This is a genomic window from Allorhizobium sp. GW101-3B10 (assembly GCF_059424725.1).
The window spans coordinates 1,695,159-1,915,258 of sequence record NZ_JBWKZR010000001.1 but is presented as its reverse complement, the minus strand read 5'-3'; the positions used below and the strand labels follow the sequence as shown (position 1 = coordinate 1,915,258).

General features: G+C 63.6%; 244 protein-coding genes, 1 tRNA gene, 5 pseudogenes and 3 riboswitches (2 of these 253 cut by a window edge). Of the genes and pseudogenes, 167 read left to right on the top strand and 83 right to left on the bottom strand.

The genetic code is table 11. The annotated features are described in order from the left end of the window. The 14 genes from AC07Y0_RS09375 to AC07Y0_RS09310 form a co-directional block, all read right to left on the bottom strand. Positions 1-91, bottom strand: partial view of a site-specific integrase gene (locus tag AC07Y0_RS09375; RefSeq protein ID WP_498676647.1) — the start only. 944 nt of this gene lie to the left of the window's left edge; 91 of the gene's 1,035 nt are visible here — the first part of the coding sequence; the start codon lies at positions 89-91; the stop codon falls past the left edge of the window. Further along, a complete protein-coding gene (locus AC07Y0_RS09370) occupies positions 91-267 on the bottom strand; it encodes a hypothetical protein (protein ID WP_498676646.1) in 177 nt (58 codons plus the stop codon). Before AC07Y0_RS09370 ends, AC07Y0_RS09375 begins: the two co-directional genes overlap by 1 nt. Beyond that, positions 264-821: a hypothetical protein gene (locus tag AC07Y0_RS09365; protein WP_498676644.1), complete on the bottom strand. Its 558-nt coding sequence runs from the start codon at positions 819-821 to the stop codon at positions 264-266. The genes AC07Y0_RS09370 and AC07Y0_RS09365 overlap by 4 nt, the downstream gene beginning before the upstream one ends. Beyond that, positions 818-1,087: a hypothetical protein gene (locus AC07Y0_RS09360; RefSeq protein WP_498676642.1), complete on the bottom strand. Its 270-nt coding sequence runs from the start codon at positions 1,085-1,087 to the stop codon at positions 818-820. The genes AC07Y0_RS09365 and AC07Y0_RS09360 overlap by 4 nt, the downstream gene beginning before the upstream one ends. Further along, on the bottom strand, positions 1,080-1,445 hold the full coding sequence (locus tag AC07Y0_RS09355; protein WP_498676641.1) for a hypothetical protein: 366 nt from the start codon (positions 1,443-1,445) through the stop codon (positions 1,080-1,082). Before AC07Y0_RS09355 ends, AC07Y0_RS09360 begins: the two co-directional genes overlap by 8 nt. Next, entirely contained in the window at positions 1,435-2,151 is a 717-nt protein-coding gene (locus AC07Y0_RS09350; RefSeq protein WP_498676638.1) for a hypothetical protein, read from the bottom strand. The genes AC07Y0_RS09355 and AC07Y0_RS09350 overlap by 11 nt, the downstream gene beginning before the upstream one ends. Further along, complete coding sequence (locus AC07Y0_RS09345) at positions 2,148-2,351, bottom strand: hypothetical protein (RefSeq protein WP_498676636.1); 204 nt, start codon at positions 2,349-2,351, stop codon at positions 2,148-2,150. Before AC07Y0_RS09345 ends, AC07Y0_RS09350 begins: the two co-directional genes overlap by 4 nt. After that, positions 2,348-2,647 carry a hypothetical protein gene (locus AC07Y0_RS09340; RefSeq protein WP_498676634.1) on the bottom strand — a complete coding sequence of 100 codons (300 nt, stop codon included), beginning with the start codon at positions 2,645-2,647 and terminating at the stop codon, positions 2,348-2,350. Before AC07Y0_RS09340 ends, AC07Y0_RS09345 begins: the two co-directional genes overlap by 4 nt. Beyond that, positions 2,647-3,195: a hypothetical protein gene (locus tag AC07Y0_RS09335; RefSeq protein ID WP_498676631.1), complete on the bottom strand. Its 549-nt coding sequence runs from the start codon at positions 3,193-3,195 to the stop codon at positions 2,647-2,649. The genes AC07Y0_RS09340 and AC07Y0_RS09335 overlap by 1 nt, the downstream gene beginning before the upstream one ends. Further along, positions 3,192-3,368 (bottom strand): hypothetical protein, encoded by a 177-nt coding sequence (locus AC07Y0_RS09330; RefSeq protein ID WP_498676627.1) that lies wholly within the window; start codon positions 3,366-3,368, stop codon positions 3,192-3,194. Before AC07Y0_RS09330 ends, AC07Y0_RS09335 begins: the two co-directional genes overlap by 4 nt. After that, positions 3,361-3,678, bottom strand: a complete 318-nt coding sequence (locus AC07Y0_RS09325) for a hypothetical protein (RefSeq protein ID WP_498676625.1) — start codon at positions 3,676-3,678, stop codon at positions 3,361-3,363. Before AC07Y0_RS09325 ends, AC07Y0_RS09330 begins: the two co-directional genes overlap by 8 nt. A 12-nt stretch (positions 3,679-3,690) precedes the next feature. Further along, a complete protein-coding gene (locus AC07Y0_RS09320) occupies positions 3,691-3,825 on the bottom strand; it encodes a hypothetical protein (protein WP_498676624.1) in 135 nt (44 codons plus the stop codon). 1 nt (position 3,826) lies between these two features. Next, positions 3,827-4,060, bottom strand: a complete 234-nt coding sequence (locus AC07Y0_RS09315) for a hypothetical protein (RefSeq protein ID WP_498676623.1) — start codon at positions 4,058-4,060, stop codon at positions 3,827-3,829. 68 nt (positions 4,061-4,128) lie between these two features. Beyond that, positions 4,129-4,512 (bottom strand): hypothetical protein, encoded by a 384-nt coding sequence (locus AC07Y0_RS09310; protein ID WP_498676621.1) that lies wholly within the window; start codon positions 4,510-4,512, stop codon positions 4,129-4,131. Positions 4,513-4,776: 264 nt separating this feature from the next. Here AC07Y0_RS09310 and AC07Y0_RS09305 point away from each other — a divergent pair, with 264 nt between their 5' ends. Next, on the top strand, positions 4,777-5,139 hold the full coding sequence (locus AC07Y0_RS09305) for a hypothetical protein (protein WP_498676620.1): 363 nt from the start codon (positions 4,777-4,779) through the stop codon (positions 5,137-5,139). Here the strand turns inward: AC07Y0_RS09305 and AC07Y0_RS09300 are convergent, their stop codons facing one another. Continuing rightward, a complete protein-coding gene (locus AC07Y0_RS09300; RefSeq protein WP_498676618.1) occupies positions 5,140-5,832 on the bottom strand; it encodes an XRE family transcriptional regulator in 693 nt (230 codons plus the stop codon). Between the two features lie 86 nt (positions 5,833-5,918). On the opposite strand from AC07Y0_RS09300, the gene AC07Y0_RS09295 reads away from it, so the two are divergent. The 11 genes from AC07Y0_RS09295 (at position 5,919) to AC07Y0_RS09245 (ending at position 13,263) form a co-directional block, all read left to right on the top strand. After that, on the top strand, positions 5,919-6,170 hold the full coding sequence (locus AC07Y0_RS09295; RefSeq protein WP_498676616.1) for a hypothetical protein: 252 nt from the start codon (positions 5,919-5,921) through the stop codon (positions 6,168-6,170). A gap of 470 nt (positions 6,171-6,640) precedes the next feature. Further along, on the top strand, positions 6,641-7,105 hold the full coding sequence (locus AC07Y0_RS09290; protein WP_498676614.1) for a phage regulatory CII family protein: 465 nt from the start codon (positions 6,641-6,643) through the stop codon (positions 7,103-7,105). A gap of 4 nt (positions 7,106-7,109) precedes the next feature. Next, positions 7,110-7,442 carry a hypothetical protein gene (locus tag AC07Y0_RS09285; protein ID WP_498676613.1) on the top strand — a complete coding sequence of 111 codons (333 nt, stop codon included), beginning with the start codon at positions 7,110-7,112 and terminating at the stop codon, positions 7,440-7,442. Further along, positions 7,439-7,618, top strand: a complete 180-nt coding sequence (locus AC07Y0_RS09280) for a hypothetical protein (protein WP_498676611.1) — start codon at positions 7,439-7,441, stop codon at positions 7,616-7,618. Before AC07Y0_RS09285 ends, AC07Y0_RS09280 begins: the two co-directional genes overlap by 4 nt. A gap of 11 nt (positions 7,619-7,629) precedes the next feature. Further along, positions 7,630-7,980: a hypothetical protein gene (locus AC07Y0_RS09275; RefSeq protein ID WP_498676608.1), complete on the top strand. Its 351-nt coding sequence runs from the start codon at positions 7,630-7,632 to the stop codon at positions 7,978-7,980. Next, positions 7,977-9,476: a hypothetical protein gene (locus tag AC07Y0_RS09270; protein WP_498676606.1), complete on the top strand. Its 1,500-nt coding sequence runs from the start codon at positions 7,977-7,979 to the stop codon at positions 9,474-9,476. The genes AC07Y0_RS09275 and AC07Y0_RS09270 overlap by 4 nt, the downstream gene beginning before the upstream one ends. Then, complete coding sequence (locus tag AC07Y0_RS09265) at positions 9,473-9,685, top strand: hypothetical protein (protein WP_498676604.1); 213 nt, start codon at positions 9,473-9,475, stop codon at positions 9,683-9,685. Before AC07Y0_RS09270 ends, AC07Y0_RS09265 begins: the two co-directional genes overlap by 4 nt. Further along, complete coding sequence (locus AC07Y0_RS09260; RefSeq protein ID WP_498676602.1) at positions 9,682-10,569, top strand: DNA adenine methylase; 888 nt, start codon at positions 9,682-9,684, stop codon at positions 10,567-10,569. The genes AC07Y0_RS09265 and AC07Y0_RS09260 overlap by 4 nt, the downstream gene beginning before the upstream one ends. Continuing rightward, the gene (locus tag AC07Y0_RS09255) at positions 10,566-10,856 is read left to right on the top strand and encodes a hypothetical protein (protein WP_498676600.1); all 291 of its coding nucleotides are present in this window, start codon (positions 10,566-10,568) and stop codon (positions 10,854-10,856) included. Before AC07Y0_RS09260 ends, AC07Y0_RS09255 begins: the two co-directional genes overlap by 4 nt. Next, positions 10,853-11,161 carry a hypothetical protein gene (locus AC07Y0_RS09250; protein ID WP_498676599.1) on the top strand — a complete coding sequence of 103 codons (309 nt, stop codon included), beginning with the start codon at positions 10,853-10,855 and terminating at the stop codon, positions 11,159-11,161. Before AC07Y0_RS09255 ends, AC07Y0_RS09250 begins: the two co-directional genes overlap by 4 nt. Beyond that, entirely contained in the window at positions 11,158-13,263 is a 2,106-nt protein-coding gene (locus AC07Y0_RS09245) for a DNA cytosine methyltransferase (RefSeq protein ID WP_498676597.1), read from the top strand. Before AC07Y0_RS09250 ends, AC07Y0_RS09245 begins: the two co-directional genes overlap by 4 nt. A 68-nt stretch (positions 13,264-13,331) precedes the next feature. Here AC07Y0_RS09245 and AC07Y0_RS09240 read toward each other — a convergent pair whose 3' ends face one another. Together AC07Y0_RS09240 and AC07Y0_RS09235 are read right to left on the bottom strand one after the other, a co-directional pair. Continuing rightward, on the bottom strand, positions 13,332-13,757 hold the full coding sequence (locus AC07Y0_RS09240; RefSeq protein ID WP_498676595.1) for a type II toxin-antitoxin system HicB family antitoxin: 426 nt from the start codon (positions 13,755-13,757) through the stop codon (positions 13,332-13,334). A 72-nt stretch (positions 13,758-13,829) separates the two neighbouring features. Beyond that, on the bottom strand, positions 13,830-14,024 hold the full coding sequence (locus AC07Y0_RS09235; RefSeq protein ID WP_498676593.1) for a hypothetical protein: 195 nt from the start codon (positions 14,022-14,024) through the stop codon (positions 13,830-13,832). A 125-nt stretch (positions 14,025-14,149) separates the two neighbouring features. Between AC07Y0_RS09235 and AC07Y0_RS09230 the strand changes: the two genes are divergently transcribed. The 26 genes from AC07Y0_RS09230 (at position 14,150) to AC07Y0_RS09105 (ending at position 38,234) form a co-directional block, all read left to right on the top strand. Then, positions 14,150-15,553: a helix-turn-helix domain-containing protein gene (locus tag AC07Y0_RS09230; protein ID WP_498676591.1), complete on the top strand. Its 1,404-nt coding sequence runs from the start codon at positions 14,150-14,152 to the stop codon at positions 15,551-15,553. 52 nt (positions 15,554-15,605) lie between these two features. Next, a complete protein-coding gene (gene nusG, locus AC07Y0_RS09225; RefSeq protein ID WP_498676590.1) occupies positions 15,606-16,178 on the top strand; it encodes a transcription termination/antitermination protein NusG in 573 nt (190 codons plus the stop codon). A 214-nt stretch (positions 16,179-16,392) separates the two neighbouring features. Then, the gene (locus AC07Y0_RS09220; RefSeq protein WP_498676589.1) at positions 16,393-16,929 is read left to right on the top strand and encodes a hypothetical protein; all 537 of its coding nucleotides are present in this window, start codon (positions 16,393-16,395) and stop codon (positions 16,927-16,929) included. 165 nt (positions 16,930-17,094) lie between these two features. Next, positions 17,095-17,760, top strand: a complete 666-nt coding sequence (locus AC07Y0_RS09215; protein WP_498676587.1) for a winged helix-turn-helix domain-containing protein — start codon at positions 17,095-17,097, stop codon at positions 17,758-17,760. Then, positions 17,757-19,757 (top strand): phage terminase large subunit family protein, encoded by a 2,001-nt coding sequence (locus AC07Y0_RS09210; RefSeq protein WP_498676585.1) that lies wholly within the window; start codon positions 17,757-17,759, stop codon positions 19,755-19,757. Before AC07Y0_RS09215 ends, AC07Y0_RS09210 begins: the two co-directional genes overlap by 4 nt. Before the next feature lie 2 nt (positions 19,758-19,759). Then, a complete protein-coding gene (locus AC07Y0_RS09205; protein WP_498676583.1) occupies positions 19,760-19,960 on the top strand; it encodes a phage head-tail joining protein in 201 nt (66 codons plus the stop codon). Beyond that, the gene (locus AC07Y0_RS09200; protein ID WP_498676581.1) at positions 19,960-21,459 is read left to right on the top strand and encodes a phage portal protein; all 1,500 of its coding nucleotides are present in this window, start codon (positions 19,960-19,962) and stop codon (positions 21,457-21,459) included. The genes AC07Y0_RS09205 and AC07Y0_RS09200 overlap by 1 nt, the downstream gene beginning before the upstream one ends. Then, positions 21,452-22,078, top strand: coding sequence for a hypothetical protein (locus AC07Y0_RS09195; protein WP_498676580.1), 627 nt, complete (start codon positions 21,452-21,454; stop codon positions 22,076-22,078). The genes AC07Y0_RS09200 and AC07Y0_RS09195 overlap by 8 nt, the downstream gene beginning before the upstream one ends. 81 nt (positions 22,079-22,159) lie before the next feature. Next, positions 22,160-23,803, top strand: coding sequence for a phage major capsid protein (locus AC07Y0_RS09190; protein ID WP_498676578.1), 1,644 nt, complete (start codon positions 22,160-22,162; stop codon positions 23,801-23,803). An 84-nt stretch (positions 23,804-23,887) separates the two neighbouring features. After that, positions 23,888-24,223, top strand: a complete 336-nt coding sequence (locus AC07Y0_RS09185; RefSeq protein ID WP_498676576.1) for a DUF2190 family protein — start codon at positions 23,888-23,890, stop codon at positions 24,221-24,223. Positions 24,224-24,225: 2 nt separating this feature from the next. Continuing rightward, positions 24,226-24,630, top strand: a complete 405-nt coding sequence (locus AC07Y0_RS09180) for a hypothetical protein (protein ID WP_498676574.1) — start codon at positions 24,226-24,228, stop codon at positions 24,628-24,630. Between the two features lie 12 nt (positions 24,631-24,642). After that, complete coding sequence (locus AC07Y0_RS09175) at positions 24,643-25,368, top strand: hypothetical protein (RefSeq protein ID WP_498676572.1); 726 nt, start codon at positions 24,643-24,645, stop codon at positions 25,366-25,368. Positions 25,369-25,385: 17 nt separating this feature from the next. Beyond that, positions 25,386-25,565 (top strand): hypothetical protein, encoded by a 180-nt coding sequence (locus AC07Y0_RS09170; protein ID WP_498676571.1) that lies wholly within the window; start codon positions 25,386-25,388, stop codon positions 25,563-25,565. Continuing rightward, positions 25,555-27,039, top strand: a complete 1,485-nt coding sequence (locus AC07Y0_RS09165) for a hypothetical protein (RefSeq protein WP_498676568.1) — start codon at positions 25,555-25,557, stop codon at positions 27,037-27,039. Before AC07Y0_RS09170 ends, AC07Y0_RS09165 begins: the two co-directional genes overlap by 11 nt. A 57-nt stretch (positions 27,040-27,096) precedes the next feature. Further along, entirely contained in the window at positions 27,097-27,471 is a 375-nt protein-coding gene (locus AC07Y0_RS09160) for a phage tail tube protein (protein ID WP_498676564.1), read from the top strand. 2 nt (positions 27,472-27,473) lie between these two features. Continuing rightward, entirely contained in the window at positions 27,474-27,785 is a 312-nt protein-coding gene (locus AC07Y0_RS09155; RefSeq protein ID WP_498676560.1) for a hypothetical protein, read from the top strand. 124 nt (positions 27,786-27,909) lie between these two features. After that, positions 27,910-29,742: a phage tail tape measure protein gene (locus AC07Y0_RS09150; RefSeq protein WP_498676557.1), complete on the top strand. Its 1,833-nt coding sequence runs from the start codon at positions 27,910-27,912 to the stop codon at positions 29,740-29,742. A gap of 9 nt (positions 29,743-29,751) precedes the next feature. Beyond that, positions 29,752-30,216: a DNA circularization N-terminal domain-containing protein gene (locus AC07Y0_RS09145; RefSeq protein ID WP_498676555.1), complete on the top strand. Its 465-nt coding sequence runs from the start codon at positions 29,752-29,754 to the stop codon at positions 30,214-30,216. After that, the gene (locus AC07Y0_RS09140; protein WP_498676553.1) at positions 30,213-30,836 is read left to right on the top strand and encodes a hypothetical protein; all 624 of its coding nucleotides are present in this window, start codon (positions 30,213-30,215) and stop codon (positions 30,834-30,836) included. The genes AC07Y0_RS09145 and AC07Y0_RS09140 overlap by 4 nt, the downstream gene beginning before the upstream one ends. A 22-nt stretch (positions 30,837-30,858) precedes the next feature. Further along, entirely contained in the window at positions 30,859-31,899 is a 1,041-nt protein-coding gene (locus AC07Y0_RS09135; RefSeq protein ID WP_498676551.1) for a phage baseplate assembly protein, read from the top strand. Next, positions 31,899-32,381, top strand: a complete 483-nt coding sequence (locus AC07Y0_RS09130; RefSeq protein WP_498676548.1) for a phage baseplate assembly protein domain-containing protein — start codon at positions 31,899-31,901, stop codon at positions 32,379-32,381. Before AC07Y0_RS09135 ends, AC07Y0_RS09130 begins: the two co-directional genes overlap by 1 nt. 8 nt (positions 32,382-32,389) lie before the next feature. Next, a complete protein-coding gene (locus AC07Y0_RS09125; RefSeq protein ID WP_498676546.1) occupies positions 32,390-32,926 on the top strand; it encodes a phage GP46 family protein in 537 nt (178 codons plus the stop codon). Beyond that, on the top strand, positions 32,898-33,983 hold the full coding sequence (locus AC07Y0_RS09120) for a baseplate J/gp47 family protein (RefSeq protein WP_498676544.1): 1,086 nt from the start codon (positions 32,898-32,900) through the stop codon (positions 33,981-33,983). The genes AC07Y0_RS09125 and AC07Y0_RS09120 overlap by 29 nt, the downstream gene beginning before the upstream one ends. Further along, the gene (locus tag AC07Y0_RS09115; protein ID WP_498676541.1) at positions 33,973-34,797 is read left to right on the top strand and encodes a hypothetical protein; all 825 of its coding nucleotides are present in this window, start codon (positions 33,973-33,975) and stop codon (positions 34,795-34,797) included. The genes AC07Y0_RS09120 and AC07Y0_RS09115 overlap by 11 nt, the downstream gene beginning before the upstream one ends. A gap of 24 nt (positions 34,798-34,821) precedes the next feature. Beyond that, entirely contained in the window at positions 34,822-36,183 is a 1,362-nt protein-coding gene (locus AC07Y0_RS09110; protein ID WP_498676539.1) for a glycine-rich domain-containing protein, read from the top strand. 50 nt (positions 36,184-36,233) lie between these two features. Next, entirely contained in the window at positions 36,234-38,234 is a 2,001-nt protein-coding gene (locus AC07Y0_RS09105) for a hypothetical protein (RefSeq protein WP_498676536.1), read from the top strand. Here AC07Y0_RS09105 and AC07Y0_RS09100 read toward each other — a convergent pair. Continuing rightward, positions 38,220-39,167, bottom strand: coding sequence for an alginate O-acetyltransferase AlgX-related protein (locus tag AC07Y0_RS09100; protein ID WP_498676534.1), 948 nt, complete (start codon positions 39,165-39,167; stop codon positions 38,220-38,222). The two genes, AC07Y0_RS09105 and AC07Y0_RS09100, sit on opposite strands and share 15 nt — an antisense overlap. A gap of 109 nt (positions 39,168-39,276) precedes the next feature. Here AC07Y0_RS09100 and AC07Y0_RS09095 point away from each other — a divergent pair, with 109 nt between their 5' ends. From AC07Y0_RS09095 to AC07Y0_RS09080, 4 genes are all read left to right on the top strand, one after another. Next, on the top strand, positions 39,277-39,429 hold the full coding sequence (locus AC07Y0_RS09095; protein WP_498676532.1) for a hypothetical protein: 153 nt from the start codon (positions 39,277-39,279) through the stop codon (positions 39,427-39,429). A 301-nt stretch (positions 39,430-39,730) separates the two neighbouring features. Continuing rightward, positions 39,731-40,510: a glycoside hydrolase family 19 protein gene (locus AC07Y0_RS09090; protein WP_498676529.1), complete on the top strand. Its 780-nt coding sequence runs from the start codon at positions 39,731-39,733 to the stop codon at positions 40,508-40,510. Then, positions 40,507-40,746 (top strand): hypothetical protein, encoded by a 240-nt coding sequence (locus AC07Y0_RS09085; RefSeq protein ID WP_498676526.1) that lies wholly within the window; start codon positions 40,507-40,509, stop codon positions 40,744-40,746. Before AC07Y0_RS09090 ends, AC07Y0_RS09085 begins: the two co-directional genes overlap by 4 nt. A gap of 2 nt (positions 40,747-40,748) precedes the next feature. Further along, complete coding sequence (locus tag AC07Y0_RS09080) at positions 40,749-41,129, top strand: hypothetical protein (protein ID WP_498676524.1); 381 nt, start codon at positions 40,749-40,751, stop codon at positions 41,127-41,129. Positions 41,130-41,158: 29 nt separating this feature from the next. Here the strand turns inward: AC07Y0_RS09080 and AC07Y0_RS09075 are convergent, their stop codons facing one another. Further along, complete coding sequence (locus tag AC07Y0_RS09075) at positions 41,159-41,314, bottom strand: hypothetical protein (RefSeq protein ID WP_498676520.1); 156 nt, start codon at positions 41,312-41,314, stop codon at positions 41,159-41,161. Between the two features lie 101 nt (positions 41,315-41,415). Between AC07Y0_RS09075 and AC07Y0_RS09070 the strand changes: the two genes are divergently transcribed. Continuing rightward, positions 41,416-41,709, top strand: coding sequence for a hypothetical protein (locus AC07Y0_RS09070; RefSeq protein ID WP_498676519.1), 294 nt, complete (start codon positions 41,416-41,418; stop codon positions 41,707-41,709). Positions 41,710-41,965: 256 nt separating this feature from the next. On the opposite strand, the gene AC07Y0_RS09065 is transcribed toward AC07Y0_RS09070, so the two are convergent. The 4 genes from AC07Y0_RS09065 to AC07Y0_RS09050 form a co-directional block, all read right to left on the bottom strand. Then, positions 41,966-42,688, bottom strand: coding sequence for an SOS response-associated peptidase (locus AC07Y0_RS09065; protein ID WP_498676518.1), 723 nt, complete (start codon positions 42,686-42,688; stop codon positions 41,966-41,968). A gap of 15 nt (positions 42,689-42,703) precedes the next feature. Further along, positions 42,704-43,045 (bottom strand): hypothetical protein, encoded by a 342-nt coding sequence (locus AC07Y0_RS09060; protein ID WP_498676516.1) that lies wholly within the window; start codon positions 43,043-43,045, stop codon positions 42,704-42,706. A 2-nt stretch (positions 43,046-43,047) separates the two neighbouring features. Continuing rightward, positions 43,048-43,254 (bottom strand): hypothetical protein, encoded by a 207-nt coding sequence (locus AC07Y0_RS09055; protein ID WP_498676512.1) that lies wholly within the window; start codon positions 43,252-43,254, stop codon positions 43,048-43,050. 120 nt (positions 43,255-43,374) lie between these two features. Beyond that, entirely contained in the window at positions 43,375-44,085 is a 711-nt protein-coding gene (locus tag AC07Y0_RS09050) for a DUF4145 domain-containing protein (protein ID WP_498676510.1), read from the bottom strand. 504 nt (positions 44,086-44,589) lie between these two features. On the opposite strand from AC07Y0_RS09050, the gene AC07Y0_RS09045 reads away from it, so the two are divergent. Then, positions 44,590-45,351, top strand: coding sequence for a nuclease (locus AC07Y0_RS09045; protein ID WP_498676508.1), 762 nt, complete (start codon positions 44,590-44,592; stop codon positions 45,349-45,351). A 141-nt stretch (positions 45,352-45,492) separates the two neighbouring features. Here AC07Y0_RS09045 and AC07Y0_RS09040 read toward each other — a convergent pair whose 3' ends face one another. From AC07Y0_RS09040 to AC07Y0_RS09025, 4 genes are all read right to left on the bottom strand, one after another. Beyond that, positions 45,493-46,266 (bottom strand): amino acid ABC transporter ATP-binding protein, encoded by a 774-nt coding sequence (locus AC07Y0_RS09040; protein WP_498676507.1) that lies wholly within the window; start codon positions 46,264-46,266, stop codon positions 45,493-45,495. 15 nt (positions 46,267-46,281) lie between these two features. Continuing rightward, on the bottom strand, positions 46,282-47,436 hold the full coding sequence (locus tag AC07Y0_RS09035) for an amino acid ABC transporter permease (RefSeq protein ID WP_498676506.1): 1,155 nt from the start codon (positions 47,434-47,436) through the stop codon (positions 46,282-46,284). 1 nt (position 47,437) lies between these two features. Then, a complete protein-coding gene (locus AC07Y0_RS09030; protein ID WP_498676504.1) occupies positions 47,438-48,649 on the bottom strand; it encodes an amino acid ABC transporter permease in 1,212 nt (403 codons plus the stop codon). Between the two features lie 98 nt (positions 48,650-48,747). Then, complete coding sequence (locus AC07Y0_RS09025) at positions 48,748-49,776, bottom strand: amino acid ABC transporter substrate-binding protein (protein ID WP_498676502.1); 1,029 nt, start codon at positions 49,774-49,776, stop codon at positions 48,748-48,750. A gap of 357 nt (positions 49,777-50,133) precedes the next feature. Between AC07Y0_RS09025 and AC07Y0_RS09020 the strand changes: the two genes are divergently transcribed. Continuing rightward, a complete protein-coding gene (locus AC07Y0_RS09020; RefSeq protein ID WP_498676500.1) occupies positions 50,134-51,324 on the top strand; it encodes a cystathionine beta-lyase in 1,191 nt (396 codons plus the stop codon). Positions 51,325-51,339: 15 nt separating this feature from the next. Here AC07Y0_RS09020 and AC07Y0_RS09015 read toward each other — a convergent pair whose 3' ends face one another. Both AC07Y0_RS09015 and AC07Y0_RS09010 read right to left on the bottom strand, forming a co-directional pair. Next, complete coding sequence (locus tag AC07Y0_RS09015; protein ID WP_498676498.1) at positions 51,340-52,506, bottom strand: FAD-dependent monooxygenase; 1,167 nt, start codon at positions 52,504-52,506, stop codon at positions 51,340-51,342. Between the two features lie 27 nt (positions 52,507-52,533). Then, positions 52,534-52,779, bottom strand: coding sequence for a zinc-finger domain-containing protein (locus AC07Y0_RS09010; RefSeq protein WP_498676495.1), 246 nt, complete (start codon positions 52,777-52,779; stop codon positions 52,534-52,536). 165 nt (positions 52,780-52,944) lie between these two features. Between AC07Y0_RS09010 and AC07Y0_RS09005 the strand changes: the two genes are divergently transcribed. Further along, positions 52,945-53,730 (top strand): alpha/beta fold hydrolase, encoded by a 786-nt coding sequence (locus AC07Y0_RS09005; protein ID WP_498676493.1) that lies wholly within the window; start codon positions 52,945-52,947, stop codon positions 53,728-53,730. A 31-nt stretch (positions 53,731-53,761) separates the two neighbouring features. Here the strand turns inward: AC07Y0_RS09005 and AC07Y0_RS09000 are convergent, their stop codons facing one another. Further along, positions 53,762-54,565: an enoyl-CoA hydratase-related protein gene (locus AC07Y0_RS09000; RefSeq protein WP_498676491.1), complete on the bottom strand. Its 804-nt coding sequence runs from the start codon at positions 54,563-54,565 to the stop codon at positions 53,762-53,764. A gap of 74 nt (positions 54,566-54,639) precedes the next feature. Between AC07Y0_RS09000 and cysE the strand changes: the two genes are divergently transcribed. The 9 genes from cysE to AC07Y0_RS08955 all read left to right on the top strand — a co-directional run bounded on the left by cysE (position 54,640) and on the right by AC07Y0_RS08955 (position 62,233). Next, a complete protein-coding gene (cysE, locus tag AC07Y0_RS08995; RefSeq protein WP_498676489.1) occupies positions 54,640-55,461 on the top strand; it encodes a serine O-acetyltransferase in 822 nt (273 codons plus the stop codon). Positions 55,462-55,602: 141 nt separating this feature from the next. After that, the gene (locus tag AC07Y0_RS08990) at positions 55,603-55,806 is read left to right on the top strand and encodes a DUF3126 family protein (protein WP_154720875.1); all 204 of its coding nucleotides are present in this window, start codon (positions 55,603-55,605) and stop codon (positions 55,804-55,806) included. Between the two features lie 193 nt (positions 55,807-55,999). Continuing rightward, positions 56,000-56,350 (top strand): phasin family protein, encoded by a 351-nt coding sequence (locus AC07Y0_RS08985; RefSeq protein WP_498676487.1) that lies wholly within the window; start codon positions 56,000-56,002, stop codon positions 56,348-56,350. Between the two features lie 252 nt (positions 56,351-56,602). Further along, complete coding sequence (clpS, locus tag AC07Y0_RS08980; RefSeq protein WP_028735022.1) at positions 56,603-56,950, top strand: ATP-dependent Clp protease adapter ClpS; 348 nt, start codon at positions 56,603-56,605, stop codon at positions 56,948-56,950. Between the two features lie 9 nt (positions 56,951-56,959). Continuing rightward, positions 56,960-59,437, top strand: a complete 2,478-nt coding sequence (gene clpA / locus AC07Y0_RS08975; RefSeq protein ID WP_498676485.1) for an ATP-dependent Clp protease ATP-binding subunit ClpA — start codon at positions 56,960-56,962, stop codon at positions 59,435-59,437. A 207-nt stretch (positions 59,438-59,644) separates the two neighbouring features. Then, positions 59,645-60,061, top strand: a complete 417-nt coding sequence (locus tag AC07Y0_RS08970) for a nuclear transport factor 2 family protein (RefSeq protein WP_498676483.1) — start codon at positions 59,645-59,647, stop codon at positions 60,059-60,061. Positions 60,062-60,181: 120 nt separating this feature from the next. After that, positions 60,182-60,940 (top strand): AzlC family ABC transporter permease, encoded by a 759-nt coding sequence (locus AC07Y0_RS08965; RefSeq protein ID WP_498676481.1) that lies wholly within the window; start codon positions 60,182-60,184, stop codon positions 60,938-60,940. After that, positions 60,937-61,272 (top strand): AzlD domain-containing protein, encoded by a 336-nt coding sequence (locus AC07Y0_RS08960; protein ID WP_498676480.1) that lies wholly within the window; start codon positions 60,937-60,939, stop codon positions 61,270-61,272. The genes AC07Y0_RS08965 and AC07Y0_RS08960 overlap by 4 nt, the downstream gene beginning before the upstream one ends. A 106-nt stretch (positions 61,273-61,378) precedes the next feature. Continuing rightward, complete coding sequence (locus tag AC07Y0_RS08955) at positions 61,379-62,233, top strand: urea carboxylase-associated family protein (RefSeq protein WP_498676478.1); 855 nt, start codon at positions 61,379-61,381, stop codon at positions 62,231-62,233. A gap of 175 nt (positions 62,234-62,408) precedes the next feature. On the opposite strand, the gene AC07Y0_RS08950 is transcribed toward AC07Y0_RS08955, so the two are convergent. From AC07Y0_RS08950 to AC07Y0_RS08935, 4 genes are read right to left on the bottom strand one after another with little or no spacing between them, the layout of a single operon-like run. Further along, a complete protein-coding gene (locus AC07Y0_RS08950; protein WP_498676476.1) occupies positions 62,409-62,834 on the bottom strand; it encodes an HIT family protein in 426 nt (141 codons plus the stop codon). Between the two features lie 59 nt (positions 62,835-62,893). After that, positions 62,894-64,093: a GNAT family N-acetyltransferase gene (locus tag AC07Y0_RS08945; protein ID WP_498676474.1), complete on the bottom strand. Its 1,200-nt coding sequence runs from the start codon at positions 64,091-64,093 to the stop codon at positions 62,894-62,896. A gap of 10 nt (positions 64,094-64,103) precedes the next feature. Further along, positions 64,104-64,838, bottom strand: coding sequence for a glycerophosphodiester phosphodiesterase (locus AC07Y0_RS08940; protein WP_498676472.1), 735 nt, complete (start codon positions 64,836-64,838; stop codon positions 64,104-64,106). Then, complete coding sequence (locus AC07Y0_RS08935) at positions 64,835-65,305, bottom strand: RidA family protein (protein WP_498676470.1); 471 nt, start codon at positions 65,303-65,305, stop codon at positions 64,835-64,837. The genes AC07Y0_RS08940 and AC07Y0_RS08935 overlap by 4 nt, the downstream gene beginning before the upstream one ends. A 119-nt stretch (positions 65,306-65,424) precedes the next feature. On the opposite strand from AC07Y0_RS08935, the gene AC07Y0_RS08930 reads away from it, so the two are divergent. From AC07Y0_RS08930 to lpxB, 14 genes are all read left to right on the top strand, one after another. Beyond that, positions 65,425-66,249 carry a cell envelope integrity EipB family protein gene (locus AC07Y0_RS08930; RefSeq protein WP_454745729.1) on the top strand — a complete coding sequence of 275 codons (825 nt, stop codon included), beginning with the start codon at positions 65,425-65,427 and terminating at the stop codon, positions 66,247-66,249. Positions 66,250-66,446: 197 nt separating this feature from the next. After that, positions 66,447-67,214, top strand: coding sequence for a 30S ribosomal protein S2 (gene rpsB / locus AC07Y0_RS08925; protein ID WP_028735033.1), 768 nt, complete (start codon positions 66,447-66,449; stop codon positions 67,212-67,214). A 270-nt stretch (positions 67,215-67,484) separates the two neighbouring features. After that, the gene (gene tsf, locus AC07Y0_RS08920) at positions 67,485-68,411 is read left to right on the top strand and encodes a translation elongation factor Ts (RefSeq protein WP_498676468.1); all 927 of its coding nucleotides are present in this window, start codon (positions 67,485-67,487) and stop codon (positions 68,409-68,411) included. Between the two features lie 102 nt (positions 68,412-68,513). After that, positions 68,514-69,236 carry a UMP kinase gene (gene pyrH, locus AC07Y0_RS08915; protein WP_498676466.1) on the top strand — a complete coding sequence of 241 codons (723 nt, stop codon included), beginning with the start codon at positions 68,514-68,516 and terminating at the stop codon, positions 69,234-69,236. A 51-nt stretch (positions 69,237-69,287) separates the two neighbouring features. Beyond that, entirely contained in the window at positions 69,288-69,848 is a 561-nt protein-coding gene (gene frr / locus AC07Y0_RS08910) for a ribosome recycling factor (protein ID WP_028735036.1), read from the top strand. 49 nt (positions 69,849-69,897) lie between these two features. After that, positions 69,898-70,641, top strand: a complete 744-nt coding sequence (locus tag AC07Y0_RS08905) for an isoprenyl transferase (RefSeq protein WP_498676462.1) — start codon at positions 69,898-69,900, stop codon at positions 70,639-70,641. A gap of 9 nt (positions 70,642-70,650) precedes the next feature. Continuing rightward, the gene (locus AC07Y0_RS08900; protein WP_498676460.1) at positions 70,651-71,484 is read left to right on the top strand and encodes a phosphatidate cytidylyltransferase; all 834 of its coding nucleotides are present in this window, start codon (positions 70,651-70,653) and stop codon (positions 71,482-71,484) included. A gap of 32 nt (positions 71,485-71,516) precedes the next feature. Then, positions 71,517-72,650 carry an RIP metalloprotease RseP gene (rseP, locus tag AC07Y0_RS08895; protein ID WP_498676458.1) on the top strand — a complete coding sequence of 378 codons (1,134 nt, stop codon included), beginning with the start codon at positions 71,517-71,519 and terminating at the stop codon, positions 72,648-72,650. A gap of 193 nt (positions 72,651-72,843) precedes the next feature. Further along, a complete protein-coding gene (bamA, locus tag AC07Y0_RS08890; RefSeq protein WP_498676456.1) occupies positions 72,844-75,201 on the top strand; it encodes an outer membrane protein assembly factor BamA in 2,358 nt (785 codons plus the stop codon). Positions 75,202-75,252: 51 nt separating this feature from the next. Continuing rightward, a complete protein-coding gene (gene lpxD, locus AC07Y0_RS08885) occupies positions 75,253-76,314 on the top strand; it encodes a UDP-3-O-(3-hydroxymyristoyl)glucosamine N-acyltransferase (protein WP_498676454.1) in 1,062 nt (353 codons plus the stop codon). Then, complete coding sequence (gene fabZ / locus AC07Y0_RS08880) at positions 76,307-76,774, top strand: 3-hydroxyacyl-ACP dehydratase FabZ (protein WP_498676452.1); 468 nt, start codon at positions 76,307-76,309, stop codon at positions 76,772-76,774. Before lpxD ends, fabZ begins: the two co-directional genes overlap by 8 nt. Further along, positions 76,771-77,586, top strand: a complete 816-nt coding sequence (gene lpxA / locus AC07Y0_RS08875) for an acyl-ACP--UDP-N-acetylglucosamine O-acyltransferase (protein ID WP_498676450.1) — start codon at positions 76,771-76,773, stop codon at positions 77,584-77,586. The genes fabZ and lpxA overlap by 4 nt, the downstream gene beginning before the upstream one ends. 5 nt (positions 77,587-77,591) lie before the next feature. After that, positions 77,592-78,467, top strand: coding sequence for an LpxI family protein (locus tag AC07Y0_RS08870; RefSeq protein WP_498676448.1), 876 nt, complete (start codon positions 77,592-77,594; stop codon positions 78,465-78,467). Continuing rightward, positions 78,464-79,639 (top strand): lipid-A-disaccharide synthase, encoded by a 1,176-nt coding sequence (gene lpxB / locus AC07Y0_RS08865; RefSeq protein ID WP_498676446.1) that lies wholly within the window; start codon positions 78,464-78,466, stop codon positions 79,637-79,639. The genes AC07Y0_RS08870 and lpxB overlap by 4 nt, the downstream gene beginning before the upstream one ends. Here lpxB and AC07Y0_RS08860 read toward each other — a convergent pair. From AC07Y0_RS08860 to znuA, 3 genes are all read right to left on the bottom strand, one after another. Beyond that, complete coding sequence (locus tag AC07Y0_RS08860) at positions 79,636-81,567, bottom strand: O-linked N-acetylglucosamine transferase, SPINDLY family protein (RefSeq protein WP_498676443.1); 1,932 nt, start codon at positions 81,565-81,567, stop codon at positions 79,636-79,638. The genes lpxB and AC07Y0_RS08860 overlap by 4 nt on opposite strands. A gap of 105 nt (positions 81,568-81,672) precedes the next feature. After that, positions 81,673-82,863, bottom strand: coding sequence for a GTP-binding protein (locus tag AC07Y0_RS08855; protein ID WP_498676441.1), 1,191 nt, complete (start codon positions 82,861-82,863; stop codon positions 81,673-81,675). Between the two features lie 94 nt (positions 82,864-82,957). Beyond that, positions 82,958-83,962, bottom strand: coding sequence for a zinc ABC transporter substrate-binding protein ZnuA (gene znuA / locus AC07Y0_RS08850; protein WP_498676438.1), 1,005 nt, complete (start codon positions 83,960-83,962; stop codon positions 82,958-82,960). Positions 83,963-84,068: 106 nt separating this feature from the next. On the opposite strand from znuA, the gene AC07Y0_RS08845 reads away from it, so the two are divergent. The 3 genes from AC07Y0_RS08845 to AC07Y0_RS08835 are packed head-to-tail and all read left to right on the top strand — an operon-like array spanning position 84,069 to position 86,338. Beyond that, positions 84,069-85,133, top strand: a complete 1,065-nt coding sequence (locus AC07Y0_RS08845) for an ATP-binding cassette domain-containing protein (RefSeq protein WP_498676436.1) — start codon at positions 84,069-84,071, stop codon at positions 85,131-85,133. After that, positions 85,126-85,941: a zinc ABC transporter permease subunit ZnuB gene (znuB, locus tag AC07Y0_RS08840; RefSeq protein ID WP_498676434.1), complete on the top strand. Its 816-nt coding sequence runs from the start codon at positions 85,126-85,128 to the stop codon at positions 85,939-85,941. Before AC07Y0_RS08845 ends, znuB begins: the two co-directional genes overlap by 8 nt. 1 nt (position 85,942) lies before the next feature. Further along, positions 85,943-86,338, top strand: coding sequence for a Fur family transcriptional regulator (locus tag AC07Y0_RS08835; RefSeq protein WP_498676433.1), 396 nt, complete (start codon positions 85,943-85,945; stop codon positions 86,336-86,338). 45 nt (positions 86,339-86,383) lie between these two features. Here the strand turns inward: AC07Y0_RS08835 and AC07Y0_RS08830 are convergent, their stop codons facing one another. The 6 genes from AC07Y0_RS08830 to tyrS form a co-directional block, all read right to left on the bottom strand. Continuing rightward, positions 86,384-86,911, bottom strand: a complete 528-nt coding sequence (locus AC07Y0_RS08830; RefSeq protein ID WP_498676430.1) for a gamma carbonic anhydrase family protein — start codon at positions 86,909-86,911, stop codon at positions 86,384-86,386. A gap of 29 nt (positions 86,912-86,940) precedes the next feature. Beyond that, positions 86,941-87,213, bottom strand: coding sequence for a hypothetical protein (locus AC07Y0_RS08825; protein ID WP_498676429.1), 273 nt, complete (start codon positions 87,211-87,213; stop codon positions 86,941-86,943). Positions 87,214-87,264: 51 nt separating this feature from the next. Next, positions 87,265-88,713 (bottom strand): SPOR domain-containing protein, encoded by a 1,449-nt coding sequence (locus AC07Y0_RS08820; RefSeq protein ID WP_498680204.1) that lies wholly within the window; start codon positions 88,711-88,713, stop codon positions 87,265-87,267. Positions 88,714-88,844: 131 nt separating this feature from the next. Continuing rightward, positions 88,845-89,636, bottom strand: a complete 792-nt coding sequence (locus AC07Y0_RS08815; protein WP_498676427.1) for a hypothetical protein — start codon at positions 89,634-89,636, stop codon at positions 88,845-88,847. Positions 89,637-89,875: 239 nt separating this feature from the next. Continuing rightward, positions 89,876-90,487, bottom strand: a complete 612-nt coding sequence (locus tag AC07Y0_RS08810) for a transglutaminase-like cysteine peptidase (protein ID WP_498676425.1) — start codon at positions 90,485-90,487, stop codon at positions 89,876-89,878. Between the two features lie 509 nt (positions 90,488-90,996). Further along, the gene (tyrS, locus tag AC07Y0_RS08805) at positions 90,997-92,253 is read right to left on the bottom strand and encodes a tyrosine--tRNA ligase (protein ID WP_498676423.1); all 1,257 of its coding nucleotides are present in this window, start codon (positions 92,251-92,253) and stop codon (positions 90,997-90,999) included. A 128-nt stretch (positions 92,254-92,381) separates the two neighbouring features. Here tyrS and AC07Y0_RS08800 point away from each other — a divergent pair, with 128 nt between their 5' ends. Beyond that, complete coding sequence (locus tag AC07Y0_RS08800) at positions 92,382-93,527, top strand: anhydro-N-acetylmuramic acid kinase (protein WP_498676421.1); 1,146 nt, start codon at positions 92,382-92,384, stop codon at positions 93,525-93,527. On the opposite strand, the gene AC07Y0_RS08795 is transcribed toward AC07Y0_RS08800, so the two are convergent. After that, positions 93,513-94,376, bottom strand: coding sequence for a patatin-like phospholipase family protein (locus AC07Y0_RS08795; protein WP_498676420.1), 864 nt, complete (start codon positions 94,374-94,376; stop codon positions 93,513-93,515). The two genes, AC07Y0_RS08800 and AC07Y0_RS08795, sit on opposite strands and share 15 nt — an antisense overlap. A gap of 174 nt (positions 94,377-94,550) precedes the next feature. Then, the gene (locus tag AC07Y0_RS08790; protein WP_028735059.1) at positions 94,551-95,228 is read right to left on the bottom strand and encodes an alpha/beta hydrolase; all 678 of its coding nucleotides are present in this window, start codon (positions 95,226-95,228) and stop codon (positions 94,551-94,553) included. A 217-nt stretch (positions 95,229-95,445) separates the two neighbouring features. Here AC07Y0_RS08790 and AC07Y0_RS08785 point away from each other — a divergent pair, with 217 nt between their 5' ends. The 12 genes from AC07Y0_RS08785 to AC07Y0_RS08730 all read left to right on the top strand — a co-directional run bounded on the left by AC07Y0_RS08785 (position 95,446) and on the right by AC07Y0_RS08730 (position 106,577). Continuing rightward, positions 95,446-96,612, top strand: a complete 1,167-nt coding sequence (locus tag AC07Y0_RS08785; RefSeq protein ID WP_498676418.1) for a cysteine desulfurase family protein — start codon at positions 95,446-95,448, stop codon at positions 96,610-96,612. A gap of 144 nt (positions 96,613-96,756) precedes the next feature. Further along, entirely contained in the window at positions 96,757-98,226 is a 1,470-nt protein-coding gene (sufB, locus tag AC07Y0_RS08780; RefSeq protein ID WP_454745756.1) for a Fe-S cluster assembly protein SufB, read from the top strand. Then, positions 98,226-98,447, top strand: a complete 222-nt coding sequence (locus AC07Y0_RS08775; protein WP_498676416.1) for a hypothetical protein — start codon at positions 98,226-98,228, stop codon at positions 98,445-98,447. The genes sufB and AC07Y0_RS08775 overlap by 1 nt, the downstream gene beginning before the upstream one ends. 65 nt (positions 98,448-98,512) lie before the next feature. Beyond that, positions 98,513-99,268, top strand: coding sequence for a Fe-S cluster assembly ATPase SufC (gene sufC / locus AC07Y0_RS08770; RefSeq protein ID WP_454745758.1), 756 nt, complete (start codon positions 98,513-98,515; stop codon positions 99,266-99,268). Between the two features lie 23 nt (positions 99,269-99,291). Then, positions 99,292-100,566 (top strand): Fe-S cluster assembly protein SufD, encoded by a 1,275-nt coding sequence (sufD, locus tag AC07Y0_RS08765; RefSeq protein WP_498676414.1) that lies wholly within the window; start codon positions 99,292-99,294, stop codon positions 100,564-100,566. After that, positions 100,559-101,803, top strand: a complete 1,245-nt coding sequence (locus AC07Y0_RS08760) for a cysteine desulfurase (protein ID WP_498676412.1) — start codon at positions 100,559-100,561, stop codon at positions 101,801-101,803. Before sufD ends, AC07Y0_RS08760 begins: the two co-directional genes overlap by 8 nt. A 10-nt stretch (positions 101,804-101,813) precedes the next feature. After that, the gene (locus tag AC07Y0_RS08755; RefSeq protein ID WP_028735065.1) at positions 101,814-102,194 is read left to right on the top strand and encodes an SUF system Fe-S cluster assembly protein; all 381 of its coding nucleotides are present in this window, start codon (positions 101,814-101,816) and stop codon (positions 102,192-102,194) included. 76 nt (positions 102,195-102,270) lie between these two features. Further along, positions 102,271-102,663, top strand: a complete 393-nt coding sequence (gene sufA, locus AC07Y0_RS08750) for a Fe-S cluster assembly scaffold SufA (RefSeq protein ID WP_498676409.1) — start codon at positions 102,271-102,273, stop codon at positions 102,661-102,663. A 154-nt stretch (positions 102,664-102,817) separates the two neighbouring features. Further along, positions 102,818-103,633 (top strand): class I SAM-dependent methyltransferase, encoded by an 816-nt coding sequence (locus AC07Y0_RS08745; RefSeq protein ID WP_498676407.1) that lies wholly within the window; start codon positions 102,818-102,820, stop codon positions 103,631-103,633. 147 nt (positions 103,634-103,780) lie between these two features. Next, complete coding sequence (locus AC07Y0_RS08740; protein ID WP_498676406.1) at positions 103,781-104,230, top strand: Lrp/AsnC family transcriptional regulator; 450 nt, start codon at positions 103,781-103,783, stop codon at positions 104,228-104,230. Between the two features lie 3 nt (positions 104,231-104,233). Then, positions 104,234-104,860, top strand: a complete 627-nt coding sequence (locus tag AC07Y0_RS08735; protein WP_498676404.1) for a LysE family translocator — start codon at positions 104,234-104,236, stop codon at positions 104,858-104,860. Between the two features lie 124 nt (positions 104,861-104,984). Beyond that, the gene (locus tag AC07Y0_RS08730) at positions 104,985-106,577 is read left to right on the top strand and encodes a hypothetical protein (RefSeq protein ID WP_498676401.1); all 1,593 of its coding nucleotides are present in this window, start codon (positions 104,985-104,987) and stop codon (positions 106,575-106,577) included. 64 nt (positions 106,578-106,641) lie between these two features. Here AC07Y0_RS08730 and AC07Y0_RS08725 read toward each other — a convergent pair whose 3' ends face one another. The 5 genes from AC07Y0_RS08725 to gcvT all read right to left on the bottom strand — a co-directional run bounded on the left by AC07Y0_RS08725 (position 106,642) and on the right by gcvT (position 111,988). Beyond that, entirely contained in the window at positions 106,642-106,968 is a 327-nt protein-coding gene (locus AC07Y0_RS08725; protein WP_498676399.1) for a flagellar basal body protein, read from the bottom strand. 244 nt (positions 106,969-107,212) lie between these two features. Then, entirely contained in the window at positions 107,213-107,347 is a 135-nt protein-coding gene (locus AC07Y0_RS08720) for a hypothetical protein (protein WP_498676397.1), read from the bottom strand. 109 nt (positions 107,348-107,456) lie between these two features. Next, positions 107,457-110,321 (bottom strand): aminomethyl-transferring glycine dehydrogenase, encoded by a 2,865-nt coding sequence (gene gcvP, locus AC07Y0_RS08715; RefSeq protein ID WP_498676393.1) that lies wholly within the window; start codon positions 110,319-110,321, stop codon positions 107,457-107,459. After that, entirely contained in the window at positions 110,318-110,680 is a 363-nt protein-coding gene (gene gcvH / locus AC07Y0_RS08710) for a glycine cleavage system protein GcvH (RefSeq protein WP_498676391.1), read from the bottom strand. Before gcvH ends, gcvP begins: the two co-directional genes overlap by 4 nt. Before the next feature lie 168 nt (positions 110,681-110,848). Beyond that, positions 110,849-111,988 (bottom strand): glycine cleavage system aminomethyltransferase GcvT, encoded by a 1,140-nt coding sequence (gcvT, locus tag AC07Y0_RS08705; protein ID WP_498676390.1) that lies wholly within the window; start codon positions 111,986-111,988, stop codon positions 110,849-110,851. 68 nt (positions 111,989-112,056) lie between these two features. Beyond that, a riboswitch (glycine riboswitch) is annotated at positions 112,057-112,140 on the bottom strand. Positions 112,141-112,142: 2 nt separating this feature from the next. Then, positions 112,143-112,231, bottom strand: a riboswitch (glycine riboswitch). A 239-nt stretch (positions 112,232-112,470) separates the two neighbouring features. Here gcvT and AC07Y0_RS08700 point away from each other — a divergent pair. Together AC07Y0_RS08700 and AC07Y0_RS08695 are read left to right on the top strand one after the other, a co-directional pair. Then, the gene (locus AC07Y0_RS08700; protein ID WP_498676389.1) at positions 112,471-112,842 is read left to right on the top strand and encodes a hypothetical protein; all 372 of its coding nucleotides are present in this window, start codon (positions 112,471-112,473) and stop codon (positions 112,840-112,842) included. A gap of 86 nt (positions 112,843-112,928) precedes the next feature. Next, positions 112,929-113,987 (top strand): DUF1775 domain-containing protein, encoded by a 1,059-nt coding sequence (locus tag AC07Y0_RS08695; RefSeq protein WP_498676387.1) that lies wholly within the window; start codon positions 112,929-112,931, stop codon positions 113,985-113,987. 89 nt (positions 113,988-114,076) lie between these two features. Here AC07Y0_RS08695 and AC07Y0_RS08690 read toward each other — a convergent pair whose 3' ends face one another. Then, positions 114,077-114,352, bottom strand: a complete 276-nt coding sequence (locus AC07Y0_RS08690; protein ID WP_498676385.1) for a hypothetical protein — start codon at positions 114,350-114,352, stop codon at positions 114,077-114,079. Between the two features lie 285 nt (positions 114,353-114,637). On the opposite strand from AC07Y0_RS08690, the gene AC07Y0_RS08685 reads away from it, so the two are divergent. The 13 genes from AC07Y0_RS08685 (at position 114,638) to cobO (ending at position 126,791) form a co-directional block, all read left to right on the top strand. Beyond that, on the top strand, positions 114,638-115,174 hold the full coding sequence (locus tag AC07Y0_RS08685; RefSeq protein ID WP_498676383.1) for a flavodoxin domain-containing protein: 537 nt from the start codon (positions 114,638-114,640) through the stop codon (positions 115,172-115,174). Between the two features lie 76 nt (positions 115,175-115,250). Then, a complete protein-coding gene (gene crcB / locus AC07Y0_RS08680) occupies positions 115,251-115,628 on the top strand; it encodes a fluoride efflux transporter CrcB (RefSeq protein ID WP_498676381.1) in 378 nt (125 codons plus the stop codon). Between the two features lie 97 nt (positions 115,629-115,725). Next, positions 115,726-116,718 carry an RluA family pseudouridine synthase gene (locus tag AC07Y0_RS08675; RefSeq protein WP_454745775.1) on the top strand — a complete coding sequence of 331 codons (993 nt, stop codon included), beginning with the start codon at positions 115,726-115,728 and terminating at the stop codon, positions 116,716-116,718. Beyond that, complete coding sequence (locus AC07Y0_RS08670) at positions 116,715-117,368, top strand: HAD-IA family hydrolase (protein WP_498676378.1); 654 nt, start codon at positions 116,715-116,717, stop codon at positions 117,366-117,368. The genes AC07Y0_RS08675 and AC07Y0_RS08670 overlap by 4 nt, the downstream gene beginning before the upstream one ends. Before the next feature lie 9 nt (positions 117,369-117,377). Next, a complete protein-coding gene (locus AC07Y0_RS08665; protein ID WP_498676376.1) occupies positions 117,378-118,169 on the top strand; it encodes an ATP12 family chaperone protein in 792 nt (263 codons plus the stop codon). A gap of 63 nt (positions 118,170-118,232) precedes the next feature. Beyond that, positions 118,233-118,946 carry a hypothetical protein gene (locus tag AC07Y0_RS08660; protein ID WP_498676375.1) on the top strand — a complete coding sequence of 238 codons (714 nt, stop codon included), beginning with the start codon at positions 118,233-118,235 and terminating at the stop codon, positions 118,944-118,946. A gap of 42 nt (positions 118,947-118,988) precedes the next feature. Continuing rightward, a riboswitch (cobalamin riboswitch) is annotated at positions 118,989-119,364 on the top strand. Between the two features lie 53 nt (positions 119,365-119,417). Further along, positions 119,418-119,597, top strand: a complete 180-nt coding sequence (locus AC07Y0_RS08655; RefSeq protein WP_498676373.1) for a hypothetical protein — start codon at positions 119,418-119,420, stop codon at positions 119,595-119,597. A gap of 2 nt (positions 119,598-119,599) precedes the next feature. Next, positions 119,600-120,121, top strand: a complete 522-nt coding sequence (cobU, locus tag AC07Y0_RS08650; RefSeq protein WP_498676371.1) for a bifunctional adenosylcobinamide kinase/adenosylcobinamide-phosphate guanylyltransferase — start codon at positions 119,600-119,602, stop codon at positions 120,119-120,121. Positions 120,122-120,123: 2 nt separating this feature from the next. Then, on the top strand, positions 120,124-121,197 hold the full coding sequence (gene cobW / locus AC07Y0_RS08645) for a cobalamin biosynthesis protein CobW (RefSeq protein WP_498676369.1): 1,074 nt from the start codon (positions 120,124-120,126) through the stop codon (positions 121,195-121,197). Between the two features lie 257 nt (positions 121,198-121,454). Further along, positions 121,455-125,570, top strand: a complete 4,116-nt coding sequence (gene cobN / locus AC07Y0_RS08640) for a cobaltochelatase subunit CobN (protein ID WP_498676367.1) — start codon at positions 121,455-121,457, stop codon at positions 125,568-125,570. Between the two features lie 48 nt (positions 125,571-125,618). Beyond that, a complete protein-coding gene (locus AC07Y0_RS08635) occupies positions 125,619-125,879 on the top strand; it encodes a type II toxin-antitoxin system Phd/YefM family antitoxin (RefSeq protein ID WP_498676365.1) in 261 nt (86 codons plus the stop codon). Continuing rightward, positions 125,876-126,145, top strand: a complete 270-nt coding sequence (locus AC07Y0_RS08630; protein WP_498676363.1) for a Txe/YoeB family addiction module toxin — start codon at positions 125,876-125,878, stop codon at positions 126,143-126,145. The genes AC07Y0_RS08635 and AC07Y0_RS08630 overlap by 4 nt, the downstream gene beginning before the upstream one ends. Before the next feature lie 16 nt (positions 126,146-126,161). Further along, positions 126,162-126,791: a cob(I)yrinic acid a,c-diamide adenosyltransferase gene (gene cobO / locus AC07Y0_RS08625; protein WP_498676362.1), complete on the top strand. Its 630-nt coding sequence runs from the start codon at positions 126,162-126,164 to the stop codon at positions 126,789-126,791. An 11-nt stretch (positions 126,792-126,802) separates the two neighbouring features. Here cobO and AC07Y0_RS08620 read toward each other — a convergent pair whose 3' ends face one another. The 4 genes from AC07Y0_RS08620 to AC07Y0_RS08605 all read right to left on the bottom strand — a co-directional run bounded on the left by AC07Y0_RS08620 (position 126,803) and on the right by AC07Y0_RS08605 (position 129,519). Further along, on the bottom strand, positions 126,803-127,618 hold the full coding sequence (locus AC07Y0_RS08620) for a helix-turn-helix domain-containing protein (RefSeq protein ID WP_498676360.1): 816 nt from the start codon (positions 127,616-127,618) through the stop codon (positions 126,803-126,805). After that, positions 127,615-127,977 (bottom strand): nuclear transport factor 2 family protein, encoded by a 363-nt coding sequence (locus tag AC07Y0_RS08615; protein WP_498676357.1) that lies wholly within the window; start codon positions 127,975-127,977, stop codon positions 127,615-127,617. The genes AC07Y0_RS08620 and AC07Y0_RS08615 overlap by 4 nt, the downstream gene beginning before the upstream one ends. 112 nt (positions 127,978-128,089) lie before the next feature. Beyond that, on the bottom strand, positions 128,090-128,875 hold the full coding sequence (locus AC07Y0_RS08610) for a TSUP family transporter (RefSeq protein WP_498676355.1): 786 nt from the start codon (positions 128,873-128,875) through the stop codon (positions 128,090-128,092). 185 nt (positions 128,876-129,060) lie between these two features. Then, on the bottom strand, positions 129,061-129,519 hold the full coding sequence (locus AC07Y0_RS08605) for a hypothetical protein (RefSeq protein ID WP_498676353.1): 459 nt from the start codon (positions 129,517-129,519) through the stop codon (positions 129,061-129,063). A 68-nt stretch (positions 129,520-129,587) separates the two neighbouring features. Here AC07Y0_RS08605 and AC07Y0_RS08600 point away from each other — a divergent pair, with 68 nt between their 5' ends. From AC07Y0_RS08600 to AC07Y0_RS08555, 10 genes are all read left to right on the top strand, one after another. Further along, positions 129,588-131,000 (top strand): sirohydrochlorin chelatase, encoded by a 1,413-nt coding sequence (locus tag AC07Y0_RS08600; protein WP_498676351.1) that lies wholly within the window; start codon positions 129,588-129,590, stop codon positions 130,998-131,000. 171 nt (positions 131,001-131,171) lie between these two features. Then, positions 131,172-131,807 (top strand): precorrin-8X methylmutase, encoded by a 636-nt coding sequence (locus tag AC07Y0_RS08595; protein ID WP_498680203.1) that lies wholly within the window; start codon positions 131,172-131,174, stop codon positions 131,805-131,807. Beyond that, positions 131,800-133,044: a precorrin-6y C5,15-methyltransferase (decarboxylating) subunit CbiE gene (gene cbiE, locus AC07Y0_RS08590; protein WP_498676349.1), complete on the top strand. Its 1,245-nt coding sequence runs from the start codon at positions 131,800-131,802 to the stop codon at positions 133,042-133,044. Before AC07Y0_RS08595 ends, cbiE begins: the two co-directional genes overlap by 8 nt. Before the next feature lie 303 nt (positions 133,045-133,347). Further along, positions 133,348-134,097 carry a precorrin-2 C(20)-methyltransferase gene (gene cobI / locus AC07Y0_RS08585; protein WP_498676347.1) on the top strand — a complete coding sequence of 250 codons (750 nt, stop codon included), beginning with the start codon at positions 133,348-133,350 and terminating at the stop codon, positions 134,095-134,097. Beyond that, positions 134,094-136,049, top strand: a complete 1,956-nt coding sequence (cobJ, locus tag AC07Y0_RS08580) for a precorrin-3B C(17)-methyltransferase (RefSeq protein ID WP_498676345.1) — start codon at positions 134,094-134,096, stop codon at positions 136,047-136,049. Before cobI ends, cobJ begins: the two co-directional genes overlap by 4 nt. Before the next feature lies 1 nt (position 136,050). Beyond that, positions 136,051-136,512, top strand: coding sequence for a hypothetical protein (locus tag AC07Y0_RS08575; protein ID WP_498676343.1), 462 nt, complete (start codon positions 136,051-136,053; stop codon positions 136,510-136,512). Further along, positions 136,509-137,291 carry a precorrin-4 C(11)-methyltransferase gene (gene cobM / locus AC07Y0_RS08570; RefSeq protein WP_498676341.1) on the top strand — a complete coding sequence of 261 codons (783 nt, stop codon included), beginning with the start codon at positions 136,509-136,511 and terminating at the stop codon, positions 137,289-137,291. Before AC07Y0_RS08575 ends, cobM begins: the two co-directional genes overlap by 4 nt. A 15-nt stretch (positions 137,292-137,306) precedes the next feature. Further along, a complete protein-coding gene (locus AC07Y0_RS08565; protein WP_498676339.1) occupies positions 137,307-137,603 on the top strand; it encodes a DUF1905 domain-containing protein in 297 nt (98 codons plus the stop codon). Between the two features lie 84 nt (positions 137,604-137,687). Beyond that, positions 137,688-138,143, top strand: coding sequence for a GFA family protein (locus AC07Y0_RS08560; RefSeq protein WP_498676337.1), 456 nt, complete (start codon positions 137,688-137,690; stop codon positions 138,141-138,143). 76 nt (positions 138,144-138,219) lie between these two features. After that, positions 138,220-139,182, top strand: a complete 963-nt coding sequence (locus tag AC07Y0_RS08555) for a nucleoside hydrolase (protein ID WP_498676335.1) — start codon at positions 138,220-138,222, stop codon at positions 139,180-139,182. A 19-nt stretch (positions 139,183-139,201) separates the two neighbouring features. Here the strand turns inward: AC07Y0_RS08555 and AC07Y0_RS08550 are convergent, their stop codons facing one another. Next, positions 139,202-139,585, bottom strand: coding sequence for a nuclear transport factor 2 family protein (locus tag AC07Y0_RS08550; protein ID WP_498676333.1), 384 nt, complete (start codon positions 139,583-139,585; stop codon positions 139,202-139,204). 231 nt (positions 139,586-139,816) lie between these two features. Between AC07Y0_RS08550 and AC07Y0_RS08545 the strand changes: the two genes are divergently transcribed. After that, a complete protein-coding gene (locus AC07Y0_RS08545) occupies positions 139,817-140,158 on the top strand; it encodes an ArsR/SmtB family transcription factor (protein ID WP_498676330.1) in 342 nt (113 codons plus the stop codon). Continuing rightward, positions 140,145-140,573 carry an SRPBCC family protein gene (locus AC07Y0_RS08540; protein ID WP_498676327.1) on the top strand — a complete coding sequence of 143 codons (429 nt, stop codon included), beginning with the start codon at positions 140,145-140,147 and terminating at the stop codon, positions 140,571-140,573. The genes AC07Y0_RS08545 and AC07Y0_RS08540 overlap by 14 nt, the downstream gene beginning before the upstream one ends. Positions 140,574-140,631: 58 nt before the next feature. Here AC07Y0_RS08540 and AC07Y0_RS08535 read toward each other — a convergent pair whose 3' ends face one another. Further along, positions 140,632-141,321 carry a cobalt-precorrin-6A reductase gene (locus tag AC07Y0_RS08535; protein WP_498676326.1) on the bottom strand — a complete coding sequence of 230 codons (690 nt, stop codon included), beginning with the start codon at positions 141,319-141,321 and terminating at the stop codon, positions 140,632-140,634. After that, positions 141,311-142,441: a cobalt-precorrin-5B (C(1))-methyltransferase gene (locus tag AC07Y0_RS08530; RefSeq protein WP_498676324.1), complete on the bottom strand. Its 1,131-nt coding sequence runs from the start codon at positions 142,439-142,441 to the stop codon at positions 141,311-141,313. Before AC07Y0_RS08530 ends, AC07Y0_RS08535 begins: the two co-directional genes overlap by 11 nt. Before the next feature lie 92 nt (positions 142,442-142,533). Here AC07Y0_RS08530 and cobA point away from each other — a divergent pair, with 92 nt between their 5' ends. From cobA to AC07Y0_RS08505, 5 genes are all read left to right on the top strand, one after another. Continuing rightward, positions 142,534-143,376 carry a uroporphyrinogen-III C-methyltransferase gene (cobA, locus tag AC07Y0_RS08525; protein ID WP_498680202.1) on the top strand — a complete coding sequence of 281 codons (843 nt, stop codon included), beginning with the start codon at positions 142,534-142,536 and terminating at the stop codon, positions 143,374-143,376. Further along, the gene (locus AC07Y0_RS08520) at positions 143,373-144,680 is read left to right on the top strand and encodes a cobyrinic acid a,c-diamide synthase CobB (protein ID WP_498676323.1); all 1,308 of its coding nucleotides are present in this window, start codon (positions 143,373-143,375) and stop codon (positions 144,678-144,680) included. Before cobA ends, AC07Y0_RS08520 begins: the two co-directional genes overlap by 4 nt. Then, the gene (cobD, locus tag AC07Y0_RS08515) at positions 144,677-145,681 is read left to right on the top strand and encodes a threonine-phosphate decarboxylase CobD (RefSeq protein ID WP_498676321.1); all 1,005 of its coding nucleotides are present in this window, start codon (positions 144,677-144,679) and stop codon (positions 145,679-145,681) included. The genes AC07Y0_RS08520 and cobD overlap by 4 nt, the downstream gene beginning before the upstream one ends. Continuing rightward, positions 145,678-146,661, top strand: a complete 984-nt coding sequence (cbiB, locus tag AC07Y0_RS08510; protein ID WP_498676319.1) for an adenosylcobinamide-phosphate synthase CbiB — start codon at positions 145,678-145,680, stop codon at positions 146,659-146,661. Before cobD ends, cbiB begins: the two co-directional genes overlap by 4 nt. Positions 146,662-146,802: 141 nt before the next feature. After that, positions 146,803-147,231: a L,D-transpeptidase gene (locus AC07Y0_RS08505; protein WP_498676315.1), complete on the top strand. Its 429-nt coding sequence runs from the start codon at positions 146,803-146,805 to the stop codon at positions 147,229-147,231. Positions 147,232-147,295: 64 nt separating this feature from the next. Here AC07Y0_RS08505 and AC07Y0_RS08500 read toward each other — a convergent pair whose 3' ends face one another. After that, positions 147,296-148,021, bottom strand: a complete 726-nt coding sequence (locus AC07Y0_RS08500; RefSeq protein WP_498676313.1) for a Crp/Fnr family transcriptional regulator — start codon at positions 148,019-148,021, stop codon at positions 147,296-147,298. 201 nt (positions 148,022-148,222) lie between these two features. On the opposite strand from AC07Y0_RS08500, the gene hemN reads away from it, so the two are divergent. The 8 genes from hemN (at position 148,223) to AC07Y0_RS08460 (ending at position 156,192) form a co-directional block, all read left to right on the top strand. Beyond that, positions 148,223-149,572 carry an oxygen-independent coproporphyrinogen III oxidase gene (gene hemN / locus AC07Y0_RS08495; RefSeq protein ID WP_498676311.1) on the top strand — a complete coding sequence of 450 codons (1,350 nt, stop codon included), beginning with the start codon at positions 148,223-148,225 and terminating at the stop codon, positions 149,570-149,572. Positions 149,573-149,677: 105 nt separating this feature from the next. Then, positions 149,678-149,956 carry an acyl carrier protein gene (locus AC07Y0_RS08490; RefSeq protein WP_003502893.1) on the top strand — a complete coding sequence of 93 codons (279 nt, stop codon included), beginning with the start codon at positions 149,678-149,680 and terminating at the stop codon, positions 149,954-149,956. Between the two features lie 26 nt (positions 149,957-149,982). Then, positions 149,983-150,456: a 3-hydroxyacyl-ACP dehydratase FabZ family protein gene (locus AC07Y0_RS08485; protein WP_498676307.1), complete on the top strand. Its 474-nt coding sequence runs from the start codon at positions 149,983-149,985 to the stop codon at positions 150,454-150,456. A gap of 103 nt (positions 150,457-150,559) precedes the next feature. Beyond that, entirely contained in the window at positions 150,560-151,765 is a 1,206-nt protein-coding gene (locus tag AC07Y0_RS08480; protein WP_498676305.1) for a beta-ketoacyl-ACP synthase, read from the top strand. A gap of 12 nt (positions 151,766-151,777) precedes the next feature. Next, positions 151,778-153,064, top strand: a complete 1,287-nt coding sequence (locus AC07Y0_RS08475; RefSeq protein ID WP_498676304.1) for a beta-ketoacyl-ACP synthase — start codon at positions 151,778-151,780, stop codon at positions 153,062-153,064. 163 nt (positions 153,065-153,227) lie between these two features. Beyond that, positions 153,228-154,256, top strand: coding sequence for a zinc-binding dehydrogenase (locus AC07Y0_RS08470; protein WP_498676303.1), 1,029 nt, complete (start codon positions 153,228-153,230; stop codon positions 154,254-154,256). 2 nt (positions 154,257-154,258) lie between these two features. Continuing rightward, positions 154,259-155,188, top strand: a complete 930-nt coding sequence (locus AC07Y0_RS08465) for a lipid A biosynthesis lauroyl acyltransferase (RefSeq protein ID WP_498676301.1) — start codon at positions 154,259-154,261, stop codon at positions 155,186-155,188. A 272-nt stretch (positions 155,189-155,460) separates the two neighbouring features. After that, positions 155,461-156,192, top strand: coding sequence for a PAS domain-containing protein (locus tag AC07Y0_RS08460; RefSeq protein ID WP_498676300.1), 732 nt, complete (start codon positions 155,461-155,463; stop codon positions 156,190-156,192). 64 nt (positions 156,193-156,256) lie between these two features. Here AC07Y0_RS08460 and AC07Y0_RS08455 read toward each other — a convergent pair whose 3' ends face one another. Beyond that, a complete protein-coding gene (locus AC07Y0_RS08455) occupies positions 156,257-156,781 on the bottom strand; it encodes a hemerythrin domain-containing protein (protein WP_498676298.1) in 525 nt (174 codons plus the stop codon). A 289-nt stretch (positions 156,782-157,070) separates the two neighbouring features. Between AC07Y0_RS08455 and ccoN the strand changes: the two genes are divergently transcribed. The 9 genes from ccoN to gnd all read left to right on the top strand — a co-directional run bounded on the left by ccoN (position 157,071) and on the right by gnd (position 166,827). Continuing rightward, positions 157,071-158,699, top strand: a complete 1,629-nt coding sequence (ccoN, locus tag AC07Y0_RS08450; RefSeq protein ID WP_498676297.1) for a cytochrome-c oxidase, cbb3-type subunit I — start codon at positions 157,071-157,073, stop codon at positions 158,697-158,699. A 15-nt stretch (positions 158,700-158,714) separates the two neighbouring features. Next, complete coding sequence (gene ccoO / locus AC07Y0_RS08445; protein ID WP_498676295.1) at positions 158,715-159,446, top strand: cytochrome-c oxidase, cbb3-type subunit II; 732 nt, start codon at positions 158,715-158,717, stop codon at positions 159,444-159,446. Between the two features lie 10 nt (positions 159,447-159,456). After that, complete coding sequence (locus AC07Y0_RS08440) at positions 159,457-159,609, top strand: CcoQ/FixQ family Cbb3-type cytochrome c oxidase assembly chaperone (protein WP_028735117.1); 153 nt, start codon at positions 159,457-159,459, stop codon at positions 159,607-159,609. 3 nt (positions 159,610-159,612) lie between these two features. Beyond that, on the top strand, positions 159,613-160,476 hold the full coding sequence (ccoP, locus tag AC07Y0_RS08435; protein ID WP_498676293.1) for a cytochrome-c oxidase, cbb3-type subunit III: 864 nt from the start codon (positions 159,613-159,615) through the stop codon (positions 160,474-160,476). Between the two features lie 286 nt (positions 160,477-160,762). Beyond that, positions 160,763-162,349, top strand: a complete 1,587-nt coding sequence (ccoG, locus tag AC07Y0_RS08430) for a cytochrome c oxidase accessory protein CcoG (protein WP_498676291.1) — start codon at positions 160,763-160,765, stop codon at positions 162,347-162,349. Continuing rightward, a complete protein-coding gene (locus AC07Y0_RS08425; RefSeq protein ID WP_498676290.1) occupies positions 162,346-162,843 on the top strand; it encodes a FixH family protein in 498 nt (165 codons plus the stop codon). The genes ccoG and AC07Y0_RS08425 overlap by 4 nt, the downstream gene beginning before the upstream one ends. Next, positions 162,840-165,146 (top strand): cation-translocating P-type ATPase, encoded by a 2,307-nt coding sequence (locus AC07Y0_RS08420; RefSeq protein ID WP_498676288.1) that lies wholly within the window; start codon positions 162,840-162,842, stop codon positions 165,144-165,146. The genes AC07Y0_RS08425 and AC07Y0_RS08420 overlap by 4 nt, the downstream gene beginning before the upstream one ends. Further along, positions 165,143-165,298 carry a cbb3-type cytochrome oxidase assembly protein CcoS gene (gene ccoS / locus AC07Y0_RS08415; protein ID WP_084638408.1) on the top strand — a complete coding sequence of 52 codons (156 nt, stop codon included), beginning with the start codon at positions 165,143-165,145 and terminating at the stop codon, positions 165,296-165,298. Before AC07Y0_RS08420 ends, ccoS begins: the two co-directional genes overlap by 4 nt. 104 nt (positions 165,299-165,402) lie before the next feature. Then, on the top strand, positions 165,403-166,827 hold the full coding sequence (gene gnd / locus AC07Y0_RS08410) for an NADP-dependent phosphogluconate dehydrogenase (RefSeq protein WP_498676286.1): 1,425 nt from the start codon (positions 165,403-165,405) through the stop codon (positions 166,825-166,827). A gap of 328 nt (positions 166,828-167,155) precedes the next feature. On the opposite strand, the gene AC07Y0_RS08405 is transcribed toward gnd, so the two are convergent. Continuing rightward, complete coding sequence (locus tag AC07Y0_RS08405; protein WP_498676284.1) at positions 167,156-168,190, bottom strand: LacI family transcriptional regulator; 1,035 nt, start codon at positions 168,188-168,190, stop codon at positions 167,156-167,158. A gap of 450 nt (positions 168,191-168,640) precedes the next feature. Here AC07Y0_RS08405 and AC07Y0_RS08400 point away from each other — a divergent pair, with 450 nt between their 5' ends. From AC07Y0_RS08400 to AC07Y0_RS08360, 9 genes are all read left to right on the top strand, one after another. Continuing rightward, positions 168,641-169,876, top strand: coding sequence for an ABC transporter substrate-binding protein (locus AC07Y0_RS08400; protein ID WP_028735124.1), 1,236 nt, complete (start codon positions 168,641-168,643; stop codon positions 169,874-169,876). Between the two features lie 132 nt (positions 169,877-170,008). Next, positions 170,009-170,911: a carbohydrate ABC transporter permease gene (locus AC07Y0_RS08395; protein ID WP_028735125.1), complete on the top strand. Its 903-nt coding sequence runs from the start codon at positions 170,009-170,011 to the stop codon at positions 170,909-170,911. Further along, complete coding sequence (locus AC07Y0_RS08390) at positions 170,904-171,848, top strand: carbohydrate ABC transporter permease (RefSeq protein ID WP_498676282.1); 945 nt, start codon at positions 170,904-170,906, stop codon at positions 171,846-171,848. Before AC07Y0_RS08395 ends, AC07Y0_RS08390 begins: the two co-directional genes overlap by 8 nt. Positions 171,849-171,854: 6 nt before the next feature. Further along, entirely contained in the window at positions 171,855-172,946 is a 1,092-nt protein-coding gene (locus AC07Y0_RS08385) for an ABC transporter ATP-binding protein (RefSeq protein WP_498676280.1), read from the top strand. Between the two features lie 300 nt (positions 172,947-173,246). Further along, positions 173,247-175,721, top strand: coding sequence for a beta-mannosidase (locus AC07Y0_RS08380; RefSeq protein WP_498676278.1), 2,475 nt, complete (start codon positions 173,247-173,249; stop codon positions 175,719-175,721). Positions 175,722-175,795: 74 nt separating this feature from the next. Then, positions 175,796-176,557, top strand: coding sequence for a sugar phosphate isomerase/epimerase family protein (locus tag AC07Y0_RS08375; protein ID WP_498676276.1), 762 nt, complete (start codon positions 175,796-175,798; stop codon positions 176,555-176,557). A 37-nt stretch (positions 176,558-176,594) separates the two neighbouring features. Further along, a complete protein-coding gene (locus AC07Y0_RS08370) occupies positions 176,595-177,728 on the top strand; it encodes a Gfo/Idh/MocA family protein (RefSeq protein ID WP_498676274.1) in 1,134 nt (377 codons plus the stop codon). 197 nt (positions 177,729-177,925) lie between these two features. Then, positions 177,926-178,978 (top strand): L-glyceraldehyde 3-phosphate reductase, encoded by a 1,053-nt coding sequence (gene mgrA / locus AC07Y0_RS08365; RefSeq protein ID WP_498676272.1) that lies wholly within the window; start codon positions 177,926-177,928, stop codon positions 178,976-178,978. 206 nt (positions 178,979-179,184) lie between these two features. After that, entirely contained in the window at positions 179,185-180,819 is a 1,635-nt protein-coding gene (locus AC07Y0_RS08360) for a glycoside hydrolase family 43 protein (RefSeq protein ID WP_498676270.1), read from the top strand. Positions 180,820-180,977: 158 nt separating this feature from the next. Here the strand turns inward: AC07Y0_RS08360 and fghA are convergent, their stop codons facing one another. From fghA to lipB, 10 genes are all read right to left on the bottom strand, one after another. Beyond that, the gene (gene fghA / locus AC07Y0_RS08355; RefSeq protein ID WP_498676268.1) at positions 180,978-181,811 is read right to left on the bottom strand and encodes an S-formylglutathione hydrolase; all 834 of its coding nucleotides are present in this window, start codon (positions 181,809-181,811) and stop codon (positions 180,978-180,980) included. Positions 181,812-181,830: 19 nt separating this feature from the next. Then, positions 181,831-182,490, bottom strand: coding sequence for a DUF1345 domain-containing protein (locus tag AC07Y0_RS08350; RefSeq protein WP_498676266.1), 660 nt, complete (start codon positions 182,488-182,490; stop codon positions 181,831-181,833). 42 nt (positions 182,491-182,532) lie between these two features. Continuing rightward, a complete protein-coding gene (locus AC07Y0_RS08345) occupies positions 182,533-182,976 on the bottom strand; it encodes a YaiI/YqxD family protein (RefSeq protein WP_498676264.1) in 444 nt (147 codons plus the stop codon). A 45-nt stretch (positions 182,977-183,021) separates the two neighbouring features. Continuing rightward, on the bottom strand, positions 183,022-183,423 hold the full coding sequence (locus tag AC07Y0_RS08340; RefSeq protein WP_498676263.1) for a hypothetical protein: 402 nt from the start codon (positions 183,421-183,423) through the stop codon (positions 183,022-183,024). Between the two features lie 130 nt (positions 183,424-183,553). After that, the gene (locus tag AC07Y0_RS08335; RefSeq protein WP_498676261.1) at positions 183,554-184,681 is read right to left on the bottom strand and encodes an S-(hydroxymethyl)glutathione dehydrogenase/class III alcohol dehydrogenase; all 1,128 of its coding nucleotides are present in this window, start codon (positions 184,679-184,681) and stop codon (positions 183,554-183,556) included. Between the two features lie 120 nt (positions 184,682-184,801). Next, the gene (locus tag AC07Y0_RS08330; RefSeq protein WP_498676260.1) at positions 184,802-185,422 is read right to left on the bottom strand and encodes a GNAT family N-acetyltransferase; all 621 of its coding nucleotides are present in this window, start codon (positions 185,420-185,422) and stop codon (positions 184,802-184,804) included. A gap of 47 nt (positions 185,423-185,469) precedes the next feature. Next, on the bottom strand, positions 185,470-186,753 hold the full coding sequence (locus tag AC07Y0_RS08325) for a zinc metalloprotease (RefSeq protein ID WP_498676258.1): 1,284 nt from the start codon (positions 186,751-186,753) through the stop codon (positions 185,470-185,472). Between the two features lie 42 nt (positions 186,754-186,795). Then, on the bottom strand, positions 186,796-187,509 hold the full coding sequence (locus tag AC07Y0_RS08320) for a hypothetical protein (protein WP_498676256.1): 714 nt from the start codon (positions 187,507-187,509) through the stop codon (positions 186,796-186,798). Between the two features lie 105 nt (positions 187,510-187,614). After that, a complete protein-coding gene (locus AC07Y0_RS08315) occupies positions 187,615-188,541 on the bottom strand; it encodes a DMT family transporter (RefSeq protein WP_498676253.1) in 927 nt (308 codons plus the stop codon). A gap of 88 nt (positions 188,542-188,629) precedes the next feature. After that, entirely contained in the window at positions 188,630-189,382 is a 753-nt protein-coding gene (gene lipB, locus AC07Y0_RS08310) for a lipoyl(octanoyl) transferase LipB (RefSeq protein ID WP_498676251.1), read from the bottom strand. Between the two features lie 190 nt (positions 189,383-189,572). Between lipB and AC07Y0_RS08305 the strand changes: the two genes are divergently transcribed. Continuing rightward, a tRNA-Leu gene (locus AC07Y0_RS08305) sits at positions 189,573-189,657 on the top strand. 83 nt (positions 189,658-189,740) lie between these two features. Here AC07Y0_RS08305 and AC07Y0_RS08300 read toward each other — a convergent pair. Both AC07Y0_RS08300 and AC07Y0_RS08295 read right to left on the bottom strand, forming a co-directional pair. Next, positions 189,741-190,250: a BON domain-containing protein gene (locus AC07Y0_RS08300; RefSeq protein ID WP_498676250.1), complete on the bottom strand. Its 510-nt coding sequence runs from the start codon at positions 190,248-190,250 to the stop codon at positions 189,741-189,743. 79 nt (positions 190,251-190,329) lie between these two features. Next, a complete protein-coding gene (locus AC07Y0_RS08295) occupies positions 190,330-190,824 on the bottom strand; it encodes a peptide deformylase (protein WP_498676248.1) in 495 nt (164 codons plus the stop codon). 208 nt (positions 190,825-191,032) lie between these two features. On the opposite strand from AC07Y0_RS08295, the gene mgtE reads away from it, so the two are divergent. Beyond that, positions 191,033-192,451, top strand: a complete 1,419-nt coding sequence (mgtE, locus tag AC07Y0_RS08290; protein ID WP_498676247.1) for a magnesium transporter — start codon at positions 191,033-191,035, stop codon at positions 192,449-192,451. Between the two features lie 67 nt (positions 192,452-192,518). Beyond that, positions 192,519-192,905 carry a MerR family transcriptional regulator gene (locus AC07Y0_RS08285; RefSeq protein ID WP_028735145.1) on the top strand — a complete coding sequence of 129 codons (387 nt, stop codon included), beginning with the start codon at positions 192,519-192,521 and terminating at the stop codon, positions 192,903-192,905. Positions 192,906-192,918: 13 nt separating this feature from the next. Here AC07Y0_RS08285 and AC07Y0_RS08280 read toward each other — a convergent pair whose 3' ends face one another. The 3 genes from AC07Y0_RS08280 to AC07Y0_RS08270 all read right to left on the bottom strand — a co-directional run bounded on the left by AC07Y0_RS08280 (position 192,919) and on the right by AC07Y0_RS08270 (position 195,142). Further along, a complete protein-coding gene (locus AC07Y0_RS08280) occupies positions 192,919-193,395 on the bottom strand; it encodes a methyltransferase family protein (RefSeq protein WP_498676245.1) in 477 nt (158 codons plus the stop codon). Positions 193,396-193,407: 12 nt separating this feature from the next. After that, the gene (locus AC07Y0_RS08275; protein ID WP_498676244.1) at positions 193,408-194,379 is read right to left on the bottom strand and encodes an acetyltransferase domain-containing protein; all 972 of its coding nucleotides are present in this window, start codon (positions 194,377-194,379) and stop codon (positions 193,408-193,410) included. 64 nt (positions 194,380-194,443) lie between these two features. Beyond that, complete coding sequence (locus tag AC07Y0_RS08270) at positions 194,444-195,142, bottom strand: DUF599 domain-containing protein (RefSeq protein ID WP_498676243.1); 699 nt, start codon at positions 195,140-195,142, stop codon at positions 194,444-194,446. A 158-nt stretch (positions 195,143-195,300) separates the two neighbouring features. On the opposite strand from AC07Y0_RS08270, the gene AC07Y0_RS08265 reads away from it, so the two are divergent. The 3 genes from AC07Y0_RS08265 (at position 195,301) to AC07Y0_RS08255 (ending at position 197,621) form a co-directional block, all read left to right on the top strand. Continuing rightward, the gene (locus AC07Y0_RS08265; protein WP_498676241.1) at positions 195,301-195,636 is read left to right on the top strand and encodes a hypothetical protein; all 336 of its coding nucleotides are present in this window, start codon (positions 195,301-195,303) and stop codon (positions 195,634-195,636) included. 83 nt (positions 195,637-195,719) lie between these two features. Beyond that, entirely contained in the window at positions 195,720-197,120 is a 1,401-nt protein-coding gene (locus AC07Y0_RS08260) for an L-serine ammonia-lyase (protein WP_498676240.1), read from the top strand. Between the two features lie 63 nt (positions 197,121-197,183). Beyond that, positions 197,184-197,621 carry a DUF1489 family protein gene (locus AC07Y0_RS08255; protein ID WP_498680201.1) on the top strand — a complete coding sequence of 146 codons (438 nt, stop codon included), beginning with the start codon at positions 197,184-197,186 and terminating at the stop codon, positions 197,619-197,621. Between the two features lie 88 nt (positions 197,622-197,709). Here AC07Y0_RS08255 and AC07Y0_RS08250 read toward each other — a convergent pair whose 3' ends face one another. Further along, complete coding sequence (locus AC07Y0_RS08250; protein ID WP_498676239.1) at positions 197,710-198,102, bottom strand: GFA family protein; 393 nt, start codon at positions 198,100-198,102, stop codon at positions 197,710-197,712. 199 nt (positions 198,103-198,301) lie between these two features. On the opposite strand from AC07Y0_RS08250, the gene AC07Y0_RS08245 reads away from it, so the two are divergent. Together AC07Y0_RS08245 and AC07Y0_RS08240 are read left to right on the top strand one after the other, a co-directional pair. Next, a complete protein-coding gene (locus AC07Y0_RS08245; protein ID WP_498676237.1) occupies positions 198,302-199,483 on the top strand; it encodes a thioesterase domain-containing protein in 1,182 nt (393 codons plus the stop codon). Beyond that, positions 199,365-199,823 (top strand): annotated as a pseudogene (locus AC07Y0_RS08240) (hypothetical protein); the annotation flags it as partial. The gene AC07Y0_RS08245 and the pseudogene AC07Y0_RS08240, both read left to right, overlap by 119 nt. Before the next feature lie 3 nt (positions 199,824-199,826). Here the strand turns inward: AC07Y0_RS08240 and AC07Y0_RS08235 are convergent. Next, a pseudogene (locus tag AC07Y0_RS08235) lies at positions 199,827-199,940 on the bottom strand (GFA family protein); the annotation flags it as partial. Between the two features lie 174 nt (positions 199,941-200,114). Between AC07Y0_RS08235 and AC07Y0_RS08230 the strand changes: the two are divergent. The 4 genes and pseudogenes from AC07Y0_RS08230 to AC07Y0_RS08215 all read left to right on the top strand — a co-directional run. After that, positions 200,115-200,255: pseudogene (locus AC07Y0_RS08230) on the top strand (two-component sensor histidine kinase); the annotation flags it as partial. Then, positions 200,247-200,615, top strand: a complete 369-nt coding sequence (locus AC07Y0_RS08225) for a DUF3313 family protein (RefSeq protein WP_498680200.1) — start codon at positions 200,247-200,249, stop codon at positions 200,613-200,615. The pseudogene AC07Y0_RS08230 and the gene AC07Y0_RS08225, both read left to right, overlap by 9 nt. A gap of 461 nt (positions 200,616-201,076) precedes the next feature. Then, positions 201,077-201,445: a hypothetical protein gene (locus AC07Y0_RS08220; RefSeq protein ID WP_498676234.1), complete on the top strand. Its 369-nt coding sequence runs from the start codon at positions 201,077-201,079 to the stop codon at positions 201,443-201,445. Continuing rightward, positions 201,442-202,698, top strand: coding sequence for a hypothetical protein (locus AC07Y0_RS08215; RefSeq protein WP_498676232.1), 1,257 nt, complete (start codon positions 201,442-201,444; stop codon positions 202,696-202,698). Before AC07Y0_RS08220 ends, AC07Y0_RS08215 begins: the two co-directional genes overlap by 4 nt. Here AC07Y0_RS08215 and AC07Y0_RS08210 read toward each other — a convergent pair. Further along, positions 202,633-202,847, bottom strand: a pseudogene (locus AC07Y0_RS08210) (type I secretion system permease/ATPase); the annotation flags it as partial. The gene AC07Y0_RS08215 and the pseudogene AC07Y0_RS08210 overlap by 66 nt on opposite strands. Between AC07Y0_RS08210 and AC07Y0_RS08205 the strand changes: the two are divergent. Then, positions 202,839-203,408 (top strand): annotated as a pseudogene (locus tag AC07Y0_RS08205) (IS3 family transposase); the annotation flags it as partial. The pseudogenes AC07Y0_RS08210 and AC07Y0_RS08205 sit on opposite strands and share 9 nt — an antisense overlap. Positions 203,409-203,483: 75 nt before the next feature. Here the strand turns inward: AC07Y0_RS08205 and lipA are convergent. The 3 genes from lipA to AC07Y0_RS08190 all read right to left on the bottom strand — a co-directional run bounded on the left by lipA (position 203,484) and on the right by AC07Y0_RS08190 (position 207,027). Next, complete coding sequence (gene lipA / locus AC07Y0_RS08200; RefSeq protein ID WP_498676230.1) at positions 203,484-204,458, bottom strand: lipoyl synthase; 975 nt, start codon at positions 204,456-204,458, stop codon at positions 203,484-203,486. 36 nt (positions 204,459-204,494) lie between these two features. Continuing rightward, positions 204,495-205,256, bottom strand: a complete 762-nt coding sequence (gene tpiA / locus AC07Y0_RS08195) for a triose-phosphate isomerase (protein ID WP_498676228.1) — start codon at positions 205,254-205,256, stop codon at positions 204,495-204,497. Between the two features lie 61 nt (positions 205,257-205,317). Next, positions 205,318-207,027, bottom strand: coding sequence for a glycerol-3-phosphate dehydrogenase/oxidase (locus AC07Y0_RS08190; protein ID WP_498676225.1), 1,710 nt, complete (start codon positions 207,025-207,027; stop codon positions 205,318-205,320). A gap of 270 nt (positions 207,028-207,297) precedes the next feature. Between AC07Y0_RS08190 and AC07Y0_RS08185 the strand changes: the two genes are divergently transcribed. From AC07Y0_RS08185 to AC07Y0_RS08145, 9 genes are all read left to right on the top strand, one after another. Further along, positions 207,298-208,866: an FGGY-family carbohydrate kinase gene (locus AC07Y0_RS08185; RefSeq protein WP_498676222.1), complete on the top strand. Its 1,569-nt coding sequence runs from the start codon at positions 207,298-207,300 to the stop codon at positions 208,864-208,866. Between the two features lie 48 nt (positions 208,867-208,914). Then, a complete protein-coding gene (locus AC07Y0_RS08180) occupies positions 208,915-209,997 on the top strand; it encodes an ABC transporter ATP-binding protein (RefSeq protein WP_498676219.1) in 1,083 nt (360 codons plus the stop codon). A gap of 7 nt (positions 209,998-210,004) precedes the next feature. Further along, a complete protein-coding gene (locus AC07Y0_RS08175; RefSeq protein ID WP_498676217.1) occupies positions 210,005-211,093 on the top strand; it encodes an ABC transporter ATP-binding protein in 1,089 nt (362 codons plus the stop codon). A 2-nt stretch (positions 211,094-211,095) separates the two neighbouring features. Next, positions 211,096-211,962, top strand: a complete 867-nt coding sequence (locus AC07Y0_RS08170; RefSeq protein WP_498676215.1) for a carbohydrate ABC transporter permease — start codon at positions 211,096-211,098, stop codon at positions 211,960-211,962. Between the two features lie 10 nt (positions 211,963-211,972). After that, a complete protein-coding gene (locus tag AC07Y0_RS08165; protein WP_498676213.1) occupies positions 211,973-212,872 on the top strand; it encodes a carbohydrate ABC transporter permease in 900 nt (299 codons plus the stop codon). Positions 212,873-212,882: 10 nt separating this feature from the next. Continuing rightward, complete coding sequence (locus AC07Y0_RS08160) at positions 212,883-213,164, top strand: DUF2160 domain-containing protein (protein WP_498676211.1); 282 nt, start codon at positions 212,883-212,885, stop codon at positions 213,162-213,164. Positions 213,165-213,247: 83 nt separating this feature from the next. Next, complete coding sequence (locus AC07Y0_RS08155; protein WP_498676209.1) at positions 213,248-214,969, top strand: ABC transporter substrate-binding protein; 1,722 nt, start codon at positions 213,248-213,250, stop codon at positions 214,967-214,969. Between the two features lie 338 nt (positions 214,970-215,307). After that, positions 215,308-216,189: a class II fructose-bisphosphate aldolase gene (locus AC07Y0_RS08150; protein WP_498676207.1), complete on the top strand. Its 882-nt coding sequence runs from the start codon at positions 215,308-215,310 to the stop codon at positions 216,187-216,189. Positions 216,190-216,192: 3 nt separating this feature from the next. Then, positions 216,193-216,909 carry an HAD-IA family hydrolase gene (locus AC07Y0_RS08145; RefSeq protein ID WP_498676205.1) on the top strand — a complete coding sequence of 239 codons (717 nt, stop codon included), beginning with the start codon at positions 216,193-216,195 and terminating at the stop codon, positions 216,907-216,909. Between the two features lie 40 nt (positions 216,910-216,949). On the opposite strand, the gene AC07Y0_RS08140 is transcribed toward AC07Y0_RS08145, so the two are convergent. Beyond that, the gene (locus AC07Y0_RS08140) at positions 216,950-217,861 is read right to left on the bottom strand and encodes a MurR/RpiR family transcriptional regulator (protein WP_498676203.1); all 912 of its coding nucleotides are present in this window, start codon (positions 217,859-217,861) and stop codon (positions 216,950-216,952) included. Positions 217,862-218,249: 388 nt separating this feature from the next. Here AC07Y0_RS08140 and AC07Y0_RS08135 point away from each other — a divergent pair, with 388 nt between their 5' ends. Beyond that, positions 218,250-219,326 carry a thiamine pyrophosphate-dependent dehydrogenase E1 component subunit alpha gene (locus AC07Y0_RS08135; protein ID WP_498676202.1) on the top strand — a complete coding sequence of 359 codons (1,077 nt, stop codon included), beginning with the start codon at positions 218,250-218,252 and terminating at the stop codon, positions 219,324-219,326. 24 nt (positions 219,327-219,350) lie between these two features. Beyond that, positions 219,351-220,100, top strand: partial view of an alpha-ketoacid dehydrogenase subunit beta gene (locus AC07Y0_RS08130; RefSeq protein WP_498676199.1) — the 5' portion only. 255 nt of this gene lie beyond the right edge of the window; the window shows 750 of its 1,005 coding nt (coding positions 1-750); it begins with the start codon at positions 219,351-219,353; its stop codon lies off the right edge, out of view.

The window sequence follows — 220,100 nt, the reverse complement described above, 5'->3', positions numbered from 1 at the left end:
TGCGGCGACCGTTGCGTTTGAAGTACCAAACGAACTTGCCGTGGCGGGTCTTTTCGCGGGACAGATAGGGTTTGCGGGCCATGTCCTGCATCAGAGATCAAAGTCCTCATACTTGGCAAGGGGCTTTGTGGCCTGGACTGCCGGCATTTCCGGCGAGATGCCGATGCGCTTGCCATCGATCTCGATCCACACCGTCACATTGTTCGCCTTTGCGATATTGGCCATGCGCTTCAGGTCGGCCGCCTTGACGATCGCTTTCGAGGTCATGCCTTCCTCCAGGATTCGAAATCGGCGCGCAGCTGCTGCCAGCGGGCGGCGGCGGCGGGGTCCTTGTTGAGATCGGCGCGCGAGCCAATCGACAGGATGGAGCGCACGCGGGAGGCGACGCGCTCCTTGTCGGTCGCTTCGAGGGCGTGGCGTTCGGAGAGGTAGCGCGCGAAATCGCCGCGCTGGCAGAACATGCCGCACTGGGCGGCAAAGTCCTTTGCCTCCCTTTCGCGGGTCTCGGCCTGGTGGCGGCCGGAAAGTTCGTTCTTCAACCTCTCGATCTCGGCGAAGGCGGCCTCGGCGATCACGATCGACGCGCGCAGATAGAGCGGCGCGTTGAACAGCAGCTCTTCATCGTCATAGGGGCATTTGCGCGACAGGGTGGCAATCGGCGCGGTGGCGCCGGTCAACGGGTCACGGGCGCCGATCTGGGCGACGCGCGCGGCGGTGTCATAGATCCGCGACCATTCCGGCGTGCAGAGCCCGGCCGTGATCCGGGCGCGGCGGAAGATCACCCTTGCCTCGTCCAAGGTCATGGCGGTGGCGAGGGTCATCCTTCGTCCCTCAATGTGGTAGCCGTTGGATCGACCTTGCGGCAATCGATCGGCTTGAAGCCGTCGGTGACGTAGCCGTCATGCAGCAGCGTGATGCTCGGCACAAGGAAGCTTGATGCGTGCAGGCGCTGCAGCTCTATACCGATGATGATGCCTTCGAAGCGGTCATTATCTGCACTGGCGTCCACAATGACCTCGTCGCCGATCTTGAAGCGGTTGAGGTCCGGCACGTCGATGATTCTATTTTCCTGAGAGAGCTCAAGCACGCCCGGCCTCCTTCGCACGAACGTGCGATTTCATTTTCATGTACTCAATGAATGACAGGCCACTGTCGTAGTTGAGCCAGTCCTGATAGTTCTGCTGGCTGCGGGTGAGCTTGGGTGGCGCAGGGCTATGTTGAACAACTGCGGCCTTGCCTGCATCGGTGACGTGAAAAACATCATCGCCGCCGCTCAGAGCGTTTCCCGGCCGAACAGTCATGAGCCCGGCGCTGACGAGCGCCATGCAGTCGCAATGGTCTTTGCTGCCTTTGCCGGTTACGAAGTGGTTCCGGTACATCGTGCCGCGCCCATATTGGTCTAGGCCGAGAGTGTGCTGCAGGATGTGGAGTTGCTTAGTGTCCATCTGCTGACCCCCTCTCGTCGATGTTGCCGCGATGGACGGTGAAGGTGTAGGCGACCACCCACGGATTGGCTTCCCATGCGCCTGCACCGTTAATCGAATTCCAGAGATCTCCGTATGCATCTCTGGCCGTTGGGCATAGTTGTCCCGAAGTCTGTGATTTCCACCATCCATCGTTCTTCGGCGCCCGCTCTACGCCCTCGGCGATCGCATCCGCTTCGCTGATGTCCTGCAGCCGCTCGACGCGGACGTCGGTGACGATCAGGGTGAGGCGCGAATGCTTCTTCGCCATGAACCGGCCGAGCCGTTTGTGCCATGCCACCGTTGACGCATCCTTGTGGTGGCGACCGAGGCGAACCGTCTCGCCGGCCGGCGCATCGAATAGGATCTGGTCTGTGTCAGGGGTAAATGCCCACTTCTGCCGCCCGCCTTTCGAGAGTTGCCCCTCGACAGGTTCCCAGTGGCTGAGCTGGTAGTATCTTTCCCCGACATAGAGACGGTCGCCTGGCTCTGGTTTCCGGTACAAGTCAAGAAGGGCGCGATCACTTGTGACGATGCGACCGCCGACTGCGCCGCTTGCATTCCAATATCCAGACCGGCTTTCGAGCTGGTAAGGCTGCGGATTGAGCGCGCGGCGCGTCTGCGTCTTGCGGCCGTCGATCAGCGCGCGAACCATCGGGGCGGAGAAGGGAATGGGCAGATCCGTCAAAGCAGCCTCCTGTCGGAAAAGCGGGCGCAGTCGGGGCAGAGGTGGGTCCAGTCGCCGGCCTTACGGATGGGTTTCCAGCCTTCGTCGACGATCTCGGCCAGCAGTGCGCGGAAGGCTCCTTCCTCGGCCGTGTGGCGATAGCGGGTCGGGCAGGCGTCGCAGCTGATGCCGAGGCGGCCATTTGTGCGGATGAGCGTCACGGGTGGCGCTCCTCAAGGGCGGCGACGTGCATGGTCACGCGGGGCAGCGAAAATGGTTTGCGCACCGTGCCACCATATTCCGAGGCGCTGATCATGCGGCCGACGATGCCCCGGTCGGCGCGGGTGGCGTCGAGCAGGATGGTGGGGTCGTTTTTGTTGTGCTTGGCAAAGAGGCCGATGCGGACCAGGTGAGCGCGCAGCGTGGTGTAGGGCATGCCGTAGCGGTCTGCCAGATGTTTGGTATTCGGATCGCGGGCATAGTCAGCGCGAATGGTGGCTTCGTCGGGCATGGTCATCAGTCGACCCTCGCCATGCTATCCGTCGGCTTACCGCCGGCGGCGATATAGGCGTCGAACCAAGCTTTGGCGGCTTCCGTCGACAGCGGCTTTCCGTCGGCGTCGACAAAGCCTTCCGGATCGTCGATCAGCGCCTGATAGGTCGGGGCGCATTCGGCGCAGAGCGGGGTGGCCGGGCTCGGCAGATAGGCCTCGCCCTCCTGGATGGCATGGCCGCAGGCCTCGCAGATGGCGACGGCGGTCTCTTCGGCTGCGCGGTCCAGTCGCTCGATATCGGCGAGGATCAGGGCGGCGGCGCGGACCAGGTCCTGGCGGCGCGTCTTCGGCTTCCACCAATCGGCCGCCCAGGGCCAGCCAGTGACGACGCGGCCGGCGCTGCGTTTGCGGGTGTCGTCGGAATAGCCGGCGAACTCGGCATAGGATGCCGCCGCGGCCGCCAGCTCGCCATCGGTATATTTGTCGTCATGCTCGGCGGTAAAGCCTTCCTCGCTCTGCTGGCGCAGGCGCTCGGCGATCACGTCGCGGATGGCGCGGGTCTGGTCTGTCATTGGCTTTTCTCCCGGATGAGTTTGACCTTGTCGATTTCGCCCGGCCGCGCGCCCTCGCGCGCTTCGCTGGCCGATGCGGCGGTAACGTCCTCGGCCGTTCCGTCCTTGAAGTGGATGCGGAAAAGCAGTGTGCCGCCGGGCGCATGGATCCGGCGGGAAGGGCGGTCAGCCATGGGCGTGGGCCTCCAGCATCGCTTTCCAGCGGCGGAAGCCATCGAGCTTGCGGCCGGCGCGGCTGTTGTGGGTGTCGACGTCAAGCGGCAGGAGTTCGAACAGCCATTCGATTGTCGCTTCCATGTCGGCGAGTTCGTCGGCGAGCGCCGACAGATTGGGGACGCCTGTCTTCTGGTCCGATGCGTCCAGCCCCTGGATGAGGCAGCGGGCAAGGATCTTGGTCAGTTCGGCGGCTTCTTCCGCGCCCTTGCCGAGCGCCTGGTGAATGACGGTGCGGGATTCCGGAAGCCATAGGGTGATGTCGCTCATGACCGCACCTCGTCAGACCGTCGCGGCGAGCGCATAGGCGAGGCCGAAGACGATCGGCGCCAGCACGGCGAATTCGACCGAGCGGCTCCGCAGCGCCGGCGGCCAGGCGAGGGAAAGGAAGTGACGCTCGAGCAGGAGGGCGCGCATGTCAGCCTCTCCGGACGAACTGGCGGCGGGCGGCAGCCAGCGCATCGGGCAGCAGGGCCTCGATCACCGGGCGCGACCAGTTGCGGGCGATCAGCGCCTCTTCGGTTCCGACCTCGCCGGAGCCCTGCATTTCGCAGATATCGGCGGCCATGCGCTCGATCAGGACCGCGCGGCAAGAGCGCTGAACCTTTTGCGGCGGCGGAGCTTTGGGGGTGACTTCGGCATAGCGGATCATGACGGTCTCCTTTTCCGTTCGGGAAACCGCAGCGGCCAAGGCTGCGGAAACCGGAGCGGAAAAAGCGATCAGGCGACAGCGTCCTCGCTCCACCAGGCCTCGGTCTGGCGGCCATCGGCGGCCTTGTAGCGGACGAGGTAGGAGTCGGCGCCGTTCACATACTCGGCACGGCCGATGACGTGACCCGTCTCGCCGCTCTGGGCGAGTGACACGGGGGCGCCAAGGCTGAACTTGAATTCCTTGCGGCCTGCGGGAAAGGCAAAAGGTTTATCTGCCTCGGCCGGCTGCACCTCGTGGATGCGCAGATCCATGTGGGAATGGCAGTGAAAGTCCTGGGTTTCGCCGGCGGCAACGCGGCCCCCGTAGTTGGCGAAGGGCACGCCGTCGGGCCCATAGCCGTGCACGTCGACGGGCCATCCGTGATTGGCTTTGACGGTAATGGTGGTGGTCATGTTGCTCTCCATGGTTCCCGACCGGATCCCCGCCGCCGGCCACTTGGGGGAGTGGGGTTCGGCCGGCGGCGGGTCTTGCGGTCGTCCCGCCCTGGGAGGAAGGGGAGGCGGGATGGCGGAAACATAACGCGTAATAAAATACGCCGTCAAGCCGTAGAGAGGAATAAAATACGCACTTCCCGCCGAGGCCTCTCGCCGGGCCTTGCGGGCGCGGCGGTGCTTCGCCTAGCTTGTGGGACGGATGAAGCCGTCGGGGAGGGTAAAATGCGGGGACTTGACCGGAGGATCGCGGCGCGGGTCGCTGGCGCTTTGGGCTGCTGGCTCGGGCTGGCGGCATCGGCCTTTGCGGCTGAGGTGCCGCGCTTCGATGTCGAAGCGCATTGCGAAAAGATCGCCAGCTTCGGCGGCAGTTATTCGGCCGTGCTCGACGAGGCCTGCTTTGCCCAGGAGCAGCAGGCCTATGACAGGCTCAAGCCGATGTGGCCGCAACTGCCGGCGGAGATGGCCGCGCATTGCGAGAAGATCGCCAGTTTCGGCGGGCCGGGCAGCTACACGCTGATGGAAGCCTGCGTGCAGCAGGAGATGCAGGTCTCCGGCGGCAAGGCGGGCAGAACCTTCAAATTCTGATCAGACGCCGAACAGTTCGTTGGTCGTCAGCACGCGGTGAATGTCCTTGACGTGGTCGCGGGCAAGTTCGATCTCGGCGACGGGATTGCGCTTGCCGATGGTAATCGCCTTTTCCGTGCGCTTGCGGTAGATGCCGAGCGAGGCTTCCTCGGGCGTGTGCTCGCCATTTCGGCACTGGACGACGACGATGTCGCCGATGCGTGGCGGCTTGTGCGGGTTCACGTAGATCAGGTCGCCGGGAAAATATTGCGGCTCCATCGACGTACCTTCGACATAGAGCGCGTAGATGCCGCGGGCGCCGATCAGCGCCGGCGGACGGCGCACATAGTCGACGACGCCGCCCTCGAGCTGGAAGGCGCCGCGCGCCAGCGAGCCGGCGGCGGTTCCCATGACGGGCACGTCCAACGGCATGGCATTGCGATCGGGAAGGGGCGGCGCGGCCGGGCCGGCGCCATCCATTTTGGCTGCGACCGGCGCGCCGGTTTCATCGGTTTCGCCCATCAGGAACTGCGGCGTGGTCTCGAGCACTTTGGCGATCTTGTAGAGCGTGTCGATGCGCGGGTTCTTCGTCGTGCCGTCGAGGATCTTGCGGACGGTATCCTTGGCGCCCGTCGCCTCGATCGAGACGCGCTGCGCGGTTTTCCCGCTTCGCAACAGCAAGAGATTCATTCGATCAATCAAAGTCTTGTCCATGGTGCGTATCATAGTACGCGTCTCCCGTGTGAAAAAGCGGATTAAAAGCGATTGACTGGCGTAATTAAATACGCATATGTTCGCGCATGGACCTGAGACAGCAACTCATATGCGTCGCCGACGCCTTCTGCCTTGCCAGCGGCATGAGCAAGGCTCGCCTTTCGACGATCGTGCTTTCGGGCGGAAAACGCCTCCAGCGGATCGAGGAAGGCGGCGATCTCGGCACGGCACGGTTCGAATCTGTCATGCGCTGGCTTTCCGCCAACTGGCCGGCGGAAGCCGAATGGCCGGCGGGTGTGCCGCGTCCTGGTGTTACCGTCCCGGAGGCTGCCGAATGAGGTCGCTTCGTTACTCCCACCTCCCTCCCCACTCTGCGAGCCGCTCTCTCGCGGCGGGGAAGACCGTGCGGGCCTTGTGCCCTTCCTCGTTGGCCGCAGGGGCCGCACGGATTGCTTTTCAGTTGTTCCCCTCCGCGCCGGCCCTCCAGTCGCCGACGCGGCAATTCGGCCGGAGCGCGCAAAAGGTTCTGCGTGGCGGACTGCTCCGGCTGTTTTCTCTTGCTCTGTCCTCACGCTGTCGGCCTTTGGCCTGCGCTCCGGACGGGGCCTCGCATGGGCTCGGATGGGCTTGCGTCCTGTATGGGCGGGGGACGGCTGGCGCGGCATGGGTGCCGGGCGGCGCTGGCTGGCTTCGGGGTTATGCATGCGGGCCTCCGTGATTTGATGGCCTGAGACTAAGGCGCGCGGGCGCCGGCTTCACCGAATCCTTTTGTCCCATTGTTTCCTTGACCGAACTCAGGGGTGTTTTCGTGCGCACTGTTTCCGAAGAAGAAGTGAGGACCCTCAAGGGGGCAACCGAGGCGGCCTGCAAGCTGGGCGGCGGGGTCACCAATTTTGCGCTGCTGACGCGGGTCAACGTGGCCACGTTGTCGAAATATGCCTCGATCAACGAAGAGTACAGCGAAAGCCTGATGCCCGTCGACGTGGCGATCGAGGCGGACCGCTGGGCCAAGAGCCCGGTGATCGTTTCGGCCATGGCCAAGGCGCTCGGCTATCGCCTGGTGCCGGACGAAGACGCCGGCCTCGCCGCGCCCGCACGACTGACCGAGCGCGACGCGCACACCGTTCTTTCCGAGGCCATGGACGTGACGCGCGAAACGCTCGCCGCCGTTGAGGACGGCCATGCCGACGCATGTGAGCGCAAGAAGATCCGCAAGGAACTGATGGAACTGGTGCGCGCGGCGGAGACCATGCTGCTCAAGGTGAGGGGCTGAGACGATGAAGCACCCGGGAACCCGCATGATCGGGGTGACGATCAGCATCACCGACAAGGCGAAAATCACACTGGACCGGCAGGCCGCCGAACGCGGCCTGTCTTCCTCATTCTGGGCCGGGCAGATCTTCGACATGGGTTTTGCCGCCGTCTGCGCGCGGGAAAAGAGCATGCCGATTTCGGACGGTGACCTCGACGCGCTGGTCGGCGCGACGCTGCTTCTGACGGCGCGCGACCAATGGGACGCCGGCGCGATCGCCGACATGCTCGGCGTGCCCGAAGCGACTGTCCTCAAGGTGCTGGAAGGCTGGAAAACCTATCGCAGGGGGCAGGCATGAACGCCGAAGCTGAAACCGTTCGATCGGAACTGCTCGTCAAGCAGGCCCGCATGGCCCGCGTGATCGAGCTTTTCCGCGTGCAGCACCTGTCGACCGACGCGATCGCCGAGGCGCTCGGGATTTCCGAAGAGCAGGTCTGTGCGCTGCTCGACGAGGCGGAGAGGGGTGGGTGGTGATGAGCTGGTGGATGACCGCGAAACCGGGCGACCGGGTCGAATGCGTGGTGGACTATGATTTTGCCGTCAAGCTCTCCGCGATCACGGCCGGCGTTGCGCTGCCGCGTGTGGGTCAGGTCTATACGATCCGGAACCTCTGTGTGCGGTTCGACGTGCCCTGCTGCCGCCTGGTCGAAATTGTGAACGACGAGCGGTTTCATGAGGATCTGGGTTACGTCGACGAACAGGCATTTTCTGTTCATCAGTTCCGTCCGCTCGTCGCGCGGCCGACCGACATTTCCGTCTTCAAGGCCATGCTTGGGCCGCAGGATGCTTCGAGGCCGGCTGCGCCGGCACCTCAGCATGAGGGGGCGGACAGTTGAACGCCCTTGCCGCCATCGTCGAACCTTCGGAACTGGTCGCCAGCATAGAGCGGGCGCGGGCGCTGCTGGATGCCGGCGACGTCGAGGCGGCACTGCTGCTGTCCACCGGCGTCTATGAGCAGGCCAAGGCGGCGGGCGGTTATGCGCAGAAGGTCAAGGTCAGCCGCGAGCTGGTCGACAAGGCGCGGGTCCTGCAAGCCGAGGCCTTGAAGATCGAAAGCATCTGCTATGTCGCCATGGCGGACGCGGTCGACGCGGCGCAGGCCAAGGGCGAGCTTTCGCGCGGCGGGCGGCCGGAAAAGGTCCACGACGCGGACCGTTTCACGCTGGAAGAGGTCGGGATCGACAAGCGTCGGCTGCATGAAGCCCGTGGGCTGCGCAATGCCGAGCGCAAGGAACCGGGCTTCATCGACCGGGTGATCGAGGTTCGCCTTTCGGAAGGGCTGGAGCCGAGCCGCGCCAGCCTGAAACAGGCGGCGGGACACGCGATCGGAACCAAGACCGCAACGAAGGGCGAGCGCGGCGAGGATCTCTACGAGACGCCGATCGAGGCCATGCGCACCCTGCTGGCGCTGGAGAGCTTCTCCGGGACCGTGCTGGAGCCGAGCGTCGGCCGTGGCGCAATCCTCAGGCCGCTCGAGGCGGCGGGCTATGATGTGCGGATCTCCGATCTCGTCGATCGCGGCGTGACGACGCAACACGGCGAATGCCAGGGGGTCGGGGACTTTCTTGCGTCCGATCTGGCGCCGCTGTGGGCGGTCGGACCTGACATCGTCACCAATCCGCCCTATGGCGTGGCGAACGCTTATATCGCCCATGCGCTGAAAGCGCACCGCCCGGCGAAGATGGCGATGCTGCTTAACCTCAATTTCATGTGCGGTTTCGACGACCCTGACCGCACCTTCGTCATGGATCTGAACCCGCCGAGCCGGGTCTATGTCTTCACCCGGCGCCTGCCGATGATGCATCGCGACGGATGGTGCGGCAACCGGGCCTCCAGCCAGATGAACACGGCGTGGTTTGTCTGGGAGCGCAATGCCGACGGCAGCTATGGCGGGGCGCGCGGAAGCTTTCAAACGATCCGGGTGGACTGGGAGGCCTATCAAGATGTGGCGGCTCTTGCGCCCGGCGACGGCGGCTTTTCCGCGCCGATTGCGTTCGGCGGAGTAGATTCTCGGATCAAGCCAGAGGATGACGAGGGCGAACGGCAGACGCCGCGCAAGAGCCTCGACGAGCGCGTCGAGGAAGAGATCAGCCGAGCCATTTTCTGGCTCAAGGAAATGGTTCCCTTCGACAGCGGTATCCTTCGCCGTGGGATCGGCGTTCGCGACAGCGTGGCAATCGCGCTGATCGATGCCATGGCCGCAAACGGGCTGATCGAAAAGGATGACGACGGCCTATGGATGCCGACCGGCGAAGGCGTCAGGCTGACGGCGACCGCCAATGCCGCCGAGGCTGTCGCCGCGTGGCGGGCCGGCAAGGCGGTGGCGTCATGAAAGCCACTATTCCGCTCTTCGATGCAGGAGAAATCCGCGTCCTGACCCTGGAGATCGAAGGAAGAACGTTCGTCTATGCCGCCCGCGTTGGCGACCGTGACCCAATGGAAATGACTTTGGGCGAATGGCGGGCTGCACCGTTGCTGTCCGCTGTCGTCATGCTGGAGCGCGTCGTTGGTGGCGCCGGCGGCAAGGCGGTGGCGTCATGATGTCGTCCCGTCCCGTCCTCCGTTGGCATGGCGGCAAGTGGTTGCTTGCGCCATGGATCATCAGTCACTTTCCGCGCCATCGTGTCTATGTCGAGCCGTTCGGCGGTGCGGCCTCTGTTCTGCTGCGCAAGCCGCGGGCCTATGCCGAGGTCTACAACGATCTCGACGACCTGGTCGTGAACCTGTTTCGGGTTCTGCGGGACCCGGAAAGCGCCGAGCTGCTGCGCGCCAGATTGGCGCTGACACCTTTTGCCCGAACGGAATTCGAGGCCGCCTGGGACGATTCAGGGGATGATGTCGAGCGGGCTCGCCGGTTGATCGCCCGCTCGTTCATGGGCTTCGGCAGTAATGCGCATAGCGACCTCGGCAAGGGCGCGAAGACGACGGGCTTTCGAGCCAACAGCAATCGCAGCGGAACGACGCCTGCCCACGACTGGGCGAACTTCCCGGACGTGCTGCCGGCGGTCGTCGAGCGTTTGCGGGGCGTGACCATCGAACGGCGTCCGGCCATTCAGGTCATGGCGACGCACGACGGGCCGGACACGCTCCACTATGTCGATCCGCCCTATCTGCCGGAAACGCGCAACAGGAAGAACCGCTTCGATCCCAAGCACCAGTACCGCCACGAACTGACGATCGACGACCATGTGCAGCTGCTCGAGGCGCTGCGCGGGCTGGCCGGCATGGTCGTCCTGTCTGGCTACCCCGCATCGCTCTATGACGAGAACCTGCCGGGCTGGGAGCGCGTCGAGCGGTCGGCCCTTGCCGATGGCGCACGCGAGCGAACGGAAGTGCTGTGGATCAATCCTGCGGCGCAAAAGGCCATGGCGGGACGCGGTAAGCAGGAAAGCCTTCAGTTTCATGCACTGGAGGTGGCGTCATGACCCTGCCAAAGCCCATTTTCGACGCCGCGGGGCTGGCGCTGTTTCTCCATGCCCATGTGATGCGCGCCGGCGCGCTGGCGGCCGATCTGACGCCGGATCTTCGGGCCAATGATCCGGCGCGGCGCAATGCCGAGCGGGGCGAACGGACGCGGCTCAGGAATGCGGCGGACGTGTCGCGCGAGATTTTTGACCTGGCGCTCGCCGGCAAGCCGGTGATGCCGGGGCATCGCCGCCGGCTCTGGCTCGCCATGGGGATCGACCCCGATATCGGAGGGCAGGGCCAATGATCGGTCATTCACCGGACAGGGCAGACTATGACTGGCGTGGCTTTTCGCGGGCGCTGAAAGTCCGGCATCGCGGCGAGACGCGCGGCATTCGCGCGATCGCCGACGAGATCGGGGTGACAGCATCCGACATGAGCCGCGCCATGGGCGGGCAGATCGTCAGCGTCGGCAAGGTCATCGCCCTTTGCCAATGGATCGGTGTTCCGGTCGAGCGGTTCTATATCGCCCCGGATAAATCAATCGAAACAGACTGTTGCAGCAGGCCAAACGTGAAACGCGATGGCTTGAAAGAGGGACTTGGCGCATGAACATGCACACGCTGTTCGGGTCGGCTTCGACCCTCGACCTGATGCACCGGCAGGGCGGCGGGCGTCCCATGATCGTCGACAGCTTTGCCGGAGGCGGCGGGGCCTCGACGGGGATCGAGATGGCGCTCGGCCGCTCGCCCGATATCGCCATCAACCACAATCCGGCGGCGCTGGCGCTGCATGCGGCGAACCATCCAGAGACACTGCACCTGTCGGAAAACGTCTATCACGTCGATCCGCTCGACCACATGCGCGGGCGGCATATCGGGCTGATGCACTTCTCGCCCGACTGCAAGCATTTCTCCAAGGCCAAGGGCGGCAAGCCGGTGGAGCGCAACATCCGCGATCTCGCCTGGATCATCCCGGGCTGGATCGAGCGGATCCAGAAGAGCGGCGGCAAGGTCGACGTCGTCACCATGGAAAACGTCGAGGAATGGAAGGACTGGGGGCCGCTGATCGAGACGGAACGCGGCCTCATGCCATGCCCCGACCGGCGCGGCCATACCTTCAAGGCCTGGTGCAAGGCGATCAAGCGGCTGGGCGGCAGGATCGAATGGCGGGAACTTCGCGCCTGCGACTACGGCGCGCCGACGATCCGCAAGCGGCTGTTCCTGATCATGCGCTTCGACGGCAAGCCGATCGTCTGGCCGGAGCCGACGCATGGCGACCCGAAGAGCGAGGATGTGATCGCGGGGCGAAAGCTGCCCTGGCGCACGGCGGCGGAGATCATCGACTGGTCTCTACCTTGCCCGTCTATCTTCGACACCAAGGAGCAGATCTGGGAAAAACACCGGCTCAGGGCTGTGCGCCCGCTGGCAGACAATTCCATGGCTCGCGTGGCGCGCGGGATGTATCGCTATGTGCTGGATTCGGAAAAACCATTTCTGGTCTCCATCGCTCACGGTGACAGCGGCGGGCGGCGGGAATATCCGCTGGATGAACCTTTCGGCGTCGTGACCGCCGGCGGGATCAGTCATTCGCTCGTCGCCCCGTCGATCACCCGCTTCAACAGCGGCGCGACGGGCAGCGCCATGGACGAGCCACTGTCGACGATCACCGCCAACAGCTTCATCAAGCGTCCGGGCGGGGCCGCACCCGTTGGCATGATCGCCCCCGTTCTCACCTATGCCCAGCAGGGCGGCGGCTCGCGATCCGTCGAAGATCCGCACCACACCATCTGCGCCAGCAACAAGGACCAGAACGCGGTGATCGTGCCGCATCTGACTGCCTTCTACGGCCCCGGCGCCGGCGGCGAGGATCGCTCGGCTTCACCGGAAGAGCCGCTGCGCACCGTGACGACGGAAAACCGCCATGCCGTCGTCGTGCCGACGCTGGTCGGTTGTGGCGGACGCGCGGGGCAGAGCCGGCCAAGGGGTGGCGACGAGCCCATGGCGACTATCACCGCAAAGGCGGACGGATGCGTGGCGACCGCTTTTCTTGCCCAGAACAATTACCTTGAGCCGGGCCATGATGCGCGCGAGCCGCTCTCGACCATCGTCAGCAGGGGATCGACGCAAGCCCCGGTCGCAGCCTTCATCTCGCGCCAGTTCGGAACGTCGACGGGGCACGGGGTCGACGCGCCGCTCGGAACGGTCACCGCGGACGGCGGCGGCAAGTCGGCACTCGTCGCGCCATATCTCTCGGCCTACTACGGCGTCGACCAGGACACGCCGATTGATGAACCTGTCCACACGCTGACGACGAAGCCGCGTTTTGGCCATGTCGAGGCTTTGATCGATGTGCCGCCATTTACGGTAGACCAGGAGGATCGCGCCCGCGAAGTCGCCGCTTTCCTGCGCAGCTTCGGCTTCTGGGACGAGCGCGAATTTGTCACCCTCGAAATCGCCGGCATGAACTTCGTCATCGTCGACATCGGCATGCGCATGCTCACCCCACGCGAGCTGTTCAACGCTCAGGGGTTCCCGCCGGATTACATCATCGACGGCGTATGGGAAGGCGAGGGCGAGGACCGCCGCTTCGTCGAGTTCACGAAGAACGTGCAGGTGTCCTGCTGCGGCAACAGCGTCTCGCCGCCGCCCTATGCGGCGATCGTGGCGGCCAATTGCCCGGAACTGATGGTGATGAGGGAGGCGGCCGAATGATCACCACGGTTTTGCGCCAAAGCTGCAACGAAAACGGGGCGCGATCGCTCGCGCCCCGTCTTGGGTCGTCAGGCCGCCTCTCGAACCGAGATCACGATCTCCTGACCAAGGGCGCGCAGCGCCTCCTGCAGAAGACCGATCTTCGTCCCGTGGTCGGGATCGAGAATGCGGCGGGCCTCCGTCTCGGTCTTGCCGAGCCGGCGGGCAAGCTCGGCCTTCGAAATCCCGGCCTTGCGAAAGGCCTGGACCACGGCGAGCTTGGCCGCCTCGTCCGCGGCCACCGCGACCGGAACGCCATCGCGGGCTTCCGGTCGGGGCAGGTCGCGGTCGTCCTGAAGGATGCCTCGAAGGGCAAGGCCAAGCGCTTCACGCGCATTGTCCATGGATTCCTCGAGGGTATCACCGGCGGTGATCGCCTCCGGGACGTCGGCAAAGGTGACGAGAAACCCGCCGTCGGGGTCTTCTTCAACCGTCGCCATATACTGGTAAAGCATGAAACACTGGTGCTCCTTTTCTGGTGGTCGTTTGCATTTCGATCGAAGGTCTGCGGCTGGGAAGGCTTGGCATCAGATGATGCCAAGCTGCTTTTTCACCAGTCGCACATATCCCGGTGTGTATTCTCCGGACTTGAGGGTTGTGATCTTGCCGTCGAACCTGACCCGGTAGTGCGAACCCTTTCCCTTGTCTTCGTAGATCTCCAGTTCCTTGCCTTGGTCCTTGGCGATTTTTCGAAGCTCTCGGATGAATTGGTCGCGCTTCATTTGACCTCCTTTCTTGAGATCAAATGTCGCACATTTTTGTGCGGGTGTCAATCGTTGCCGCACAAAAATGTGTCGATTTCTCTCCCGCTTCCGTGGTTGTCTGGGAGGGTCGAATAATTTCACACGTGGCCCGTTTTTCGATCATACCCGGCTGGATCGTCACCGATCCCAGGCTCAAGGGCAATGATCTGAGGGTGCTCTGCCTGCTCGGGCGGCACACGGACAAGCATGGATGGTGCCGGCGCAGCCAGGTGAAGATGGCGGCGCAGCTCGGCTGCGCGCGATCGACAGTTCAGGCCTCGCTCGACCGGCTGGGCGAACTCGGCGTGGTGGAAAAGCATGTCGAGGAAAGCCGCGACGGGCGCGACAGCGCGCATTCCTACCGGGTGATCTACGATGCGCCGCCGCCGGAAGGCTATGCTTTCAGCGCATGGGACGAGGCCGATGGCGAGGAAGAAAATCCCATTCTCGCGCTGTCCGGAGAGACCCCCCCTGCCGGTATACCGGCACCCCCTGCCGACCCAGAGTCGGCACCCCCTGCCGGTCCTGGATCGGCACCTATTAACGATCCCTCTCTAACAACCCCATCCGAACGGAGAGAGAGAGAGCGCGCCGGCGCGAAGGATCATGGGACGGAAGGGGGGAATGCTGGCGGGCCGGTGAATGCGGAGCTGATCAAGCGGGTGCAGAAGTTCTGCACCGGTGAGGGCTATTCGGAGGGCGAGTGGCCGAAATGGGGATCGTCGACCATCGGCTATATCGCCCGGGAGTTCGCCAAGCTTTCCGGCGAGGAACGCGACGAGGCCTGCCGCTGGCGCGACTGTTTCCTCGCCAAGTGCAAGCGCGAGCGGATCACCAAGCCCATGCCGGTCGGCAATTATTTCCGCGACCGGGTTTGGGACATGCTGACCGACAAGGACCGGCATCTGGGGCAGACGGCGGCCGTGGCGGGGCGTCCGGTCGGCGCTGACGGGCGCATTGCGGTTCCGGTGTTCGGGCCTGCCTGGGCTTCGGCGCGCATGCTGGCGGTGCTGAAAAGGCCGCGTGCGGTCGAGATCCCCGACGATATCCGGGAGCGCAAGCAGGAGACGTTCGACACGCTGCGGCGGGCGAGCATCAGCCGGGCGGAAAGCTGGGCGATGCGGGTCGGGCTCGAATTCGACGCGGCCGGGCAGCTCCAGTTTCCCGAAGGTTTCGAGCGGGCAGAGGCCAGCCGGCGCATCGCAGAGGAAGGCTATCCGGAGGCAAACCGCCTGATCGAGGCGGCGCGAGACCGCAACCATGTGAGCGTGGAAGCCGTGTTCGAACGGCTGAAGGATCTCTGCGAGGCGGTGCCTGTCGGCTCGGATATGTGGAAGGCGTGGCAGGCCTGGCATGTCCAGAACAACAAGCCGTTCGTGCCGGAACCGAAGGCAATGAAGGTGGTCTATTTCCCCAAGGGCGGACCGCAACGGATCGACGAATTCCAATTGGCGGCGGAAAGAGCGCTGTCGGACGCACAAGCGAGGATGAGCGATGATGCAGCATAGGGCGGTTCAGGGCGTGGCGATAGGCGTACGCGCTCATGTGAGATTCGAGGACATGGAACGGGAAACGCGGCTGGAAATGCTCGCACTGGCCGCGCGAATCATCCATGGCGATTCGCCGTGGTTTGCCATCCGCGTCATGACCGGACGGGAATCTGCGGTGCAGGAAGCGCTCGAAGTGTTGGGGATAACTGCGCTCGTTCCAATGCGCAAAGGCCCGGATCTTCGACGCCGACATAGGGTGATACCGGGCAGCCTGCAGCCCGTCATCTACGGTTACGTGCTCGTCCAGAGCGATCCGTCGCCCGAAATTCTGGTGGCGTTCAAGGGTGTTCAGGACGTAATCGACGTGCTTGGCGGAGCCGAAAAGCCAATGCGCGTGACGGCCAAAGAGATAAGCCGATTCAAGGCGATGGCAGAGGCTGGAGCTTATGACTGGGAACGGCCTTCGGACCTCGTCTTGAGGGTAGGCGAGGCGGTCAGGGTGAAGGATGGCCCGTTTGCCTCGTTCAAGGCCGTTGTGGTCACGCCGAACGCGAAGGGCAAGGGCGACGTGGTGGTCATGGTCGACATTCTGGGTGGTAGCGTACCAGTGACCGTGCCACTTGCCATTCTTGAGAAACTGTGAGAGTCATCTGCTCACTGGATGCGCTGATGATCCTGAAGTGAGCCTCTGAAAACGCCTAGAAAGCGGGGAGCAATCCCGAGGTCGGTACGCCGGTCAGCCCCAGCCCTGACAGCCTCGATTGGGAGGCACCGATTCAGGGCCAGTGCGAAAGCTATGCCCACGAGGAACAAGACGACTGGCGGCCCGCAAGGCCGCCTTTTGTCGTCTTAAGGATATGACCGCCGAACTGAAACTTGATGTCTCCGAGATAGAGGCGCTCGGCCGCGCAATCGGTCGGCTGCCGGATGCGATCAAGACAAAGGCGATGGCGAGCGCGATGCGCCGTATGCGCGAGATGGCGCGCACGCGGATCGTCAAGCGGAGTTCCGAGCATACAAAGCTGCCGCCTGGCATCGTGCGAAGACTAACGACGGCAAACTTCAATGCCGGAGGAAGATCGCAGGAGATCGTTGTCCGATCGGGATGGATACATCTCTACCAGCTCGGGGCAACGCAGACGTCGCGGGGCGTTCGGGTGAGAGGTCGCGGTTCCTATCTCCATGCCTTTCTGTCCGGCTTCAAGAGCGGACATCGTGGCGTGATGATGCGGGTGGGAGATCAGCGCTTGCCGATACGCGAGCTGTTCGGCCCGAACCCTGCGCATGCCATCACCAATAATCCGGAGGTCTACCTGCAGGTGATGGCGGAGCTGATCGAAGAGCATCTTTTGCCGCGTGTCCTGCACGAGATCGACCGCCTCCTCCCTCGGTGACCACCCCCCACCCCCTTCGGGTCCTTCCTTGGACCCACCCCCAAGCGGGCCGGGGCGACCCCGGGATTTCGCTAGTGAAACTGGTTTTAAAGCTGGGTTGACCGGGTTGACTTGGTTGACTGCGAGACGTCGCGGTTGACTTGAAGGCTCGAAGACAAAGGCAAGTTGACAGCAATGGTATCGGTAGAGACGGGCACGGCAGATGCCGGCGTTTGGCTGACGATCGCCGAGCTGGCGCGGCGCAAGGGTGTGAGCAAACAGGCTGCGACCAAGCGGGTGAACCGGCTGGCGGAAGAGGGAAAGCTGACTGTCAGGGTCGAAGGGCGGAACCGCTTCGTGGAGCTTGCCACCTATGACCGTATCGTCGGCCAGGTGGGTGACGGGTTCAAGGAACAGGCGGCAGCCACCAGCCGGCACATGCGCGGCGGCAGTCGGGACGAGAAAGCCGGCAAGGAAGAGGATCCGCAACAGTCCGGACTTCGCGATGCGCAGACGATGCGCGCCGGGTATGAGGCCAAGCTCAAGGCGCTGGACTTCGCCGAGCGCACCGGACAGGTCGTGCCGCTCAAGGGCGAACACGGGATCGAGGGTGCGCTGATCAAGATCTCCGACCAGTTGGTGCGGGATCTCGGCCAGCCGATGCAATGGGTCGACGAGATCATGGAGGCAAGCCGCAAGGGCGAGCCTCATGTGCGCCGGCTCTTGCGGACGAAGATTGCCGATCTGCGCAGGACAGTGGCGGAGCATCTGCTGGCGCTTTCCGGCGAGGCCGCCCAGGTGGAAGCCGAGGGTGTCCAGATCGAGATCCATTTTGAAGGCGACGGCGCATGAAGGTGGCGCTCAAGCGCTCGGCGGTCGCCGTCATTGCCGCGTTTCTGGCGGCAGCGATCATGCCGCCGGAGAAGATCGACGCCGTCGAATATGCGCGCAACAAAGTTGTTGTGCCGGACGGCCCGCGCAGTGGGGATACCTGGGACGACAGTCTGACGCCTTACATTCGCGAACCGCTGCTGATGACCATGGTCGAAAGCGGCGTCAATGAAATGGCGGTCCGCAAGTCGGCCCAGACTGGCTTCACAACATTGCTGCTTTGCTCGGTGGCGCATTCGATCGCGCAAGACCCTTGCAACATGATGATTGTGCAGCCGACGACAAAGGCTCTTGAAGATTTCGCGAGAGACAAGCTTTCGATAATGATCGAGAACTCGCCGGATCTGAAGCGTCTGGTGCGAGATCAGAAAAGCAGGTCTGGCGATGGATCGACTTCGTTGTCGAAGCGTTTTTCAGGTGGCTCGCTTAAGCTGACCAATGCGAATTCGGCACCGGATCTTCGCTCCTCGACTATTCGCAAAGCTCACCTCGACGAAGTCGACCAATATCCCGACGATCTCGATGGTCAGGGTGACGTCTTCGGTATGGTGGAAGCTCGCCAAGAGAGCTTTCTGATGAGCGGCGACTGGTTTCGGACTTACATCTCGACGCCGACGGTCAAGGGGGCGTCGAAGATCGACGAGAAGTTCGAGGCCGGCGACCAGCGCTATTGGCGCATGCCGTGTCCTGGTTGCGGCGAGAAATTCAAATTCGTCTTTGACCGGAAGTACTTCCGGTTCAACGATGAATTCCCGCATGATCCATACTACGCGACGCCGTGTTGTGGCTCGATCGTGCAGAGCCATGAGAAGGTCTCGCTGATGAAGCGGGGCGAATGGGTCGCTGAAAAGCCGCGACCGGGCGCGTATCCGTCGTATCACTTCGATGCGCTGACCTCGCCCTTCGTGCCGTGGGAAAAGATCGCCGAACGCTTTATCGCCTGCAATGGCGATCCGCAAAAGCTGAAGGCCTTCTATAACCTGACGCTGGGGCTTGCCTTCGACATGAAGGGCGATGCGCCCGACCATGTCAGGCTAATGGAGCGGGCCAAGGGTGAACACTACAAGCGAGGCGTGATCCCGCAGGAAGGCATTGTGCTGGTCGGCACGGCCGACGTGCAGTTGAAGGGCATCTGGTATCTGTTCAAGGCCTATGCGCCCGACCGCCGCAGCTTCCGTGTCGATGCCGGTTACATCGAGGGCGCGACCGACGATCCGAATGGCGGGGCGTTCCTGAAGCTGGAAGAGCTTCGGCAGAAACAGTGGCCCGACAGCTTCGGACGCACCCGCGCCGTCGACGCATTCGGGATCGACTCCGGTTACCGGAGCCATGTGGTCTATACCTGGTGCCGTGGCAAGGCTGGTGTATTTGCTCTCGATGGTCTCGACGGCTGGTCCCGCCCGCCGATCGGCCAGCCGAAGGCGATGGATATCAAGTTCAACAACAAGCGCATCCGCAACGGCATCATGCTTTGGGGTGTGGGCACGTGGTCGTTGAAAGGTACGTTCTACGCCAACCTGCGCAAGGAGGGGCGGGCCGCCGGGAAAGACGAAGATCCGCCGGGTTATTGCCACTTCGCCGACTGGCTTGACGAGGAATATTTCAAGCAGATCACGGCCGAATATCTCGGCACGGAAAAGTTCAAGGGTCGCAGCCGGCAGAAGTGGATTCCGCGTGTCGGCTTTGAGAACCACCTGCTTGACTGCGAAGTGTATGGCGATGCGTTGGCCGATTATCTCGGCGTGTCGCGGATGACACCGGACGAATGGCAAAGGCTGGTCGCGATGCGCGGCGTGCCGGATACCGTGTTCAACCCTGATCTCTTCGCACCGGCGCCGCTCGTGGCGCAGGCGCAGGCCGCAATGCAGCCGACCTCGGCACCCGAGGCGCGCGACGATCCAGAAGCAAACGACGAGGGCGAGGGCTGGCATCAGCCTGTTTCGTTCTGGGGTAACTGATCATGGCATTCACGCAATCAGACCTTGATGCGATCAATTCGGCGATTGCCAGTGGTGCCAAGCGTGTCCGCTTCCAGACGCACGAAGTGGAATATCAGTCGATCGCTGAGATGCTTCGCGCTCGTGATGTGATCAAGGCTGAAATCGAAACGCCTCCGACGAATGGCGGTGCAATGTTTGCACGGTTTGAAAGCGATTACTGATGAACTTCATCGATTCGGCAATCGCCTGGTTTAACCCGGAAACCGGTCTGCGCCGTGCGCATGCTCGCCAGATGCTGGATGCCGCCCGCGATTATGCGGCCGCAGGCAACGGCCGGCGTAACAGCAATTGGCGCGCACGCGGTACGTCGTCGACGACGGAAATCGGCGGGGCGCTGCAGGCGCTACGTGATCGCAGCCGCGCTTTCGTTCGCGACAACTGGGCAGGGCAGCGCATCCTCGATGTGCTGGTATCCCATGCGGTCGGGACAGGCATCATGACGGTGCCGGATACGGGGTCCGACCGGGACGACAATCGCTACCGCTCGGCCCGCGAAGCCTGGGAAGAGCGTGCTGATATCGAGGAAGTTCTCGACTATGGCGGGCAACAGGCGCTTGCCGTCCGGTCCATGGCCGAAGGCGGAGACTGTGTCGTTCGCCATCTGGTGACCGGCATCAACGAAGTTCGGGGCGTCGTGCCGTTTCGACTTCAGTTGCTGGAGGGCGACCATATCGACACGACGCGGGACAGCCGCATCGTTCGCGGTGGGACTGGTGAGCGCACGCGGCTTGGTGTTGCGCTCGGCGACTGGGGGCAACGGCGCGGGCTTTACCTGCATCCGCAACATCCGGGCGACCAGGACGCGGTCAAGATCGAAACCTCGACGTTGATCGACTGGCAGGATCTCTGCCACCTTTACCGGCCGTTGCGGGCCGGCCAGCTGCGTGGCATTCCGATCTTTACCCCGATCCTGCTGCCGGCCAAGGAAGTCGCCGACCTGATGGAAGCTGTGATCGTGCAGCAGCGTACGCAGGCCAGCTTTGCCGGTTTCATCAAACGTCAGCCCGGTGGTCTGAACCCGCTGGCAGCCAAAGACGACAGCAAGACCGGACAGAGAATTACCGAAATCCGACCTGGTCAGATTCAGGATATTGGCGACGCCGATATCGTCTTTGCCAACCCATCCAGCACCTCGCAGTTCGAGGCAGCTTCCATGATGGGACTGTTTGCGATGGCGGCGGGTGCCGGCATCACTTACGACCAGTTGACCGGCGACCTTCGTCAGGCAAACTATTCCTCGCTGCGGGCCGGCAAGATCGAGTTTCGACGGATCATCGAGCAGATGCAGTGGCACTACATCGTGCCGATGTTTTGCCGGCGCGTCGATCGCAAGTTCGAAGATCTTGCCACCATGTCCGGCATCCTTCGGCAGCGCCGCGAAGGCTACCGCGTCAAGCATGTCATGCCGGCCATCGAGCCGATCGATCCGAAGAAGGATCTTGAGGCCGACATTCTGGCTGTCCGCTCGGGTCGCATGTCGCCGCAGGAATTCATTTCGGGCTGGGGCAGGGACTGGCGCACGGTCGTCACCGACTTCGACGCTTTCTACAAGTTCTGCGAGGCGAACGGTCTGAAAGACCTGATGTTCGATCTCGACCCGCGCCGGCCGCAGAGCGGTGCTGCGCCGCAGGCACAAACAGGAGACACGACCAATGTCTAGCGTCATTCACCTTCCGAAGATGCACCGCGACGCCGAGCTGCGTGCGGCGTCCTTTGACGAGACCGACAATACGATCGAGGTCGTCTGGACGACCGGTGCCACCGGTCGGCGTGTGACATGGATGGAAGGCGAGTTTGACGAAGAGCTTGTCGTCGACCAGCGTAGCGTTCGCCTTGATCGGCTGAATGCCGGCGCACCATTCCTCGATACTCATCAGCGATGGGGCCTTGATGCCGTCATTGGTTCGGTCGTTCCCGGCTCTGCCCGGGTTGAAGCCGGGCGCGGCATTTGTCGCGTAATGCTGTCTAAGGCCGAAGGCGCTGTCGATCGCGTCGCCCGTATCATCGAAGGCACAGTGAAAAACGTGTCCGTCGGCTACCGGATCTGGGCCGTCGAGAAGAAGGAACGCGATGGTTCGGTGCCCTTGCATCGCGTCATCGACTGGGAGCCGTGGGAAATCTCCGCAGTTCCGGTTCCTTTCGATGCCGGGGCGCAGATCCGCTCCGGTGATCAGGACGGCCTATTCTCCTGTCGTGTCGACCAGGCGCTGGCCGACATCAACACCACCCGCCGCATCCGCATGGAAATGCAGCAGCGGCAACTGCAATTGGTCCGATAGCGGCTATCGCCATCGCCAAACCCGCCGACGGCGGCGCCCGTATCAGCCATTGGGCCCGGCAATCAACATAGGATTACAATCATGAAACATTATCGCTTTGTGGCGGTAGCCCTTGCGCTTGCCGTCCTTCCGCTCATTGCCATCGCGTTTTCGGGCTTTGCCGCCTCCGACGCCATGGCCGCCTCGCTTCACGCGCCCGATGCGCTTCACAATGCTGTTCGCGGCTTCATGTCGGATCATATCATGGCGGCCTGGCCGGCACTGCTGGCGCTTCGCTCCGACCTCGATGCGCTTCTGAAGAAGGCCGCTGACAAGATTGCCGAGATCAAGGACGATACGGCTCCTGATGCCGCGCGTTCGATCCAGGGCGACCATGACAAGCTGCTGGCCGAGATCGAGGCCAAGCGCACCGCCATTGCCGAGGAAGAAAAGCTTGGTGACCCGGCCACCCGTGGCCAGCCGGACCCGAACGGCGGCAATGCCAATGTCCGGGCCGCCGATATTCTCGATATCGGCACCCGTGCCGGCATGGAGCAGGTGACCATTCAGGAGGCTATCCGCACCGGAACCTCACTGGAAGCCTTCCGTGCCCGCGCATTCGACTTCATGCTGGAGCGGCAGAACGGCAGCCGCACCGATGGCCAGCGCAGCCGCATCCTGCAGGACGAGCGAGATACCGCGCGCCGTGCATCGATCGAGGCGCTCTCCTATCGCATCGGCGCTCCCCTGCCGAGCGAAGGTCCGAGTGCCGCCGCCCGTGGCCGGATGGAAGACGGCCTGATCTTCCTCGCGATGGAAAGCGTGGGCGAACGCAACTATCCGCGCAATGCCCGCCAGGTGGAAGAGCTTTATGAGCGCGCTGCGGCCCATACCACGTCGGACTTTCCGATCATCCTGGAGGGGGCGATCAATCGCACCGTCGAGGCGCGCTATCAGCTGGCCCAGCCGACCTACCGCCGGATCTCGCGCCAGCGCAACTTCCGTGATTTCCGTCCTCACACCTCGATCAAGCTCGGCGACTTCCCGATGCTCGAGCAGATCGCCGAAAACGGCGAGATCAAGTATGGCACGCTGACTGAGGGGAAGGAGACGATCTCGGTTCTCTCTTATGCCAAGGCACTTTCCGTCTCGCGCCAGCTGATGATCAACGACGATCTCGGCGCGATCAACGAAATGCTGTCGAGCTACGGCGCAACCGTCGCCCTGTTCGAGGAGATCACCTTCTACGCCAAGGCGTTCAACGGGAATCTTGCTGACGGCAAGGCGGTATTCCATGCCGATCACGGAAACCTGGCCGGTGCTGCTGCCGTGATCGACGTCGACTCGGTTGCACTCGGGCGGGCCGCCATGGCCAAGCAGAAGTCCATCGACGGAAATCCTCTGCTTTCGAATCCGCCTGCCATGATCGTTACCGGACCCGATCGCATCACAACCGCCGAAAAGCTGGTCGCCAGCATCACGCCCGCCACGCTCGCAAACGTGAATATCTTCTCCGGACGCCTGACGCCCTTCGATACCGCCCAGATCAGCGGCAACGCCTGGCATCTCTTCGCGGACCCGCAGATCGGATCGAACTATCGCTGGGGTTATCTCGAGGGATACGAGGCGCCGCGGGTGCGCATCGACAATCCTTTCGGACGTCAGGGCATGGCGATGTCTGTCGAGCACGACTTCGGCTGCGGCCCTGTCGACTATCGCTACGGCTACAAGAACGCAGGTCTCTGATCCGTCACCATTCGATATACGGCCCGGACGCGATCCGGGCCTTCCATCCATGATGCCCACAGGGCACAAACAGAGGATACGACCATGAAGAATTTTCGGCAGAAGGGCAATGCGATTACCGTTCCTGCGCCTGCCGGCGGCACGGTTTCCGGCAAGCTCTGCATCATCGGCTCGCTGATCGGAATTGCCTCTACGACTGTCGCGGAAGGCGAGAACGTGGTGCTGGAGACGGAAGACGTCTTCAACTACGCCAAGACCTCGGCGCTGGCGATCGCCGTCGGTGACAAGCTCTACTATGACGCGGCAAACGACGTGCTGAACAAGACGGCCACCGGCAATACGCTGGTGGGTATTGCCGTAGCTGCTGCTGCAAACCCATCGAGCACGGTCGACTTCAAGCTCGGACCGACGACGGTCTGACCATGAACACGATGTTCCAGCGGCTGGCTTCGGTCAGCCGCCAAACAATCGAACGCGTCCACGGGGACGCGGTCACGATCTTTCCGGTCAGCGACACGGCGCCAAATGCGAAGCCGTCCCTCTCGGCCGAATTCCTGCCGTACCTGTCAACCGCGCTGTTCTACGAGAACACCATGCTCGAGAGCGAAGCCAGGGCCCAGCCGAGCATGGATGGTCGACGCTTGATGAACCGGTCGCTGCAGAAGCAGGCGTCCATCAGGCTGATCGACGGCCAGCCGCTAAAGTCCAATTACTACCTGCGCCGCGAGAGCGACCAGGCAATATTCATCATCAATGGTTTCGATCCGGATGGCATGGGCAACGTCCTGGCGACCATCGCTGCCGCCAAGGGACTTCCGCCCGTTTGAGGGAAGATACTCATGTTATCACCCGAGGCCCTGAGGCTCGTCACGATCGAGATCCTCTGCCCGACAGCTGCGTTGTCAGGTACAGAACAATTCCCCACGCTGGCCGGACGGCGGGTCTTCGACAGCCGCGAGGCCGCCATGAGCGACCTCGATATCGATCGTGAATACACACCGGTGATCTCGGTCTATACCGTGGAGAGCAGCAACGCACCGCGCGGCGAAGCCGCAGGGCTCGGCGATATCTCCTGCATTGTTACGATGGATCTCGTCGCAGAGCTGGTGCAGGCGTCAGCCGATGGCGATGGTGAGTTCGCCTTTGCCATGGCGGAGGGCGATCCGCAGGCGAGACTGGTTCTCGCAGCGCTCTGTGCGAAGATTCGCTTTCTGCTGGAGTTCTCGGAAAAGGGCCGGGCATGGCGCCGTCTGGCCGGCCGGGTTCTCGGCATGGATGCCACGACATTTGCCGTGCCGGATATCGGATTGCGACTGATGCGCGTCACTATGCGCTATCGCGCTGAAGTCTCTCCCGACGACTTCGATTCCGTCAATGGCGGACTTCCGGAGCCGATCGCGTCCGTTTTGGCAGAACTGCCAGCTGGAAGCTACGCCAAGGCAAAATTGCTCGACCTGGCGCAGATGTTCATAGGCGAGTTGCCGGACACATTAGCGACGATCGCCGGCACGGCGAACCTGCCCGGCGCGACCGACATCACCATCGGCGCCGGCAATCTTGGTTGACCCTCACGGAGGCATTGATGACGACGAAATATGTGGCGGCTGCCGGCCGCACCATCCCCGGCGGCTGGCCCGAAGACGGACGGCCGATCGACGAACTCTCCATGCTGCATCGCCGCTACGTCAAGGACGGCGACCTCATCCCCCTGAAGCGTCCGCCGAGCCCGGCGAAGAAGAAGGAAGACCACGATGGCCAGTAACATTCCGAGCGGCATCGTCGCGCCGCTGCTCGCGTTCGACGTCGAAAGCGGCGGGCAGTTCCAGTCCGAAAACCGCATGATCCTGCTCGGCCACGGCCTGGCGGCCGCAGCACTGGCGGCCGACACGATCGCGCTTTGCGGCAGTGTCGAGGATGCGCGCTATCTCGCCGGCGCCGGGTCGATGCTGGAAAGCATGTTCATCCGCACGCGGCGGAACGCGCCGGCGCAGGAAATCTGGCTCGGCCGCGTCACCGATACCGGAACGGCGGAGGTGCGCACGATCACGGTCGGAACCGTGCCAGCGACGGGCGGGCAGGGTGTGCTGCAGATCGCCGGCGAGGCCGTCAGCGTTTCGATTGCGGCCGGCGACAGCGCCAACGCCGTCGCCTCGGCGCTCGCCGCGGCGATCAATGCCTATATCAACCCGGTCACCAAGATCTCGCTGCCGTTCACCGCAACGGTCGCGACCAATGTCGTCACTGTGACAGCACGCCATGCCGGCGCCTATGCCACGGGGATCGGCGTCTATATCCCGGTTCTCGAAGGGGCGAACGCCTTCACCGGCGTGCTGACGTTTGCGACGACCACCGCCGGCGCCGGAACGCCGGACGTCGCGGCCGTGCTGGCGGCGATGGGAGACGACTCGTTCGAGGTCGTCGTCTCCGCCTTCGGCGACGACACGAACCGCACCAAGCTCGACGATTTCCATTCTGCGGTCAGCGGCCGCTGGTCTTATGCCCAGCAGCTCTACGGCCACGTCTTCTATCCGAAGACCGGCACGACCTCGCAGCTCGCCACGTCGGCGCTCGCAAGGGACAGCTGGCATGTGACGATGATCCCGCTCTTTTCCGCCGGCGGGATGGCGCGTCCCGATTACGAGTTCGTCGCAGCCGTCGTCGGGCGCATTGCCTCCTTCCTCGACGGCGGGTCGGACGGGCGTGTTTCCGTCAACCAGACCGGCCTCGTCGTCGCCGATATGATCGCCCCGCGCGACCGCGACTACTGGCCGGATTACGCGACGCGCGACAGCCTGCTGAAGAACGGCGTCTCGACGTGGAAGATCGATCGCTCCGGCAATGTGCTGATCGACAAGATCATCACGCAGCAGCAGACGACCAACGGCATCCCCGACACGGCGCTGCGCGACATCCAGGCGGTCTACCAGGTGACATACGCGCTCAAATACTATCGCGCGTCGCTTTTCTACGAGCATTCGAACAAGGCGATCGTCGACGACAACCCGGCCAATCTCGACGCGCTGGTGACGCCGACGGACATCCGCGGGACGCTGGTCAACTCGACGATCGAGCTTTCGCAAAGCGGCGTGCTGGAGGCATCCACCACTGTGCTCGACCAGATCGCGGTGACGCGCAATGCCGACAACCCGAACCGCGTGGACATCGTGCTGCCGATGGACCGGGCGAATCCTCTCGACATCTTCGCAGGCCTCGCCAGGGTCTACGCGCAAATCTGATCGCTTGCCTGACGGGCGATCATCATCCCTTCCCACACCCTATCGGGAGACTTCATCATGGCAGGCAAAGATTTCGGCGGACGCATGAGGGTCCGCCTTTCCTCCGGTTCGCTGCTATCGCTGCGCGGCACATTCAGCCTCATGCAGGCACGGCAGAGCGTCGAAACGGTGACCAACCAGGACGGCTCGCTCGACCGCACGGCGACGCCGACCTCGCCGCGGGCGAGCGTTACCTTCAAGGATGGCGACGTCGACCTTGCGGCGCTGATGGAGGCGCCGCGCCAGAACGTCGTGATCAACGAGGAATTCTCTGGCGTTACCCACCATTTCATCTCGGCCGTCTTTGCCGGTGATCCGGAGAGCAACCGGATGAACGGCGAGGTCGGCGGTCTCACCATCGTCGGCGAGGTCTATCGCCGGACGGGCGGCTGATCATGGCTGACAAGATCGTCCCACTTTCCCGGCGCTACGAGGTGCCGGGCGAAGAACCGTTCGACAGCATCACGCTGCGCGAGCCGACGTATCAGGACATCGTGATGGACGGCCTCGGCTATCCGCAGGAACTGCAGCCGAACGGGCATGGCGGATCGATGATCGTCACCTACTATTCGGTCGTGGACGCCTACGCGCAGCGGCTGATCAAGGCGCCACAATATGGAGCGGTTTCCAGGCTCTCCGTCGAGGATACTCGAACGGTCGAGGAGGCCATCTGCGGTTTTTTCCTAACCAGGGCGCCGAAGAGCTGATCGGCGCCGCCGACTTCCTCGTCTTCCGGCTCGGCTTTTCGGCGCCGGCCGTCGAACAGATGACGGTCCGGCAGATCGGCTGGTGGACCGGAAGGGCGCTCACCCATCGAAACAAGGGCAAATCATGATGCGCGAAGTCGAGGCGAGGCTCAAGATATCGGCGGTCGACAAGACCGGCCGTGTCTTCAAAGGCGTTGCCGACAAGATGGGTGAGATCAACCGCCGCGCGGCCGCCTACAATCGGCAGCAAGGCATGCTGATGCGATCCACGGCGGAGATGTATGCGACGATCGCGCGCTACGCCGCGCCTGCAGCGCTCGCCTACGGGGTGAAGGCGAGCATCACCGAATTCGCAGCGCTGGAGCGGCAGATGACCCGCATCGGGATCACGGCAGACGCCAGCGCGAAACAGACATCCGAGGCATTCGCCGAGGCGCAGCGCGTCGCAAAGGATTTGAACTACGACAGCGTGCAGCCAGCGATCGAGGCACTGGACACTCTGGTCGCGTCCGGCAAATCCCTCGAGGAGGCGATGGCCTTCCTGCCTTCGGTGCTGGCGACGGCGCAGGCCTCGGGTGCTGCGACCGCGGACATCGCCAATACCGGCCTCAAGGCCGCCGATGCGCTGAAGATCGAAACGGCGCAGCTGCAGCGAGCTTTCGACATCATGGTGACCGGCGGCAAGGCCGGACAGTTCGAACTGAAAGACATGGCGCAGTATATCCCGTCGCTCGCCAACAGCTTCTCATCTCTCGGCTACCGTGGCGAGGACGGGTTGAGGCGACTGGTCGCCATCCTGCAGACGATCCGTGAGGATACCGGAGATGCGAGCGCCGCGGCGACGCAGGCGCAGAACATCTTCGGCAAGATGTTCTCCGGCGAGACCATGAAGAAGTTCGGCGAGTTCGGTATCGACCTCCGCAAGGAAATGAAGGCCGCCGCCGCGGCCGGCGAGGATGCCGTCTCCGCCTTCGTGCGGCTGTCGAAGGAAGCAATCGACGGCGACTATACGAAGCTGCCGCTGCTCTTCACCGACCAGGAATTCCGGCTCGGCATGCAGTCTCTGATGACCAGTTCCGACAGCCTGGAGCGGTTCCTGAAGGTGATGAACTCGGCCGAGGTGAATGGGACGGTCTGGCGTGACGTAAACAAGGTGATGTCCGACACGCAGGCCTCGGTAGACCGGATGTCGAACAGCTGGGAGCGACTCAAGACGGCCTTCGGCGGGGCGATCGCTCCAGTCGCGACAGAGGGTATGGACGCGCTGTCATCGAACCTCGACTATCACGCTTCGGTCAATGCCGGCCTAGAAAAATCAGGCGTGCACGGGTTCTGGGACAGGACGAAGTTCGGGCTCACCAGCAGCGCCGACGAGAAGATGCGGATGGCGATCGCCGGCGGCTATTCGGACCGATCTGCCATCGGGGAGTATTATCGCCGGCAATACGAGAGCGGCGCCTTCAAGGCGTCAATCGGGCGGCAGAACCAGAAGATCCTGTTGCCGGAGTTCCCCGGCGGCGGTACCGGGGCCATTCCGCTTCCTACTCCGAGGCCGTCAACGGTCGATGCGCCAGTCCGGTCGCAGCCGGCAGTCAAGGCGGCGGCTTCGACGATCACTGTTCCGGCTAACATGGGCGAACCGCCCTTCCGCATTCCGAGCAAGCAGGAGCTGAAGGATGCGCTGAAAATCGACATCGGCTTCAAGCACGAGAGCGAACAGGCGGGACAGGCGGTGGCGCAGGGTGGCAAGGACGCCGGCAAGGCGATCGAGGATGGCGCTGCCTTCTTCAAGGTTGCCGGCTACGACGTCGGCGCGGCCATCGAGCGTGCGGCGGAGAAGCTGGCGACGGCCGCCGGTGCAATCAACCGGCTGGGGAGCGTCACGCAGCCGCAGACAAAGGCGGTCAACGCCGATACGGGCCGCAGCATGCCGCCTTCGACGTTCGGGCCGCGGTGAGGTGAGATCATGGCAAGGGACTGGATCAAGACGCTGCGGCGCGCCAGTTTTCGCGGCGTTGCCTTTTTCGTGGAAAGCGACATCCATGACGGCGGGAAAAGGCTCGGCCTGCATGAATATGCGGGCGGCTATTCGACGCTGGTCGAGGAGATGGGGGCGAAGACCGAGCGCTTCTCGGTCACGGCCTACCTGACCTCCGATCTCGCCGACGTGAAGGCCGCGGCACTGCGCGCGGCCTGCATGGCGCCGGGGCCCGGCCTGCTGACGCTTCCGACCGAAAGCGGGCGGCTCGCCTATGTCGAGGATTTCTCGCGGATGCGCGAACGCGACCGCATGGGCTATATCGCCTTCGGCTTCACAGCGATCCCCGCAGGGGCAAGCGGCGTCGCGGCCATCGGACTCGGCGACCTGTCCGTGGCCTTCTCCGCCGGGGTTTCAGCTGCAGCTCTGTCGTTTTCGGGGTTGTTCCGATGACCGCTTCGCGCAGTACCGTTCTCGGATGGATCGGCGAACTGGCGGCGGCGCTGGTGACCGACACTATAGACCGCGAGGCGATCGACGACAGGATCGCCGCCGCGCCCGCACTGGACGGGCCAAGCTTTTGCGAGGAGGCGCTGCAGCTCGTGCGCATCGTCGCGGAGAACGCTTCGGCGCCCGCCGATTTTTCGCTGTTCACTGCACCGGCTGATCTCGACGAGGAGACAGCGCAGTCCTTCGCAATCCTCGTCGTGACGGGGCTCTCCGTTTCCGGCCCGCGGATTGACTGGCCATCGCGCCCGGCGGCAAGGGATGCCCGCTCGGCCATCGCCGCGGCGACGGAGACGGCGCTTTCGGTCGCCTCCGACCTCGGCGCCGACGGCGCCGGGCTCTATGCCTTCGTTTCGGATGTGAGCGCGGTAGCGATCCGGATCGTCTCTGACATCGCCGCGAACGCCGTGCCGATGGTGCGGGTCGAGACGGGAATTTCGTTGCCGTCGGCGGTCGTTGCCCATGCGCTCTACGGTGATGCAAGCCGGGCCGGGGCGGTGGCGGAGATCGCCGGGAGCATGACGCCGATGCTGATGCCGAGCGCCTTCGAGGCGCTGGAAAGCTGATCTTCTCTCGCCGCAGGGTGCCATGATCCTCGAAACCGTCACATGCTTTGGCCTGCCGCCGATCAAAAGCTGTTCGATCAGCATCTCGGCCGAGGAGGCGGTGCGGACGGCGACGCTCGACCTCGTCGTTACCGGCTCCGGCGTGCCCGTCTCCATCGGCCAGGCGGTGACGCTGAAGGCAGGCGGCACCACACTGCTGACCGGCTATGTGCGCGACATCAATCCTGCACACAGCGAGGCCGACCGGTCGCTTTCCGTCAGCCTCGTGTCGCGGACGATCGACTATGTCGAGTGTTCGGCCGATCACCCGTCCGGGGAAATCCTCGACAAGGATCTTGCGGCGATCGCAAAGGAACTCGACACTCAAGGAATCGGGATCGAAAGCGATGCAAGCTTTCCGAAGGAGATGCGGCACAAGCTCATCCCCGGCGAAAGCGCCTTCGCCTCGATCGAGCGGCGGGCGCGCGGGCGCGGCGTGCTGATCCACGATACGGAAAAGGGCCGGCTGAAACTCGCGACGAAACCGGAAGGCACGCATTCCGGCGGGCTGATCAAAGGGATCAACATTCTCTCCGGCTCGGCGACCTTCACCGAGCAGGGCCGCTATTCCGACGTGAAGGTGCGCGGGCAGGCGGGCGAGGGGGTGGAAAAGCCGCAGCTTCGCCCGGAGACATCCGTCACCGACAGCGGTGTCTCGCGCAAGCGGGTGCTGATCCTGCCGCACGAAGGCGAGGTGACGATCGACCGCATGACGAAGCGAGCCGAATGGCAGGCGAAACGGGCGGCGGGGAACGGCTCGACGGCGTCGATCACTGTCAGCGGCTGGCGGGATGCCGGCGGCACGATCTGGACGCCGAACTGGCTGATCGAGGTCAATGACGAGTGGCTTGGGCTTTCGGGAAAAATGATCATCAAGTCGGTGACGCTGTCGCAGGGTGAGCGGACCGAGGCTCAACTGACGCTCGCCGATCCGCGGGCGCTCGGCGGCGAGAACCCGAATGGCGGGAGCGCCGTAGGCTATGCCGCACCCGGCGACATCCGGGCGAGCTACGAGGACGAGTGATGCAGATCCGGCGCTTCGAGTTCGACGGCCGCGTCGAGGAAAAGGGCGGGCAGCAGTTCGTCTCCGGGCGCGGGTTCTACGGCGACGGGTTCACCCGCATACACCGCGTCGAGCCGCACGGCTTCGCCAGTTCACCGCCGAAGGGATCGAAGGGGCTCATCGTCTCAACCGATCCGGACAGCGCCTATGTGCTCGGCCTCGAGCATCCGGGACACCGGCCGGCCGACCTGCCGGCCGGTTGCTCGGCGATCTACGACGCCGCCGGCAATATCATCAAGTTGCTCGGCGCCGACGGGATCGTCATCAACGTGGCGGGCTCCGCCTATTCGATCACCAAGGGCGGCGTGACACTGACGGTTTCCGACGCCGGCGTCGATATCACCGGCGGGTACCTGAAGGTGAACGGCGTTCCGGTGGACGATACGCACACCCATGGCGGCGTCTTGCCGGGTAGCGGCAACACGGACGTTCCAAACGGCTGAGGATCATCGTGCTGAAGATCATTCCCGTCGAGACGGCGGAGGAGCCCTATCGCGCGCCAGATCTTGTCTGGGACGGCGAGCGCGGCGATCTCGCGATCAACGCGTTGACCCACCCGCTGGCGCCCGGCGACCTGAAGGCGGAGCAGGGCCTTGCGACGCAGGTGCTCGTCTCGCTGATGGCGGATGCCCGGGTCGACGCGAGCGAGCTGCCGGACGGGGTGGCGAACCGCGGCTGGTTCGGCGACTGTTTCGACCTCGCGGCCGGCGAGACACCTATCGGATCGAAGCTCTGGCTCCTGCGGCGGCGCGCGATCACCGACGGGATCGAGACTGAGATCGAGGATCATGTGCGGGCGGCGCTGCAGACGTTGATCGACCAGGGTGCGGTTGCATCGATCGACGTCACGGTGACGGCCGACCGTTCGCAAAATCGGATCGACTTCGAGGTCATGCTCTACGGAAAGAGCGGCAGCCTCGCCTACAACCGGAAATTCCAGATGCTTTGGGGGCAGATCGATGGCGTGGCAAATCCGCTCGCTGGATGAGATTTCGGCGCGGCTGCGCGGCTCGTTCCGGCAGTACCTCCCCGGAACCGACACTTCGCTGAAGAATAACCTGGTGACAGTGATCGCCAAGGTCGTTTCCGGACTGACGCACGAATTCGAGCTGCGCATGGGGGCGCTGGCGCGCCAGATCCTGCTCTCGACCGCGACCGACGAGCGCTGGGTGCGGCTGCATGCTTCCGAAGTCGGCATCTACCCGAAGCCGGCCTCGTCCGCGACGGGTGCGATCGGCGGGACGGGGGCGGCTGTGACCACCTATCCCTCCGGCATCCGCTTCGTCTCCGGAAACGTGACCTTTGTCTCGACGGCCGGCGCGACCTCGGCCGCAGACGGCACGATGACGCTCTCCGTCACTTCGGAGAGCAAGGGCGCGGCCGCGAACCGCGATGCGGGCGGCCTGCTGACGCTCGCCGATCCCGGCCTCTATCCGTCGCTCGGCGCGACATGGACGGTCGGCGGGGCGGGGATCGGCGGCGGGGCGGATGCCGAGAGCATCGAGAGCCTGCGCTCGCGCGGGGTCGCCCGCAAGCGCAACCCGCCGGGCGGCGGCACGCTGACCGACTACGAGCGCATTGCGATGGAAGTGCCCGGCGTCCTCAAGGCATGGGCCTTCCGACCGCAGAATGCACCGGGGATGCTGGTCGTCTACTTCCTTTTCTCCGGGCGGACGAACTCCATACCACAGGCCTCCGATGTGGCCGTCGTGCAGGCGGCGATCGATGCAAAACGGCTGATCCGGGTGGACGACAGCGTGGCGGTGGCGCCGGTGGCGCGAGTGGTCGACGTGACTGTCTCCGGCCTTTCCGAAGACACCGACGAGGTGCGCGCGGCGATCGAAGCGGGGATCGCCGCGATGTATATCGCGCGCTGCCGGCCGGGGCTCACCGGTGACCCGTTCGTGCTGCCGAAGAGCTGGATTTCCGAGGTGATCTCCGGCGTCTCCGGCGAAGACCGGCATACGCTGGTGGCACCCGCCGGTGACATCACCCTGACGGCCGGGCAATTCCCGGTCAACGGGACCTTCTCCTATGTCGCGTGATCCGGGATCAAACACCTATACGGAGGCGGCGAGCACGCTCGCGGAAATTGTCCCGGCCGCACAGCCGTGGGACAGCCTCGCGAACCCGGCAAACGACGACCTGATTGGCGCGGCTCTGACCTTCTGGCCGCCGGGCGCGGCGTTCGGCACCCCGGACGGCGAGGCGATCCCGCTTTCGAGTGTAATCGCGCGCCTGACACGGGTTTTACTGTCGCCGTTCGAAACGCTCTATGCACGCGCTTACCGGCTGGCGCTGGAAAGCTCCGTCTTCGGCGTCGACGCGCTGCTCGCCGAATGGGAAGCGGAATATGGTCTTCCAGACAGTTGCGTCAGCGGCGCGGCATCCGTCTCCGAGCGGCTGCGTGCCCTGGAGGCGCGCGTCGCCTCGGTCGCAGCCATCACACCTGGTGATTTTATCCGTGTAGCGTCCAGCTACGGCTTCGAAATCGCGAGCGAGGAACCGGCCATATTCGAGTGCGGATTTTCCGAATGTGGCGGTCAACACGAAATCGGCAGCCCGCGCGAAGAAATCTACTGGATCATCTACGTCGCCGACCTGGCGGTCGACTATTTCCGAGCGGGTGAGTCCGAATGTGGTTACGACCCGCTTTTTTCAATCGGAGACGCAGAGCGGCTGCTCTGCATTCTGCGCCGGATCTCTCCGGCGTGGACCATTCCCGTGCTCGCCCTTGATGCACTACGCCCGCCCGTCGATCCCCCGGCCGGGGCAGAGTGGGTGTACCTCGAGAACTCCTATCCTCGTCAGTACATCACCGTCGACGGCGAGTACGTCTTCATCTTCACAACTCCCTGACATCTCAACCGAGGCGGACGCTCCATGCGCTACATCGCTCCTTTCGGATCGGCTGATCCGGACGCACCCTATGTCGACAGGAACACGGCGACTGCCACCCGAGGGTCAGCTGTCCCTGCCGATTTCTTCAACGATATACAGGCGGAGCTGCTTGATATCATCACGTCGTCCGGCCTGACGCCGCAGCAATCCGTGTTGCAACTGGCAAAGGCGGTCCAGAGCCAAAAGATGAACTTCGCCCCGGCGGCAGGGACTGCGAACGCCATGACGGTGATGCTTGACCCCGCCCCGACTGCATATGCCGATATTCTGTATATGCCGATCCTGGTGCTCGCCGGAGCATCGCCGACAGGCCCGGTGACGCTGAACGTCAACGGGCTGGGCGCGACCAGCGTCGTCGGACGTGGCGGCGCGGCGATCTCCGGCGGCGAGTGGGCGGCGGATGACCTTGTCTCCTTCTGCTACGACGGAACCGCCTTTCAGGTCCTCGGTATCGTTCTGCCGGACAAGAGCCTCGTACATGTCGGGACGGATACGAGTGGCGCGGCAAATGCGATCGTCGCGACAGTCGACCCTCCGGTCACGTCCTACAAGAGCGGCAGCGTCTACAGCATCAAGATCGCGAACACGGTCACGGGCGCCACGACGGCTGATTTCGGGGGAGGCGTTAAACCAGTCGTCCGCGCCAATGGCTCTGCGACGAAGGCGAACGATCTCGTTGCCGGCCAGACGGCGCTGCTTGTCTATGACGGAACGAACCTACAGATCGCCAATTTCTCGCCGGCCAACATTCCTGCCCGCAACACGCAGCAGTTCATAGCATCCGCCAACTTTACCGTGCCCGCCGATGTCTACCGCGTCAGGGCTCGCGTCTGGGGTGGCGGTGGCGGTGGCGGCGGGTCTGCCGGAAGCGGCGGTGCGGGAAGCGGCGGCGGTGGTGGCGGGTATGCGGAGGGCATCGTATCCGTGACACCAGGACAGATCATCCCGGTTACCGTCGGTGCCGCCGGGGCTGGCGGAATATCCGCGCCGAGCAACGGGAACAACGGTGGCAATTCCTCATTCGGCGGCTACGTCAGCGCATCCGGCGGGGGCATGGGATATGCGGGAAACGGCGGATTGCAGACAAGCCTTGCCGGGGTTGGCGGTAGCGGGACCGGCTCCTTTGCGGTTTCCGGGTCGAGCGCCGGCATCGCCTTCCTCGTCGGGACATCACCGGCTGGCGGCATCGGCGGAAGTGCCGGAATGGGGTCTGGATCTCCGACGATCTCCATCGGTGGTGTCGGGGCTGCCGGCCTGTTTCCGGGCGGCGGAGGGAACGGCGGCTCCATCGGGTCGTTCGCCGGCGGCGCCGGTGCGGCCGGACTGGTCGTCATCGAATACTAGACCGCACGTCCAAGGCGGAATGACACCACCTATAAGTAAGGGAGCCAATCATGTCGGTCGAACTCGTCGCCGGTCTCGCCATCAAGAAAGACCCCGCCGGAACCGCGCTCGGTCTCGCGCCGGTCGCCACGTCAGGGAGTGTGGCCGATCTCTCGGAGACGGCCGACAATAAGGTTATGACGAGTGCAGAGCGGGAGAAATTAGCCAGCATTGAAGCCGGGGCGAATGTAACAAATGCCGGCAATGTCGGCAACGTGATCAACGGAGTGGCAACCAAGGCTACTCCTGTTGGCATGGACAAGATTGCCATTATTGATAGCGAGGCGGATGGCGCCCTCAAAAGCGTATTTTGGTCCGATGTGCCGGCCGCGCTCAACGTCAAGCCGCTGAATGCAGATGGAGGTTTGTCGCTTACGACAACCACCACCAGCGAGGAATGGGCGAACGGAGTCTTCGGCGGATCCTGGCGAGTGGCGAGCCGCCGCCATAGCTCGTCGCCTTCCACGTATGCCGGTGCCAGGGCGACGGAAGCTGTTGTGCGAGAAGTTATGGGGAACGCGAACGGCCCATCCACCGCGGACTATGCATCCCTTCGTTCGGTGCTGAAGACAAACTACCTGACGTCTTTAGCTGGCGGGGAAATAAATGTTGATTTCCTCACAGTTGGCCAAGGTGTCAACGGCGATTGCTCTGGAACGTTGAGCGATATCAACAAGGTGGCTGGCGGAACTGGGGGTGCCCTAGCACACGAGAGCTCGGTCAATATGAGAGACTCGTCTGGCGCTATAGTCCGTGCTGTACAAGCGATTAAGAATTTTCAGGAAGGCGCGGGCGGAGTATCGGGGGGCAAAGGTTACGGATTCTGGACGGAGGCCCGTGCGGGAGATCCTTATTCCGCCTACCACGCGGACCAAGATCAAACTGCGTCTGGAGCGGCGTGGGCAAATTTTCTGACCTACACCAAGGATAGGACGGCCGCCAGCATGATCTACAGGGTGGACGGTGCCGGCCGCACCTACACCTCTAATGGATCACAGGGTATTCCCGCCTACACCTTTGTCAGTGACACAAACACCGGCATGTATAGGGTAGGCGAGGACGCAGTCGGCTTTTCGACTGGTGGCGTAATTCGCGCCTATGTCGCATCGAACGGCAGCATTCTTCCTGGATCTGACAATGCGTATTCTCTGGGTGCCGTAGGAACAGCGCGCTTTGCAAACGCGTACTTCGTGAATGCACCGACGGTCGGTTCCGATGCGCGATCGAAGACAGCTATCATTGATAGCCCGCTAGGTCTTGAATTTATCCTCGCGCAGCGTGCGGTGGCTTATCGCCTCAGGGAAGGCGGTGTAAGAATCGAAATGGTTGATGTCGAGGAGGAAGTTGAGGAGCCAGTCACCGAAGATGGTGATGTCTGGATCGACGACTCCTACTTTGACGGCGCGGCGAAGGTCAAGCGCTACCGCAAAGAGCGCGGGCAAGTTCAGGTCTACGATCGCGAGGCCGTCCTGGATGCTGATGGTAATCCGGTTTTCGAGGAAGTTGTTGAGGCTGTTGTCGGAGAGGATGGGCTTCCCGTTATGGAATTGGTGCCGCGGGAGGCCCTCCAGTATCGTGACTCTGAAGGGAACCTGCACAAGCAAGAACAGCCTGCCGTTCTAACCCAGGTGACGCGGACTGTGCGCCGTCCTGTGCTGCGTGCAATTCCACGGATGCAAAAGGTCAAGAGGATTTTCCAGGTTCCTGTCGATGTGCCTATTGAGGGCAAGCGTCAGCATTTTGGGCTCCTGGCGCAAGAGGTTCGGGCGTCGCTGCCCGACGGGGTGGACTTCGCCGGCTGGCTGATGGACGATGTCAACGATCCAAAAAGCGCGCAGGCGCTGCGCTATGAGGAATTCATAGCACCACTCATTAAAGCCAATCAGGAGTTGGCAGCTCTGGCCTTCGAAATAATGGCTGTATTGTTGTCTGGCGAGCCGATTTCGGCGAAGGTACGAGCTCGCTGGATCAACCACCCATGTTTTGCGAAATTCATCTCAAAACTGAATTGATGCTGACCCAGCCATAGTGGCGAAGCTTCGCCGTGTCAGCGCGGCAAGGTACTTGGTAGTGGAGCCGTTGCTTCCTTTTTTCTCTTCTATGGCGGCGAGCCATTCGGCGGCCGATTTTCGCTCAATGGGGATATGAGGAAAAAAACGTTCGGCTTGGATCTTGATGATGATATCAGGCCTATATGCTTCTTCCAGATCAAGCAGGAAATCTGGGCAGTGTACGAACAGCGTTTCCGCAAAAATCTCTGACAAGAAATCGAGTGGCCGGTGAGCGAAACTGTCATGCAGCACCAACGCTCGACCAGTGCCCCCGTCGCAAAATGAATGTTGTACATATCCCTCGTTGATGATGTCGCTGTAGAAGCAAGCGCGCTGCCTTCTGAAAGCCAATCTGATCCTGACAACATCTTCCGGTGGGCACACTGCCATCTTCGATAGATCACCAGTGGATGAAGTCATCTCTGTTACAGTAGATAGGGACCTCAAGCGTTCAAATTCCGCATGGAGGCGGAAGTGCTGGAATGCCAGCTTCAGATAGTGGAGTGATCCGCTCTCCGTCCAATGGCTGTCCCCGCGTTCGTACGGGCACGGGGATACAGATGAGGGTAATAGTGCGTCCTCGCTGAAGAATGAACAGACGTGAGCATCCTGGAAGCTGGAAAAGTACTGCTTCACTGGCGTTTTGCCATATCGCTCATAGACATCCGGATCTGACAGAAAATGCCGGAATGCGGTCTCCTTGTTCGGGGCAATGATGTGGAGGTAATGGGATCCACGCTCTCGAGCGCGGCGCTTCGCCATATCGTGCGATTGCTTTATGCAAGTCATCCCGAACATATCGATGGATACTTGACCGGATGTCTGCGCCTGGACGGAATTGCTGTCGTTGTCGAGAAAGAGATGGCCATCCCTGCCAAATAGATACTTCGTCACGTTCAAACCCGACGTTCTCGGCCTTGCGACACATTCGACGCCACCGATCATTAATCGCTGCTGTACTTAATGCCAGGTGGTTCTTTAGGTCAAGCTGCAACGAAGACGTGTGGAGCGCCGCGAGCGCCTTTGCAGTGCCATCGACGAGGAACAGGCCACGGTCTGGCGCGTCGATGATGTCGGCGAGGCGCTGATCACACTGGGCAACGTCCTCGTCAGGACCGACGGCCTCAAGAAGCTGAGCGACCTCGGCCGAGACTGACGCCTGCATTTTCGAACACCGACCAGCCTACTCGCGGCGCAATCGTGTGCGGCCATGATGGCGCGCGCCCGGCGATTTGGTTTCGCAACAAAGGATAGACCACCATGGAATGGAACGGCTTCAAAGGCCGGGCCAGGCGGATCGATGACATCGATCTGCATTAGCGCCCGATAGGGCAAACCAAGAGGAATTTTCGGGAGGTGCAATGCACCCGGATCTCACGGCCTGGACAAGAAGCCTCCCGGCAATCGGCACGCTTGAGCGTCGTCGCTGACATAATCACCACCAAAAGGAGATCCCCATGGATCGCGGAAAACTCTTCGCGGCGCTGCGGCGTCGGGGCACAGCCGTGTTTGGATCGTCGCTCAGCCAGTCCCAGGTCGACGGGATCAACGGGCTGCTGGACGCTTTTGTCAGCCATGGGGACGGGCGGGTGAAGACGCTCGCCTATGCGCTGGCGACGGTCTACCACGAGACCGGCCGGCGCATGGTGCCGGTGCGCGAGGGCTTTGCCAAGGATGACGCCAGCGCGCGGCGGATCGTCGCCCAGCGGGACTATGGCAAGCCGGCCGGCAAGTATGGCCATGTCTACTACGGGCGCGGGCAGGTGCAACTCACCTGGATCGACAATTACGATCGCTCGTCAGCCGACGCCGGCTATGACCTCGTCGCCTATCCCGACAAGATGCTCGATCCGGTGATCTCGGCGCGTGTTCTCTTTCGCGGGCTGCTGGACGGGCGGTGGAACGGCAAGGGAAAGGGGATCGCCTTCTACCTGCCGTCAAATGGGCCGGACGACCTCAAAAACGCGCGCCGCACGGTGAACGTCACCGACAAGTGGCAGACGATCGCCGGCTACTACAGCGCCTTTCTCGGCGCGATCCAGGAGGCTGGTGGGGTTCCCGTGGCCGAGCCGAAGGCGCCTGCGCCTGCGCCCACACTAGCGCCCACCGAGCCCGCGAAGCCGCAGCCGCCGGCCGAAGTCAAGCCGGTCGTGATCGACCGCAAGGGTGGCACGGCAGACTGGCTGACGGGGCTGGTCAACGCATTGCTCTCGCTCATGAAAGGAAACAAGGCATGAAGCGCATTTTCGAGGCCGTCGTCCGGTTCCGCACCTGGCTGGCCAATCTCTTCTTTGCGGCGCTGATCGTCGCGCCGGACCTCATCAACTCGCCGGAGATCCTGGCGGCCATTCCCACCGAATACCAGCGCTATGTGGTGGCGGCGGCATTCCTCGTGAACATCTGGATGCGTCCGCGCCCGGCCGTCCTGGCGACCGACCTCGAGGCGAGCATCAGCCGGAGCAAGAAACGATGATCATGGGCATCATCAAATTGCTGACCAGCGGGCCGCTCGATCGCGTGCTGTCCTCGCTCGACAAGTCGATCGACAACGAAACGGAACGCCAACGGATCGTCGGCAATGTCGTCGAGCGCGTGGCGGTCGCCGATGCGGACAACCGCGCGGCGGCGATGCAATCTCGGGTGTTCTGGGCCATCTGGGCGCTGTTCGCCGTGCCGGTCGGTATCTGGCACGGGGCAGTGGCGCTGGACAGCGTGTTCCTGTTCTCCGGGCACATCGCCGATCTTCCGCCATCGACCAAGCCCTATGCCGACCAGATCGTCGTTTCGCTGTTCGGCTCGGGCGGCCTGGTCGCCGGGGCACAGGCGATCGCCTCGGCCATTCGCGGGCGGCGCTAGATTCCCCATACCCTGACATCATGTGATGGTTAGGGCTCGTCCTCAAGCGCCTCGACGAGGGCCGTCATCTCGGCCGTGGTCAGCACCCGGATCTCGCCGAAGCCTAAGCTGTTGACAAAGACCACAATCCAATGCCCGTCGGAAACATGGATGGCCAGGTGAAAGGTCTGTTGGATTTCGCTCATGGCTTTCCTCCTTTGCCAGGGCAGGAAAGCGCGGGTGCCGGGTTCCCGCTAGTCACAGATTTGCAACTCGCTTTCGACACCTGACAGAAGGACCGCCCGGCATGAACTCAAGCTTCGATTATCGGTTTTGGGTCGCCATTGCCGGCGCGGCGCTGTTCAAGCTTCTCACTAGTCCATGGCACTCGCCGACACGGGCACTGCTGACCGTTTCGGCCGCCGTCTTCTCGGCCTGGGTGTTCACCGATCCGGTGCTGCATTTCATGTCCTGGCCGGCGGATGCCTATCGGATTCCGGTCGCCGCCCTTGTCACATTGACGGGGGAGGGAACAATGCGGTGGGCTATGCGCATTACTCCTGACAAGCTGATCGAAACTTGGAAGGACTTACGCAAATGAGAGATCGTCAAAGGCGGTGGCACCTGACACGGGTGGAATGGACGGCGATCATCGTCGCCGGCTGGCTTCTGCTGGTGTTCACCTCAACTTGAGGGGCGCTTCACGCGTCTCGATGCGATGATGACGGGCGACAGGTGCATTGAGGTCAGTGCACCAATTGCCAGACCTGCAGGCCGATTCCGGCGAGCGTGAGCATCATCAGCAGGGCGAGCAGGACGAGCAGGGCAATTCTCACCTTCTGACTTCCTCCGTTTTATCAGGCCGCTCTCGCTGGCAGCAGGATCAGTAGATCCTCGGGCAGGGGCCGCTGCAGCGCCTTGGCTTCCTCCCAGGGCGCTGTCATCCACATCTCGATTTCATCCGGCTCGGTCAACAGCACCGGCATGGCCTTCGGATGGATCGGCGCCACGACCGCATTCGGCTCGGTCGTCAGGAAGGCGTATAGGTCGGCCTTGATCAGGCCTTCCTTGACCTTGCGCACGCTCTCCCACTGCGGCACCCATATCCCGGCAAAGCACATCAGCGGCTGGTCAGTGCTGCGTGCGAACCAGGCATTCGGCGTGCGCCCGCCCTCGACCTTGCTGGCCGGGTCCGGCTCGGCAAAGCGGGTGATGGGGACGAGGCAGCGGTTTTCGGCGCCAAGCCAGCGCGTCCAGTGCTTGCTCGCGGTGTTGCGCACGTTCGTCGTGCCGCCGTCCGGTTCCATCTTCAGCAGCTGCTCGAAGTCGACCTCCTTGCCCTTGGCGCGCAGCTTGTCGGCCCGCTTGGAGGTGGCCTGGAAGAGCGCCTGGCGCGAACTCGGCAGCCCCCAGCGCACGCTCGCCAGTTCGCGGCCGGCCGGCGTGTTGCGCACGATCGGCGCCATCTGGTCCGGGTAGACATCGAAGGACGGCTCGAGGTTGCCGAGATTGTCGACCATGGCGCGGGTGAAAGCCCGTATCGCCTCCTGATTGGTCGTGACGTTGTAGAGATTGCACATGGGGCGCCTCCTTGGTCAGAGCTCTTTATCACGCCAGATGGGTCTTTTCACCCACTGGACCTCGACCAGCTCGCGAACCACCAGGCCCGGGACTTCCCGGGCGAGCAGCATCTTGAACTCGACGGCCATGTATTCCTTGCTCCGGCATGTGGCGCAGCGGAACTTGTCCTGAAGGTGCAGCACATGGATGTTCTCGCCGATCAGCGCCTTGATGTCGGCCGGTCGGTAGAAGCGCACTGTCTTGCAGCGCAGGCAGCCGGCGCGCACGTACTGGCCGAGCGCATCGGCATCTTCCAGCGTCGGGATCTTGTTTTCGAGATAAGGATGCGCCCGGCCGCGATAATTGCTGGCGGGCATGGCTATTCGCCTCGGTCGAAGCTCGGTGTCCAGCCGCGCGTCATGCCGCGGCTCATGGCGCCTTGCGTCAGTGCCAGCTGTTGGCGCAGATGCCGGCAATCCTCGATCAGCGTGGCGATCGTCGCGCGCGGGTCGCCCTGGTGCCAGGCGAGAGCGGCTTCAACGGGGTCTTCCGGGATGGTTTCAGGTTCCTGGCGTTCGGCGTGCATGGCTCAGTCCTCGTAAAACAGCATTGCATTCGAAAGCGGCCGCCTCGCTTTCGTTCTCAATATGTTCTCATGAGGCGGAGAGTCAATGGCCCAAGCCAGTTGGCAGTTGCCTTGCTGGTGTTAGTCCGCAGCATCGCCAGTTGCTCGTCGCTTCTGCCTTCGCGCTGCGGCTTCCTTAAGTTGTTGTGGCATAGTAACCATCCGCTGAATTATCAGCTCCGTGAAATCTCCAACATCTGCGGCGTCGACCTTGGTTAGATTCACGTCATGCACTCCGTCGTTGCCATCCAACTGTATCGCCTTGGCATGATCCTGTAGGTCGTGGGGAAGCAGGCCATTGGCAAAAAGCCAATCTAGCCTTGCTCCAAGGTTCCTTCTGACGAAAGAGTTTGGCTCTCCATCAAGAGGGAGAAGTGGCTTTGTAAGGAGGTCGATAGTCGCCCGGTACATTGCCGCGCTCGCATTCCAGCATCCAGCCGCTTCACACCTCGCAGCCTCCTCGAAGGCCGTCGCCAGCTTGCCATTGGTGTGTTCTGGAAGGGGGCGCCCGGCCCTGTCTGAAACGGAGACTACCCTGGCAATGCGTATAAGTCGGTCTACCGAGCCATCGTATTGCCGCATACCTTGTGCGTCCCAAATTGGACTGGAACCGTCCTTAAGCTCTGCCTGTTCTGCTATGAATATTGACCCTTCCCTGCACCCACGGCAGACGGCAAAAACTTCCATGATGCGCATCCAATCATACCGGATACCGATCTGGTTCTGCCCAAGTATGTCGAACGTGGAATGTACTGCGGGGCATCGTGGGCAGTCTGTCACAAACGTCGCCATTGAACCTCCCAATCGAACAAAAGACGCGAATTAAGTACAAGCATCCATTAGGCTGTAATGAAACTGGTGCTGTTTCTGAAGGGGCTGTCCCTACTTCTATGAGTGACTGCCATATCCGTGCTGTGCCTGTGAGACTGGATCGACGTAGGACGAGCCAAGGGAAGATCATCCTGAGTTCCCAAACTGGAATATAGCGGGCTGTCACTAGATACCGAAAGGTGGGATATGGCGTTTCCGAAACTAAAATGATTTCAACAGGACCACGTTCAGTCGCACCTTCGTTCAAGCGACTGTTATCATACGTTATTAATACAACTGCAGGGGTCGCCATCTTCCACCCATACGCCTTCCCGCCGGACGCACGAGCCGCTGGCATTTCCCTGGTCAAATCGGCTATCGCTGCCTCAGCATGATTCGCGCGGCCGGATTCGGCCGGTCGCGCCGTCATGGGGCTGGCGACCATCGCATGGGAGCGATCGGCAGCCGTCGAGGCGAGGGTTTTTCATGGCAAGTCCCAGCAATACGAGGCGAAAGCCGCGCAAGCGCAGCAGCACGGCGCGCAAGAAGTCGTCGAGCGGCGGCGGCCTCTGGCCGTGGGTCGTGGCGCTGGTCCTGGTCGCCGGCGCGATTGCCGCTTACGACAATCGCGACAAGCTGCCCCGGATGATCGCGGCCTATCTGCCCAGCGCCGCCAAGAACCCGTCTGGCAAGCCGGCCGGGAACGGCGCCGGTAATGCGGCGGCCGCGCGCCCGAAAGCGGACACCTCGCCCGCAAGGCCGGCGAAGCCCGCCGACACGCGTGACAGCGGGCCGATCCCGCCGGCCCCGGTGGGCACCGCCGCAGTCAAGCCGCCCGCCGCCGTGCCCGTGCCAGGCGGCCGTCCGGGGGATGCCTCTGAGGACGGCAAGGGTTTTGCCGGCAAGTTCTATTTCTGCGGAACCTCCGGCCTCGACAATTGCGTCGCCTCCGGCGACAGCTTCTGGTTCCGCAAGGGCCGCCTGGTGCTGGCCGACGTGGTGGCGCCGGCGACCGAGGATGCCCAGTGCCAGCAGGAGCGGGACAAGGGTTTTGCCGCCAAGGTGCGGCTGCGCGACCTGCTCAATGCCGGCCGCTTCGAACTGTCGGAACTCAAGGGGCAGAACGTCTCGGCCGCCAGTCCGACCATGCGCGTCGTCACGCGCGACGGTCGGTCGCTCGGCGCCATGCTGGTGGCGGAAGGGCTGGCCCAGCCGCGCTTCGGCAAGCGGCAGTCCTGGTGCCCGTGAGGCCGCACCGCTGACTTCAGCTTAGGCCGGCATTGGCGAGCCGGCCGAACACGTCGGCCGCGCCAAGCATCGACCGCCCAATCAAAAAAGCCCGCGCCGGCGTTCGGCGCGGGCTTTCTGTCTTGGTCTGCGATGCAGCGATCAGTGCAGGATCTGGCTGAGGAACAGCTTGGTGCGCTCGTGCTGCGGATTGTCGAAGAACTCGGCCGGCGAATTCTGCTCGACGATCTGGCCTTGGTCCATGAAGATCACGCGGTTGGCGACCTGGCGGGCAAAACCCATTTCGTGGGTGACGCACAGCATGGTCATGCCTTCTTCGGCCAGGCCCACCATGGTGTCGAGCACTTCCTTGATCATTTCCGGGTCGAGGGCCGAGGTCGGCTCGTCGAACAGCATGATCTTCGGGTTCATGCAGAGCGAACGGGCGATCGCCACGCGCTGCTGCTGGCCGCCGGACAGCTGGCCCGGATATTTGTTGGCCTGTTCCGGGATCTTGACGCGCTCGAGGAAGTGCATGGCGATCTCTTCCGCCTTCTTCTTCGGCATCTTGCGGACCCAGATCGGCGCCAGCGTGCAGTTTTCCAGGATCGTCAGGTGGGGGAAGAGATTGAAGTGCTGGAACACCATGCCGACTTCGCGGCGCACTTCGTCGATCTTCTTCAGGTCGTTGGTCAGTTCGATGCCGTCGACGAAGATCTGGCCCGTCTGGTGCTCTTCGAGACGGTTGACGCAGCGGATCATCGTCGACTTGCCAGACCCCGACGGCCCGGCGATGACGATGCGTTCGCCGCGCATGACCTTCAGATTGATGTCGCGCAGCACGTGGAAATCCCCGTACCACTTGTTCATGTTGATGATGTCGACCGCGACGTCGGTGTCCGAGACGGTCATCTTGGTGGGTTGGACTTCAGCCATTGTTTTCCCCTGTCGTTATTTTTTGTGGCCGGTATCGAGGTGCCGTTCCATGAAGCCCGAATAGCGCGACATGCCGAAACAGAAAACCCAGAAAACGAAACCGGCGAAGATCAATCCGGTGAGCGGCGTGACCGGCGTCTGCCAGCCGGAGTCGCCGAACGAGGCCTTCACGACCCCGAGCAGGTCGTACATCGAGATGATGGTGACGAGCGAGGTGTCCTTGAAGATGCCGATGAAGGTGTTGACGATGCCCGGGATCACTAGCTTGATCGCCTGCGGCAGGATGATGAAGGCCATCTTCTGGAAGTAGCTCAGCCCGAGTGCATCCGCCGCCTCGTACTGCCCCTTCGGAATGGCCTGCAAGCCGCCGCGGATGACTTCCGCCATATAGGCCGAGGCGAAGATCGACACGCCGATGAGCGCCCGCAGGAACTTGTCGATATTGTTGCCCGGCGTCAGGAACAGCGGCAGAAGCACGCTGGCCATGAAGAGCACCGTGATCAGCGGCACGCCGCGGATGAGCTCGATGAAGGCGACGGACACGGTCCGGACGATCGGCATCGGCGAGCGCCGGCCGAGCGCCAGCAGGATGCCGAGCGGCAGCGACACGCCGATGCCGACGAATGACAGGATCATCGTCACCATCAGGCCGCCCCAGAGCGGGGTCTCCACATGCGACAGGCCGAACCAGCCGCCGAGCAGCAGGCCATAGGCGACGATCGGCAGCCCGATGAGCAGCAGCAGCGCGTTGAGCCCCTTGCGCGGCGCCTTGGGGATCAGGAACGGGATGAGCAGGGCGACGAACAGGCCGACCACCAGCAACGGCCGCCAAAGTTCGCCGCGCGGATAGGAGCCGAACATGAACTGCACGAAGCGGTCGTTGACGTAGGCCCAGCAGGCGCCGCTCCAGCCGTCCGGCTGAATGCCGCCCTGCGCCGCCGTGGTGCAGACGGAACGGTCGGGGCCGGTCCACACCGCCGACAGGAACAGCCAGTCGATCAGGCCGGGAAGGTAGTAGACGATCGCCGCGATGGCGACCAGCGTCAGGATCGTGTCCTGTACCGTTGCGAAGAGGTTCTTGCGCAGCCAGCCGAGTGTCGTCGAATCGGACCGGGGCGCTGCCTCGGGGGGCAGGAAGGTGTGTCGGACGAAGGAGGTTGCGGTGTCCATATCAGCGCTCCACCAGGGCCATTTTTGCATTGAACCAGTTCATGAACAGCGAGGTCAGCAGGCTGATGGTCACATAGACCGCCATCCAGATCGCGATGATCTCCACGGCCTTGCCGGACTGGTTGAGGATTGTGCCGCCGACCGCCACGAGATCCGCATAGCCGACCGCGACCGCCAGGGAGGAGTTCTTGATCAGGTTCAGATACTGCGAGGTGAGCGGCGGGATGATGATGCGCAGCGCCTGCGGCAGGACCACCAGACGGGTCGTCTGTCCGCCTCTGAGGCCAAGCGCATAGGCAGCCTCGGTCTGTCCCTTGGCCACCCCGCGAATGCCGGCCCGCACGATTTCGGCGATGAAGGACGCGGTGTAGAGCGACAGGGCGAGATAGAGCGCCAGGAATTCCGGCCCGATGACCATGCCACCGCTCATGTTGAACGAACCCGGTACGGGATAGTCGAACGATAGCGGCGCGCCGAGGAGGGCGAAGACGACCACCGGCAGCAGAATGACCAGTGCCAGGTTGACCCAGAGCACCGGCGGGCGCTTGCCGGTGGCCAGTTGGCGCCGGTTGGCCCAGATGGTGTAGGCGACGGCGGCGGCAATGCCGGCGACGAACGAGGCAGCGACGATGCCGAAACCTTCGCCGAACACCGGGGCCGGCATGTAGATGCCGCGGTTGGAGATGAAGAAGACCGCGCCCGGATTGTCCTTCACATGCTGGAAGATGGTGCGGATCGCCGGCAGCAGTGCCAGCACCCCGAGATACCAGAAGAAGATGACGAGCAGCGGCGGAATGTTGCGGAAGATTTCCACATAGACCGTGCTGAGGCGCGAGATCAGCCAGTTGTGCGAGAGCCGGCCGATACCGACCAGAAGGCCGACGATCGTCGCCGTGATGATGCCGAAGAAGCCGATCACCAGGGTGTTGAGAAGCCCGACCTGCAGGGCGCGAAGATAGGTCGAATCGCTCGAATAGGCGATCAGCGATTGGGCAACGTCAAAGCCGGCGCGGCTGTTAAGGAAGCCGAAGCCCGAGGTCATGTTGGCACGGGCGAGATTCTGCGCGGCATTGGTCCAGGCGAAATAAATCACCCCACCGATCAGCAGCAGCGTGAGCGCTTGATAGACGATCTGTCTGAAGGCCTGGTTGTAGAGCAGCGATACCTTCGGACGGTTGTCGCCGCCCTGCATACGAGCGTCGGTCACAGCCATCGATAATTCCCCTGTCGTTTGGTCACCCTTTTTGTCCGGGTGTTTCCCTCCGAAAAGGGAAGGCGGATGTCTCCGCCTTCCCGATATTCAGATTGCGATCAGCGGATCGGCGGAGCGTACTGCAGGCCACCCTTGGTCCAAAGGGCGTTGAGACCGCGGGCGATCTTGAGCGGCGAACCTTCGCCGACATTGCGCTCGAAGGTTTCGCCATAGTTGCCCACGGCCTTGATGACCTGCACGGCCCAGTCCTTCGGCAGGCCGAGGTCGGCACCGAGGGTGGAGTCGGCTTCTTCACCGAGGAAGCGCTTGATGTCCGGATTTTCGGACTTCTTCATTTCCTCGACATTGGCCTGGGTGATGCCGAATTCTTCGGCGGCCACCATGGCGTAGTGCGTCCAGGTCACGACGTCGAACCACTTGGAGTCGTTCTGGCGGACGGCCGGGCCGAGCGGCTCCTTGGAGATGATTTCCGGCAGGACCACATGGTCGTCCGGGCTCGCCATCTTCAGGCGGATCGAATAGAGGCCCGAGGCGTCCGTGGTGTAGGCGTCGCAACGGCCGGCATTGTAGGCCGCATCGGCTTCGTCCTGGGCTTCGAACACGACCGGCTTGAATTCCATCTTGTTGGAACGGAAGTAGTCGGCGAGGTTCAGTTCGGTGGTGGTGCCGGACTGCACGCAGATCGAGGCGCCGTTGAGTTCGAGCGCCGACTTCACGTTCAGTTCCTTCTTCACCATGAAGCCCTGGCCGTCATAGTAGTTGACGGCGCGAAAATCGAAACCGAGCTGCGAATCGCGGCTCGTGCTCCAGGTGGTGTTGCGGGCGAGCATGTCCACTTCGCCCGACTGCAGGGCCGGGAAACGGTCCTTGGCAGAGAGGGGCGTGAACTTGACCTTGGTCGCGTCGCCGAAGACGGCAGCCGCGACAGCCTTGCACAGATCGGCATCGAGGCCGGTCCAGTTGCCGGAGGAATCCTGTGCGCCGAAGCCGGCGAGATTCGAACCGTTGACGCCGCACTGGACGAAACCCTTGGCCTTCACGTCATCAAGCGTGCCAGCAGATGCAGCCGACGCGCCCATTCCCAGGACTGCAGCGCCGAGTGCGGCTGACAGGAGAATCTTGTTCATTTTTCCCAACCTTTTTCCGTTGTCTTTTGCTCTTGACCGCCGCGCGCCACAAGGTCGGCGCAGCTGGCCGGCTCGCGGCCCTCCCGGTGCGAGCCGGGCTATCACAGTCTTAAATGGATCGACGGTCAAGTCTCGAGCTCAGAAATTGCGGCGAAAAGCGGCAATTTGCCAATTAAGCTGGAAAAACAGGCATAAATTACCGTTTTCGACCACCGATTGCCCAAAATTGGGTCGCCCGCAAGCGCTTTGGCTCGCGGATTTGTCAATGGCAGGGTGACAAATCACGGCTTGACCGCAAAGCTTGCGGCCTTCAAAAATCCCCGCTTCATACCTCGCAATCAGAAGGCCTCAGGTTTCATGAAGGACAGGAAAGACATGCTGGCTCGCGCCGGCACGGATACGAAGCTCTGCCATATCGGCCACGACCCCTCGAGTTTCCACGGCTTCGTCAATCCGCCGGTCGTGCATGCCTCCACCGTGCTCTTTCCGGACGTTCGAACCATGGAGACGCGCGCCCAGAAATACACCTACGGCACGCGCGGCACGCCGACCACCGATGCGCTCTGCGAGGCCATCGACGAACTCGAAGGCTCGGCCGGCACCATCCTCGTGCCCTCGGGACTGGCTGCCATCACCGTGCCGTTCCTCGCCTTCCTGTCTTCCGGCGATCACGCGCTGATCGTCGATTCGATCTATTCGCCCTGCCGCCATTTCTGCGACACCATGCTGGCGCGTCTCGGCGTCGAGGTCGAGTATTACGATCCGGAGGTGGGCGCCGGCATCGAAGAGTTGATTCGGCCGAACACCAAGCTGGTCCACACCGAGGCGCCGGGCTCGAACACCTTCGAGATGCAGGACATCCGCGCGATCGCCGATGCCGCCCACAGGCATGGCTGCGTGGTGACCATGGACAATACCTGGGCGACGCCGCTCTATTTCCGGCCGCTGGACTTCGGCGTCGACATCTCCATCCATGCCGCGACCAAGTATCCGTCGGGCCATTCCGACATCCTGATGGGCACGGTCTCGGCCAATGCCGCGCATTGGGAGCGGCTGAAGGAAGCGAACATCACGCTCGGCATCTGCGGTTCGCCGGACGATTCCTACATGATCCTGCGCGGCCTGAGGACCATGAACATTCGGCTCGAACACCATGGCCGCAGCGCCCTTGCCGCGGCCGAGTGGCTGGAGGGCCGCGACGACGTGGCGCGCGTGCTGCATCCGGCGCTGCCGAGCTTTCCCGGCCATGATATCTGGAAGCGCGACTTCAAGGGCACGAGCGGCATCTTCTCCTTCGTGCTGGGCGCCGAGTCGCCGCAGAAGTTCAAGCCGAAGGCGCGCGCCTTCCTCGACGAACTCTCGCTGTTCGGCCTCGGCTATTCCTGGGGCGGTTTCGAGAGCCTTGCGGTGATGGTCAATCTCGACGACCGCACGATCCGCAAGGCGCCGAGCGAAGGCCCGGTCATCCGCCTGCAGATCGGCCTGGAAAACATCGAGGACATCGTCGCCGACCTCGAACGCGGCTTCAAGGCTGCTGCCGCCGTCTGAGCGGCGGCCAAGGGCTCAACCCTTGGCGCGATAGCCGTAGAGCCAGTCGAGATCACCGGCGAGGCTCTGCGGCGAACGCAGCGACAAAACGATGTCGCGGCCAAGGCGGATCGGCCCGCGGGCGTGATAGGCGAACTTGTTGAACGCGCCGCGATGGCGCACCCGGCCGGCGCGCGCCTTGCGCGTCGCCTCGAAGTGCGAAAGCGCCTCGGGCAGGGGCAGGGGACCGCTCACCGCTCCGGCCAGCTCGAAGGCATCCTCGATCGCCATAGCGGCTCCCTGGGCGGAAAACGGCATCATCGCATGCGCCGCGTCGCCGATCAGCACCGTATCGCAGCCATTCTGCCAGCGTCCGTCGGAAGCCTCGTAGAGCGGCCAGAAGGTCGCCCGCTCGAGCGAGGCGAGCAGGGTGCAGATCTCGATGTTCCAGCCGGCGAACTGGCGCTGCAGCAGCGCGCGCTGTCCGGCGCTGCCCTCCGTCCCCCAGGTCTCGCCCGGGTCCATGCCGGCTGCGATGGCGACGATGTTGAACCCGTCGATCTCCTTCAGCGGATAGGCGACGAGATGCGAATTCGGCCCGAGATAGGCGGTGACGTTGACTGGATCGAGAAAGGCGGGAGCGACGGCGGCGGGCACGGTAAAGCGCCAGGCGATATTGCCGGAAAAGCTGATCTCGGGAGACCCGTCGATCAGCTTGCGCACCGACGACCAGGCGCCGTCGGCGCCGACGAGGAGGTCGCATGGCGAGCCGGTCAGGCTTGCGATGGCCGCGCGGTCGACCGGCTCGATGCGGCAGCCGAGATGGAGGCGGCAGAGCGGGTTGTGCAGGACTTGCGTCAGCAGCGCCTGCTGCAGGGTCGAGCGATGCAGCACGCCATAGGGCGATCCCCAACGCTTGCGGGCAAAGGCGCCGGTCGGCACCGCGGCAAGCTGCTTCAGTGTCACGCCTGAGGCCAAACGCACTTCGTCAGGTTCGCGCCAGTGGCGCTCGATCTCGTCGAGAGCGCCGAGTTCGGCGAGAATGCGCGATGCATTGGGGGAAATCTGCAGGCCGGCGCCGACTTCGGCGAGCTGCGGGGCCTGCTCGAAGATGTCGCAGCGCACGCCATGACGCGCCAAGGCAAGCGCGGCCGTGAGACCCGCCACCCCGGCTCCGATGATGACGGCGGTCTTGATCGACATGGGGGATCCGATCAGGAACGGCGCCGGTTACGCCGCCTTGACGTGGTAGACGCAGCCGGGCGGATTGGTCTGCTCGGCCTTGAGCGCGGGGTTGAAGCGGTAGAGCGTCGAGCAGTAGGAACAGACCTTTTCATTGTCGTGCCCCATGTCGATGAAGATGTGCGGATGGTCGAAGGGAGAGGAAGCGCCCGTGCACATGAATTCCTTCACGCCGATCTCGATCACCTGATGACCGCCGTCGTTCTGGAAATGGGGAATGCTGTGCCCGGCCATGTTCGTCTCCGCTATGCCATTCAACGCGGCGGACCATATCGCCGTTCGATCGAAATGTGTAGAGCCAAACAGGCACGCGGCCTATAGAAAATCGGGTCGACCGGGTTGGACCGGCGGCCGGTATTTTATAGTGTGGCGCAAATCCGATGCCGACAGGACACGCTGATGAATCTCGATGCCCCGCCTTTCTCGCTCTTCTATCACGAAGATCTGCAATTCGCCTATTTCGACGAGGGCGATCCGGCGGGCGATCCCGTTCTGCTGATCCACGGCTTTGCCTCGACCGCCAGCGTCAACTGGGTCTATCCCGGCTGGCTGAGGACGCTGGGCGAGGCGGGATACCGGGTGATCGCCATCGACAATCGCGGGCATGGCGCCAGCGACCGGCCGCATGATCCGGAAGCCTATCATCCCTCGCTTATGGCCGGCGATGCGGCAGCGCTTCTGACCCATCTCGGCATCGAACAGGCCCACGTCATGGGCTATTCCATGGGGGCGCGCATCTCGGTCTTCCTCGCCATAGAGCACGCCAATCGCGTCCGCTCGCTGGTGCTCGGCGGTCTTGGCATCGGGCTGTGCGACGGCGTTGGGGACTGGGATCCGATCGCCGAGGCACTGCTCGCACCGTCGATCGCCGATGTCACCCATCCGCGCGGGCGGATGTTCCGTGCCTTTGCCGACCAGACCCATTCCGATCGCTTCGCGCTTGCGGCATGCATCAAGACGTCGCGCGTTCCGGTCGAGCGCGGCGACATCGCCAGGGTCGGGGTGCCGACCCTGATCGCGGTCGGCACCAAGGACGACATCGCCGGATCGCCGCAGGAACTGGCGGCCCTGATGCCGCATGCGACGGCGATCGACATTCCCAACCGCGATCACATGCTCGCCGTCGGCGACAAGGTGTTCAAGAGGGCGGTCATCGACTTCTACCGGCATATCGCCGCCGGCTGACCGGGCGCCCGGCGCCTCGCTTCTCACATGTTCAGCGGCCGGTAAAGATCGGCCGTCGCCGTTCGGAGAAGGCGGCCCGGCCCTCGGCATAGTCGGCGCTGTCGAAGGTCGAGGCACCGAATACCTCTGCCTCGCGCAAGAGATCATCGTCCTGCTGGGTTGCGGCGCGGATGGCGAGCTTGGAGGCGCGGACCGACAGCGGTGCATTGCCGGCGATGGTCTCGGCCAGCCGCAACGCTTCGGCCTCGAGCGCCTCGGGCGTCGTCACCTGCAAGAGGAAACCGCAGGCGAGCAGCTGCGCCGGGCTCATCGGCGCGCCGGTATAGAGCGCCATGCGCGCCATCTGCGTTCCCATCGACTGGACGAAATCCTGGACCGCATCCGCCGGATAGGCCAGGCCGAGCCGGGCGGCGGGCACCGCAAAGGCCGAGCCTTCGGCTGCGATGCGCAGGTCGGCGGCCGCCGCGAGCCCGAAGCCGCCGCCGTAGCAGATGCCGCGAATTGCGGCGATCACCGGAACGTTCGAGTCGCGGATCGCCGCGAAGGCCTTGCTGTTGTCGTCTTCGTAGAGGCGCGCGGTCGGCGTATCCTTGCGCACAACGGGGAACTCGGAAATGTCGGCGCCGGCACTGAAATTACTTTCGCCAGCCCCCATCAGCAGGATCACCCGGGCCTCGCCTTCGCCGCACAGCCAGTGCATGGCCTCCGGGATCGCCCGCCACATCGCAGCACTGATCGCATTCTTGCGGTCGGCATTGGCGATCAGCAGAATGCCCGTTCCGGCCTGGCTTGCGGCGCGAATCCTGCCGGCGGCGAAATCGTGGGTGCGTTTCATTTGGGGAGGCCCATTTATGTTGATTCACGGATCGACTATATAATGTGCTCGAACAGGAAACGAGGAGAACGGCAATGGCCGCAAAAAGCGAAATCCTCAAGAGAGAGCACGTGCAGTCGATGGATCCGATCTGGGACAGCCTCCGCAGCGAAGCGCGGTTTGCCGCCGATCACGATCCGCTGCTGGCCGCCTTCCTCTACTCGACCGTGCTCAACCATCATTCCCTCGAGGATTGCGTGATCTACCGGATCTGCGAGCGCCTCGATCATCCCGATCTGCAGGCGATCCTGCTGCGCCAGACCTTCGACGAGATGCTGCGCGACTGGCCGGAATGGGGCTCGATCATGCGCGTTGACATCCAGGCGGTCTATGATCGCGACCCGGCCTGCACCCGCTTCATGGAGCCCGTCCTCTATTTCAAGGGCTTCCATGCCATCCAGACCCATCGTCTGGCCCATTGGCTGTGGAACCGCGGCCGGCGTGACTTCGCGCTCTATCTGCAGAGCCGTGCCTCGAGCGTCTTCCAGACCGACATCAACCCGGCCGCGCGTATCGGCAAGGGCATCTTCCTCGATCACGCCACCGGCCTCGTTGTCGGCGAGACGGCGCGGATCGGCGACAACGTCTCCATCCTGCACGGCGTCACGCTCGGCGGCACGGGCAAGGAGGGGGCGGACCGCCACCCCAAGATCGGCGACGGCGTGCTGATCGGTGCCGGCGCCAAGGTGCTTGGCAATATCGAGGTCGGCTGCTGCTCGCGCATAGCCGCAGGCTCGGTGGTGCTGAAGCCCGTGCCGCGCGGCTCGACGGTCGCCGGCGTTCCGGCCCGCGTCGTGGGTGAGGCCGGTTGTGCCGAGCCGGCGCGCTCGATGGACCAGATGCTGGCGGCGGATTGACCGCCGGCAGCGGGGCAGGGCCGGACCGGGTGTCCGGCCGGGCAGTCCCGGCACGGCAAAGATTGGCCTTTGCGTCTTTACAGCGGCGGATGGCGCATGCGACAAGCGGCCCGGATTTGAATCGCCGATGGAGAATGGATCGTGAAGCCCGAAGAAATCAAGAAACTCGACGCCTATTTCAAGCGGATGTTCAATCCGAGCATGGTGGTGAAGGCTCGCCCCCGCAAGGATGACTCGGCCGAAGTCTACGTGGGCGACGAGTTTCTCGGCGTGGTTTTCCGGGACGACGAGGACGGCGATCTGTCCTACAATTTTTCGATGGCGATCCTCGACGTCGATCTCTAAGCCAGCGGTTGCATAATCGCTGATATATGTTTTCCTTTTCAAGGCAACGCGGCCGACCGGCCTCCGGTCGGCCTTGACTTTGACCAAAAATACAACCTAAACGAGATACCGCATCGCACATAACACTTGACTGATTTTGTGCAACTGCTATGCACGTAGGCACTGACTGAAACGGACCTGAAGGAGTGCTGGCATGATCAATTTCGACGAAGCCAACAAGAAGGGCAAGGAAGCCATGGACGCCATGTTGAAGAACTATTCGGAAGTCGCCAAGGGTTTCCAGGCGATCGCGACCGAAGCTTCCGAATATTCGAAGAAGTCCTTCCAGGACGTCTCGTCCTACGTCGAAGCCCTTTCGGGCGTGAAGAGCATCGAAACCGCCTTCGAACTGCAGACCAATTTCCTGAAGTCGTCCTACGAGAGCTTCGTGGCCGAGGCCACCAAGATGAGCGAAATGTACGCCGATCTCGCCAAGACGGTCTACAAGCCCTACGAAGCACCGATCGCCAAGGCGACCGGTATGTCGATGCCCACCGCGGCCTGACACCAGCCTGCCAGATCGAGAACATTGCAAGACCGGTCGCAAACCTGCGGCCGGTCTTGCCATTTGTGCCGCCTTGTATAACCCTGAGCGTTCTTTTTGAGCCTGCTTCGCGGATGCGTCGCGCAATTCTGTTTGCGCTGCGCGAAGGGGGGCTTAAAATCACCGAATTATGAACTACCTTACTGAGCTAAGTGTTTGTCCGTCGCGTTGCGTCTTCGGCAGATCGGCCGGACAATTGGAGAATGAACTGAAATGATCGCCAAGCCGGTCGTCATGCAAAGCCAGCGGGACGGGGACAACGCCAATCGTGGCACCTCGGTGATCACGCGTACCAAGCCTAAGACGAAGAAACCGAACCTGTATCGCGTCCTGCTTCTCAACGACGACTATACCCCGATGGAATTCGTGATCCATGTGTTGGAGCGCTTCTTCCAGAAGGACAGGGAGGCAGCCACCCGCATCATGTTGCACGTGCACAATCATGGTGTCGGGGAATGCGGCGTCTTCACCTACGAGGTCGCCGAGACGAAGGTGAGCCAGGTAATGGATTTCGCCAGGCAGCATGAGCATCCGCTTCAATGCGTCATGGAAAAGAAGTGAGGAACTGACGTGCCAACATTTTCTCCCAGCCTTGAAAAGGCGCTGCACCAGGCTCTGACCTTTGCCAACGAGCGGCATCACGAATATGCCACGCTCGAGCACCTGCTGCTGGCGCTGATCGACGATGCAGACGCCGCCGCGGTGATGGGGGCCTGCAATGTCAATCTCGACGCCCTGCGCAAGACAGTCACCGACTATGTCGACAACGAGCTCGCCAACCTGGTGACGGGTTACGACGAGGATTCCAAGCCGACATCCGGATTCCAGCGCGTCATCCAGCGCGCGGTGATCCACGTCCAGTCCTCCGGTCGCGAGGAGGTGACCGGCGCCAACGTGCTGGTGGCGATCTTCGCCGAGCGCGAAAGCCATGCCGCCTTCTTCCTGCAGGAACAGGAGATGACCCGCTACGACGCGGTCAACTACATCTCGCACGGCATCGGCAAGCGGCCGGGTACCTCCCAGACCCGCCCGCCGCGCGGTGCCGAGGAGGGCGGCGACGGCGAGGCCAAGCAGGCCCGCGAGCAGGACGAAGCTCCGACCAAGGCCAAGCAGGAAGCCCTCAAGGCCTATTGCGTCAACCTCAACGAGAAGGCCAAGAGCGGCAAGATCGATCCGCTGATCGGCCGCCACAGCGAGGTCAACCGCACCATCCAGGTGCTTTGCCGCCGTTCCAAGAACAACCCGCTCTACGTGGGCGATCCCGGCGTCGGCAAGACGGCGATCGCCGAGGGCCTGGCCAAGCGCATCGTCGAGGGCAAGGTTCCCGATGCGCTCAAGGATGCGACGATCTTCTCGCTCGACATGGGCACGCTGCTCGCCGGCACGCGCTATCGCGGTGACTTCGAGGAGCGGCTGAAGCAGGTCGTCAAGGAACTCGAGGACTATCCGGGCGCCGTGCTGTTCATCGACGAGATCCACACCGTCATCGGTGCCGGCGCCACGTCGGGCGGCGCGATGGACGCGTCCAACCTGCTGAAGCCGGCGCTGTCGTCCGGCGCGATCCGCTGCATCGGCTCGACCACCTACAAGGAGTATCGCCAGTTCTTCGAGAAGGACCGGGCGCTGGTTCGCCGTTTCCAGAAGATCGACGTCAACGAGCCGACGATCGAGGATGCGATCGAGATCATGAAGGGCCTCAAGCCCTATTTCGAGGACTATCACAAGCTCAAGTACACCAACGAGGCGATCAAGTCGGCGGTCGAGCTCTCGGCCCGCTACATCTCCGACCGCAAGCTGCCGGACAAGGCGATCGACGTGATCGACGAAACCGGTGCGGCACAGATGCTGCTGCCGGCGTCCAAGCGCCGCAAGCTGATCACCGAAAAGGAGATCGAGGCGACGATCGCCACCATGGCCCGCATTCCGGCCAAGACCGTATCCAAGGATGACGAGATGGTTCTCGCCAACCTGGAGAAGGAACTGCGTTCGGTGGTCTATGGTCAGGACGCGGCGATCGAGGCGCTGTCGACGGCGATCAAGCTGGCCCGTGCCGGCCTTCGCGAACCGAACAAGCCGATCGGCTCCTACGTCTTCTCCGGCCCGACCGGGGTTGGCAAGACCGAAGTCGCCAAGCAGCTCGCCGCCTCGCTCGGCGTCGAACTCCTGCGCTTCGACATGTCGGAATACATGGAGCGGCACACGGTTTCGCGCCTGCTCGGCGCACCTCCGGGCTATGTCGGCTTTGACCAGGGCGGTCTTCTGACCGACGGCGTCGACCAGCATCCGCATTCGGTCGTGCTGCTCGACGAGATCGAGAAGGCGCATCCGGACATCTACAACATCCTGTTGCAGGTGATGGACCACGGCTCGCTGACCGACCATAACGGCAAGAAGATCGACTTCCGCAACGTCATCCTGATCATGACGACCAATGCGGGCGCGTCCGAAATGGCGAAGTCGGCGATCGGCTTCGGCTCGTCGAAGCGGACCGGCGAAGACGAGGAAGCGCTCAACCGCCTGTTCACGCCGGAATTCCGCAACCGCCTCGATGCGACGATCCAGTTCGCACCGCTGCCGACGGAAGTCATCCATCAGGTGGTGCAGAAGTTCGTCATGCAGCTCGAGGCGCAGCTCTCGGAACGCAACGTCACCTTCGACCTGTCGGAACCGGCCATCGCCTGGCTTGCCACGCGCGGTTACGACGAGAAGATGGGCGCCCGGCCGCTGTCGCGCGTCATCCAGGAGCACATCAAGAAGCCGCTCGCCAACGAGATCCTGTTCGGCAAGCTGAAGAAGGGTGGCGTGGTCAAGGTCGGCGTCAAGAAGGACGAGAACGGCGCTGACGTTCTCGATCTGGAGGCGCTGTCCGAAGCGGCGCCGGTCAAGCCGAAGCCCGAGGCCGAACTCGTCGGCGCGGAAGCAGAGGCTCCGGCCAAGGCGAGTAAGTCCAAGGCGAAATCCAAGGCTGCAGCCGCAAAGGACGAGAAAACCGCCGAGCCTTCGCCGGCCAAGCGCAGTTCGGTGCCCAAGGTGCCGAAGAAGAAGTAACGTCAACGACCGGCACGCAACGTGCGATGACGGTCGGCAATATTGGCAGAATGTCGGATTGACCCCTCGCGGCCTTGCTGCGAGGGGTTTTTCATTGTCGCAAGTGACGTTTCTGTGATCTGTCCTTGTATGGAGGTCGCCGGGCTTGCGGGTTGTATCCGGCGGGCGCTAGGCTTTGACTGGGCAATGGGGTAGCAGGGCATCCGGATGGATACGAAGGACCGGGAAGCGCAGCATTTCTCGCAGGAACAGCGGGAACTCTGGGAACACGTCACGGAACTCTGGGAAATCGCGCGGCGGCGCGAGACCGGACCGGTCCGCAAGCTGCTGCACCGCGACTATAGCGGCTGGGTGACGGGGCTGGATATGCCGCACGACTATGAGGCGGCCGTGGCATCGGTCGGGCCGGATACGCCGCAGGTCCTGCGTTACCGCCTGAAACCCCTCAAGGTCACCGTCTTCGACCATGAGGTCGGTGTCGTGCATTACAGTTACGAGGCCGATGTCGAGGCAGCCGACGGCGCGCCGAAACAGGTCGCCGGGCGCTGGACCGAGATCTACAAGCGTCGCGGCAGCGGCTGGCTGATGATCGCCGTGAGCGGTGGGCCGGACGGAATGCGCTGACGGCCACATTCGAGGCAAAAACCTCTGTCTCGCGGCGGCAATCGGCGGTATACGTCCTATCCTTCGTGGTCACCTCGGTCGGCCCGTCCGTCCCTTTATAGCCGCCCGCCGGATCCGTCGATGTCCCAAACCCACGCCGATGCCCCTTCCTTCCGCTGGTTCCTCCTGGGCGCGCGGGGCATCTTCTCGCTGCCTGCCTTCATCCTGATGACCTCCTTCGTCGGTTTCAGCGCCTTTGCGCTCGAATCGGGCGTCAGCCGCGGCGAGGCGATGTTCATGACGGCGGCGATCTGGGCCTTGCCCGCCAAGATGATCCTGATCGGCATGATGGCGAGCGGCGCCAATGTGCTGGCCGTATTCCTCGCCGTGACGCTCTCGTCGATCCGCATGATGCCGATGGTCGCCTCGCTCGTCCCCGAGTTGCGTGGAGCCCGCACGCCGACCTGGCTGCTGCTGATCCTGTCGCATTTCGTCGCGATCACCGCCTGGGTCTTTGCCATGGGAAGCCTCAAGGACATTCCGCGCGAGGCCCGGGTCTCCTATTTCGCCGGCTTCGGCCTGACGCTCGTCGCGGTCAACACGGTCTTGGTCGGCTTGAGCTACGGGATCGTCTCGACCTTTCCGCCGGCGGTCGCCGGCATCCTGTTCTTCCTGACGCCGGTCTATTTCGTCGGCTCGATCTGGGCTTCCGCCCGCCATTCCGTGGTGAAGATCGCCTTCGTCATCGGCGTGGTCGCTGGCCCGTTGCTGGCGGTGGTCACGCCCGGCTTCGACATCCTGATCGCCGGGATCGGCGGGGGAACGCTTGCCTACCTGATCGACCGTTTCGTAGTGCGCCGGCGCGCCATCGTCGCGGCTGACCATGGAGAAGAGCCATGACCGCCGCCGAACTCTGGCCCTATGCGGTGATCCTGTTCGCCGGCTGGTTCGCCACCGATCTGTGGCGCTGGCTCGGCGTGATCGCCGGCAACCGGCTGGCCGAAGGCTCGGAGGCGCTGAACTGGGTGAGGGCGGTCGCCACCGCCCTGGTCATGGCGGTGACCGCCAAGCTGATCGTCTTCCCGACCGGCAGTCTGGCGGATTCGCCGCTCTGGCTCAGGCTCGCCGCCGCAGGCCTCGGCTTCGTCGCCTTCCTCGCGACCGGGCAGCGCATCATCGTCGGCGTCGTCGTGTCCCTTGCCCTGCTGTCGCTCGGGCTGGCAGTGCTGTGAGCGCCGCCGGTCTGCGGCAGGGGCGAGGGCGCATTTGGGCACGCGCGGCGGCCGTTACAGGTCTATAGCTCTTACACTTTTCGGAACCGCAAACACAGGAACCGCCATGTCTTCCACGTCCTCCGTCACCGCCCCGACCGATGCCGCCGAGCGCCGCGCCGTCAAGCCCGTGGTCTGCTATCCCGTCGAGACGCTGCCGGTGCCGGACATGGCCATGCTGCGGCGCGCCCGCGAGACGCTGACCAAGGTCGACGAGGTGATCGTGCCGCCGCGCGAGGGCGCCACCTTCTCCGTGCCGAAGGGGCACTTCTTCCGCATCCTCAGCATCGACGGCCCGCAGGTCGGCGATCTCAACCTGTGGAACGCGAACGACCTCACCGAACGCTTCTTTTCGGGCAAGACGCGCGCGCTTCACGCCACCCATGTGACGACCGGCAACCGCCTGTGGAGCACGCTCCCCAATCTCCGGCCGATGGCGACGATCACCCATGACACGCTCGGCTGGTACGGCTTCGACGAATTCGGCGGCAGTGTGCACGACGTCATCGGCACGCGCTGCGATCCCTACACCAACAAGCTGCTCTCGGGCGGCGACTATCACCACTGCTGCCATTCCAACCTGACCCGGGCGCTGGCCGGCGCCAAGGGCCTGTCGTTCGCAGAGGCCGAACCCTTCGTGCACGACGTGCTCAACGTCTTCATGTGCACCGGCTTCACCGCCGACACCCACCAGTATTTCATGAAGGCGAGCCCGGTGCGGCCCGGCGACTACATCGAGTTCTTCGCCGAGATCGACCTCCTGGGCGGCCTGTCGGCCTGCCCGGGAGGCGATTGCAGCGCCAAGCATTCGAGCGATGTCGCTGCCTGCTATCCGCTCAAGGTGGAGATCTTCCGGCCGGACATGGAGCTGGTGAAAGACTGGCCCTTCCCGGAGCGGAACGGCTATCGCAATCCGGAATAGACGAGGGCTGAACCTTCATGGTTCGCCGTCGTGGACACCTCCCCCTTGATGGGGGAGGTCGCGCGGAACGCGCGGGTGGGGGTGACCTTTGCGCCGGGTCATCGGGTGCATGGTCGCGGCGTCACCCCACCCCGGAGCTGCGCTCCGACCCTCCCCCTCAAGGGGAGGGTGGTTGTCACAGCGCCGCCTTGATCTTCTCGGCATTGGCCTTCAGCACTTCGATGTCTTCCATCTTGCCCGAATGCGGTTTGAGCGGCACGCCCTCATGGCGCGGGATGACGTGGAAGTGCAGGTGGTAGACGGTCTGGCCGGCGGACGGTTCGTTGAACTGGGCGACGAAGACGCCGTCGGCGTCGAAGGCTTCCTTGGCGGCGACGGCGAGTTTCTGCACGACCGGGATCAGCTTGGAAAGCACCGTCGGATCGGCGTCGAGCAGATTGCGCGAACCGACCTTGGGGATGACCAGCAGGTGGCCGGTCGCCTGGGGCATGACGTCCATGAAGGCGAGGGTGTCCTCATCCTCGTAGAGCTTCACCGAGGGGATCTCGCCCTTCAGGATCTTGGCAAAGATGTTGTTCGGATCGTAGGCGGAACTGGTCATCGGGAATCTCCTGAGGTTTGGCCGTAGTTAAGCCAGCCGGCGGGCGATGATCAAGCGGCCTATTCGTCGCTCTCGCCGTCGCGCTGCTGGCGCTCGCCGCGGCGGAAGGGCGTATGCTCGCCGAGGATTTCGGCCATCTGCTCCACCTCGCGCCGCTCGTGCTCGAGATAGTCGGCGACGGCGCGCCTTAAGCCCGGATGGGCGATATAGTGGGCCGAATGCGTGGTGACGGGCTCATAGCCGCGCGCCAGCTTGTGCTCGCCCTGGGCGCCGGCCTCGACCCGCTTCAGTCCCTTAGACAGGGCGAAATCGATCGCCTGGTGATAGCAGACCTCGAAATGCAGGTAGGGGTGATCCTCGATGCAGCCCCAGTGCCGGCCGTAGAGCGCGTCCGCGCCGATGAAGTTGATGGCGCCCGCCACATAGCGCCCGTCGCGTCTTGCCATGACCAGCAGGATGTCGTCGGCCATGCGCTCGCCGATCAGCGAATAGAAGGCCCGCGTCAGATAGGGTTTCCCCCATTTGCGGCTGCCGGTGTCCATGTAGAAGGTGAAGAACTGGTCCCAGATGTCCTCGGTGAGGTCGCCGCCGGTCAGCCAGTCGATCTCGATGCCGTTCTCCAGCGCCGCCCGGCGTTCCTTCCTCAGCGCCTTGCGCTTGCGCGAGGCGAGCGTCTCCAGGAAGGCCTCGTGGTCGGCATAACCGGCATTGAGGAAATGGAACTGCTGGTCGGTCCGGTGCAGATAGCCGCTGCCGGTGAAGGCCGGCAACTCGTCCTCGGGAATGAAGGTTGCATGCGCGGACGAAACGCCGAGTTCGTCGGCCACCTGGCGGAGCCCGCCAGCGAGCAGCGGCCGGATTTCCGCCGGATCGCGCCCTTCGGCCACCATCAGCCGCGGACCGGTCGCCGGCGTGAAGGGAAAGGCGCTCTGCAGTTTCGGATAGTAGCGGCCGCCGGCCCGCTCATAGGCGTCGGCCCAGCCCTGGTCGAAGACATATTCGCCGCGGCTGTGGCTCTTGAGATAACAGGGCAGGGCGCCGAGCAGGTCGCCGGCTGCGTCCTCCAGGAGGAGATGATGACCGAGCCAGCCGGTCTCGGCCGTGGCCGAGCCGGATTCCTCGAGCGCCGACAGGAAGGCATGCGAGGCGAACGGATTGTATCCGTCCGCGCCGCGTCTGGCGCCGCCGAGCATGGCCCAGCGTTCAGGAGCGATATTGGCAAAGGATCGTTCGATCCGGATCGTCACGTCTCCTGACATGCGTCTCCCATCATGCGCTGGCGATGGCGGCCTCGCGGGGATCGAAACCCTCGAAGGTCATCTGGTCCGCATGAGTATAGGTATGGGTGCGCATGGTTTCATCCCTGACAGTCCAGGTAATCACCGGAATTCCGCGTTCGCGCTGCGCCGTGACGAAGCTGTTGGGCAGGTGCGGGGCGCAATAGGAGATGAAGTCGAGGCCGAGCTGCATGGCCTCTTCATGGGCGGCGAACTGTTCGGGCCGCACGCCCTCGGCCGTCAGGCCGACCGGGTAGGGGCAGTCGAGCTTCTTCAGGTCCCGCAGCAGCCAGAAGTCGAAACTCATCAGCGCGACCTTGCCCTGATAGCCTTCGAGCACCTCCAGCACGGATTCGGCAAGTCCGTCGTCGTGCTCGGCATCGATGCCCTTGAGTTCGATCACCAGCGGCACCCGCCCCTTGGCCAGGGCGAGCATCTTCTTCAGCGAAGGGATCTTGTCGGCCGTGGCACCGATCGACAAGAGGCCGAGTTCGCCGGCCGTGCGCTCGCGCACTTCGCCTGCAATGCCGCACAGCCGCTGCAGGTCATGGTCGTGGAAGACCATCGGCACGCTGTCGGACGACAGCTGGATGTCGCACTCGATGGCAAAGCCCGCGTCGATGGCGCGCTGGAAGGCCGAGAGCGTGTTTTCCCATACCGTCTTGTTCTGGTCGTGGAAGCCGCGATGGGCGACCGGCACGTCCTTGATCCAGCTGACGTCTCTCACAGGGCGATCTCCAGGATCGCGTCGATCTCGACCGCGGCATTGAGCGGAAGCGCCGCCATGCCGACGGCGGCGCGCGCATGCTTGCCGGCCTCGCCCAGCACGCCGGCGATCAGGTTGGATGCGCCGTTGATGACGAGATGCTGTTCGACGAAACCCGGGGCCGAGGCGACGAATCCGTTGAGCTTGATGACGCGCACGATGCGGGAAAGATCGCCGGACAGGGCAGACTTCGCCTGGGCAAGGATATTGATCGCGCAGAGTTCGGCGGCGCGCTGGGCGTCCGCGAGTGCGACGTCACTGCCGACCAGGCCGGTGACGGCGATCTTTCCACCTTCGATCGGCAACTGGCCGGAGAGATAGAGAAGGTTGCCGCTGATCACGTAGGGGACATAGTTGGCGGCTGGCGCTGCCGCTTCCGGCAGGGTGATTCCCATGGCCTTCAGACGGCCGTCGATCGTATCGGTCATGTGCGTTTCCCGGTCTGCGTAAAATAATTGAAGAGAATCTCGTTGTGATCAAAAGCTTGTCTCGCTTTTGCCGGATCTGTTCTTATAACATCGCCGCCAAGTGCAACAGGAGGATGTCGATGTTTCGTTCGAGCTTAGCCATGGCCTTGGTCGCCGGCTCCGCCGTCAGCCTGACGGCAGCCATCGCCAACGCGGCGGTGGCCGGCGGTCTCGTGCCGCACCGGGCGGTCTACGACATTCAGCTGAAGCAGGCTTCGGAACGATCCGGCATCGAGGGCATGCGCGGCCGAATGGTCTACGAATTCAGCGGCTCGGAATGCGCCGGCTACACGACCAACTTCCGCTTCGTCACCCGCATCGATACGGGCGAGCAGATCCGTGTCACCGATCAGCAGAGCAAGACCTTCGAGGATCTGGCCGCCGGAAAGTTCCGTTTCGAGACCAAGTCGTTCACCGACGACCAGATGGACAAGGACGTGAGCGGGGCCGCAGCCGACGAGAACGGCAAGGTCATGATCGAGCTGGAAGAGCCGGCGCCCCGCGCGCTGGAGCTCGCCGACAGCCGATTCCCGGCGGAACACATGCTCGAGGTCATCGAGAACGCCAGAAAGGGCAAGGCCCTGTTCGAGGCCCGCATCTTCGATGGCTCGGAAGACGGCGACAAGAGCTACCTGACCACCACTGTGGTTGGTCCGGCCCGCAAGCCGACAGAGTCCGAGGCGGCCGACAAGTCCACCGGTCTCGTGGCGGGCCAGGCTTACTGGCCGGTGTCGATCGCCTATTTCGACGAGAAGGCCTCGGGCGACCTGCTGCCGATCTACACGCAGTCGTTCAAGCTCTACGAGAACGGCATTTCGCGTGACCTGACGCTCGACTATGGCGATTTCATCCTGACCGGCAAGCTGACCAAGCTCGAAGTGCTGGGCACCGGCGACTGCCATTGAGGCGCTGGCGTCGGACGGGACAAACCGTTTTCTGGCCGAAAAGCCTTGATTTCCCGAAAGAGTCGCTATAAGGCCACCAACATTCCACACGCGAGGCTTGGGATCGACCGGGAGAAATCCGGAAGGTTCCGCCGGTGGCGCCTTAAACGGTGCTGTTTGTCTCGCGGGGGTTAAACCGGAAAAAGGAGAATAAAGGCATGGCATTGCCAGACTTCAGCATGCGCCAGCTCTTGGAAGCAGGCGTTCACTTCGGCCACCAGACTCACCGCTGGAACCCGAAGATGAAGCCGTACATCTTCGGCGATCGTAACAACATCCACATCATCGACCTCGCACAGACCGTGCCGTTGCTGTCGCGCGCCCTTCAGGTCGTGTCCGACACCGTGGCCCGCGGCGGTCGCGTCCTGTTCGTCGGCACCAAGCGCCAGGCGTCGGAACTGATTGCCGACTCGGCCAAGCGTTCGGCCCAGTACTACGTCAACTCGCGTTGGCTCGGCGGCATGATGACCAACTGGAAGACGATCTCGAACTCTATTCAGCGTCTGCGCAAGCTCGACGAAATCCTGAACTCGGAAGCCCAGGGCTTCACGAAGAAGGAACGCCTGAACCTCGAGCGCGAACGCGAAAAACTGGACAAGGCTCTCGGCGGTATCCGCGACATGGGCGGCACCCCGGACCTGATGTTCATCATCGACACCAACAAGGAAAAGATCGCGATCGACGAAGCCAAGCGCCTCGGCATCCCGGTCGTCGCCATCATCGACTCGAACTGCGATCCGGACCTGATCGACTATCCGATCCCGGGCAACGACGACGCTTCGCGCGCCATCTCGCTGTACTGCGACCTGATCGCCCGCGCTGCCATCGACGGCATCGCTCGCCAGCAGGGCGCTTCGGGTCGTGACATCGGCGGTTCCGCCGAAGCTCCGATCGAGCCGGCTCTCGAAGCAGAAGCCGGCGCCTGACGGCGCCGCGCGGCAGGGCCTTGTCGCCCTGCCGGCTTTTCCCGATTGGGATCGGCCGCCTGGAAGCCCCGTGCTCCCGGGCGGCCTTACCCCTTTGAAGATCTGCCGGCGCCTTTGCGCTGCGATCGACAAGGCGGACCGACTATTTCCGTGATGGCCCCGCTTCATCACGCTGTCACATTTCCGGGTACATTTCGTCCCCCAAACAGGGCGCAGGCCGCACTTCGTTGCAAAAGGCTGGCGCACGATTGAACCGACAAGAGGCACACAATGGCTGAAATCACAGCAGCACTGGTAAAGGAACTGCGCGAAAAGTCCGGCGCAGGCATGATGGATTGCAAGAAGGCGCTCACCGAGAACAACGGTGACATCGAAGCCGCGATCGACTGGCTGCGCGCCAAGGGCATCGCCAAGGCCGACAAGAAGTCGGGCCGCACCGCTGCCGAAGGCCTCATCGGCATTGCCAGCGCCGGCCACAAGGCTGTCGTCGTCGAAGTCAACTCCGAGACCGACTTCGTTGCCCGCAACGATGCCTTCCAGGATCTCGTCCGCGGCGTTGCTTCGGTTGCCCTGACCACCGACGGTTCGGTTGACGCGATCGCCGCCGCCACCTACCCGGCTTCGGGCAAGTCGGTTTCCGACACCATCAAGGATGCGATCGCCACCATCGGCGAGAACATGGCGCTGCGTCGTGCCGCTCTGCTGGAAGTCGACCACGGCGTCGTCGCGACCTACGTCCACAACGCTGCCGGCGACGGCCTCGGCAAGCTCGGCGTGCTGGTTGCGCTGAAGTCGGTCGGCGACAAGGAAGTCCTGACCTCGATCGGCAAGCAGGTCGCCATGCACATCGCTGCGACCAACCCGCTCGCCATCCGCTCGGAAGAAGTCGACGCCGCCGTCGCCGAACGCGAACGCAACGTCTTCATCGAACAGTCGCGCGCTTCCGGCAAGCCGGACGCGATCATCGAAAAGATGGTCGAAGGCCGCATGCGCAAGTTCTTCGAAGAAGTCGCCCTGCTGTCGCAGGCCTTCGTCATGAACCCCGACATCACCGTCGGCCAGGCCGTCAAGGACGCTGAAAAGCTCGCCGGCGCGTCGATCGAAGTCGTCGGCATGGCACGCCTGCTGCTCGGCGAAGGCATCGAGAAGGAAGAGAGCGATTTCGCTGCCGAAGTGGCCGCTGTCGCCAAGGGCTGATCGGCTTTCGGTCGATCGACCTTGTTAGGGAAAAGTCGGGGCATCGCGTGACAACGCGGTGCCCTTCGTGTATCCGGCTTCAGAATTGTCCGAGGATACAGCATGACTTCCAAACCACTCTACAAGCGCGTTCTTCTCAAAGCTTCCGGCGAGGCCTTGATGGGCAGCCAGGGCTTCGGCATCGACGTCGCGGTTGCCGACCGGATCGCCAGTGACATCGCCGAGGCGCGTGCCTTGGGTGTCGAAGTGGGGGTCGTGGTCGGGGGCGGAAACATCTTCCGCGGCGTGGCTGTGGCCTCCAAGGGTGGCGATCGGGTAACCGGCGATCACATGGGCATGCTGGCGACCGTGATCAACGCGCTGGCGCTGGCTACCTCGCTGCGCAAGCTCGACATCGACACAGTGGTGCTCTCCGCCATCGCCATGCCGGAGATTTGCGAAAGCTTCTCCCAGCGCCAGACGCTGCATCACATGGCGCAGGGCCGCGTGGTGATCTTCGCCGGGGGCACCGGCAATCCGTTCTTCACGACCGACTCGGCCGCCGCACTGCGTGCCGCCGAAATCGGCGCCGAGGCGATCTTCAAGGGGACCCAGGTCGATGGTATCTATTCGGCCGATCCGAAGAAGGATCCGACCGCGACGCGCTTCGACCATCTGACCCACAGCGAAGTGCTCGAAAAGGGCCTCGCGGTCATGGACGTGGCGGCCGTGGCGCTGGCGCGCGAAAACGCAATTCCGATCATCGTCTTCTCCATCCACGAAAAGGGCGGGTTCGGCGAGATCCTTTCCGGCGGTGGCTGCAAGACCATCGTCAGTGACAATTGAGGGCAGGCGACCGATCCTACGGTCCGCCGTCCGGCTACAAGGGAGTTCATCATGAGCGAAGGTATTGATCTCAACGACATCAAGCGCCGCATGGATGGCGCGATCAACGCGTTCAAGCACGACATCGCGTCGCTGCGCACCGGCCGCGCATCGGCCAATATTCTCGATCCGGTGACGGTCGAGGCCTATGGCTCGCGCATGCCGCTGAACCAGGTCGCCAACGTCACCGTTCCGGAACCCCGCATGCTCGGCATTTCGGTCTGGGACAAGTCGATGGTCAACGCCGTCGACCGGGCCATCCGCGAAGCCAATCTCGGCCTCAATCCGATCGTCGACGGCCAGAACCTGCGCATCCCGCTGCCCGAGTTGAACGAGGAACGCCGCAAGTCGCTCGTCAAGGTCGCGCACGAATATGCCGAAAAGGCCAAGGTGGCGATTCGCCACGTGCGCCGCGACGGCATGGAAGGCCTCAAGAAGGCCGAGAAGGATGGCGTGATCGGCCAGGACATCAGCCGCTCCACCTCCGACAAGGTGCAAAAGATGACGGACGACACGATTTCCGATATCGACCGCTTGCTCGTCGAGAAGGAAAAGGAAATCATGCAGGTCTAGCATGCGCGTTTCGTTTTGCCCGCCCAGGACGCATTGAACCGGACCGAATATGTCGACAGCTGAAAAACGCGCCGTACCCGAGCATGTTGCAATCATCATGGATGGCAATGGCCGATGGGCAAGCGCGCGCGGACTGCCGCGATCCTTCGGGCACCGCAAGGGCGTCGAGGCGGTGCGCGAAACGGTGCGGGCGGCGGGGGAGGCCGGCATCCGCTATCTGACGCTGTTTGCCTTCTCCTCGGAGAACTGGCGCCGTCCGGAAGCGGAGATCAACGATCTCTTCGGCCTGCTGAAGACCTTCATCCGCCGGGACCTGGCGGAACTGCACCGCGAGAATGTCCGTATCCGCATCATCGGCGACCGGGCCAGTCTGCGCGAGGATATTCGCTCGTTGCTGCTGGAGGCCGAAGAGACGACGCGGGGCAATTCCGCGCTCACCGTCGTCATCGCCTTCAACTACGGCTCCCGTGACGAGATCGCGCGGGCAGCCGCAAGCCTCGCCGCCGACGTGGCAGCCGGGCACCTCAAGGCGTCGGACATCAATGCACAGATGATCGACGAACGGCTCGATACGGCCGATATTCCCGATCCGGATCTGATCATCCGCACCAGCGGCGAGGAGCGGCTGTCCAACTTCCTCTTGTGGCAGGCGGCCTATGCCGAACTCATGTTCGTGCCCGACCTCTGGCCGGACTTTACCCGCGAGGTGTTCTTCGCCGCACTCGAGCGTTTCAGCGCCCGCGACCGACGCTTCGGCGGCCTGTCCGCCAAGGCTGTGGCCTCGGGATCTTAAGGCCTGACCATGAGCCGGGAACTGACACTTCGCATCTATTCCGCCATCGTCTTGGTTGCCGTCGTGCTGGTGGCAACCTGGTTCGGTGGCGCGGCATTCCGCATCCTTGCGGGCGCCATCGGCCTGTTCGTCTATTACGAATGGTCGTCCATGACCAAGCTTGGCGAGCGCAGCATGCGCGGCCACGCATTCGGCTGGTTCTCGATGGTCGCCATCGTCGCCAACATGCTGTTCGGCCAAGCCGACCTTACCATTCCGCTGTTCGCCGGCCTTGTCCTCACCGCCGTTCTCCCCGCCATCATCGGCAATTGGAGCTGGTGGCAGCCGGGCGGGATCTTCTATGCGGGCCTGAGTGCGGTTTCGCTCGCGGCGATCCGCGGCGAGGACCAGTTGGGCTTTGCGGCAATGATCTTCGTCTTTGCCGTGGTCTGGTCGACCGACATCCTCGCCTATTTCGTCGGCCGCGCCATTGGCGGGCCAAAGCTTGCGCCGCGCATCTCGCCCGGCAAGACCTGGTCCGGCGCTGTCGGTGGGACAATCGCCGGCGTGCTGGGCGGCGTTGCCGTCGCGCTTTCCTTCTTCCAGTCGATCGGCCTCTGGGTTCCCTTGATCGCGCTGTTCCTGTCGGTCGCCGGCCAGATCGGCGACCTCTTCGAATCCTTCATCAAGCGTCGGTTCGGCGTGAAGGATTCCAGCCATCTCATCCCTGGGCATGGCGGCGTGATGGATCGGGTGGACGCCCTGGTATTTGCCTGTTTCGCCGCATTCTTTATTGCGATAGGTTTCTCCGCGGTCGGCATGGGGGCTGTCGACTCTCTCGGTGCTTTCCTTTTCGGTCTGTGAGACCGCGAAAGCATCATGAATAGGATTGGACGATGGACCACATTACCGCCTTCTTCGGTTTTCTGACCGGCTATATCCTTCCCTACGTCGTGGTCCTGTCGCTTCTCGTCTTCGTGCACGAGCTTGGCCATTATCTTGCCGGCCGCTGGTCGGGAATCCGCGTTCTGGCTTTTTCCATCGGCTTCGGCCCGGAAATCGTCGGCTACACCGATACGCACGGAACCCGCTGGAAGCTTTCGGCCATCCCGCTCGGCGGTTATGTCCGGTTCTACGGCGATGCCGATGCGGCAAGCCTTGCGGATGGCGATGAACTGGCGGAGATGACGCTGGCCGAGCGCGCCCAGACCCTGGCCGGCGCCAAGCTGTGGAAGCGTGCGGTCACCGTGGCTGCAGGTCCGATCGCCAATTTCGTCGCGGCGATCGCCATTTTCGCCGTGCTGTTCGCGACGCAGGGCAAGCCGGTCGCAGATCCCGTCGTCGCCGAGGTCAAGGCCGGGAGCGCCGCTTTCGAGGCGGGCGTCAAGCCGGGCGACGTGCTCGTCGCGCTCGACGGCGCGCGCATCGAAACCTTCGACGACGTGGTGCGCTACATCAGCATGCGCCCCGAGATCCCGGTGGTCGTCACGGTTCGTCGGGACGGCAGCGAGATCGGACTGGACATGGTGCCGCGTCGCGCCGTCACCACGGATCGTTTCGGCAACGAGATGGAAGTGGGTCAGATCGGTATCGTCACCAACCAGCAGAGCGGCAATTTCCGCATTGTCGAACTGACGCCGCTTCAGGCCGTGGGCGAGGGCGCCCTGCAGACTTGGCACATCGTTACCGGCACCTTCGACTATCTGTCCAATCTGGTGGCCGGTCGGATGAATGCGGATCAGCTCGGCGGACCCGTGCGGGTCGTCCAGGCGTCCGGCCAGATGGCGACCCTGGGGATCGTCGCGCTGTTCAATCTCGCAGCCGTTCTTTCCGTTTCCCTGGGGCTTCTCAATTTGATGCCAGTTCCGGTCCTTGACGGCGGCCACCTGGTCCTCTACGCGCTTGAGGCAATTCGCGGGAAGCCCGTCGGGCAGAACGCACAGGAAATCGCTTTCCGTATAGGCCTGGTGATGATCCTGTCGCTGATGGTGTTTGCAACGTGGAATGATATCAGTCGGTTAATCGGCTAGAGTCTCGGCTTGTCACGGCGGAGAGGATTTGTTTACGATGTTTCAAACTCATAGTGGCGATTGGGCCACGGCTGCAAATGAAGTAAATAGAATTTAACGTCCGTACTTGCTTGTAGGGTAAAAGCCGTTAAAACCACACACGGGCCGGAGTCGGCAACGACCCCGGGGCAATGGAAGAAGGTTGAGAATAAACATGAAGGCTGGTTCAAGATTTTTGAACGCGGTGTCGGCGGTCGCGCTGTCTGCTGGTGTTGTTTCTTCGGGCGCAGGCGTGGCTCTTCTCGCGTCGGCTGCGGTCGCCGAAGCGGCCGTGATCCAGCGTATCGATGTCCGTGGCGTGCAGCGTGTCGGTGTGGATGCAGTTCGCTCCAATATCACCATCAAGCCCGGCCAGAGTTTTTCCAATGTCGACATCGATGAATCGGTCAAGCGTCTCTATGCGACCGGCTTCTTCTCGGATGTGCGCATTTCGGTTTCCGGCGGCACGCTTGTCGTCAATGTGACCGAGAACCAGCTCGTCAACCAGGTCGTGTTCAACGGCAACCGCAAGATCAAGGACGACAAGCTGCGTGGCTTCGTGCAGACGCAGCCCATGGGTCCCTATAGCGACAGTCTCATCGCTGCCGACATCGAGCGCATCAAGGAAGCCTATGCCGGCATCGGCCGCAGCGACATCGAAGTGACGACCCAGGTCGTTCCGGTCGCTGAAGGCCGTGTCAATCTGGCCTTCGTCATCAACGAAGGCGAGCGCACCAAGATCACCCAGATCAACTTCGTCGGCAACAATGCCTATGGCGACGGTCGCCTGGCGGCTGTTCTGCAGACCAAGCGCTCCAACATGCTGTCCTTCCTGACCCGCAAGGACGTCTATAACGAGGACAAGCTGCGCGCTGACGAAGAAGCGCTGCGCCAGTTCTACTACAATCACGGCTACGCCGACTTCCGCGTGATTTCGTCGGAAGCGACGCTGAACGAGACCGGCAACGAATATGCCATCACGATCACCGTCGATGAAGGCGAGCGCTACAAGTTCGGCAACATCGCCGTCGAGTCGACCGTTGAAGGCATCGATGCGACCGAACTCGAGCGCCTGCTCGAAACTCGCGCCGGCAATACCTACAGCGCCCGCGACATCCAGAAGTCGATGGAAGCGATCTCCCAGCGCGTTTCGGCCGCCGGCTATCCGTTTGCCCGCGTCGTTCCGCGCGGCGACCGCAATTTCGAGAACAACACGATCGGCGTGACCTATCTGGTCGACCAGGGCGAGCGCGCCTATGTCGAGCGTATCGAGATCCGCGGCAACACCCGTACGCGTGACTATGTCATCCGTCGCGAATTCGACATCTCCGAAGGCGACGCCTTCAACCAGGAGACTATCAGCCGCGCCAAGCGCCGCCTGGAGTCTCTCGGCTACTTCACGACCGTCAACATCTCGACCGCGCCGGGCAGTGCTTCGGACCGCGTCGTCGTGGTCGTCGACGTGGTCGACCAGCCGACCGGTTCGTTCGGCATCGGCGCCGGCTACTCGGTCGGCGGTGACGGCCTCGTTCTGGAAGCCTCGGTCGAAGAAAAGAACTTCCTCGGTCGCGGCCAGTTCATCCGCCTCGCCGTTGGCGGTGGTCTGGAAGACAGCCGTACCTACAACTTCTCGTTCACCGAGCCTTATTTCCTCGGCTATCGTCTTGCCGCCGGCTTTGACCTGTTCAAGAGCCAGACCAGCAGCAATTCGAACTATGACTACGAGGAAATGGGTGCGACCGTTCGCGTGACCGCGCCGATCACCGAGGATCTGGCGACCACCGTTCGCTACACCTACAAGGAACTGAAGTACAAGGAAGACGGCGCCTATGGTACGGACGGACTTCCGTACACCGCCGACGACCGCCTGGCGGATCCTTACATCGATCTGATCGAGGGCAGCCCTTGGAAGCAGTCGATCATCGGTCATTCGGTTGTCTACAACACTGTCGACGACCGCAATATGCCGCGTGACGGTATCTATGCGACCTTTACGCACGAATATGCGGGTCTGGGCGGCGATTCGGACTTCTACAAGGTCTATGGCCGTGCCCGTTACTTCCACACGCTTTCGGAAGACATGGACCTCGTGGGTTCGCTCTCCGCAGGCGCCGGCCACATGGTCGCGACCGGCGATTCGCTCAACGTCTTCGATCAGTTCCAGATCGGCGGCAAGGATCTGCGCGGCTTCGCCAGCAACGGTATCGGTGCGCGTGCGGACGGCGATCCGCTCGGCGGCACGACCTACATGACGGTTTCGGCGGAAGCCAACTTCCCGCTGCCGCTGTTCCCGTCGGATCTCAACATCCGCGGTACGGTCTTCGCCGATGCCGGTACGCTCTACGGCAACAAGGTCGATACGGGTGGTTCGACCGTCGAAGGCACGGACATGAGCTGGCGTGCGTCGGTTGGTGCAGGTATCATGTGGCTGTCGCCGTTCGGTCCGCTGCGCTTCGATTACGCTGTTCCGGTTGCCAAGGAGGACTTCGACGAGGTCCAGAACTTCCGCTTCAGCATGGCGAACCAGTTCTAAGGTCTTGCAGTCCAGAGCTGCTGGTTGAGTAACGTTCTGGGGTTTTGGCTGATGGAGCATAATCATTTTTTTCCGCCCCGTGAGGGGATCTCTCTGGCGTCGCTTGCGGCGCAGATCGGGGCGGAACTACAGGATGCGGGCGCGGGCGAGCGGGTGATCCGGTCGGTCGCGCCGGTCTATAGGGCCAAGCAGGGTGACATCTGTTACATTCTGTCGCGCCGGAGCAAGGAAGAGCTGAAGACCTGCGAGGCCTCGGCGATCCTGTGCGACAAGGCGCTGAAATCTCTCATTCCCGATCATATACCGGTGCTGCTGGCATCGTCGCCGGCCATGGCTTTCGCCCAGGCCGGGGGCCTGCTCCATCCGGAAGCCTTGCGCCCGGTACCGGTCTCTCCGTCCCAGAACGGGATTTCGCCCGCCGCCTTCGTCGACCCGACCGCAAGGCTGGAGCCGGACGTGCTGGTCGAGCCGATGGCCGTGATCGGCGCGGATGTGGAGATCGGCGAGGGTAGCCGCATCGGCGCAGGCACCGTGATCGGCGCCGGCGTCAGGATCGGCCGCGGCTGCACGATCGCCGCCGGCGCGACGATCCAGTCCGCCCTGATCGGCAACAATGTCATCATCCACAACGGCGCGCGCGTCGGTCAGGACGGCTTCGGCTATGCGCCCGGCCCGCGCGGCATGTTGAAGATCGTGCAGATCGGCCGCGTCATCATCCAGGACAATGTCGAGATCGGAGCCAACACGACGATCGACCGCGGCACGATGGACGACACCGTGATCGGCGAAGGCACGAAGATCGATAATCTCGTGCAGATCGGCCACAATGTTCGCATCGGCCGTCATTGCGGCATCGTCGCCCAGGTCGGCATCGCCGGCAGCACCAAGATCGGTGACGGCGTAATGATCGGCGGCGCCTGCGGCGTGAACGGCCACGTCACCATCGGCGACGGCGCGCAGATCGCGGCGATGAGCGGCGTGCTGTCGGACGTGCCTCCGGGCGAACGTTATGGCGGCATTCCGGCCCGACCGATGAAGGATTTTCTAAAAGACGTTGCGGCGGCCTTGAGTCAGTCCGAAAACCGCAAGCAGAAGGGGGGAACGAATGACTGATCAGGTCAAGACCGAGCTCGGCTCCGCCGACATTCTCGAGATCATGAAGCTTTTGCCGCATCGCTATCCGTTCCTGCTGGTGGACCGGATCATCGAGATCGACGGCGACAACTCGGCGATCGGCATCAAGAACGTCACGGCCAACGAGCCGCATTTCACCGGTCATTTCCCCGAATCCCCGATCATGCCGGGTGTGCTGCTGATTGAGGGTATGGCCCAGACCGCCGGCGCGATCTGTACGCGCCAGCAGGGCGGCGGCGGCAACCTCGTCTATTTCATGACCATCGACAATGCCCGCTTCCGCAAGCCGGTGGTGCCGGGCGACCGCGTCGAGTTCCATGTCTTCAAGCAAAAGCAGCGCGGCAACATCTGGAAGTTCCACTGTGACGCCAAGGTCGACGGCGCCCTGGTGGCCGAGGCCGACATCGGCGCCATGATCATGCGCAAGGACGAGAAATGAGCACGATCGGGCCAGGCGCCGTCATTCACCCCATGGCCGTCGTCGAGGACGGCGCCGTGATCGGGGCGAATGTGAAGATCGGCCCCTTCTGCCATGTCGGGCCGAAGGTGACGCTCGGCGACGGTTGCGAGCTGCTTTCCCATGCGGTCGTCATCGGCCGCACGACGATCGGACGCAATGCCAAGATCCATGCCTGCGCCGTCATCGGCGGTGAGCCGCAGAGCGTCCACCATGCCGGCGAGGAAACCACACTTTCCATCGGCGACAACTGCACGATGCGCGAGGGCGTGACGATGAACACCGGAACCGCCGAGGGCGGCGGCAAGACGGTGGTCGGCAGCAACAACCTCTTCCTCGCCAATTCGCATGTCGCCCATGATTGCCAGCTTGGCGACAACATCATCCTGTCGAACAATGTCATGCTCGCCGGCCATGTGAAAGTCGAGGACCGGGTCATTCTCGGGGGCGGTTCGGCCGTGCACCAGTTTACCCGCATCGGTCGCCAGGCCTTCGTCGGCGGGCTGTCCGCCGTCAGCTATGACGTCATCCCTTACGGCATGCTCAACGGCAATCCGGGCGTGCTCGGTGGCCTCAACGTCGTTGGCATGACGCGCGCCGGTATCGAGCGTTCGGTCATCCATCAGGTGCGCCGCGCCTTCAAGCAGATCTTCGAGGGCGAAGCCTCGGCGCGCGTCAATGCCGCTGCCATCCGCGACGAGTATCTCGATTGCCCGCCGGTCATTGAAATCCTTGATTTCATTGCGGCGGAGAGCGACCGCGCCCTGTCATCGCCGTTCCGCGGCAAGAGCTGATCGCCGTGGCGCCGACCGGGGCTCGCAAAGGCCGCCTGGCGATCGTCGCCGGTGGCGGCTTCTTGCCTCTTTACGTCGCCGAGGCGGCGCGCGCCGCCGGCGAGAATCCCTTCATTCTCCGCCTTCGCAACGAAGCCGACCAGCAATGGCAGGGCTTCGATTCGGCCGTCATCGGCGTCGGTGACATGGCCGGCCTGTCGGCGCTGCTGAAGACCAACGCGATCGATCGCGTCGTGCTTTCGGGCGGCGTCAAGCGACGGCCGGCCTTCGGCGAGATCCGCGTCAATCTGAAGTCGCTGCTCAAGCTGCCCATGGCCGTGAAGACCTTGCTTGCCGGTGGCGACGACGTCGTTTTGAAAATGGTGATCGGCCTGATCGAGGCGCAAGGCTGCCACGTGATCGGCGCGCACGAGATTGCCCCCGACCTGCTCGCCGACACCGGTCCGATCGGTAAAGTTTCCCCCTCTGCCGACGACTGGCGCGACATCGCCCGCGGTGCGGAAGCCGCCGAGGCGCTCGGCCGTCTCGATGTAGGGCAGGGGGCGGTAAGCGTCGGCGGACGCATCGTCGCGCTCGAGGGCGTCGAGGGCACCGACGCCATGCTGGAGCGCGTGGCGCATCTCAGAGCCGAAAAACGCATCTCGCAGCATCGCAAGGGCGTGCTGGTCAAGCTTTGCAAGCCGCAGCAGGACGTACGCGCCGACCTGCCGTCGATCGGCCGTTCGACCATCGAGAATGCCAGAAAGGCGGGGCTGGCCGGCATCGCCGTCGAGGCTGGCCGGGCACTGGTGATCGAGCGCGAGGCGCTGATCAGTGCGGCAGACGAGGCCGGACTGTTCGTCATCGGCATCGATCGCGGCCTTGCCGGAGGAACCCCATGAGCACCAGGCCCCTGAAGATCGCCGTCATCGCCGGAGAAGTCTCGGGGGATCTCCTGGGCGCGGACCTGATCGCCGCGCTGAAGGACCGCCACGGCGGGCCGATCGAACTGGTTGGCGTTGGCGGCGATGCGCTCGAGCGGCAGGGACTTCAGCCGCTCTTCGATTTTTCCGAGCTTTCCGTGATGGGGCTCACCCGGGTTCTGGCGCGGCTGCCGCGCTTCATCCGCCTGATCGGCTTGACGGCCAAGGCGATCATCGCGGCCAGGCCCGACCTGCTTTTGATCGTCGACAGCCCCGATTTCACCCACCGGGTGGCGAAAAAGGTGCGCCAGGCACTGCCTGACCTGCCCGTGGTCGATTACGTCTGCCCGAGCGTCTGGGCCTGGAAGGAATACCGCGCCAAGGCGATGCTTGCCTATGTCGACGAGGTTCTGGCCGTGTTGCCCTTCGAGCCGCAGGTGATGCGCGATCTCGGCGGCCCGCCGACCCATTTCGTCGGCCATCGGCTGGTGACCAACGAGAAACTGCTGGAGACGCGCGCGGCGCGGGCCGGTAAGCGACCCAAGCGCCTGGACGAGGAAAAGACGATCCTGCTGTTGCCCGGCTCGCGCGGCGCCGAGATCACGACCCTTTTGCCGATTTTCGGCGAAACCATGCGCGATTTCGTCGCCCGCAATGGCCCGACGCGGTTCCTGCTGCCGACCGTCCCGCGCCAGGAGGCGCGCGTGCGCCAGATGATTGCCGACTGGGACCTGAAGCCGGAGGTGCTGACGGGCGAGGAGGCGAAATGGCGCGCCTTCGCCGAGGCCGATGCGGCGATCGCCGCATCCGGCACCGTCATCCTGGAGCTGGCGCTCGCCACCGTTCCGGTCGTGTCGACCTACAAGACCGATTGGCTGATCACCATGCTCAGCCACCGCATCAAGACCTGGAGCGGTGCGCTGCCCAATCTGATTGCCGACTACCCGTTCGTTCCGGAATTTCTCAACGACTATGTCCGCCCCGGCAATCTTCTGCGCATGGCCGAACGCCTTGCCGCCGATACGCTGCAGCAGCGGGCCATGCTCGAAGGTTTCGACCTGGTCTGGCAAAGGCTGCAGACCGAGCAGCCCTCGGGCGTCGAGGGCAGCCGTATCGTGCTCGACCTGCTGGCCCGGCGCGGGCGACTTTAAGAAGCCCGGAAGGGCGCGGTGCGGGGCGCGAGCGCCGGCACGTCGAAATGCTCCGGCGGCAGTCCGGCCCTGGCCCGCTCGACCATGTGACGATAGCCCCATTCCAGATGGCGACAGAAGCGCTCCGCGTCGAACAGCGGCGCGATGAAGCGGTTGTCGGCGATCGTCTGGCGAAGGCGTGCGACACGCTCGCGGTCCGAGACAAGCGCGCTGCACAGCGCGACGAAGGCGTCCGCATCCTCGGCGACCAGTTCCGGCAGGCCGATGGCGTTCAGCAGGCTCTCCGAGACCCGTGAGGCGAAGTTCGTGCCCTTGCGGGTTACCACGGGCAGTCCGGCCCAGAGCATGTCAGAGGTGGTCGTGTGGCCATTGTAGGGGAAGCTGTCCAGACCGATATCGGCGGCCGGAACGCGGGCCAGGTGGCTCGCATAGGGCATCTTCGGCGCGAAGATGAACTGGTCGGAACGCACGCCAGCGCGCCGCAGGAAATCGGCGGTGGCGTTTCGCGCATGGGTGCCGTCGACCATCAGCCACAGCACGGCCTCGGGATTGGCGACGAGCACCCGCGCCCAAAGGCCGATCCCTTCGGGCGCATTCTTGCGCTGGCTGTTGAAGGCGGAGAAGACGAAACGGTCCGTTGGTAGACCAAAGGCGCGCCGCGCCGCGGGGCCGGGCACTGTGCGCGTCCACGGGTCGTTCGGCTGATAGCTCTCCGGCATGCGGCAGAATTTCTCGTGATAGTGAGGGCTGGCGCCGTCCGGCAGGACGAAACGGTCGCCGATCACATAGTCGCAGTCGACGCCGACGCTCGAGCCGGGAAAGCCGAGCCAGGCCACATGCACAGGGGCCACCGGGGCATTCATCAGCCGCGAGCGGGAGCCGGCGGTGTGGCCCTTGAGGTCGACGAGAACATCGATGCCGTCCCGCTGCATGGTGGCTGTGGCTTCGTCGTCGGCCATGCCCTCGATGCGCGTGATCCGGCCCCATTCGGCGCGGGCCGCAGCATCCCCGCCGATGAAACGTTCGGGGGTGTGGCAATAGAGGGAGATGTCGAAGCGGTCGCGGTCATGCGCCTTGAGCACCCCGCGCATGAGCCGCATCGTCGCATGATCGGCCCAGAAATCGTTGGAGAGATAACCGACGCGGATCCTGTCGCCGAACCTGTGCGGTCGCGCGCGTCGGCGCGCGGGCGCGTCGGCAGCGAAGGGAGCGAGGCCGGTGATATTGGTGGCGAGCCGGTTCAGCGCTTCGTCGCCGCACCACATCAGATTGTAGTGCGGCGTTTCCGCGGCAAGCGCCCGCGTGTCGCCGGAGGCGATTTCGGCGCGCAGGGCCTGTTCCTCGGCCAGCAGGATCGGATAGTCGCAGAATTCGCGGGCAAATCCCATGAGCGTCGTGCGGATGAAGGGATCGTCCGGAAAGAGGCGCCGCAGCTTGGCAAACAGCGTGAGGTTCCTGGCATTGCGCAGATCGTCGCCGATCAGTGGCACGGCGAGCTTCAGGTGCTCCGGATCGTCGCTGTCGACCAGCAGGTTCTTGATGGAATCGACGAGCAGGCCTGGCTGGCCCGCCTTCAGTCCGACCGAAGCGATGATGAAGGCGGGGGCCGGATCGGCCGGCTGGTGCCGGTTGAGCTGGACGGCAAGCGCCAGCGCCTTGTCGAGGCGGCCGGCGCCGAAATAGAGCCGCGCTGCTTTGAGGAGAAGCGGATAGGGCTGCGGCGATCCCTTGAGGCCGGCATGCTCGAAGGCTTCGGCCGCCTCGCCGACCATGCCGAGTTTCAGCAGGGTCTCGCCGAGCAGTTCGGCGGGGCGGTGGTTCGCAGCCTCCGGCATCAGCCCGGCAAGCAGGGTGAGGACCTCGGAATACCGTTCCGCCGAAAACATGGCTTCGGCCTCCGCCAGCCGGTCGTCGAATGACAAGCGCATGCTCCCCGCAGTTCCAACACATGCCCCTGCCTCTAGCGGACAGAACTTGCGCCTGGCTTTTGGCAGGGCCCTGTCGTCCGGGCCGGGCAGGGCTCTGCCGTCAGGTCATTGCCACGGGGCAAAAGTGTCCTTCATGCGGGACCAGGCAGCCGGCGTGAAGCCGGTAGCCTCGACGAGACAGGCGTCGAGTTCGGCGACAATCGAAGCCTCATCCATCGGATCGGCGCCGATGAAGACGATTTCCTGGCGGCGGTCGCCCCAGACCGGATCGAGATAGGGCGCCATGGCCTTGCGGAATTCGGCGTCGTCCGGCCAGCGCTGGCGCGGGACCGCCGCCCACCAGAGACCCATGCGCCCGGTGCGCACGATGGCGCCGGCCTGGCTCAGTTCCCCGACATGGTCGGGCCGCGTCGCCAGCCAGAAGAAGCCCTTGGCGCGGATGACCCCCGGCCAGGTGCGGCCGATGAAGGCCTGCAGTTTCTTCGGATCGAAGGGCTGGCGCGCCCGATAGACGAAGGAGCGGATGCCGTATTCCTCGGTCTCCGGCACATGGTCCTTGAAGCCGTGCAATTCCTTGAACCAGAGGGGGTGCGTCTCGGCTTTGGCGATGTCGAACAGGCCGGTGCCGAGAATGTCGCGTGGCTCGACCTGGCCGAAGTCGGCCTCGATCAGCCGGGCGTCGGGGTTGAGGCCGGCGATGATCTTGCGCGCCGCGTCGCGCTGTTCCGGCGTTGCCGTCCCGATCTTGTTGAGCACGATGACGTCGGCGAACTCGATCTGCTCGACCAGCAGATCGACCAGCGTGCGGTTGTCCCCGTCACCGGCGGTCTCGCCGCGGTCGGAGAGAAAATCGACGGAGGCATAGTCGGTCAGCAGATTGGCGGCGTCCACCACCGTCACCATGGTATCGAGACGGGCGATGTCCGAGAGGCTGAAGCCATGCTCATCGCGGAAATCGAAGGTCGTGGCGATCGGCAGTGGCTCGGCGATCCCGGTCGCTTCGATGAGGAGATAGTCGAAGCGGTTCTGCGCGGCGAGATCGCGAACGCCCTTCAACAGGTCATCGCGCAGCGTGCAGCAGATGCAGCCATTGCTCATCTCGACCAGTTGCTCGTCGGTGCGCGACAGTGCCGCCTCGCCCCCCCGCACCAGCGCCGCGTCGATATTCACTTCGCTCATGTCGTTGACGATGACGGCGACCTTGAGCCCGCTGCGATTGGACAGCACATGGTTGAGGAGTGTTGTCTTGCCGGCGCCGAGGAAACCGGAGAGCACGGTGACGGGAAGCTTGTCCATGGAACAAACCTTTCTGTTTTTGTAATACTATTACATCGATAGGGCCGAAAAAGGCGGACCCGCAGGTCCGCCCGGGAGGCATGGCGACGAGGCCTTAGCGCGACAGGCAGTCGGTGAGCGACTTCGCCAGATTGTGCATGAGTTCGGGATAGAGGGCCGGACCCGCCTCAAGCGCACCGCCTTCGGGGTCGAGCGTGCCGGCCTTCGCGTCGGTTCCCTCGGTCACGACGGAGACGAGCTTCGGTTCGAACTGCGGCTCGGCGAAGACGCAGGCCGCCTGAAGCTCCTTCACCTTGCCATGGATCTCGGAGACGCGTTCGGCGCCCGGCATGGTCTCCGGGCTCACCGTGATCGAGCCGGCGACGCGGATCTTGTAGCGGTTCTCGAAATACTGATAGGCGTCGTGAAAGACGACGAAGGGCTTGTCGGCCACAGGGGCCACCGCGGTGGCGATGTCCTTGTCCAGCGTGTCGATCTCCTGTGCCAGCGTCACGCCGTTGGCCTTGTAGCGGGCGGCATTGGCGGGATCGGCGGCGACCAAAGTCTCTTCGATCTGCTTGGCCATGGCCTTGGCGTTCATCGGGTCGAGCCAGAGATGCATGTCGAAGCCGCCATGTTCATGGTCGTGATCTTCGCCGGCGTGTTCTTCCGCCGCATGATCCGCCGGGGCATCATGGTCGTCATGCGCCGGAGCTTCGCCAACGGCGTGGTCGGCTTCGTCTTCATGGGCTTCGAAGGCGCCGCCTTCACGGAAGGGCAGGCGCACCAGGCCGGGCGCATCCTCGAGTTCGACCACTTTCGCCTTGCCGGCCAGCGCCTCCAGCGGCTTTTCGAGGAAGGCCTCGAGGCCGGGCCCGACCCAGAAGACCACGTCGGCGTTTTCCAGCGCCCGGGCGTTCGAAGGCCTCAGGCTGTAGGTATGGGCGGAGGCCGCGCCCTCGACGATCAGCGACGGCTCGCCGACACCCTGCATGATCGCCGCGACCAGCGAATGGATCGGTTTGATCGAGACCACGACCTGGGGGGCGGCAAGCGCCAGCGACGGCGTGAGAAGAAGGGCGGCGGTCGAGGCGGCGAGGCCGAGGCGGGAAAACGGCATGGGTGTCAGCTCCATCTTGCGTTTGTAATGTAATATTATTACATGAATTGCGTAATGCTATAACGTGTGCCATAGGATCATGCAACAGCAAATTTCCGGGTCGGACATGACCGCAATGATATCGATGACTGAACAGCCGCTCGTCACGCTTTCCAATGCCGGGATCCGGCGCAACGGCCGCTGGCTGGTGCGCGGCGTCGACTTCTCCGTGCGCCGCGGCGAGATCGTCACCCTGATCGGGCCGAACGGTTCCGGCAAGTCGACCAGCGCCAAGATGGCGATCGGCGTGCTCAATCCGGACGAGGGCAGGGTGGAGCGCACGCCCGGTTTTCGCGTCGGCTACGTGCCGCAGAAGCTGGCGGTCGACTGGACCATGCCGCTGACCGTCAAGCGCCTGATGACACTCACCGTGCGGCTGACCGACAAGGAGATCGCCACTACACTCGAAGCGGTCGGCATCGGCCATCTCGCCGGCGCTGAGGTGCAGCATCTGTCCGGCGGCGAATTCCAGCGCGCGCTTTTGGCCCGTGCCATCGCCCGCAAGCCGGACCTGCTGGTGCTCGACGAACCCGTGCAGGGCGTCGATTTCACCGGCGAGATCGCGCTCTACGATCTCATCACCTCGATCCGCAACACCACCGGCTGCGGCATCCTGCTGATCTCCCACGACCTGCATGTGGTCATGGCCGAGACCGACACGGTGATCTGCCTCAACGGCCATGTCTGCTGCCGCGGCACGCCGGCCGCCGTCAGCCGCAGCCCGGAATATATGCGGCTCTTCGGCGCCACGGCCGGCCGCACGCTTGCCGTCTACAGCCACGACCACGACCATACGCACCTGCCGGACGGCCGCGTGCGCCATGTCGACGGCACGATCACCGATCACTGCCATCCCGATGACGGGCACCACCACGACCACGGACACCAGGGGGAGCCCGGTCACGACCATGCCCACGACCATGGCCCTGCCACTGGCGGGCATGCCGGTCACGACCATGCAAATGATCACACCCACGGCCACGAAGGTCATGGGCACACGGACCACGGGCACGCTCATGTCCACGCTGCAGATGACGACCACGGACATCACCATGCGGACCATGGTCCTCATGCGGCTGCAGGGCTTGTGACCCCGGTTGCGGCACCGACCAAGGAGGCGCGTGATGTTTGACGATTTCTTCCTGCGCGCCATCCTCGCCGGTGTCGGGCTCGCGCTGACCACCGGTCCGCTCGGCTGCTTCGTCATCTGGCGCCGCATGGCCTATTTCGGCGACACCATGGCGCATTCGGCGCTGCTCGGCGTTGCGCTGTCCCTGCTGTTCTCGCTCAACCTGATGGTCAGCGTCTTCGTCGTCGCCGCCGTCGTTTCCCTGCTGCTGCTGGTCCTGCAGAAACGTCAGGCGCTGTCCGCCGATGCGCTGCTCGGCATCCTCAGCCATTCGACGCTGGCGATCGGCCTCGTGCTCGTCGCCTTCATGTCCTGGGTGCGCATCGACCTGATCGCTTTCCTGTTCGGCGACATCCTCGCCGTCACCACGACCGACATCGCCGTCATCTGGGGTGGCGGCGCGGTGGTGCTGGCCCTGATCGCCTGGCTGTGGCGGCCGCTGCTGGCCGCGACCGTCAATGCGGAACTGGCGGAAGCCGAAGGCCTGCATCCCGAACGCGCGCGCCTTGCCTTCATGCTGCTGATGGCGCTGGTGATTGCCATTGCCATGAAGATCGTCGGCATCATGCTGATCACCTCGCTGCTGATCATTCCGGCCGCCGCAGCGCGCCGCTTTTCCGCGACGCCGGAAGTCATGGCGATCGTCGCCTCGCTGATCGGCGCGGTCGCCGTGGTGCTCGGCCTGTTCGGCTCGCTGACCTATGACACGCCGTCCGGCCCGTCGATCGTCGTGGCGGCGCTGATCCTGTTCCTGTTCAGCCTCCTGCCGGCGCCGCGCTTCCGGCGGGACGAAACCACGTCGCGAGGATGAGATGATCCAACCGCCATTGACGAAGAACCAGGCCCTGGTCTTCGATGCGCTGTCGGCATCGCAGGCGCCGCTGTCGGCCTATGGCATTCTCGACCATCTGCGCGACAAGGGTTTTCGCGCGCCGCTGCAGGTGTACCGTGCGCTCGACAAGCTCGTCGAGTTCGGCCTGGTGCATCGTCTGGAGAGCATCAACGCCTTTGTCGCCTGCGCCCATCCGCAGAACGATTGCTGCTCGCACGGCACCGTCGCCTTCGCCATCTGCAACAATTGCGGGCAAGTGGCCGAGTTCCACGACCACACGATCGACCATCGTCTGGCCGACTGGGCAAAGGGCAAGCACTTCAAGGCAGAAAAGACGACGATCGAGATCCGTGGGCTTTGCGCCAACTGCGCTTGAGCCTGCCTAGGATGCGACGAGGGGAACGCGGACCTGCCGCCGTCCTCAGATCTTCTTCAGATCGCGGGCGAAGCGCTGCCAGTTGCGCACATAGCTCTCGGCCGAAAGCCCGAGCCCGGCCGCGGCCGTCTCGTCGAGGCTGCGCACGACGCGGGCCGGTGAGCCGACGATCAGCGAATTGTCGGGAAATTCCTTGCCCTCGGTGATCAGCGCATTGGCGCCGACCAGGCAGTTCTTGCCGATCTTCGCGCCGTTGAGGATCGTCGCGCCCATGCCGATCAGCGAATTGTCGCCGATCGTGCAGCCATGGACAATGGCATGATGGCCGATGGTGCAGCCTGCACCGATCGTCACGGGAAAGCGCGGATCGGTGTGGATCATCACGCCTTCCTGGATATTGGTCCGTTCACCGATGACGATCGGCTCGTTGTCGCCGCGCAGCACCGCGCCGAACCAGATGCCGACATCCTCTCCGAGTTCGACCTGGCCGATCACGTGCGCGTCCGGAGCGACCCAATAGCGGTCTTCGGCGGGAAGCTTCGGCGTCAGATTACCAAGGGAATAGAGCGGCATGGGGTTTCCTCGGATCGGATGGACGGCGTTCAGCGCAGGCGAAGGACGATCGGGAACCGGCCGCCATGGGAAGAGACGTGGAGGTGGATATGCGCCTCCGGCTGCGAATAGCGCCAGGCGCGCGCGCCGTGACACAGCAGCAGGCCGATCAGGTCCTTGGTACGCGAGCCGCGTTTGCGGCTCAGTCCCAGGTCGGCGATGCGGAAGGCCGCCTCGTGCAGGGGGTGCAGACCGTAGCGGCCGTCCTTGCCGCTATTGTCCTGGATCGGGGCGAATTCGACGTGATTCTCGTTCGATGCCATCTTCATTACCTCGTACGCGATACAAAAAATCGAGGTGGGTGGAACCGGCGGTTACTGGGCGGCGGCCCAGCAGCCGATGCCTTTCTTCTTCAACGCCTTGCACGCATTGACGGCCGTCTTCTGGTCGTCGAAGCCGCCGAAGCGTGCGCGGTAGAGTTGAGCGGAGCCTGTGTTGTAGGCCACCGCGAAGGGGGTGGCGGAACGCAATACCTTTCCGCCCTTATCCTGCGCATTGCGCAGAAGGGTCATGGCCTGATCACGGCTCGGCGACGTGCCGATCTGGATCACCCATCCCGAGGAGGGCTGGGTCGAGGCCGTCGTGGTTTCGTCGATTTCGACGGGGGCTGCCTTGGCCTGCTGGACTGCGGCAGGTTCTTCAGCCGGGGCAACAGAGGACTGGCTGTCGGGCATGTAGGCAGGCGCCGGCTGCGGCACCGGCATGCCGGCGCCGAGCGGACGGGGTGCCGCACCGCGGGCCGTGGTTTCGAGCGCTGCGGTCGCGGCGTTGTCATTGGCAGGTGCTGCATAGGCCGAAGCGACGGCCGCCGGTTCGTAACGGGTTTCCGGCAGCGGACCAGTCGAGGGCAGGGACGGCGAACCGAGCGCCACTTCCGGGGCTTCTTCCACGCTTTCGACGGCAGCGACCGGTGCATACGAGGTGTTCATCTTGGCGATCAGGTCGCCGCCGCCGCCGGAACGGGAAGCCTTCGGCAGATAGGCCTGCACGAGCTTGGTCATGCGGGCGTTGCGATTGGCGCCCGACGGCGCGCCCATGACGACGCCGACGATCGAGCGGCCGTCGGCCTGGGCGGAGGTGACGAGGTTGAAACCGGCAGCCCGGGTGAAACCGGTCTTGATGCCGTCGACACCGCGCACGGCGCCCAGCAGACGGTTGTGATTGCCGATCACCTGCTTGCCGAACTTGAAGCTGCGGGTGGAGAAATAGCCGTAATACTGCGGGAAATGCTGGCGAAGGGCGATGCCGAGGCGGGCCTGGTCGCGCGCAGTGGTCATCTGCGCGGTGTTCGGCAGGCCATGGGCATTGCGGTAGGTGGTCTTGGTCATGCCGAGGCTGCGGGCCTTGGCCGTCATCATCTGCGCGAACCGCGCTTCCGAGCCGCCGATATATTCGCCGAGCGCGGTGGCGATGTCGTTGGCAGAGCGGGTGACGAGGGCGAGGATGGCCTGTTCGACGGTAACCGAGCGGCCGGCGCCGACGCCGAGCTTCGACGGCGGTTCGGCTGCGGCATTGGCCGACACCGGAACCTTGCTGTTCAGGCTGATGCGACCGGCTTCCAGCGCTTCGAAGGTCAGATACAGCGTCATCATCTTGGTGAGCGATGCCGGATAGCGCAGGCTGTCCGCGTTCTCGCTGTAGAGGACCTTGCCGGTCCGCGCATCGACGACGATGCCACCATAGGTCGGCTTGGCCGCGGCCGTCGAAACGTTCGTCCCCAAAGCGGCCACGAGCACCAAAGCGGCAACGGCAAGCTTGCGCATCTGGGAAGCGAGGTTAAGGCGTCGGAATGTGTTTTTCACCGCAAGACTCTTCACATGCTGTAATTTCGGATCGGGCGCACCCCCACGCGACCACTCGAAGCGACAGTACGGAAACAGCCTTACCAAGAGGTTTATAATGAATCATTCGTTGCCGGATTTGCGCGCTTTTGAACTTTCGTCGGCACCGGTCCGGTGACGAGGCGGTCGCGAACATAGGCTTCGATGGCGCTGTCGATCTGCGGCCAGTCCGAGAGCAACTCGCTCGAAAAGCGATAGAGAACGGTGAGGTCCCGTCCGACGTGAATGTCGCGCTGGCAGTCGCCGCCGCTGGGCGCTGAGCCGGGTGCGGGGAGCAGGCAACGGACCGCATAATCCGGCTTGCCCGGCCGCGCCGCCGTCAGCAGCACTTCGTCGTCATAGCCCGTGCCGGCCCGGAAACGGTGCAGCGAAAGTCCGAAGGGGCCGTCCTGTTCAGTGCCGTCAAACAGGTGGGTGTAGATCGGCTCCACGCGTCCCGACATGTCGCGCGACATGGTGCTTTGGGAGAGTTGCAGGAAGATCAGCGAATTGGCCCGTGCCGGATCATCGAAGCGGCGGCGGTTGTCGCGGCTGTAGCCGGTCATTTCCGGCCACAGCAGGTAGAGGTCGACGCGTTCGGAAGGGCCGCCCTTGCGCTGTTCCTCGAAGCGGATCGTATTGGCGGTGAGCCGCAGATGGTCGAGACCGATGGATATCTCGACGGGTTCAATGCTGTCGCTATGGCCGGCCAGCGCCCACCGCTCGCCGAAGGTGTGTCCGAACAGGCTGATGCCGACGGAGAGCAGCGCCAGGATCGTGACGGCTGCCGTCAGGATGGCGATGAAACGATTGGAGATGAGGGGCGTCTGGCTCGCCTGATCCGTCACCGTTTCTGTGCTGTGCATGGTTCCGACCCCCGGGCAGCGAATCTCGCCGGCTAGTGGCCCCAAAAGTCGGCGATTATGGTTAAGGCCGCGTTAAGCTTTCCCGGTGTTGCGCCGGAGGCGGCTGGAGGGGCGGACAAAAAGAAAGAGCCGATCCCGGTTGAGCGGGACCGGCTCATTGGCTCCGGTCGGGGACGGGGGTATGCGGGGGACGGACCGGGCCAGGGGCTCAGCAGGTGCCGCGCGAACGCGGCGGCCGATCAGTTCGAATTGACGCTACCGACGGCGGTCGCGCGGCCGTCCTGCAGCTTGACCCAGCGTCCCGGATCGTCGGACGACTGGCGCTTGAGGTAGGTATATTCGGTCTCGGACCACAGCATGACCTTGTTGCGCATGTTGTCGAGGATGAAGTCGCCATGATCGGTGCGCACCGTCAGCACGGCATGTCCTTCGCCGTTCGGCTGCAGGACGACGGTGAGCAGGAGATCGGATGGCGCAAAGCCGCGGTCGATCAGCATCTTGCGCTTGAGCAGGGCGAAGTCTTCGCAGTCGCCGACCGTCCGCGGATAAGCCCAGCGCTCTTCGACGCCGTAGATGTCCTGGTCCGTCAGCGGGGTGATCGAGCTGTTGACCGTATAGTTGACGTCGAGCAGGTCCTTCCAGCTCGTCTCGGTGAGCAGTGCCGGACCGCCGTCGGCGGTAGCGGCAACGCATTCGCCGCCATAGGTCTTGCAGAATTCATAGTGGCCGATCGGCGGATTTGCCTTGCCGACCACCCGCATGTTTGCCGGCAATGCCATCGCCGGAAACGCAAGCGCGCCGGTCATTGCGATGGCCAAGAGTCCAATAGCCAGAGTTCTTTTTGTTGTCATTGGTCGTCTCCCCGTGTTGAGGAGACAATGGCATGGATGTTTTGATCTCTCGCAAAATAGCGAAGTAAAAACAGAGGCTAAATCTAATCAAAGCAACGATAAACGAGAATAAAACAAGTATAAAATTCAAACTGTATTTGAATATGTTTTGATGAAAATTTGTCTCGAATTTTACCGGATCGGCGCGTATTTCCTGCCGGGCGCGGCCGCTGTTCTCCTGCTAATGGTTTGAGGAGAAAGACAAATCGTCCAACCGCCGAGGATTTCACGACGTGATCTGTCAGGGACGTTTCCGGGCGGCGATAACGCACACGCCGGCGGTGATCGGCGCGGATAGGGCTTGGTCGGGCGGCGAAACCACGACGGCAGCGGGCGATGGACCGGGAAGGCTGCAAAGATTTTTTTCGGGAGGACGATTATTTGTCGGCGGCGGTAGTGGCCTGCACGGCGCGGCCCCCGGTTGGTCCAGGGGCGAAGGCCGGGCGCGATGGCGCCCGGCGCATGTCGTGTCAGATGGCGCGCACCAGGATGTGCTTCTTCTTGCCGAGCGACAGCTTGATGACGCCGTCTCCGGTCAACTGTGCCGAGCCGATCGAAAGGCGTTCGTCGCTGACGGCGGCATCGTTGATCTTCACGGCGCCCCCCTGCACATGACGGCGGGCTTCGCCGTTCGAGGCGGCAAGGCCGGCGCGCACGATCAACGACAGAAGGCCGATTCCGGCCTCGAGGTCGGCGGCCGGAACCTCGACCGACGGCAGGTTGTCCGAAAGTCCGCCTTCCTCGAAGGTCTTTCGGGCGGTCTCGGCCGCCTGCTCGGCGGCGTCGCGGCCGTGCAGGATGGCGGTGACCTCGGTCGCCAGGATCTTCTTCACCTCGTTGATCTCTGAGCCGCCAAGGGTGGCCAGTCGGCCGATCTCGTCCATCGGCAGCGTCGTGTAGAGCTTGAGGAAGCGCGGTACGTCGGCATCCTCGGTATTGCGCCAGTACTGCCAGAAGTCGTAGGCCGACAGCATTTCCGAGTTCAGCCACACCGCACCGGTCGCCGACTTGCCCATCTTGGCACCCGACGAGGTGGTGAGAAGCGGCGAAGTCAGGGCATAGAGCTGCTGCGTGCCCATGCGGTGGCCGAGATCGATGCCGTTGATGATATTGCCCCACTGGTCGGAGCCGCCCATCTGCAGCCGGCAGTCGTAGCGCTTGGCGAGCTCGACGAAGTCGTAGGCCTGCAGGATCATGTAGTTGAATTCGAGGAAGGACAGCGACTGCTCGCGGTCGAGGCGGGTCTTCACGCTGTCGAAGGACAGCATGCGGTTGACCGAGAAGTGCCGGCCGACGTCGCGCAGGAATTCGAGGTAGTTGAGCGAACGCAGCCATTCGGCATTATTGATCATCAGGGCGCCGTCCTTCGGCCCCTTGCCGTAGTCGAGATAGTTGGCGAAGACGCGCTTGATCGAGGCGATGTTGCTCTCGATCGTGTCAACGGTCATCAGCTGGCGCGCCTCTTCCTTGAAGGAAGGATCACCGACCATGCCGGTGCCGCCGCCCATCAGCGAGATCGGGCGGTGGCCGGTCGCCTGGAACCAGTGCAGCATCATGATCTGGATGAGCGAGCCGGCGTGCAGGCTGGGCGCTGTCGGGTCGAAGCCGATATAGGCCGTCACGCATTCCTTGGCGAGCAGGTCGTCGAGGCCGCTTTCATCGGATATCTGATGAATGAAGCAGCGCTCTTGCATGGTGCGGAGGAAATCGGACTTGAACTTCGTCATGACCTTCAGGCTTTCTGGATATGGAAGACGGGAAATCGCCGGCGCTTTAGCATTGTTTTTTGAATTGTGCACCCGTTTCAGCCATGAATAGCGCTGATGGCATTCATTCGAATCGGCGGAGAACGGCTTTGGGCGACAGGATGCGGGCGATCGGACTGATGAGCGGTACCTCGATGGACGGAATCGACGTCGCCATCCTGACGACGGACGGCGAAGGCGTCGTCGAGCGAGGGCCATTTCTCGCCGTGCCCTATGATCCGGCCTTTCGGGATCGGTTGAAACAGGGACTGGAAGACGCAAGGCCGATGACTGTGCGCTCGGCGCGCCCCGGTTCCCTCGCCGAACTGGAACGGGAGCTGACGCTGCGTCACGCGGCGGCGGTCAAGACCTTCCTGGAAACCAACGGCCTTTCGGCGGGCGAGATCGCCGTGATCGGCTTCCATGGCCAGACAGTCCTGCATCGTCCGGACCAGGCGCTGACCGTGCAGATCGGCGACGGCGCTCTGCTCGCCCGGGAAACCGGCATCGACGTGGTCTATGACATGCGGGCCAACGACATGGCCCATGGCGGGCAGGGCGCCCCGCTCGTGCCCGCCTATCACGCGGCGCTCGCCGCCTCCCTGACGAAGGCCGACCGCCCGGTCTGCTTCGTCAACATCGGCGGCATTTCCAACCTCACCTATGTCGGCCCCGAGGGCGAGATCCTCGCCTTCGACAGCGGGCCGGGCAATACGCTGATCGACCAGTGGGTGGAGGTCAATGCCGGCGTGCCCTTCGACCAGGGCGGCATGATCGCATCGGAAGGCTCGGTGCTCATGCCGCTCGCCGAACGTTATCTCGACCACCCCTTCTTCACCACCGACCAGCGCCGCTCGCTCGATCGCAACGATTTTCGCCCGCCGGAACCGGACGAAGCCGGGCTGCACGACGGCGCACGTACGCTCGCCTATGTGACGGCCGCCGCCATCCTGCGCTCGGCCGGCCATCTGCCCCATCCGCCGCAGACCTACATCATCAGCGGTGGCGGGCGGCTCAACCGCATCATCATGGCCGACCTGAAGGAGATCGCCGCCCGCAGCGGCGCAACCGTCCTGACGGCGGAAGAGGCCGGTTTCGACGGCGACGCGACGGAAGCCGAGGCCTGGGCCTATCTCGCGGTGCGCTCGCTGAAGCGACTGCCGCTGACCTTCCCCGGGACGACGGGGGTGAAGGCGGCGGTGACGGGCGGCTTGCTGGCCCGCGCCATCGTGCCGTCGCCGTCAGCGGCCGAATAGTTTCGGCATGGTCCTGGCGAAGGCGGCGCCATCCCTCAGGCCCACTTCGAAGGCATGCCTGAGGCCTGCGGCATCCGAAACCGTGAACTTGTTGACGCGGATGTCCTCGCTCGGGCCGACGACGACCCGGTTGGGCGAGGCTGGCGGCTGCCGGCCATAGCGCGTGGTCAGAAGCAGCGTCCGGCCGCCGGCCGCCTCGGTCTCGGAAAGCCGGATCGTCGGCGGATTGTCGACCAGCCCGCCGTCGAGATGGTCGCGCTCGGCGATGCGGCCGACCGGCATGAAGGGCGGCACCGATGAGGTGGCCATCATGGCGTCGACCAGATCGGCCGCGGACGAAAGCTCATGCGTCGAAATCCACACAGGTTTCAGCCCGAGATAGCGGCCCGCCTTGGAATGGGCGCCGCCGGTCAGGCGTTTCTCGATCTGGTAGGCAGCGATCGAACCGAGGGCGGCAAGCCCGCCCGGCATCCATTCCGGCGGTCGCGCGAGCTGGATCCACATCGGCGGTGCGGCCTTGAGCGCCGCAAGCTCGGTCTCGCCGAACTGTTCGGCGAGAAACTGCCGGAACAGGCCGCCGACGACCAGCGGCGACCGGCGCTCCTTCAATGCCGCCCAGTCGAGATCCGGGATATTGCGTTCGGCGAAGGTGAAGGCGGCATGGCGCACCCGCTCGCCGACGCCGGCCAGGCTCATGGCGCAGTGATAGGCGCCAGCGGACACCGCTACATAGTAGGATGGTCGCTGCGGATAGCGCAGGTTCAGCGCCAGATGGAAGCCGCTCTGCCAGTAGCAGCGGTTTCCGCCGCCGGCAAAGCCGATCGCATCGAAGGAAAGGGCGTCAGGCATCTCGGGTGGATCTAACGTCGGGTTGAAATGTCTCGTGGCTATTGTTCAAGTCAGAACAATCTTGCCGTGTTTTGTCAACGCCGGTTGTGCCGATCCGCTCCTCCACAGGCAAATCCGCGCAATAAAAAACGCCGGCCTTTCGACCGGCGTTCTCTATAATTGCATGACCGAGGCTCAGCGGATGCGCTTGGCGGCCGGTTCCGGTACCAGTTCGCCTTCGAGGCGACGGTCGAGATAGTCCTCGCATTCGGCCATCAGCGTTTCCGTCTGGCCGGAGAAGAAGTGGTTGGCGCCGGGCAACGTCTTCTGGGTGATCAGGATGCCCTTCTGCGTCTTCAGTTTGTCGACCAGGCCCTGGACGTCCTTTTCCGGCGCGACCTTGTCGGCGTCGCCATGGATGATCAGGCCGGACGACGGGCAGGGGGCGAGGAAGGAGAAGTCATAGGTGTTGGGTTGCGGCGCGATCGAGATGAAGCCCTCGATCTCCGGCCGGCGCATCAGAAGCTGCATGCCGATCCAGGCGCCGAAATTGTAGCCGGCGACCCAGCAGCTCTTCGAATCGGGATGCAGGCTCTGCACCCAGTCGAGCGCGGAAGCCGCATCCGACAGCTCGCCCGCGCCATGGTCGAATTCGCCCTGGCTGCGGCCGATGCCGCGGAAGTTGAAGCGCAGCGTCGTGAAGCCGCGCTTCTGGAACATGTAGAAGAGCTGGTAGACGATCTGGTTGTTCATCGTGCCGCCGAACTGCGGATGCGGATGCAGGATGATCGCGATCGGCGCGCTTTTCTCCTTGGACGGCTGGTACCGTCCTTCGAGGCGGCCCGCCGGGCCGTTGAAAATCACTTCGGGCATTGGGTCTCCGGTCCGTGCAAATTTCTGTGGTTCCTGGACAAGCATTTCCTGTCAGCTGACTTGACGAAGTCACTCAACTTTCATAAAACCCAGTTTAGAATTGTTCGAAACTGGATTGGCTGTCCATCCAAGGTCGAAGGTGTCATAGGACAAGCCCGACGGAAATTTCAAGGAAAATGCGCTTGCTGGTTGCCAGCGGGCGCGGCACGGACGTGATATGGCCAAGGAGCGCATCTATCTCGACTGGAATGCCACCGCCCCCCTCATGGAGGCGGCGCGCTCCGTCACGATCGACGCACTCGCCCTGACGGGCAACCCCAATTCCGTGCATGCCGAGGGCCGCGCCGCCAGGGCCGTGATCGAGACGGCCCGCCGCGAAGTGGCAGCCCTCGTCGGTGCTGCGGCCGCCAATGTCATCTTCACGGCCGGCGCCACCGAAGCGGCAAACCTGGTGCTGACGCCGTCCTACCGGATGGGCAAGGCGCCCTTGCCGATCGGTCGGCTCTATGTTTCGGCCATCGAGCATCCGGCCGTGCGCGAGGGCGGCCGATTCGCGCCCGGGCAGATCAGCGAAATTCCGGTGACCCCCGCCGGGTTGACAGATCTCGAGGTGCTGGAACGGCTTCTTTCCGCCCATGACGCCTCGACGGGGCTGCCGCTGGTGGCGGTGATGGCGGTCAACAACGAGACCGGCATCATCCAACCGATTCGGGAGGCCGCTCAGATCGTACATAGACACGGTGGCCTGCTGCTGGTCGATGCGGTGCAGGCGGCCGGGCGGATACCGCTCGATCTGCCGGACATCGGTGCCGACTTCCTCATTCTGTCCGCCCACAAGCTGGGAGGACCGAAGGGGGCCGGCGCGCTGATCGCCCGTGGCGAAACCCTGATGCCCGCGCCGCTGATCCGCGGCGGCGGCCAGGAGAAGGGCCATCGGGCGGGGACGGAGAATGTCGCAGCGATTGCCGGCTTCGGCGCGGTTGCCGCCTGGGCACGAACCGGGCTCGAGGCCAGAAATGCGGCAATCGGCGCCTTGCGCGACCGATTGGAACAAGGCATGCGGAGCGCGGCGCCCGATCTCGTCATTCATGGCGAGGGGATCGCGCGCGTCGCCAATACGAGTTTCTTCACCCTGCCGGGTCTGAAGGCGGAAACCGGCCAGATCGCCTTCGATCTGGAGGGGGTTGCGCTTTCTGCGGGGGCCGCCTGCTCGTCCGGCAAACTCGGCGCCAGCCACGTGCTGACCGCCATGGGGCAGGACGCCAAGACGGGGGCCTTGCGCATCTCGCTCGGGGCGGCGACGACCGAAGGGGAGATCGACCGCACGGTCGAGATATTTGCGAAGATCGCGGGGCGCCGGAAAATCTCCGGCGAGGCCGCATGAAAGACCGGGAAAAATTGTCAAAAACCAATTTTCTCCTTGCCGCGAGGGTGAAAAACACGCCTGTGGCGACTACATAGGGGCGGGTTTCCGCTCAAAACGTTGACAAGCTGCCGGCCTTTGATCCGGCAAGATTGGAGAACGCGAATGGCTGCTGTGCAGGAAACGATCGATCAGGTTCGCCAGATCGATGTGGACCAGTACAAATACGGTTTCGAGACGATGATCGAAGTCGACAAGGCTCCCAAGGGCCTGTCGGAAGACATCATCCGCTTCATTTCCGCAAAGAAGAACGAACCGGAATGGATGCTTGCCTGGCGGCTTGACGCCTACAAGCGTTGGCTCACCATGGAAGAGCCGACCTGGGCGCGCGTCAATTATCCGAAGATCGACTTCAACGACCTCTATTATTATGCCGCGCCGAAGAGCACGACCGGCCCGACCTCGATCGACGAGGTCGATCCCGAGCTGCTGAAGGTCTACGAAAAGCTCGGCATTCCGCTGCGCGAGCAGGAGATCCTGGCCGGCGTGCAGACCTCCAAGATCGCCGTCGACGCCGTGTTCGACAGCGTCTCGGTCGTCACCACCTTCAAGGAAGAGCTGAAGAAGGCCGGCGTGATCTTCATGTCGATCTCGGAGGCGATCCGCGAGCATCCCGAGCTGGTGCAGAAATATCTCGGCTCGGTCGTGCCGGTCACTGACAACTATTATGCGACGCTGAATACCGCGGTCTTCACCGACGGTTCCTTCGTCTTCGTTCCCAAGGGCGTTCGCTGCCCGATGGAATTGTCGACCTATTTCCGTATCAACGAGAAGAACACCGGCCAGTTCGAGCGCACGCTGATCATCGCCGAGGAAGGGGCCTACGTCTCCTATCTCGAAGGCTGCACCGCGCCGCAGCGGGATGAAAACCAGCTGCACGCTGCCGTGGTCGAACTGGTGGCGCTGGACGATGCCGAGATCAAGTATTCCACCGTCCAGAACTGGTATCCGGGCGACAAGGAAGGCAAGGGCGGCATCTACAACTTCGTCACCAAGCGGGGCGATTGCCGCGGCAAGAACTCCAAGATTTCCTGGACCCAGGTCGAGACCGGTTCGGCGATCACCTGGAAATACCCGTCCTGCATCCTGCGCGGCGACGGCTCGCGCGGCGAGTTCTACTCGATCGCCGTGTCGAACGGCCACCAGCAGATCGACAGTGGCACCAAGATGATCCATCTCGGCAAGAACACGTCGAGCCGCATCATCTCCAAGGGCATTTCCGCCGGCTTCTCCAACAACACCTATCGCGGCCAGGTCTCGGCCCACCGCAAGGCGGAGAATGCCCGCAACTTCACCCAGTGCGACAGCCTGCTGATTGGTGACAAGTGCGGCGCGCATACGGTGCCCTATATCGAGGCGAAGAACTCGACGGCGCAGTTCGAGCACGAGGCGACCACCTCGAAGATCTCCGAGGACCAGCTGTTCTACTGCCTGCAGCGCGGCATTCCGCAGGAAGCGGCGATCGCGCTGATCGTCAACGGCTTTGTCCGTGAGGTCATCCAGGAACTGCCGATGGAGTTTGCCGTCGAAGCGCAGAAGCTGATCGGCATCTCGCTGGAGGGGAGCGTTGGCTGATGAACGAAAAGGTCGAGAGTCTCATTTTGGAGCATTTGCGGGCCATGCGGGCCGAAATTGCGGGAATGGGTGAAGAGATCCGTGGGATTCGCAGTGAAATGCGGTCGATGAAACAGCACATGGCTGCTTTCATGTCCCATGAAACGGCGCAGGACGGCGACATCGCCTCGGTCAAACTTCAGCTCGAACGCATCGGCAAGCGCCTAGACATCGTGGAATGAGCAGGAGTGGCGCTCGAAGGCGCCCCCTCGTTCCGTAGAGCAACTTTTGAATTTGGATGAGAACCATGCTTGAAATCAGAAACCTCCATGCCCGCATCGCCGAAGACGGCACCGAAATCATCCGTGGCCTGAACCTGACGGTCAAGGCCGGCGAAGTGGCTGCCATCATGGGCCCGAACGGCTCGGGCAAGTCGACGCTGTCCTATATCCTGTCCGGCCGCGAAGACTATGAAGTCACCGAAGGCGACATCCTTTACAACGGCGAGAGCATCCTGGAGCTCGACGCCGCCGAGCGCGCCGCCAAGGGCATCTTCCTCGCCTTCCAGTACCCGGTGGAAATCCCGGGCGTCGCCACCATGCAGTTCCTCAAGGTGGCGATGAACGAGCAGCGCAAGGCCCGCGGCGAAGCCGAACTGACGACGCCGGACTTCATCCGCCGCGTCAAGGAAGCGGCCGGCGAACTGCAGATCAACATGGACATGCTGAAGCGTCCTCTCAATGTCGGCTTCTCCGGCGGCGAGAAGAAGCGCGCCGAGATCCTGCAGATGGCGCTGCTGGAGCCAAAGCTCTGCGTGCTTGACGAGACCGATTCGGGCCTCGACATCGACGCGCTGAGGATCGTCGCCGACGGCGTCAACGCGCTGAAGTCGCCGGATCGCGCCGTGATCGTCATCACCCATTACCAGCGTCTGCTCGACTACATCGTCCCGGATACCGTCCACGTCCTCTACAAGGGCCAGATCATCAAGACCGGCGACAAGAGCCTGGCGCTCGAACTCGAAGCCAACGGCTATGCCGACATCATCGGCGAAGCGGCCTGAACGGCCGGGAAGGAGTTCCGACGATGACATTGCAAGCTGCCAACCGGCTGACGGTTGCCGAAACCCAGCTGATCGAGGCGTATACGAGCCAGATCGGCGGGCTGCCGGGCGATGGCGACGTGCTGGTCGCCCGTGACCGCCTGTTCGACGAACTCAAGCGGGCCGGCCTGCCGACCCGCCGCATCGAGGCCTGGCACTATACCGACCTCAAGGCGCTGATGCGCGGCTTTCCAGTCCTCGACCTGTCCGCAACCGCCACGGCGGTGGAACCGGTCGTTGGCGGCGCCACGGTGCTGTCCCTCGTGCAGGGCAGGGCCGATCTTGGCCCGATGCCCGACGGCGTCCAGGCAACCGCCTATCGCGACAGCCTGACCGACGGTACGGCCGCGGGCCGGCTTTTTGCTCGCGATGGCGATGACACGATCGGCCGGCTGAACGGCAGCTTCGTGCGCGACGGTATCGAGCTTCGCATCGAAGACGGCGCCAGCATCGAAGCGCCGATCGAGTTGCAGAGCGTGCACGCCAGCGGTCCGGTGCACGTCCGGTTTCCCACTCGCTTCGGCAGGGACAGCCGCGCGGTGGTGATCGAGCGCCATCTGTCGAATGGGGCAGGGGCGGCGCTCGTCTCCAGCGTCGCCGATCTCAAGATCGGCGACGGCGCGGACGTCACCTGGATCATCCTGCAGACTGAAGGCCTGGACGACACCCATCTCGGCCAGATCAAGGTCGAACTCGGCGCTCGTGCGCAATTCCGCCTGTTCGTCGTCAATGCCGGCGGCAAGCTGGTGCGCCAGGAAGTCCACCTGCGCACCGCAGGCGAAGGCTCGGACTTCAAGCTTCGCGCCGTCAATCTGCTCGGTGGCGAGACCCATACCGACGTGACCATGACGCTCGGTCATGACGTGCCGAACACCACGTCGACGGAAATCGTCCGCAGCGTCGTGTTCGATCGCGCCAGGGGCGTGTTCCAGGGCATGATCCGGGTCGCGCCCGACGCCCAGAAGACCGACGCCCGCATGGCCTGCAACACGCTGCTGATGTCGGACGACGGCGAGTTTTCGGTTAAGCCCGAACTCGAGATTTTTGCCGACGACGTACAGTGCGCCCATGGCGCAACGGTCACCGACATCGATCACAACCACCTCTACTACTTGATGGCCCGCGGCATTCCGGAAAAGAAGGCACGCGGCCTGCTCATCAACGCCTTTGTGGCGGAGGTGGTCGAGGAACTGGAAGACGAGGCGCTGGTCGAGGCGCTGGAAGGGATCATCACCGACTGGCTGGATCATCATGGCTGAACACCTCCTCACACAGGTCGGTTATGACGTCGCGGCGGTGCGCCGCGACTTCCCGATCCTGTCGCGCGAAGTCTATGGCAAGCCGCTCGTCTATCTCGACAACGCCGCCTCGGCGCAGAAGCCGCGACAGGTGATCGATGCCATCAGCCACGCCTATTCCCACGAATATGCCAACGTCCACCGCGGCCTGCACTTCCTGTCGAATGCCGCGACGGATGCCTATGAGGGCGCGCGCGAAAAGGTGCGCCGTTTCCTCAATGCCGGCTCGGTCGACGAACTGGTATTCACCAAGTCTTCGACCGAGGCGATCAACACGGTCGCCTATGGCTGGGGCATGACCCATATCGGCGAAGGCGACGAGATCGTCCTGTCGATCATGGAGCACCATTCCAACATCGTGCCGTGGCATTTCCTGCGCGAGCGCAAGGGAGCGAAGCTCGTCTGGGCGCCGGTCACCGACGACGGCGCCTTCGACCTCGAAGCCTTCGAGAAATGCCTGACCGAGCGCACCAAGCTCGTCGCCATCACGCATATGTCGAACGCGCTCGGCACGGTCGTGCCGATCAAGGACGTCTGCCGCATCGCCCATGCACGCGGCATTCCGGTGATGGTCGACGGATCCCAGGGCGCGGTCCACATGCCGGTCGATGTCCAGGATCTGGATTGCGACTGGTATGCGATCACCGGCCACAAGCTCTACGGCCCGTCGGGCATCGGCGTGCTCTATGGCAAGATGGACCGTTTGAAGGTCATGCAGCCCTTCATGGGCGGCGGCGAGATGATCGTCGAGGTGACGGAAGACACCGTCACCTACAACGACCCGCCGCATCGGTTTGAAGCCGGAACGCCGCCGATCGTCCAGGCGATCGGCCTTGGCTATGCGCTCGACTATATCGAGGGCCTCGGCCGCGAGGCGATCGCCGCCCACGAGGAGAGCCTGCGCGCCTATGCCCATGAACGGCTCTCGGCGATCAATTCGCTGAGGATCATCGGCAATGCGCCGGGCAAGGGGGCGATCTTCTCGTTCGAGCTCGGCGGCATCCACGCCCATGACGTGTCGATGCTGATCGACCGTCGCGGCGTCGCCGTGCGTGCCGGTACCCATTGCGCCCAGCCGTTGCTCGCCCGTTTCGGGGTCACCTCGACCTGCCGGGCCTCCTTCGGTCTTTACAACACCCGTGCGGAAGTCGATGCGCTTGCAGATGCGCTCGACCATGCCCGCACTTTCTTCGCGTAAGGAAACGTCGATGAGCGTCAACGAAAGCGAACAGAAGCCGGACGTCCGCGAAGGGATCGTCCATACCGCCATTCCGGCCGACGAAGTGGCACGCCTCAGCGACGACATCATCGCCGCGCTGAAGACGGTCTACGACCCGGAAATCCCGGCCGACATCTTCGAACTCGGGCTGATCTACAAGATCGACATCGATGACGACCGCATGGTCAAGATCATGATGACGCTGACGGCCCCCGGCTGCCCGGTGGCCGGCGAGATGCCGGGCTGGGTGGAGAACGCCGTCAGCGCCGTGGAAGGTGTCTCCGGCGTCGAGGTCGAGATGACCTTCGATCCGCCGTGGACGCCGGACCGCATGTCGGAAGAGGCCCAGGTCGCCATCGGCTGGTATTGATAGAAGGCAAGACGGCCACTACATTTGCATGACTCGAAGCGCCGGGCCTTGAACCCGGTCGTGACAGGAGAACGAAATGGGCTTTCAGGTGATGACCATGACGGATGCGGCAGCCGCCCGCGTCCGCGCGATCGTCGAAAAATCCGAACCGGACGCCAAGGGCATCCGCGTCGGCATCAAGAAGGGCGGCTGCGCCGGGATGGAATATACCATCGACCTGGTGACCGAGCCGAACCCCAGGGACGACCTGATCGAACGCGACGGCGCGAGCGTCTGGGTCGAGCCCTCGGCTGTGCTCTACCTGCTTGGCACGCAAATGGACTTCGAGACGACCACGCTGCGATCGGGCTTCACCTTCACCAATCCGAACCAGACCTCGGCCTGTGGCTGTGGCGAATCGGTCGAGCTGAAGGCCGCCGACCTGGCGCTGCTGGCCAAGGAACGTGGCAAGGAAGCCGTCAGCGGTTGACGCGTCGTCGGCCCGACGGCCTCCCGATTAACCACGGCGCCGAACTTCAGAGCCCTGCGGTCCGTTGGCCCATTCCCGTTTCGACCGATGTTCTGTACCGTCCGCGCCGGTGATGTGCGGACGTGATGTCCGCGCCCTGCATGGGCTGTCTGTCATGACCGATATGGAGCGGATCAATCGCGCCACTTGGCGCAAACCTCTGTCATTGCGCGAATACCGCCGCCTCAGCGGCTTTCTCAATCCCGGGGAGCGCGCCGCCTTCGATCTGGCGCGCACGCTGATCAGCGGCGGCCGGGTACTCGACATGGGCGTCGGAGCAGGGCGCACCACCGATCTGCTTACGCCTATGGCGACGCGCTATCTCGGCATCGACTACACGCCGGAAATGATTGCGCTCGCCGCTGGCAGTCATCCCGGTAAACGCTTCGAACTGATGGATGCGCGCGACCTGTCCGCGCTGGCCGACGCAAGCTTCGATCTCGTGGTGTTCAGCTACAACGGCATCGACGCCGTCGACGGCGCCGGCAGGCTCGCGGTGCTTGCCTCGGTCGCCCGGGTCCTTGCGCCCGGAGGCGTGTTCCTGTTCTCCACCTTTCATCGCGACTGGGAAGGTTTTCGTCGCGGGCTTTCCTATTCCGCCCGGGTGCGGTGGACGGCCAATCCGCTCAGGCTCGCCCTGCGGCTGGCGCGCTATGGCTACGGCTATGGCTGCGCCTCGATCCGCCGGATGCGCTATTCCGGACTGCAGCGGTGCGACGGCGAGCATGTTTACCTGCTGCACAGCGCTCATGATTTCGGCATCATGGTCTATGCAACGACCCCGGCGCAGATTGATCGGCAGTTGCAGGCTGTAGGCTTCGAGACGCCCGCCATCCTGATCGGCGCAAACGGCGAGGTGCTCCGTCCGGATAGCCTCATCGCGGGCGAGGAGTATTTCCAGGTGATCGCCCGTAAGCCGCTTGGCAATTGAGACGGGCGGCCCCATCTTGGCGCTGCGTGAAACCTGTCTGCCGCATTTCTTGCGGCTGGACTGTTCGTTGTCGGGTGAATTTACGGATATCGACAAAAATACAGAATAATATATTGAAAGTACCACTTTGCCGCATATATTGCGGCGATGGACACGATCGACAAGAAAATCGCCGCCTTGCTCGCCGAAGACGCCCGCCGCTCGCTTGCCGATATCGGCGAGGCCGTGGGTCTGTCGCCATCGGCCGTCAATGAACGCATCCGCCGGCTGACCGCCTCCGGCGTGATCAAACGCTTCACCGTCGATGCCGATCACGCAGCGCTCGGCCTTGCCGTCACCGCTTTCGTTCTGGTCGGGCTCGACTACGAGACCGGGGAGGAGGCCTTCAAGGCCTTCGCATCGACGCATCCTTCCGTTGCGGAATGCCATCACGTTACGGGAGGCTGGTCCTATCTGCTCAAGGTGCGCCTGGTCGATCTCGCCGGTGTCGAGGCTTTCCTTGGCGAGTTGAAAGCGCGGCGCTTCCTCGCCCGCAGCGAAACCATGATCGCGCTGTCGACCGCCGTCGAACGCGGCTTCACCCCGGCGGAGGTCTGAAGGATGAGCGTTCTCCTGCTCGGAAAGGGCATCCTGCTTGGTCTCGCCATTGCCGCCCCGCTCGGGCCCATCGGCGCGCTCTGCATTTCCCGCACGCTGGAGCGCGGCTTCTGGGCCGGCGTCGCCGGCGGTCTCGGCACCGCACTCGCCGATGGCGCCTATGCGCTGATGGCCGCCGCCGGCTTTGCCGCCTTCGCCATACTGCTCGACACCATCTCCATTCCGCTGCAGATCGTCGGCGGCCTTTTCCTCCTCTGGCTCGGCTGGAAGAGCTTTCAGCCGAAGCCGCCGGCCACTGCCGCCGGGGTCGGCGCAGGCGACCTGCTGAGCACCACCGGCGCGACTTTCCTGCTGACCATCACCAACCCGGCGACCATCCTGTCCTTTGCCGCGATCTTCGCCGGGCTGGGCCTCGCATCGCAGGGCGATACCTGGACGGCTGCTGCCCTCGTCGCCGGCGTCTTCGCCGGCTCCATGCTCTGGTGGATCTTTCTCAGCGGCACGGTGGCGCTGCTGCATCACCGTCTGCCGGAGAGCTTTGCCCTCTGGGTGTCGCGGATCTCCGGCGTGGTGCTGATCGGCTTCGGCCTGGTGGCAATCGTGATGGGCATGAGGGCACTGGTCGCGTGATCTGTCCGGCCCCATGGCCATGTTCGTCCTCGTCCTTGACGATTGACATTGCCGCGCCGGTCCGACGCACGTCATAGTGACGTGCAGGCCGGGGCGCCGGATGTGGGCTGATGGGGACGCTGGTATGAGCACCAGGAAGACGGTCGGAATTGCGATCGCATCCATTGCGGCGCTCGCCATGATCGTCAGCGGTCTTGTCGTGGCCTCGACGGCCTCGAAGATCAACGGCATCTTCAAGGCCAATGAAAGCCTGAAGAGCGAGGGCTATTATCTCTCCGAATTCGAGTTCCAGATGCTGGGCATCGCCTATCATCTGGACCACGGCAGTTATCGCCTGGCGCTTTCACGACTCGACGCGATTCACCGCAAGATGACCACCCGGGAAGGCCTTGTCAGGATCCCGCAGTTTTCCACTGCCGACGAGAAGCTGGATTTCTATCTGAACCTGCAGAACCCGCGGACCGGCGCCTTCTATTCGGTCGAGGGCGATCCGCTGGTCAGCTATTTCGGCGTCACCGCCAATATGATCAAGTTGATCGAGGAGCTCTCGGTGGATGCTGGAAGGCCGTTCCACCTGAAATATCCGCTGCGGTTCCTGGACGAGATCGACACGCCGGCCAAACTGACGCGCATGATGGACGACGCGGGTTCGGTCGGCTGGATCGGTGCGCGGTTCAAGGCGCCCTATGTCAGCCTGATCGAGCTGCGCGACCTCATGGAGCAGGACGAGCGGCTGCATGTCTACGGCTTCCGGGACGATGTGAAGCTTGCCTTTCACCAGTGGTTCTACGACCACCAGGATACGGACACCGGCCTGTGGGGCCCGCTCGATCGGGCCAGCGGCAAGGTATTGGGTGGCGGCGACGTCGGCGACAGCGGCAAGGTCATCAAGATGTTCGTCGACAACGACGGCAATGACCTCCTTCCGCAATTCCCGTTGCGATACGTCGACCGGATCTTCGCCTCCTCGCTCGAACAGCTTGCCGAACCCATCCCGACGCGGCTTGACGAGCTGCATCGCTGGATCCTGACCAAGGACCGCGGCTTTCGCTTTCTCACGCGCTACCTCTGGAAGAAGGCCCCGGCTGCGGAGAGGGGGCAGGCCCGTGCCCTGATGCTGGATTTCGTCAGGGTCCGGTTCGAGCATTATTTCGTCGGCGCCGACGGCGCCTTCAGCCTCTATCCGGAGGCTGCCCACGCCGATCTCGACGGCACCGGCGAGGCGGTCGGCATGTACGACTATGTCGGCGCGCTCTCGCCCACCAAGCAGGCGCGCCTGTGGGGCGGCCCGTCAGAGACCATTGTCGATCTCGGAACCCCGCGGGTCGCCAAGATCGGGCAGGCCGATTATGCCGCGATTGCCGACCGACCGGATGTGAACGCGCTGCGCTTCTACACGGCCGAGCCCGGAAGCCATTTTCTCCGGCATGCCGTGGGCGTCCTATATCCGCGCGAGGTGCACGCGCCCGACCTCGTCGATCTGCTGCCACGCATCGCAGCCTGGCTCGACGCGACCCCGCAGACCATGGGCAACTGGATCACGAAAGACAGCATAGCCGAGGAGCTGGCGGCAGTTCCGGTCGACGCAGCACCGGTGCTCGGGCCGGACGCGACAAGCACGCTCGATGCCATGTTGACGGAGGCAGGGCGCGTCGTCGTCATCGGCTTCGACGCGCTGCAGGTGCCGCGCTACCGGCTGGTGCTGGAGAAGGGATAAGGTTGCGTTTCAGCCCTTGGCGAGGTGGACCGGGGTCGGATCGGGCCAGCCTGATCCGCGATCGTCAATCCCGCTTGATGCTCATCAGCAGGTCCCACATGTCTGCGCCGGTCTCGAACACGGAGGCATTGGCCTTGAACGAGAGTTCGGCACCGATCGCATCGAGCATTTCGCTCGCCAGGTCGACATTGGAACTGCCGGGCAGGGTGGTGTTGCCGGAAGGGGAGGCAGAGGCCGAAACGCCGCCGGTGGGGCGTGTCGAAAACGAGGTGACGGCGCGGTCATAGCCCGGCGTCAGCGCATTCGCCACATTGTTGGCGGCGGCCGAAAGCCGCGTCGTCTGCGCCTGCATGCCGGAAACGGCAATACCCATGATCGCGGAAATTCCCATCGTCCAGCCTCGATGCCGATATTCAATCGATGCACCTTACGCGACGCCTGTTAGGGAAGCCTGAAGCGATGAGGTTCATGGACCGTGTCCAGTCCTCCAGGCCTTGTTCCGAAATGATACGCCCTGGCCGCATCTTGCCCAGCCAAAGACGACATAGAAAAATAGGTAATGAGGTGATGGGCTAAATAAAGAAATAGAAAATTACATCAGGATCGCAGGGGGCGGCCGAGAGGGGCGTTGCAGACTACTTTCGCGGCATGGCGAGCCAGCCCGCCACACCGATCGGGATGCCCGCGGAGATGCCCAGGCCGATATTGTCGAAGACGGTCACGTCGAGTGCCGTGCCGATGCCGACGCCGATTGCGTTCCAGAGGGCCATGACCGAGAGCCTGGGTGGTTCTGATGGCCGATTTGCGGCCACGCTACCCGCAACGAGAAAGCCCGCCTTGCGGGCGGGCTTTCGTCGTATGTGAGGGCAGTCGACGCCGCTATTCGGCGGCTTCCGCATATTCGCTCATCGGCGGGCAGGTGCACACCAAATTGCGGTCGCCGTAGACATTGTCGACGCGGTTGACCGAGGACCAGTACTTGTCGACCCGGAACGCGCCGGGCGGGAAGCAGGCCTGCTCGCGCGTGTAGGGGCGCGTCCACTCGCCGACCAGGTCCTCCACGGTGTGTGGGGAGTTCTTCAACGGGTTGTCGGTCTTGTCCATGCGACCTTCCTCGATGTCGCGGGCTTCCTCGCGGATCGCCAGCATGGCATCGCAGAACCGGTCGATCTCGGCCTTGGTCTCCGATTCCGTCGGCTCGATCATGAGCGTGCCGGCAACCGGCCAGCTCATGGTCGGCGCATGGAAGCCGCAGTCGATCAGGCGCTTGGCCACGTCGTCGACGGTGACGCCTGAGCTTTCGGCGAGCGGTCGGGTGTCGATGATGCACTCATGAGCCACGCGGCCGGCCTCGGACTTGTAGAGCACCTCATAGGCGCCGGTCAGCCGGGCTGCGATGTAGTTGGCGTTGAGGATCGCCACCTTGGTCGCCTGGGTCAGGCCTTCTCCACCCATCATCAGGCAGTAGGACCAGCTGATCGGCAGGATCGACGGCGAGCCATAGGGGGCCGCCGAAACCGCGCCGGGGCGGCCGTCGGTTGCCACATGACCCGGCAGGAAGGCTGCCAGATGCGCCTTCACGCCGATCGGCCCCATGCCCGGACCGCCGCCGCCATGCGGAATGCAGAAGGTCTTGTGCAGGTTGAGGTGGGAGACGTCGGAGCCGATGTCGCCGGGACGGGCAAGGCCGACCATGGCGTTCATATTGGCGCCGTCGAGATAGACCTGGCCGCCATGGGCGTGGGTGATCTCGCAGATCTCCCGCACCGTCTCCTCGAACACGCCATGCGTTGAGGGGTAGGTGACCATGCAGCACGACAGCGTGTCGGCATACTGCGCGGCCTTGGCGCGGAAGTCGTCGAGATCGACGTCGCCGTTGTCGCGCGCCTTGACCGGCACCACCGTCATGCCGGCCATCTGGGCGGAGGCCGGGTTGGTGCCGTGCGCCGAGGTCGGGATGAGGCAGATCGTGCGGTGCGTATCGCCGCGCGACAGATGGTAGTTGCGGATCGTCAGCAGGCCCGCATATTCCCCCTGCGCGCCCGAGTTCGGCTGCATCGAGATCGCGTCATAGCCGGTGACCGAGCAGAGCTTCTCCGACAGATCGTCGATCATTTCCTTGTAGCCGAGTGCCTGGTCGGCCGGGGCGAAGGGATGGATCTCGGAGAACTCCGGCCAGGTGATCGGCAGCATTTCCGCCGTCGCATTGAGCTTCATCGTGCAGGAGCCGAGCGGGATCATCGCCCGGTCGAGCGCGAGGTCGCGGTCGGACAGCCGGCGGATATAGCGGGTCATCTCGCTTTCGGCGCGGTTCATGTGGAAGATCGGATGCGTCAGGTAATCGCTGGTGCGCAGCAGATCCTTGGGCAGGCGATAGCCGGTTTCGAAATCCGCGACGGCGAAGCTGCCGCCGAAGGCGCGCCAGACGGCTTCGAGCGTCGCCGGCCGGGTGCGTTCGTCCAGGCTGATGCCAATCCGCGTTTCGCCGATCTTGCGCAGGTTGACCCCTTCGGCGACCGCTGCCCGCAGGATCAGGCCCTGCATGTGGCCGACCTCGACAGTGATGGTGTCGAAGAAGGTTTCCGGTTCCACCGTGTAGCCGAGCTTTTCCAGCCCCTTGGCAGTCAGAACGGCCTTCTGGTGCACCTGCTGGGCGATCGCCTTGATGCCCTTGGGGCCGTGGAAGACGGCATACATCGAGGCCATGACGGCCAGCAGCACCTGCGCGGTGCAGATGTTCGACGTCGCCTTTTCGCGGCGGATATGCTGTTCGCGGGTCTGCAGCGACAGGCGATAGGCGCGGTTGCCGCGCGCATCGACCGAAACGCCGACGAGACGGCCGGGCATGGAGCGCTTGATGGCGTCCTTGACCGCCATATAGGCAGCATGCGGGCCGCCATAGCCGACCGGAACGCCGAAGCGCTGGGTGGAGCCGATGGCGATGTCGGCGCCCATCTCGCCGGGTGATTTCAGCAGCGTCAGCGCCAGGATGTCGGCGGCGACCGCGGCGATCGCGCCGGTCTGGTGCAGGCGTGCGATCAGGCCGGAGAAATCATGGATCTGGCCGTGGGTGCCCGGATACTGGAAGATCGCGCCGAACACGTCGACGGGATCGAGATCGGTGAACGGGTTGCCGACGATCACCTGCCAGCCGAGCGGCTCGGCGCGGGTCCGGATGACGGCGACGGTCTGCGGATGGCAGGCGTCGTCGACGAAGAAGGCCTTGGCCTTCGACTTCGACACGCGTTCGGCGAGCGCCATGGCTTCGGCTGCGGCGGTTGCTTCATCGAGCAGCGAGGCATTGGCCACGTCGAGCCCGGTCAGGTCGCAGACCATGGTCTGGTAGTTGAGCAGCGCCTCGAGGCGGCCCTGGCTGATTTCCGGCTGGTAGGGCGTATAGGCCGTGTACCAGGCAGGGTTTTCCAGGATGTTGCGCTGGATGACCGGCGGCGTGATGGTGCCGTAATAGCCCTGGCCGATCAGCGAGACGAGCGCCTTGTTCTTGTTGGCGGTCTCGCGCAGCTTGTCGAGCGCCTCGCGCTCGGTCATGGCGGCCTCCCAGGTGAGGGGAACCGCCTGGCGGATCGACGAGGGAACGGTGGCGTCGATCAGCGCGTCGAGGGTCTTGTAGCCGACGACCTTCAGCATTTCGTCCATTTCGGCCGGCGAGGGGCCGATATGGCGACGATTGGCGAAATCGTAGGGCTGGTAGTCGGTGAACTGGAATTCGGTCGGCGTGCTCATGCGATCAGCTCGTTATAGGCGGCTTCGTCGAGAAGGGTGTCGGCATCGGCAACCGTCTTCAGCTTCAGCTTGAAGAACCAGCCGGCGCCCTGCGGATCGGAATTGACCAGCGACGGATCGTCGACGATCGCCTGGTTGATCTCGGTGATTTCGCCGTCGAGCGGGCAGTAGACTTCCGAGGCGGCCTTGACGGATTCGACGGTCGCGGCATCCGCGCCCTTGTCGAAGGTCGCGCCGACTTCCGGCAGTTCGACGAAGACCAGGTCGCCCAGCTGTTCGGCGGCGTGGGTGGTGATGCCGACGGTCGCGACATCGCCCTCAAGCTTCAGCCATTCGTGTTCAGCGGTGAATTTCAGCATGTGATGTTCCTCTCTTGGTGTGGTGCGAGCGATTTGCCCCTCACCCTGACCCTCTCCCCGCAGGCGGGGAGAGGGGATCGGGCAGGCGTTTGCGGCATGCGTCCTTCTCCCCGTCAGGACGGGGAGAAGGTGGCGGCAGCCGGATGAGGGGCAATCTCGGTCATGGGGTCAACGTTTGTAGGTCGGGGTGACGAAGGGCATCGCCGTGACGGTGACGGGCAGGTATTTGCCGCGCACTTCCGCATAGATCTGCGTTCCGGGTTCGGCGTGGCTGGCGGCGACATAGCCCATGGCAACCGGCCCCTCGACGCTCGGGCCGAAGCCGCCGGACGTCACTTCGCCCAGTTCCGCCTTGCCCTCGGCATCCGCATAGAGCTTGGCATGGCCGCGCACCGGCGCCTTGCCTTCGGGTTTCAGGCCGACGCGGCGGCGGCTGGTGCCGTTCTCCAGTTCGGACAGGATGCGATCGGCGCCGGGAAAGCCGCCGGCGCGGGCGCCGCCGCTGCGGCGCGCCTTCTGGATCGCCCATTCAAGGCCGGCCTCGATCGGCGAGATCGTGGTGTCGATGTCGTTGCCGTAGAGGCAGAGGCCTGCCTCGAGACGCAGCGAATCGCGCGCGCCAAGCCCGATCGGCTCGCAGCCCGGATGGGCGAGCAGCGCCTTGGCGATCGCTTCGGCCTTGTCGGAAGGCACCGAGATTTCAAAGCCGTCCTCGCCGGAATAGCCGGACCGCGAGACGATGCAGGTGACGCCGTCAAGCGTCACGTCGCGCACGTCCATGAACTTCATCGCGGCGACGTCGGCGCCGAGGCTCGACAGAACGGCCTGCGACTGCGGACCCTGGAGCGCCAGAAGCGCCCGATCCTCCAGATAGGTCACGTCGACGCGGTCGGAGAGGTGTCTCTTCATATGGGCGATGTCGGCCTGCTTGCAGCCGGCATTGACGACGACGAACAGGTGGTCGCCGCGATTGGCGAACATCAGGTCGTCGAGGATGCCGCCGTTGTCGTCGGTGAAGAAGCCGTAGCGCTGACGGCCTTCCTTCAGGCCGAGAATGTCGACCGGCACCAGGCTTTCGAGCGCGAGCGCAGCGTCTTCATAGGCGCCGGATTTTGCCCGCAGTACCACCTGGCCCATGTGCGAGACGTCGAACAGGCCGCATTTGGCGCGGGTATGGAGATGCTCCTTCAGCACGCCGGCCGGATACTGGACCGGCATGTCGTAGCCGGCAAACGGCACCATGCGGGCGCCGAGCGCGACGTGAAGGTCGAAAAGAGGAGTTTTGTGCAGTTCGGCGGAATGGTCCAAGAAGGCGCCTCCGGTTCTGGGCGCTCGCGCGCCGGCTCAAGGTCTTGGGCACGGGTGTGCCGGTGTCATGAGCCCCCTCTGTCCGTTTGCCTGAGATTGTTATCCCTTCGGCGCACCCTTCCGTTTCGGGAAGGTTTCTCTCCAGAGTTCCAGTCGACGCCCTGCGGTCCTTTTGCCTGAGAGTTTCCGGGGCGGTTGCTCCTTCGGCACCGGAGTGAACCGGTTTCTCCCTGCAGGGATGCGGCAATTATCGGGCTGGGTGGTGGCTTGGCAAGAGGCAAAGGTCGCCGGGGAACAAATATTTGTCGCTCACGCTTTAGTCTTTCGTCGCGTGCACCCGCAAGACCCGACCGGCTTGCCGCTGTTTGCGGCGGATCAAAGACGTGCCGCCGCCGATCCGCGACAAGGGGGCGCAATTCAATACGAGGACTTTGAATCCCGGCGGAAAGCCGCTAAGGAATCGTCTCGTTCGGAGGAATGCAATGTCGAGGGTACGGTTGATGAGGGGCGGTCTGCTGCGCATTCTATGCGCACTCGCCCTTCTGTCTCTGGCCTTCGCCCACAAGCCGCCGCAGGTCATGGCCGCCGCCTATGCGACGGTGTCGCTGCAACTGCCGGACGGCAGCTTTGCCGACATGTGCATCGGCGACACGGCCACCAAGCATCCGCTGGTCCACCAGTATTGCGAAGTCTGCGCGCTGTCGTCGACCGCCCTTCTTCCGCCGCCGGCGGGTGAGTCGTGGCTGCTCAGCCAGTTCGCCGGTCTCGCCAATGATCCGGTCACCGTCACCGAACGGCCGGCCGTCCTGACCATCGAGCGCCCACGCTCGCGTGCCCCTCCCGTGCTCTCCTGATTTCCTTCGACCATCGATAGAAATGGCGCCCTTTTCCGGCGCATGCCGGCAGCCTCCTTCATGGAGGGCCGCACAGGAGACCACCAATGAACACCATGACTTCCGCTTTCGCCACCACCGCCGTTGCCGCCCTCGTCGCCGGTTCGGCCCACGCCCATGCGAGTTTTGCCAATGCGCCGGCCGCGCCGGAATCCTATGTCGCCGCGGTGCTGCAGGTGCCGCACGGCTGCGACGGCAAGGCCACCAATGAAGTCCAGGTCAAGCTGCCCGAAGGCTTCGTCTTCGCCAAGCCGATGCCGAAGCCCGGCTGGGAACTCGAGATCATCAAGGGCGACTACCAGAAGACCTATGACAACCACGGCACGGCGGTGAAGTCCGGTGCGGTGGAGATCCGCTGGAAGGGCGGCAACCTGCCGGACGACAACTACGACACCTTCACGATCAACGGGAAGGTCAGCGGTGTCGAAGCCGGCGGCGCGCTCGCTTTCGTCACCACGCAGCTGTGCGGCACGGACGGCAAGGTTGCCTGGGATGAAGTCGCAGCGCCCGGCGTCGACCCGCATTCGCTCGAGCACCCGGCTCCGCTGCTCAAGCTCGCCGCAGCCGAAGACATGCCGATGGGCCACGGTGCCATGCACGGGCAGGGGGCCATGCATGGCCAGGGTCACGGCGCTATGATGATGGCTCAGGGCAATCATATGATGCACGGCGCGATGGACGGCTCCGGCATGGCCGGCGCCAATCCGGGCACGATGGAAACGATCAAGGTCGGAGACCTCGAGCTGACCGCGGGCTTCACCCGCGCCATGCTACCGGGTCAGCCTGTCGGCGGTGGTTTCGTCACCATCAAGAATGCGGGCGGGACCGACGACGTGCTGATCGCAGCCGAATCGCCGGCATCGGGTCGCGTCGAGCTTCACGAGATGGCGATGGTCGGCGACGTCATGAAGATGCGTCAGCTGAAGGACGGCATTCCGGTTCCGGCCGGCACCACCGTCGAGCTGAAGCCGGGCGGTCTGCACATGATGTTCATGGACGTGAAGGAGCCTTTCGTGGAAGGCGCCCAAGTTTCCGTCAAGCTCACCTTCGAGAAGGCCGGCACTGTCGAACTCGTGCTGCCGGTCGGTCCGGCCAAGGGCAAGTAGACCCAGGCTAGCGTACATGGTCCAAGGGCCACGATCGAGATCTCGATCGTGGCCCTCATGTCATCCGGCAGGATATGTCCGATCTGGCCTCAGGCGGCCGAATTCTTGTAGGCTTCGAGCGTATCCTTCAGGCTCGCCTGGGCCAGGTGCTTCTGGCTTGCCGTCAGGAAGTAGAGGGCAAGCGCCGGCGGCTGCACGATATTGACCAGCGCCCTCAACTGGAAGTCCTCGCTGGTGGCCGCCTTCTCCGCGAGCAGGCGCGTGCTTTCCTCGACGAAGGTGTTCCGCGAGGTGCGCTGCGGCGGCTTGGAACTCTCCATCGCATAGGCGGCTGTCGTGGCCGAGACTGTGACGACCTGTGTCATTGGCTTCACCAACTGGTTTATCAATTAGACGACACTACACCACCGCCGTCTCCGTTTCTTTAAATCGAAGTGTTCAATTTTAGTAAAAGCTTAAGGGACGAAACCCGTATTGTTCAAGGATGAATTATTTGCGTGCAGGGGGGCTCCTGGGGCTCCGATCCGCTTGCAATTGCGGTGCGATCTGTCATTTTCCAGCTGAATTTGCGTTCTTCGCAATTGTTCTGGCAGACAACATTTAGGCCCCCGGCGCCGGTCAGGCGAAGGGTGGGAGGAGGGGAGGAAAGCATGATTATTCTCGTCGGTTATGTGAGCATCGAGGGGCAGTCCAAGAAGATCGCCGAGACGGTCGCCGCCCAGATCGAAAAGGGCGGGGACCGCGCTGTGCTGTTCAATGTGCTGACCGGTGCGGAATACGGCGTCGACCACCCGCAGGCCGTGATCCTGTGCGCGCCGATCCACGCCGGCCGTTACCCGGCCCCGTTCGTCGACTTCGTCGAACGCGAGCGCGATTGGTTGAAGTCGGTTCCGAGCGCCTTCGTGTCGGTGTCGCTGTTCATTCGCAGCGATTTCGCCGAGGAGCGCGAGGAAGCGATGCACTTCCCCGACGCGCTGATGGCGCAGACGGGCTGGACGCCGGGCATGGTTCACCACGCCGCCGGTGCGCTCCGTTACACCGAATACGACTTCTTCAAGCGCTGGATGGCCAAGCGTCTCGCGGCGCGCGAAGGAGCCCCGACAGACGTCAACCAGGTCTATGAATTCACCGACTGGGCGGCGCTCGACAGCTTCACCAAGGAATTTGTCGCGGCCGCCAAGGCCTGACCGAAACCGCCCGTCGGTGCTGGTCGGCGGGTTTCTCTCTTGCCGGCTCTAGAGCCTCGGCTGCACGTGAGGTCGCATGCTCCAGATCCTGCTCGTGGCGCTTGGCGGCGCCGTCGGTTCGGTTTGCCGCTATCTGGTCGGCGTCGGCGCGCTCCGGCTGATGGGGCCGTCCTTCCCCTGGGGTACGCTCGCCGTCAATGTCGCCGGCTCGTTCGCCATCGGCATCCTGGCCGAGCTGATCGTCGCCCGTTTCGGCGCCTCGGCTGAGTTGCGGCTTCTGCTGATCACCGGCTTTCTCGGCGGCTTCACCACCTTCTCCGCCTTCGCGCTCGACGCCGTCACCCTGTTCGAGCGGGGTGCCTCCCTGGCCGCTGCAACCTACCTCATCCTCAGCATCGGTGCGTCGATCGCTGCCGCAATTGCCGGCATCGGCCTGATGCGTTCGCTGCTCTGACCGGTTTTCCTGTTTCCATCTTCGGCCGAAATGCTCTAAAGCCCTGCTGAAGACGAGATCTGCGGGCTTTTCCGCAGCAGTGACCGAAAGATTGGCTATGGCAGGCATCGAACATATCACCGTGGAAGCCGACGAGGCAGGCATGCGTCTGGATCGTTGGTTCAAGGTGCATTTCCCGGGCCTTGGCTTCGGCCAGTTGCAGAAGCTGTTGCGCTCCGGCCAGGTGCGTGTCGACGGCGGCCGGGTGAAGACCGATGCCCGCGTGCAGCCGGGACAGGTGGTGCGTATTCCGCCGCTGGACGTGGACCTGAAGATCAAGGCCGGACCGATCGGCTCGCATGACCTGAAGCATTCCGAGGATGGCGAACTTCTGTCGCGCATGCTGCTGCACGAGGACGAGAAGGTGTTCGTTCTCAACAAGCCGGCCGGGCTTGCCGTGCAGGGCGGGTCGGGCCTGACCCGACATATCGACAAGATGCTCGAGGCCTGGACCAGCAAGAAGGGCGAGAAGCCGCGTCTCGTGCACCGGCTCGACCGCGACACCTCCGGCGTGCTCGTGGTTGCCCGCACGCGTGGTGCGGCCCAGAAGCTGACGGCCGCCTTCCGCGAGCGCGACACCCACAAGACCTACTGGGCGCTGGTCAAGGGCGTGCCGCGCAAGCACGAGGACAAGATCTCCACCTGGCTGGTCAAGGACCAGACCGACGAAGGCGACCGGATGCGCGTCGCCAAGCACGGCGAGGACGGTGCCGATCACGCCGTGTCCTACTACCGAGTCATCGATACCGCCGCGCAGAACCTCGCCTGGCTGGAAATGGAGCCCTATACCGGCCGTACCCACCAGTTGCGCATCCACGCGCTGCATATCGGTCATCCGATCATCGGCGATCCAAAATACTTCATCGACGACCACAACTGGGATTTCCCCGGTGGCGTCCAGAAGCGCCTGCATCTGCATGCGCGTCGCATCGACATTCCGCATCCGAACGGCGGGCGTCTGCAGGTCACCGCGCCGCTGCCGCCGCATATGGTGCAGACCTGGAACCTGCTGGGCTTCGACCAGGCGGACGGCGACAGGGAAGCGGAATGAAGCTCGTTCTGTTCGATTGTGACGGCACCCTGGTCGACAGCGTCGCTCTGATCCATGAGGTAATGGTGCGGACCTTCCGCCAGTTCGGCAAGGCCGAGCCCTCGGTCGCCGCGACCAAGGCGATCATCGGGCTCACCCTCGACATCGCGATTGCCCGCATCGACGGCAAGCCGCATGCCGACACGGAAGCCGTGGCGATGATGGCGCATTACAAGGACATCTTCCTCGGCGTCCGCGGCGAACTCGGTTTCCATGAACCGCTTTTCCCGGGCATCGCCGAACTCATCGCCGCCCTTACTGTCCGCGACGACGTGTTGATCGGCGCCGTCACCGGCAAGTCGCGCCGCGGCCTCGACACCGTGCTTGAAACCCACGGCTTCACCTCCCATTTCTTCGTTTCCCGCACGGCCGACGACTGCCCGTCCAAGCCGCACCCGGCCATGGTCACCGAATGCTGCGACCATGCGGGCATCGTGCCGGCCGATACCGTCGTCATCGGCGATGCGGTCTACGACATGCAGATGGCCAAGGCCGCTGGTGCGACCGCGATCGGCGTTTCCTGGGGCTATGCCAGCGTCGAGCAATTGTGGGCCGCCGGCGCGGATGCGGTGGTCGACCGCCCGGCGGACATCCTGAACTACATACACTGAGGTATACCGATGCGCGACGAGTTGAGCGTTTTCGTCCCCGAGCAGAGCGATGCCGATCCGGTGCGCCGGGCGCAGATCCAGATGAAGAAGCCGCAGGCCAAGCGCTTCTACAGCGAAGTCACGGTCGAGCCCGAAGGCGATGCCTTTGCCGTGAAGCTCGACGGTCGCGCCGTGAAAACGCCGGGCAAGAAGCTCCTGGCGCTCCCGACCCGCGCGGCGGCCGACTTGGTGGCCGACGAATGGCGCGCCCAGGTGGAGATCATCAACCCCGAGACCATGCCGGCGACGCGGCTTGCCAATACCGCGATCGATGCCGTGGCCGACCAGGCCGAGGCGGTGTTCGAGGACGTCGTGCGCTATAGCGGCAGCGACCTCTTGTGCTACCGCGCCGACGGCCCGCAGGAACTGGTCGATCGCCAGCGCGAGCGCTGGGATCCGGTGCTGTCCTGGCTGGCTGCGACCCATTCCGCCCGCTTCATCCTGGTCGAGGGCGTCATCCACCAGGAGCAGCCGGCCGAGGCCGTCGCCGCCTTTGCCGCAGCTCTTCAGGCCGAGCGCTCGCCGCTGGCCTTGGCCTGCCTGCATGTGGTGACGACCATCACCGGCTCGGCCATGCTGACGCTGGCCCTTCGCGACCGCCACCTGACGCTCGAAGAGGTCTGGGCGCTCGCCCATCTCGACGAGGACTGGACCGACGAGCACTGGGGCGTGGATGCGGAGGCGGAGGCGCGCCGCGCCAAGCGCTTCACCGAAATCGCCGCGGCTGCGGCCATGCTCGAGGCGCTGCGCACCGCGAATTAACGATCCGCTAACCATAAAGGTGGGAGGCTCTGGCGGAATAGAATCATCCGTCCGGGGTTTCTCATGTTTGCCCGTCTCTTCAAGCTTGGCCTCGCGCTGTTGTTGCTCGGTGCTCTGGCCTCCTGCAGTCTCACCAATGGCCGACCCATCACCCGGCCGCTCAGCTATCATGTGCGCGACGTCACCGTGATCGCCGATGCGACCGTTCCGACACGGATCATTGCCGGCGTACAGCGCCGGGTGTCTGCTGCGATCGCCGCAACCCGGCCGCCGGCCGGTGCCGAGCGGGTGGTGGTTCTCGTTCGGATCGAAAAGCTGGGCTATGGCTTCAACGCGCGCCGCCACCTGCAGACGGCAGGCTTCACCGTCACCGCAGCCTCGGTCGAGACGGGCGAGCCGGTCGCAACGGGCAGCTTCCTCGTCAACAATCCGACCGACGATCCGATGATGGCCGAAGAGAGCCTGGCGGAGGAAATCGCCAGCCGCGTGCGCTTCGCCTTCTCGCTGGCCTCGCCCTCGCTGCGCAAGGTTGTCCGGCCGCCGCGCACCCAGTCCACCCGCCTGAAGACGGCGCCGGCGCGGACAACGCCTGCTGCCGTCGCGCCTGCGACCGAGCCTGCCGCGGCAGCGCTTCCGGCGCCGGCCGCGCCGCCTGCCGGGGCGATCGAGACCAATGTCGAGGAAGGCGCGAGCGGCGCCGTCAAGCTCGGCGGCACGGCACCAGCCGTGCCCTGCGACCCTGTCAAGGACAAGGGCTGCGCCGCGCCGAAGCCCTGAGTGGTTACGAGCGCTCGATTGACTCGGATACGGCTTCCCCCTATTCCAGAGACTACGGATGGTTTCCGGGCCGGCGATTTTCGGCCCGGGAAGCAAAAGGGAATGCGACGGCGGGGATCCAGACCGGGACCGCCAATCGCAGCCGACCCCGCGACTGTAGAGCGGCGAGGGTCTTCCGTCCGGCAAGGACTTCGGTGACGGATGGCGGTTCGCAGGGTGCGAACGGTCCGACGCAGGGTTCAGCCGGAAAAGCCACTGGAGGGCTGCGCGATCAGCCGGGGCCGGACGCCTCTATCATCTACGAATCGTCCTCCCTTTCGCGCCGCATCCACCTCCGGGAAGGCAAGGAAGATCCGCCGGTGCGTCTTTCGCACCACGACCCGCGAGCCAGGAGACCTGCCACCCGTGCCGGGCATCAAGCCCACACCTTGCAAAGGGGAGGCTCCCCTTGTTGCCAGCACGGAGGTTGTCGTGGCGACACTGAAGAAGATCGGGATCTCCGGATCCCGCGAATGCGCACATCGTGCGATCCCGTCGGGCGAAAGCTGCTTCACCGCAGGCGGTCGACGAGCGCCTGCGTTCGATATCCCGCGCATTCGCATGCACAGGCGCAGTACCCGTATTGCTTCCATGCTCGCCGGCGGGCGCTGAGCATGGCCAGCCCATCCTCTTCGATTCTCGTTCTCGGCGGTGCCCGCTCGGGCAAGTCGCGCTTTGCCGAAGGTCTTGCCCTCGATTGCGCGGCTGACCGCCATTATGTCGCGACCGGTCGCGCCTTCGACGACGAAATGCGCGACAGGATAGCCAGACACCGGAGCGATCGCGGCGACGGCTGGACGACCCATGAGGAGCCGGTCGATCTGGTCGGCCAGCTGAAGCGGATCGACGATCCGTCGCGTGTCGTGCTGGTCGACTGCCTGACGCTCTGGGTCACCAATCTGATGCTGGAAAACCATGACCTGGCGGCCCGCTCGGCCGAACTGGCGGCGTTCCTCCCGCAGCTGAAGGCGAGGGTGATCCTGGTCTCCAACGAGGTCGGGCTCGGCATCGTGCCGGAAAACCGCATGGCGCGTGAATTCCGCGACCATGCCGGACGGCTCCACCAACTGATCGCGGCGCGTGCCGCGGAAGTCTATTTTGTCGCGGCCGGCTTGCCGCTGAAAATGAAGGGTTGACCATGCTGCAACAGAAGATCCCCGCGACCGTGATCACCGGCTTCCTCGGCGCCGGCAAGACCACCATCATCCGCAACATGCTGATGAATGCCGGCGGCAAGAAGATCGCGCTGATCATCAACGAGTTCGGCGATCTCGGCGTCGACGGCGACGTGCTGAAGGGCTGCGGCGCCGACAACTGCACCGAGGACGATATCATCGAGCTGACCAATGGCTGCATCTGCTGCACCGTCGCCGACGATTTCATCCCGACCATGCAGCGCCTGCTGGAGCGCGACGTGAAGCCCGACCACATCGTTATCGAGACCTCCGGCCTGGCGCTTCCCCAGCCGCTGGTCGCCGCCTTCAACTGGCCGGACATCCGCACCCGCGTCACCGTCGACGGCGTCGTTACCGTGGTCGACAGCGCCGCCGTCGCCGCCGGCCGCTTTGCCGACGATCACGACAAGGTGGACGCCGCCCGCGCGCTGGACGAAGGCCTCGACCACGACAGCCCGCTGGAGGAACTGTTCGAGGATCAGCTGACCTGCGCCGACCTCATCATTCTCAACAAGACCGACCTGCTCGACGTCGAGGGCATCGCCCGGGTGCGGGCCGAAGTGGCCGAGCGCATCCACCGCAAGCCGACGCTGATCGAGGCGAAGAACGGCGACGTGCCGGCGCTGGTGCTGCTCGGCATCGGGGCTGGCACCGAGGACGACATCGACAACCGCAAGTCGCACCACGAGATGGAGCACGAGGCGCTGCACGAGAGCGGCGAGGATCATGACCATCATCACGACCACGACGAATTCGAAAGCTTCGTGATGAAGCTTGGTCCGATCGCCGATCCGTCCGGCTTCGTCGATCGGCTGAAGAGTGTCATCGAAGCCCATGATGTGCTGCGCCTGAAGGGTTTCATTGACGTGCCGGGCAAGCCGATGCGCCTCGTCATCCAGGCCGTCGGTTCCCGCATTGACACCTATTTCGACCGCCCCTGGGCCTCCGGCGAAACGCGCGAAACCCGCTTCGTCGTCATCGGCCTGCACGACTGGGATTTTGCCGCGGTGGTCGAAGCCGTCGAGAAGGCGGCTTGAGGTTTGAATGAGCGTATGAGCGCGCGGTTCACCCCCCTCTGGCCTGCCGGCCATCTCCCCCTCAAGGGGGGAGATCGATCCAGCCGATGCCTCTTGGCTCTGGGGTGCCTTCCTTTCTTTCTTTTCCAGGGAATGGCACTGTTGCAGGGTATCCGTGATGGCTTCGCGGTGACCGCATTCCGATCTCCCCCCTTGAGGGGGAGATGGCCGGCAGGCCAGAGGGGGGTGACTGCTCCGCACCCGCGAGGCGCAGTCTGATGCATCTTCTCCTAGCCCAGAAAGGCTCGATCGCCGACGATGAAGAGGCCGTCGATCTCGGCCAGACGCCGGGCGACATCCTTTTTCTCTCGGCGGCCGATACCGAGCTGGCGGCGGTTGCCGCGGCGGTCGCCGCCCGAGCCGAAGGGCCGAGCCTCCGGCTCGCCAGCCTGATGAGCCTCAAGCATCCGATGTCCGTCGACACCTATGTCGAGCGCACGGCGCAGCATGCGAAGCTGATCGTCGTCCGGGCGCTCGGCGGCGCCAGCTATTTTCACTATGTGCTCGAAGCGCTGCATGCCGTGGCCCGCCGCACAGGCGCGGCGATCGCCGTGCTGCCGGGCGACGACAAGCGGGACGAGGGACTGGCCGAATTCTCGACCCTGCCGGCCGACGACCTGTCCGCACTCTGGGCCTATCTGATCGAGGGCGGCGACGCCAATGCACGGGCCTTCGTCGACTATGCCTGCGCCCTGATCGGTCACGGCGAGAAACCCGCACCTGCCGCTCCGCTGCTGAAAGCCGGCATCTGGTGGCCGGGCAGGGGTGTTATCGGCGTTGGAGAGTGGAGTGAGGCTTCGAAAAATGCCCCTCATCCGCCTGCCGGCACCTTCTCCCCGTCGAACGGGGAGATGGGATCTGCGGCGGCGCCGGCGTTCCCTTCTCCCCGCCTGCGGGGAGAAGGTGCCCGAAGGGCGGATGAGGGGCTGTCTGGCGCCGAGCACCCCCTTGAGGGGGAGATGGCCGGCAGGCCAGAGGGGGGTGAGCGCACGCCGCCCGTCGCCGCCATCTGCTTCTACCGCGCCCTCGTGCAAAGCGGCGAGACCAGGCCGGTGGAGGCGCTGATCGATGCCTTGAAGACGCAAGGGTTGACCGCGCTGCCGGTCTTCGTCTCCAGCCTGAAGGATGCCGTCTCGGTCGAGACGCTGCGCTCGATCTTCGCTGAGGCGCCGCCGGCAGTAGTGATCAACGCCACCGGCTTTGCCGTCTCGGTGCCTGGCGCCGAGCGGGTCTCGACCGTGCTGGACGAGGGCGGCGCAGTCGTGCTGCAGGCGCTGTTCTCTTCCTCCACCCGGGAGGCCTGGGAGGCCTCGTTGCAGGGGCTCACGGCTCGCGATCTCGCCATGAGCGTGGCACTGCCGGAGGTCGACGGTCGAGTGATGACCCGTGCCGTCTCCTTCAAGGCCGCCGCGCGTTTCGACGCCCGCGTCGAGACCAATATCGTCTCCCACGAGCCCGATGCCGGCCGTGCCGCCTTCGTCGCAAGACTGGCCGCCAACTGGGCGCGGCTCAGGTCGACGCCGGCTTCGGAGCGGCGGGTGGCGCTGGTCATGGCCAATTATCCGAACCGCGACGGCCGCCTCGGCAATGGCGTCGGCCTCGACACGCCGGCCGGCACCGTTGAAGTCCTGCACGCCATGGTCGCCGAAGGCTATGCGCTTGAGGCTTTGCCGGCCGATGGCGACGCGCTGATGACCCATCTGATGGCCGGCCCGACCAATGCGGCGACCGACGGGCGCGAGATCCGCGAAGTCCTGTCTGCAAGCGATTACATAAGCTTCTTCGAAAGTCTTCCGGAAAAGGTTCAGCAGGACGTCACCGCGCGCTGGGGCGCGCCGGAGACGGATCCCTTCTTCCTCGATGGCCGGTTTGCCCTGCCGCTGTCGCGCCTCGGCAATGTCGTGGTCGGCATCCAGCCAGCGCGCGGCTACAATATCGAGCCGAAGGAAACCTATCATTCGCCGGACCTCGTGCCGCCGCACGGCTATCTCGCCTTCTACGCCTATCTGCGCCGGCAGTTCGACACCCATGCGGTGATCCACATGGGCAAGCACGGCAACCTGGAGTGGCTGCCGGGCAAGGCGCTGGCGCTGTCGGAAACCTGCTACCCGGAAGCCGTCTTCGGCCCGCTGCCGCATCTCTATCCCTTCATCGTCAACGACCCGGGCGAGGGCACCCAGGCCAAGCGCCGCACCTCCGCCGTCATCATCGACCACCTGACACCGCCGCTGACGCGTGCCGAGAGCTACGGGCCGCTGAAGGACCTGGAGGCGCTGGTCGATGAATATTACGAGGCCGAGGGCGGCGATCCGCGCCGGCTGAAACTGCTCAAGAAACAGATCCTCGACCTCATCGCCGATATCGGCCTCGACCAGGACGCCGGCATCGCCCGGGTCGAGGCGGAGGAAAGCGCGCTCGAAAAGCTCGACGCCTATCTCTGTGACCTGAAGGAAATGCAGATCCGCGACGGCCTGCACATTTTCGGCCTTGCGCCCGAAGGCCGGCTGCTGACCGATCTCACCGTGGCGCTTGCGCGTGTTCCGCGCGGTTTGGGCGAAGGTGGCGATCAGAGTTTGCAGCGGGCGATTGCGGCGGACCTCCATCTGATCTCCCCCCTTGAGGGGGAGATGTCGGCGAAGCCGACAGAGGGGGGGATCGCAATTGATTCCTTCCGAGGTTCACCCCCCTCTGGCCTGCCGGCCATCACCCCCTCAAGGGGGGGGATCGGCGCTGCTGCTGGCGCGGGGTTCCCTTCGCCCCGCTTGCGGGGAGAAGGTGCCCGAAGGGCGGATGAGGGGCTGCCTTTCGACCCCCTCGACTGCATCATGTCCGACCCCTGGACCGGTCCGAGACCCGCCATCCTCGCCGATCTGACCGACGCCCCCTGGCGCACCCGGGGCGACACCGTCGAGCGCATCGAAATCCTTGCCGCACGACTGGTGGACGGCACCGCGTCCTGCCCCGAAGGCTGGCCCGCCACGCGCGCCGTGCTCGAGGAAATCGAAACCCGCCTCAAGCCGTCGATCATCCGCTCCGGTCCGGCCGAGATCGCGGGCCTGCTCACCGGCCTTGCCGGGCGCTTCGTGCCCCCCGGTCCCTCCGGCGCGCCGACGCGTGGCCGCCCCGACGTGCTGCCCACCGGCCGCAACTTCTATTCGGTCGACAGCCGCGCTGTACCGACACCGGCCGCTTACGAACTCGGCAAGAAATCCGCCGAACTTCTGATCGCCCGCTACGTGCAGGACCACGGCGAGTGGCCCACCTCGTTCGGCCTGACCGCCTGGGGCACCTCGAACATGCGCACCGGCGGCGACGACATCGCCCAGGCGCTGGCGCTGATCGGGGTGAAGCCGCTGTGGGACATGGCCTCGCGCCGCGTCACCGGCTTCGAAATCCTGCCGCAGGCCATCCTCGGCCGCCCGCGCGTCGACGTGACGCTGCGCATTTCCGGCTTCTTCCGCGATGCCTTCCCGGAACAGATCGCGCTCTACGACAAGGCGGTGCGGGCCGTGGCAGGCCTCGACGAGGATGAGGCGGACAACCCGATCGCCGCCCGGGTGCGGGCCGAGACCGCGCGGCTGGTGGCCGACGGACTGGACGAGAAGGCGGCCGCCCGCCGCGCCGGCTACCGCGTCTTCGGTTCCAAGCCCGGCGCCTATGGCGCAGGCCTCCAGGCGCTGATCGACGAAAAGGGCTGGGAGCGCCGCGGCGATCTAGCCGAAGCCTATCTCGTCTGGGGCGGCTATGCCTACGGTGCCGGTGAAGACGGCAAGGCCGAGCGCGGTCTGTTCGAGGAACGGCTGCGGACCGTGCAGGCGGTCGTGCAGAACCAGGATAATCGCGAACACGACCTTCTGGACAGCGACGACTACTACCAGTTCGAAGGCGGCATGACGGCGGCGATCGAGCATGTCGCAGGTGCCCGCCCGACCGTCTACCACAACGATCATTCGCGGCCGGAAAAGCCGGTGATCCGCACGCTCGAGGAGGAGATCGGCCGCGTCGTGCGCGCCCGCGTCGTCAACCCGAAGTGGATCGACGGCGTGATGCGCCATGGCTACAAGGGCGCCTTCGAGATCGCCGCGACCGTCGACTACATGTTCGCCTTTTCCGCCACGACCGGCGCCGTGCGCGACCACCATTTCGAGGCGGTCTATCAGGCCTTCGTGCTGGACGAACGCGTGCGCGATTTCATGGCGGAGAAGAACCCGGCGGCGCTCCGAGAAATGTCCGAACGGTTGATCGAGGCGATCGACCGGGGGGTGTGGACGCCGCGCAGCAATTCGGCGATGTTCGACCTTTCGCGGCTCGCGCGCGGCGGTGCCGATGCTTGAAGCAGGCGGCGGAAAGATGTACATAAAGATGTACGTGGAGGTGTCGTGATGGCCCATGTGAATGTCAGCGAATTTCGCCAGAACCTGGCCTCGCATCTCGACGAGGTGGCCGACAGCCGTGCGCCGCTCGTCGTCACCCGAGGCAAGGGTAAGTCCGTCGTCGTTCTGTCGGAAGAAGAGTACGAGAGCATGGTCGAGACGCTGCATCTGCTCGCCAGCCCCATCAATGCAGAACATCTGCGGGCATCGATTGCGGAACTCGATGCCGGGCAGGGCGCTGAACGACAGCTTGCCGGGGAGAAGCCATGAGGCTCGTCTGGTCGGAGAGGTCCTGGTCGGACTATCTCCACTGGCAGGAGGCGGATCGGGCTATGCTCGATAAGACAAATATCCTGATCCGGGAGTGCATGCGCACTCCGTTTTCCGGCACCGGCAAACCCGAACCGCTGAAGGGAGAACTTCAGGGCTTCTGGTCCCGGCGCATCTCCGGTGAGCACCGGTTGGTCTATCGCGTCACCGGCTCAGGCGATACACAGGAATTGCAGATTGCGGCCTGCCGCTACCACTACCGTTGAAATTGGGAGACATGCGATGAGCGACGAACACGAAGGCAGCGAAGCCGATCTGGCCCGCCACGCGGAGAAGATGGCGAAGAAGAAGGCCGCGCGTGAGAAGATCATGGCGACCAAGACCGGCGAGAAGGGGCTGATCATCGTCCACACCGGCAAGGGCAAGGGCAAGTCCTCCGCCGCCTTCGGCATGATCTTCCGCCATATCGCCCATGGCCGGAAATGTGCGGTCGTGCAGTTCATCAAGGGCGCCATGTCGACCGGCGAGCGCGACCTGATCCTCAAGCACTTTTCCAACCTGTGCGAATTCCACACCATGGGCGAGGGATTTACCTGGGAAACCCAGGACAAGGCGCGCGACATCGCCATGGCCAGGGCGGCCTGGGAAAAGGCCAAGGAGCTGATCCGCGATCCGGGAAATTCCATGGTCCTGCTCGACGAGATCAACATCGCCATTCGCTACGATTACATCGACATCGCGGAGGTGGTCGAGTTCCTGGAGAGCGAGAAGCCGGAGATGACGCATGTCGTGCTGACCGGCCGCAATGCCAAGGACGAACTGATCGAGATCGCCGATCTGGTAACCGAGATGGAACTGGTGAAGCACCCGTTCCGCTCCGGCATCAAGGCGCAGATCGGCGTGGAGTTCTAGGCGGAGAGAATCTAGCTCCGCTCGCCGGGCGGACGGGGCATCGCCTTCAGGATTGCCGCCGTCTCCGCATTGGCGGGAAAGAAGGATTCGATTGCCAGTTCCGACAGCGTGATGTCGAGCGGCGTGCCGAACACCGTCGTCATCGACAGGAACGAAAGCACGCCGGCCTCGGTCTCGATCTCCAGCGGTACGGCGATGTCGCCGAGATTGCGCGGGACGCCCGTCATAGCGCGCCGCGTCGTCGGCGGTACCGGCAAGGCGATGAGCTCTTCTAGAAGCGCGCGCAGCACCGGGTCGCCGCTGGCGGCGATCTGCTGCTGCAGCCGCTCCAGCAGATGGTTGCGCCATTCGGCAAAGTTGATGATCCGGAGGCCAAGGCCATCGGGATGAAGGCTGAGGCGAAGCACGTTGACCGGCGGCGCAAGCAGTCTTTCGTCCGTAACGCCGGCAAGCAGGAGGCCAAGGGCCGCATTGGCGCAGACCAGCGTCCAGTGGCGGTCCACGGCGAGCGCCGGGAAAGGCTCGTGCCCCTTGAGAATGAGGTCGATTGCCTCCCGGGCGGCCACGAGGGCCGGATCGTCCAGCGATCTCTGAGCGAAGACCGGCGCAAAGCCGGCGGCGATCAGGATCGGATTGCGCTCGCGCAACGGCACGCCCAGCCGCTCGGTCAGATGCAGCAGCAGGTCGCGGCTGGGCGCCGCGCGCCCGCTTTCGATGAAGCTCAGGTGCCGCTGCGAGATTTCGGCGTCGAGCGCCAGGTCGAGCTGGCTCAGATGGCGCCGCCGCCGCCATTCGCGCAGGATGTCACCCAGGCTCCGGGCGGTCATGCGGCCGCCGGGACCTTGTCGAGGAAGCCGTTGACCTCCCTCAGCCGGCCGTCCTCGACGATGGCAAAGTCGGTTCCCTTGATCATCTCGTCATTGTCGGCCGGACCGAGCTTCCAGGAGAAGCGCAGGCGGTCGCCATAGCCGTCCGCAGCAAGCAGGGCGAAGCGGAAACCGGGGAAGCGGGCCTGGACGGCACTGACCAGTCCGTCGATCTCCGCATGGCCTTTTCCGGCCATCAGCGGATCGACATAGGTAGCGCCCTCCAGCCAGCTTTCTGCGATCAGCGTATGGCGCCGGGCTGCGTCGGTTTCGTTCCAGACGGCGATGTAGCGTTCGGCGATGGTGTTTGCAGTGTCCATGATCTTGCTCCTTGTGGGTGCCCGGTTCGTCCAGGCAGCCCGATCATCGGCAAGGAGCGTCATAGCATCAATTACCTCGGAGGTAATCGAGGGCCGATTGTCTCGCGGCGTCTCATAACCCCGCCCAGACCCGCACCGGATTGGTCGGGTCCATCAGCAGCTTGGCGGCGAGCGCCACGCAGGTGACGATCAGCAGCGGCTTGATCAGCTTCGCGCCGTTCTTCATGGCGAGCTTCGAGCCCGCCTGCGCGCCGAGGAACTGGCCGAGCCCCATCAGGAGCCCGACCTTCCACAGGACCACCCCGCTCGCCAGGAAGACGAGGAAGGCGCCGAGATTGGAGGACAGGTTCAGGAGCTTGGTATGGGCCGTGGCCTTCAGCATGCCGAAGCCGGCGAGCGAGACGAAAGCCAACATGAAGAAGGAGCCGGTGCCGGGGCCGAACACGCCGTCGTAGAAGCCGATCAGCGGTACGAAGCTCAGGCCGAACAGGAAGGGCGTCATGCGCTGGTGGCGGTCGACGTCCGAGAGATTGGGCTTGAGTGCAAAATAGAGCGCGATCGCCACCAGAAGGAAGGGCATGAGCGCGCGCAGCACGTCGCCGGGCACCACGGTCGCAAGCACCGCGCCGATGGCACCGCCAAGGCCGGCCAGCGCCGCCATCGGCAGCTGGCTCCTGAGATCCACATGGCCTTTGCGGGCATAGGCGATCGTCGCCGAAGCGGCGCCGAACATCGACTGCAGCTTGTTGGTGCCGAGCGTCTGGAGCGGCGGAATGCCGGCGATCAGCATGGCCGGAATGGTGATCAGTCCGCCACCACCGGCGATCGAATCGATGAAGCCGGCCAGGAAGGCGGCGATGAACAGCAGCAGCAGCGTGGAGAACAGGATTTCGGGCAAGGCAAAAGTCCGCACGGAGGGAAACGGCAGGCGGATCACTTCGCCCGACTGCCCCTATCGCACAAACCGGACGGCACAAAAAGCCCGATTGCGCGCCCTCTTGCCTTTGCGGACCAACGGCCGGGAAGTCGCCCCGATTCGGCTTTGCAGCCGGCCTAAGGGGGCGAACTCCAGGCTGGCCGGGATCACATGCCTTTGACGAGATTGCCGAGCAGCAGCAACACGAAGGCGGCCGTCATGATCCAGAACGAAGGGATGGCCGCGAACGGCACGATGTTGAGGAAGATCAACAGGGCCGCGATGGCCAGAAGAACCGCGACGAGGAAAATGGCCTGGGTGGGGCGGCTTAGATACATTTCGTGGTGCTCCAAATGCGTGGTCCTGGGCTCAGGACGACATCGTGCAATGCCGTGGACCGGCGAAAGTTCCGTGACTCGGGAAATATACCTCCGTCCGGTCCCGGGGTCGGTCGCGCCGGTCCGAGCGCGGATGGCCCATAGAATGGCGCAAACAGGTTTGACCTGATGGGGCCGACTGGCTAAAGCTCTTGTCATGTGCGACGGCGCCTGTTCGACAGGCTGGAAATAGTCCGGTGCGGCCGACCCAAGCAGGGGGCCAATTCCGGAGCTGTCCGTAAAGGCCATGGAGTCCTCCGTTTCGTTACGGGCTCCGGCGCTTCGTACATGAGGAAAACGAAGCAGGAGGCCTGTTCATGTCGGAAAAACTCGGAATCATGGTCTGCGGCCATGGCAGCCGCAACCAGAATGCGGCGCGCGAATTCGCCATCATCGCCGAGGCGCTGCGGGCCAGAAATCCCGACATGCCGGTGGAATACGGCTATCTCGAATTCTGCAATCCGGTGATCTCGGCCGGTCTCGACAAGCTGCGCGCCGAAGGGGTGACGCGCGTGCTCGCCGTTCCGGGCATGCTCTTTGCCGCCGGCCACGCCAAGAACGACATTCCCTCGGTGCTCAACACCTACCAGGCGCAGAACCCGGGCATGGTCATCAATTACGGCCGCGAACTCGGCATCGACCTGAAGATGATCCGCGCCGCCGGCGACCGTATCCAGCAGGCGGTCGATGCCGCCAATGCCGAACTCGGCTTCGTCGACAAGCACGACACGCTGCTCATGGTCGTTGGCCGCGGCTCGTCCGATCCGGACGCCAATTCCAACGCCTCCAAGGTCATGCGCATGCTCTGGGAGGGCATGGGCTTCGGCTGGGGCGAGACCTGTTATTCGGGCGTGACCTTCCCGCTGGTCGAGCCGGGGCTCACCCATGCGGCGAAGCTAGGCTACAAGCGCATCATCGTCTTCCCGTATTTCCTCTTCACCGGCGTGCTGGTGAAGCGCATCTATTCCTACACGGACGAAGTGGCGGCGCGTCACCCGGAGATCCAGTTCGTCAAGGCGAGCTATCTCAACGACCATCCGCTGGTGCTCGACGCCTTCCAGGACCGGGTCAAGGAAATCCTCGAGGGCGCGGCGGTGATGAACTGCCAGATGTGCAAGTACCGCGAACAGGTTCTGGGCTTCGAGGCCGATATCGGCCAGCCGCAGCAGAGCCATCACCACCATGTCGAAGGCATTGGCGGCGGCCTGGAAGACTGTCCGTGCGGAGGCGACTGCGACGCCTCCTGCCGCGACCCCGATTTCTGCAAGGAGCACGGCTTGCCCTGGACACCCGTTCATTCCCATGCCGAGCCGAACGACCTTGAGCCGGCCTTCGACTACGCCCCCTCGACCACGCTCGGCGGCAAGTACGGCCACCTGATGAACGCCGCCCCCGACGCCGAACTCGAGGCCGTGATGAGCGCGCCGTCGAGCGGCAAGGCACATGTCCACGAGCACGGTCCGAATTGCGGCTGCGGCCATCATCACGGTCACGAGCATGGCCACGACGACCACCATCACGACCATGGCCATGCCCATGAACATGACGATCACGCCCATGCGCACGGACACGGCCATGATCATGACCATGGTCACAGTCACGGCCACGGTCATGATCACGATCATGCCGGAGGCCATTCCCATGATCACGGTCACCACGACCACCATCACGCCCCGTACCCGCATGCCGACCATCCGCTCGGCCCGAAGTCGATGCAGAAGAAGAAGTGATGGGGCAGGTGGCACGATCGCTGGCGGGCATCGGCCCCTCATCCCCCTGCCGGGACCTTCTCCCCGTCCTGACGGGGAGAAGGAGGACGAGGCCCGGGCGTTGCCACACGTCCCTTCTCCCCGCGAGCGGGGAGAAGGTGGCGGCAGCCGGATGAGGGGCGGTTCATGACGATCCTCGACTACATCCGCGATCCCGCCGAGATCTATCGCCAGTCCTTCGAGACGATCCGCGCGGAAGCGGATCTGACGCGGTTTTCCGGCGGCATGGAAAAGCTGGCGATCAGGCTGATCCATGCCTGCGGCATGACCGATCTCGCCGATGACATCGCCTTTTCCGCCGGCGCCTTCGAGGCCGGAGCGGCGGCGCTGGCCAAAGGCGCGCCCGTGCTCTGCGATGTCGAAATGGTTCGCCACGGCATCATCCGCCGCCTGCTGCCGGCGGAGAACGAGGTGATCTGCCTGCTGAACGACGCACGCGTGCGCCCGAAGGCCGAGGCGATCTGCAATACCCGCTCCGCCGCCCAGGTCGACCTGTGGGACGAACATCTGGCGGGCGCCGTTGTTGCCATCGGCAATGCGCCGACCGCGCTGTTCCGCCTGCTGGAGCGGCTCGATGCCGGTGCGCCGAAGCCGGCCCTCATCCTCGGCTTGCCGGTCGGTTTCGTCGGTGCCGCCGAAAGCAAGGAGGCACTGATCGCCGACAGTCGCGGCATTCCCTTCATCGCCGTTCGCGGCCGGCGAGGGGGCTCGGCCATGGCGTCCGCCGCCGTCAACGCACTGGCCGGGGGGCTCGGCGCCAATGACTGACAGAACGGCCGAAACGACACCCTGGCTCACCATCATCGGCATTGGCGACAACGGGCTTGCCAGCCTGACGCCGCAGGCCCAGGCGCTGCTCTGGCAGACCGAGACGATTGTGCTGGGCGAGCGGCTGGACAGCGTGCTGGAAGGCGCGCATCTGCCGGGCCTGAAGCGCATTCTCAGCTGGAGCGCCGGTTTCCGCGAGACGCTCAGCGAGGTGATGCGGCTACGCGGCACGCCGGTCACCATTCTCGCCACCGGCGATCCCATGCATTTCGGCATCGGCGCGACGCTTAGGCGTTATGTCCCGGTCGAAGAAATGATCATCCTGCCGTCGCCCTCGGCCTTCTCGCTGGCGGCCGCGCGGCTGGGCTGGCCGCTGCAGTCGGTCGCGCAGATTTCCCTGCATGGCCGCCCGCTCACGCACTTGAACCGCCATCTCCTGCCGCGCGCCCGTATCCTGGCGCTGACCTCCGATGCTTCGACCGTCATCGCCGCCGCCGCCCTTCTGGTAAAGCGCGGCTTCGGCGCCTCGATGCTGTCCGTACTCGAGCACATGGGCGGCGATGCCGAGCGGATCACCGTGATGACGGCGCAGCAGATGCTGGAGAACACGCCGCCGCTGTCCGACTTCAACACGCTGGCGATCGACTGCGCCTCCGAATCGCCGCTGCTCTCGCCGGTGCCGGGCCTGCCCGACGAAGCCTTCCGTCATGACGGACAGTTGACCAAGCGCGAGATCCGCGCCGTCACCCTGTCGCAGCTCCAGCCCTTTCCCAATGCGCTGCTCTGGGACGTCGGAGCCGGCTGCGGCTCGATCGGCATCGAATGGATGCGCACCGGCATGGGCACGCGCGCCATCGCCATCGAAGGCAAGGCCGAGCGCATTGCCATGATCCGCGCCAATGCGGATGCGCTGGGCGTCCCGGATCTGGAGATCGTCGAGGGTACAGCGCCGGGGGCGCTCGAAGGACTGGACGAGCCGGACGTGATCTTCATCGGCGGCGGCATCAATCACGAGGGTCTGTTCGAGGCGTGCTGGGACGCCCTGGCGCCCGGCGGCCAGTTGGTCGCCAACGCCGTGACGATCGAGGGCGAGGCGCGCCTCGCCGACCTGCGCGGCGCCTTCGGCGGCGAATTGATCCGCCTCTCCGTCGCCCGCGCCGCCCCGGTCGGCCGCTATTGCGGCTGGAAGTCGCTGATGCCGGTGACGATGTGGTCGGTGACGAAGGGGGAGCAATAGCATGGTCATCCTCTCGGGCGTCCGACACCCCTCCGACCTGCCGGTCCGCTACCGCTCAATCGGGAATCTCCAGCCATGCGCCGTCCGTAGAGTGCCTCGCGCCTTGAGATCGACCGCCGCTCATCCCCCTGCCGGGATCTTCTCCCCGCAGGCGGGGAGAAGGGACGCCTGGCCGCCGTCGGCGAATGCTCTTCTGCGAAGCAAGACCGGTGATCGCTGCGCCGGCCCCATCGTCCTTCTCCCCGTGCAACGGGGGGAAGGTGGCGGCAGCCGGATGAGGGGCAGACCCCGCGGAGGTGAGCAATGACCGGCAAACTCTACGGCCTCGGCCTTGGCCCCGGCGATCCGGAACTGATCACGCTGAAGGCGCATCGCATCCTGAGCGCAGCCCCGGTCGTCGCCTATCCGGCGCCCGATACCGGCCCGAGCTTCGCCCGCCAGATCGCCGCCGCTTACCTGAGATTCCACCAGGTGGAGGTGCCGATCGTCGTGCCCATGCGGGTCGAGCGGTTTCCGGCACAGGAGATCTACGACGAAGCCGCCGAGACGCTGTCGCGCCATCTCGATGCGGGCGTCGACGTCGCCGTGCTCTGCGAGGGCGATCCCTTCTTCTACGGCTCCTTCATGTATCTGTTCGAGCGCCTGTCCGGCCGCTACGAAACCGAGATCGTGCCCGGCGTATCATCGATGATGGCGGCAGCCGCCGCCCTCGGGCGGCCGCTTGCCGCGCGCAACGACGTGCTGTCCATCGTGCCGGGACCGCTCGACGACGAGACGCTGAGGAGCCGGATCAACGCGGCCGGTGCCGTCGCCGTCATCAAGGTCGGCCGGCATTTTCACCGCATCCGCGCGCTGATCGAGGCCATGGGGCTGACCGCCTGCGCCGGCTATGTCGAGCGCGTCAGCCTGCCCGAACAGCGCGTGTTGCCGCTCTCTGCCGTCGCGGAAGACGTCGCGCCCTATTTCTCGATGATCCTGATCTACAAGGGCGGGGAGGGCTGGAATGCATCGCTTGCCGCCGCAACGGCCCGCCATAACGGAATGAACCCATGACTCTCGCATCAGAACCCGCCGTCGTCATCCTGTCCGATGCGAGCCATGCGCTCGGCCGCAGGATTGCCGATGCGATCGGCGCAAAACTCCACGGCGCCCGCGCCCGAACCGCGCATGTCGACGTCGCTTTCGACGAGACAAAGGCGCATCTGGCGGCGCTCTTCTCCGCCGGCCGGCCGATCGTCGCGGTGATGGCTTCCGGCGCGCTGATCCGCATTCTGGCGCCGCTGCTCGCCGACAAGCATACCGAGCCCGCCGTCGTCGCCGTCTCGGAGGATGGCGCCTCGGTCGTTCCGCTGCTCGGCGGTCACCATGGCGCCAACGATCTTGCCCGCACCATCGCCGCAGCCCTCGATGCCCATGCCGCGGTGACCACCGCCGGCGACCTGAAATTCGGCATTGCCCTCGACCAGCCGCCGCAGGGCTACGTGCTCGCCAATCCGGCGGATGCCAAGGCGGTGATGGCGGAGCTGGTGGCCGGGGCGAAGGCGCAGCTCGTTATTTCCTCTCCCCAGCGGGGAGAGGGTGGCGCGATAGCGCCGGGTGAGGGGGCGGCACCCGAGAAGGTCGGCCCTTCGGCCCCCTCATCCGGTCCTTCGGACCACCTTCTCCCCGCTGGGGAGAAGGGAAGCGCGGCGCTCGCCGCCTGGCTCATCGCCTCCCGCATCCCGTTCGCCGCGGACGGCACGGTGACGCTGACGGTTACCGACCGCCCCAAACACGCCGGTCCGCTCGAACTCGTCTATCATCCGAAGACGCTGGTGCTCGGCATGGGCTGCGAACGCCATGCGTCGAGCGAGGAAGCGATCGCGCTGGCCGAGCAGGCTCTGGCGGACGGCGATCTCGCCTGGCAGAGCCTCGCCGCCGTCGTCTCGATCGACGTGAAGGCCGATGAAACCGCGATCCACGACGTCGCCGCCCATTTCGGCGTGCCGGCCCGCTTCTTCCCCGCCGCGCGGTTGGAAGAGGAAGCGCCCAGGCTGCAGAACCCGTCCGATGTCGTTTTTGCCGAGGTCGGCTGCCATGGCGTCGCCGAAGGTGCGGCGCTTGCCGGCGTCGGCCCGTCCGGTGATCTCGTCTTCCCCAAGATCAAGTCGAAGGGCGTGACCGCCGCGATCGCCCATAGCGCCGCGACCGTCGATCCGGCCACGATCGGCCGGGCGCGCGGCACCCTCTACGTCGTCGGCATCGGTCCCGGCGCCGACCAGTGGCGCTCGCCGGAGGTCTCGGCCATGGTGTTGGCCTCTACCGATCTGGTCGGCTATTCGCTCTATCTCGACCTGCTCGGCCCGCTCGCCAGCGGCAAGACGCGCCACGACTTCGACCTCGGCAAGGAGGAGGCGCGCGTCGTGCATGCCATGGAACTGGCGGGCGAAGGAAAGACCGTAGCGCTCGTCTGCTCCGGCGATGCCGGCATCTATGCCATGGCGACGCTGGTGTTCGAACTGTTCGACAAGGGCGGCATTTCGGATGCGGCGTCGCGCATCGAGGTGCAGGTCTCGCCGGGCATCTCGGCGCTCCAGGCCGCCGCCGCCCGCATCGGCGCACCGCTCGGCCACGACTTCTGCACCATTTCGCTCTCCGACCTCCTGACGCCCTGGGAGCATATCCAGCGCCGGGTGAAGGCGGCGGGCGAGGGCGATTTCGTCATCGCCTTCTACAACCCCGTGTCGATGAAGCGCCGCACCCAGCTCGCCTGGGCCCGCGACAAGCTGCTCGAATACCGCCCGGCCTCGACGCCGGTCATCCTCGCCACCAATCTCGGCCGCCCGGGCGAGCATGTGCGCACTGTTCCGCTCGGCGCGCTCAACGTCGACGACGTCGATATGCTGACGGTGGTGGTCGTCGGTTCGTCGGAAAGCCGCACGGTCACGACCGGCGACGGCAAGACCTGGGTCTATACGCCGCGCGGCTACTCGGGCAAAGCGGAAACGGGGATGAAGGGGACTTAGTATGTCACCAGAATTGGGATGGCTTGACTACGTAGATCATCACAAGGATGCGTTGCTTGTACTCATTGCATTCTTCGGTGCCCTAAGCGGGGTGATTACCCTGTGGTGGAATACGCAACACGCTTACCAGCTACGCGTTCTTGAGTTTCGCGAGCGATGGATAGACGGAGTTCGCGACGAGTTGTCGAAGGTCTTTTCCAAAAGTCTTGTAGTAGCTCGCGCAAGCGCAGATCGAGACTTCAATTCAGTTGAGTACCTTGTACAGCTTCAAATCACGGCTAATCGCCTACGATTAACTTTGAACCCAAGCGATCCGAACCATAGGCGGTTTGATGAGGCCTTGATGAACTACCTGTCGGCAAACACTCAAAAGGAGATGGATGAGTGCCAAACTGCACTGTTCTCCATCGCCCAGACTGTCCTCTCAGACATGCGTAACAAAGCCATAGGAAGAAGATTTTGACCGTCTATTTCATCGGCGCCGGCCCAGGCGCCCCGGACCTCATCACCGTGCGGGGCCTGAGGCTCATCGAGCGTTGCCCGGTCTGCCTCTATGCCGGCTCGCTGGTGCCGGAAGAGATCGTGCAGGCGGCGCCGGAAGGCGCGATCGTCAAGGACACCGCCCCGATGCATCTGGACGCGATCGTCGCCGAGATGGAAGCCGCCCATACCCGCGGTGAGGATGTCGCCCGTGTGCATTCCGGCGACCCGTCGATCTATGGCGCGATCGCCGAGCAGATGCGAAGACTCGATGCGCTGAACATCCCCTACGACGTCGTGCCGGGCGTGCCGGCTTTCGCCGCCACCGCCGCGCGGCTGAAGACGGAGCTGACGCTTCCCGAGATCGCCCAGACGGTGATCGTCACGCGCACCGAGATGAAGGCGTCGTCGATGCCGGAATTCGAGACGCTGGAAATCCTCGGAAAGTCGAGGGCGACGCTCGCCATCCACCTGTCGATCCGCAACCTCACCCATATCCGCGATACGCTGACGCCCTATTACGGCGAGGACTGCCCGGTGATCATCGCCTATCGCTCGACCTGGCCGGACGAACTTCTGATCCGCACCACGCTGAAGGACATGGCCGAGGAGGTGCGCAAGGCGAAGATCACCCGCACGGCCCTCATCATGGTCGGCAAGGTCTTCGGCCATGTCGAATTCCGCGACAGCGACCTCTACAATTCCGAATTCTCCCACGTGCTGCGCAATGTGGGAAAGAAGAAAAAGAAAACAGACGTGTGATCCGGGGGGTAGGCGATGGAGGCTTGGGAATTCGAGGCCGATCTCTTCGAGTACGGCGGCAAGGGTTCCTGGCATTTCGTCACCCTGCCGGCGGATGTCGGCTTTGCCATCCGCTGCGCCACCGAGAGCAGCCGGTCGGGATGGGGCATGGTGGCGGTGACGGCGGAAATCGCCGACGTCGGGTTCCGGACCTCGCTCTTTCCCGAAAAGGCATCGTCTAGCTATGTTCTCCCGGTCAAGGCAGCGGTCCGCAAGGCGGCACGACTGAAGGCCGGTGACCGGATCAAAGTCAGGATCGCCCTCCTGCCATGAATTGCGTCCCGATCTGGTCGCGGTGTGCCAATATTCTTTCGCGTCCGGGCGCTATCGTGCCGGCATGAGACCAAGGAGAGTCCAATGGCGTTCGACGGTGATGTGACGGGCGGCGGCTGCCGTTGCGGAAAGGTGCAGCTGAAGGTGAGGGGGCGGCCGGTGATGACCATGGCCTGTCATTGCACCGGCTGCCAGAAGATGACTGCCAGCGCCTTTTCGCTGAGTTCGCTTTATCCGGAAGGCAAGGTCGAGGTGAGCGGCCTCGAGCCCGTGATCGGCGGCCTGCACGGCGATCTGCGCCATTTCTTCTGCCCGCATTGCCTGAGCTGGATGTTCACCCGCTTCGACGCCATGGGACCTTTCGTCAATGTCCGCTCGACCCTGCTGGACGATGCGGCGGCCTTCACCCCCTTCATGGAAACCTGCGTCAGCGAAAAATTGTCCTGGGTGCAGACGCCGGCGCGCCACAGTTATCCGCAGTTTCCGCCGATGGAGGACTTCCCGCGCCTGATGGCCGAATTCGCCGAAGCCGGCGGCTGACAGCTTGGCCATCCGGCGACACATGCGCTAAGACAGGCGCTTCGTTTCTTCATTCCATCAGCATCCCGGCGGTCACATGCACAAGGTCATTTTCGATACGGATCCGGGCGTCGACGACGCCATGGCGCTGCTCTTCCTCCACCATCATCACGAGATCGATCTTGTCGGGATCACCACCGTCTTCGGCAATGCGTCGATCGAGACGACGACGCGCAACGCGCTGTTCCTCAAGCGCGAGTGGAAGATCGCCGCGCCGGTGGCCCGGGGTGCCGGCGAGACCTTCATTCCGCATCGCGTGAGCCACGAGCCGCCGAAATTCATCCACGGCGACGACGGGCTGGGCAATATCGGCGTGCCGGATGTCATCGACCTGCCGCTTGACCCGCGCCCGGCCCACCGCTTCATCGTCGAGACGATTCGCGCCAATCCGGGCGAGGTGACGCTGGTCGCCGTCGGCCGCATGACCAACCTTGCCAATGCGCTGAAGGAAGATCCGGGCATCGTCGAGCTGGTCAAGGAAGTCGTCATCATGGGCGGCGCCTTCGACGTCAACGGCAATGTCACGCCGGCGGCCGAGGCCAATATCCACGGCGATCCGGAAGCCGCCGACATGGTCTTCACCGCCGACTGGCCGGTGGTGATCGTCGGCCTCGACGTGACGACGCAGACGGTGATGACCCGCCGGCAGCTCGCCGACATCCGCGATGCGGCCGGCACCAGCCGCGCCCGCCTGCTGTTCGACCTGTCGCAGTTCTACATCAAGTTCTACGAGAGCCGTGTGCCCGACGGCATGGTCGTGCATGACAGCTGCGCCTGCGCCTATGTCGTGGCACCGCACCTGTTCAAGACGCGTTCGGGTTCGGTCCGCGTGGTCTGCGGCGGCATCGCCGACGGCATGACGATCCAGAAGCCGGACTACATGGGCTTTGGTCCGAGCGTCTGGGATCACCTGCCGAGCCAGAAGATCTGCACGGGTATCGATCCCGACGGCGTGCTGCAACTCATCCACGACACGATCGTGGGGGTGAAGGAGGCGTAGGAAGGCAGCCTGCGGCCGGTCACGTCGTCGGTGAGTGCAGCCGAGGCTCACCGAGCCTGAACCACGCCTTGGCGATCTTTCCGCCTTCTATCTCGTAGATGCAGATGACGTCGACTTCTCCGGGCCCCTCCGGGAAGGTACGGGTCACTGTTTCATGATCCACGACCGTGTTTCCCACAACCGATCTCGTCAGCAGTTTTCCGCAGAGGTTCGGCTCCTTGAAACGTTCTATGTGGCGCGCGCGAATCTGCGCCTTGCCGTCCGCGAGAAGAGTGGAAGGGAAGGCGTAGTATTTGCAGTCGTCCGCCCACCATTGAATGAAGGCGTCGATATCGCGGGCGTTGTAGGCGTCCAATTGCATCCGAACGGGGTGAGCAATGTCGCTCGAGGCGCTGTTGTCCAAAAAGAATTCCTTTCATGAACCGACTATCACCGGCACGCCAATCTTGGCACAGGGGGGCGCCTCCGATGCGCGTTCGGCGTCCTGGTCCTTTCGCCGACCTTGCCACGGATGCACTTGCCGCCGGAACAGCAAAACGGTTCCCGAGAGGTATCGGTATGCTTGCTTGAAAATAATCACCCATATGGTTGACTATTGGGTGAGTCTCATATATTCACCCAATAGGGTGAACAAATGGACGAAGACGCTCTGTCGCGCATTCTCAAAGCCGCTGGAGACACCACGCGGCGACAAATCTTGACGCTGCTTGTTCAGGAGGGCGCGTTGAGAGTGACCGCGCTCGCCGCCCATTTCGACATGTCGCTGAACTCAGTCTCCAAGCACATCAAGGTACTGGAGGAGGCGGGGTTGGTCACCCGCCGGACGATGGGTCGCGAACATTTCATCACGGCCGAGCTCGAACCGCTGCAGCTGACTGAGAGCTGGTTCGCGCAACTGAAGTCCATCTGGGAGCTGCGCCTTTCGGCGCTGGAAAATGCACTCGCTTCAGAGGAAAACGACCATGAGCGAACTTGAACTGACAGTAAGCCGCACGATTGCCGCCTCGCGGGAAAAGGTCTTCAACGCCTGGCTCTCGCCCGAGACCCTGGCAAAATTCATGCGCCCGCCGGGCACCACCGGCGACGATGCCCGGGTGACGACCGATCCGGTCAAGGGTGGCCGCTTCTCGATCGTGATGAAGACGCCCGAGAAGGAAATCCCCCATGCCGGAACCTATCTCGAGATCGATCCCCATTCCCGTCTGGCATTCACCTGGGAATCGCCGCACTCGCTGGATGACAGCGTGGTCACCATCGATTTCGCCGAGCCGCAGCCCGGCATGACCGAGATCACGCTGAAGCAGGTGAAGTTCCGCAGCGAGCAGGCACGCAACGGCCATGTCGAAGGCTGGAACGCGATCCTCGGCAATTTCGCCAGGGGCCTTGCCTGACGCGCCCGAAGACGTCGGGGTCGGGGCCGCAAGGCCCCGGCCCGTGCCGGCCCCGATTCTATTCGGCCCGTTCCACCATCACCACCGGCAATCCCATTTCCCGCGCCGCGACGATCTTGCCGTAGCCCGATGCGCCGCCGGAATTGCGGCACACGAGATGGGTGATGCCGTGGGCGGCGAAGAGTTCGGCCTCGCGCCCCGGGTCGGCCGACGGCTTGCCGAGGATCAGCACGGGGTCGGCGAACGGCAGCGGTTTCTCCGGTGCGTCGACCATGCGGATGACGAAGCGGCAGTCGCTCCGTGCGGCAAAGGCGTCGAGATATTGCCGGCCGAGCGCCAGGAACACGGTCGCACCAGCCGGCAGGACCTGCGCCGCCTCTTCGAGCGAAGAAACCTCCTGCCACCGGTCGCCGCGCTGGCGCTCCCATCCGGGGCGAACCAGATGCTCGAGCGCGATGCCCGTCTCGGCCGCCGCCTGGATGGCGTTTTCCGAGATCCGCCGGGCGAAGGGGTGTGTGGCATCGATGATCCGCGTCACGCCGTTGTCGCGGATATAGGCGGCCAGGCCCGCCGCGCCGCCGAACCCGCCGATGCGCACCTCGCCGGGTGGAAGCACCGGATGGGCGGTGCGCCCGGCAAGCGAGGTGACGACCGCGACGTCGCCGCGGGCGACGAGTTGTTCCGCAAGGGCCGTCGCTTCGGCGGTTCCGCCCAGGATCAGTACCCTCGGCTTTGCGTCAGGCGGCACGGGCAATGATCTTCCCCTGGCGGTCAGTGACGATCACGTCGACCTCGACCGGCGCGCCGCGCAGGGTCGCGATCGCTGTCATGCGGGCGGCGCGGGCAACCGCGGAGGCCACGTCAATTTCATTTTCAGTTGCTAGTTCAAGTATTTCCAAGGCTGTGTTCGCGTGCAGCATTCGCTCTCGTACGGGCTCGGCGAGCACCGCCCCGTCGATCAGTGACAGGAGCGCTTCATTGTCCACCTGGCTGCGGGAGGAGTGCAGGTCGAGCGCGCCCTGGGCGAGCTTGGCCATTTTGGCGAACCCGCCGGCAATGGTGAGCCGCGGCACCGGATGCACCCGCAGATATTTGAGCAGGCCGCCGGCAAAGTCGCCCATGTCGAGCAGCGCGCCGTCCGGAAGATTGTGAAACGCTTGCGCCGCCTTCTCCGAAGTGGAGCCGGTGGCGCCGAGCACGTGTCGCATGCGCTCGGCGCGGGCGACGTCGATGCCGCGATGGATCGAATGGATCCAGGCCGCGCAGGAGAAGGGGTGGACGACGCCCGTCGTGCCGAGCACGGAGAGCCCGCCGACGATGCCGAGGCGCAGGTTCCAGGTCTTTTCCGCGATCTTGTCCCCGCCCGGGATCGACACGGTGATCTCGACATCGGCGGGCAGGTCGTGCTGCGCACAGAGCGCCTCGACCTCGGCCGTCATCATCGCGCGCGGAACCGGATTGATCGCCGGCTCGCCGACGCCGATCGGCAGGCCCGGTCGCGTTACGGTGCCGACGCCGTCGCCGGCGGCAAAGCGGATACCGCTTCCGGGCGGAAGCGGACGCACCGAGGCGACTACGGTTGCCCCATGCGTCACATCCGGATCATCGCCGGCATCCTTGACGATGCCGGCCATCGCATAGCCATCGCCAAGGGCCTCGAGCGCCAGCGCGAAGGCCGGCTCCTCGCCGCGCGGCAGGCGGATCGTGACGGGATCCGGGAACTCGCCGGTGATCAGCGCCGTCAGCGCCGCCTTGGTGGCCGCCGTGGCACAGGCGCCCGTCGTCCAGCCGGTCCTAAGCGGGCCTTCGGGCTTGGCGATGCGGCCTTCGTCGGCCGCGAGCGCGGCGGTTTTGTCGGGTTGGCTCATGGTCCCGTTATAGGCGAGCGCGGGGCCATCCGGAAGCGCCGTCAGCGGCCTTCGCGATTGCAATTTCGCCATGCGGAGCCTAGAGCATGTCCATGAGTTTCGATCCCTTTTCCAAGCTTGCGACGATCATGCCCGGCCACGTCTGGCTGGCGGGCGCCGGCCCGGGCGATCCCGGCCTGCTGACCCTGCTCGCCGCCAAGGCGCTGGGTGAGGCCGACGTGATCGTGCACGATGCGCTGGTCAACGACGAATGCCTGAAACTTGCCCGGCCGGGCGCGCTCCTCGAATATGCGGGCAAGCGCGGCGGCAAGCCGTCGGCCAAGCAGCGCGATATTTCGCTGCGCCTCGTCGAGCTTGCCAAGGCCGGCCACAGGGTCTTGCGTCTCAAGGGCGGCGACCCCTTCGTCTTCGGACGTGGCGGCGAGGAAGCCCTGACCCTGATCGACCACGGCGTGCCCTTCCGCATCGTGCCCGGCATCACCGCCGGGATCGGCGGCCTGGCCTATGCCGGCATCCCGGTCACCCACCGCGAGATCAACCACGCCGTCACCTTCCTGACCGGCCATGACAGCTCCGGCGTCGTGCCCGACCGGATCGACTGGGACGCCATCGGCCGCGGTTCGCCGGTCATCGTCATGTATATGGCGATGAAACACATCGCCACGATCAGCGCCCATCTGATCGGCGCCGGGCGCTCGCCCGACGAACCCGTCGCCTTCGTCTGCGATGCCGCGACCGCCTCGCAGCAGGTGCTGGAAACCACGCTTGGCCGGGCGGAAGCCGACGTGCTCGCCTCCGGGCTGGAGCCGCCGGCCATCGTTGTCGTCGGCGAGGTGGTGCGGCTTCGTCCCTCGCTCGATTGGCTGGGTGCACTCTCCGGCCGCAAGCTGCTGCCCGATCCCTTCGCCTCCGGCACCAAGAAGGACAGCGCATGAACGGCCTGCTGATCGCAGCGCCGTCCTCCGGCTCCGGCAAGACGACGGTGACGCTCGGGCTCTTGCGGGCGCTGAAGAAGCGCGGCGTGGCGATCGCGCCGGGCAAGGCTGGTCCGGACTATATCGATCCCGCCTTCCATGCGGCGGCAAGCGGCGAAACCTGCCTCAACTTCGATCCCTGGGCCATGCGCGACGACCTGCTGCGGACCGATGCCGCCGGCCATGCGGCGCAGGGCAGGCTGCTGGTGGTCGAGGCCATGATGGGCCTGTTCGACGGCGCGGCGGACGGTGAAGGCTCGGCCGCCGATCTTGCAGCTCTCCTCGGCTTGCCCGTCGTGCTGGTGGTCGATTGTGCCAAGGCGTCCCATTCGGTCGCGGCCCTCGTCAGCGGCTTTGCCAAGTTCCGCACCGACACCCGCGTGGTCGGCGTCATCCTCAACCGTGTCGGCAGCGACCGCCACGAAACCATGCTGCGCCAGGCGCTGACAGACATCGCCATGCCGGTGCTCGGCGTGGTGCGATCCGATCCCAGTCTGCATCTGCCCGAGCGCCATCTCGGTCTCGTGCAGGCCGGCGAGCATGGCGAACTCGAAGCCTTCATCGAGCGCGCGGCCGCCGTTATCCAGCATGGCTGCGACCTCGACGCCCTGCTGGATGCGGCCAAAGCCTCGCCCCGCGCGTCCATCCCGCCCGCCGTGGCACCCCTGCCGCCGCTCGGCCAGAAGATCGCCGTCGCCCGCGACATCGCCTTTGCCTTCTCCTATGCCCATATCCTGCGCGGCTGGCAGGAGGCAGGGGCGGAAATCGCATTCTTCTCGCCGCTCGCCGACGAGGTGCCGGCGCCGGACGCCGACGCGGTCTACCTGCCGGGCGGATATCCCGAACTGCATGCCGGGACGCTGGCCGCAGCCTCGACCTTCCGCACCGGCATGCTGGAAGCCCACATGCGCGGCGCGAGGGTTTTTGGCGAGTGCGGCGGCTATATGGTTCTGGGCGATGCGCTCATCGATGCCGAGGGCGCCGTGCACCCGATGCTGGGCCTGCTGCCACTGGTCACCAGCTACGCCACCCGCAAGCGCCATCTCGGCTATCGCCGCATCACGCCTCTCGATGAAACCTTCTTTGCCTCGCCGATGACGGCGCACGAGTTCCACTATGCCTCGATCGTGTCGGAAGGCGCCGCCGACCGGCTGTTCGCCGCCCAAGACGCGCTCGGCGCATCGCTCGGAGACGTGGGCCTCCGGCGCGACAATGTCGCGGGCTCCTTCATGCACCTGATCGACATTCGGCAAGGTGCTGCATGAGCGGCCGGATCGCCCACGGCGGCGGCATCGGTGCGGCCGCAGCGCTTTATGGCGGACAGCCGGGGGACTGGCTCGATCTGTCAACGGGCCTCAATCCCTGTCCGCCGGCCTTGCCCGCCATTCCCGACCGCATCTGGCACCGCCTGCCGGACCATGACCTGCTGAACGAAACGCGTCACGCCGCCCGGGCCTTCTATGGCTCGGGCCACATCCTGCCGCTTCCCGCTCCCGGTACGCAGTCGGTGATCCAGCTTCTGCCCAGGCTCGCCGACACTGAAAGGCGCGCCGCGATTCTGTCGCCGACCTATGGCGAATACGGCCGCGTGCTCTCGGCCAACGGCTTTACGGTCGATGCGGTGGCGACGCTGGATGATGTCGAACTGCGTTCTGGGCTGGTCGTTGTCGTCAACCCCAACAATCCGACCGGCAGGCTGCATGCGCCGGGAGATCTTCTGTCTCTGGCCGACCGGCTGACCGGGCAGGGCGGTTTCCTCGTGGTCGATGAAGCCTTCGGCGACTGCACGCCGGAGACGAGCCTCGCCGGCGCGGTTTCGACGCGACCGAACCTCATCGTCTTCCGTTCCTTCGGCAAGTTCTTCGGCCTCGCCGGCCTGCGGCTCGGCTTCGTCATTGCAGCCGACGACATTCTCGAGCGCTTCGCCGATTGGCTGGGACCCTGGGCGGTCTCCGGGCCGGCGCTTTCGGTGGCGACCGATCTTTTGTCCGCCGATCCGCAGCCGCTCCGCCGCAACATCGCCGAGCGCCGGGCAGCACTCGGGCAAGTGCTCGCAGATGCCGGATTGAAAGTCGAAGGCGGAACCTCGCTCTTCGCCCTCGTCAACGATCCCCGGGCAGCCGAACTGCATACGCATTTGTGCCATGCGCAGATTCTTACCCGCAAGTTCGACTACGCGCTGACCTGGTTGCGCTTCGGACTGACGCCCGACACGGCGTCGGACGAACGCCTTGCGGCAGCACTTGCCATGTGGAGCGGACGATGACGATCTGGATCCTCGCCGCTCTTTTCGGCGCGCTCGTTCTCGACCGTATCGTCGGCGATCCGCCGGCGCTCTGGGCCCGTCTGCCGCATCCCGTCGTGCTGTTCGGCCACGGCATTGCCTTCTTCGACCGCCGTCTCAACCTCGACACGCTGGCATCCGCGACGCGGAGGCGCAATGGTGTGGTGTCGATCGTCCTGCTACTTGCCCTGTCCATCGTCGTCGGTCTCGTCCTGTCGGACCTGTTTCGGGCCCTCGGCGTCGTCGGCTTTGTTCTCGAACTTCTGGTCGTCGCCGTTTTCCTCGCCCAGAAGAGCCTCGGCGATCATGTCGCGGCCGTCGCTCTGGGCCTGCGGACCGACGGGCTCGACGGCGGACGGCGCGCGGTCGCGCTCATCGTCGGCCGCGATCCGCAGACGCTCGACGAACCAGGGGTCTGCCGCGCGGCGATCGAGAGCCTGGCGGAGAATTTCGCCGATGGCGTCGTGGCGCCGGCCTTCTGGTATGCGCTCGCCGGTCTGCCCGGTATCCTCGCCTACAAGATGCTGAACACCGCCGATTCGATGATCGGCCACAGAAGCGACAAGTATCGCGATTTCGGCTGGGCCTCGGCCCGCCTTGACGATCTCGCCAACTGGCCGGCCGCGCGCTTGTCCAGCCTGCTGATTGCCGCTGCGGCCTGGGCGCTGCAGGGTTCGCAGGCGGCGCGCCGGTCCCTGTCGGTGACCTTGCGCGATTCCGGCCTGCACCGTTCGCCCAATTCCGGCTGGCCCGAAGCGGCGATGGCCGGCGCGCTCGACATCCAGCTGACCGGCCCGCGCATCTATGGCGGCAAACGAGTCAGCGAACCGATGATCAACGGTTCCGGCCGGCCGGTCGCCACCGCCGGCGACATCGAGACGGGCGTCGCACTGTTCTACGCAAGCTGCTCGGCACTGACAGTTCTGGCGCTGCTTCTTCTTGGCGCAGGCCTCGTCGTCTAGAGGTTGCCGCAGGCCTTTGACTGAACACCGCCGTTAAACCAATCTTATCCTTGCCGCTTAATCGCATTTATTCGAATTTATACTATGGTCCCCCCTGTAAGCAGCCGCCCCGGGGGCGGAGACAAAGACTGGGGGAAGATCATGCGTAAACTGCTTCTGGCCGTCTCGGCCTCCTTGTGCCTGCTGGTTCAGCCGATGGTGGCCTCGGCCAGCAACCTCGTCGCCAGCATCAGCATTTCCAAACAGACCATGACGGTCACGCAGAACGGCATCGTCAGGCATCGCTGGAAGGTCTCGACCGCCCGCAAGGGTTACGTGACCCCGCTCGGCAACTACCGCGCCAAATGGGCCTCGAAGAACCATCGCTCGCGCAAGTACGACAATGCGCCCATGCCCTATGCGATCTTCTTCCATGGCGGTTACGCGGTGCACGCCACCTACGATCTGAAGCGCCTCGGCCGGCCTGCCTCGCACGGCTGCGTGCGGCTGCATCCCGACAATGCGGCGCAGTTCTTCTCCATGGCGACCCACAACGGGCTGAAGAACACCAAGATCATCGTCACGCGCTGACGGGGAATTTCGGGGAGTGGAGCTGATACGGCGCCCCGGACGGTCGCCCCGGACGGTCGGCGCGTCAGTCGTTGCCGGCTGCGTAGCGCAGGCGGCGCGGGTCGGGAACGATCACATGGCGATTGTTCTCGATGACGATGATGTTGTCCTTGCGCAGCTTTGTCATCTGCCGGCTCACCGTCTCGATCGTCAGGCCGAGGAAGTCGGCGATGTCGGCGCGCGACAGCGGCAGGTCGAAGGTCGTCGCGCTGCCCTTTTCCGGGTCGATATGGGTGGCGATCAGGTAGAGGAAGCTCGCCACCTTCTCCTGCGCGGTCTTGCGGCCGAGCGTCAGCATCCAGTCGCGAGCCTCGTCGAGCTCCTTGAGCGACTGCGAATGCAGCTTTCGCTCCAGGTCCGGTGTCTCGCCGACCATGCGGTCGATGATCGGGCGGGGAAAGGAGCAGATTTCGGTTTCGGTTGCGGCTTCGGCGGTGACCGAGCTTTCGCTGTAGAACGGCCGGCCGAGGAAATCGGGCGCGAACTGCAGGCCGACGATCTGCTGGCGGCCGTCCGCCATCATCTTCGACAGCTTGACCACGCCGTTCAGGATATTGCTGTAGCTGCCCACGCGTTCACCCTGGCCGATGACTTCGTTGCCGGGATCGACTTTGCGGCGGGTGGAGTGCTTGTTGAGTTCGACGAGTTGGGAAGAGCTCAAAGTCGCGCAAATGCCGCCATGGCGGGCCTCGCAGGCTTTGCAGACTGCCGGCGCCTCGCATTCGCCTGTATGTTTCTTGTGCGCGTCCATGATTTTGATCCCGTCTGACGCCAAACTGCCGCAAGGTCAAGCCCGGATTTCACTCCTCCCGAGCCTTATGGGCGATGCCCGTGACACTTCAGTGCGAGCAGTCCGACAAATCTACCAGTAAATTGATCGAAGTCAAAGGCGCGTGACGTTTGCGGCGCTACCAAGAAGTCTAAGACGACGTTAAAATGAATGGCGCAAGACATGCAAAACTCCCTGCTGGCCAAGTATTCCGGCTCTGTTCCACGTTACACCAGCTATCCGACTGCGCCGCATTTTCATGAGGGCGTGCACTGCGGCAAATATGCGCAGTGGCTCGGCGAACTGGGCGCGGGTCATGATCTGTCGCTCTACGTGCACATTCCCTATTGCGATCGGCTCTGCTGGTTCTGCGCCTGTCACACCAAGCACACGCTGAAATACGAGCCGATCGCCAGCTATCTCGCCTCGCTCAAGAAGGAGATCGCCAAGGTCGGCAGCCTGGTCAGCCGCGACGCGAGGGTCAGCGCGCTGCATTTCGGCGGCGGTTCGCCGACCATGCTCAAGCCTGAAGACCTGATCGACCTGATGACGGCGTTCCGCGCGGCCTTCGATTTCCGCGACGATGCCGAGATCAGCGTCGAGATGGACCCCAACGATCTCGACGAGCCGCGCTATGACGCGCTGGCTGCGATCGGCATGACGCGGGCGAGCCTCGGCGTCCAGGACTTCGATCCCAAGGTGCAGAAGACCATCAACCGCATCCAGACCTTCGAACAGACCAAGTCCGTGGTTGACGCGGTGCGGGCGAGGGGTGTCCACTCGGTCAATTGCGACATTCTCTATGGCCTGCCCTACCAGACGATGGAAACGCTGGAGGCGACGGTCGACGACATCGTCTCGCTGTCGCCCGACCGCATCGCGCTGTTCGGCTATGCCCACGTGCCGTGGATGAAGAAGCACCAGACGATGATTCCCGAAGAGGCGCTGCCCGACGTCGAGATGCGCTTTGCCCAGATGACCCGCGCCGCCGACATGCTGGTCGCCGCAGGCTACGAGCCGATTGGCATCGACCACTTTGCACGGCCCGAAGACCGGCTGGCGGTGGCCGCACGCAACGGAAAGCTGCGTCGCAATTTCCAGGGCTATACGGATGACGCCGCGGAAGCCCTGATCGGCTTCGGCGCCTCCTCGATCGGCCAGTTGCCGCAGGGCTATGTCCAGAACATGCCGGCGACCGGCGAATACCAGCGCATGGCGGAAACGGACGGCCTGACCGTGGTGCGCGGCATCGAATTGACCGAAGACGACCGGCTGCGCGCCCATGTGATCGAGGAGATCATGTGCCGCTTCGCCTTCTCCTTCGCGACCGTGCGCAAGCTCTATCCCGGAATCGGTGAGACGGTGATTGCGGAAGCGCGGCAATATGTGGCTTCGAATCCGGATGCGATCTGTGAGATCGTCGGCGACGAGTTCCGCCTGACCGAGGCGGGCAAGCCCTTTGCCCGCAGCGTCGCGGCCGTGTTCGACAGCTATCTCTCCACCGGGAAGGGCCGTCACTCGATTGCTGTTTGAGCAACACTTCGGCAGCAAATTTCGCCGGCGGCCAAACTTCCCATTGGCATTTAGAATCGTTTTCCCTATGTGGAACAAAGATTTTCGACATATGAGGTAATTGGCGTGACCGCTACATTCGACAAAGTTGCCGACATCATCGCTGAGACGAGCGAAATCGATCGCGAGACGATTACGCCCGAAAGCCATACGATCGACGACCTCGGCATCGACAGCCTCGACTTCCTCGACATCGTCTTTGCGATCGACAAGGAATTCGGCATCAAGATCCCGCTCGAGCAGTGGACCCAGGAAGTCAACGAAGGCAAGGTTTCGACCGAGGAATACTTCGTGCTCAAGAACCTCTGCGCCAAGATCGACGAACTGCGGGCGGCCAAGGGCTGAACCGCCGATAGGGCGGAGGTCTTTTCATGCTGCTCGAATATTTCCAGATGATCGACAAGGTCGAGGCCGTTGACCTCGACCGCGGCACGCTGAAGGCCCGTTCTGTCGTGCCCGAGAAGAGCCCGGTCTTCGAGGGCCATTTTCCCGGCATGCCGCTCGTTCCGGGCGTTCTCCTCATCGAGACCATGGCGCAAGCCTCCGGCATGCTGGTCCTGGCCGCCAAGGATTTCACGGCCATGCCGTTCCTCATGTCAGTCGACGGCGCGAAGATGCGCGCCTTCGTCGAGCCCGGCGCGGTTCTCGAAATCGAGACCCAGCTGGAACATGACGGCTCCGGTTTCGCCGTGACCAAGGCGAAGATCTCGAGTGACGGCAAGAAGATCTGCGACGCGCAGCTGAAGCTCCGCACCATGCCTTTCAGCGAGGTGCCGCTGGCCGACATCGTGCGCAGGCGCGCCGAGGAAATCGGCCTGATGGACGCCATCGCCGCCGCCCGCTAATAGTGCGGCATCGGAGCGCCCGGCTCTGATACCTTTATTCTGATGGATGCGAGCCCGTGCAGGGTTCGATGCGCTGGCCGTGTCGCCGGCGAGAGGACAGCAAATGAGCAAGAAGCCGAACGATGTGGTGATCACCGGTATTGGCATCGTCACCTGCCATGGCACCGGCAAGGAGGCGCATCTTGCCCTCCTGTCTTCCGCCACGGCGCCGCCGCCGGTGCTGGAGACGGAAAAGTTCAAGCCGTACCCGGTCCACCGCCTTCCGGAGATCGACTGGTCGCAGCAGATCGCCAAGCGCGGCGACCAGCGGCAGATGGAGAACTGGCAGCGCCTCGGCGTCTATGCCGCCGGTCTGGCGCTCGATGACGCCGGCATGAAGGACGACCTGGAAGCCTGCGGATCGATGGATCTGATCGTCGCGGCCGGTGGCGGCGAGCGCGACATCGCGGTCGACAGCCTGATCGTCGACGAGGCGCTGAAGCGTAATGACCGCGAGCGCCTGCTGATCGAGAAGCTGACCACGGAACTGCGCCCGACGCTGTTCCTCGCCCAGCTCTCCAATCTCATGGCCGGCAATATCTCCATCGTCCACAAGGTCACCGGCTCGTCGCGCACCTTCATGGGCGAGGAATCAGCCGGCATTTCGGCGATCGAGACGGCCTTTTCCCGCATCCGGGCCGGCCAGTCGACCCATACCCTGGTCGGCGGCGCCTTCATCGCCGAGCGGGCAGACATCCTGCTACTGGTGGAGGGCATCCAGGCCCATTCCACCGGCGAATGGAAGCCCTTGTGGTCGCGGCAGTCGAGCGAGGGCGGCGGCATGGTCCTCGGCACGGTCGGCGCCTTCCTCATGCTGGAAAGCCGGGCCCATGCTGAAGCGCGCGGCGCCCACATCTATGCGGTTCTAGAAGCGGTCGAGGGCGACCGCGGCAAGCGGGACGACGGCGGACTGGAGAAGCGTCTTGGACGCTTGGCGAAGCTCGCCGGCGACGTGAGCGCCGCAGACACGGTGGTCTTCTCCGGTTCGAGCGGTCTGCATGACCTGGCGACGAGAGAACAGGCCGTGCTGGCGGAAAAATTCCCCGGCATGCCGGTCCGCGGTTACGGCGGCTCGACCGGCCACGGTCTGGAAGCCCAGTTCCCGCTCGGGTTGGCCCTTGCGGCGCTCGCCATCGATTCCGGCGCCAAGGTGCCGCCCTTCGATCCGGCGCACGAGGCCGCCATGATCGCGCCCGCCCGCCACGCCGTCGTGACCACGGTCGGCTATACGCGCGGCGAGGGCATCGCCTTCGTCTCGGCCGATGCGTGAGGAGTTGAGAGCATGACAGACAACCGTTTCAAGGACCATCTCGGCCGCCCGATCGTCGCCGTCACCGGCATGGGCGTGATCACCTCGCTCGGCCAGGGGCTTTCCGACAACTGGGACGCGCTGACGTCGGGCAAGTCCGGCATCCACTATATCAACCGCTTCGACACCGAGGGCATGTCGACCCGCATCGGCGGCACCGTCGACTTCATCGACATTCCTGCACCGAATTCGGTCGAGCGCTCCTATGCCATGGCGCGCGAGACGACGATCGAGGCACTGGCCCAGGCCGGCCTCACCGGCGACTTCGACGGACCGCTCTTCCTCGCCGCCCCGCCGGTGGAACCCGAATGGGCCGACCGCTTCGCCCTTGCCGAGCGCTCGCCGCCGGCCAGCCATCCCGGCGATGCCTATGAACGCTTCCTGGCCGCCATGCGGCAGAAGGCCGACCCGGTCTTCCTCGAGGCCGTGCAGTTCGGCTCGATCTCGGAGCGGCTCGCCGACCGCTTCGGCACGCGCGGCCTGCCGGTCACGCTGTCGACCGCCTGTGCCTCCGGCGCGACCGCCATCCAGCTCGGCGTGGAAGCCATCCGCCAGGGCCGCACCGACCGGGCGCTCACCATCGCCACCGACGGTTCCGTCAGTGCCGAATCGGTCATCCGCTTCTCGCTGCTGTCGGCGCTTTCGACCCAGAACGATCCGCCGGAAAAGGCCTCCAAGCCGTTCAGCAAGGATCGCGACGGTTTCGTCATCGCCGAAGGGGCGGCCACCCTGGTGCTGGAATCGCTGGAATCCGCCATCGCCCGTGGGGCGAACGTGCTCGGCATCGTCCAGGGCTGCGGCGAAAAGGCCGACCACTTCCACCGCACGCGCTCCTCGCCGGACGGCGGCCCGGCGATCGCCACCATCCATGCGGCGCTCGACGATGCCGGACTGCCGGAAAGCGCGATCGGCTACATCAATGCCCACGGTACCTCGACGCCGGAAAACGACAAGATGGAATACGGCGCCATGCTCGCGGTGTTCGGCGATCGCTTGAAGAGCATTCCGGTGTCGTCCAACAAGTCGATGATCGGTCATACGCTGACGGCGGCAGGTGCGGTCGAGGCGGTGTTCTCGATCCAGACCATGCTGACCGGCACGCTGCCGCCGACCATCAACTACACCAATCCGGATCCGGCGATGGAACTCGACGTAGTGCCGAACGTGAAGCGCTCGGCGGAGGTTTCGGCCGTGCTGTCGAACTCGTTCGGCTTCGGCGGGCAGAACGCCAGCCTTGTCATGACGCGAGAACCGGTCTAAGGCCAGCGCCATATGAGGGACGTCATCCTCGGCCTCGTGCCGAGGACCTCCAGACGTCGGTGAAATAGCGAAGGTCAGCAGATGCTCGGGACAAGCCCGAGCATGACGATGGACGTGGGATGACGTCTTCGCCAGCCTGGTGGACCTGGAAGGAACAGGAACTATGCGCGCACTGCAACTCGTCGAAGACCGCAAGCTCGAAATCGTCGATCTTCCGGAGCCGGAAGCGCCCGGCCCGGGCGAGGTCACGCTTCGCGTCAAGGCCGTGGCGCTCAACCACATCGACGTCTGGGGCTGGCGCGGAATGGCATTTGCCAAGCGCAAGATGCCGCTCGTCATCGGCGCCGAAGCGTCGGGCGTAGTCGAAGCGATCGGCCCGGGCGTCGGCAACATCCTGCCGGGCCAGCTCGCCGCCATCTACGGCGCGCGCACCTGCGGCCTGTGCAAGCCCTGCCGCGAGGGGCGCGACAATCTCTGCGAAAACGTCTCTGGCGTGCACGGCTTCCATCTCGACGGCTTCGCCCAGGAAAAGATCAACCTGCCGGCCCGCCTGCTCGTGCCGGCCCCTCCGGGCGTCGACGCAGTCGCGGCCGCCCTTGCTCCGGTCACCTTCGGCACGGTCGAGCACATGCTGTTCGACAATGCCAAGCTCGAGCCGGGCGAAACCATCCTCGTCCATGCCGGCGGTTCCGGCATCGGCACGGCGGCGATCCAGCTCGCCAAGAAGATGGGCTGCACCGTCATCACCACCGTCGGTTCCGACGACAAGATCGAACCCGCCAAGGCGCTCGGTGCCGATCATGTCATCAACTACCGCACCGACCGTTTCGAGGGCGTGGTGCGCAAGCTGACAAAGAAGAAGGGCGTTGACGTTGTCTTCGAACATGTCGGCAAGGACACCTGGGCTGGATCGATGTTCGTCCTGAAGCGCGGCGGCCGCCTGGTCACCTGCGGGTCGACGTCCGGCGTATCGACCGACATCAATCTGATGATGCTCTTCCAGCAGCAGCTGAGGCTTATCGGCTCTTTCGGCTGCCGCATGGAGAACATGGCCAATGCCATGCAGAAGATGGCGCGCGGTATCGTCCATCCGGTGATCGACACCGAGGTGCGGTTCGAGGATATCGACCGCGCCCTGTCGCGCATGGAGGGGCGGCAGGTGTTCGGCAAGATCATCCTGAGGATGGATTGAGCGTGAAGCTCTTCATCACCCGGCTTGTCCTCGCATCGCGCCGCTTTTCGCAATGGGCGGTGGCGCAGTTCGCCTTCGGCTTCCTCACGCTGTTGAAGATCTTCCCGGCCGATCCGGCGATCAATTTCGCCGACCGGCTGATGCGCTACGTTGGACCGATGACCAGCCGCCACCGTCTGATGCTGACCAATCTGCGCAACGCCTTTCCGGAGAAGAGCGAGGCCGAGATCGAGGCGATCGCGCTCGGTAGTTGGGGCCATATGGGGCGGCTGGCGGCAGAATATGTGTTCCTCGACCGCCTGTTCGATTTCGATCCGGAAAAGCTGGGCGAGGGGCGGATCGAGGTCTCTGGTATCCCGCTCTTCCTCGACCTGCGCGACAATCCACGCCCGTTCATCGTCTTTTCCGCTCATACGGGAAATTTCGAGCTGCTGCCGGTCGCCGGCGCCGCCTTCGGGCTCTACGTGACGGTGCTCTTCCGCCCGCCGAACAATCCCTATATCGGCGAGAAGGTGTTCGAGTTCCGCGCCAAGCGCATGGGTAAACTCGTGCCGTCCCATGCCGGCTCGTCCTTTGCCCTGGCGCGCCAGCTGGAAAACGGCGGCGGCGTCGGCGTACTTGTTGACCAGAAGTTCAAGAAGGGCGTGTCGACCAAGTTCTTCGGCCGCGACGTAAAGACCAATCCGTTGCTCGCCAAGCTGGCACGCCAGTTCGATTGCGACGTCTATCCGGCCCGCTGCATCCGCCTGCCGGGCAACCGATTCCGCCTGGAAATCGAGCCCCGGGTCGAACTGCCGCGCAATGCGGCAGGCCAGCTCGACGTCACCGCGACTGCACAACTCCTCAACAACAAGGTCGAGACCTGGGTACGGGAATATCCGGAACAATGGCTCTGGTATCACGACCGCTGGAACATCAAGCGCGAGCTGTAGGCGAGGCGGTGCTGACTTTTTTAGGTGCTTCGCGCGCGCCGCCTCGGCGCGGTTGCGGCGACCGGCCGCAAGTGGCTTGACTACTGCCAATTCCCTCTGTTTTTCAGGGTGTTCGCGCCCGTGGTGGCTTTGATACCTTAAAGTTAGGCGATTGAATGTGAGAATCATTCATGTTAACAGCCGCCTCATGCATCAAACGTCGGTGCGTGTTGCGATTGCACATCCGCCGACGCCGGTTTCTCCTCGTCGCGTTCACCAGGGCAGTTGTCAAAGTGGCATTCGAAGTCTCCTCCCATCCCAGTTTGCTGCCGCTCTTCGAGGCGGTCTCGCTGAAGAATTCGCAGCTGCAGCAGGCGATCCGGGTTGGTGACGATCATCTGGTCCGGCTGCTTGACCGGGAACTCGATCCGCTCATCGCGGCCGTCGTCGACTATCACGCCAGCGACATCGCCGAAATCCACATGCAACTGCGCTTCATTGGCAGCCTCATCCGCGAGGACGCCGATGACCGGTCCTGTGTCCAGCGCCATGCAGCCGTGCTGTCCATTCTTCTCGACCGGTATTTCGGCGACGTGCGGGAGCGCTCCGCTTCCTCCGTTCCGCTCGCCAACCTGGGAGCCAGGATGGACGGCGAGGACAATTATCTCAACGAATCGATCCTCAACAGCATGCCCGACAGGGTCGCGGTCGTGACCCTCGACTACCGGTTCCTGTACTGCAATCCGGCGCATGCCGAATGGCTGGGAGCCACCCAGCTCGATCTGGTCGGCCGCAATCTGTTCGAATTCGTCGATGATGCCCAGATCGCGCAGGACATCCGCCAGCAACTCGACCGGTGTTTCGCCGGCGAGCAATCGGAGGTCTGCTATTGGTGGCGAATCTCTGGCATGGGCATCGCCTTGCGAAGCCGTGCCGCACCCTTGCGCACGCCGCGGGGCGACGTGATCGGGGCCATCCTGACATTGCTGGAAGACCAGCGCTTGCCCGGGGACATCGCCGCCTGACAGGCGCCGGGTAGGGGCTCGCGCACGCCTGCCGACAGCCGTTTCCAGCGAATGATGGCGGGATTCAGTTGCAGCCGCTGATCCTGGCGTCTTCCGGGAGGTGCTGCAGCAGATATTCCCGCTCGAAAGCGATGTGACGCCGCATGCCCTCGAAGAAACCGCGCAGCATATAGCCGACCGCTTCCATGTTCACCGCGCTGCCTGAGCCGAGCTTCAAGAGCGCATCGGTGAGCTCTTCCGCGAAGCACTCGTCTTCGCAGTGCTCGAATTTCAGCCGGTCGAGGGTTTCGCGCAGGTGCTCGACATTCCGGCTGGCGGTTTCGAGCCAGGGAAACAGGATGGTTTCCTCGTAGTGGTGCACGCCCTTGATCAACGGACCCAGCGCCTTCGCGGCGTAGATGCATTTCTGCCGGTTGATGTTGGCGGGCAGCGAGTCGGCGATTTCCTCGAGTTCGCCGCAGAGCGACAGCTGCTCCTCATGGGCTCTGCGCAGCCAGGCGAGGGAGCGCTGGCACGGTTCCAGGGCACCGTCGGGGGGGAGCTGGTTCGCCGTCTCTTTCGGGTCGTTGCTCATCGATTTCGCCTGCATTTCCGCTCCTCCCGGGCATCCGCCGCCATTGAGATCGAAATCCGCCGGACAGGTTCGTGCCCAAAAACAGTCTCCCTCTCGGGATGCGCTGCGATGACGCATGGCGCCGAGGCTGCAAATCGCAGAATGGGAAGCTTGTATCTATGTTTCCGCAATTCAGTCGCTGCTTGCATTGATTTGGATCAAGGTGGATTGTGAGGCGGAATGCGAATTCTGCACGTGAGGCGGAAGGAATCTCCGGTGGGGTTTCCGTTCGTGAATGATCAGCAAGCGTTGGGGGATACCAACAATGAATTACACGTTAGAAACAATGGTGATGGCGGTCCTCGCCTTCGCCGCGCTGCTCGGGGTCGCTTTTGCCCAGGACAGCCTGTTCGCCGTCCACATGTGGGTGGCGTTCTTCGTGCTGACTGCTGGTACGATCGTCATGCTCCGTCGCATGAAGTTCGCACCGGCAAACGTCAAGTCTGCCGAGCAGATCAAGTCCGAATACTTTGACGAAGTCGTCAAGTACGGCGTGATCGCCACGGTATTCTGGGGCGTCGTCGGCTTCCTCGTCGGTGTCGTCGTGGCACTGCAACTGGCCTTTCCGGACCTCAACATCGAGCCGTGGTTCAACTTCGGCCGCATGCGTCCGCTGCACACGTCCGCCGTCATCTTCGCCTTCGGCGGCAACGCGCTGATCGCCACCTCCTTCTATGTCGTGCAGCGCACCTCGCGCCAACGGCTGTTCGGCGGTTCGCTCGGCTGGTTCGTGTTCTGGGGCTACCAGTTCTTCATCGTCATGGCCGCCACCGGCTACCTGCTCGGCATCACCGCAGGCCGTGAATATGCCGAACCGGAATGGTATGTCGACCTTTGGCTGACCGTCGTCTGGGTTGCCTATCTGATCACCTTCCTCGGTACGATCATGACCCGGCGCGAATCCCACATCTATGTGGCGAACTGGTTCTACCTGTCGTTCATTGTCACCATCGCCATGCTGCACATCGTCAACAACCTGGCGGTCCCGGTCTCGTTCCTCGGCGTGAAGAGCTATTCGGCCTTCTCCGGTGTCCAGGATGCGCTGACGCAGTGGTGGTATGGCCACAACGCCGTCGGCTTCTTCCTGACCGCAGGCTTCCTCGGCATGATGTACTACTTCGTGCCCAAGCAGTCCGGCCGTCCGGTCTACTCCTACCGCCTATCGATCATCCACTTCTGGGCTCTGATCTTCATGTACATCTGGGCCGGCCCGCACCACCTGCACTATACGGCTCTGCCGGACTGGGCGCAGACGCTCGGCATGGTCTTCTCCATCATGCTGTGGATGCCCTCCTGGGGCGGCATGATCAACGGTCTGATGACGCTCTCGGGCGCCTGGGACAAGATCCGCACCGACCCGATCATCCGCATGATGGTCATCGCGATCGCCTTCTACGGCATGTCGACCTTCGAAGGTCCGATGATGTCCATCAAGTCGGTCAACTCGCTCAGCCACTACACCGACTGGACCATCGGTCACGTTCACTCCGGCGCACTCGGCTGGGTTGGCATGATCACCTTCGGCGCCGTCTACTACCTGACTCCCAAGCTGTGGAACCGCAATCGTCTGTACTCCATGCGCCTGGTCAACTGGCACTTCTGGCTCGCTACCCTCGGCATCGTCGTCTACGCCGCCGTTCTGTGGGTTGCCGGCATCCAGCAGGGTCTGATGTGGCGTGAATACGATGAGCAGGGCTTCCTGGTCTATTCGTTCGCCGAATCGGTCGCCGCCATGTTCCCGTACTACGTGCTGCGTGCTGTCGGTGGTGCCATGTACCTCGTCGGTGGTCTCATCATGGCCTACAACGTCCTGATGACGATCCTCGGTTACGAACGCCAGGAAGCACCGATCCCCGGCTCCGTCGTACCCGCTGCCGCCCAGCCGGCCGAATAAGAAGGAAGGCTAACAATGTCCATTCTTGATAAACACCAAATCCTCGAGAAGAACTCCAGCCTTCTGCTCCTCGGTTCCCTGCTGGTCGTGACCATCGGCGGCATCGTGGAAATCGCACCGCTCTTCTATCTCGAAAACACCATCGAGAAGGTCGAGGGGATGCGTCCCTACTCGCCGCTCGAACTGGCCGGCCGCAACATCTACATGCGTGAAGGCTGCTATGTCTGTCACAGCCAGATGATCCGTCCGTTCAAGGACGAGGTCGAGCGCTACGGTCACTACTCGCTGGCAGCGGAGTCGATGTACGACCATCCGTTCCAGTGGGGTTCGAAGCGTACCGGTCCGGATCTGGCCCGCGTGGGCGACCGCTATTCCAATGAATGGCACGTCCAGCACCTGACCGAACCGCGTGACGTCGTTCCGGAATCGATCATGCCGAGCTACGCGTTCCTCAAGACGACGCCGCTCAAGGTTGCCAATGTCACGGCAAATCTGGAGACCAACAAGATCGTTGGCGTACCCTACTCGGATGACATGATCACAAACGCCGAAGCCGATCTTGCGGCCCAGGCGGATCCGAACGCGGATACGACAGCTCTGCTGGCTCGCTATCCGAAAGCCAAGGTCGGCGATTTCGACGGCAATCCTGCCGAACTGACGGAAATGGACGCGCTCGTCGCCTATCTCCAGATGCTCGGCACGCTCGTCGACTTCACCACCTATGATGACGCAACCGGCTATCGCTGAGGAGGGGCACATGGAAACCTATACGGCCATGCGCCACTTCGCGGACAGTTGGGGCTTGCTCGCCATGACCCTGTTCTTTGTCGGCGTTGTCGTCTTCACCTTCCGGCCCGGCGGCAAGAAAGTTGCTGACGAAGCGGCAAGCATCCCTCTCAAGGAGGACTAAGAGATGTCTGAAAAAGAAATCGATAAAATCAGCGGCGTCGAAACCACAGGCCACGTTTGGGATGGTATCCGCGAGCTCAACAATCCGATGCCGCGTTGGTGGGTCTGGACCTTCTATGCAACTATCGTGTGGGCGATCGGTTACACGATCGCTTACCCGGCCTGGCCGCTCCTGAAGGACAGCACCAAGGGGCTGCTCGGCTATTCCAGCCGCGCAGAGGTTGCCACTGAACTCAGCGATGCCAAGGCTGCGCAGTCGGTCTTTCTGGAAAAGATCGCCGCAATGCCGCTCGCCGAGATCGTCGCCGACAAGGACCTGACCCAGTTTGCCGTCGCCGGCGGCGCGGCAGCCTTCAAGGTCAACTGCTCGCCGTGCCACGGCTCGGGCGCAGCCGGTGGCATGGGCTATCCGAACCTCAACGACGACGACTGGCTCTGGGGTGGCGATCTGGAATCGATCAACACCACGCTTGCCCACGGCATTCGCTACGACAGCGATCCTGACACCCGCATTTCCGAAATGCCGGCCTATGCCGACATTCTGGATGCCGAGCAGATCAAGCAGGTCTCGGCCTATGTCGTCAGCCTGAGTGGTACGCCGGCAGATGCCGCCATGGTCGAGCCGGGCAAGACCGTGTTCGCCGAAAACTGCGCTGCCTGCCATGGCGAAGATGCCAAGGGCGGTCGCGACTTCGGTGCACCGAACCTGACGGATGCCATCTGGCTGAAGGTCAGCGACGAGGCCAGCATCGTCGAGCATGTCTCGCGTCCCAAGCACGGCGTCATGCCGGCATGGAATGCGCGTCTCGGCGAAACGACCGTCAAGCAGCTCGCCATCTACGTCCATTCGCTGGGCGGCGGCGAATAAGCCGGTCGACAGGTTCCGGCGGGGCGCCTCGCTGCGCTCCCGCCGGACGGTCGCTCAGAATCGAAACCACGCCTTCGGGCGTGGTTTTTTCTTGCGTCGGTGGCGTTTTGCTTCAGAGTCGCCGCATGGTGGGCCGCGGCAGGCCCCCTTGCTGCGCAAGAACGCCGCATCCGGCCCGATATAGCGCCTTTCCTATGCATTGCGACGCTTCGCCGCTGCTTGATATAAGTCAAGGCGAGGTATGGTGCCAGATGGGAGAAGAAGCGCTAAAAGAAGAGGTCCTGAAATGAATCTGCATGCTGACAAAGGAGCGGCGGGCGAACCCGTCGAAGTCGAACGCCATGAGGCCGAGCCGGTCATGTCGGCGAAGATCCGGCGGCCCCTCTATGAAGCACGCAAGAAGATCTTCCCGAAACGGGCCGAGGGCCGCTTCCGCCAGTTCAAGTGGCTGGTCATGCTCGTCACCCTCGGCATCTATTACCTGACGCCCTGGCTGCGCTGGGACCGTGGCGAATTCGCTCCCGACCAGGCCGTGCTGATCGACCTCGCGCACCGCCGGTTCTACTTCTTTTTCATCGAGATATGGCCGCAGGAATTCTTCTTCGTCGCGGGCCTGCTCGTCATGGCCGGTTTCGGCCTCTTCCTCATCACCTCGGCGGTCGGGCGCGCCTGGTGTGGCTATACCTGTCCGCAGACCGTGTGGGTCGACCTCTTCCTGGTCGTCGAGCGCGCGATCGAAGGCGATCGCAACGCCCGCATGAAGCTGGAAACCGCACCCTGGACCTTCGACAAGATCTGGAAGCGCGTGGTCAAGCATGCCATTTGGCTGGCGATCGCTGTGGCGACCGGCGGTGCCTGGATCTTCTACTTCGCCGATGCGCCGACCTTGGCGGTGGACTTCGCCACCGGCTATGCGGCGCCGGTCGCCTATATGACGGTCGCCGTCCTCACCGCCACCACCTATGTCTTCGGCGGCATCATGCGCGAACAGGTCTGCATCTACATGTGCCCCTGGCCGCGCATTCAGGCCGCGATGCTGGACGAGAATTCGCTGGTCGTCACCTACAACGACTGGCGCGGCGAGCCGCGCACGCGCGGCTCGAAGAAGGCGGCGGCGGCTGGGCTGTCCGTCGGCGACTGCGTCGACTGCAATGCCTGCGTCGCCGTCTGTCCGATGGGGATCGACATCCGGGACGGTCAGCAGCTCGAATGCATCACCTGCGCGCTGTGCATCGACGCCTGCGACAGCGTGATGGACAAGATCGGCAAGCCGCGCGGCCTGATCGCCTATGCGACGCTCGACGAGTACCAAGGCAACATGGCGCTGGCCACCGGCAATGGCGCGACCCCGATCGATCCGCGCAAGGTGCGCGATGCCGACGGCAAGTTCATCGACTCGATCCGCCATTTCGACTGGAGGATCATCTTCCGCCCGCGCACGCTGCTCTACATGGGCGTCTGGGCGGCGGTCGGTGTCGGCCTGCTCGTCGCGCTGCTGAGCCGCGACCGTCTCGAGGTCAACGTGCTGCACGACCGCAATCCGCAATTCGTGATGGAATCCGATGGCTCGATCCGCAATGGCTACACCGTGCGCATCTTGAACATGATCCCGCAACCGCGCAATATCAGCGTGTCGCTCGATGGTTTGCCGGATGCGACGATGAAGGTGAACGGTCAGGACGAAACCGCCGTGCGTTCGTTCTCCGTCGCGGCCGGTCCCGACGAGGCTACGACGCTCAAGGTCTTCGTGACCCTGCCGGCCGGTCGTCTGGAGCACCAGTCCGAGGACTTCGAATTCGTCATCAAGGATGAAGGCGGCGACGAGCAGGACACCTACGACGCAGTCTTCTTCGGCCCGGGAGCGAAAAAATGACCACACAGAGCGAGAAGCCGTCCTTCGTCTTTACGGGCTGGCACATGCTGGGGGCGATGCTGCTGTTCTTCGGCACCATCATCACCGTCAACCTCACCATGGCCTATTTCGCCACCTCGACGTGGAGCGGCCTTGTGGTGAAGAACACCTACGTCGCAAGCCAGGAGTTCAACGGCAAGGCCGCCGGAATCCGATCCATGCTGGCGACGGGCATCAAGGGCAAGCTGGAGGTCAAGGGCGATCGCATCCACTATGCCCTGACGCTTCCGGGCGACGAGCCGGTGATCGCCGACAAGGTGACCGCCCACTTCAAGCGGCCGGTCGGTGAGCATCAGGACTTCGTCGCCAAGCTGCAGCCTGCAGGCGCCGGGGTCTACGAGGCCTCGCACGAAGTCCTGCACGGTCACTGGATCGTCGAGGTCGTGGCCGTCAAGGATGGCCAGACCATCATGCACGAAGCGAACCGCATCGCGGTGATCGGAGAGGCAAAATGAGCTGCTGCGCGGCGGGAACCGAAGGCGCGCTCGACATCGAGCGTGCGGGCCATGCGCTTCCGACAGCGGAAGAGCTGAGGCTCGCCAGCCGGGATCTGGGGGAGGGGCTGCTGCAGACCGACCTCAGCGTGCCCGCCGTGCATTGTGGCACCTGCATCAGCACGATCGAGCGGGCGCTGCGCGCCCGGCCGGAAGTGGAGCGCGCCCGGGTCAATCTGTCGACCAAGCGCGTCTCGGTCGTCTGGAAGGACAAGGTCGGCGACGTCGAGACAGACCCGGTCGACTTCGCCCGGGCGATCGCCGCGACCGGCTATGAATCGCATCTGTTCACCGCGGCCGAGGAAGCCTCCGATTCGCTGCGCAACCAGCTGATCCGCGCCGTCGCCGTGTCCGGTTTTGCCGCGACCAACATCATGCTGCTGTCGGTTTCGGTCTGGTCGGGCGCCGATGCCTCGACGCGCGACATGTTCCACTGGATCTCGGCGATGATCGCCGCCCCCGCGCTGATCTATGCCGGCCGCTTCTTCTACCAGTCCGCCTGGAACGCCCTGAAACACGGCCGCAGCAACATGGACGTGCCGATCGCCATCGGCATCTCGCTCTCCTATTTCATCTCGCTGTGGGAGACGATCCACCACGGTGAGCATGCGTATTTCGACGCGACCGCGTCGCTCCTCTTCTTCCTGCTGATCGGCCGCACCCTCGACCACATCATGCGCGATCGCGCCCGCTCGGCCATCAGCGGCCTGGCACGGCTTTCCCCGCGCGGCGCCATGGTCGTCGGCGCGGACGGTTCGCGCGAATATCGTCCGCTGGACGACGTGCGTGTCGGCGATCGCGTGGCGGTGGCCGCCGGCGACCGCATGCCGGTCGACGGTGTGATCGTCACCGGCGCCAGCGACATGGACGTGTCGATCATCAACGGTGAAAGCGCCCCCCAGCAGGTCGCCGTCGGCGATGCCGTGCAGGCGGGCACCCTCAGCCTCACCGGTTCGCTGGTGATCGAGGCGACCGCGACGGCCAGGAACTCCTTCCTCGCCGAAGTCATCAACCTGATGGAAGCGGCCGAAGGCGGACGCGCGCGTTACCGCCGCATCGCCGACCGTGCGGCGCAATTCTATGCGCCGGCCGTTCATCTGACCGCGTTTCTGACCTTCTTCGGCTGGGGCTTCTACGACGGCGACTGGAAGCATGCGCTGCTGGTGGCGGTGGCCGTGCTGATCATCACCTGCCCCTGTGCACTCGGCCTCGCCGTGCCGGTGGTGCAGGTCGTGGCGGCCGGCCGCCTGTTCAAGGCCGGCATCATGGTCAAGGACGGTTCTGCCATGGAGCGGCTGGCCGAGATCGACTCCGTCGCCTTCGACAAAACCGGCACGCTGACGCTGGGCCGGCCGCGCCTCATCGACGCCGCGGCGATCGATGCCGGGGCCTTCGCCATTGCCGCGGGCCTTGCCCGGCATTCGCGCCATCCCCTGTCTCAGGCCCTGTGGCGTGCGGCAGGCGTGGCGCCGCGCATGATCGACGCCGTGCGGGAAATCCCCGGCGCCGGCATCGAGGCGGAGACAGCCGAGGGCGTTTACCGCCTCGGCAGCCGCAAGTTTGCCTGCGCGGAAAGGGCCGGCGAGACCGGCGACCATGCCTATTCCGAAGTCGTCCTGTCCCTCGACGGACGCGAACTGCAATCCTTCCGCTTCGAGGACACGCTGCGGCCGGGCGCCGAAAAGGCGATCGCATTGCTGAAGGGCGAGGGCTTCTCGGTCGGCATTCTCTCGGGCGACCGCGCAGGCGTCGTCGCCGCGCTCGCCCAGCGCCTTGGCATCGCCAACTGGAAGGCCGAACTCGCGCCCCGCGACAAGGCCGAATTCTGCGCCGCGGTCGAGGCCGAGGGCCACAAGCTGCTGATGGTCGGCGACGGCATCAACGATGCCCCGGCGCTCGCCGCAGCCCATGTCTCGATCGCGCCCGCAACGGCCGCCGATGTCGGCCGCCAGGCCGCGGATTTCGTCTTCATGCGGCAGAATCTCGATTCGGTCGCTTTCGCCATCGAGGCCTCGCGCCGCGCCGGCCGGCTGATCCGCGAGAACTTCGCGCTGGCCATCGGCTACAACGTCATCGCCGTGCCGATCGCCATCCTCGGCTATGCGACGCCGCTGATCGCCGCCGTCGCCATGTCGACCTCGTCGATCATCGTCGTCGTCAATGCGCTGCGCCTCAATCGGCTTTCCCTCAAGGATGATGCCGGCTCCGGCCAGCCGGTCGCGCCCGCCCGTTTCGTCGCGCCGGACGCCAGGCTCGCCTCATGAACATGCTGATCTACCTGATCCCGATCGCCCTTTTCCTCGGTGGTCTCGGGCTGTTCGCTTTCCTCTGGTCGCTGAAGAGCGGCCAGTATGACGACTTGGACGGGGCCGCCTGGCGGGTGCTTTCCGACGACGACGACAAGCCGGGCGACTGAAACGCTTCAGTAAATTTTGATGGCGGTCAAGTTTTCGCGGCTTGTCGGCAAGGTTTCAGAATGCCACAAAGTGCTCCTTATCCATTCGAGGCGAAGAGGCACACATGGCGGAACTTGCGGAAATCGGACTGATCGGTCTTGGGGTCATGGGATCGAACCTGGCCCTCAACATCGCCGAGAAGGGCAGCCGCATCGCGGTGTTCAACCGCACGCCGGCGCGCACCGCGGAATTCGTCGCCGAGGCCGGGGCGCTCGCTCCCGCCATCATCGGCTGCGACACTATCGAGGCCTTCGTCGCTGCCATCCGCCCGCCGCGGCCGATCATCATCATGATCAAGGCCGGCGAGGCGGTCGACCAGCAGATCGACGCCCTGAAGCCGCTGCTGGCCGGTGGTGACATCGTCATCGACGCCGGCAATGCCAATTTCCGCGACACCATCGCGCGCTTCGACCGGCTGAAGAACACAGGACTGACCTTCATTGGCATGGGCGTGTCCGGTGGCGAAGAGGGCGCGCGTCACGGCCCCTCGATCATGGTCGGCGGCACGCAGCAGTCCTACGCCCGCGTCGAGAAGGTGCTGACCTCGATCGCCGCCCGCTACGAGGGCGATCCGTGCTGCGCCTGGCTGGGCGAGGGCGGGGCGGGGCACTTCGTCAAGACCATCCACAACGGCATCGAATATGCCGACATGCAGATGATCGCCGAGATCTACGGCGTGCTGCGCGACGGGTTGGGCAAGTCGGCCGGTGAGATCGGCGCGATCTTCGGTCAGTGGAACAGCGGCCGGCTCAACTCCTACCTGATCGAGATCACCGAAAAGGTGCTCGCCAGCGCCGACCCGGAAACCGGCAGGCCGATGGTCGACATGATCCTCGACCGCGCCGGCCAGAAGGGCACCGGCAAGTGGTCGGTGATCGAGGCGCAGCAGATGGGCGTGCCGGCCACCGCGATCGAGGCGGCGGTCGCCGCCCGCAGCCTGTCGTCGATGAAGGCCGAGCGCGAGGCGGCCGAGGCGCTGTTCGGTGCGCCGGCCTACGCCTTCCCGCTTGAGGACGGCGCGGCCCTGCTGAAGGATCTCGAACTGGCGCTGTTCGCCGCCAAGATCGGCGCCTATGCTCAGGGCTTTGCCGTCATAGCGGAGGCCTCGCGCGAATTCGGCTGGTCGCTCCCCATGCCGACCATCGCCCGCATCTGGCGCGCCGGCTGCATCATCCGTTCGCAATTCCTCGACGAGATCACCAAGGCCTTCACCGAAAAGCCCGACGTCGCCAACCTGATCGTCACGCCGGCCTTTTCCGCCATGGTGGCCGAGAGCCTGCCGTCGCTGCGCCGCATCGTCTCGGCCGCCGTCACCGCCGGCATTCCGGTTCCGGCCCTGTCTTCGGCGCTGTCCTATTTCGACGCTTACCGCCAGGCCCGCGGCACCGCCAACCTCATCCAGGCCCAGCGCGACTTCTTCGGCGCCCACGGCTTCGACCGCATCGACGGTCTTGCGATCCCCCACGGGCCATGGGGCGCGGGCGGCTGAGCTTCGGGGCACGTCGTCAAGGATAAGATGTCGGTTAGGGGCCGCCTCGGATTGTCGGCGACACCACGGGCAATTCTTCGTCAGCGACGACTGGAGACGAGGAGCGGAGTCGAGAGGCCCTCTTCTCCCCAGCGGGGAGAAGGTGGCGCGTAGCGCCGGATGAGGGGGAGCGAAGCCACCTGAGGTCGGCGCACTTAGCCCCCTCATCGCCTCACTGCGTTCGGCACTTCTCCCCGCTGGGGAGAAGAGGGAGGCCACGCCCGTCGCGCACCACCATCAGGCGCCAACTTTTCGCGCGCGAGCAAAGTTCCCGCGACCCGCGGCGCGCTCAGTCGTCCCAAACCGGCTGGCTGATGCTTTGCAGCATGTCGGGCGCCACGCCGTCGATGCTGGCGATCACCGCCTTGGCGAGTTCGCGGCCGGCGAGGCGCACGTCTTCGTAGGCCGTGATGATCTCCGGCCGGATCCAGTTGAGGATCGGCGCCGACTGCTTCGATACCATGTCGATGTCGCGCCCGACGCGTTTGCCCGCTGCCTCGATGCCGGCATTGACAGAAATGGCCGCACTTCCCGACGCGCAGATGATACCGTCCGGCGCGTCGGGCGAGCGCATCAGCGCCTCGATCCCGTCGCGGATCTCCGCCAGCGGCGTGTCGATATTGATGGAGAGCGGTACTTCCCTAGCGCCGAACTCGCGAAGGCCCGCCAGGAAACCGGTGCGCGTATGCGTGTAATAGGTCAGCTTGCTCGGTGGCTGCAAAAGGGCGATGCGCTTGCGGCCCCGCGCCACCAGCCTCTGCACCGCCTGGCGTGCATAGGCCTCGTTGTCGAAGTCGTGATAGGGATGGACGAGCCCGGCATCGGTGCGGCCGTGGGTGGCGAAGGGCATGTTCTGCTCGGTCAACAGCCTGACCCGGGCGTCGTCCGGCTCGATGCGCGAAATGATCACGCCGTCCGCCGATCCCGTGTCGAGGATGTAGCGCACCGGCTGCATCGGGTCCTTGCTGTGCGAATGCGGCGTGACGACGATGTGGTAGGGCGTGCCCGAAAGCACTTCCGAAATGCCGAAGACCATCTGGCTTGAAAAGCCCATGATCTCCTCGTCGATGCTGAGCACCAGGGCGATCACGTTCGTCTTGCCGGTCCTCAGGCGCACGCCGGCGCGGTTCGGCTGGTAGCCGAGCTGACGCGCCACCATGCGCACCCGCTCCTTGGTTTCCGCGCCGATGTCCGGCGCGTCCTTCAGTGCCCGCGACACGGTGGTGATGCCCAGGCCCGTCATGAAGGCGATCGTCTTGAGCGTTGGCCGCTCCTTGCCTTCCTTCGCGAGACCTGATCCGTCCCGCGGCTTGTCATGTTTCATGCTGTCCCCGCCGCTTCCCTTGAGCCGCCATTATAGTTGCCCGCGCGCCGGCTGCAAACGCGGCGGGACGATCAATGCGCAACGAACAACGGCTTAAATCTGTAACGATACAGTAGCTTTGTCGAGCGGGAATTTTCTATCTGTCGTGGCCGTTACGCACGCATGGAGGGAAGCATTGAAAAAGGTCCGCGTGGCACGCCAGGTTTCACGCGAATTTGCCGCAATGCACGGAAATGCCTGCCGCAACGCGGCAAAGTGCCGAAAACACAGCGGTAAAACCGGGTTGCGCAGAGCTTTTCACTACCCGCGTTTGGGGTGTCCAATGCTGCATTTGCGTGCTGCCTAGGGTGGAAAACGGCGGTGTAGCATAAAATTGACATCGCGGAGGTTGCGTCGTTAAATCGATTGTAATAGATTTTTCCGGCAACGTTTCAGTGAGGGAGGACACTCATGAATTTTCGTAGCGTCGCGGCAGCTTTGGCCGCAAGCGCAATACTACCGTTTTCCGTAAGCCAGGCTGCCGACCTCGAGGTCACCCATTGGTGGACCTCGGGCGGCGAGGCGGCCGCGGTCGCCGAACTCGCCAAGGCATTCGACGCCACCGGCAATAAATGGGTCGACGGCGCGATCGCCGGTTCGGGCGGAACGGCACGTCCGATCATGGTCAGCCGCATCACCGGCGGCGACCCGATGGCGGCCACCCAGTTCAACCACGGCCGCCAGGCCGAAGAACTGGCGCAGTCGGGCCTGATGCGCGACCTGACCGCCGTTGCGGAAAAGGAAAAGTGGAAGGACTTCATCCGGCCGCTCAGCCTGCTGGATTCCTGCACCATCGACGGCAAGATCTATTGCGCCCCCGTCAACATCCACTCCTGGCAGTGGCTGTGGCTTTCCAATGCCGCCTTCGAGAAGGCCGGCGTGCCCGTTCCGAAGAACTGGGACGAGTTCGTCGCGGCTGCTCCGGCGCTTGAAAAGGCCGGCATCCAGCCGCTCGCGGTCGGCGGCCAGCCGTGGCAGGCCAATGGCGCCTTCGGTGTTCTGATGATCGCCATCGGCGGCAAGGACACCTATCTCAAGGTGTTCCAGGACAAGGACGCGGAAGTGGCGGCCGGGCCTGAGATCGCCAAGGTGTTCAAGGCTGCCGACGATGCGCGCCGCATGTCCGCGGGCAGCAATGTCCAGGACTGGAACCAGGCGACCAATCTCGTCATCACCGGCAAGGCCGGCGGCCAGATCATGGGCGACTGGGCGCAGGGTGAATTCCAGCTGGCCGGCCAGGTGGCCGGCAAGGACTATACCTGCCTGCCGGGTCTCGGCGTCAACGAGATCATCACGACAGGCGGCGACGCCTTCTACTTCCCGGTGCTGAAGGACGAGGAAAAGTCCAAGGCGCAGGAAGTGCTGGCCTCGACGCTGGTCAATCCGGCCACCCAGGTCGCCTTCAACCTGAAGAAGGGCTCGCTTCCGATCCGCGGCGACGTCGATCTGGCGGCTGCCAATGACTGCATGAAGAAGGGCCTCGACATTCTCGCCAAGGGCAATGTCCTGATCAGCACCGACCAGATGCTGTCTGCCGACAGCCAGAAGCAGATGGAAGACCTGTTCTCCGAGTTCTTCGCCACGCCGTCGATGACGCCGGAGGATGCGCAGAAGCGCTTCACCGACATCATCGCCAGCGCCGATTGATCCATTCCTCCCGGCCGCAGTGTGCCGGTCCCGCCTTGGGCGGGGCCGGTGGCTGCGGGGAGGGGTGTCGGGCCCGGCTGTCGAAGGCCGGGTCACGCCACCAATGCGGATCGCGAAGAAAGGGAGTGACCCATGACGGGCCAAGTGCGCGCCGGTCGGCCGAACCAATTGCTGCGCAATCTCAATGCGAAGATTGCCTCCATCCCGATGATCCTGACCGCCGTCGTGGTGTTCCTCGGCGGAACGCTCTGGACCGTCTTCTATTCCTTCACCAATTCGAAGCTGCTGCCGCGGCTCTCCTTCGTCGGTCTCGACCAGTACGAGCGCCTTTGGGCCGCCCCGCGCTGGCTGATGGCCATCGAGAACCTCGCCGTCTACGGCATCCTGTCGCTGATCTTCAGCCTGGTGATCGGTTTCCTGCTGGCCGCCCTGATGGACCAGAAGATCCGCTTCGAGAATGCCTTCCGGACGATCTTCCTCTACCCGTTCGCGTTGTCCTTCATCGTCACCGGGCTGGTGTGGCAGTGGATCCTCAATCCGGAATTCGGCGTGCAGTCGATCGTGCGCTCGCTCGGCTGGGAGAGCTTCGCCTTCGACCCGCTCTACAATCCCGACATCGTCATCTACGGCATCCTCATCGCCGCGCTATGGCAGGGCACCGGCCTGGTCATGTGCCTGATGCTGGCCGGCCTGCGGGGCATCGACGAGGACATCTGGAAGGCGTCGCGGGTCGACGGCATTCCGATGTGGCGGACCTATCTCTTCATCATCATCCCGATGATGCGGCCGGTCTTCATCACCACGCTGGTCATCATCGCCAGCGGCATCGTCCGCGTCTACGACCTCGTCGTCGCCCAGACCAGCGGCGGCCCGGGCATCGCCTCCGAAGTGCCGGCGAAATACGTCTACGACTACATGTTCCAGGCGCAGAATCTCGGCCAGGGCTTTGCCGCCTCGACCATGATGCTGCTGACCGTCGCCATCATCGTCGTTCCCTGGGCCTATCTGGAATTCGGAGGAAAGAAGCGTGGCTAATCCCGCAACACTCGACGCGACGGCCGCCGGCATCGACGCAGTCTCCGACAGGGTCGGCTCCGGCCCGCGCGGCCGCAAGCCCCGGCGCACGCTCTCGTCGCGCAACATCATGCTCTACGGCACGCTGTTCTTCGCCGCCGTCTATTATCTCGTGCCGCTCTATGTGATGGTCGTGACCTCGCTCAAGGGCATGCCCGAGATCCGCCTCGGTAACATCTTCTCGCCGCCGATGGAGATCACCTTCGAACCCTGGGTCAAGGCCTGGGCCGAAGCCTGCACGGGGCTCAACTGCGACGGCCTGTCGCGCGGCTTCTGGAACTCCGTGCGCATCACCATTCCCTCGACCATCGTGTCGATTATTATCGCCTCGGTGAACGGCTATGCGCTCGCCAACTGGAAGTTCAAGGGCTCGGAGATCTTCTTCACCATCCTGATCGTCGGCGCCTTCATCCCCTATCAGGTGATGATCTATCCGATCGTCATCGTGCTGCGTGAAATGGGCATCTACGGCACGTTGACCGGTCTCGTCATCGTCCACACCATCTTCGGCATGCCGATCCTGACGTTGCTGTTCCGCAACTATTTCGTCTCGCTGCCGGAGGAACTGTTCAAGGCGGCCCGCATCGACGGGGCCGGGTTCTGGCAGATCTACGGGCGGATCATGCTGCCCATGTCGCTGCCGATCTTCGTCGTGGCGATGATCCTGCAGATCACCGGCATCTGGAACGACTTCCTGTTCGGCGTCGTGTTCACGCGGCCGGAATACTATCCGATGACCGTTCAGCTCAACAACATCGTCAATTCGGTGCAGGGCGTGAAGGAATACAACGTCAACATGGCCGCGACCCTGTTGACCGGTCTCGTCCCGCTCATCGTCTATTTCGTATCCGGCCGGCTCTTCGTCCGGGGTATCGCCGCCGGCGCAGTGAAGGGTTAAGTGCTCATGTCCAACAGTGTATCGATCAGGGATCTGTCGCTCTCGTTCGGAGCGGTTACCGTTCTCGAGGACCTGAACCTCGACATTCGCGACGGCGAATTCCTCGTCCTGCTCGGCTCGTCCGGCTGCGGAAAGTCGACGCTTCTCAATTGCATCGCCGGCCTGCTGGAGCCGACCGACGGGCAGATCTTCATCAAGGACAGGAACGTCACCTGGGAGGAGCCGAAGGACCGCGGCATCGGCATGGTCTTCCAGTCCTACGCACTCTATCCGCAGATGACGGTGGAGAAGAACCTGTCCTTCGGTCTCCGGGTCGCCAAGGTGCCGGAAGACAAGATCCGCGAGAAGGTGGCGCGTGCAGCCGAGATCCTGCAGATCGGGCCGCTTCTGAAGCGCAAGCCGGCCGAGCTCTCCGGTGGCCAGCGCCAGCGCGTGGCCATCGGCCGGGCGCTGGTCCGCGACGTCGACGTCTTCCTGTTCGACGAACCGCTCTCCAACCTCGACGCGAAGCTGCGCTCGGAGCTGCGCGTCGAGATCAAGCGGCTGCATCATTCGCTGAAGAACACGATGATCTACGTCACCCACGACCAGATCGAGGCGCTGACGCTCGCCGACCGCATCGCCATCATGAAGAGCGGCGTGATCCAGCAGCTCGACGATCCGATGGTCATCTACAACCGGCCGAAGAACCTGTTCGTCGCCGGCTTCATCGGCTCGCCCTCGATGAACTTCCTGCGCGGCGAACTGGTCGAGCGGGCAAGCGGCCTGGTCTTCACCACCAACGGCGTCGACTTCTTCCTCGACGGCTACGAGGCGGCCGGGCCGCTTAACCCCGGCAGCAAGGTGGTACTCGGCATCCGCCCGGAACATGTGCTGATCGACGACGAGGTGCCGGCCGGCGCCGAGGCCCACGAGGCCGTGGTCGACATCGAGGAACCGATGGGCGCTGACAACCTCTTGTGGCTGAAACATGCCGGCCACGTCATGTCGGTCCGCACCTCCGGCACCCGCCGCTATCGGCCGGGTGCAAAGCTGCGCCTCGGCTTCGACATGTCGGTTGCCTCGCTGTTCGATGCGGAGACGGAGGAGCGGCTATGAGACGCATGACCTGCCCCTCGCCCTGACCCGACGGGGGTCGAGCCGCGTGTCTCGACCCCTCCTTCGGACCCCCGTAGGCGGGGAGAGGGAATGGCCGGGGCGGGGCCGCTTGTCCCTTCTCCCCGTTCACGGGGGTGAGGAATAGTCGGCGAAGCCGACGAAACGATCCAGTGAATCGTTTCGAATGACGAACGCCCTGAGCCCCAGCGAAGGGCTGGCAGAGGTGCCGGCAGGCGGATGAGGGGCCTGAAAGCATGGCCCCTTATGACCGCAAGAAATGCAATGGGCCGACGGCCCGAAATGAGATGGCCCATGACGATTGCTTCCGACACACAGAACACCATCGACCTCTCCGGCGAATGGCGCCTGTCCACGGCCGACGGTCAGCACGGAGCGGCGATGACGCTGCCGGGCGACGTGCATTCGGCGCTTCAAGCCGCCGGCATCATTGCCGACCCCTATTTCGGCCGCAACGAGGAAGCCGTGCAGTGGGTGGCCGAGCATGACTGGACGCTGGAACGGTCGTTCTTTCTCGATCACGCCGACAGCCAATGGTACCTCGACATCGACTATCTCGACACGGTCGCGGTCGTCTTCGTCAACGACGTGCCGGTGCTCTCCGCCGACAACTGCTTCCGCCGCTACCGGCCGGACGTCTCGGCCGCGCTCCAGCCGGGCGAGAACACCATCCGCATTCTCCTGCACTCCTCAATCTCAGCCGGCGCCGAGCGCCAGGCGCGCCAGCCCTTCTACATTCCCTATTCGACGAACAATTCGCCGATCGCCAACGGCAACATGCTGCGCAAGCCGCAATGCCATTTCGGCTGGGACTGGAACATCGCGGTGGCACCGCTCGGCCTCTACGGCACGGTTGCGTTGAAGAAGCTCGACCCGGCGCGCATAGAGCATCTGGAGACCGAGCAGGTCCATCACGAGGACGGCAGCGTCGACCTGCATGTGAGGCTCACCCTCCATGCCTTCGAGCCGAGCGTCGTGCCGGTGCATTTCGAATTCGACGGTGTGCGCGAGCGCCTCGATTGCGGCATTCCCGCCGGCGAGACCGTGATCGCCCACGTCTTCCACATCGACAGGCCGCGCCTCTGGTGGCCGGCCGGCAGCGGCGAGCAGGCGCTCTATACGCTGTCCGCCGACATTCCGGGCGAGACGCTGACCCGCCGCATCGGCCTGCGCACCATTGCCCTCATTACCGACCCGGACGAGGCCGGTTCGCGCTTCGCCTTCAAGGTCAACGGCCGCGAGATCTTCTGCCGCGGCGCCAACTGGATCCCGGCCGACGCGCTCTTTTCCCGCGCCAGCCAGGAAAAGACCGAGGACCTGCTGCAGTCAGCGGTCGCCGCCCACATGAACATGATCCGCGTCTGGGGCGGCGGATTCTACGAGCAGGACTATTTCTACGACCTCTGCGACCGGCTCGGCCTGATGGTCTGGCAGGACTTCATGTTCGCCTGCAACCTCTATCCCTGCACCGAGGACTTCCTGTCGAACGTCTCCCAGGAAGTCGACTATCAGGTCCGCCGCCTGTCCTCCCATTCGTCGATCGCGCTGTGGTGCGGCGACAACGAACTGGTCGGCGCGCTCACCTGGTTCAAGGAGAGCCGCGACAATCGCGACCGTTATCTCGTCGCCTATGACCGCCTGAACCGGGTTATCGAGCAGGGGGTCAAGAAGGCCTATCCAAAAGCCATCTGGTGGCCGTCGAGCCCGGCCTCGGGCTATCTCGACTACGGCGACGCCTGGCATGCCGACGGCTCCGGCGACATGCACTACTGGTCCGTCTGGCACGAGAATAAGAGTTTCGCTAATTACCGAACTATCAAACCGCGCTTCTGCTCGGAATTCGGCTTCCAGTCCTACACCTCGATGCCGGTCATCGAGACCTTCGCCGACACGGGCGACATGAACATCGCTTCGCCGGTGATCGAGCTGCACCAGAAGAATGCCGGCGGCAACGAGCGGATCGCCGGCACCATGTTCCGCTATTTCCGCTTCCCCAAGGACTTTGCCAATTTCGTCTATCTCTCGCAGATCCAGCAGGGCCTGGCGATCGGCACGGCGGTCGACTATTGGCGATCGCTGAAACCCCATTGCATGGGCACGCTCTACTGGCAGCTCAACGACACCTGGCCGGTCGCCTCCTGGTCGAGCCTCGACTATGGCGGCAGCTGGAAAGCGCTGCATTACATGGCGCGACGCTTCTTCCAGCCGGTCAATGTCGTCGCCGTCCCGAGCGAGGACGGAACGAGCATTGCCTTCTCCATGGTCAACGACACCCTGGAAGAGCTGACGATCGACATGAACCTCCTTGCCGTCACCCTCGACGGCGAGCGCCTGCCGATCCGCACCGCCACCGGCACATGCCCGCCCGACCGCGCCGCGCCACTCCTGACGCTCGACGAGACGGAAATCCCAGTCGACGCGCTGCTCGCCTGGAGCTTCATCGCCACCAATGGCATGAGCGGCGAGGGGCACCTGGCGCTTCAGCCCTACAAGGCCTTGGAACTCCAGCCCTCCGGCCTGGAGACGAGCGTCGCTCCGCTCGCCGACGGCCGGTTCGAGATCACGGTCAGCGCCACCGGCCTCGCGCTCTTCGTCATGCTCGAGGCGGACTGCCCGGGTCGCTACTCCGACAACGCCTTCGATCTTCACGCCGGCATGAGCCGCCGCGTCACCTTTACCCCGACCACGCCCCTCGAGGATGGCCGGATCCCGCAGTTTCGAACCTACGATCTCCAGAGCTGCCAGCAACTCGGCTGAGGCGATCGTCAGACAAGAACAGGACGTCACGGCGGACCCGCGCTGAACGTCCGAAAAACAGGAGGAATGACCCCATGAGCAAATTTGGTTTCCAGCTTTACAGCGCCCGCAATTTTCAGCCCTTCACCAATATCTATCCGCTGCTCGCCGAAGCCGGATACACCCATGTCGAAGGCTATGGCGCCATGTATGCCGCCCTCGATGACGCCGGCCTCGATGCGATGCGCGGCGATCTCGACCGCAACGGGCTGACCATGCCGACCGGCCACTTCGGTCTCGACCTTCTGGAAAGCGACCCGACCCGCGCGCTGAGGATCGCCAGGCTGCTCGGCATCGAGGCGGTCTACTGCCCCTATCTCTTGCCCGACATGCGGCCCAAGGACGCCAGCAGCTGGTTCTCCTTCGGCCAGCGCCTGCAGGAAATCGGCAAGCCGCTGCGTGATGCGGGGCTGACCTTCGGCTGGCACAACCACGACTTCGAATTCGCCACACTGGAGGACGGCTCCACGCCACAGGAGCAGATCTTTGCCGGCGGTCCGGAGCTCGCCTGGGAGGCCGACATCGCCTGGATCATCCGCGGCGCCGCCGATCCCTTCGCCTGGATCGAGAGCTACGGCAAGCGCATCACTGCGGTCCACGTCAAGGACATCGCGCCGGCAGGCACCAATACCGAAGAAGACGGCTGGGCCGATGTGGGGCAGGGGACCGTGCCGTGGAAGGATCTGATGGCCGCGCTCAAAGCCTATGGCGTGCGCCACTACATCCTCGAACACGACAATCCGAAGGATGTGGGCCGCCTCATCAAGCGCTCCATCGCCGCCTTCAACACCTACTGATCCTCCCACGGCATTTCACCCAATCAGGACATATTCCATGGCACGCGAACTCGGCGTCGGCATCATCGGATGCGGCAATATCTCGACCACCTACTTCTCGCTCGCACCGCTCTTCAAGGGGCTGAAGGTGCTGGCCTGCTCCGACATCAACATGAACGCCGCCGAACTTCGCGCCGAGGAATACGGCGTGAAGGCCCAGACGATCGAAGACCTGCTCGCCAATGACGAGCTGGACATCATCGTCAACCTGACCATCCCGGATGCGCATTATGCGGTATCGAAGCGCATCCTCGAAGCCGGCAAGCACGTCTACTCGGAAAAGCCACTGGTCCTGAGCCTCGAACAGGGCGAGGACCTGCGGCGGATCGCCAGCGGCAAGGGGCTCTCCGTCGGCTGCGCGCCGGACACCTTCCTCGGCGGTGCCCACCAGCTGGCCCGCGCCTTCATCGACAAGGGCGGCATCGGCCGGATCACCGCGGGCACCTGCCACGTCATGAGCCCCGGCATGGAGATGTGGCATCCGAACCCGGACTTCTTCTTCCTGCCCGGCGGCGGTCCGATCCTCGATCTCGGCCCCTACTACATCGCCAATCTGATCAACCTCATCGGCCCGGTGAAGCGGGTTGCCGCCTTGACCTCGATGGCGAGCGAGACCCGCACCATCACCAGCCAGCCGCGTGCCGGCGAGGTCATCCCGGTGAAGACGCCGACGAACGTTCACGCCCTTCTCGAGTTTCAGAACGGCGCGACCATCACCCTCTCGGCCAGCTGGGATGTCTGGTCGCACCGCCACGCCAACATGGAGCTCTACGGCACCGAAGGCTCGCTCTACGTGCCCGACCCCAACTTCTTCGGCGGTCTCGTCGAGGCTTCCGGCCGGGACAAGGACATCAAGCCGCTGGAGAACTGGAACCACCCGTTCGGCGTCAACAACCAGGACCACGCCAGCGGCCCGCGCGCCAACTACCGCACGGCCGGCCTCGCCGACATGGCGGTCGCCATCCTCGAAGGCCGCGACGCCCGCTGCTCGCTCGACCGCGCCCTGCATGGCGTCGACGTCATGACGGCGATCCTCAAATCCGGCGAGACGGGCCAGTTCGTCACGCTCTCCACCACCTGCACCCAGCCCGCCGCGCTCGACATCGAGGAGGCGCAGGCTCTGCTCAGGTGACGGCGAGCATGCAGAAAAGTATGAGGAGACGGTGACCGGCCCCTCATCCGGCTGCCACCACCTTCTCCCCGCAGGCGGGGAGAAGGCCGATGTGGTCGCCGTTCTGCCCCTTCTCCCCGCTTGCGGGGAGAAGGTCCCGGCAGGGGGATGAGGGGCCGCTCAAGCACCTTGGCCGACCGTATTCTTTGGAGACTTTCATGACCTATACCCCCGCCGAAGACCGCTACGAGCGGATGACCTACAACCGCTGCGGCGGGAGCGGCCTCAAGCTGCCGGCGATCTCGCTCGGCCTGTGGCACAATTTCGGCGACGACACGCCGCATGCCCTGAAGCAGTCGATCGTCCGCAAGGCCTTCGACCTCGGCATCACCCATTTCGACCTCGCCAACAATTACGGCCCGCCCGGCGGCGCATCCGAAACCGCCTTCGGCGCGATCCTGAAGTCCGATCTGGCGGGATACCGCGATGAACTCGTCATCTCGTCCAAGGCCGGCTACGGCATGTGGCCCGGTCCCTATGGCGAATGGGGCAGCCGCAAATACCTGATTGCGTCGTGCGACCAGAGCCTCAAGCGTTTGGGCCTCGACTATGTCGACATCTTCTATTCGCACCGCTTTGACCCAGACACGCCGCTCGAAGAGACCTGCGGGGCGCTCGACCATATCGTCCGGTCGGGCAGGGCGCTTTATGTCGGCCTCTCCTCCTACAATTCGAAGCGCACCCGCGAGGCGGTGGAAATCCTGAAGAGCCTCGGCACGCCCTGCCTGATCCACCAGCCGAGCTATTCGATGATCAACCGCTGGATCGAGGAAGACGGCCTGATCGACACGCTGGAGGAACTCGGTATCGGCTCGATCGTCTTCTCGCCGCTCGCCCAGGGCATGCTGACCTCCAAATATCTCGGCGGCATCCCCGACGAGAGCCGGGCGGCGCAGGACAAGTCGCTGAACCGCGATTTCCTCAACGAGCGCAATGTCGAGAACATCCGCAAGCTGAACGCCATCGCCGAGCGGCGCGGCCAGACGCTCGCCCAGATGGCGCTCGCCTGGGTGCTGCGCGGCGATCGCATCACCACGGCGCTGATCGGCGCGTCAAAGCCGTCCCAGGTCGAGGACTGCGTAAAGGCGCTGGCGAAACGCGATTTCACCGCGGACGAACTGGCCGAGATCGACATCTACGCGAAGGATGCCGACATCAACCTCTGGGCTGCCTCGGCGGAACGCAAGGGGCCTGCCCGGAAGAAGAAGTGACGCTGGAATTCGGGTTTACCCCCTCTGGCCTGCCGGCCATCTCCCCCCTTGAGGGGGGGAGATCGACTTAACGGCTGCCCCCCGCCTGGCCATCGTCGCCGGCTCGGTTGGGGCACCATGCCAGCGGATGATCTCCCCCCTTGAGGGGGAGATGTCGGCGTAGCCGACAGAGGGGGGTGCCCCCATACACGGAGGAGAGACGCAGTATGATCCACAACCCCATCCTGCCGGGCTTCAACCCGGACCCGTCTATCGTCCGGGTCGGCGAGGACTACTACATCGCCACCTCCACCTTCGAGTGGTATCCGGGCGTGCAGATCCATCACTCGCGCGACCTCGTCAACTGGACGCTGGTGCGCCGGCCGCTGGAGCGGAAATCCCAGCTCGACATGCGCGGCAATCCCGACAGCTGCGGCGTCTGGGCCCCGTGCCTGTCGCATGCCGACGGCCAGTTCTTTCTCGTCTACACCGACGTCAAGCGCTTCGACGGCAACTTCAAGGACGCGCACAACTACATCGTCACCGCCCCGTCGATCGATGCCGAATGGTCCGATCCGGTCTATGTCAACTCCTCCGGCTTCGATCCCTCGCTGTTCCACGATGACGACGGCCGCAAATGGTTCCTCAACATGCAGTGGAACCACCGCACCGAGAGCTTTGGGGGTTCGCCCAAGCATCCCGCCTTCGACGGCATCCTGCTGCAGGAATGGGACCCGGCGACCCGCAAGCTGGTCGGGCCGGTCAAGAACGTCTTTCCCGGCAGTCCGCTCGGCCTGGTCGAGGGGCCGCATCTGTTCAAGAAGAACGGCTGGTACTACCTGACCACCGCCGAGGGCGGCACCGGCTATGGCCATGCCGTGACCATGGCGCGGTCACGGACGATCGAGGGGCCTTACGAAATGCATCCGGACATGCATCTGATCACGTCCAAGGATCATCCGGAGGCAGCGCTCCAGCGTGCTGGTCATGGGCAGTATGTCGAGACACCCGAGGGCGAGGCCTATCACACCCATCTCTGCGGCCGGCCGCTGGAACCCAAGCGGCGCTGCACGCTCGGGCGCGAGACGGCACTGCAGAAATGCGTGTGGAAGGACGACGGCTGGCTCTACCTCGAAAGCGGCACCCCTGTGCCGGCGGTCGAGGTCGCGCCGCCGAAGCCGGTGGAGCGCATCGCGCGGCCGGAAACCATCCGCCGCGATTTCGACGACGCGGCCCTGCCGCCCGAGTTCCAGTGGCTGCGCACGCCCGAGCCCGACCGCCTGTTCTCCCTTGCCGCCCGGCCGGGTCACCTGCGGCTCTTCGGCCGCGAAAGCCTCGGCTCCTGGTTCGAGCAGTCCCTGGTGGCGCGCCGGCAGGAAGACCATCGTTTCCGCGCCGAGACCCGCATCGACTTCGCGCCCGACACCTACCAGCAGGTTGCCGGCCTCACCCACTACTACAATCGCCACAAGCTGCATGCGCTCGGCGTGACCCTGCACGAGAAGCTCGGCCGCGTCGTGACCATCCTCTCTTGCGCCGGCGACTATCCTAATAGCCGGCTAAGCTTCCCGGCGGGTCCCGGCGCGAGCCTGCCCGATGGCCCCGTCGATCTCGCCATGGAGGTGAGCGGCAACGATCTGCAGTTCTTCTGGCGGCTGGCTGTCGGCGGCACGGGCGAGGGGGGCGGAGAGGCCGCCTGGCAGCCGATCGGCCCTGTGCTCGACGCCGGCGTGATCTCCGACGAAGGCGGCCGCGGCGAGCACGGCTCATTCACCGGCGCCTTCACCGGCATGTTCGCCTTCGACACCAGCGGGAGAGGCCAGCCGGCCGATTTCGACCATTTTGTCTACCGGCGGCTCTGAGCCTGACCGATGTCCCTCTTCTCCCCAGCGGGGAGAAGATGCCCGAAGGGCAGATGAGGGGGGCCCATGCCGAGGTCTACACCTGAGGGTGTTTCGCCCCCTCATCCGGCGCTTCGCGCCACCTTCTCCCCGTTGGGGAGAAGAGGGGGGCGCCAAGCTCACCCCAGCCGCTCGGCATGCCACTTCAGGTGATCGTCCATGAAGGTCGAGATGAAGTAGTAGGAATGGTCGTAGCGCTCGTGCATCCGGAGCGTAAGCCCGATGTCGGTCCCCTGGATCGCCTCTTGGAACAGCCAGGGCTTCAGGCCGGTTTCGAGAAAGCTGTCGGCCTTGCCCTGGTCGATGAGGAATTCGGGGAAGCGGGCGCCGTCCTCGACCAGCGCGCAGGCATCGTATCCCCGCCACATGGTCCGGTCGGCGCCGAGATATTTCTCGAACGCGTCCTGCGTCCAGTCGGCGGTCAGCGGATTGACGATCGGGGCGAAGGCCGAGCAGCTCTTGAAGCGTTCCGGGTTCTTCAGCGCCATGGTCATCGCGCCGTGGCCGCCCATCGAATGGCCGAAAATGCCCTGCCGGTCCATGTCGACGCGGAAATGCTCGGCCACCAGCGCCGGCAGTTCTTCCGTGACGTAGGAATACATCTGGAAGTTCTCGGCCCAGGGGCTTTCGGTGGCATCGAGATACATGCCTGCGCCCTTGCCCATCTTCCAGTTGGTCAGTTCGTCCGGCACGTCCGTGCCGCGCGGGCTGGTGTCGGGGCAGACGACGATCAGGCCGAGCTCGGCGGCCATGCGGCGATACTCGCCCTTCTCCATGACATTGGCGTGGGTGCAGGTGAGGCCCGACAGATACCACAGCACCGGCCGGCGCTCGGCGATCGCCTGCGGCGGCACGAAGACGGCAAAGGTCATGTCGCACTTGGTCGTCTGCGATTCGTGGGAGAACACGCCCTGCATGCCGCCGAACGCGGTGTTCTGGGAGAGGATCTTCATGGGGGACTGTCCTTGTTGCCTAGCCGGCCAGCGACACCGCCCCGTTGACGGCGGCGGCGACCAGCACGGTATTGAAGAGATACGATACGATCGAATGGAGAAGGTTGATCTTCCGCATCGACGTCGAGGTGATGGCGGTGTCTGAGGTCTGCGCCGTCATGCCGATGACGAAGGAAAAGTAGAGGAAATCATAGCCGCAGGGGTCGGGCGATCCGGAGAACTCCAACCCGCCGCGATTGTCCGGCGCCTCCGTCGTGGTGTCGGGCCGCCAGTAGAGATGGCCGTAGTGGATCGCCGCCATGGTGTGGATGGTCAGCCAGCCGCCGAGCACCGAGGCAAAGGCCAGCACCATCTCGAGCGGGTCGCCGCCCGTTTCGCGGTTGAGCGCAAGAAAGAGCGAGACGATCGCCACCACCACCGCGGTCAGCGTGACCGCCATGATGACGGGCGCCGGAGCATCGGCCTCCTCGGCCCTGTCCTTCAGGTAGTCGGCGGTCATCTGCGGCAGACGAAGCCCGATCAGCACGAGATAGGTCAGGAAAAACATTACGGCGCCGACCTCGAGCACCAGCAACGGCTTGAACAGGGTGACGACGAGCACGGCGATCACCGAGGCTGCGAGCGCGGCGTAGAACGGCCCGTGCCGATAGTCGATCAGGCGGTCAAAACGGCTGGCCATGTCCGATCCTCCGGTATGCGTCTTGTGTCGAAGGGGCTTCGACTAGCACGCCTTGGCCCGCCGGCAAAGGCGGTCCAGCGTTTCGAGGAAGGCCGAGCGGTCGCGCGGCGAAAAGGCGGCATTGTAGCCCTTGCTCTCGCCGGTCTCGCGCAGATGGGCGCCAAGGTCGCGCATCGCGGTCGCCATGCCGATATTGGTCTTGTCGAACACCCGGCCGGTCGGCCCGGTGACGAAGGCGCCGGCCGCGACGCAGCGGCCTGCCAGCGGCACGTCGGCCGTCACCACGATGTCGCTTGCACCGGCACGCTCGGCGATCCAGTCGTCGGCGGCGTCGAAGCCGTTGGAGACGATCACGTTCTTGACCATCGGGTCGCGCGAGGGCCGTAGGCCCGAATTGGCGACGAAGGTCACCTCGAGGCCGTGGCGTTCCGCGACTTTCAGGATTTCCGGCTTGACCGGACAGGCATCGGCATCGACGTAGATCACTGAGGTCTTCAATCCTTCATTGCGCCGAGGCCGAATAGCCTCGCGTCAGTCGCGCGTCCAGACCTCGCCGGTGACCTTTTCCGAGCCGCCATAGGTCCAGACACCCTGCCAGGTGCCGTCCGGCTGCTCGAAATACATGGCGATGCCGAAATTGTCTTCCGCCACGTAACCGACCGAGATCGCGGTGTCGTCCTCGCCGGCCGGGCCCATTTCGAAGCGGTCGCCGACAAACTTGGCGCCAAGCCCGGTGCCGATCGATTCCTTGCCGCCGATATTCCACACGACGATGTAGGTTTCGCCGTGACGGGAGACTTCCACCGTCCCGGTATATTCCTTGCCGCTGTCCGGGTTCATCCCGACCAGCGTGTAGCTGCCGGTCGGATCGGCCGCGGCGACGCCCGGCAGAGCGAGCATGGCAATGGCAGTCAGTGCGTATTTGATCGACATGTGGTTCCCCCCTGATGGATTGCCGACCGGACGATCGGTAGAGCCGCAATCTAGCATGTTTCCCTGCATTTGCAGGGGGAGGGAGCGCCCGGCCGTCCTGACTATTTTCAGGACGGCCGGGCGCATGGAATCAATAGATCACGACGCCGCGGATGCTTTCGCCCTTGTGCATCATGTCGAAACCCTTGTTGATGTCGTCGAGCGGCATGGTGTGGGTGATCATCGGGTCGATGAGGATCTTGCCCTGCATGTACCAGTCGACGATCTTCGGCACGTCGGTGCGGCCGCGCGCGCCGCCGAAGGCCGTGCCCATCCAGTTGCGGCCGGTGACCAGCTGGAAGGGCCGCGTCGAGATCTCCTGCCCGGCACCGGCCACCCCGATGATGATCGACTTGCCCCAGCCGCGATGCGAGGCCTCCAGCGCCTGGCGCATCACCTTGGTATTGCCGGTGCAGTCGAAGGTGTAGTCCGCCCCGCCGATCAGGTCGCCATTGCGCTTGGTCAGGTTGACGAGATAGGGCACGATGTCGTCGCCGACTTCCTTCGGATTGACGAAATGCGTCATGCCGAACTTTTCGCCCCAGGCCTTGCGGTCGTTGTTGATGTCGACACCGATGATCATGTCGGCGCCCGCCAGGCGAAGCCCCTGCAGCACGTTGAGCCCGATGCCGCCGAGTCCGAAGACGATGGCGGTCGCGCCGATCTCCACCTTGGCGGTGTTGATCACGGCGCCGATACCGGTCGTCACGCCGCAGCCGATATAGCAGATCTTGTCGAAGGGGGCGTCCGGGTTGACCTTGGCCACCGCGATCTCCGGCAGCACGGTGAAGTTGGAAAAGGTCGAGCAGCCCATGTAGTGGTGGATCTTGTCCTTGCCGATCGAAAACCGCGAGGTGCCGTCCGGCATCAGCCCCTGGCCCTGGGTGGAGCGGATGGCGGTGCACAGGTTCGTCTTGCGGCTGAGGCAGGAATAGCATTCGCGGCATTCCGGCGTGTAGAGCGGAATGACATGGTCGCCCTTCTTCACCGAGGTGACGCCCGGTCCGACATCGACAACGATGCCGGCGCCCTCATGGCCGAGAATGGCCGGAAACAGGCCTTCCGGATCGGCGCCGGAGAGCGTGAAGTCGTCGGTATGGCAAATCCCCGTCGCCTTGACCTCGATCAGCACCTCGCCGGCCCGCGGGCCTTCGAGCTGCACCGTCATGATTTCCAGCGGTTTGCCGGCCTGCACGGCAACGGCGGCGCGAACGTCCATGGTCTCTTCTCCGATAGTGGCAATTGAGCGTTAGAAGTTTGGCACGGCGGACGGCCGGGCCTCAAGAGGCCGGGGAAACATCCCGTGGCGTCCGCTGCCAGAAATAGGGTCGTCGCGCCGTCAGCGCAGCTCGATCAGCGGCACGTGGCGGGCCGAATCGCGCCGCATCTGGCCGGTCAGCCTCGGGTCGTCGGTCACCTCGACCATGAAGGCATAGGGCCGGAAGCCGGAGCGCTGGTAGAAGGAAAGGGCGCCCGGATGGTCGAAATGGCAGGTGTGCACCCAGAACCGCCGGATCGGCCGCGCCCAGGCCTTGTCGATCGCCGCATTCATCAGCATGCGTCCGGCGCCCTGGCCGATCGCATCGGTAACGAGGCCGAAAAAGGCAAGCTCGCATTCGCCCTCGGTACGGAAATCGAGTTCCAGCAGCCCGATGCGCCGCCCGCCGTGGGTCAGCGCATAAACGTGAACCTCCGGATGGGAGAGAATCGCGCGAAGTTCCTCGTCGGGCATGACGAGCCGCGAAAACCACATCCATTCCTCGCCGATGGCACGAAACAGCGCCCGGTATTCGGTAAGGTCGGGATCCTCCCAGCGTTCGATCGTCAGCCCCGGCTCGGCCGGGCGCGCGGGCTTGGCCGGCGGTTTCTCCAGCATTTCCAGGCAGGTGACGACATTGGCGATCTTGCCGGCGGGCACGGCCGAATAGCCGTCGGGGAGGGGAGTGTTCGCGGTATCCATGGCTGTCTTTGGAACCGTTCGGCCCATCCAAGTCAAGGGGCCGGTCGTCAGATCGGCGCGGTGGTGAACAGCCTGTCGCAGGCGTAGATGATTCCCCCGGCATGGATCGACAAGGCCGCGCAAAGCCCGAAACCAGTCATCAGTCGCTGCTGCGGGTTCATCGCCTCGAGCTGCAGGCGCGGCTTGACCTTGCGCGTGCGGATCAGGCTGAGGAGCGCGAAGACCGAAAGCCCGGCCATCAGCGCCTGTGACGAGAGGCCGATCCGCCACCCGGTCCAGACGATGGCCGAGGCCACGGTGAAGGTGGCGAGGATCTGCATCGTCCGTCCGGCAAACAGCTGGCGCAGCACCTGGCCGCCGTCGAAACGGTGCATCGGCAAAAGGTTGAGCAGGTTGAAGGCGGAAAGGATCAGCAGCAGCACCAGCACCGGGGCTTCCATCGTCGGCGCGAGCAGCCCGTCGGCCGTCGCCTCATGGGCGCCGATCAGGATCGGCACGGCGAAGGCAGAGACCCCGGCGCCCATCAGCGCGCAGGTCGCCACCTCGAACCGGCTGGCATAAGGCCGCCCGCCGATGGCGATGCCGCCCAAGAGCGGCACGAAGATCATCCGCGTATTGAGATGGCCGAAGGTGCGAAACGCCACCATGTGACCAAGTTCGTGAAAGACGATCACCAGCGTCAGGAAGACGGAGATCATCAGTCCATTGCTGTCCAGGCCGAAGAACGGCCAGAGCATCAGCGTCGACAGGGTTGCAAGGGCGGCCTGGCTCAGGGGATGCTCGAGCCGCCCGCGACCCGCCGCCCTGGTGCCGCCGAGATGCCGTTCCAGCGCGGCCATTTCCCGGTGCAGCATCAGGTAGCGATGGAGCAGGAAGCCGAGACCGCGATAGCTGTCGGTCTGTTCGATCGTCACGGACGAGCCCTCGATCGCCGGGCCGATCCTGCGGACCTCGCGATAGCCCGACCAGAAATCCATGTCGAGCGCGCTGTCGGCGACGATTCGAAGCTCGCAGGAAAACTCGCCGTCCGCGGTGACCCCGGTCCGGTCGATCGCCAGCACGCGGATGATCGGTCGGCCGCTGCGGTCGGGGTCGCGATAGCACAGTTCCAGGCGGTCCGGCTTGCCCTCGATCGGCCGGACCGAGGTGACGGCCGGGTGCCAGTCGGCCAGTCCGCCGGCGGGCCGGGTCATGTCCCACAGTTCTTCCGGTCGCCTGTCCAGCCGCCGCCGCACCGAGATGGTTCGGGTGCCGAGCGGCGCGGCCATCAGCAGCCAGATCAGGCCGAGATTGACGCCGAGCAGGACAAAGGCGGAGTGGAAGATCGTCATCGCGTCATTCCCTTCAGGAAGGCGTCGGAAGGGGGGCGGTCATCACGCCACCATCTCCCTGTCGAGGAAAAACGAATCCGGCACGTGCAGCCAGCGCCGCGGCGTTTCCGCCCGCGCCGGGGGGCGGCTGCGCAGCGGCAGCACGGTCTCGATCAACGCTTCCCAGTCGGGATGGCGGGCATGGACCGCGGTTTCGCGATCGATCGTCTCGAGAATGGCGATCTCGGCGGAGGAGAGGAGGGAGGTACTCGGGTCCAGCCGGTCGCGCAGGATCCGATGCACATAGGCGATATCGTCCGCACCGATCCCCGCGCGCCGGCTCCGGCTTCTGGCATAGGCGCCGCGCCCCGCGGCAAGCGCGATGCTGAGCTGGTCGAGCATCAGCGTCCGCAGCGAGGGCGGCACGTGACGGGCGATATCCATCATGTGAAGAACTGCCGCAAGTTCGAGTTCACCCTCGATGATGCCGTCGTTCGACAGAACGCGTTTCACCCACTCGACGTTGATCTCGTCGAGCGAGCCGATGGGATAGCAGTGGTGGACGAGGAAACCGGCCATCTGTTCGACGAAGTAGTCGGCCCATTCCGGGCACTTTTCGGGACAGCACGTGTTGAGCGCCAGGAGCGTCACGACGTCGTCGGGAGTCCTGACGCCTTCCGGAAACGTATATCTCCGCAGCAGCAGCAGGTCCTCGACGGACAATCTGTTCTTCCCGGCGACGACACATGCCGGAAAAGAGAGCCGAAATTCGCTCATCTTTCTATCCCTGTTTCATCATGAAACCGAGCGGAACATAGTCCGACAAACCTTGCGTTTCCGCAAAGGGAATGGGTTAGCAGGCGTTTGCCGTGAAAGCTAAAATTAGCGCCTTTCGGCGGCGCGGCGTTGTTCCCGCCAGAGAATGAACAGACCCGAGCCGACGATGATCAGGATACCGACCCATTTCGATACAGTCGGGAAATCGTCAAACAGGGCATACCCTAAAATGGTCGCTGCGATGATCTCGAAATACTGGAAAGGCGCCAGCACCGACAGCGGCGCCATGCGGAAGGCGCGCACCACGATGAGGTGGGCATAGCCCGAGATCGAGCCGAGGATCACCAGCAGCGCCAGCGCCAGCCAGGACGCGGGAAGTGAGATGGCGAAGTCCTCCTGCCCCATGGCATTGCCGCCGATCAGCACCGCCCCCATGAAGAGCGTGCCGCCGATCCCGGCCATGGTCTGCATGGTGACCGGCGCGTCGGCTTCGCCGATGGCGCGATTGAGGAACATGTAGAGCGCGTAGAGAAAGGCGCAGGCGACCGGCAGGAGCGAGGTGAGGCCGAAGACCGCATAGCTCGGCTGGATGACGATCATCGCCCCGCCGAAGCCGACCACGATCGCCAGCCAGCGCCGCCAGCCGACCCTCTCGCCGAGGAAGATCGCCGACAGCGCCGTCAGGATGAAGGGTTCGACGAAATAGATGGCGAAGACGTCGGCGAGCGGCATGTACTTGACCGCGGTGAAGAACATCAGGCTGGCCGCCCCGTGCAGCACGCCGCGCAGCAGGTTGAGCCCCGGCCGCTTGGCCGACAGCGCGCTCCAGCCGTTCATCGCGAGCAGGAAGGGCAGGATGCAGACGAGCTGGAAGAAGAAGCGGTAGAAATTCACCTGGCCGGGCGACATGCCCTCGACATTCGCCATGTATTTGGCGATCGCGTCCATGAACGGCAGCACCATCATGCAGCCGGCCATCAGGGCCATGCCCTTGATCGTCGTGTCGGTGCTCGAGGGGCGGTTGTCGGGCATGGCAGTCGGCCTCGTTAAAGCGCTCACCAAGCACTTGTGCGAGAGTCGTTCAAGCCCGATCGCGGCGGGCTCGGTACGGGGGAGGCCGCTAGGCTCCTGCCGGCAACGTTTGCTTCTCGACCGGCGCCTCCTCGCGCACGGTCGGCCCGAACACTTCCTCGAAGGCCTCGCGAAGCCGGATGTCGACATCGGCCATCATCACCAGCTGGCCGAGATCGACCAGGCTCGTCACGCCGTAGGCGCTGATTCCGCAGGGCACGATGCCGGAAAAATGCGACAGGTCCGGATCGACATTGATCGACAGCCCGTGGAAGCTCACCCAGCGGCGCAGCCGGATGCCGAGCGCGGCGATCTTGTCCTCCGCCATGGAGCCGTCGGCGAGCGCCGGCTTTTCCGGACGGCGCACCCAGACGCCGACCCGGTCCTCGCGGCGTTCGCCCTTGACGTTCATCTTCTCGAGCGTGCGGATCACCACCTCTTCGAGCGACGCCACATAGGCGCGCACGTCCTGACGGCGGCGCTTGAGGTCGAGCATCACATAGGCCACCCGCTGGCCCGGGCCATGATAGGTGTATTCGCCGCCCCGACCGGTGGAAAAGACCGGGAATCGATCCGGCTCGATCAGGTCCGCGGAATCGGCGCTCGTTCCGGCGGTGTAGAGCGGCGGATGTTCGAGCAGCCAGACCAGTTCATCCGCCTCGCCATCGGCGATCGCGGCGACCTGGCGCTCCATCTCGGCGACCGCTTCCTCGTAGGGAACGAGGCCTTCGGAGATGCGCCAGCGCACCGGTGGCGAGCCGGGTACGGCGAACATTTCGGTGGAAAGGTCGGTGCGCTGCATCGGGAAAAGCCCTCTTTTTCCCTCTACTTGGCAAGAAAGCCCATGGACTTCAAGGGCTGCGCCGCCATACCCGGCAGGGATGCGCGACGGCCCGTCCGGGAAAACTCAAAAAACTGTCATCTTGGCCTTGTGCACCCGGAATGCTTTTGCTACATGCAGCCCCGCCGGAGCAATTCGGCGCTACCAAGATGCGGTCGTGGCGGAATTGGTAGACGCGCAGCGTTGAGGTCGCTGTGTCGCAAGACGTGGAAGTTCGAGTCTTCTCGACCGCACCATTCTTCCTTGCGGAAGAATACGAAAGCCGGCTCGCCGAAAGGCAGCCGGCTTTGTCGTATCCGGGCTTTTCCTTGGTCGCCGATCAGTCCGCATCGTTCGGGATATGCGTGTCGACACCCATGGTCGTGACGAAATTGCGCACGGTCGAGACGCCCTTCACGGCCACCACCCGCATCTCGATCATCCGTCGTTCCTGCACGGTATCGACGGCGCCCCGCAAGGTGACGACATGGCCGTCGGCATGGATGTCGAGGGCGTTCAACAGCAGATCGGGCAGATCCTCCAGGGCCGCCGCGACATCGGCTTCGAGCTGGTCGCTGTTCTCGCGGTGGTCGGTCTCCGGCAGCACCGGTGAGGCGAGGGGTGCCTGTCCGCCGTCGGCGTCCACATTGGTGATGCGGTAGCCGCCATTGCGCTCGCGATCGAAATTGGCTCCGGTCTCCCCGTAGGCGCCATTGCCGACCGGCCGCGACGCGGCACCCGCGCCATCGTCATAGGGCCAGCCGTTCTCGATGTCGCGCTGTTCGAAGTCCCGGTAGTCCTCTTCGCGGCTGAGGTCCTTCTCGCTGTCCGTCCTGTCGGCGATGGCCATGGCGTCTGCTCCTTCATCGGGTTTCTCCGGTGGAAACGCATGAAGGGCGTCTTGGTTCGGTCCGGCGCGAGCGAGGCGGTCACTTGCCGCTCTGTTCCCATTTGCGGATCAGCCGGTCGCGCTTCAGCTTCGACAGGCGCTGCAGCCAGAACAGGCCGTCGAGCTGATCGATTTCATGTTGCATGCAGATCGCCGGAAAACCCTCCAGCCGTTCCTCGTGCACGATCCCGTCGAGATCGCGGTAGCGGATGTCCACGGCGCGCGGTCGCGTCACCGTCTCCGTGGCGCCCGGCATGGAGACGCTGCCTTCGGTGTGTTCCATCGTCTCCGGCGAGGACCACAGGATTTCCGGATTGGCATAGCTCCGCCGGCCGCCGATCTCGGGCAGATCGAGCATGACAAGGCGCAGCGCGACCCCGATATGGGCAGCGGTGATGCCGACGCCGGGCGCTGCCCGCATCGTGTCATAAAGATCGTCGGCAAGAGCGCGTAGATCGGTGTCGAAGGCCTCGACGGGGAGGCAGGCGCGCCTGAGGGCTGAATCGGGAAAACGGATGATCGGACGAACGCTCACGGGGACCTCTTCGGCGGCGGACGGGTCAGGCAAAGCGGTGGCGCAATCGAGGCTGGACCCCGCTTCGCCAATAGGTTAGCAGGAAGCTTCGGCAATTGCATATCGCCCTGTTCGCTGCGCTGGGCAGTTGTTGACAATGCGTTTTCCCAAGCCATTCTCCTTGGCGGCGGGAAGCTGGGCAGTGATTTGATTTGGCGAGGGCGCGAGCATGACCGAGACCGGCGAAGACATCCGCGTTCGCGTCGTCCAGGACGAAGCCCAGGAAGATATTTACGCCGAGAACGGCTCGATCCGCACCGACTTCCTGGCCATGGTCGGGGCGGCGATAGCCGACCGCGACCTGCTCTTCCTGCGCCAGCGCGTCGCGCGCCTGCACGAATCGGAACTCGGCGACCTGATCGAGGCGATCCAGCCGGACCAGCGCATCGCGCTTGTGCGCCTGCTGGGCGACGACTTCGACATGACGGCGTTGACCGAGGTGGACGAGGCGATCCGCCTGCAGATCGTCCAGCACCTGCCGAACGCCCAGATCGCCGCGGCGATCGGCGAACTCGATTCCGACGACGCGGTCTACATTCTCGAGGACCTCGACCACGAGGACCGCGAAGAGATCCTGTCGCAGCTGCCCTTCACCGAGCGGGTGCGGTTGCGGCGCGCGCTGGACTATCCGGAGAGCTCGGCTGGCCGCCGTATGCAGACCGAGTTCGTCGCGGTGCCGCCGTTCTGGACGGTCGGCCAGACGATCGACTACATGCGCGACGAGGAAGACCTGCCGGAGAGCTTTACCCAGATCTTCGTCATCGACCCGACCTTCAAGCTGCTCGGCACCATCGATCTCGACCGCATCCTGCGCACCAAGCGCCAGGAAAAGATCGAATCGATCATGCGCGAGACAAGCCATCCCATTCCCGCCGAGATGGACCAGGAAGAGGCGGCCCAGCTGTTCGAGCAGTACGACCTTCTGTCGGCCGCCGTCGTCGACGAGAACGACCGCCTGGTCGGCGTCCTGACCATCGACGACGTGGTCGACGTGATCCAGGAAGAGGCCGAGGAGGATCTGATGCGCCTCGGCGGTGTCGGCGACGAAGAACTGTCGGACAGCGTCATGGAAACCTCGCGCTCGCGCGTGCCGTGGCTGGCGGTCAATCTTTTCACCGCCTTCTGGTCGGCCTCCGTGATCTCGCTGTTCGAGGCCACCATCGAGCAGGTGGTGGCGCTTGCCATCCTGATGCCGATCGTTGCGGGCATGGGCGGCAATGCCGGCTCGCAGACCATGACCGTGACCGTGCGCGCCTTGGCCACGCGCAACCTCGACATCCACAATGCCTGGCGGGTCGCCCGACGCGAGGCCGGCGTCGGCCTGATCAACGGCGTGCTGTTCGGCTGCCTGGTCGGCCTGGTGGCCGGACTCTGGTTCCAGGATGTGTCGATCGGCGGGCTCATCACCACCGCCATGCTGATCAACATGTTCGCCGCCGCCATGGCCGGTATCATGATCCCGCTTCTGCTGAACAAGGCGGGGGCCGACCCGGCCGTTTCCTCGGCGGTCTTCGTCACCGCGATCACCGATACGACAGGGTTTTTCAGCTTCCTCGGGCTCGCCACCTGGTGGTTCATGTCCGGCTGAAGCGTGAAAAATTGACTTATACGTAAAAGTCAATATTATACCGTTTCCCTAATGAATCGGAACGGTTGTGAAGAAGTATTACAGTATAACTGAACTGACGCGCGAATTTGGAGTGTCGACCCGCACGCTTCGCTTCTACGAAGACGAGGGTCTGCTCCATCCGGAGCGTCGTGGCCGCACACGCCTCTATCGTGCCGCCGACCGGCATCTGCTGCAGGAAATCCTGCGCGGCCGGAGGATCGGGTTTACTGTAGCCGAAATCCGCGAAATTATCCACGTCTATAAAGAGCCGCCGGGCGAGATCGGCCAGCTCAAGCTGATGATGAAGAAGATCGACGAGAAGCGCGACGAGCTTCGCCAGAAGCGCCGCGACATCGACGAGACGCTGGCCGAACTCGACAATGCCGAGGAAACCTGCCTGACGCGCATGGTGGAAATCGGCGTCGGAACCTGATCCGGCCGTACCGTCAGAGCCAGCGCCGCGTGCGCTGGCAATATTGCTCGAAATCGATCCCGAACCGCGCCAGAAGATGCATCTCCTCCTTGCGGATGGCGATGATCGTCGTGACGATCGCTGCGGCAAGGGCGGCGACGAAGAACCAGGCATTGCCGGTGAGGAAGCCGATCGCCACGGTGATCAGGGTATAGCCGAGATAGATCGGGTTGCGGCTGTAGCGGAACGGCCCGCAGGTCACCAGCCTCAGCGCGCCGCGATGCGGCAGCACGGTCGTGTGATATTCGACCAGCGTCTTGATCGCCCACAGGTCGAGAAACAGCGCGACGGCCACCAGCAGCCCGCCGATGGCATAGAATAGGTAGCCGTTGGGCATCACCGAAGGCAGAATTCCGATGAACCGATCGGCCAGCAGGGCGAAGAGAATGGCCAGGCCGTAGAGAACGGGCGGCCAGGGAAAGCTGAGCGGCTTCAATCTATAGGCATTCATGGTCAGGTCCTGTCATTGACTGATGGCCGAACATTCACGCGCAAGCTCTACGATCCGCTCATCCTTGTCCGGCAAGATTGCGCCAGACTGGAGGGGTGCGAGAAGCGACTGCTGCTGCAGCCGGTCGAGCGTGCAGGCACAGAAGCGGTTGCAGATCTCCGCCGGTGAGCCTTCGGCCAGGCAAGCGTTTTCACAGCTCGCCAGATAGGACTGTATAGGATCAGGTTTTTGTGGCGGTGCTATGATCGAGATCATGTACACCACGGCAATCAGCACCGGTTGGTGCAGAAGGTAGACGATCAGGCTGTGGCGTCCCGCCAGCCGCAGCCATCCGGGTCCCGACGGCCACTTCGCCAGGCCCTGCAGCCAGCCGCGCGACAGCGCCAGCCGCGCCACGGCGACGCCGATCAGCAGCGCGCCGATCCAGGGCAGCAGCGGCACGTAATCGTTCGAGCGCGGCAGGTGCTGCGACAGCCCGACGAAGAGCAGCGCCGGGGCGTCGAAGATTTCCGAACGATAGACATTCGGCAGGGTGATCGCGGCCGCGGCCGCAGCCAGCGTGACGAGCGGCGGCAGGCGCACGAAGGCGAGCCCGATCAGGCTTCCGGCGGCGATCGCATGCAGGATGCCGAAGAAGATCATGCCCTCCGGCACGGCGATCGCGGTTGCGATGGTGATGGCGAGCGCCGCGGCGACGATGACGGCCAGACGTTTGGCGAAGGATCTGGCGCGGAGGGCCGGATAGTGCGCCAGCACCAGGCTGAATCCGGCGAGGAAGAGGAAGGTCGAGGCGATACCGCGGGCATAGATCTTCAGCCAGCCATGGGTCGCCGTGCCCGGCTCCAGATAGCCGAAGAACTCGAAATCCCAGGTGAAATGATAGGTCGCCATGGCGATGAGGGCGAGGCCGCGCGCCGCGTCGAGCGCTTCGATTCGCCGGGGCGCCACCGCCAATGTCTCGCTTCTTTCCAGATCAGCGGTCACGCGCCGTCCTTCCGTCTTGCCGTCTCGTTCTGCGCCCCTGCCAGATCGCGCAAACGTGACCGTTTCATGGCGAGGGCGACGGGGATTCGATCAGTGCCAGGCGCGCCTCGGAGAAGAACTGCCGGCGCAGGAGGACGATGAAGACGGTGACCGAGGTCGCCATGAACAGGTAGGGACTGGCGAACCAGCCGAGATAACCGATCGACATGAACAGCGCGCGAAGTCCCGCATTGAAGTGGCTGGCGGCGATGATGTTCATGCGGATCGTCAGCTCCGCGGCGCGCGCCGCGGCCTCCGGGTCCCGCCGCGCCTCGTCGGCCATCGGCAGCGCGCCGAACAGGATCGTGCAATAGTTGAACAGCCGGTAGGACCAGCCAAACTTGAAGAAGGAATAGCCGAAGATGGCGGTCAGCACGAAGACCTTGAGCTCGAAGGTGGTGCGTCCGCCGGGCATGACGAAGGGCAGGTCCTTGAGCACCGTGTCCACCTGTTCGGTCTGGCCGAGAAGGGCGAAGCAACCGCCGATCGCCAGGATCGACGTCGAGGCGAAGAAGGCCGTTCCGTTCTGCAAGCCCGACAGGATCTGCGTGTCGATCATCTTCAGGTCGCGGCCGAGCGAATTCATGATCCACAGGCGCCGGCGTTCGGCCATGGCCTGGGTCAGGCTGGTCCGGGCGAAGATGCGGCCCTGGCCGGTGATCCAGGCGAAGGCGAACCACAAGAGGCCGAACAGGCAAAGCGCGAAATAGTCGAGAAGAGTCATGGCGGCTCCGAAGCAGGGGGCTGCCATTTTATGCGGGCTTGCCCCTTTCTCCACAAGCAAATTAACCGGATCGCAAAACCTTGGTCTAAATCGGGGCAGTTCGACACGTCGGTGGCGCAGGCGTAATTCGTCTTAAGTGATTGAAATTTCGATAATCCATGCGCGAAATGCATGGCTGCCGCGCGTTGAGTGCCTTTCTTTTGCCTTTTTTGCTGTTGCGAAAACCCGCGGATTTTAATAATCGTTTCGCACGAAAGCGGTCGGGGGACGGCTTTCTGCCAACAACGCTTAAACGGAGTCTTCATGGAAGACAGCATCCAGAAATCCTGCTGGAACGTCACATTTCGGGCATTGATAGGATTTGCCGGCATTTTGTGCCTGGCTTATCTTTTTGGCAGTATCTGAACCGGTTTTTTCAATTCGGTTTCGGGCAGCGCGGGTTTTTCGACCCGCGCTGTTGTCGTTTTGGGGCTTTTCTCATGTCGCGGCGGTGAAAATGGATGTCGGTCCGTCGCCGCATTCGCCATTCATGTTATTCTAGCCTGTGGCAAATCAGCCCGAGCAAGGCGGAGTCGGCATGTTCCTTTCGGTTTTCGATGTGTTCAAGATCGGGGTGGGTCCCTCGAGTTCCCATACGATGGGGCCGATGACGGCCGCCAATCGTTTCCTCGACCTGATCGCCTCCGACAGTTGGCCGCGGCCGCACGGCGCCCAGGTGGCGGCGCTGAAAGCCAGCCTGCACGGCTCGCTCGCCTATACCGGCATCGGCCACGGCACGGGCAGGGCGGTGATCATCGGCCTGACCGGCGAGGCGCCCGACAGCATCGATCCCGACAGGATGGACGCCATCGTCGAGGAGGTCGAGCGCAGCCACAAGGTCGCGCCGCCCGGCCATCCGGCCTATCATTTCAATCCGAAGGAAGACCTCGTCTTCGACAAGAAGGTGCCGCTTTCGGGCCATGCCAACGGCATGCGGCTCTCCGCCCTCGACAGGGACGGGCGCGTTCTCTTGACGACGATCTACTACTCGATCGGCGGCGGCTTTGTCGTCACCGACACCGAGCTTCTTGCCATGCAGAAGGCCAAGAAGGCGGCCTCCAGCCACAAGGTGCCCTATCCCTTCGCGTCGGCCAGGGAAATGCTCGACATGGCGCGCCGCTCCGGCCTGACGATCGCCCAGATGAAGCGGGCCAACGAAGAAGCGGTCATGGACCGCGAGGCGCTCAATGCCGGCCTCGACCGCATCTGGGACGCCATGACCGGCTGCATCGACCGTGGCCTGAAACAGGACGGACGTCTGCCGGGCGGCTTGAACGTGCGCCGCCGCGCCCGCTCGATCCACGACCAGCTGCAGGAGGAATGGCGCTCCAACCGGCAGAACCCGCTGCTCGCCAATGACTGGCTGTCGGTCTATGCCATGGCGGTCAACGAGGAGAACGCCGCCGGCGGCCGCGTCGTCACCGCGCCGACCAATGGCGCGGCCGGCGTCGTTCCGGCGACCATCCGCTACTACCTGCATTTCCATCCCGATGCCGACCAGGACGGCATCCGCGACTACCTGCTGACGGCCGCCGCCATCGGCGGCATCATCAAGCACAACGCCTCGATCTCCGGCGCCGAAGTCGGCTGTCAGGGCGAGGTGGGCTCGGCCTCCGCCATGGCGGCGGCGGGGCTGGCGGCCGTGATGGGCGGCAGCCCGGAGCAGATCGAGAACGCCGCCGAAATCGCCCTGGAGCACCATCTCGGCATGACCTGCGACCCGATCGCCGGCCTCGTCCAGGTGCCCTGCATCGAGCGCAATGCGCTGGGCGCCGTCAAGGCCGTGACCGCGGCCTCGCTGGCGCTCAAGGGCGACGGCGAGCATTTCGTGCCGCTCGACGCCTGCATCGAGACCATGCGCCAGACCGGCAACGACATGAGCGAGAAATACAAGGAAACCTCGCTCGGCGGCCTTGCCGTCAATGTGGTGGAGTGCTGACGGCGGCGGTTGGCGGGCCGCTTGGCCCTTGACGCCGGCGGTGAGCGGATTATCACCGGTGCCATGACACTGCACATGATCAAGCTCTGCGTCGGCGCCGACAGCCTCGACGATCTTCGCGAATGGGTCGCCGAGCGCGCGCTGGTCGCAGTTGCGGCCGGCCTCGAGCCGCAGTCGAGCCATGTCACGCGCATGGTGCCGAAGCGTATGGACGAGCTGCTCGACGGCGGATCGCTCTACTGGGTGATCAAGGGCCAGGTCGCCGCCCGCCAGAGACTGCTCGACATCAAGACCTTCACCGGCGCCGACGGCATTTCCCGCTGCGAACTGGTGCTTGGCCCTGAAGTGATCGAAACCGCGCCCGCCCCCCGCCGCCCGTTCCAGGGCTGGCGCTATCTCGAACCCGATTCCGCCCCGAGAGACCTCAACGCCTCGGGCGCCAATCTCGAGGACATGCCGGAAGACCTGAAGCGCGAGCTGGCGGAACTCGGGCTGCTGTGAGGGTTGGCTCGGCTGATCCCGGTCGCTACGGCAACTGGGTTCGGGACCCGTTCACCGCTGGCACCTGACTGAGCAACCGCGGCCAATGTCAATCCTCAAAGCGGCTCGCCCCATCGCGATTGCGCTCGTAGTGCCTCGTGAGCGGAAAGGGCGGCAGCCAGGATTCGCGGCGGACGGTCCAGAGTTCGTAGGTCGGCACAAACTGGTCCGGTGCATCCAGCGATCCGAGGTTCACCTCGATTACGTCGCCGCTGCGGCCGAAGACGGGCGAACCGCAGCGCGGGCAGAAGAACCGCCCGGCATAGTCGCGCGTCTCGCCCTCGATCGTCACCGCATCCTCGGGGAAGATCGCCGAGGCGTGGAAAAGCGCGCCATGATGCTTGCGGCAGTCGAGGCAGTGACAGATGCCCACCCGGTAGGGACGCCCGCTCGCCACGACCCGCACATTGCCGCATAGGCAGCCACCGCGATAGGTTTCCATGATCAGTCTCCTTGAACCTTGGCCGAACTCTAGGATCAACGATGCAGGTTCTGCAAGGGTTGCCGAAAGCGCGCCCTCTTATTCACGCGGGGCGTCGGCCCCAGGTAGCTCCTGTGGCCGATCATTCCGCCTGGTCGGCGCTTTGCGGGCCGGCAGCGTTGGCGGTCTGAGCTTAACCGATGCGAAAGAGAGTTCTGCAATGCTGCCGCCGAGAAACGGGGGTGTGCCTTTGGCAATGGCGACCGAAAGACGACTGGAGCACGAGCATGAGCAAGCGCCGCCGGCGGATGCGCTGCGGTTCGAGGCGCTGCTCGTTGATCTGGCCACCAAGGTGCTGCGAAAGCAGGTCGGCCCGCAGACGCATCTCATCGACGCCTTCAACATCAACCGCGCACTGCGCTTCATCGATGCTGTCTGGCAGGCGACCGGCATCGAACTCGACGTCAACAGCTTCTATCTCTGGCCGACGGTTCCGGCGCTTGCCGGCGCCATGGCGGACGGGTCGTTCCGCGCGATTCCGAAACTGATCGAGATCAAGGGCGGCACAGGGGCCAGGAGCCTGGTGGTCTTTGCCGGCGGCGTCAGCTGCTTTCTCGAAATGAAGGATTTCGTCAACGCCCTGTCCTTCGAGGGCGCGGTCTACGGCATGGCGCTCAGCGCCTTCGACCGGCCGGCCACGCAGCCCGCCGAAGTGGCCGACGAGGTTGCCGCCTGTCTCTCCGCCCTGCAGGCCTCCGGTCTTGCCTCGCCATACCGGCTGGTCGGCTATTCCTTCGGCGGCATCGTTGCGCTTGAGCTTGCCCGGGCGCTCGACGCCCACGGCATGGCCTGCGATTTTCTCGGGTTGATCGACAGTCCGCAGAGTGAGCATGCCTGGCCGCTGCCCGCCTGGCTTTCCTTTGTGGCCGGACGCTTCGTTTCGGTGCGCCGGGCAAAGGCGCCGCCGCGCGCCGAGGCGGCCTGCGGCGTGCCCGGCGAGCCCGGCGAGCCGGGGCCGGAACCACGACCCGGCTGTTGGCGCCGCAGGCTGCGCCGATTGTCCTTCCGCTTTCGCGATCCGCGCGGTGAGGATTACCCGACGCTGGTGCCGCAATGGGTGGGCGGCTATCCGCCAGCCTATGGACGGGCCGCGTGCCAGCTCCTGCGCATGAAGGGGCTCTATCGCCCGGAGTCCTTCCGGGCGCCGCTGGTATTCTATCGTACCGAAGGCGGCTCGCCGGTCGATTGCGACCCGAAACGCATTTGGGACCGGATCCTGCCGGATGCGGAGTGGGTGGATGTTCCCGGTAATCACCAGTCGATCATGGTCGGGCGTCATGCAAGGGCGCTGGCGGCCGATCTCAGTCGCCGGCTGTCGCCGCTGGCTTCGACCCGAGCCTGATCCGCCACCGTTTTGCCGGAGTTCGGCCGACCTCTGCTCTTCAGGACACGATCCCGTCCGATGCGGGGCTGCCGCAGTTCCGGCTTGGCTCCGGTTGGGCTCAGAGTGCGCGCCGCTTCTTTTTTGCACACTGCCTCGGTCGGCCCGACCGGTGGTCCCTCCGGGCAGGATTGTGCAGCGCATTTGTATTCTTCGCCCGCCTCGGCTATTTCCCCGCCAGGTGCGGGGCCATGCGGGGCCATGCGGGCCCATGCGGGCTCGTAAGGGCAGCGACGCCGGCGCCCGGATGCCCGTCAACTTCAATGCCGGCTGCCCGTCCGACCGGGTGCAGTCGGGCACGTTCGGCGCCGTTATGCTTGCGGCAGTCGAGACAGTGGCAGAGGCCGACCCGGTAGGGCCGCCCCGTTGCGACAAGACGGACATTGCCGCACAGACAACCGCCGGTGACCGTCTCCATGCCGCACCTCCTCCATGATCAACGGCATCCAGCTTACGACAAACGCCGCGAAAGCCGCAATTTCCCGGCGCGGGGCGTGCAGATCGTTCTGGTGTGGTGGAGTGGCGGGAAACTTCGTGTCTGGCGAACAGAGCCCCGCGGCTATCTTTTCGCGGCCACGGTGGAGAGGTTGTCTTGAGACGTCCTCGCCGGGCATCCATCCGCACGCAGATTCTCGTTCTCGCCATCCTCCTGGTTGTTCTCGTTTCCGTCGTCGCCGCGACGATGGAGCCGCTCATCTATGGCCGGCATGACAAGGGGCTCGAGATCGGCCTGCCGGCGGGCGGATCGAGGGCCTGGTCGATCAGTGGCGCCGGTTCCGGTACCCTCAAGCTTCACCTCACCCTGACCGGAGCCAGGACGCCCACGCCCGCGCTCGGACCGTTCTCGCGCTTCGACATGGCGGGCGGCGTTTACAATGGCGTCGAGGCGGCCAGGGGCAGGGAGGGTTCCATGTTCGGCTCGGCGAACTACGCGGTCGAGATCCACGATGCCGCGGATGGTCACCTTCTGCGTTCCTACGTCACCAGGCAATATCCGAATGCCATGAACGTGGGGGCAGACTTCTCCCCCCTCGCAGCGTCCAGGGTCGGGATCGAGAAGGGGGCCGACATGCTTGTCGCGGAGCTGAGATGACGGCGGCGAGGGGGCGGGGCCGCCCCACACCTGTTCCCGCGTTCGGGCCTCTCGGTTCGTGCGCTGCTGCCATTGTTCGCAACAAGATCGAACAAGATGCCCCCCTCTTGTCCGATTTCGGCCACCGCATGTCCATGCGGCCCCTCTACCCTGTTCCGGACCAATGGAGGTCGAGATGTCCGACACCGAATTCACCATTTCCCGCATTCTTCGCGATCCGCTCATTCGGCAGGTCCTGCGTGCCGACCGCACGTCACTGTCCGACTTCGCGCTCCTGCTTCGTGACAGCGCTCACAGGATGCGGAGCGCCTCGGCCTCTTCGCGGTTGATCATGCAACCCATGCCTTCCGATCATCATGGACCCGAACGGCGATCGCAACAAAACGCAACAAGATAGAACACAAGTTGACGTCGAGCGGGTTAATGACAGCCACCAGACAGCTTCAGAGGCTATTCTCTCAATGTACATGCATCCCGCCTTGGCGGACCGACGTCAGGTTCTGGTCTGCCTGTCCAATCCCAGAGGACTGTTGCTCGTGAATGAAATCCTGACCCGGGAAGGCTTTGCAGTCACGACGGCATGTACTCTGGGAGAACTCGAGAGGGCCATGCGATTGGGCGGGTTCAGCGCGGTCGTCACGGCGACCGAGGCGATCGACGCGATCCAGCAGATAACGGGATTGCCGGTCGTCAATATCCGGGCATCGATCCGCGAATGGGCGGACGAGCACACGGGCGATCGCAGTTGTCTGTGCGACAGGGCGGCCTTTGTGGACGAGCTCCGGAGCGCCCTCAGATGCGGTCTCGTTGGGCCGGGCATCAGCCGATGACCGGGAGGCGTGCGATTCCAGAGGCAAAGACCAGCCCGCCCGAGCCTGTCGGCAAGCGGATCGTCCTGCACTTTCCCGGTTTCGAGCCGCTGGATGCCCATAGGCACCGCCAGCGTCATGAGCGTGCGCTGCGAAAGGCGACGACAGTCTGGGGGTTTGCGGCAGAGATAGGCCCGATCCACGGCGACGGCCGCTGTTTCGACGTCGCAAGTCAGGGCGCAACGTGGCGCACGACGAGCCGCATTCACATCTTCGACCACAACGACATTGTCGAGCAACTGAACGGGAGGCCGCTTGCCCGACGGCTGGCCCTCGGGTTCGTCAGTGCCGCTCGCGTCGTTCTCGGAAGCGGCGCCGCGGCCTATTTTCGGCATGCCTGGCGCTTCGGCCTGTTCTTCGTCTTTCCGTTCCTGCTCGTCGCACTGGCGATGGCGGCGAGCCTGGCGATGGCCGTCTATCCGCAGTGGCTTGGTCTTGGTCCGTGGCATTATCCGCTGGCGCTCGTGCTTGCCCATGCCTTCTTCTTCTCGATTTTCCTTCCGTGGTCGGATCGGTTTCACACCTTGCATCTGTTCTCCGACTGGGAGATGGCCGTCGCTCTTGCGCGTCTCGACCGGCCCGACATCCTCGCCTGGCTCGAGGACTGTGCGGCATCGGTGAGGGCGGCGCTTTCCGAGGAGGCGGACGAATATGTCATCAGTTCCCACAGCATGGGTTCGAGCGTTGCCGTCCATGTCCTCGGCATGCTGCTCGGAAGGGAACCCGACTTGCTCGGGGGAAAGCGTGTGATCTTCGTCACGCTCGGGGGTGCGGTTCTGCAATGTGCCCTGCTGCGCCCCGCCGAGGTGCTGCGGGCTCGGGTGGGCGTGATCGCGCGCACGAAGGAAATATCCTGGCTGGACATCCAGTGCCTGACCGATGCGATCAATTTCTACAGGTCGCAGGTGGTTGCGCTCGCTGGGCATCCGGATGCCCCCCAGGCCGAAATCGCCTTCATCCGTATCAGGCACATGCTGTCGCCGGAACGCTACCGGCGGATCAAGCGGGATCTGTTGCGTGTCCATCGCCAATACGTTCTCGACAGCGACCGGCGGGCATCCTTCGATTTTTCGCTGATGACGGCCGGACCGCTTCCCGCGATGTCGTTCGTAAACGACATACGGGATCACCTGCCGGAGACTGGTCGTGAAGGTCCGACCCAGATAGAACGGCATCCAGGGAAGGTCGAAAAAAGCGGTGGGGCCTTTGCCTGAGAGAAAACCGCGCACGTTGTCGAGGTCGCGCAGCGGCTGCAATCCATCGCCCGATGTCCGAGTCAACAGTGCAAGCGCGCAACCGCGTGATGCACATGACCTGACGCCTGACTTTCGAAGTGTTCGCCAATCCGCAGCTGCACACGCGCCGTCCCGGCAAATATGGCGGCCGCCCTTCCGTCGTCGTAGATAATGCGCTTGACCGGCAGTTCGACGTCGAGGCTGCGGACAAGGCCTGGGTGACGGATATCACCTACATCCGGACCTGCGAGGGGTTTGCCTATCTGGCGGTCGTCATCGATCTCTATTCCCGCCGGGTGATCGGCTGGGCGATGCAGAGTCGCCAAACAACCGACGTCGTGCTGCAGGCTCTGCTCAGGGCGGTGTGGCGACGCAAGCCGAAGGATCAGGCGTTGGTCCACTCGGACCAAGGCTCCCAGTTCACCAGTATGGGCTGGGCTTCGTTCCTGAAGCACCACAATCTGGTTCATTCCATGAGCCGCCGTGGAAACTGCCACGACAACGCGGTAGCCGAAAGCTTCTTCAACCTTCTGAAGCGGGAACGGATACGCCGCAGGGTCTATCGTTCGCGCCGCGAAGCCCGCCAGGACGTGTTCGATTACATCGAAATGTTCGACAACCCGAAACGCAAGCACGTCAGGAACGGAATGCTGTCGCCGGACGAGTTCGAGCGCCGGCAGAAAACGTAACCCGAGGGCGTCTACGAAACGTGGGGCTATTCGGATCTCACGACCCCTGCTCAGGTCAAACCCCTTTCAAGCCATTCAGAGTAGACGCTTCTCCCGCGCCGCCTTCAACCGTGCAAAATCGTCGCCGGCATGATGCGACGACCTGGTCAGCGGGCTGGCCGATACCATCAGGAAGCCCTTGGCATAGGCGACCGTCTCGTAGGACTTGAATTCGTCGGGCGTAACGAAGCTCATCACCTTGTGGTGCTTGCGGGTGGGCTGCAGGTACTGGCCGATCGTCAGGAAGTCGACATCGGCGACGCGCAGGTCGTCCATCAGCTGCAGCACTTCGTTGCGCTCCTCGCCAAGGCCGACCATGATGCCGGACTTGGTGAACATGGTCGGGTCGAGTTCCTTGACCCGCTGCAGAAGCCGGATCGAGTGGAAGTAGCGTGCGCCTGGACGCACCGTCAGGTAGTTGCCCGGCACGGTCTCGAGATTGTGGTTGAAGACGTCGGGCTTGGCGGCGACGACTCGTTCGAGAGCACCGGGCTTCTTCAGGAAGTCGGGCGTCAGGATCTCGATCGTCGTTTCCGGCGACGCCGCGCGGATGGCGAAGATCACCTTCTCGAAATGTTCGGCGCCGCCGTCGTCCAGATCGTCGCGGTCGACCGAGGTGATGACCACATGGGAGAGCCCCATCTGCTTCACCGCCTTGGCGACGTTTTCCGGTTCGGCCATGTCCAGCGCATTCGGCTTGCCCGTCGCGACATTGCAGAAGGCGCAGGCGCGCGTGCAGATCTCGCCCATGATCATGAAGGTGGCGTGCTTCTTGTCCCAGCACTCGCCAATGTTCGGGCAGCCCGCCTCCTCGCACACAGTGACGAGCTTGTTGTCCTTCACGATCGAACGGGTCTCGGCATAGCCCTTCGACGTCGGCGCCTTGACGCGGATCCATTCCGGCTTGCGCATCACCTCGGTATCCGGGCGATGGGCCTTTTCCGGATGCCGGACGCGCTTCTCTTCGGCGGGAGCCGGAACGAGGTTCGTCCTGTCGAGAATGGTGACCATTACGGTGCCCCTTGTTACGATATCCGGCGAACGGACTCAGATTGCCTCATATACCCCGGCGATAGCCAGGAAATCGTCAGCCTTCAGGCTAGCGCCGCCGATCAGGGCGCCGTCGACATTGTCGATGGCCATCAGTTCGGCAGCGTTGGACGCCTTGACGGAGCCACCGTAAAGGATCCGCATCTTCTTGCCTTCATCCCCGAATCGGACGCTGAGTTCGGCCCGCATGAAAGCGTGTGCTTCGCGGATATCCGCTGTTGTCGGCGTCAGACCGGTTCCGATCGCCCAGACGGGCTCATAGGCGATAACCGTATTGCGAGCCGTCGCGTCGTCCGGCACAGAGCCTTCGAGTTGCCGCCCCAGGACATTCAGGGTCTCACCGCTGGTCCTCTCAGCTTCCGTTTCACCCAGGCAGATGATGGCAACCAGCCCGGCAGCATGGGCAGCTTCGGCCTTCTTCAACACCTGGCCGTCCGTTTCGTTCTGAAGGGTACGGCGTTCAGAATGTCCGAGGATAACGAAGGTGCCGCCTGCGTCCGCGATCATCTCTGCCGAGGTCTCTCCTGTATAGGCACCGCTGGAAGCGGAGTGGCAATCTTGCCCGCCAATCCGAAGCGTGGTGCCAACAGATTGCTCTGCGGCCGCACGCAAAAGGGTTGCAGGCGGGCAGATCAGAGTATCGGTCTTGGCTGCAAAGGCTGATACCCCGGACGAAATCACAGTCAGCGTCTCGAGAGATGATTGCAGACCATTCATTTTCCAGTTTCCGGCGATCAGCGGCTTGTTGCCCGGTGTCATGTCTTTGTTCCTTGTCTGGCAAACCCGGTTCGGATTGAGGGGCGTATCGTGCTGGCAGTCGTTAGTGGGTCAGCGAGGCGACCCTGTAGTGTTGCGTGAGCAGCGAAGTCGTGTGAGTGATCTCTTCAGCCCGCCGCAAATCGTTCCACCCAAGTTCGCCGGCGGCTATGGTGGCTAGGCCGTCAATGATCGCAGGCGTGATGGCATTTTCGAAGGGAAGAAGCGTTCGGCGCAGAACAATGTCGGCGAGCCGTGTCACTCGCTCATGTCTCAAGATCCAGCGAATTTCCTCCCGGAAGTAAAGGCCCTCGCTGCCGACAGTCTTGGCTCCGCTCTCGGCCATCATCGTGGCGACATTCCGTGCCTCTGTGCCATAGCGACGATAAAGTGTTGCGGCGACGTCCGTCGGCAGTCCAGATGAGAGGGCGATCTCGTTGATTGCCTGGTCGCGTCCCTTTGGTTTTGTCGCAAGGTCGCGCCCGCCGCCGATCGGCTGCGACAGGGTCGTTCCCCGTCTACCCAGGCCGATTCGCTGGAGGATCGTATCGCAAATCTGCTCAGCGCAGGCTCGGTAGGTTGTCCATTTGCCACCCACAAGCGTGAGCACGGGGAAGGTTCGGTTCGGTTGCGGTTCGAACTCGTGAAGGGTGTGGTCGCGACTGATCGACCCTGTTGCCGCATCGCCGCTCCATGGCAAGGGGCGTATGCCGGAATAGGCAAAGACGATTTCCTCCTTGCGGGCCTTGGCCCCCGGCAGGACCTGCTCGAGCACATCGAACAGATAGTCGATCTCTTCGTCGGAGCAACGCGCCCCATCGGGCCCGGTAACGCGGATGTCGGTCGTGCCGAGAAGAATGTTGGCTGCATCGAGCGCATAGACGAGGCAGGCGCGAAAATCCCTCGTTTCGAAATACAGCATACCGTCGCCCAGTTGCTGCGCCAGGTCGGGACGATGCATGATCAGGTGCGACCCCCGTGTTCCGCCAATCAGGCGCTTGTCGATGTGAAGCCGCCGATCAACCTCGTCCGCCCAGGCGCCAGCACAATTGATCACGAGTTTCGGCTCTATCGTGAAGATCTCGCCGCCGATCTCATCCTTCAATCGCACCCGACCGCCATCCGCCCCGTCCAGCGACACATAGGGAAGAGCGATCGATTGCGGACAATCGCGTTCTGCATCTTTGACCAGTTCGAGAACGAGGCGCTCCGGATGGACCAGGCGCGCGTCATAGTATTCGGCGACCGCACAGACCTTGTCGGACAGTCCCGGCATGCGGCGCTTGCTCTCGCTTTTCGAAATCAGCCGGTGAGCGGGCATGGTCTGGTTCTTGCGCCCGAAACGGTCGAAGAAGACGAGACCGAGTTTGACGACAAGGATACCCTTGGCCCCGGGGGTCTTCTTCAGTTTGAGGAACCGCAAGCCGGCGGACAGCAAGCCGCCGAACCAGTTGAAAGCCGGAACCCAGACCGGGATCGGCTTGACGAGATGCGGGGCGTTTCTGATCAGATGATTGCGTTCGACCACAGACTCGCGCACGAGCGCGAATTCGCCAGTTTCGAGATAACGAAGGCCGCCATGGATCAGCCGTGACGGTGCCGCGCTTGTCCCGGACGAAAAGTCCCCTTTGTCGATCAGGATGGCAGGTACGTTTTGCAGCGCCAGATCGCGATAGAGTCCAATTCCATTGATTCCGCCACCGATAATCAGGATGGGGGCGGGGCCATTCGATATCGTCCTGAGCTGCTGCAAGACCTCGTCGCGGTTGCGCATGATCCTTCTCCCTGCTGATATTAAGACCGTGGATTCCTCCATAATGTCAATTTATTACTTTTGGAAGGGAAGAGGAGGGCGTAAAAAATAGTGAAGTTAAAAAAAGCATTGAAAATCATGATATTGTGTGTGTGTAAAATTTTCTTACAAATCCGATTGACAATTTTCTCGGGTCAAATAGCCTAGCTTCAGAGGAAGATACCGGACGGGGAGCCACTTCCCTGCGCGCCGAAGGAGACGGTGCGCACCGGGTTGGAGGAGGAGTGGGCCATGCGCGAGCGCCTTATGGGCATTGACGCCGGTGGAACGATGACGAAAGTCGTCCTGTTCGACCTGAATGGAAACGAGGTCGGCAGCGAGCGGCGGACGAATGTCATGCTGTTGCCGCAGGAAGGCTGGACCGAACGCGACGCAGACAAAATGTGGGAGGCCGCCTGTGAGTGCATAGGCATCCTGCTCGAAAAGACCGGGACCGATCCAGCCGATATCGTTGCCGTAACCCCCTCGGGCTATGGCGGTGGCGTCTATCTGGTCGACAAGGATGGCGTACCGGTTCGGAATGCCCTGGTCTCCACCGATACACGCACCATCCCCTTGATTGCTCGCTGGACCGCTTCTGGCCGTGCGGCTGCAGTATCACGACACATAGAACAGCAGATCTGGCCCGGCCAAACCTTGCCCATCTTGGCCTGGATGCAGGAAAATGAGCCGGAGACCGTGCGCCGTACGGCCTTTGTGATGTCGTGCAAGGACTTCCTGCGCATGCGCCTGTGTGGCGACATCTCGACCGATCCGACGGATGCCGGATGCTCGGGCATCATCAACGTCACTCGTTCGGAGGTTTCCCGGGAGGCCTTTGAGGAGGCCGGGATCACGGCATGGTTGGACAAGCTCCCGCCGATCGGCCCCAGTGTCGAAGTCGTCGGTGGGGTGAGTGAAAGAGCCGCCAGCCAGACGGGCCTGCGGACCGGAACTCCGGTGGTGCGTGGCGTCTATGACGTCATCGGTTGTTCCATGGCCTCCGGCGTCGAGCGGCCTGATCAACTGGCCGCTGTCGCCGGCACGTTCAGCATACATTCGACCGTCCACGCTTCCCCGGCGCACGACCCGCTGCCGACGATCCAGACTCCCTATCCGGTGGCAGGACAGTATCTGGCAACGACCGCGACGCCAACCTCGGCCAGCAATCTCGAATGGCTGTGCAAGACCATGCTCTCGGCTGAAGCCCACCAGGCCCTGCTGGAAGGGCGCAGTGTCTATGACATCTGTAACGATCTGGTGGCGAGTGCGCTGGCGCGCAACAACAATATTCTCTTCTTTCCCTTCCTCTATGATGGCCCGCAGGGTGCCCCGGCCGGCTTTCTGGGGCTCAAGGCTGGCGTATCGCTGGCCGACATCATCCGTGCCGTCTATGAGGGCGTGGTTTTCGCCCACCGCCACGATATGTCCTTTCTGTTGTCCGGGCCGGATGCGGCGGACCCAAAGGTCATCCGTCTGGCCGGCGGGCCTTCGCGAAGCGCCGTCTGGGCGCAGATGTTTGCCGATGGCCTTGGGCTTCCGATCGAAATCGCCAATGGTACGGAATTCGGGGCCAAAGGTGCAGCCATATGCGCCTCAGTCGCAACCGGCATCTATCCCGACATACCGACAGCCATTGCGGCCATGGTTCGGATCGATCAGCGTTTCGAGCCGGACCCCGTGCGGGCAAAGCTCCTGACGGCGAAATACAAGATCTATCGGGCCGCAATCGATGTCGTCGCTCCGCTATGGACGCAAACCCAGGGAGTGGAGGACACGCATTGCGAACACAGTCCATCCCTTCAGGCTGTGGCCGTCTGACATGGCCTGCAAGAGCCGGATTGATGCTGACAGAAGGTGTTGCGACATATGCTTGAACTGAACGACATTTCCAAGGTTGAAGGCGGTGAGACGCATATTCATACGACCAACCTTGCCCTGCAGCGGGGCACGCTGAACGTGTTGCTCGGCCCGACCCTGTCGGGCAAGACCTCGCTGATGCGGCTGATGGCCGGACTGGACAAACCGACGACGGGCACCATCCGCTTCGACGGCCAGGATGTGACAGGCATGCCGGTTCAGCAGCGCAAGGTGGCGATGGTCTACCAGCAGTTCATCAACTATCCGGCCTTCACCGTCTATGAGAACATCGCTTCGCCAATGCGCATTGCCGGCAAGGACAAGGCGACCGTCGACCGCGAGGTACGCAAGGCAGCCGAACTGCTGAAACTGACGCCCTATCTCGAGCGCACGCCGCTCAGCCTGTCAGGCGGTCAGCAGCAGCGCACCGCACTCGCCCGGGCGATCGTCAAGAATGCGAGCCTGGTCCTGCTCGATGAGCCGCTTGCCAATCTGGATTACAAGCTGCGCGAGGAACTGCGTGAAGAACTGCCGAAGATCTTTGCCGCGTCCGGCGCCATCTTTGTCTACGCGACGACAGAGCCTTCCGAAGCGCTTCTACTTGGTGGCAACACGGCGACACTGTCGCATGGTCGAATCACCCAGTTCGGCAAGACGATCGACGTCTATCGCAATCCGGCCGATCTGGTCTCGGCGCGCACGTTCGCCGACCCGCCATTGAACATCGTTGAGCTCACCAAAATAGGCCGCGGGCTGTGTCGTGGCAGCGAGCAGATTATCCCGGTCCCTGCCCACCTCTCCGAGATCGCGGACGGGCATTACACCATCGCCTTCCAGCCGCACCACCTGTCGCTACGGCGGCCGCATGAGACTGCATCGGAGCTCAAGGCCCGCACCATCATCTCGGAAATCGCAGGCTCGGAGAGCTTCATCCATGTTGCATTTGGTGACCAGCGCTGGGTGATGCTGGTGCATGGCATCCACGATATCGAAGCCGACACCGAAGTCAGCCTCTTCATCGATACCCGGCATCTGGTGGCATTCGGCGCGGATGGCAATGCGATAGCCGGTACCATCCGAAAAGCAGCGTGAGGACAAAATGGCACGCATCAATCTCGAGCATATTCGCCATGCCTATGGCCTTCGCCTTTCCAATCCGAACGACTATGCCTTGAAGGAAGTGCATCACGAATGGAACGACGGCGGTGCCTATGCCCTGCTCGGTCCTTCCGGTTGCGGCAAGACCACGCTGCTCAACATCATTTCCGGCTTGGTCCAGCCCTCTGAGGGCAGGATCCTGTTCGACGGCAAGGATGTTACCAACCTGTCGACCCAGGAGCGGAACATTGCCCAGGTCTTCCAGTTTCCGGTCATCTACGACACGATGACGGTTTACGACAATCTCGCCTTTCCCCTGCGCAATCGCAAGATTGCCGAGCCGGAGGTGGACCGTCGCGTTCGCGAGATCATCGAGATGATCGGCTTGTCCGACTGGGCGAAGAAGAAGGCGCGCGGCCTGACCGCGGACCAGAAGCAGAAGATCTCGCTCGGCCGGGGCCTCGTCCGCTCCGACGTCAGCGCCATCCTGTTCGACGAACCGCTGACAGTCATCGATCCGCACATGAAATGGGTCCTGCGTTCGCAGCTGAAGCTCATTCACAAGCAGTTCGGATTTACCATGGTCTATGTCACGCATGACCAGACCGAGGCACTCACCTTCGCCGACAAGGTCGTCGTCATGTATGACGGCCAGATCGTCCAGATCGGGACGCCGGCGGAATTGTTCGAACGCCCGAGCCACACCTTCGTCGGCTACTTCATCGGCTCGCCCGGCATGAATGTGATGTCCGCGAAAATCAGCGGGGCGACGGCCACCGTAGGCGATCAGGCAATTGCGCTCCCGGGTGTGCCGAAGCTTGCCGGTCAGTCGAAGATCGAACTGGGCATTCGCCCGGAATTCGTACGTCTGGGACGCGAAGGCATGCCGGTCACGATATCGAAGGTCGAGGATATCGGACGGCAGAAGATCGTGCGCGCTCAGTTCGGCGCACAGCCGATTGCCATTGTCCTGCGCGAGGACGGCGAAATCCCGGTAGATGCGAAGGTTACCTTCGATCCTGCGGCCATAAACATTTACGCGGATTCTTGGCGGGTCGCCCATTCATCGGCGGCTAACGGAGGGAAATGACCATGCAGAAAACCTGGAATAACAAGGCGTGGTTCATGGTGCTGCCGGTGCTGGTGCTGGTTGCCTTCTCGGCCGTCATCCCGCTGATGACCGTGGTGAACTATTCCGTTCAGGACACCTTTGGAAACAACGAGTTCTTCTGGGCCGGAACACAGTGGTTCACGGATGTTCTCGATTCAGACCGCTTCTGGGACGCGCTCAGACGAAATCTCTTCTTCTCCAGCGTCATTCTGGTGATCGAGATCCCATTCGGCATCTTCATCGCCCTGAACATGCCGAAAAGGGGTTTGGGCGTTCCGTTCTGCCTCATCTTCATGGCATTGCCGCTGCTCATCCCGTGGAATGTAGTCGGTACCATCTGGCAATTGCTGAGTCGCGCCGATATCGGTCTAGTCGGCTACGGGTTGGCACAAATGGGATTTCCCTTCAACTACGCGTCAGACCCGTTGCATGCCTGGATCACCGTCATCATCATGGACGTCTGGCACTGGACCAGCCTTGTCGTGCTGCTCTGCTATGCCGGTCTCGTCTCCATCCCTGACAGTTTCTATCAGGCCGCCAAGATCGACGGCGCGTCGCGTTGGGCTGTCTTTCGCTATATCCAGCTGCCGAAGATGAAGCGCGTGCTTCTGATCGCCGTGCTGCTTCGCTTCATGGACAGCTTCATGATCTACACCGAGCCTTTTGTCGTCACGGGAGGCGGACCGGGCTCTGCCACCACCTTCCTGTCGATCGACCTCGTCAAGATGGCCGTCGGCCAGTTCGATCTCGGTCCGGCAGCTGCGATGTCCATCATCTACTTCCTGATCATCCTGCTGTTTTCATGGGTCTTCTACACCGTGATGACAAGCAGCGACGCCGCCAGCTGAGGAGAGCGTCATGAACACTCACGTATCTGATTTGTCGACCGTGCAGACAGGCACAACCCCGGCGATCGCACGCCCTCACGATAGGCTTCCCTTGCCGATACGCCCCGCCAAGATCGGCTTCGCCTGGTTAGTGCCAACCCTTTACATTCTTTTCCTCATGCTGCCGATCTACTGGCTGGTCAACATGAGCTTCAAGACCAACAATGAGATCATGAGCAGCGTCTCGCTGTATCCGCAATCGCCGACCTTGCACAATTACATGGTAATCTTCACCGATCCGTCGTGGTACAAGGGTTATATCAACTCGATCATCTATGTGTGCCTCAACACGGTGATCTCGGTTGCGGCAGCGCTTCCTGCGGCTTATGCCTTTTCGCGGTACCGCTTCCTCGGCGACAAGCACCTGTTCTTCTGGCTCTTGACCAACCGCATGGCACCGCCCGCCGTCTTCGCGCTGCCATTCTTCCAGCTCTATTCCGCCTTCGGCCTGATCGACACACATATCGCAGTTGCCTTGGCACACTGCCTGTTCAACGTGCCGCTCGCGGTTTGGATCCTGGAAGGTTTCATGTCCGGCGTGCCGAAGGAAATCGACGAGACGGCCTATATCGACGGCTATTCCTTCCCGCGATTCTTCGTGAAGATCTACATCCCGCTGATCGCATCGGGCATCGGCGTCGCCGCCTTCTTCTGCTTCATGTTCTCCTGGGTCGAACTCCTGATTGCCCGCACGTTGACCACCACCGACGCCAAGCCGATCGCCGCCATCATGACGCGCACGGTCTCCGCCTCGGGCATGGACTGGGGCGTACTGGCCGCCGCCGGCGTGCTCACCATCATCCCGGGCACGCTCGTCATCTATTTCGTCCGCAACTACATCGCCAAGGGCTTTGCCCTGGGCCGCGTCTGAGGAGGCTTCGATGAACTTCACATGGATGGCATGGACGCTGCCGACGGCGCTGTTCTTCATCGCAATCTTCACCCTGATCTTCTCGATGGCGGTCTGGGAATATCTATCGCCCGGAGGCAATCCGCGCGCCGGCGTGCTGCGCTTTGAAACGACTCGGGGCGATCGCCTCTTCGTCTCGCTGCTCGGCTCCGCCTTCATTCATCTCGCTTGGCTCGGCCTCATTGGGCCGAACCTGTGGTGGGCTCTCGCTTTGTCCGTGGTCTACGCCATCGGCGTATTTCGCTACGTGTAAAGCAAGACAACGGCGGATGGCGGCGGGAGGCTGCCATCCTGACGACTGGAAACGTCTGCAATCGCAACCTTAGGGAGGATACTATGCGAAAGCACCTTTTAACGACGACGGCGACGATGCTGCTCGCCATGACCGGCGTGGCATTCGCCGACATGGACGCGGCGAAGAAATTCCTGGACACGGAGATCGGCGACCTGTCGACACTCGACCGCGCCGCCCAGGAAGCCGAACTGCAGTGGTTCGTCGATGCCGCGAAGCCCTTTGCCGGCATGGAAATCAAGGTGGTCTCCGAAACCATCGCCACGCATGAATATGAATCCAAGGTCCTGGCGCCCGCCTTCGAAGCCATCACCGGCATCAAGATCACCCATGACCTGATCGGCGAAGGCGACGTTGTCGAAAAGCTGCAGACCCAGATGCAGTCGGGCGAGAACATCTACGACGCCTATGTCAACGATAGCGATCTGATCGGCACCCACTGGCGCTACCAGCAGGCCCGTTCGCTCACCAAGTGGATGGCGAACGAAGGCAAGGACGTGACCAATCCCGGTCTCGACCTCGACGACTTCATCGGCACCAAATTCACCACCGCACCGGACGGCGACCTCTACCAGCTGCCCGACCAGCAGTTCGCCAACCTCTACTGGTTCCGCTACGATTGGTTTAATGACGAGAAGAACAAGGCCGACTTCAAGGCGAAGTACGGCTACGACCTCGGCGTTCCGGTCAACTGGTCTGCCTATGAAGACATCGCCGAATTCTTCACCGGTCGAGAAATCGACGGCAAGAAGGTTTTCGGTCACATGGACTACGGCAAGAAGGACCCGTCGCTCGGCTGGCGCTTCACCGACGCCTGGCTCTCTATGGCCGGCAACGGCGACAAGGGCCTGCCGAACGGCCTGCCGGTCGACGAATGGGGCATCAAGGTCAACGAAAAGTCCCAGCCGGTCGGCTCTTGCGTCGCCCGCGGTGGTGATACCAATGGCCCGGCTTCGGTTTATGCCATCCAGAAGTATCTCGACTGGTTGAAGGCCTATGCTCCGCCGGAAGCGCAGGGCATGACCTTCGGTGAAGCCGGTCCGGTGCCTGCCCAGGGCAACGTCGCCCAGCAGATGTTCACCTACACCGCCTTCACGGCCGACTTCGTCAAGGAAGGCCTGCCGGTGGTCAACGCGGACGGCACGCCGAAGTGGCGCTTCGCTCCGAGCCCGCACGGCGTCTACTGGAAGGACGGCATGAAGCTCGGTTATCAGGACGTCGGTTCCTGGACGCTGATGAAGTCGACCCCGGACGACCGCGCCAAGGCCGCCTGGCTCTACGCGCAGTTCGTCACCTCGAAGACCGTGGACGTGAAGAAGAGCCAGGTTGGCCTGACGCTCATCCGCGAATCGACGATCCAGCATCCGAGCTTCACCGAGCGCGCTCCGAAGCTTGGCGGCCTGATCGAGTTCTATCGTTCGCCGGCCCGCGTTCAGTGGTCGCCGACGGGCACGAACATCCCGGATTATCCGAAGCTGGCACAGCTGTGGTGGCAGGCGATCGGCGATGCATCCTCAGGCGCAAAGACCGCTCAAGAAGCCATGGACTCGCTCTGCGCCGAGCAGGAAAAGGTCCTGCAGCGTCTCGAACGCGCCGGCGTCCAGGGTGACATCGGTCCGGCACTCGCCGAGGAAAAGACCCTCGAAGAGTGGAATGCCGATGCTGTTGCCAAGGGCAACCTTGCGCCGCAGCTGAAGGTCGAGAACGAGAAGGAAAAGCCGGTCACCGTCAACTACGACGAACTGGTCAAGAGCTGGCAGAAGTAAGCGCCGCCTCCGTTTGAAATCGAAACCAGAACGCCCGGAGGCCATGCGTCCGGGCGTTTTTTTGCATCCGTCAAACCAGGGGAAAGAATTTCCAGATAGCCAATGATCTGCTCGTCTGCAAGGCGAAATTTCCGCGCTTCTTACACCGTGATGCGCCAGAAAATAATTGTAAATGTTGAAATTTTTGGAGATTTTTGGGCTGCGCCTACGTAGAAAATTATTTACAAAAAATCTGAATTTGATATCAATCTCATCAAGGGTCGCTGTTGACCTGTAGCCCCTTGGCAGCCAACTGCCCGGTCGAGGTTTCCAACGATATTCACAGGATGGGCAGGAGCATGGCATTCGTAACGATGGGGCCGATGTTGAGGCGGGCGCAGGCAGCGGGCTATGGGATCGCCGCCTTCAACATGATTGACTACAACAGTGCGCGTTCGATCGTCGACGGGGCGGCAGAGTTGCAGGCGCCGATCATTGTTCAGGTGTCCGTCAAGACGATTAAGCACTGGGGCTTCAAGCCGATTGCCACATGGGTGCGCATGATGGCGGAGGACGTCGACATCCCTGTCGCACTCCATCTCGATCACTGCACCGACGAGGATGTCATCAAGCGTTGCATCGACGCAGGCTGGACGTCGGTGATGTTCGACGGGTCGTCCTTGCCCTTTGCCGAGAACCGCAACCGATCGGAGGCGATTTACCGCCTGACAGAATCCGCTGGCGTTGGGCTGGAGGCTGAAATCGGCGCGATCGGCGGTGTCGAGGATGACAAGTTCGTTGCCGAGGATTCCGCCATCCTGGCCGATTATGATGAATGCCTCGAATTCGTGAAGAACATGCCGAACCTTGCGGTTTTCGCGCCTGCCATCGGTACCGCGCACGGCGTGTACAAAGGTCAGCCGAAGATTGCCTATGATCTGCTCGAGAGAATTTCCGGCGCAGTCGGCATTCCGATCGCGCTGCATGGTGGCACGGGCCTCAGCCAGGAACAATTCGACCGATGCATCTCGGGTGGTTGCGCCAAGGTCAATATCTCCACCATGCACAAGCTTCGCTTCATCGAAGGTTTCCTGGGCGTGCGGCAGGCGAAGCCGAAGCTGGAAGAGCCCCTGCCGTTCATTGTCGGTCAGTATGATGCGATGAAGCGAGATGTCTGCGACATGATCACCGCATTCGGCTCCCGCGGCAAGGCGGCGCAGGCCGCCGGTATGGTGGGTTGAGCGATGATGCAGGCATTGATCTTCGACTGCGACGGCGTGCTTGTCGACACTGAGCGTGACGGCCATCGTGTTGCCTTCAATCAGGCCTTTGCGGAACTGGGCATCAATTGCGAGTGGAGCGTTGAACGCTATGGGCAATTGCTGCTGACGGCGGGTGGCAAGGAAAGGATGCGGCGGCATTTCGATGAAGCCGGATGGCCATCCGAGTTTCCCGACCGCGATGCGCTGATCAACCGTATCCATAGGCTGAAAACCGATCTCTTCATGGCCCTGATCAGTGCCGGTGCGCTGCCCTTGCGTCCTGGAATTCAGCGGATCGTGGACGAAGCCATAGCGGCCGGGGTCACGCTTGCGGTCTGCTCGACATCAAACGAGAGGGCGGTCCAGTCGGTTGTCGATGTCATGCTCGGCCCACAACGATCCGGCAAGATCAGCGTCTTTGCCGGAGATGTGGTTGCCGCCAAGAAGCCGGCACCAGACATCTACAACCTCGCCGCCACGACACTAGGACTGTCGCCCGCAGCATGCGTCGTTATCGAGGACAGTAACAATGGACTTCGCGCCGCCAAGGCGGCAGGCATGCGCTGTATCGTGACGGTATCTTCCTATACCGGCGAGGAGGATTTTAAACTCGCCGACAGGGTCGTGGCCGATCTCGATGAGGGCATCGACATTGCCGCCTGCCGCACCATGCTCGAGATGGCAACTCAGGCCGAATGACGGATCGGCATCGCCCTGACCGGCGGCACGCTCTTGCCGGTCAGGTCACGTCCCGGCTGCGGTGACGGTAGCGCTTTTCCAGCGCGGCCCCCGTCGTTCGAAGGCTTTCAACCGTCTTTTCCCCCGTTCGAAACAGCGTGCTCACATAAAGAAGGTCGATCAGAAAAAGCTGACTGATCCGCCCCTCCAGGAAGTCCCCGTGGAGGGGCACAAGCTGTTGGCTCGCACCCCAGGTTGTTAGTGAGACGCTGGCGGCTTTGGCCACTTCCGAGCCGGCATTGCTGGTAATGGCGATTGTCGTTGCGGAACGTTCGCGCGCCAGAAGAAGTGCATCCGTCACCGTCTCGGTCGTGCCGCTGTGCGAGATGCCGACCATCACATCATCGGCCTTCAGCGTCGCTGCGACGATCGTCTGTGTGTAGCCGTCGCGATAGCTGGTGGCGTCGAAACCGGCCTTCATGAACAAATGAGCGGCTTCGTCGCAGATCGAGGCAGCGCCGCCGACCCCGACGAAGACGATCTTCTTCGCCTTGCGGAGGGCTTCCACGGCCAATTCCAGCCGCTGCGCATCCAGCATGCGGTGCGTGCCTTCCAGGCCCGAAATCAAAAGCGAAGCAAGCTTGCCGCTGGTCGTGATCAGCGAGTCACTGTCATCGATTTCAAGGGGAAGATTGACAAAGGATCGCCGCGCACGGGCGCCCTCTGCCAGCGAAAGTTTCATGTCAGGATAGCCTTCATAGCCGAGCGCGCGACTGACGCGGCTGATGGTGGCTTCGCTCACGCCGAGATTGCGGCCGAGCTCCGTAATCGATGAATCGAGCCGCTTGCCCGCATTGTTGCGCAGAAAGTCGGCCACGATCCGTTCTGACTTCCGCAGGGTGCCATACCGCTCCTGGATCCGTTCAAGAAGATCGCTTTGCTGAAGGTCGGAAAGCTGGCGAGGCTCAGTCATGCGGGATTCCATTTTCACGATACACGCTGCCATGGCGGCAGCGTCCTGTTTCTAGCACTTTTTCCCCGAGAATAAAAGTTTTCACCCGAATGTTCAAAATTCTTTTCCATGCTCGGCGTGTTCGGCTCGGCGGGTCGGTCCTTGGGAGCCCGATGGAGGCGCAAGACAGGCGGCGACGCTCCGCAAAATTTGGCCGGAAAAAATAGGAAAGGAATTTTCTGAAATAGAGAAAATGGACGTCCAATGACGATGGAGAATTGCACTTAGTGTATTGTCAGATGGAAATTTGCTCCACCGTCGCACAATTTTACAATGTAATATCAGCATGTTATGCGGAAAATGTGTCCAGAATTGCGCTTGCGAGGCAATTTTCTGCTCCTCGATAATTATGAAGAAAATTTTCTCGACAGCTTTGCAGCGGAGTGCTAGAACGCATCTCATCAAGAAACAACCAACCATTTTGGGGAGAAGAGCATTCATGTCAGCACACTCCAGCAAGGCCAACGCCCCATCTCGGGAGCTTCTGGAAAAACTTTTCAGAACGGCTTATAAGATCCGCGTTTTCGAGACCGAGGGCATCAAGCTGTATCGCCAGGGTCTCATCCGCGGCTATTTCCACCCCTATCTTGGGCAGGAGGGCATCGCGACCGGAGTGTGCGCCGCGCTGCAGGACGGTGACTACATTGCCTCGACCCATCGCGGTCACGGCCATTGCATTGCCTGGGGCGCCAGCATCAACAAGATGGTCGCCGAGCTTCTCCAGAAGGATACCGGCTATTGCCGTGGATATGGCGGCTCCATGCATATTGCCGACATCAAGGCCGGCAATCTGGGCGCGAACGGAATCGTGGGTGCCGGCACACCGCTCGGCGTTGGTGCCGCACTGGCCTCGCAGATCAAGGGGTCGGATGCGGTCACCGTGACATTCACGACGGACGGTGCATCAAACAACGGCACCTTCATGGAATCTCTCAATCTCGCGGCCATCTGGAACCTGGCATTCGTGCTGGTCGTCGAAAACAATCAGTACGCCGTGTCGACGAAGATCGAGGAATCGACCCGCGAAGTGGACCTTTACAAGCGCGGCCTGGCAATCGGTGTCGAGAGCCATCAGGTTGATGGCAACGATCCGCTGGCCGTCTACAACATGACGAAGGATGCGGTGGAAAAATGCCGCCGTGGCGAAGGCCCGATCCTCATCGAGGCCAAGACCTACCGCCACATGGGCCATCACGTGAACGATCCCGGCAAGTACATGCCGGCCGACCAGCTCGCCTACTACAAGGAGCGCGATCCGGTCGACCGTGCCCGTAACGCGCTGACTGAAATGTCCGGCATCGACCAGTCTGAAATCGATGCGATCGAAAACGAGATCCGTGAGGAATTCGAGGCTGCGGTCGAGTTTTCGAAGGCAAGCGGTGAGGTGACGATTGCGGACTTCCGCGAATTCGCCGCCGCCTATTGAGCTTCCGGGAGAGAGGAAAAGAAGATGGCTAGAGAGCTTATGTACCGTGACGCCCTGCGTGAGGCGATCGACGAGGAAATGGGACGCGACAGTTCGGTCTTCATCATCGGTGAGGGCATTGCCGAGCGTGGCGGGTCCTACAAGGTGACCGAGGGCCTGCTGGACAAGTATGGAGCAAAACGTGTCCGAGACACGCCGATCGCCGAGGCGGGTATGATTGGCGTCGGTGTCGGGGCAGCGATTGCCGGTGCGCGTCCCATCGTTGAAATCCTGTATGTCGACTTCGCCATGCTGGGCATGGACATGCTGGTCAACCAGGCGGCTAAGTTTCGTCTGATGACCGGCGGTGAGGGCCGCGTCCCATTCGTCATGCGCACCCAGGGCGGCACAGGCGGCGGCGTGGCAGCGCAGCATTCGCAGAGCCTCGAGGCTCTCTTCTATCACATTCCCGGTCTCAAGGTCGTCATGCCGTCGGTGCCTTCCGACGCCAAGGGTCTTCTGAAATACGCCTTGCGTCAGGAAGATCCGGTCATGTTCCTGGAGCACAAGCACCTCTACATGACCAAGGGCATGGTGCCCGACGGCGAGCATGTCATCGAGTTCGGCAAGGGCGACATCAAGCGGGCAGGGAAGGACGTGACGATCATCGCCTGGTCCAACATGATCCCGCGCGCCCTCGAAGCCGCGGCAAAGCTCGCCGAGGAGGGCATTGATGCCGAAGTGCTCGATCCGCGCACCCTGGTGCCGCTCGACAAGGAGATGATCCTCACCTCG

Coding starts and splice junctions, on each gene's coding strand:
- AC07Y0_RS08665 (WP_498676376.1), top strand. CDS start 117,378: ATGCGCGACGAGTTGAGCGTTTTCGTCCCCGAGCAGAGCGATGCCGAT.
- sufB (WP_454745756.1), top strand. CDS start 96,757: ATGGCTGCTGTGCAGGAAACGATCGATCAGGTTCGCCAGATCGATGTG.
- AC07Y0_RS08170 (WP_498676215.1), top strand. CDS start 211,096: ATGCAGAAAACCTGGAATAACAAGGCGTGGTTCATGGTGCTGCCGGTG.
- crcB (WP_498676381.1), top strand. CDS start 115,251: ATGCTCCAGATCCTGCTCGTGGCGCTTGGCGGCGCCGTCGGTTCGGTT.
- tyrS (WP_498676423.1), bottom strand. CDS start 92,253: ATGACGAAGTTCAAGTCCGATTTCCTCCGCACCATGCAAGAGCGCTGC.
- AC07Y0_RS08140 (WP_498676203.1), bottom strand. CDS start 217,861: ATGACTGAGCCTCGCCAGCTTTCCGACCTTCAGCAAAGCGATCTTCTT.
- AC07Y0_RS09255 (WP_498676600.1), top strand. CDS start 10,566: ATGACCCTGCCAAAGCCCATTTTCGACGCCGCGGGGCTGGCGCTGTTT.
- AC07Y0_RS08215 (WP_498676232.1), top strand. CDS start 201,442: ATGACCGGGAGGCGTGCGATTCCAGAGGCAAAGACCAGCCCGCCCGAG.
- AC07Y0_RS09115 (WP_498676541.1), top strand. CDS start 33,973: ATGTCGCGTGATCCGGGATCAAACACCTATACGGAGGCGGCGAGCACG.
- AC07Y0_RS09040 (WP_498676507.1), bottom strand. CDS start 46,266: ATGGCTGAAGTCCAACCCACCAAGATGACCGTCTCGGACACCGACGTC.
- AC07Y0_RS08315 (WP_498676253.1), bottom strand. CDS start 188,541: ATGCCCGACAACCGCCCCTCGAGCACCGACACGACGATCAAGGGCATG.
- AC07Y0_RS08700 (WP_498676389.1), top strand. CDS start 112,471: ATGTCGAGGGTACGGTTGATGAGGGGCGGTCTGCTGCGCATTCTATGC.
- AC07Y0_RS08145 (WP_498676205.1), top strand. CDS start 216,193: ATGATGCAGGCATTGATCTTCGACTGCGACGGCGTGCTTGTCGACACT.
- AC07Y0_RS09180 (WP_498676574.1), top strand. CDS start 24,226: ATGAACACGATGTTCCAGCGGCTGGCTTCGGTCAGCCGCCAAACAATC.
- AC07Y0_RS09325 (WP_498676625.1), bottom strand. CDS start 3,678: ATGAGCGACATCACCCTATGGCTTCCGGAATCCCGCACCGTCATTCAC.
- AC07Y0_RS09205 (WP_498676583.1), top strand. CDS start 19,760: ATGGCATTCACGCAATCAGACCTTGATGCGATCAATTCGGCGATTGCC.
- AC07Y0_RS08900 (WP_498676460.1), top strand. CDS start 70,651: ATGAGCCGGGAACTGACACTTCGCATCTATTCCGCCATCGTCTTGGTT.
- AC07Y0_RS09080 (WP_498676524.1), top strand. CDS start 40,749: ATGGGCATCATCAAATTGCTGACCAGCGGGCCGCTCGATCGCGTGCTG.
- gcvP (WP_498676393.1), bottom strand. CDS start 110,321: ATGAGCACGCCGACCGAATTCCAGTTCACCGACTACCAGCCCTACGAT.
- AC07Y0_RS08350 (WP_498676266.1), bottom strand. CDS start 182,490: ATGGCCAGCCGTTTTGACCGCCTGATCGACTATCGGCACGGGCCGTTC.
- AC07Y0_RS08245 (WP_498676237.1), top strand. CDS start 198,302: ATGCTGCCGCCGAGAAACGGGGGTGTGCCTTTGGCAATGGCGACCGAA.
- AC07Y0_RS08190 (WP_498676225.1), bottom strand. CDS start 207,027: ATGCGCAACCGCGACGAGGTCTTGCAGCAGCTCAGGACGATATCGAAT.
- AC07Y0_RS08485 (WP_498676307.1), top strand. CDS start 149,983: ATGCTGCTCGAATATTTCCAGATGATCGACAAGGTCGAGGCCGTTGAC.
- AC07Y0_RS08500 (WP_498676313.1), bottom strand. CDS start 148,021: ATGGACGCGCACAAGAAACATACAGGCGAATGCGAGGCGCCGGCAGTC.
- AC07Y0_RS08810 (WP_498676425.1), bottom strand. CDS start 90,487: ATGACAACAAAAAGAACTCTGGCTATTGGACTCTTGGCCATCGCAATG.
- AC07Y0_RS08795 (WP_498676420.1), bottom strand. CDS start 94,376: ATGCCTGACGCCCTTTCCTTCGATGCGATCGGCTTTGCCGGCGGCGGA.
- znuB (WP_498676434.1), top strand. CDS start 85,126: ATGTTTGACGATTTCTTCCTGCGCGCCATCCTCGCCGGTGTCGGGCTC.
- AC07Y0_RS08135 (WP_498676202.1), top strand. CDS start 218,250: ATGAAGAAAATTTTCTCGACAGCTTTGCAGCGGAGTGCTAGAACGCAT.
- AC07Y0_RS09310 (WP_498676621.1), bottom strand. CDS start 4,512: ATGACCACCACCATTACCGTCAAAGCCAATCACGGATGGCCCGTCGAC.
- lipA (WP_498676230.1), bottom strand. CDS start 204,458: ATGGTCACCATTCTCGACAGGACGAACCTCGTTCCGGCTCCCGCCGAA.
- AC07Y0_RS09065 (WP_498676518.1), bottom strand. CDS start 42,688: ATGTGCAATCTCTACAACGTCACGACCAATCAGGAGGCGATACGGGCT.
- AC07Y0_RS09210 (WP_498676585.1), top strand. CDS start 17,757: ATGAAGGTGGCGCTCAAGCGCTCGGCGGTCGCCGTCATTGCCGCGTTT.
- AC07Y0_RS08760 (WP_498676412.1), top strand. CDS start 100,559: ATGGCTGAACACCTCCTCACACAGGTCGGTTATGACGTCGCGGCGGTG.
- AC07Y0_RS09240 (WP_498676595.1), bottom strand. CDS start 13,757: ATGCTTTACCAGTATATGGCGACGGTTGAAGAAGACCCCGACGGCGGG.
- AC07Y0_RS09035 (WP_498676506.1), bottom strand. CDS start 47,436: ATGGACACCGCAACCTCCTTCGTCCGACACACCTTCCTGCCCCCCGAG.
- AC07Y0_RS08440 (WP_028735117.1), top strand. CDS start 159,457: ATGGAAACCTATACGGCCATGCGCCACTTCGCGGACAGTTGGGGCTTG.
- AC07Y0_RS09055 (WP_498676512.1), bottom strand. CDS start 43,254: ATGCACGCCGAACGCCAGGAACCTGAAACCATCCCGGAAGACCCCGTT.
- cobO (WP_498676362.1), top strand. CDS start 126,162: ATGAGCGACGAACACGAAGGCAGCGAAGCCGATCTGGCCCGCCACGCG.
- AC07Y0_RS08730 (WP_498676401.1), top strand. CDS start 104,985: ATGAGCACCAGGAAGACGGTCGGAATTGCGATCGCATCCATTGCGGCG.
- AC07Y0_RS08280 (WP_498676245.1), bottom strand. CDS start 193,395: ATGAATGCCTATAGATTGAAGCCGCTCAGCTTTCCCTGGCCGCCCGTT.
- AC07Y0_RS09170 (WP_498676571.1), top strand. CDS start 25,386: ATGACGACGAAATATGTGGCGGCTGCCGGCCGCACCATCCCCGGCGGC.
- AC07Y0_RS09195 (WP_498676580.1), top strand. CDS start 21,452: ATGTCTAGCGTCATTCACCTTCCGAAGATGCACCGCGACGCCGAGCTG.
- AC07Y0_RS08685 (WP_498676383.1), top strand. CDS start 114,638: ATGATTATTCTCGTCGGTTATGTGAGCATCGAGGGGCAGTCCAAGAAG.
- AC07Y0_RS09155 (WP_498676560.1), top strand. CDS start 27,474: ATGGCTGACAAGATCGTCCCACTTTCCCGGCGCTACGAGGTGCCGGGC.
- ccoO (WP_498676295.1), top strand. CDS start 158,715: ATGTCCATTCTTGATAAACACCAAATCCTCGAGAAGAACTCCAGCCTT.
- AC07Y0_RS08725 (WP_498676399.1), bottom strand. CDS start 106,968: ATGGGAATTTCCGCGATCATGGGTATTGCCGTTTCCGGCATGCAGGCG.
- AC07Y0_RS08395 (WP_028735125.1), top strand. CDS start 170,009: ATGACGGGCCAAGTGCGCGCCGGTCGGCCGAACCAATTGCTGCGCAAT.
- AC07Y0_RS09280 (WP_498676611.1), top strand. CDS start 7,439: ATGAACGCCGAAGCTGAAACCGTTCGATCGGAACTGCTCGTCAAGCAG.
- AC07Y0_RS09330 (WP_498676627.1), bottom strand. CDS start 3,368: ATGGCTGACCGCCCTTCCCGCCGGATCCATGCGCCCGGCGGCACACTG.
- AC07Y0_RS08930 (WP_454745729.1), top strand. CDS start 65,425: ATGTTTCGTTCGAGCTTAGCCATGGCCTTGGTCGCCGGCTCCGCCGTC.
- AC07Y0_RS08545 (WP_498676330.1), top strand. CDS start 139,817: ATGGACGAAGACGCTCTGTCGCGCATTCTCAAAGCCGCTGGAGACACC.
- AC07Y0_RS08600 (WP_498676351.1), top strand. CDS start 129,588: ATGTCGGAAAAACTCGGAATCATGGTCTGCGGCCATGGCAGCCGCAAC.
- AC07Y0_RS08480 (WP_498676305.1), top strand. CDS start 150,560: ATGAGCAAGAAGCCGAACGATGTGGTGATCACCGGTATTGGCATCGTC.
- AC07Y0_RS08405 (WP_498676284.1), bottom strand. CDS start 168,190: ATGAAACATGACAAGCCGCGGGACGGATCAGGTCTCGCGAAGGAAGGC.
- cbiB (WP_498676319.1), top strand. CDS start 145,678: ATGACGATCTGGATCCTCGCCGCTCTTTTCGGCGCGCTCGTTCTCGAC.
- AC07Y0_RS08220 (WP_498676234.1), top strand. CDS start 201,077: ATGTACATGCATCCCGCCTTGGCGGACCGACGTCAGGTTCTGGTCTGC.
- AC07Y0_RS09175 (WP_498676572.1), top strand. CDS start 24,643: ATGTTATCACCCGAGGCCCTGAGGCTCGTCACGATCGAGATCCTCTGC.
- ccoS (WP_084638408.1), top strand. CDS start 165,143: ATGAACATGCTGATCTACCTGATCCCGATCGCCCTTTTCCTCGGTGGT.
- AC07Y0_RS09030 (WP_498676504.1), bottom strand. CDS start 48,649: ATGGCTGTGACCGACGCTCGTATGCAGGGCGGCGACAACCGTCCGAAG.
- gnd (WP_498676286.1), top strand. CDS start 165,403: ATGGCGGAACTTGCGGAAATCGGACTGATCGGTCTTGGGGTCATGGGA.
- clpS (WP_028735022.1), top strand. CDS start 56,603: ATGATCGCCAAGCCGGTCGTCATGCAAAGCCAGCGGGACGGGGACAAC.
- fabZ (WP_498676452.1), top strand. CDS start 76,307: ATGACTGATCAGGTCAAGACCGAGCTCGGCTCCGCCGACATTCTCGAG.
- AC07Y0_RS09105 (WP_498676536.1), top strand. CDS start 36,234: ATGTCGGTCGAACTCGTCGCCGGTCTCGCCATCAAGAAAGACCCCGCC.
- cbiE (WP_498676349.1), top strand. CDS start 131,800: ATGACTGACAGAACGGCCGAAACGACACCCTGGCTCACCATCATCGGC.
- ccoG (WP_498676291.1), top strand. CDS start 160,763: ATGAATCTGCATGCTGACAAAGGAGCGGCGGGCGAACCCGTCGAAGTC.
- tsf (WP_498676468.1), top strand. CDS start 67,485: ATGGCTGAAATCACAGCAGCACTGGTAAAGGAACTGCGCGAAAAGTCC.
- AC07Y0_RS09135 (WP_498676551.1), top strand. CDS start 30,859: ATGATCCTCGAAACCGTCACATGCTTTGGCCTGCCGCCGATCAAAAGC.
- AC07Y0_RS09285 (WP_498676613.1), top strand. CDS start 7,110: ATGAAGCACCCGGGAACCCGCATGATCGGGGTGACGATCAGCATCACC.
- AC07Y0_RS08470 (WP_498676303.1), top strand. CDS start 153,228: ATGCGCGCACTGCAACTCGTCGAAGACCGCAAGCTCGAAATCGTCGAT.
- AC07Y0_RS09190 (WP_498676578.1), top strand. CDS start 22,160: ATGAAACATTATCGCTTTGTGGCGGTAGCCCTTGCGCTTGCCGTCCTT.
- AC07Y0_RS08635 (WP_498676365.1), top strand. CDS start 125,619: ATGGCCCATGTGAATGTCAGCGAATTTCGCCAGAACCTGGCCTCGCAT.
- ccoN (WP_498676297.1), top strand. CDS start 157,071: ATGAATTACACGTTAGAAACAATGGTGATGGCGGTCCTCGCCTTCGCC.
- AC07Y0_RS08945 (WP_498676474.1), bottom strand. CDS start 64,093: ATGTCAGGAGACGTGACGATCCGGATCGAACGATCCTTTGCCAATATC.
- AC07Y0_RS09130 (WP_498676548.1), top strand. CDS start 31,899: ATGCAGATCCGGCGCTTCGAGTTCGACGGCCGCGTCGAGGAAAAGGGC.
- AC07Y0_RS08165 (WP_498676213.1), top strand. CDS start 211,973: ATGAACACTCACGTATCTGATTTGTCGACCGTGCAGACAGGCACAACC.
- AC07Y0_RS08520 (WP_498676323.1), top strand. CDS start 143,373: ATGAACGGCCTGCTGATCGCAGCGCCGTCCTCCGGCTCCGGCAAGACG.
- AC07Y0_RS09060 (WP_498676516.1), bottom strand. CDS start 43,045: ATGCCCGCCAGCAATTATCGCGGCCGGGCGCATCCTTATCTCGAAAAC.
- gcvH (WP_498676391.1), bottom strand. CDS start 110,680: ATGCTGAAATTCACCGCTGAACACGAATGGCTGAAGCTTGAGGGCGAT.
- hemN (WP_498676311.1), top strand. CDS start 148,223: ATGCAAAACTCCCTGCTGGCCAAGTATTCCGGCTCTGTTCCACGTTAC.
- AC07Y0_RS08475 (WP_498676304.1), top strand. CDS start 151,778: ATGACAGACAACCGTTTCAAGGACCATCTCGGCCGCCCGATCGTCGCC.
- AC07Y0_RS09165 (WP_498676568.1), top strand. CDS start 25,555: ATGGCCAGTAACATTCCGAGCGGCATCGTCGCGCCGCTGCTCGCGTTC.
- AC07Y0_RS08860 (WP_498676443.1), bottom strand. CDS start 81,567: ATGCGCTTGTCATTCGACGACCGGCTGGCGGAGGCCGAAGCCATGTTT.
- AC07Y0_RS09275 (WP_498676608.1), top strand. CDS start 7,630: ATGACCGCGAAACCGGGCGACCGGGTCGAATGCGTGGTGGACTATGAT.
- AC07Y0_RS08740 (WP_498676406.1), top strand. CDS start 103,781: ATGGACACGATCGACAAGAAAATCGCCGCCTTGCTCGCCGAAGACGCC.
- AC07Y0_RS08575 (WP_498676343.1), top strand. CDS start 136,051: ATGTCACCAGAATTGGGATGGCTTGACTACGTAGATCATCACAAGGAT.
- rseP (WP_498676458.1), top strand. CDS start 71,517: ATGGACCACATTACCGCCTTCTTCGGTTTTCTGACCGGCTATATCCTT.
- lipB (WP_498676251.1), bottom strand. CDS start 189,382: ATGCAGCGCACCGACCTTTCCACCGAAATGTTCGCCGTACCCGGCTCG.
- AC07Y0_RS08185 (WP_498676222.1), top strand. CDS start 207,298: ATGCGCGAGCGCCTTATGGGCATTGACGCCGGTGGAACGATGACGAAA.
- AC07Y0_RS09005 (WP_498676493.1), top strand. CDS start 52,945: ATGAATCTCGATGCCCCGCCTTTCTCGCTCTTCTATCACGAAGATCTG.
- AC07Y0_RS08425 (WP_498676290.1), top strand. CDS start 162,346: ATGACCACACAGAGCGAGAAGCCGTCCTTCGTCTTTACGGGCTGGCAC.
- AC07Y0_RS09145 (WP_498676555.1), top strand. CDS start 29,752: ATGGCAAGGGACTGGATCAAGACGCTGCGGCGCGCCAGTTTTCGCGGC.
- AC07Y0_RS08785 (WP_498676418.1), top strand. CDS start 95,446: ATGGCCAAGGAGCGCATCTATCTCGACTGGAATGCCACCGCCCCCCTC.
- AC07Y0_RS09015 (WP_498676498.1), bottom strand. CDS start 52,506: ATGTCGATCAAGACCGCCGTCATCATCGGAGCCGGGGTGGCGGGTCTC.
- tpiA (WP_498676228.1), bottom strand. CDS start 205,256: ATGACACCGGGCAACAAGCCGCTGATCGCCGGAAACTGGAAAATGAAT.
- sufD (WP_498676414.1), top strand. CDS start 99,292: ATGACATTGCAAGCTGCCAACCGGCTGACGGTTGCCGAAACCCAGCTG.
- AC07Y0_RS08340 (WP_498676263.1), bottom strand. CDS start 183,423: ATGTCGATCAAATACGCACTGACTGCCATTGCCATGCTCGCTCTGCCG.
- AC07Y0_RS08905 (WP_498676462.1), top strand. CDS start 69,898: ATGTCGACAGCTGAAAAACGCGCCGTACCCGAGCATGTTGCAATCATC.
- AC07Y0_RS09260 (WP_498676602.1), top strand. CDS start 9,682: ATGATGTCGTCCCGTCCCGTCCTCCGTTGGCATGGCGGCAAGTGGTTG.
- AC07Y0_RS08970 (WP_498676483.1), top strand. CDS start 59,645: ATGGATACGAAGGACCGGGAAGCGCAGCATTTCTCGCAGGAACAGCGG.
- AC07Y0_RS08965 (WP_498676481.1), top strand. CDS start 60,182: ATGTCCCAAACCCACGCCGATGCCCCTTCCTTCCGCTGGTTCCTCCTG.
- AC07Y0_RS08320 (WP_498676256.1), bottom strand. CDS start 187,509: ATGAGCGAATTTCGGCTCTCTTTTCCGGCATGTGTCGTCGCCGGGAAG.
- AC07Y0_RS08775 (WP_498676416.1), top strand. CDS start 98,226: ATGAACGAAAAGGTCGAGAGTCTCATTTTGGAGCATTTGCGGGCCATG.
- AC07Y0_RS08265 (WP_498676241.1), top strand. CDS start 195,301: ATGCGCGAAATGCATGGCTGCCGCGCGTTGAGTGCCTTTCTTTTGCCT.
- AC07Y0_RS09300 (WP_498676618.1), bottom strand. CDS start 5,832: ATGGACAAGACTTTGATTGATCGAATGAATCTCTTGCTGTTGCGAAGC.
- AC07Y0_RS08250 (WP_498676239.1), bottom strand. CDS start 198,102: ATGGAAACCTATCGCGGTGGCTGCCTATGCGGCAATGTGCGGGTCGTG.
- AC07Y0_RS08830 (WP_498676430.1), bottom strand. CDS start 86,911: ATGCCGCTCTATTCCCTTGGTAATCTGACGCCGAAGCTTCCCGCCGAA.
- AC07Y0_RS09120 (WP_498676544.1), top strand. CDS start 32,898: ATGGCGTGGCAAATCCGCTCGCTGGATGAGATTTCGGCGCGGCTGCGC.
- nusG (WP_498676590.1), top strand. CDS start 15,606: ATGGAACGGGAAACGCGGCTGGAAATGCTCGCACTGGCCGCGCGAATC.
- AC07Y0_RS08255 (WP_498680201.1), top strand. CDS start 197,184: ATGACACTGCACATGATCAAGCTCTGCGTCGGCGCCGACAGCCTCGAC.
- AC07Y0_RS09220 (WP_498676589.1), top strand. CDS start 16,393: ATGACCGCCGAACTGAAACTTGATGTCTCCGAGATAGAGGCGCTCGGC.
- cobD (WP_498676321.1), top strand. CDS start 144,677: ATGAGCGGCCGGATCGCCCACGGCGGCGGCATCGGTGCGGCCGCAGCG.
- AC07Y0_RS09315 (WP_498676623.1), bottom strand. CDS start 4,060: ATGATCCGCTATGCCGAAGTCACCCCCAAAGCTCCGCCGCCGCAAAAG.
- AC07Y0_RS09085 (WP_498676526.1), top strand. CDS start 40,507: ATGAAGCGCATTTTCGAGGCCGTCGTCCGGTTCCGCACCTGGCTGGCC.
- AC07Y0_RS09335 (WP_498676631.1), bottom strand. CDS start 3,195: ATGACAGACCAGACCCGCGCCATCCGCGACGTGATCGCCGAGCGCCTG.
- AC07Y0_RS08755 (WP_028735065.1), top strand. CDS start 101,814: ATGAGCGTCAACGAAAGCGAACAGAAGCCGGACGTCCGCGAAGGGATC.
- AC07Y0_RS09305 (WP_498676620.1), top strand. CDS start 4,777: ATGCGGGGACTTGACCGGAGGATCGCGGCGCGGGTCGCTGGCGCTTTG.
- AC07Y0_RS09185 (WP_498676576.1), top strand. CDS start 23,888: ATGAAGAATTTTCGGCAGAAGGGCAATGCGATTACCGTTCCTGCGCCT.
- AC07Y0_RS09200 (WP_498676581.1), top strand. CDS start 19,960: ATGAACTTCATCGATTCGGCAATCGCCTGGTTTAACCCGGAAACCGGT.
- AC07Y0_RS09110 (WP_498676539.1), top strand. CDS start 34,822: ATGCGCTACATCGCTCCTTTCGGATCGGCTGATCCGGACGCACCCTAT.
- AC07Y0_RS09365 (WP_498676644.1), bottom strand. CDS start 821: ATGACCCTCGCCACCGCCATGACCTTGGACGAGGCAAGGGTGATCTTC.
- AC07Y0_RS08695 (WP_498676387.1), top strand. CDS start 112,929: ATGAACACCATGACTTCCGCTTTCGCCACCACCGCCGTTGCCGCCCTC.
- AC07Y0_RS08540 (WP_498676327.1), top strand. CDS start 140,145: ATGAGCGAACTTGAACTGACAGTAAGCCGCACGATTGCCGCCTCGCGG.
- fghA (WP_498676268.1), bottom strand. CDS start 181,811: ATGAAGATCCTCTCCCAGAACACCGCGTTCGGCGGCATGCAGGGCGTG.
- AC07Y0_RS08455 (WP_498676298.1), bottom strand. CDS start 156,781: ATGCAGGCGAAATCGATGAGCAACGACCCGAAAGAGACGGCGAACCAG.
- AC07Y0_RS08335 (WP_498676261.1), bottom strand. CDS start 184,681: ATGGACGTTCGCGCCGCCGTTGCCGTGCAGGCCGGCAAACCGCTGGAA.
- AC07Y0_RS09050 (WP_498676510.1), bottom strand. CDS start 44,085: ATGGCGACGTTTGTGACAGACTGCCCACGATGCCCCGCAGTACATTCC.
- AC07Y0_RS08180 (WP_498676219.1), top strand. CDS start 208,915: ATGCTTGAACTGAACGACATTTCCAAGGTTGAAGGCGGTGAGACGCAT.
- AC07Y0_RS09010 (WP_498676495.1), bottom strand. CDS start 52,779: ATGGCCGGGCACAGCATTCCCCATTTCCAGAACGACGGCGGTCATCAG.
- bamA (WP_498676456.1), top strand. CDS start 72,844: ATGAAGGCTGGTTCAAGATTTTTGAACGCGGTGTCGGCGGTCGCGCTG.
- cobW (WP_498676369.1), top strand. CDS start 120,124: ATGCTGCAACAGAAGATCCCCGCGACCGTGATCACCGGCTTCCTCGGC.
- ccoP (WP_498676293.1), top strand. CDS start 159,613: ATGTCTGAAAAAGAAATCGATAAAATCAGCGGCGTCGAAACCACAGGC.
- AC07Y0_RS08735 (WP_498676404.1), top strand. CDS start 104,234: ATGAGCGTTCTCCTGCTCGGAAAGGGCATCCTGCTTGGTCTCGCCATT.
- AC07Y0_RS09320 (WP_498676624.1), bottom strand. CDS start 3,825: ATGCGCGCCCTCCTGCTCGAGCGTCACTTCCTTTCCCTCGCCTGGCCG.
- cobU (WP_498676371.1), top strand. CDS start 119,600: ATGGCCAGCCCATCCTCTTCGATTCTCGTTCTCGGCGGTGCCCGCTCG.
- pyrH (WP_498676466.1), top strand. CDS start 68,514: ATGACTTCCAAACCACTCTACAAGCGCGTTCTTCTCAAAGCTTCCGGC.
- AC07Y0_RS09045 (WP_498676508.1), top strand. CDS start 44,590: ATGGCAAGTCCCAGCAATACGAGGCGAAAGCCGCGCAAGCGCAGCAGC.
- AC07Y0_RS08330 (WP_498676260.1), bottom strand. CDS start 185,422: ATGGATACCGCGAACACTCCCCTCCCCGACGGCTATTCGGCCGTGCCC.
- AC07Y0_RS08530 (WP_498676324.1), bottom strand. CDS start 142,441: ATGAGCCAACCCGACAAAACCGCCGCGCTCGCGGCCGACGAAGGCCGC.
- AC07Y0_RS08615 (WP_498676357.1), bottom strand. CDS start 127,977: ATGGACACTGCAAACACCATCGCCGAACGCTACATCGCCGTCTGGAAC.
- AC07Y0_RS08950 (WP_498676476.1), bottom strand. CDS start 62,834: ATGACCAGTTCCGCCTACGATCCGAACAACATCTTTGCCAAGATCCTG.
- AC07Y0_RS08160 (WP_498676211.1), top strand. CDS start 212,883: ATGAACTTCACATGGATGGCATGGACGCTGCCGACGGCGCTGTTCTTC.
- AC07Y0_RS09245 (WP_498676597.1), top strand. CDS start 11,158: ATGAACATGCACACGCTGTTCGGGTCGGCTTCGACCCTCGACCTGATG.
- AC07Y0_RS09295 (WP_498676616.1), top strand. CDS start 5,919: ATGGACCTGAGACAGCAACTCATATGCGTCGCCGACGCCTTCTGCCTT.
- cobJ (WP_498676345.1), top strand. CDS start 134,094: ATGACTCTCGCATCAGAACCCGCCGTCGTCATCCTGTCCGATGCGAGC.
- AC07Y0_RS08150 (WP_498676207.1), top strand. CDS start 215,308: ATGGCATTCGTAACGATGGGGCCGATGTTGAGGCGGGCGCAGGCAGCG.
- AC07Y0_RS09150 (WP_498676557.1), top strand. CDS start 27,910: ATGATGCGCGAAGTCGAGGCGAGGCTCAAGATATCGGCGGTCGACAAG.
- AC07Y0_RS08325 (WP_498676258.1), bottom strand. CDS start 186,753: ATGACGATCTTCCACTCCGCCTTTGTCCTGCTCGGCGTCAATCTCGGC.
- AC07Y0_RS08270 (WP_498676243.1), bottom strand. CDS start 195,142: ATGACTCTTCTCGACTATTTCGCGCTTTGCCTGTTCGGCCTCTTGTGG.
- AC07Y0_RS08660 (WP_498676375.1), top strand. CDS start 118,233: ATGTTTGCCCGTCTCTTCAAGCTTGGCCTCGCGCTGTTGTTGCTCGGT.
- AC07Y0_RS08815 (WP_498676427.1), bottom strand. CDS start 89,636: ATGCACAGCACAGAAACGGTGACGGATCAGGCGAGCCAGACGCCCCTC.
- AC07Y0_RS08955 (WP_498676478.1), top strand. CDS start 61,379: ATGTCTTCCACGTCCTCCGTCACCGCCCCGACCGATGCCGCCGAGCGC.
- AC07Y0_RS09025 (WP_498676502.1), bottom strand. CDS start 49,776: ATGAACAAGATTCTCCTGTCAGCCGCACTCGGCGCTGCAGTCCTGGGA.
- AC07Y0_RS08855 (WP_498676441.1), bottom strand. CDS start 82,863: ATGGACAAGCTTCCCGTCACCGTGCTCTCCGGTTTCCTCGGCGCCGGC.
- AC07Y0_RS08835 (WP_498676433.1), top strand. CDS start 85,943: ATGATCCAACCGCCATTGACGAAGAACCAGGCCCTGGTCTTCGATGCG.
- AC07Y0_RS08630 (WP_498676363.1), top strand. CDS start 125,876: ATGAGGCTCGTCTGGTCGGAGAGGTCCTGGTCGGACTATCTCCACTGG.
- AC07Y0_RS09355 (WP_498676641.1), bottom strand. CDS start 1,445: ATGGACACTAAGCAACTCCACATCCTGCAGCACACTCTCGGCCTAGAC.
- AC07Y0_RS08385 (WP_498676280.1), top strand. CDS start 171,855: ATGTCCAACAGTGTATCGATCAGGGATCTGTCGCTCTCGTTCGGAGCG.
- AC07Y0_RS08375 (WP_498676276.1), top strand. CDS start 175,796: ATGAGCAAATTTGGTTTCCAGCTTTACAGCGCCCGCAATTTTCAGCCC.
- sufC (WP_454745758.1), top strand. CDS start 98,513: ATGCTTGAAATCAGAAACCTCCATGCCCGCATCGCCGAAGACGGCACC.
- AC07Y0_RS09340 (WP_498676634.1), bottom strand. CDS start 2,647: ATGACCATGCCCGACGAAGCCACCATTCGCGCTGACTATGCCCGCGAT.
- AC07Y0_RS08935 (WP_498676470.1), bottom strand. CDS start 65,305: ATGACCGATACGATCGACGGCCGTCTGAAGGCCATGGGAATCACCCTG.
- AC07Y0_RS08825 (WP_498676429.1), bottom strand. CDS start 87,213: ATGGCATCGAACGAGAATCACGTCGAATTCGCCCCGATCCAGGACAAT.
- AC07Y0_RS08670 (WP_498676378.1), top strand. CDS start 116,715: ATGAAGCTCGTTCTGTTCGATTGTGACGGCACCCTGGTCGACAGCGTC.
- AC07Y0_RS08720 (WP_498676397.1), bottom strand. CDS start 107,347: ATGGCCCTCTGGAACGCAATCGGCGTCGGCATCGGCACGGCACTCGAC.
- mgrA (WP_498676272.1), top strand. CDS start 177,926: ATGACCTATACCCCCGCCGAAGACCGCTACGAGCGGATGACCTACAAC.
- AC07Y0_RS08620 (WP_498676360.1), bottom strand. CDS start 127,618: ATGACCGCCCGGAGCCTGGGTGACATCCTGCGCGAATGGCGGCGGCGG.
- sufA (WP_498676409.1), top strand. CDS start 102,271: ATGGGCTTTCAGGTGATGACCATGACGGATGCGGCAGCCGCCCGCGTC.
- AC07Y0_RS08690 (WP_498676385.1), bottom strand. CDS start 114,352: ATGACACAGGTCGTCACAGTCTCGGCCACGACAGCCGCCTATGCGATG.
- AC07Y0_RS08565 (WP_498676339.1), top strand. CDS start 137,307: ATGGAGGCTTGGGAATTCGAGGCCGATCTCTTCGAGTACGGCGGCAAG.
- AC07Y0_RS08820 (WP_498680204.1), bottom strand. CDS start 88,713: ATGCGCAAGCTTGCCGTTGCCGCTTTGGTGCTCGTGGCCGCTTTGGGG.
- AC07Y0_RS09140 (WP_498676553.1), top strand. CDS start 30,213: ATGACCGCTTCGCGCAGTACCGTTCTCGGATGGATCGGCGAACTGGCG.
- AC07Y0_RS08790 (WP_028735059.1), bottom strand. CDS start 95,228: ATGCCCGAAGTGATTTTCAACGGCCCGGCGGGCCGCCTCGAAGGACGG.
- AC07Y0_RS08985 (WP_498676487.1), top strand. CDS start 56,000: ATGATCAATTTCGACGAAGCCAACAAGAAGGGCAAGGAAGCCATGGAC.
- AC07Y0_RS08175 (WP_498676217.1), top strand. CDS start 210,005: ATGGCACGCATCAATCTCGAGCATATTCGCCATGCCTATGGCCTTCGC.
- lpxD (WP_498676454.1), top strand. CDS start 75,253: ATGGAGCATAATCATTTTTTTCCGCCCCGTGAGGGGATCTCTCTGGCG.
- cobI (WP_498676347.1), top strand. CDS start 133,348: ATGACCGGCAAACTCTACGGCCTCGGCCTTGGCCCCGGCGATCCGGAA.
- AC07Y0_RS09075 (WP_498676520.1), bottom strand. CDS start 41,314: ATGAGCGAAATCCAACAGACCTTTCACCTGGCCATCCATGTTTCCGAC.
- lpxA (WP_498676450.1), top strand. CDS start 76,771: ATGAGCACGATCGGGCCAGGCGCCGTCATTCACCCCATGGCCGTCGTC.
- AC07Y0_RS09070 (WP_498676519.1), top strand. CDS start 41,416: ATGAACTCAAGCTTCGATTATCGGTTTTGGGTCGCCATTGCCGGCGCG.
- mgtE (WP_498676247.1), top strand. CDS start 191,033: ATGACCGAGACCGGCGAAGACATCCGCGTTCGCGTCGTCCAGGACGAA.
- AC07Y0_RS08360 (WP_498676270.1), top strand. CDS start 179,185: ATGATCCACAACCCCATCCTGCCGGGCTTCAACCCGGACCCGTCTATC.
- AC07Y0_RS08960 (WP_498676480.1), top strand. CDS start 60,937: ATGACCGCCGCCGAACTCTGGCCCTATGCGGTGATCCTGTTCGCCGGC.
- AC07Y0_RS09265 (WP_498676604.1), top strand. CDS start 9,473: ATGAAAGCCACTATTCCGCTCTTCGATGCAGGAGAAATCCGCGTCCTG.
- AC07Y0_RS08400 (WP_028735124.1), top strand. CDS start 168,641: ATGAATTTTCGTAGCGTCGCGGCAGCTTTGGCCGCAAGCGCAATACTA.
- cobA (WP_498680202.1), top strand. CDS start 142,534: ATGAGTTTCGATCCCTTTTCCAAGCTTGCGACGATCATGCCCGGCCAC.
- AC07Y0_RS09160 (WP_498676564.1), top strand. CDS start 27,097: ATGGCAGGCAAAGATTTCGGCGGACGCATGAGGGTCCGCCTTTCCTCC.
- AC07Y0_RS08420 (WP_498676288.1), top strand. CDS start 162,840: ATGAGCTGCTGCGCGGCGGGAACCGAAGGCGCGCTCGACATCGAGCGT.
- AC07Y0_RS09090 (WP_498676529.1), top strand. CDS start 39,731: ATGGATCGCGGAAAACTCTTCGCGGCGCTGCGGCGTCGGGGCACAGCC.
- cysE (WP_498676489.1), top strand. CDS start 54,640: ATGGCCGCAAAAAGCGAAATCCTCAAGAGAGAGCACGTGCAGTCGATG.
- AC07Y0_RS08260 (WP_498676240.1), top strand. CDS start 195,720: ATGTTCCTTTCGGTTTTCGATGTGTTCAAGATCGGGGTGGGTCCCTCG.
- frr (WP_028735036.1), top strand. CDS start 69,288: ATGAGCGAAGGTATTGATCTCAACGACATCAAGCGCCGCATGGATGGC.
- AC07Y0_RS08380 (WP_498676278.1), top strand. CDS start 173,247: ATGAGATGGCCCATGACGATTGCTTCCGACACACAGAACACCATCGAC.
- AC07Y0_RS08300 (WP_498676250.1), bottom strand. CDS start 190,250: ATGGCCATCGCCGACAGGACGGACAGCGAGAAGGACCTCAGCCGCGAA.
- cobN (WP_498676367.1), top strand. CDS start 121,455: ATGCATCTTCTCCTAGCCCAGAAAGGCTCGATCGCCGACGATGAAGAG.
- AC07Y0_RS08675 (WP_454745775.1), top strand. CDS start 115,726: ATGGCAGGCATCGAACATATCACCGTGGAAGCCGACGAGGCAGGCATG.
- AC07Y0_RS08845 (WP_498676436.1), top strand. CDS start 84,069: ATGACCGCAATGATATCGATGACTGAACAGCCGCTCGTCACGCTTTCC.
- AC07Y0_RS08155 (WP_498676209.1), top strand. CDS start 213,248: ATGCGAAAGCACCTTTTAACGACGACGGCGACGATGCTGCTCGCCATG.
- AC07Y0_RS08745 (WP_498676407.1), top strand. CDS start 102,818: ATGACCGATATGGAGCGGATCAATCGCGCCACTTGGCGCAAACCTCTG.
- AC07Y0_RS08370 (WP_498676274.1), top strand. CDS start 176,595: ATGGCACGCGAACTCGGCGTCGGCATCATCGGATGCGGCAATATCTCG.
- AC07Y0_RS08605 (WP_498676353.1), bottom strand. CDS start 129,519: ATGGCCTTTACGGACAGCTCCGGAATTGGCCCCCTGCTTGGGTCGGCC.
- AC07Y0_RS09000 (WP_498676491.1), bottom strand. CDS start 54,565: ATGAAACGCACCCACGATTTCGCCGCCGGCAGGATTCGCGCCGCAAGC.
- AC07Y0_RS08555 (WP_498676335.1), top strand. CDS start 138,220: ATGCACAAGGTCATTTTCGATACGGATCCGGGCGTCGACGACGCCATG.
- AC07Y0_RS09235 (WP_498676593.1), bottom strand. CDS start 14,024: ATGAAGCGCGACCAATTCATCCGAGAGCTTCGAAAAATCGCCAAGGAC.
- AC07Y0_RS09020 (WP_498676500.1), top strand. CDS start 50,134: ATGAAGGACAGGAAAGACATGCTGGCTCGCGCCGGCACGGATACGAAG.
- AC07Y0_RS08560 (WP_498676337.1), top strand. CDS start 137,688: ATGGCGTTCGACGGTGATGTGACGGGCGGCGGCTGCCGTTGCGGAAAG.
- znuA (WP_498676438.1), bottom strand. CDS start 83,962: ATGCCGTTTTCCCGCCTCGGCCTCGCCGCCTCGACCGCCGCCCTTCTT.
- AC07Y0_RS09370 (WP_498676646.1), bottom strand. CDS start 267: ATGACCTCGAAAGCGATCGTCAAGGCGGCCGACCTGAAGCGCATGGCC.
- AC07Y0_RS09250 (WP_498676599.1), top strand. CDS start 10,853: ATGATCGGTCATTCACCGGACAGGGCAGACTATGACTGGCGTGGCTTT.
- rpsB (WP_028735033.1), top strand. CDS start 66,447: ATGGCATTGCCAGACTTCAGCATGCGCCAGCTCTTGGAAGCAGGCGTT.
- AC07Y0_RS08505 (WP_498676315.1), top strand. CDS start 146,803: ATGCGTAAACTGCTTCTGGCCGTCTCGGCCTCCTTGTGCCTGCTGGTT.
- lpxB (WP_498676446.1), top strand. CDS start 78,464: ATGAGCACCAGGCCCCTGAAGATCGCCGTCATCGCCGGAGAAGTCTCG.